This window comes from Streptomyces sp. NPDC057950, assembly GCF_042887295.1.
In the GTDB taxonomy this organism is placed as follows: domain Bacteria; phylum Actinomycetota; class Actinomycetes; order Streptomycetales; family Streptomycetaceae; genus Streptomyces; species Streptomyces kaempferi.
In genome coordinates, this window is the sequence record NZ_JBHVPP010000002.1 from 264,269 (window position 1) to 447,291 (window position 183,023).

The window sequence follows — 183,023 nt, forward strand, 5'->3', positions numbered from 1 at the left end:
GCGCCCCCCGGGGGGGCCCGGCGGGGCGGGGTTACCGGCGGGCGCGTTAAGGCGCCGGGGGTAGCCCACAATGCCCGCGGCCCCCCGGCCCCCGCGGGGGGGGGCCCCGCCCCACCCCGCCGCCCCCCCCTCCGTCGTACGGTCAGGGCGTCCCGTCATGCCGTCAGGGCGTCGCGCCGGGCCAGTGCCAGAGTGCGCCGGGCGCAGGCCACGACCGCCGCGTCCACGAAACGGCCGTCGGGCAGGGCCTGGGCCCCCGGCTCGATGCCGGCCGCCTCGACGACGGCCTCGGCGCTCTCCACCTCGGCCGGTGTCGGAAGGTAGGCGCGTTCGATCACCGGGAGCTGGCGGGGGTGGATGGCCGCGCGGCCGAGGAAGCCGAGGGTGCGCCCGTGGGCGCAGGAGGCCGCCAGCCCCTCCAGGTCCCGGATGTCGGGGTGGATGGACTGCACGGGGGGTGGGAGTCCGGCGGCTCGGGCGGCGAGCACGATCCGGGCACGGGACCAGTCCAGGCCCGCGTCCTCACGCACGCCGAGGTCGGCCCGGAGGTCCGCCTCGCCGAGCCCGATGCCGCGCACGGCCGGGTGGGCCGAGGCGATGGCGAAGGCGTGTTCGACGCCGAGGGCCGTTTCCAGCAGGGCGTACAGCGGGATCCCGTTGCCCTCGGCGGACACGGCGTGCTCCGCGACGTGGACGACGTCCGCGGGCGAGGCCACCTTGGGCAGCCGCAGGCCGGACAGGCCCGGGAGCGGGGAGAGCGTCTTCAGGTCGGCCTCGGCCAGGGTGCCGTCCAGCGTGTTCACCCGGACGTGGACCGGGACCGGGGGAGGGGCCGAGAGCAGTTCCGCGGTGGCGTCGCGGGCGTACTCCTTGCGGTCCGGCGCGACCGCGTCCTCCAGGTCGATCAGGACGATGTCCGCGCCCGAGGCGAGGGCCTTGACGACCACGTCCGGGCGGTCTCCGGGGGCGTACAGCCAGGTGAGCGGGAAGGCCGGGTTCGTCACAGGGCGCCTTCCCGTCTGAGGGCCGTGATCTCGGTGCCGGACAGTCCGAGCTCGGTGAGGACCGCGTCCGTGTCGACGCCGTGCGGGCGGCCCGCCCAGCGGATCGACCCGGGGGTGGAGGAGAGCCGGAACAGGACGTTCTGCATGCGCAGGGGACCGAGTTCCGGGTCGGCGACGGTGGTGATCGTGTCCAGCGCCTCGTACTGGGCGTCCTCCATGACATCGGTGACGTCCTGGATCGGGGCCACCGCCGCCTCCGCCTTCTCGAAGGCCTCCAGCACCTCCGCGCGGTCGCGGCGGGCGATCCAGGCGCCCACCGCCTCGTCGAGGACGTCCGCGTGGAGTGCCCGGTCCGCCCCGGTCGCGAACCACGGTTCGTCGATCAGGTCCGGGCGTCCGACCAGCCGCATCACCCGTTCGGCGATCGACTGCGCCGACGTCGAGACGGCGACCCACGAACCGTCCGCCGTGCGGTAGGTGTTGCGGGGCGCGTTGTTCGCGGAGCGGTTGCCGGTGCGGGGCTGGACGTGGCCGAGCTGGTCGTACCAGAGCGGCTGCGGGCCCAGCACGGTCAGGATCGGCTCGATGATCGCCATGTCGACCACCTGGCCGAGGCCCGAGGTCTCGCGGGCGCGCAGGGCCGTCATCACGGCGTACGCCGTCGTCAGGCCCGCGATCGAGTCGGCCAGGCCGAAGGGGGGCAGGACCGGGGGTGTGTCCGGTTCGCCGGTGATCGCCGCGAAGCCGCTCATGGCCTCCGCGAGCGTGCCGAAGCCGGGGCGGTGGGCGTAGGGGCCGAACTGGCCGAAGGCGGTGACACGGGCGAGTACGAGCCGGGGGTTGGCGGCCGACAGTTCCTCCCAGCCCAGGTCCCACTTCTCCAGGGTGCCGGGACGGAAGTTCTCGATGATCACGTCGGCCTCCGCGGCGAGCCGCAGCAGCGTGGCGCGGCCACCGGGTCTGGACAGGTCCAGGGTGATCGTGCGCTTGTTGCGGCCGAGGAGTTTCCACCACAGGCCGATGCCGTCCTTCGACGGGCCGTGGCCCCGGGACGGGTCGGGCTTGGCCGGGTGCTCGACCTTGACGACCTCGGCGCCGAAGTCGCCGAGCAGGGTGGCGGCGAGCGGTCCGGCGAAGAGGGTGGCGAGGTCGAGGACGCGCAGGCCGGTCAGCGGGCCGGGCCCGGGACGCGCGCTCATGACGTGGACTGCGCGGGGTGTGCGTGCGACGCGGCCTCGGCGTCGATCTCCGAGCGGTACGGCATCGAGGACGTGGCCCCGATCCGCTGGACGGACAGCGCGGCGGCGGCCGACGCCCAGGCGAGTGCCTCGGGCATCGGCCGGCCCTCCGCGAGCGCGACCGCGAGGGTGCCGACGAAGGTGTCGCCCGCGCCGGTCGAGTCCACGGCGCTGACGCGTGGGGCGGGGACCGTGAGGGGGGCGGCGCCCCGGGCCGCGTACAGGCTGCCCGCGGCACCCAGGGTGACGACGACCTCCGGGACCAGGTCGAGCAGCGCGGTGGCCGCCTCGCGGGGGTCGGGGGTGCCGGTCAGCGCGGCGGCCTCGTACTCGTTGGGCACCAGCAGGTCGATGGAGGCGAGGAGCTGGGACGGCAGGGGCTGCGCGGGGGACGGGGTCAGGAGGGTGCGGACGCCGTGGCGGCGGGCCGCCTCGGCGCCCGCGACGACGGCGGCGAGCGGGATCTCCAGCTGGAGCAGGAGCGCGTCGGCGGTGGTGATGAGGCCCTCGTCACCGGGGGCGAGGTGGTCGACGGTGCCGTTGGCCCCGGGGATGACGACGATCGCGTTGCCGCCCTCGTCGTCCACCACGATGTGCGCGGTGCCGGAGGGGCCCTCGGTGGTGCGCAGGTGGTCGGTGTCCACACCGGAGTGCTCCAGGGCGGAGCGGAGCTGGGAGCCGAAGGAGTCGACGCCTACCGCGCCGATCAACGTGACGTCGGCGCCCGCGTGGGCCGCGGCGACCGCCTGGTTGGCGCCCTTGCCGCCGGGGATCGTACGGAATTCCCGTCCCGTCACGGTCTCCCCGCGCTGCGGGGCCTTGGCGACGTACGTGACGAGGTCCATGTTCGTGCTGCCGAGCACGGCGATATGGGTCATGGGTGACGGGTCTCCCGGTGCGTGAGCTGGGCGAGGGTGTCGAAGCCGATGCCGTTGAAGTCGGCGAGGGAGGTGGCCAGGCGGTTCTTGAGCGGGGTGGTCCAGCGCTCCGGCAGGGCGGCGGGGGCGCCGGCGAGCAGGCCCGCGACGCTGCCCGCCGTGGCGCCGTTGGAGTCGGTGTCCCAGCCGCCGGACACCGCGCGGCAGACGGATCCGCTGAAGTCGCCGTCCGCGTGGGTGAGGGCGGCCGCGATCAGGGCGGTGTTGGGGAGGGCGTGCACCCAGTGGTAGTCGCCGTAGGTGGTGTGCAGGACGTCGACGACCTTCTCGAAGTCGACGGTCGAGTGGGCGAGCCGGACGGCGTGGTGGACCGCTTTCGCCAGCCGGGAGGCGGGGGGTACGACGGTCAGGCCGGTGCGCAGGCAGGCGTGGATGTCGCTGCGGCCGGTGGCGGCCTCGGCGATGGTGGCGGCGGTGAACATGGCGGCGTACACGCCGTTCGCGGTGTGGGTGAGGGTGGCGTCGCGGTGGGCCTGTGCCGCGGCGGCGGCCGGGTCGCCGGGGTTCGTCCAGCCGTGGACGTCCGCGCGGATGAGGGCGCCGATCCATTCGCGGAAGGGGTTGCGGTGGTGGGCGGTGCGCGGTGGCTCGACGCCGGCGAGGAGGTTGCGGTAGGCGACGCGTTCCGCGGTGAAGGTGCGGCCGGCGGGGAGTTCGTCCAGCCAGAGGCGGGCCACGTCCGCGGTGGTGAACCTCCTGCCGTGGCGCTGGAGCAACAGGAGGTTGAGGAGGGGGTAGTTGAGGTCGTCGTCCTCGGGCATGCCATCGATGTTCTCGGCGAGCGAGGTGGACGCCGAGCGTCTGTTCCAGGGGTACGCGGCGGTCAGCTCCGTGGGCAGGCCGCGGGCCGTGAACCAGGTGTGGAGGGGCCAGTTCCCGGTGGCCTTCGCCAGTGCGCGGATGCCGTGGAGGGGGAGTTTCTCGACGGGTTTGCCCAGCAGGCAGCCCGCGGCCCGGCCCAGCCAGGCGGCCTCCAGGCGGGGCAGGGCGACGGCCGGGGAGGTGCCCGGGACCTTGGGTCCGGCGGTGGGTGTGCCGCCGTCGCCGACGTCCGGCGGGTCGGGCCGCCGCGCGGGCCAGTCCGGGCAGCGGGTCATGACGGAGGCCAGTTCCGTCGGTTCGTCGTCCGCCGACTCGCTCGGCAGGTCGGCGAGTTCGTCCAGCAGATCCGTCGCGAGGGCCCGCAGGTACGGTGAGGCGGGAGTGGCGGAGGCGCCGGCCCGGAGAGGGGCCCGCGGGCCGCCGGCCGCGTGCCAGCGTGCCGCGATCGGATCGGCCTCGCGGCCGTCCTGGGCGGCTTGGTGGAGCTCGTGCCCGAGCAGGTCCTCGGGCTGGACCCAGGTCAGTCGGAGCATGGGATCCCCGCAAGTGCGGCGTACGCCGCCTCGTGCGCGCGCCGGCGGCGTACGTCCCGGTCGAAGATCTCGCGGGTCACCTCCGCGAGTGCCGTCGCCGGGGCGTGCAGGTCGAGGCGGCTCGATTCCTCGACCGTCTTGGCCCAGTCGCGCGGGACCTCGGATCCGAGCGCGCCGGCGAGGGCCCCGGCCATCGTGGCGATGGAGTCGCAGTCGCGGCCGTAGTTCACCGAACCGAGGACCGCGTGCCGGAAGTCGCCGCCGGAGACCAGCAGCATGCCGAGCGCGACGGGGAGCTCCTCGATGGAGTGCAGCCGGGAGGGGCGGCGGGCACCGAGCGACGGGGTGCGGTAGTCCGGTCCCACCGTGTCGTAGGGGGCCACCGCCTCCCGCAGCGGGCGCAGCGCCGATTCGAAGTCCGAATGGCGGGCGGCGACTTCGCAGACCGCCTCGATCGCGTCCCGGGTGCCGTCCTTCGCCAGGGCCAGGCAGGCCGTCACGACCGAGTCCGGGGTCGCCCCCGGCGCGCAGGCCGCGGCCACCCCAGCCGCCAGCACGCCCGCCGCCTCCCTGCCGTAGGAGGACTGGTGCGCGCCGGCGACGTCCAGCGCCTCGGAGTACGCTCCCGCCGGGTTGGCCGCGTTCACCAGTCCGACCGGTGCCATGTACATCGCGGCGCCGCAGTTGACGATGTTGCCCGTACCGGCCTCCCGGGGGTCCACATGGCCGTAGTGGAGCCGGGCGACCAGCCACTTCTCGGCGAGGAAGATCCGCTGGAGCGGGAGTGCCTCCGCTTCCAGTTCCGGGATCCAGCGGGGGGCCGTCATCAGGTCGGGGACCAGGTGCCCGGCGACGGCGTAGGCGTCGAGGTGGTCGCGGACCGTGGTGTACACGCGGATCAGCGCGTGGGTCATCAGGGTGTCGTCGGTGACGTGTCCGTCGCCCTTGTGGTACGGGGCGATGGGGCGGGCGGTGCGCCAGGCGTCGCCGTTCCAGGGGCCGACGACGCCGTGCACGCGACCGCCGTGCCGTTCGGTGATCTGTTCGGGGGTGTAGCCCTCGACGGGGCCGCCGAGCGCGTCGCCGACGGCGGCTCCGACGAGGGCTCCTGTGATCCGTTCGTCGAGGGTTCCCATTTCTTCTCTTTTGGGCTTCATGCCCGAATCATCCCTCTGGGAGGGCCAGTTCCGTCGCTTCGAGCAGATCGGCGAGTCCGACGAGATCCGTACCGGTGAGGCGCGGAAGCGCGCAGCCCGAGAGGATCCGGCAGGCGTCGCGCCAGGTGGCCGGGATCGCGGCGCCGCCGCCGAGCGCGCCGGTCAGCGCCCCCGCCAGGGCCGGGGCGGAGTCGGCGACGCGGGAGAGGCAGGCGGCGGCGGGCACCGCCTCCGCGATCCGGCCGCGCGCCGCGGTCGCGAGGGCCAGGGCGACCGGAACCGTTTCCGCCGCCGCGACGCCGTAGCTGTAGACGTGGTCGACGATCTGGTGCTCCAGGAGGGGGACCAGGGCGAAGGTGCCCTCGCTGTCGCGGGCGAGCCGCAGCGCGTGGCGCGCGTTGCGGCCGATCTCGGTCTCCTTGGGCAGTTCGGCGAGGGCGGCGTCCGCGCAGTCCTCGACGTCGGCCCCGGCGAGGGCGAGCGCGAGGGCGGCGGCCATGGCGCGGGCGCCGTGCACGCCGTCACCGTCCTGGGTGTAGCGGGCGTCGAACTCGGCCAGTTCCGCGGCGAGCGTGGCATCGCCCGGGTGGGCGATGGCGAGCACGCAGGCCCGGACGCACGCCGCGTCGTCGAAGTAGTGCGGATTGTCGTGGCCGGTGGCGGGCGGCCGCAGTCCGGTGGCGAGGTTGCCGAGTCCGGCCCGTACTGAGATCCGGGCGCGCAGCGGCAGCAGCGCGGACTCGACCTCGGGGGCGCGCTCGGCGGCCGCGGCGACCTCGCTGGCGACGGCGTTCCAGGACAGGTCGATGGACGCCCGCATCCGCCGTGCCCGGCTGAGATCGCCGAGCGCGGCGGCGTCACCGGCCCGCAGCACGGCCTCGGCGGCGAACGCCGCCCACTCGGCGTCGTCCGAGGGGCCGAGCCGCAGGGGCTCCGGCGGCTGGTTCAGGGCGATGGGCACCGGCAGGGTCGTCGTCGCGTTCTGTTCGGCGAACGTGTCCAGTTCCCTGGTCAGCCGCCGTGTCCACTCGGGCATCCGGGCGGCGCGGTGCCGGGCCGCGGGCCAGCCGGCGGCGTCGCCCGCGGCGAGGCCGAGCAGCAGGCCCTCGATACGGCGGGGGCGCGGGCCGGGCGTCGGGTCGGCGAGCTCCGTGACGAGGACGTCCGGTGCCGAGGCCGCTCCCGCGCCGGCTTCGTCTCCCACGAGGCCGGGTCTCATGGGCGTACCTCCTCGTCGGCGGTGGCCGGGGCGTGCTCGTGGGTTCGGGCGGGGTGGGTGGTGAGGGCCTGGTCCGCTGCGAGGACGGGGTCCATGGTGACGGGGTTCATGGTGAGGACGGGGCCGGTGGCGGGCGCGCGGGAGCCGGGGGCGGCGGCGGGTTGCGGCCGCGGTGCCGCTGTCGGGCGGTCCGGATCGCGTGCGGGCCGTCCCCTGTCGCGTACGGGGAGTGCGCCGTCCGGGCCGGCCGGCTCCCGTGCGGCACCCGACCGCCACTTCCTGTCGTCCCCGGGGGTCAGCAGTTCCGCCACGTCCAGGACGTGGTGGCCCTCCATCGAGGGGAGGCAGCTGCCGCGCGCCGGGCCGATGGCCGCCGCCCAGGCGGCCGGGATCGCGTGGGCGCCCCGGGTCGCCCCGGCCAGCGCGCCCGCCACCGCGGCCGTGGTGTCGGCGTCGCGGCCCATGTTGACGGCGGTGAGGACGGACTCGGCGAAGTCGCCGTCGGCGGCGGCGTACGCGCCGAAGGCCAGGGCGACGGCCTCGGGGGCCAGGTCCGTCCAGGGGTAGCCGCCGATGACGACCGCCGAGCGCACCGCCCGTTCGCCGCGGTGCGCGACCGCGATCGCGCGGCGCAGCGAGCGGGCCGTCCAGGAGTCGTCCGGGATCACCGCGAGCGCGGAGGCGGCCACGGCGATCGTCGAGGCGCCCGCCATCGCCGCCGCGACGCCCGCCGCGACCGCCTGGCCGCCGTAGATGCCCTCGCCGTCGTGGCTCACCGAACCGTCGATCGCCACCAGACGCGCTGCCTCCGCGGGACGTCCCGCCGCGAACACGCCGAAGGGGGCCGCGCGCATCGCCAGGCCGTCGCTCCACGCGTGCCGGTGCTGGGCGGAGATGGGGGCCGCCAGTCCCCGGCGGAGGTTCTCCAGGGTGCCGCGCTCGCTGAAGCCGGCGCCGCGGAACGGTCCCTCGTCACGGTCCGCGATCCACTCGTGCCAGGCCGACTCGACGTGCGCCACGGTGAGCGCCGAGCCGTGCCGGGCCAGCAGCAGTCCGGAGAAGATCGCGTACTCCGTGTCGTCCGTGCCGGCCGGATGCTCGGCGACGTAGCCCGTGATCCGGCCCCACTTCGCGCGGATCTCCGACGGCCGCATGTTCTCGGCGGGCGCGCCCAGCGCGTCCCCGACGGCGAGTCCGAGCAGCGCGCCGCGTGCCCGTTCGCGCAGACCGGTGGCGTCCCCGGGCGCCGGGACGGAGGGGATGCAGGCGATGGAAGCCATTCGGTGCCACTCCTCTCAGGGCCCAGAGCCCTTTGGGGATGTGTCCCACCGGAGGGGGCGCGCAGAGCCTCGCACGGCCCCGTATTCACCCGGTCGACATCTGTGCGGGATCAGACACGGATGAGCGAGAAAGGGTAAAGGTGCAGGTTAGCCGAGCCTTTCCTTGCTGGCGGGGAGGAAATTCCAGGCGTACTTTTGGGGTTGTCGAAAAGTAGAAACAGTCCAATCGCATGTTCTGGGGGACCGGTATGTCCATCATCGAGACCGAAGCCGCACTGCACGAGGCGCACCGGGACAACCACACCCACCGCGATGTGAACGGTGGCTGGCTGCGCCCCGCGGTATTCGGCGCGATGGACGGGCTCGTCTCCAACCTCGCCCTGATGACCGGTGTCGCCGGCGGGTCCGTCTCCCATCGGACGATCGTCATCACCGGACTCGTGGGCCTGGCCGCCGGGGCCTTCTCCATGGCCGCCGGCGAGTACACCTCCGTCGCCTCGCAGCGCGAACTGGTCGAGGCCGAACTCGACGTGGAGCGCCGGGAGCTGAGAAAGCACCCGAAGGACGAGGAACGTGAGCTCGCCGCGCTCTACGAGACCCGCGGGGTCGAGCCCGCGCTGGCCCGCGAGGTCGCCAGGCAGCTGTCCCGCGACCCCGAGCAGGCCCTGGAGATCCACGCGCGCGAGGAGCTGGGCATAGACCCCGGCGACCTGCCCTCGCCCACGGTCGCCGCCGTGTCGAGCTTCGGCTCCTTCGCCCTCGGCGCCCTGCTCCCCCTGCTCCCGTACCTGCTCGGCGCGACCGTCCTGTGGCCCGCGCTGCTGCTCGCGCTGATCGGGCTCTTCGCCTGCGGCGCCGTCGTGGCCCGGGTGACGGCGCGATCCTGGTGGTACAGCGGAATCCGGCAGCTCGCACTCGGGGGTGCCGCGGCGGGTGTGACGTACGTCCTGGGCAGTCTGTTCGGTACCGCCGTAGGATGATGAATGGCGGAGCTATGCAAGGGACTGCATAAGTAGCCGGTTACTCGCTGGTTTCGAATACTTAACCACTGGGCATGAGCCGTAAGCGCTGCGGGCAATGAAGCCTGCTCCGCACCGCCGCGGCGGGCGACGTTGCCTGCCGCGCTCCGGCCCCACGGACACCGATCTGTCCCCCTGGGTCCCCATTAACTCCAGTGCCGTGCGCGGTACCCCCCGCCGCGACCCCCGGTGTCCGCATGTTGGAACGCAGTATCCGGTTCCCGAGAACCGTTCCATCATGTAACCTGCACGAAATTTTGCATCCCCCAGCAGAGGGCCAACGTCGTCCCTCGGCACACGCTCCCCCAGACGCCTTTCGAAGCGCTGGGAGGTGCCCCCAGCCACGACGACGACGGGAGAGCCGATGCGTTCGCCGCGCCAGCCGTCCCAGCACTCCACGCATGGCCAGAACTGGTCCTTCATGGATGCTCGCCCTGCTGCTCAGGGTATGTACGACCCCCGCGACGAGCACGACGCCTGCGGCGTCGGCTTCGTGGCCACCCTCACCGGTGAGGCGAGCTACGCGCTGGTCGAGCAGGCGCTCACCGTGCTGCGCAACCTGGAACACCGCGGTGCCACCGGCGCCGAGCCCGACTCGGGCGACGGCGCGGGCATCCTGTCCCAGGTCCCGGACGCGTTCCTCCGCGAGGTGGCCGGATTCGAGCTGCCCGAGGCCGGCGCCTACGCGGTCGGCATCGCCTTCCTGCCCGGCGACGGCACCGAGGATGCCGTCTCACGGATCGAGACGATCGCCGCCGACGAGGACCTGACCGTCCTCGGCTGGCGCCAGGTGCCCGTCGCCCCCGAACTCCTCGGCGCCACCGCCCGCTCCACCATGCCCGTCTTCCGTCAGATCTTCGTGACCGACGGCGCCAGCAAGGGCATCGACCTCGACCGCAAGGCGTTCGTGCTGCGCAAGCGCGCCGAACGCGAGGCCGGCGTCTACTTCCCGTCGCTCTCCGCGCGCACCATCGTCTACAAGGGCATGCTGACCACCGGCCAGCTCGAACCCTTCTTCCCGGACCTGTCCGACCGCCGCTTCGCCTCCGCGATCGCGCTCGTGCACTCCCGGTTCTCCACCAACACCTTCCCGAGCTGGCCGCTCGCCCACCCGTACCGCTTCGTCGCGCACAACGGCGAGATCAACACGGTCAAGGGCAACCGCAACTGGATGAAGGCCCGCGAGTCCCAGCTGGTCTCCGACCTGTTCGGCGACAAGGGCCTGGAGCGGATCTTCCCCGTCTGCACCCCGGACGCCTCCGACTCGGCCTCCTTCGACGAGGTGCTCGAACTCCTCCACCTCGGCGGCCGCTCGCTCCCGCACTCCGTACTGATGATGATCCCCGAGGCGTGGGAGAACCACGCCTCCATGGATGCCGCCCGGCGCGCCTTCTACCAGTTCCACTCCACGATGATGGAGCCCTGGGACGGCCCGGCCTGCGTCACCTTCACCGACGGCACCCAGGTCGGCGCGGTCCTCGACCGCAACGGTCTGCGCCCCGGCCGCTACTGGGTCACCGACGACGGCCTCGTCGTCCTCGGCTCCGAGGTCGGCGTCCTCGACATCGACCCCGCGAAGGTCGTCCGCAAGGGCCGCCTCCAGCCCGGCCGCATGTTCCTCGTCGACACCGCAGAGCACCGCATCATCGAGGACGACGAGATCAAGGCCGGCCTCGCCGCCGACCTGCCCTACGCGGAGTGGCTGGAAGCCGGCGAGATCGAGCTCTCCGACCTCCCCGAGCGCGAGCACATCGTGCACACCCACGCCTCGGTCACCCGCCGCCAGCAGACCTTCGGCTACACCGAGGAGGAGCTGCGGATCATCCTCGCGCCGATGGCCTCGGCCGGCGCCGAGCCGATCGGCTCGATGGGCACGGACACGCCGATCGCCGCCCTCTCGCAGCGCCCGCGTCTCCTCTTCGACTACTTCACCCAGCTCTTCGCGCAGGTCACCAACCCGCCGCTGGACGCGATCCGTGAGGAGCTCGTCACCTCGCTGCGCTCCTCGCTCGGCCCGGCGGGCAACCTCCTGGAGCCGACCGCGGCCTCCTGTCGCAGCGTCACCCTGCCCTTCCCGGTGATCGACAACGACGAGCTGGCCAAGCTCATCCACATCAACGCCGACGGCGACATGCCCGGCATGAAGGCCGCCACGCTGTCGGGTCTCTACCGCGTCTCCGGCGGCGGCGACTCGCTGGCCGCGCGGATCGAGGAGATCTGCTCCGAGGCCGACGCCGCCATAGACAACGGCGCCCGCCTGATCGTGCTCTCGGACCGGCACTCGGACGCCGAGCACGCCCCGATCCCCTCGCTGCTGCTGACCGCGGCCGTCCACCACCACCTCATCCGCACCAAGCAGCGCACCCAGGTGGGCCTGCTGGTCGAGGCGGGCGACGTCCGCGAGGTCCACCACGTGGCCCTCCTCATCGGCTTCGGCGCCGCGGCGGTCAACCCGTACCTGGCCATGGAGTCGGTCGAGGACCTGGTCCGCGCCGGCACCTTCCTGCAGGGCATCGAGGCCGAGCAGGCCATCCGCAACCTGATCTACGCGCTCGGCAAGGGCGTCCTCAAGGTCATGTCCAAGATGGGCATCTCCACCGTCGCCTCCTACCGCGGCGCGCAGGTCTTCGAGGCCGTCGGCCTGGACGCCGAGTTCGTCGGCCGCTACTTCAGCGGCACCGCGACGAAGATCGGCGGCGCCGGTCTCGACGTCATCGCCAAGGAGGTCGCCGCCCGGCACGCCAAGGCCTACCCGGCCTCCGGCATCGCGCCGGCGCACCGCGCCCTCGACATAGGCGGCGAGTACCAGTGGCGCCGCGAGGGCGAACCGCACCTGTTCGACCCGGAGACGGTCTTCCGCCTCCAGCACTCGACGCGCTCCGGCAACTACGACATCTTCAAGAAGTACACGGACCGGGTGAACGAGCAGTCCGAGCGCCTGATGACGCTCCGCGGCCTGTTCGGCTTCACCTCCGGCCGCCCGTCGATCCCGGTCGACGAGGTCGAGCCGGTCAGTGAGATCGTCAAGCGCTTCTCCACCGGCGCCATGTCGTACGGCTCCATCTCCAAGGAGGCGCACGAGACCCTCGCCATCGCCATGAACCAGCTGGGCGGCAAGTCCAACACCGGTGAGGGCGGCGAGGACGCGGACCGGCTGTACGACCCCGCGCGCCGCTCGTCCATCAAGCAGGTCGCCTCCGGCCGCTTCGGTGTGACCTCGGAGTACCTGGTCAACGCCGACGACATCCAGATCAAGATGGCGCAGGGCGCCAAGCCCGGCGAGGGCGGCCAGCTCCCCGGCCACAAGGTGTACCCCTGGGTCGCCAAGACCCGGCACAGCACCCCCGGCGTGGGCCTCATCTCCCCGCCGCCGCACCACGACATCTACTCCATCGAGGACCTGGCCCAGCTGATCCACGACCTCAAGAACGCCAACCCGCAGGCCCGCATCCACGTGAAGCTGGTCTCCGAGGTCGGCGTCGGCACGGTCGCGGCGGGCGTCTCCAAGGCCCACGCGGACGTGGTCCTCATCTCCGGCCACGACGGCGGCACCGGCGCGTCCCCGCTCACCTCGCTCAAGCACGCGGGCGGCCCCTGGGAGCTGGGTCTCGCCGAGACCCAGCAGACCCTGCTGCTCAACGGCCTGCGCGACCGGATCGTCGTCCAGACCGACGGTCAGCTGAAGACCGGCCGCGACGTGGTCATCGCCGCGCTGCTCGGTGCCGAGGAGTTCGGTTTCGCGACCGCGCCGCTCGTCGTCTCCGGCTGCGTCATGATGCGCGTCTGCCACCTGGACACCTGCCCGGTCGGCATCGCCACCCAGAACCCGGTGCTGCGCGACCGGTTCGCGGGCAAGGCCGAGTACATCGTGAACTTCTTCAAGTTCATCGCCGAAGAGGTCCGCGAGATCCTCGCCGAGCTGGGCTTCCGCACCATCGAGGAGGCCGTCGGCCACGCCGAACACCTCGATGTCACCCGGGCGGTCGACCACTGGAAGGCGCAGGGCCTGGACCTGTCCCCGCTCTTCCACGTGCCCGAGCTGCCCGAGGGCGCGGTGCGCCACCAGGTCATCGCGCAGGACCACGGCCTGGAGAAGGCCCTCGACAACGAGCTGATCAAGCTCGCCGCCGACGCCCTGGCCGCGAACTCGCAGGCCGACGCCCAGCCGGTCCGCGCCCAGGTCGCGATCCGCAACATCAACCGCACGGTCGGCACCATGCTCGGCCACGAGGTGACGAAGAAGTTCGGCGGCGCGGGCCTGCCCGACGACACCATCGACATCACCTTCACGGGGTCGGCGGGCCAGTCCTTCGGCGCCTTCCTGCCCCGCGGTGTCACGCTCCGCCTGGAGGGCGACGCGAACGACTACGTCGGCAAGGGCCTCTCCGGCGGCCGGGTGATCGTCCGCCCCGACCGGGGCGCCGACCACCTCGCCGAGTACTCGACGATCGCGGGCAACACCATCGCGTACGGCGCGACGGGCGGCGAACTCTTCCTGCGCGGCCGCACCGGCGAGCGCTTCTGCGTCCGCAACTCCGGCGCGACGGTGGTCTCCGAGGGCGTGGGCGACCACGGCTGCGAGTACATGACCGGCGGACACGCCGTCGTCCTCGGCGAGACGGGACGCAACTTCGCGGCCGGCATGTCCGGCGGCGTCGCGTACGTCGTCGACCTCGACCGCGACAACGTCAACGTCGGCAACGTGGGCGCCGTCGAGGAGCTCGACGACACCGACAAGCAGTGGCTGCGCGCCGTGGTGCGCCGCCACCAGGAGGAGACCGGCTCGACGGTCGCCGCGAAGCTCCTGGCCGAATGGGACACCGCGGTCGACCGCTTCAGCAAGATCATCCCCAGCACCTACAAGGCAGTGCTCGCCGCCAAGGACGCCGCCGAGCGAGCCGGACTCCCCGAGTCCGAGATCACCGAGAAGATGATGGAGGCGGCGACCAATGGCTGATCCCAAGGGCTTTCTGAACCACGGCCGCGAGGTCGCCAGGACCCGCCCCGTCGAGGAACGCGTCAGGGACTGGAACGAGGTCTACGTCCCGGGCGCGCTGCTCCCGATCATCTCCAAGCAGGCCGGCCGCTGCATGGACTGCGGCATCCCGTTCTGCCACAACGGCTGTCCGCTGGGGAACCTGATCCCCGAGTGGAACGACTACGCCTACCGCGAGGACTGGGGGGCCGCGTCCGAGCGTCTGCACGCCACGAACAACTTCCCGGAGTTCACGGGCCGGCTGTGCCCCGCCCCGTGCGAGTCGGCGTGCGTGCTCGGCATCAACCAGCCCGCCGTGACCATCAAGAACGTCGAGGTCTCGATCATCGACAAGGCGTGGGACAGCGGGGACGTCGCCCCGCAGATCCCCCAGCGTCTGTCGGGCAAGACCGTCGCGGTCATCGGCTCGGGCCCCGCGGGCCTGGCCGCCGCCCAGCAGCTGACCCGGGCCGGCCACACGGTCGCCGTCTACGAGCGCGCCGACCGCGTCGGCGGCCTGCTGCGCTACGGCATCCCCGAGTTCAAGATGGAGAAGCGGCACATCAACCGCCGTATCGAGCAGATGCGCGCGGAGGGCACCCGCTTCCGCACGGGCATCGAGATCGGCCGCGACCTCAAGGCGACCGACCTGCGCAAGCGGTACGACGCGGTGGTCATCGCCGCCGGCGCCACGACCGCGCGGGACCTGCCGGTGCCCGGCCGCGAACTCAACGGCATCCACCAGGCCATGGAGTACCTGCCGCTGTCCAACAAGGTCCAGGAGGGCGACTACGTGACGCCCCCGATCACGGCCGAGGGCAAGCACGTGGTGGTCATCGGCGGCGGCGACACGGGCGCGGACTGCGTGGGCACCGCCCACCGCCAGGGCGCGGCCTCGGTCACGCAGCTGGAGATCATGCCCCGGCCGGGCGAGGAGCGGAACCCCGGCCAGCCCTGGCCGACGTTCCCCATGCTCTACAAGGTCACCTCCGCGCACGAGGAGGGCGGCGACCGCGTCTACTCGGTCTCCACCACCCACTTCGAGGGCGACGAGGACGGCAACGTCCAGTGGCTGCACCTCTCCGAGGTCGAGTTCGTCGACGGCGGGCTGAACCAGAAGCCCGGCACCGAGCGCAAGATCCCCGCCCAGCTGGTCACCCTGGCGATGGGCTTCACCGGCACCGACGTCGAGAACGGCGTGGTCGCCCAGTTCGGCCTGGAGCTCGACGCGCGCGGCAACATCGCCCGCGACGCCGACTTCGCGACGAACGTGCCCGGCGTGTACGTTGCCGGTGACGCGGGCCGCGGTCAGTCCCTGATCGTGTGGGCCATCGCGGAGGGCCGTTCGGCCGCCCGCGGGGTCGACCGCTTCCTGACGGGCGCCAGCGACCTGCCGGCCCCGATCCGCCCCACGGACCGTTCCCTGATGGTCTGACGCTCCACCCCAACAGACGTCCCGTACAAAGGCGTACGGAACTGAACGCGGCGCCTGCCTTGTCCCCGACCGGACGGTGGTGGGCGCCGTGGTGCGTCCCGGCGCGGCCGGCTACCGCGCGACCCTGTACGTCTCCCCGTACACCTTCCACTCGAGCGGTGTGTCCAGGTCGAGGTTGCCGTCGTACAGGAACTTCCGCTGGGCCGTGTCGATGCGGGTCGTGTCGTGGTGGGCGCTCTCGGACTTCATCGCGGTGCGGCGGATGTCCAGGAAGACGTCGAGGTAGGACCTCTCGGAGCCGCCCTCGGCCGGGGTGTCGGCCTGGGCCATGGCGCGTCGGCGCAGCCCGTAGAAGCCGTCGGGGCCGCTCCCGGGACCGTGCATGACCATGGCGTCGTAGTAGACGAACTGCCCCAGCGTGCCCAGGCCGTCGAGCTTGGCGCGGCGGACCGCGGGATCGAAGTAGACGCGGTCGCGCTCGGTGTCCTGGGCCTTCCGGAAGGCGGGCACCGCGGCCTCCTCGCGCCAGGCCGCCGGGAAACCCGGGTCGAGTCCCTCGTGTGAGTCGGTGCCGTCGACCTTGCGCAGCGCGGGCAGATAGCGGGCGAGGCCGTTGCCCGGGTGGTCCTGCGTGTAGTGCTCGACCAGGACGAGCAGGTCGTGGGTGCCGGTGCAGAAGCCGATGAGGCCCGCCGTGTAACCCTGGCCGTCGCCGATGTCCTGGATGTAGCCGTACGCGCTGCGCCAGTCCAGTGTGGAGTTCTCGGCGCTCGCCACGATCTTCTGGGCCAGCTCCTTCTTGTCCGGCGCGGCCAGGCCGGCGCCTCCCGGGTCCCCGGCGCCCTGCCGGCCCGGGGACCCGGCCGCTTCGCCCGAGCCCGGGAGCCCGGGGACGACGAAGTAGAGCGCCACCGCGACCAGGGGAAGGACCGCGAGCAGAAGGAGACGTGCGCGTTTCATCCCCCCAGCGTAGAGACCGCCGGGACGCACCCGGCCCGCTGTCGCCACGGGCTGCGTGCGTCCCGTCGCGCGAACGTCGCCCGCCGCGGCCGCGGACCGCTCCGTTCCTCAGCCCGCTCCGTTCCTCAGCGCGGCAGCCTTTCCGACGGCCAGGACCACCAGCAGCACCAACAGCCCCGCGCACACGGCACCTTGGACGAGGGCCCGGCGGCCGTCACGTGGTGCGTACGCGTAGGCGAGAGTCACCGCGACACCGGTCAGCAGCCCGCCGAGGTGGCCCTCCCAGGAGGTGTACGCGGCGGAGATCACCAGCCAGAGCAGCAGGCCCGCCAGGAGTCGGTTGACGGCGTTCATGTCCGCACCCAGGCGACGGGCCATGACGTAGTACGCGGCGCCCAGTCCGAAGATCGCGCCCGATGCGCCGAGCGTGCGCTGGTCCGGCGCGAGCAGCAGCACCAGGACGGAACCGCCGAGCGCCGACAGCAGGTACAGGGCGAGGTAGCGGACCCTGCCGAGCTGGGCCTCCACCACCCGGCCCAGGTTCCACAGCGAGACCATGTTCATCACGATGTGCAGGATCCCGAACGTGCCCTCGGTGGGCGGCAGATGGAGGAACGCGCCGGTCAGCATCCGGTACCACTCCCCGTCGACGACGCCTTCCGGGCCGAAGTCCGCCGGGTGCCGTGCCTGCCAGAGGTAGTGTCCGCCGTCCGGTCCCGCCAGCCCGGCGCCCAGCATCTCGAACCGGTCCACGATCGCCGGGCGCACCAGCTCGCCCAGGTAGGCCAGCACGTTCAGCGCGATCAGGACGTACGTCACCACGGGAACCGTCGAGATCCGGCCGCCGAACGCCGTGCGCGCCTGCCGGACGGAGCGGGCGCCCTCCTTCACGCACTCCACGCACTGGTGGCCGACGGCCGCCTCACGCATGCAGGCGGGGCAGATGTAGCGGTCGCAGCGGGTGCAGCGCACGTACGACTCGACCTTGGGGTGGCGGTAGCAGGTGGTGACGGCGGGCTCGACCGGTCCGGCTGACGCGGCGGGTTCGGCTGACGCGGCGGGTTCGCTGGACGCGGCGGGTTCGGTGGGTTCGGTGGACGCGGATTCCACGGCCGGCTCCTTGGCGGTACGGACATGCGGGAGGGGAACGGTGAGCCGGTGGGGTCGGCGGCGAACAAAATAGCGAACACAGGTGTACGGGTGGGACGGCAGGGTGTCGGCGTGGTGACGTAATCTCGGCACTCCCGCCCAGCTCACCGCACCGAAGCCCGACGGAAGAGAGCCCGTATGCCCGGGATCAGTCTCAGCAAGGTGGAGGAGACCGCGCCCGCGCTGGTCAGTCTGTACAAGACCGCCGGTGTCTCCCTCGCCCGGCACGGGCTCGGCGGGCAGCGGGCCGCGGTGTACCTGGTGGTCGACTACTCCGGGTCGATGAAGCCGTACTACCTCGACGGCAGTGTGCAGGCGCTCGCCGACCGGGTGCTCGGCCTGTCGGCGCATCTCGACGACGACGGCACGGTTCCGGTGGTCTTCTTCTCCACGGACATCGACGCGGTCACGGACATCGCGCTCGAGGACCACCAGGGGCGGGTGGAGCGGATCGTCGCCGGGCTCGGGCACATGGGCAGGACGAGTTACCACCTGGCCATGGACGCGGTCATCGACCACTACCTCGACAGCGGCTCCGACGACCCCGCCCTCGTGGTCTTCCAGACCGACGGCGGACCGGTCAGCAAGCCCGCCGCCGAACGGTACTTGTGCAAGGCGGCGAAGCTTCCGCTGTTCTGGCAGTTCATAGGGTTCGGTGACCCGGACAGCAAGCAGTTCGACTTCCTGCGCAGGCTCGACGAGTTGGCCGTCCCGCAGAAGCGGGCGGTCGACAACGCCGGTTTCTTCCACGCCGGTTCGGATCCCCTGGAGCTGGGTGACGAAGAACTGTACGACCGGATCGTCGGCGAGTTCCCGCAGTGGCTGGCGGCGGCGCGGGCCCGGGGGATCGTGCGGTGACCGTACGGCTGCTGGCCGCCGCCGGGCGTGTGGCGGTGCCCTGGAAGAACGGCGGCGGGGTGACGCGGGAGATCGCCGCGGGGCCCGAGGGTGCCGGCATGGACGACTTCCGGTGGCGGGTGAGCCTCGCCGACGTCGGCGCCGACGGCCCGTTCTCCTCGTTCGCCGAGGTGGACCGGACCCTCACGATGGTCGAGGGCGCGGGGATGGACCTGACCGTCGGCGGCGAACACCACCGGGTCGACACGCCCTTCGTGCCCCGGTCCTTCCCCGGCGACCTGGCCACCGACTGCCGTCTGCTCGGGGGCCCGGTCGTGAACCTCAACGTCATGTGGCGCAGGGGCGAGGGGACGACCCCCGTCGTCACGGTCGTGCGTGGTGGTGCGGGCGTCGCCGTGCCGGCGGGCCCGGCGGTGCTGATCGTCGCGCTCGACGGGTCCGCCGAGGTGGCCGACCTGACCCTCGACCGGTACGACGCCGCGCTGCTGACCGGCGAGGACGCCATGCTGCGGCCGGCCGGCCGCACCGCCGTCGTCCGGCTCGCGGGACGGGCCCCCCTTCCCGCACCGACCGACCCGTGACGCCGCGTCGCCGAGAAGCGCCGGAGGATCACGAGCGGGCGGCACGACCAGCGAGGACGGCCGCCCGGCACTCGGCCGGGCCGCCCCAGGCGGTGCGCAGGGCGCGGGCCCTGGCCAGCCACAGCGACAGGTCCGACTCGGCGGTGTAGCCGATCGCGCCGTGCAGTTGGAGTGCGGCGCGCGCGGTGGTGTACGCCGCCTCGCAGGCCGTGACCTTGGCGGCGGCGACATCGGCGGGCGCCATGGTCAGGGCCGCTCCGAAGAGCAGCGGGCGCGCGAAGTCCAGGGCCGTCCTCGCGTCGGCGAGCCGGTGCTTGACGGCCTGGAAGGAGCCGACGGGGACACCGAACTGGGTGCGGCGCCCGACGTGGGCGACCGTCCGGTCGAGGAGCGCGAGACCGACGCCGAGGGCCTGGGCGGCGGTGGCGAGCCGGGCCCAGGTGAGGGCGTGCTCGACGGGCGGCGAGGCGGACAGGAGTTCGCCGCCCGCGATCAGCGGGGTGAGGCGGCGGGCGGGGTCCAGACAGCCGCGTACCGGGCCGTGGCCGGGGGCCAGACGCAGTTCGCCGGCCGTCAGGGCGAGGCGGAGGGTCGCTGTGTCGCCGTCCAGCGCGTACGAACCGTCGAGGGCCAGGGTCGCCGACGCCCCGCCCGAGACCAGAGCCGGAAGCAGCCGCTCGGCGGGGCCGGGGTCCGCCAGCTCCGCCAGCAGGGCGGCCGCCGCGACCGTCTCCGCCAACGGCCCCGGCACCGCGTGCCGACCCAACTCGACGAATCCCACGGCCAGTTCCACCGGGAGCGGGCCCATCCCCGCGTAGGCGGCCGGTACCGCCAGCGCGAACACGCCCGCCTCGGCGAGACGGGACCACAGCGCACGGCCGCTGTCGTGCTCGCCCCGGCTCCAGTCCCGTACGACCGACGGCGTGTCCGCGGCCGTCAGCATCGCGTCGAGGGAACCGGCGAACGCCCGCTGTTCGGCATCGAGGAGGAGGCGCATCAGCGGCGGCCCTTCGGCAGGCCGAGCAGGCGCTCGGCGACGATGTCGCGCTGGATCTCGTTGGTCCCGGCGTAGATCGGGCCGGCCAGGGAGAACACGTACCCCTCGGACCAGTCCGTGTCCGCCGTCTCGCCCTCCTGCCCCAGGAGATCGAGCGCGGTCTCGTGCAGCGCGATGTCGTACTCGGACCAGAAGACCTTGTTCAGGCTGGCCTCCGGGCCGATGGCCTCCCCGTCGAGGAAGCGCGCGGCGAGGGCGTAGGCGAACAACTGGTAGGCGCGGGCGCCGATCACCGCGTCCGCCACCCGCTCCGCGGCCCACGCCGGGCTGTCCCGGCTGCGCCACAGGGCGAACAGCCGGTCCGCGGCGGCCAGGAAACGGCCCGGGGAGCGGAGCCGCAGCCCGCGTTCGTCGCCCGCCGTCGACATGGCGATCCGCCAGCCCTGGCCGGGCTCGCCGATCACGTCCTCGTCGGGGACGAAGACCTCGTCCAGGAAGATCTCGGCGAAGGCGGGCTTCCCGTCGAGTCGGCCGATCGGCCGGACCGTGACGCCGGGGTCCCGCAGGCCGAACATCAGATAGGTGAGCCCCTGGTGGGGTTTCGGCGTGCCGGGGTCGCTGCGGAACAGCCCGAACGCGCGGTCCGCGAAGGCGGCACGCGACGACCAGGTCTTCTGGCCGCTCAGCAGCCAGCCCCCGTCGGTCCGCACCGCGCGGGAGGTGAGGGACGCCAGGTCGGACCCGGCCTCCGGCTCGGACCACGCCTGCGCCCAGACGACCTCACCGGTGGCCATGGAAGGCAGCACCCGGGCGCGCTGCCCCGGTGTGCCGTGCTCGAAGAGGGAGGGCGCCAGCAGGTTGATGCCGTTCTGGGTGACACGGCCCGGCGCGCCCGCCGCGTAGTACTCCTCCTCGAACACCAGCCAGCGCACGATGTCCGCGTCCCGGCCGCCGTACGCCGCCGGCCAGGACACCACCGACCAGCGGTGCGCGGCCAGTTCGGCCTCCCACGCGCGGTGGGCGGCGAAACCCTCCTCGGTCTCCAGGGAGGGGAGCGGGACGCCCGGCACATGAGCGGTGAGCCAGGCACGGGCCTCGGCGCGGAACGCCTCGTCGGCGGGGGAGTGCGTGAGATCCATCGGCGGCACCTCTCGACGGCGAGCTTCCCTAACAAGTGTTTGGTAGGTTAGCTTGGGAGTATGAGCGACGTCGAGACTCCCGCCTACGAACCCGGGCACGGGCTGCTGAAGGGACGCACCGCCGTCGTCACGGCCGCCGCGGGCGCGGGCATCGGCGGGGCCACGGCGCGCAGGTTCCTCGAGGAGGGCGCGCGGGTGGTCATCAGCGACGCGCACGTCCGCCGCCTCGAGGAGAGCGAGGCGGCCCTGGCCGCCGAGTTCGGCGCCGGGAACGTCTCCGCGCTGCCCTGCGACGTGACGGACGAGGAACAGGTGCAGGCCCTGTTCGCGCGGACGGACGAGCTCCACGGCGGCCTGGACGTCGTCGTCAACAACGCGGGTCTCGGCGGCACCTCGGCCCTGGTCGACATGACCGACGCACAGTGGTCGAAGGTCCTCGACGTGACCCTGGGCGGCACCTTCCGGTGCACCCGCGCCGCACTGCGGCACTTCAAGGAGCGGTCCGGCGGCGGTGTGATCGTGAACAACGCCTCCGTCGTCGGCTGGCGCGCCCAGGCGGGCCAGGCGCACTACGCCGCCGCCAAGGCCGGGGTCATGGCGCTCACCCGCTGCGCGGCGATCGAGGCCGCCGCCTACGGGGTCCGGGTCAACGCGGTGTCCCCGAGCCTCGCCATGCACCCGCACCTCGCGAAGGTGACCACCCCCGGACTCCTGGAGGAACTGACGGGCCGTGAGGCCTTCGGCCGGCACGCGCAACCCTGGGAGGTGGCCAACGTGATCGTGTTCCTGGCGTCCGGCTACTCCTCGTACATGACCGGCGAAGTCGTCGCCGTCAGCAGCCAGCATGCCTAGCATCACAATGGAACGGTGCCTACCAAGAAGAAGCCCCAGGTGACCGCCACCCCGGAGCGGCGCCGCGAACTCCTCGGCCTCGCCGCCGAGGTCTTCGCCGAGCAGGGCTACAACGCCACCACCGTACGCAGGATCGCGGACCAGACCGGGATGCTCGCGGGCAGTCTCTACTACCACTTCGACTCCAAGGAATCGATGCTGGAGGAGATCCTGCGGACCTTCCTCGACGAGCTCTGGGACGGCTACGACACCGTCCTCGCCGCCGAACTCGGCCCCCGGGAAACCCTGGAGGCACTGGTCACCGAGTCCTTCCGGGAGATCGACCGGCACCGGGCCGCCGTCGCGATCTACCAGAAGGAGTCCCGGCACCTCGCCGCCCAGCAGCGCTTCGCGTTCCTCGCCGAATCACAGCGCAACTTCGAGCAGGCGTGGCTGAGCACGCTGGAGCGCGGCGTCGCCGCCGAGACCTTCCGGTCCGACCTCGACATCCGGCTCACCTACCGGTTCGTGCGCGACACCGTCTGGGTCGCCGCGTCCTGGTACCGGCCCGGCGGACAGCACAGCCCGGAGGAGATCGCCCGGCAGTACCTGTCGATGGTGCTGGACGGGATCTCCGTACGCCCCTAGCCCCGTCTGCGGAGGAGTCGTCATGGCCGAGGCATACATCGTCGAAGCGGTCCGTACGCCCGTGGGGCGCCGCGGAGGAGGCCTGAGCGCCGTCCACCCCGCCGACCTCGGTGCGCACGTCCTCAGGGCGCTCGTCGAGCGGTCCGGCGTGGACCCGGCCGCCGTCGAGGACGTCGTCCTCGGCTGCCTGGACACTGTGGGACCACAGGCCGGGGACATCGCCCGCACCTGCTGGCTGGCGGCCGGACTCCCCGAAGAGGTACCGGGCGTCACCGTCGACCGGCAGTGCGGCTCCTCCCAGCAGGCCGTGCACTTCGCGGCCCAGGCGGTCCTGTCCGGCACCCAGGACCTGGTGGTCGCGGGCGGCGTCCAGAACATGAGCCTGATCCCCATCGCCTTCGCCTCCCGCCGGGCCGCCGAGCCCCTCGGCCTCACCGACGGCCCCTTCGCCGGCAGCGAGGGCTGGCGGGCACGGTACGGCGACCGGCCCGTCAACCAGTTCCACGGCGCCGAACTCATCGCCGCCAAGTGGGGCATCAGCCGCCGCGACCAGGAGGAGTTCGCGCTCCGCTCCCACGAGCGGGCCCTGCGCGCCCTCGACGAGGGCCGCTTCACGCGCGAGACCGTCCCCTACGGTGAGGTCACGGCCGACGAGGGCCCGCGCCGGGACACCTCACTGGAGAGGATGGCCGCCCTGGCACCGGTCGTCGAGGGCGGCACCATCACCGCCGCCTGCTCCTCCCAGGTCTCCGACGGCGCCGCCGCGATGCTGCTCGCCTCCGAGCGGGCGGTACGCGAACACGGTCTGACCCCGCGGGCCCGCGTCCACCACCTCTCCGCGCGGGGCGAGGACCCGATCCGTATGCTGTCCGCGCCCATCCCGGCCACCGCCTACGCCCTGAAGAAGACCGGCATGTCCCTCGGGGACATCGACCTCGTCGAGATCAACGAGGCTTTCGCCCCGGTCGTCCTCGCCTGGCTGAAGGAGACCGGCGCCGATCCCGGGAAGGTCAACGTCAACGGCGGCGCGATCGCCCTCGGCCACCCGCTCGGCGCCACCGGCGTGAAGCTGATGACGACGCTTCTGCACGAACTGGAGCGCACGGGCGGCCGGTTCGGCCTGCAGACCATGTGCGAGGGCGGCGGCCAGGCGAACGTGACGATCATCGAACGCCTCTGACCGCGCTCCCGGCGAGGGACCGGGCGGCAGCGCCTCCGGCGTCCGCGGCGTCGTTCATGTCCCGGCCGCGCTCGCGACACGACTGGGCGGGTGGACGCCGGCGAAGGCATGGAGCCGGCCGGGCGCGGGCCTCACGGACGCTCAGCGTCTCGGTCATCCGCCGGGCGTGCACCGGAGTGTGCACGCCCGGCGGGCGCGGAAAGCCCCTGGAGGTCCGGGAGGCCGTGGAGGTCCTGCGGCCCCTGAAGCCCCTGGAGCCCCTGAAGCCCCTGAAGAACCGCCTCCGCTTGCGACATCAGGCCCCCGACCAGCTCCGCGCACGACGGCAGATCCTCGATCACCCCCGCGACCTGCCCCGACGCCATCACCCCGAGATCCGTACGCCCGTCCACCAGCGCCGCCTTGAGGAGCATCGGCGTGTTCGCGGCGAGCAGCACCTGGCTCCAGGTCAGGTCCCTGCCGTGCCTCATGGCCTGGCCGTCACGGACCATCCGGGGCCAGGAGAGACCGGACACCCGCCGGAAGGCCGCCGCCCGGCGCACCGCCCGGACGAGCGCCCGCGCACGGCCGTCCCGCTCCAGGGAGCCGACGAACTCCGTACGCAGCATGCGGTGCGGCAGTCCGTCGACGGCCCTGGTGACCGTGACGTCCCCGACCGCCGCCGCCAGATACGCCGCTTTCACCGCGTCCGGGACGGTCGAGTCGGAGGTGAGCAGGAAACGCGTCCCCATCGCGATGCCCGCCGCGCCATAGGCCAGCGCCGCGACCAGCCCCCGCCCGTCGTGGAAACCACCCGCCGCCACCACCGGGATGTCCACGGCGTCCACCACCTGCGGCAGCAGGACCGTCGTCGCCACCTCGCCGGTGTGTCCGCCGCCCTCGCCGCCCTGCACGATCACCGCGTCCGCGCCCCACGCGGCCACCTTCTCCGCGTGCCGGCGCGCCCCGACGGAGGGCACGACGACCACCCCCGCCTCCTTCAGCTCGGCGATCAGCTCACGGGAGGGCGCGAGGGCGAACGACGCGACCCGCACCCCCTCCTCGACGATGATCCGCACCCGCTCGCCCGCGTCCCCCGCGTCGGCCCGCAGATTCACCCCGAACGGCGCGTCCGTACGGGACTTGACCTCCCGCACCGCGTCCCGCAGGTGGTCGAGGGTCATCGTCGCCGAGGCCAGGACGCCCAGCGCGCCCGCGTTCGCCGTGGCGGAGACCAGCCGGGGCCCCGCGACCCACCCCATGCCGGTCTGCACGACCGGGTGACGGACGCCGACGAGACGGGTGAGCGCGGTCTCCATCAGCGCCCGGCCTCCCCGGTGCGCGGGGCCGGCCCGGCGACCTCGCGGTCCCGGGCACCGCCCGGATCGATCACCGCACGGATCAGCTCCAGCTCCAGCGGAGTCGGTTCGCGGGTGTACGGCACCTCGGCGGGCACGGACAGCTCGAAGCCCGTGGCCTCCCGCACCTCCTCCACGGTGACGCCCGGATGCAGTGAGGCCAGGCGCATCGAGTGGTCGGCCGTGGCGAAGTCGAACACGCCGAGGTCGCTCACCACACGCGGGATGCGGTGGAAGCGGGTGGCGCTCGGGCCGGCGGCGGCCGCCCGGTCGTACCCCACCCCGCACACCATGTCGACCTGCGCGACGAAGACCCGCCGGGAGTGCTTCGGTATCCAGTAACTGGTCGGGTTGTTAAGGGTGTTGACCGGCGCCCCGCGCACGCCGAGCAGCTGGCGCCGCGGCCGGGCCCAGTCCCCGACGCAGGAGATGTTCTGGTTGCCGAAGCGGTCGATCTGGCTCGCGCCCATCATCACGTGCCGGCGTCCTCCGGTCACCGCGGTGAGATGCCGGCGGTACGGCAGCCAGCCCTCGGGGGTGCCGTCGAGGCCGACCAGCAGGGCTTCGCCGTCGGTCATCAGCAGGTCGGGGGAGAAGGTGCGCCGGGCGAGGCGGGCGCCGATGGACGGGATCGTGCCCATGGGGCTGGCGAGCACCTCGCCGTCGTCCCGCCATGCCTCGGCGCAGGCGATCACGCAGTATTCGGCGCGGGTGACCGCGGGGACCGGGCTCATCGCCGCTCCTTGTGCCAGGTCCGCACGGCGGACTGGTACGCGTCTTCGTCACCGGCGAGGAATCGCTCGGCGAACCGGTCGTACGGTGTGGTGGCGTACAGCTTCTGGAATGGTTCGTCGCGCGCGTAATCGGGGGCGCAGGAGGTGAAGTGCGCGCCGTGCGGCGTCTCGACGACACCCGTCACGCTCGACCGGTTCAGCAGCAGCGTCTGCGGCGCGGCCTCCTTGCTGAGCGCGGCGGTGCCGAGGTGGTCGACGAGCTGTTCGCAGGAGACGTACGCCGTGTCGGCCGCCTCGCAGAACAGGTCGTCGAAGTACGGGTCCGGGCCCAGGTACTGGCCGTTGCCCGCGCGGTCCGCGCGGTTCATGTGGACCAGGGCCGCGTCCAGGCGGAGGGCTGGCATGGCGACGAACGTCTCCCCGTCCTCGTACGGGGAAGTGACGGTCCGCAGGCCGGGGTTGACCCGCATCACGTCCGAGCCGATCCCCGCGCGCACCGGGAGGAAGGGGAGCCGGTTCGCGGCGGCGTGCAGGCCCCACATGAACATCGCCTCGTCGACCTCGGTCAGCTCGAACGCGCCGTTCTCGCGTGCCGCGCGGTAGTGCGGTTCGAGCGGGATGGAGTCGAGGGTGGTGAAGGCGGTGACCAGCTTGCGGATCCGTCCGGCGGCGGCGAGCAGCCCGACGTCCGGGCCGCCGTACGACACGACGGTGAGATCGGAGATCCCGGTCCGAAGCAGCGCTCTGACCAGGGCCATCGGCTTGCGGCGCGAACCCCAGCCGCCGATGCCCAGCGTCATCCCGCTCTCAAGGCGGGCGACGGCCTCGTCCGCCGACATGGTCTTGTCACTCACTGTCAGGCCTCCTGCTCCCCGTGGCCGCCTCCGCGGCCTGTCGGCCGAACGTGTCGCGGACGCGGTCGGCCACTCCGCTGAGGTTCGCCTCGAAGGTGAAGCCCTGTTCGAAGCGGTAGCTGCGGCGTACGTCCACGGGGTCGATGCCGTTGAGGGCGGCTTTGGCGAGCCTGATCAACTCGCCGTCCTTCGCGGCGATCTCGCGTGCCAGCTCCAGGGCGGCGTCCCGGAGCTCCTCGCGCCGTACGACCTTCCACACCGAGCCGTGCGCGTGCAGCTCGGCCGCGGTCGCCGTGCGCGCGGTGTAGTAGAGCGCGCGCATCAGGTGCCCCGGGACCAGACGGGCCAGGTGGGTGGCCGCGCCGAGGGCGCCGCGGTCCAGCTCGGGCAGCCCGAAGGTGGCGTCCTCGCTCGCCACGATCGCGTCCGCGTTCCCCACCAGTCCGATCCCGCCGCCCAGACAGAATCCGTGGACCGCCGCGACGACCGGCACCTCGCACTCGTAGACCGCGGCGAATGCCTCGAAGCAGCCGCGGTTCGCCCCGACGAGTGCGTGGTGGCCCCCGGTCTCCCGGGCCTCCCGCTGCATCTCCTTGATGTCCACGCCCGCGTTGAAACCGCGCCCGGCGGCCGTCAGCACGACACACCGTGTTCCCGGGTCGCGGCCCGCGGCGCGCACGGCGTCGGCGAGGTCGAACCAGCCGCGCGCCGGCAGCGCGTTCACCGGCGGGAAGTCGACCGTGACGACGGAGATCCGTTTTTCCGGGGACGAGGTGGAGACACCCATGGACGCATCAGCTACCTTCCCACCAAACGTTTGTTAGGTGCAGTCTCGAAGCTAGCAGCGAATGCATCCGCGCGGGAGGCCCTGTGGACAACGTGGAAAGCACGGACGGCACGGACGGCACGGACGGCTCGGACGGCTCGGACGGCTCGGACGGTATGGACGGCTCGGACGGCATGGGTCTCGGCGGGCGGACCGTCGTCGTCACCGGCGGGACCCGCGGGGTCGGGGCCGGGATCGCGCGGGCCTTCGTCAAGGCGGGCGCGAAGGTGCTGATCTGCGCCCGCAGACCCCCCGAAGCGCCCGTCGCCGGGACGGAGTTCGTCCCGGTCGACCTGTGCGACCCGTCCGCCGTGCACACCTTCTTCGACGCGCTGCCCCGGCTCGACGTACTGGTCAACAACGCCGGCGGCGCCCCGTACCGCCCCCTGGCCGAGGCCGGCGCCGAGCGGCACGCGCGCGTCATCGAGCTCAACCTCGTCGCGCCGCTGACCGCCTCGCTCGCCGCGTACGCGCACCTCAGGCGGGCCGGGGGATCGATCGTGATGATCGGCAGTGTGAGCGGGACGCGCCCGTCACCGGGTTCGGCGGCGTACGGGGCGGCCAAGGCGGGCCTGGAGAACCTGGCCCGTTCGATGGCCGTCGAGTGGGCCCCCGACATCAGGGTCAACACCCTCGTCGTCGGCATGGTCCGCACCGAGCTGTCCCACCTCCACTACGGCGGCGAGCAGGGCGTCGCCGCCGTCTCCCGGACCGTCCCGCTCGGCCGTCTCGCCGACCCGTCCGATGTGGGCGGGGCCGCCGTCTTCCTCGCGTCGGACGCCGCCGCCTACATCAGCGGGGCCTCGCTCCTCGTCCACGGGGGAGGGGAACGGCCCGCCTTCCTCGACGCCGCGACCGCCAACAGGGCCGAACCGGCCGAACCGACCTACCAGGAGGACTGAGATGAGCGGACCGCTGCTGTGCCGGGAACGGGTCGTGATCGTCACCGGCGCGGGGCGCGGGCTCGGCCGGGCGCACGCGCTCGCGTACGCCGCCGAGGGCGCGCGGATCGTCGTGAACGACCTCGGGGTCGGGCTGGACGGCTCGCCGGGTGCGGACGGCCCGGCCGCGCGGGTCGTGGCGGAGATCCGCGCGGCGGGCGGCGAAGCGGTGGCCCACGTGGGCGACGTCGCCACCACCAAGGGTGCCGCGTCCCTGGTGCGCACCGCCCTGGAGACGTACGGACGCCTCGACACCCTCGTCAACAACGCGGGCTTCCTGCGCGACCGGATGCTCGTCAACCTGGACGAGGAGGACTGGGACGCCGTCCTGCGCGTCCACCTCAAGGGCCACTTCCTGCCCCTGAAGCACGCGGCGGCGCACTGGCGGGCGGAGGCGAAGGCGGGGCGGACGCCGCGGGCCCGGGTCGTCCACACGAGCAGTGGGGCGGGGCTGCTGGGCTCGCTCGGGCAGGGCAACTACAGCGCCGCCAAGGCCGGGATCATCGGGCTGACCCTGGTCGCCGCCGCCGAGTTGGGGCGTTACGGCGTCCAGGTCAACGCGATCGCGCCCGCGGCCCGCACCCGGATGACCGAACACGCCTTCGCCCAGGCGATGGCCGCACCGGACGCCGGTTCCTTCGACGCGATGGCGCCCGAGAACGTGTCGCCGCTGGTCGTGTGGCTGGGGGCGGACGCCAGCGCGGGCGTCACCGGACGCGTCTTCGAGACCGAGGGGGGCCGCATCACCGTCATGGAGGGCTGGCGGCCGGGGCCGGGCGCGGACAGCGGAGCCCGCCGGAGCCCCTCCGAGGCCGGTGACACGGCCCTGGAACTCCTGGCGCGCGCGGAGGAGCCCGGCGCGGTGTACGGAGCGGGCGGCGCGGCGGGGGAGTCGGCGGGAGGCCGCTGACGCCCCGGTCCCGCCGGCTCGCACGGGCCGCGTTCGCCGGCCTGCGCGCCGCCGGTCTCAACCCCTGGGTGGAGGCCGGAAACCCACCCGTGCTCAACCCGGTGGTTGAGGACGCGCGGCGCCGCGAACGGCAGTCTCGAAGGCATGACGACGACCGACTACATCATCTCCGCGGCTCTCATCCTCCTCGTGATCCCGCAGATCCGCGGCACCCGAGTGACGTTGCTCCACACGCTGTTGCCGCTGGCCGCCGTCGCCGCCGCGGCCGCGTACTACCTCAAGTCCTTCCCGACCGAGGGGCACGACATCCGCCTCGACGCCGTCACCGTCGCCGCCGGCGCGGCCCTGGGTCTCGCCTGTGGCGCGGCCACCCGGCTCGGCCGGGCGGCCGACGGGGTCGCGATCGCCAGAGCCGGGGCGCTCGCCGCGCTCCTGTGGATCGTCGGCATGGCCGCCCGCGCCGGATTCGAGTTCTGGGCCACCCACGGCGGTGCGGGCAGTGTCGCGCGGTTCAGCCGCGACAACCTGATCACCGGGGCCGACGCGTGGACCGCCGCACTGCTTCTGATGGCTCTGTCCCAGGTCGTGTGCCGGCTCGCCGTGGTGCGTGTCAGAGCGCGCCGGGTCACCGCCCCCGCAGCGATACCCGCCGGGGCCTGAGCCCGCCGGCCCCGCCCCGCCGCGCGGGGGGAGGACGGGCGGTTCGCGCGCGAGGACGGGCGATCGGGCGCGAGGACGGGCGATCGCGCGCGCGAGGACCGGCTGTCCCCGGCTTCCGGACGGTGGGCCGAGCCCCTGGCCGGGTCTCCCCGCCGGTCGGTTCCGCCCGCCGGCGCGTTCTCCCTGTCGGTCAGTTCTCCCCGCGCAGCACCGTCAGCGCGTGTGCCGCCCGTGCGCGGACCTCGGTGTCGTGGTCCTCGGCCAGGGTGCGGAGTTGTTCCATGCCCTCGGTGTGGCCGGCGGCCAGCAGTCCGGCCAGCGCGTCGGCGACCGCCGCGCGCACGGCGGCCTCCGGGTGTTCCGCGTGGCGCAGGACTTCGGGGAGCGCGGCCGGGTCCGCGCGGCGGCCCAGAGCGGCGACGGCGGCTCGCGCGACCACGGGATGCCCGGTCTCGCGGGCGAGTTCACGCAGTACCTGCCTGCTTCGAGGCGCGCGGGACCGGCCCAGCACATCGGCGCCGAAGGCCTGCCGGAGCGGATCGGCGCCGCGGCACCACAGCACCGCCGCGCGGAACGTGTCCTCGTCGCCGCGCAGGCCGAGAGCCTTAGCCGCCTCGGTCCAGTCGTCGTCGGCGGGGTCGGCGCGGCGCAGGGCGCGGGCGGCGAGTTCCGGGGCGGGGGCGGCGATGCCGAGGGATGTCTCCAGGAGGGTGGCGATGGCGGCGTGACCGGTCTGCTGGTCGTTGCCGGACACGGGGTGCCCGGCGGGGTCGAGGAGTTGCACCTCGACGGTGATACCGCCGTCCTCCGGGTAGCGGTGGACGGCCGACGGGTGGCCGGGACCGTAGGTCCGCTCCAGGCCCGCGCGGAGTGCGGCCTCCACGTCGACGGCCAGCCAGCGATGCGCCTCGGCGAGCGCGGCGGACCGCTCCCGCGCTCCGCGCTGGAGGAGGGCGCGGACACAGCCGGGAGAGCCGCGCCGGGCGGCCGCCACGATCGGGGGCTCACCCGTCGGTCCCGGCCGGTCGGGGTCCGCGCCGGCCGCGAGCAGTTCCGTCACCACCGCGGCCCGGCCCTGCTGCACCGCCCAGGTCAGCGCCGTGAATCCGAACCCCTCCACACGGTCGGGACCCGCGCCCGCCGCGAGCAGGGCCCGTACGACCTCCGTGTGGCCGCCGCAGGCCGCCCCGCACAGCGGGGCGTCCGTGCCCTGGCTGAGCCGGTCCGGGTCGGCGCCCGCGGTCAGCAACAACCGTACGACGTCCGGCCGGTCGCTGACCGCGGCCAGATACAGCGCCGTCCCGCCCTCCGCGTCCGCCGACTCCGGGCTCGCGCCGGAGCGCAGCAGCCGCACCACCGCGTCCTCGTCACCCTCGTACACAGCGGTGAGGAGACGCGCCGCGGGGTCGTTCGTGCTCATCCTTCGACCCTCGCTCCTGAAGGAGGCGCGAGGCAAAGCCTTTCGGGGTGTTCTGACTCACCCCGCGGCTACCGCACGCTCCGTGCGCCGTGGCATCGCCCCGGGGCGTGCCGGGCGTCGCGAGGCAGGCGGGACTGTCGCGACACGCCTAGGTGTCGCACTCCAGCACCGTGCCGCACAGCGTGCAGCGCGCCCGTACCCGGCCGCGTACGGGCACTCTGATCCGCTGGTGGCAGGTCGGACAGGGGAAGGAGACGCGCAGCGGGCCGTGGCCGTCCGGGGTGAACGCGTAGGGGACCGCGGGGTGCGGGCCGGGGCCTGGGTGGTCCTGGGCGTGGCGCCGGTCCTTCGCGTAGCGGCGGCGGCCCGCCCAGCCGGCCGCGGTCAGCGGGGGCTGCTGCTCGTCGCCGCGGGCCTTCGCCATGCCCTTCGTGTACGCGGTGTAGGCCTGCGGACTGGTGAACCAGACGGAGGGGTCCTCGCCGAAGACCAGGGCGCGTTTGGCGAGGACGTAGCCGAACTCCTCGGGGGTGAGATAGCCGAGCTTCTGCGAGGAGGCCGCGTCCTCGCGGTAGGCGTCGAGCAGCAGCCAGCCCGCCCCGAGATACGTCGCGGCGGTGTCCGTGAGGATCTCGTTGTCACGGGTGCCGGGGAAGGAGAGGTCCAGGCGGTGCAGATAGACATGCATCACCTCGTGGGCGAGGGCGGCGCCGATGTCCCTGCGATGGGTGCGGAAGCGGTCGTTGAGTTCGACGAAGTACTCCGGGCCCGCCGTGAGTTCGACGTTCGCCGCATGGGTCATCTCACGGAAGCCGATGATCATCCGGGCGTCCGGCAGACGGTAGTGGCGCACCATCTCGCGGGCCACCCGCTGCGCTCCCAGGTACAGGTCGTCGATGTCGCCGAAGGCCACGTCGACGGGGGCCACGCTGGTCGCGAAGGTGTGGATGGTGTCGTACGAGAGCCGTCTGTAGAGCGCGGTGATCGAGGCCCGCACCGTGTCCAGGTGCGGGAAGCCGTGCTCGACGGGTCCGCCGTTCGCCACGTCCGCACCCCCTGAAGACGCCGCCGTCCGCACTCCACTCTAGGCCGGGTTCCGCCGAGCGGCCGGACGAGTGCGTGCGCCCGCGGGGATGCGACGGCGTGCGCCGGGGAGCGGCTGGCCGAAACGCGGTTCTTGCCGGGGCGCTCCGGCGTCTCAATAATGCGCAAAGGATTGGCGGGTGCATGTCATTTCTCTGGCCTGTCGTGCTGCGCGCCGTGCCGTTCACCGCACGGCTCCCGCCGCGTCGACACGCCGCAGGACGCTCGGTTCGTGCCACCGCCACCCTCGACCCCCCACGAGAGGAAGCACGTTGAAGTCTCCGAAGAAGTCCACGGGCCTCAGAAGACTCCTCGCCCTCGGCGCCGTCGCCCTCGCCGCCGTCTCGCTCCAGCCCGTCTCCGCCCAGGCCGCGCCCGCGCCCGTCGTCGGCGGAACCCGTGCCGCGCAGGGGGAGTTCCCCTTCATGGTCCGGCTCTCCATGGGCTGCGGCGGCGCCCTCTACACCCAGCAGATCGTGCTGACCGCCGCGCACTGTGTGAACGGCTCCGGCACCAACACCTCCATCACCGCCACCGCCGGCGTCGTCGACCTGCAGAGCACCAGCGCGATCAAGGTCAAGTCGACGAAGGTACTCCAGGCACCCGGCTACAACGGCAAGGGCAAGGACTGGGCCCTCATCAAGCTCGCCACGCCCATCCAGCAGCCCACCCTGAAGATCGCCACCACCACCGCCTACAACAACGGGAACTTCACCGTCGCCGGCTGGGGCGCCACCCGCGAGGGCGGCGCCCAGCAGCGCTACCTCCTCAAGGCCACCGTGCCCTTCGTCAGCGACGCCGTCTGCCGGCAGGCGTACGGCAGCGACCTCGTGCCCGGTGACGAGATCTGCGCCGGGTTCGTCCAGCAGGGCGGGGTCGACACCTGCCAGGGCGACTCCGGCGGACCGATGTTCCGCAAGGACGACTCCGGCGCGTTCGTCCAGGTCGGGATCGTCAGCTGGGGCCAGGGCTGCGCCGAGCCCGGATACCCCGGCGTCTACAGCGAGGTCTCGACCTTCGCGGCTGCCATAGCCAGGGCGGCGTCCACCCTGTAGGGGCCCGGTCGCCGTCATGACACGGCGCGGGCGCCCGCGACCCACTCGCGGGTGCCCGCGCCGTGCTCGCGGGAGCGCACACCCCCGCACGGTCTAGCCCCGGCCCCGCGACCCGGGCGGAGCATCGTGCGCCCCGATCGGAGCCGGGCCGCGCAGAACCGGCGGCACCGGCCCGGCCGACTCCCCGCCCGACTCCTGGAACTCCAGGACCCACACCTCGTTGACCCCCTCGCGCAGCACCGGTCCGGGCACGTACAGCGACCGCTGCGGGCCCGCCGACCAGTAGCGGCCGAGATTGAACCCGTTGATCCACACGAACCCCCGCGTCCAGCCCGGAAGATCGAGGAAGGCGTCCCCGGCGCCGCGCACCTCCACCGTGCCGCGGTACAGACCCCGGGCACCCTCCGCGGGCAGCGCCGCGAACGGCACCCCGTCGACGCCGTCGTCGAACGCGTCGAGACGCAGTCCCCGAGCCCGCACCCCGTGCAGATACTGCCGCTCGTGCAGCACACCCCCGGTGATGCCCTTCGGCTCGCCCGAACGCGGCCCGTAGTTGACCCTGCCCAGCGACTCCACCCACATCTCCACCCGCGCGTCCCCCGCGACGGGCTCGCCGAGCCGGCAGTCGTCCTCGGTCAGCACCCCGGCCGCCACTCCGTCGACGAACACCACCGCCAGATCCCGCAGCCCGCGCAGCAGCAGCGGATACGGTCCCCGGGGCCCCGGCACGGTCAGCTCGTACCTGACCAGGCCCCGGTCCACGTCCACTTCCTCGAAGGTGGGAGGCACGGCGTACTCGGCCTCCGGACCGCCCAGCGCCTCCAGCACCGCATCCGGCGCAGCCCACTCCCGCAGATCCACGACCGCGGACGCGCCCAACGGCGCCGGGGCCGGCGGCAGCTCCGGCAGCGGCCCCTGCGCGTACCCGGCCAGGATCTCCCGGAAGCGCCAGAACTTCTCCGTGGGCCGACCGAGTTCGTCGAGGGGAGCGTCGTAGTCGTACGAGGTGACATCCGGCTCCAGCAGGCCCTCGTGGAGCGCTCCACCGCCCCGGTTCGCACCCGCCCAGCCCGCGAAGTTCGTCCCCCCGTGCGCCATGTAGAGATTGACCGACGCCCCGCACTCCAGGATCTCGCGCAGCGCGTCCGCCGCGTCCCCCGGATCCCGTACGACGTGCTCACCGCCCCAGTGGTCGAACCAGCCGCACCAGAACTCCATGCACATCAGGGGGCCTTCCGAGCGGTGCCGGCGCAGCACCTCGAACGCCTCACGGGCACGGGAGCCGAAATTGACCGTCGCGAGGACACCGGGAACGGAGCCGCCACTGAGCATGTGGTCCTCGGGACCGTCCGAGGTGAACAGCGGGACGCTCACCCCCTCGGCACGCAGCACGTCGGCCAGACGCCGCAGATACACCTGGTCGGATCCGTAACTGCCGTACTCGTTCTCGACCTGCACCATCAGCACGGGGCCACCCCGGTCGATCTGCCGGGGCACGATCTCGTGCATCAGATGGTGGAACCAGCGCTCCACGTCCCGCAGGTACTCCTCGTCCCTGGTGCGCGGCCGTCCCGTCAGCCAGTGCGGCAGCCCGCCGTTCTCCCACTCCGCACAGATGTAGGGGCCGGGCCGCACGATCGCCCACAGCCCCGCCTCCCGCGCCGCGTCCAGGAACCGGCCCAGCGCCTGCACGTCACGGAACACGCCCGGCCGCGGTTCGTGCAGATTCCACGGGACGTACGTCTCCACACAGTTGAGGCCCATCGCCCGCAGCATCCCGAGCCGGTGCCCCCACTGCTCCTCACGCACCCGGAAGTAGTGCAGCGCGCCCGACAGCAGCCGCACCGGCCGTCCGTCCAGCAGAAAATCCGTGTCCCCCACCGTGAACTCGCTCATGGGCCCACCCTCACCCCCTGGCGGCGACGACGTCCATGGACAAAGATCACCTCTGCTTGGACCGAAGTCTCACCGAATGCGGACGGAATACGGACGGACTAGGCACCGGAGTCGGACCGAAGCCGCACCGGAGCCGGACCGAAGCCGCACCGAAACCGGACCGAAGCGCACCGAGGAACGACACCGGCCGCACCGGCGGGAGGACAGCGGATGCACCACACCTGGATGCGGTACCTCACCCCCGCCCCCGTCCACCACCGGCTCGGCCTCACCTGCCTCGGCGTCGGCCTCCAGCACGGCGAACTGCCCCCCGTCGGGCCACGCACCCTCGACCACCACGTCGCCGTCGTCGTCAGCGCCGGCGGCGGCTGGCTCCAGGACCCCCGTGGACACCGCCACACCATCACCGCGCCCGCCCTGCTCTGGCTCACCCCCGGCGTACCCCACCACTACGGACCCGACCCCAGCTGGGACGAGTGCTTCGTCGACTTCACCGGCCCCGCGACCACCGCCTACACCGAACTCGGCTACATCGAACCGGACCGCCCCGTCGTCCCCCTCTCCGACGCGACCGGAGCCCGCGCCACCGTCGCCCGCATCGCCCGCGCCGCCCACAGCGGCAACCCCCTGCTGGAGGCCGAGACCGGCGCCGCCGTCCACGAACTCCTCGTCGCGCTGCGCCGCGCCCGCGCCGACCTCACCCCCGACGGCGACCCCGTGCTGCACGCCCTCGCCCGGGACGCCTTCCAGCCACTGACCGTCGCCGAACACGCGGCCCGGCACGGCATGACCCCCGCCGAACTGCGCGGCGCCGTCCGCCGCGCCTCCGGCCGCAGCCCCAAGGACTACCTCCTCACCATCCGCCTCGGCCGCGCCAAGGAACTCCTCGCCGCCACCGAACTCCCCGTCGCCGCCGTGGCCAGACGCGTCGGCTACGACGACCCCGCCTACTTCTCCCGCCTGTTCACCCGCCGCGTCGGCACCGCTCCCGTCCGCTTCCGCGCACAACAGGGCCGCACCCCGCCCGGCACCCGCGACGACCGCGCCCCCGACCCCCACGATCCGCCCACGACCGAGCGCCCGCACGCCACGTAGGCTGGCCGACCATGACCACCAGCAACACCGGCGACGCGACCGACCCCACCGGCAACGCGACTGACGACAGCGGCGAACCGACCAGCAACAGCGGCGACGCGACCGACAAACCCGGCGCGGACGCCGACGCGGCGGTGCGCGCCGAACTCGCCCGCCTGCGCGACAGCATCGACAACATCGACGCCGCCGTCGTCCACATGCTCGCCGAGCGCTTCAAATGCACCCAGCAGGTCGGCCACCTCAAAGCGGCCCACCAACTGCCGCCCGCCGACCCCTCCCGCGAGGCCCAGCAGATCGCCCGCCTGCGCCGGCTCGCAGAGAACGCCAAGCTGGATCCGGCCTTCGCGGAAAAGCTGCTGAACTTCATCATCGCCGAGGTCATCCGCCACCACGAGAGCATCGCGGACGGCACGGGACAGGCCCCCGGGGCCACGGGGGAGTGACACCGGGTGCCCCCGCCGGGCACCCCGCACGAAGCACCCACCCACCACCGCCACCAGGCCCCGGAACAGGAACCTCACCCCGGGACCGACGCAGCCGACCCCACACCGGAACAGGGCCGCACCCCCGACCGGACCGGACACAAGCCGCATAACAGGCCACCCCTGTGCCCTGCCGGACCCATCAGGCAGCATGTCCCCATGTCCGTACTGACGCGCGACGAAGCGCAGACCCGTGCCAAGCTCCTCGACGTCCACCACTACGGGATCGAACTCGACCTGACCCGCGGGGACGAGACCTTCGACTCCCGGACCGTCATCCGGTTCACCGCCCGCGCCGACGCGGACACCTTCGTCGAGCTGAAGCCCGCCGAACTGCGCTCCGTCACCCTCGACGGGCAGCCCCTCGACCCCGAAACCCTCGACGGGAACAGGCTGCCCCTCAAGGGCCTGACCGAGGGCGAACACGAACTGCGCCTCGACACCGGCATGCACTACTCCCGCACCGGCGAGGGCATGCACCGCTTCACCGACCCCACCGACGGCGAGACCTACCTCTACACCCAGCTGTTCATGGAAGACGTCCAGCGCGTCTTCGCCGCCTTCGACCAGCCCGACCTGAAGGCCGTCTTCGACCTCTCCGTCACCGCACCCGACGGCTGGACCGTCCTCGCCAACGGCGTCACCGAACACCTGGGAGAAGGCCGCTGGAAGGCCGCCCCCACCCCACCGATCTCCACCTACCTCGTCGCCGTCGCAGCCGGCCCCTGGCACTCCGTCCGCACCGAGCACGGCGGCCTCCCCTTCGGCATCCACTGCCGCCGCTCGCTCGCCCCCTACCTGGACACCGACGCCGACGAGATCCTCGACATCACCCGCGCCTGCTACGACCGCTACCACGAGAAGTTCGACGAGCCCTACCCCTTCGACTCCTACGACCAGGCGTTCGTCCCCGAATTCAACGCCGGCGCCATGGAGAACCCCGGCCTCGTCACCTTCCGCGACGAGTTCGTCTACCGCTCCGCCGTCACCGACACCGAACGCCAGACCCGCGCCATGGTCATCGCCCACGAAATGGCCCACATGTGGTTCGGCGACCTCGTCACCCTGCGCTGGTGGGACGACATCTGGCTCAACGAGTCCTTCGCCGAGTACATGGGCTACCAGACCCTCACCGAAGCCACCCGCTTCACCGACACCTGGACCGACTTCGGCGTCACCCGCAAACCCTGGGGCTACGACGCCGACCAGCGCCCCTCCACCCACCCCGTCGCCCCCGACCCGGACGCCGTCCCCGACACCGCGTCCGCCATGCTCAACTTCGACGGCATCTCCTACGCCAAGGGCGCCTCCGCCCTGCGCCAACTCGTCACCTGGCTCGGCGAGAAGGACTTCCTGGCCGGCATCAACACCCACTTCACCCGCCACAAGTTCGCCAACGCCACCCTCGCCGACTTCATCGACTCCCTCGCCGCCGCCACCGAACGCGACGTCCAGGCATGGGCCGCCACCTGGCTGCGCACCACCGGCGTCGACACCCTCCGCCCCGCGCTCACCGAGACCCAGGGCACCTGGCACCTCACCGTCGAACACCACGGCAGCCGCCCCCACCGCATCGCCGTCGGCACCTACGACACCGTCCCGGGCGAGGACGGGCGACTCGTCCCACGGGACCGCTTCGAGACCGACGTACCCCAGGAAGCCCCCGTCGAACTCGGCCCCGGCCGCCGCCCCGCCCTGCTCCTCCTCAACGACGGCGACCTCACCTACGCCAAGATCCGCTTCGACACCGACTCCTTCCAGACCATCAGCACCGCCCTCTCCGGCCTCCCCGAACCCCTCACCCGCGCCGTCGTCTGGAACGCCCTGCGCGACGCCGTACGCGACGGCGAAATGCCCGCCATGGCCTACGTGGACGCCGCCCGCACCCACCTCCCGCACGAGACCGACCTCGCCCTCGTCCAGGGCGTCCTGACGTTCGCCGCCACCCAGGTCGCCGACCGCCTGCTGCCCGCCGAGGACCGCCCGACCGCCCTCGCCACCCTCGCCGACCTCTGCCGCGACCTCCTGCGCCGCACCGAGGACGGCGACAACCCGGGGCTGCGCCTCACCGCCGTACGCCACTACATCGCCGTCGCCGCGCACCCCGACACCATCAGCGCCTGGTTCTCCGAGGGCACCGTCCCCGGCGGCCCGGAGCTCGACCCCGAACTGCGCTGGCGCGTCCTCGGCCGCCTCGCCGTCCTCGGCGCCATCGACGACGCCGTCATCGAGGCCGAACTCGTCCAGGACCCCAGCGCCACCGGCCAGGAAGGCGCCGCCCGCTGCCGCGCCGCGCTGCCCGACCCCGAGGCCAAACGACGCGCCTGGGAAGAGATGTTCGCCTCCGACCACCTCTCCAACTACCTGTTCACCGCGACCGCCCAGGGCTTCTGGCAGCCCGAACAGGCGGACCTCGTACGGGAGTACGTCGATCGCTACTGGCCCGACGCCGTGGCCCTCGCCGCCCGCCGCGGCCCCGCCATCGCCGACGCCGCCGGCCGTTACGCCTTCCCCGCCCACGCCGTCACACCCGAGACCCTCGCCCTCGGCGAGGCATGCCTGCGCGACGCCGACCCCATCCCCGCCCTGCGCCGCAAGCTCGTCGACCAACTCGACGACCTGGCCAGGGCACTGAAGGTACGAGAGGCGAGCCACAGCTAGATCCCCCGCGACGCGGGGTCCACCGGCCGGGGCGGCCGGCGGACCCCGCATCCCGCCGAGCCCCGGAATCCACCAGACCCGGCACGGCACCGCACCGCACGCCCCCCACCGCGCGGAGCGCCCCCTCCACACCACCCGTCACTCCCGCCCCACCCTTCACCCCCGCCCCACCCCTCACCTTTCCTCCGCACGGCAGTACCCCCATTCGGGTCAGATCGTTGTGCTCTGCGGGCGCGCCGCCCCCATCCCGTACAGGCTTGGACCCCCTGCCGCGCGCCCACCGGAGGACACCCATGAGCACGCCGCCCCTCGCCTCAGGTCCCGAAGGCCCCGGCGCACTGCGGCCACTGCTCGACACCGTGCTCGACGCATTGCGCACCGGCAGCACCGCACGCGGCGGACCCCTGCCCGCCGGAGGCCCCGAGAACGTCGCCCGACGCCTGCGGGAAGCGGCCGGCGACCCCCTGCCCCGGCACGGAACCGACGACGCCCTGCGCACCCTCGTCCACGCCCTCGCCGAAGGCTCCGCCGACCCCGCCGACCCCCTGTGCGCCGCCCACCTGCACTGCCCGCCCCTCGCCGTCGCCACCGCGGCCGACCTCGCCGCCTCCGCCCTCAACCCGTCCCTGGACTCCTGGGACCAGGCACCGGCCGCCTCGGAACTCGAATCCCTCGTGACCACCGCCCTCGCCGCCGAGATCTACGCAACGGCGAACGAGCCGCACACCGCCACCGCCCTCGTCACCACCGGCGGCACCGAATCCAACCAACTCGCCGTCCTCCTCGCCCGAGAAGCACACAACGGCGTCCAACTCGTCCACGGCGCCAACGCCCACCACTCACTGCCCCGCGCCGCCTGGCTGCTCGGCCTGCCCGACCCCGTCGTCATCCCAGCCCCCGCCGGCACCATGGACCCCGTAGCCCTCGACGAAGCCCTCACCACGCTCCGAGGCCCCCGCGGCTCCCTCCTCGTCGCCGCCACCGCCGGCACCACCGACGCCGGACTCGTCGACCCCCTGCCCGACCTCGCCGACGTCTGCGCCACCCACGGCGCCCGCCTCCACATCGACGCCGCCTACGGCGGAGGCCTCCTCTTCAGCGACCACCGCAGAGCCACACTCGAGGGACTCGACCGCGCCCACACCGTCACCCTCGACCTGCACAAACTCGGCTGGCAGCCCATCGCCGCCGGCCTCCTCGCCGTACGGGACCCCCACGACCTCACCGCACTGCGACACCAGGCCGACTACCTCAACGCCGACGACGACACCGAAGCCGGACTCCCCGACCTCCTCGACCGCTCCCTGCGCACCACCCGACGCCCCGACATCCTCAAGATCGCCGTCACCCTCAAAACCCTCGGCCGCACCGGCCTCGGCACACTCGTCGACCACGTCTGCGACCGAGCCACCGACCTCGCCGACCTCATCGCCTCCCGCCCCGGCCTGGAGCTCTACGCCCCACCCACCCTCAGCACCGTCCTGTTCCGGCCCGCCGGAGCCTCCGACGAAACCGTCGCCGCCGTACGCCGCACCCTCCTCCACGACGGCCGCGCCGTCCTCGGCCGCGCGCGGCTCGACGACCGCCTCTGGCTCAAAGTCACCCTCCTCAACCCTCACACCCGGCCTGACGACCTGGCCGCGCTCCTGAAACTGGTGGAAGGACACACCCCCCGATGAGCCCGACGCCCCACCCCCCACTCCACGAACCCGAAGCACCCCGCGACCTCGTGGGCATCGGCATCGGCCCGTTCAACCTCTCCCTCGCCGCCCTCGCCCAGCCCCTCCCCGAACTCGACACCGTCTTCTACGAACAACGCCCCGGCTTCGACTGGCACCCCGGCCTCCTCATCGACGGCGCCACCCTCCAAGTCCCCTTCCTCGCCGACCTCGTCACCCTCGCCGACCCCGCCAGCCCCTGGTCCTTCCTCAACCACCTCAAAGACCGCGACCGCCTCTTCCCCTTCTACTTCGCCGAGCGCTTCCACATCCAGCGCGCCGAATACGACGCCTACTGCCGCTGGGTCGCCGACCGCCTCCCCGGACTCCACTTCGGACACCAGGTCGACGCGGTCCGCTGGAACCCCGAACGCGCCCTCTTCGAAGTCGACTTCACCCAACTCGACCCCGACGGAGAAGCCGAAGCCCTCGGCCGCACCCACACCCGCAACATCGTCCTCGGCGTCGGCACCGCCCCCCACATCCCCGACGCCCTCCAACCCCTCGTGGAAGCCCCCGGCGTCCCCGTCATCCACGCCGCCGACTACCTCGCCCACCGCGACCGCTTCCTCACCGCCGAACACATCACCGTCATCGGCGCCGGACAGTCGGGCGCCGAAGTCTTCCTCGACCTCCTCAGAAACCGCCCCCCCGGACGCGAGAAGATCCACTGGCTCGCCCGCACCGAAGCCTTCGCCCCCATGGAGTACTCCAAACTCGGCCTCGAACACTTCACCCCCGACTACACGCGCTACTTCCACGCCCTCACCGAACCCGTACGCGACCGTCTCGTCGCCGCCCAATGGCAACTCCACAAAGGCATCGACGCCGACACCATCGCCGCCATCCACGACGAGCTCTACCGCCGCACCCTGCACGGCGACTGGCCCGACGCCGTCCTCACCCCCGCCGTCACCGTCCGCACCGCGGGACGCGTCGCCACCACCAAAGTCGAACTCCACCTCGAACACGGCCAACAGGGCACCCGTACCCGCCTCACCACCGACGCCGTCGTCCTCGCCACCGGCTACCGCGAACGCCCCCTCGACCGCATCCTCGCCGGACTCGACCCCTACCTACGCCGCGACAGCTCCGAACGCCCCCGCATCGACGACCAGTTCCGCCTCCACCTCGACCCCACCGTCACCGGCCGCGTCTACGTCCAGAACGCCGAACTCCACACCCACGGCGTCGGCGCCCCCGACCTCGGCCTCGCCGCCTGGCGCAGCGCCACCATCCTCAACTCCCTCACCGGCAAAGACCCCTACCCACTCCCACGACGAACGGCCTTCACCACCTTCGGACTCGAACCCCACCCACAGGTCCCGCCCACACGACAGACCCCGACCCTCACCCCCCTCGTCGACGGACGATAGAACCGCCCCCCCGGCCCTCACGGACCGCCCCGCACACGGGCCCGCACGCCAAACGGCGCCGGCCCCCCAAAAGGGAACACCGACGCCGTTCACGCCACCGCGCGGACCTAGAAGACCGGCGTGCCCTCCCGCGTGAGCCTCCAGTCCACCGACGCGAACTCCTTCGGGTCGAGACTGCCCTTCGCCGTCACCCACTCGGCGATCCGCGTACGAATCTCCGTCGACTCCGACCACACCTCCTTGGCCGACGCCACGAACGGGAACGCGCCACCACCGTTCGCCCGGTAGTTGTTCACCGCGAGCACGAACTGCTGCGCGTCATCCAGCGCCACACCGCCGAACGTCAGATTCCTGATCCGCGAACCCTCCGCCTGAGAGATGTCGATGTCGTACCGCAACCCCGACACATAGTCGTAGTTGTAGTCCGGACGATCGTTCGCGTTCGTCAGCTTCTCCACGTCCACCACCGCACCCACCGCGGTCCGCACGAAATAGTTCGCCGAATACTCCAGATACGCCCGCACCTGCGCACCCGTCAGCACCTTCGCCACCAACGTGTTGTCATACACGTACAGACCCGACAGATCCCGGATCGTCACCTCACCCGCCGGAATCTCCGACGTCCGCGAGAACGGCGACGCCTGCGCGATCACCGGCAGCGACGCGTACTCCGTCCCCACCAAGGCCGCCCTGACCACGTCCTCCTGCACCTTCGTGATCAGATCGATGATCGGAGCGTCCTTGTACCGCGCCTCGACCGTCGTCAACGTCTCCGTCGCCGTACCGACCACCTGATTGACGTACTCCACCACCAACGCGTGCTCATCCTTCAACAACCGCGTGATCCTCGGATCGTCAGCCACCGAGTTCGAGTTGCGGACCGACGCCGCCACCGACTCGACCTGCCACCGCCCCTTCTCGAAGACCAACTCGAAGTCGAACACCGACAAACGCTCCGCGAACGCCAACGGCTCCGAAAGAACCACCGTCCGCCCCGTCTGCGCGTTGATGACCCTCAACTCCGGAATCTCCGCATGCGCGTGCCCGACCAGAATCGCGTCGATACCCGGCACCTGCTGCGCCACCAACGCCGCCGAGTTCTCGACGTACGGCAACTGGTCACCGTACGACGACGTACCCGACGCACCCGAGTGCGCCGACACCACCACCACGTCCGCACCCATCGAACGCAGCTTCGGCACCCACTTCGCCGCCTGCTCCTCGAGGCCCGGGAACACCAACTTGCCCTGCACGTAAGCCTTGTCCCAGATCGCGATACCCGGGTTCGTCAGACCCAGCACCGCCACCTTCACCGCCGGCGCACCCGGAACCCGGAACGTCTTCATGAGATACGGAGGGAACGCCGGCTTCAGCGTCTTCGCGTCCAGCGCGTTCGCACCCAGCAGCGGGAAGTCGCACTGCGACTCGAACTTCCGCAGCGTCTCGATCCCGTAGTTGAACTCGTGGTTCCCCAGCGCCACCGCGTCGTACCCGATCGCGTTCATCGCCTGCGCCATCGGATGCACCGGACCGTGCTTGGCCGTGATCGGGTCCACCTTCGCGAAGTAGTACGCCAGCGGAGTGCCCTGGATCGTGTCACCCGCGTCCAGGAGCAGGGTGTTGCAACGCCCCTTCTCCTTGCGGACCGCGTTCACCAGCGTCGAGATCCGCGACAGCCCCTGCGCGTTGCCCGCGCTGTCCTTGTACTCCGCGTCCTTGAAGTAGTCCCAGTTGAAGACATGCCCGTGCAGGTCCGTCGTGCCCATCACGGTCAGGGAGTACCGCTTCACAGGCTTCTTCCCACCCCTCGCCACCGACTCCGTCGCGGCCTGCGCGGACGGAGCCGCGACCGCACCCGCGAGCGCCACCCCCGCACCCGTCACGGCGGACTTCTCCAGGAACTTCCGGCGGTTCAAAGACATGTCACAGACTCCTCGGGAATCGGTCAACGACGCGCGTAGATTCTGACCCACGCATGACACTCCCGAACAGGGCCCGAAGGTTTCCATCTGATGACCAGCCACCCCCCACACCCGCCCACGCGATGACAGAGTGGAACGTATGACCCCCACCACGGAGCAACCCCAACCCTCCCTCCCCTACGGCACCCCCGAAGCACCCCGCATCGCCGTCCGCGGCGAAGCCCACCTCGAGGTCGACCCCGAAATCGCCCGCATCGGCATCACCGTCGCCGCCCGCGGCACCGACCGCCGAGAAGCCCTCACCGACCTCACCCGCCGCAACACCACCGCCCTCGACCTCATCAAGTCCTACGGCGACGCCGTCGAACACATCGAGACCGGCACCTACTCCATCAGCCCCGAACTCACCAAACACGGCCGCGGCGAACGCATCCGCGCCTACCACGGCCGCGTCCACATCACCGCCGACCTCACCGACTTCACCGCGCTCGGCGAACTCACCACCCGACTGGCCGATCTCGACCTCACCCGCGTCGACGGCCCCTGGTGGGACCTCCGCCCCAACTCACCCGCCCACCGCCAAGCCCGCCAACAAGCCGTCCACGAAGCCGTCCAACGCGCCCGCGAATACGCCGAAGCCCTCGGCGCCACCCTCGCCGCCCTCGTCGAACTCGCCGACATCGGCGCCGAGAACACCCCGCCCCACCCCGCCGCCCCCGGCCGCGCCATGCGCTCCATGTCCTTCGCCGGCGCCACCCCCGAAGAAACCCCGGCCCTCGACCTCGAACCCCAACGCCAACACGTCCACGCCCAGGTCAACGCCCGATTCACGATGACCCCACCCCAGCTGTAACCACCGAAACCGTCACACTAGGTGACCGGGCGATCCCTCCGTGCCGCCCCCGGCGACCGATCCACCCAGCACCACCGGGCCACGACGCGCACACTCAGCCACCAATGCGCTCATAGGAGCGCCCCCACGCACAATTCAACAGTTGTCAATAATCCTTCACGCAAAGGTTGTTGAGTAGTCATGCACGGCCAATTCTCTACCCACGGGTAAGCCCTAGGCTCAAACCATGCGCCGAGCAAAAATCGTCTGCACCCTGGGCCCCGCCACCGACTCCTACGACCAGATCAAAGCCCTGGTCGACGCCGGAATGGACGTAGCCCGCTTCAACCTCAGCCACGGCACCTACGCCGAACACGAGGACCGCTACCAGCGGGTGCGAAAGGCCGCCGACGAAACCGGCCGCAGCATCGGACTCCTCGCCGACCTTCAAGGCCCGAAGATCCGACTCGGCCGCTTCACCGAAGGTCCCGTACTCCTTGAACGCGGAGACACCTTCACCATCACCGTCGAAGAAGGCGCCGAAGGCGACCGCCACACCTGCGGCACCACCTACACCGGACTCGCCACCGATGTCACCCCCGGTGAGCGCATCCTCGTCGACGACGGCAAGGTCTGCCTCGAAGTCACCACCGTCGACGGCCCCCGCGTCCACACCACCGTCATCGAAGGCGGCATGGTCTCCGACCACAAGGGCCTCAACCTCCCCGGCGTCGCCGTCTCCGTCCCCGCCCTCTCCGACAAGGACGAAGCAGACCTCCGCTGGGCCCTGCGCATGGGCTTCGACGTCATCGCCCTCTCCTTCGTCCGCACCGGCGACGACATCCACGACGTCCACCGCATCATGGACGAGGAGGGCCGCCGCCTCCCCGTCATCGCCAAGGTCGAGAAGCCCCAGGCCGTCGACAACATCGACGGCATCGTCGCCGCCTTCGACGGCATCATGGTCGCCCGCGGCGACCTCGGCGTCGAAATGCCCCTCGAACAAGTGCCCATCGTCCAGAAGCGCGCCATCAAGCTCGCCAAGCGCAACGCCAAACCGGTCATCGTCGCCACCCAGATGCTCGACTCGATGATCGACCACTCCCGCCCCACCCGCGCCGAAGCCTCCGACGTCGCCAACGCCGTCATCGACGGCACCGACGCCGTCATGCTCTCCGGCGAGACCAGCGTCGGCAAATACCCCGTCGCGACCGTCCGCACCATGGCCCGCATTGTCACCGCCGCCGAAGAGGACCTCCTCGCCACCGGCCTGCCACCCCTCACCGAACGCAACAAACCCCGCACCCAGGGCGGCGCCGTAGCCCGCGCCGCGGCCGAGATGGGCGACTTCCTCGGCGCCAGGTTCCTCGTCGCCTTCACCCAGTCCGGCGACACCGTCCGCCGCCTCTCCCGATACCGCTCCCCGATCCCGCTGCTCGCCTTCACCTCCGACCCGGCGACCCGCTCGCAGCTCAGCCTGACGTGGGGTGTGGAGACGTTCCTCGGCCCGCACGTCGGCTCCACGGACGCGATGGTCGACCAGGTGGACGAACTGCTGCTGAAGTACGGCCGCTGCAAGAAGGGCGACATCGTGGTCATCACGGCCGGCTCCCCGCCCGGCGTCTCCGGCACGACGAACCTGGTCCGCGTCCACCACGTCGGCGAGGACGACAGCCCCAAGTAGGCGATCCCCGTCAGTACTTGGGTCCCACGTGGGTGTCCATGAGGGCGACGGAGGCCTTCTGGGCGACGGAGATGTTGTACGGGTTTCCACCGCGGGTGCAGTGCGTCCACCGGACGCCGAGCGTGTCGAGGGTGTCGGTGTAGAGCCGCCGGATGTCGTCCGACACGTTGGTGAAGAAGTACCGGGGATATTCGTAGCGCTTGCGTTCACCGCCGACCATACGGGTGGTCCAGTTGGTGATCCGGCATCCGTCGGAGTGGATGAGGCCCCGGACGAATTCCCAGGGGTGGGCGCCGACGATCTCCTGCTGCCAGGGTTCGAGGACGATGAGGCGCTCGTGCTTCTTGCCGGGGCCGTGCTGGGGGAAGAGGCAGAGCCAGTGCCGGCTGTACGCGACGACGGACACGTACCCGCCCGCTTGCGACCGGCTCGACCTCCCGCTGGGGTTGACCGCTTCGACGGCGGCGGCGCATGTCTCGATCAGGCCCGGCCAGCTGTCAGCGCAGGCGATGCGGAGAAAGTGGCCCGCTAGCACGCCAGGACTGATGCAGCCGTCTCCGAGGTAGAGCCCGAGGAGGTAGCTGTAGGCCGCTGTGTCCGGAGGCGCCTCGGTGAGGGGGCCGCATCTGGAGCAGGGCGTGTTCCGCATCCGTGGTAGCGGGTCCAGGCGTGACTGCCAGGAACGGATCGCGGACCGGGAGGCGCCGGTCGCCCTGCTCGCGGAGTTGAGGCTGTGCCCCTGCGCGACCAGTGTCAGCGCTCGCTTGCGCGTGCCGATGTCGTACATGTGGCCACTCTGCGGAAACGGAGTGAATGGCACGCAGCGAAAAGCGGATGTTCACCAGAATGGGAACATCCGCTTTTGATTGACGACCTTGGAATCCAAAGAAAAGTGCCCCGAGTCGGATTCGAACCGACGCTGTATGGGTTTTGAATCCATCGCCTCTGCCGCTGGGCTACCGGGGCTTCCTTCGAAACGAAGGTCAGCGGTCACCCGCCGTGTGACCACCTTACCGCAGCTAGGTACGCTCTTGGGAGCAGTACCCGCCCCTGAACGAGGAGCCCCCGTGACCGCCCCCGAGTCGCCCCAGCCCGTCGCCGACGACGACAAGTCGCACGTGCCTCCGCTGACGACCCGTGTCGTCATCGCCGAGGACGAGGCGCTGATCCGTCTCGACCTGAAAGAGATGCTCGAGGAAGAGGGCTACTCCGTCGTGGGTGAGGCGGGGGACGGTGAGCAGGCCGTCGAGCTGGCCCGTGAGCACAAGCCCGACCTGGTGATCCTCGACGTGAAGATGCCGAAGCTGGACGGGATCTCGGCGGCGGAGAAGATCGCGGAGGAGGGCATCGCCCCGGTTCTGATGCTGACTGCGTTCTCGCAGCGCGACCTGGTGGAGCGGGCGAGGGACGCCGGCGCGATGGCGTACCTGGTGAAGCCGTTCAGCAAGAGCGATGTCGTGCCGGCGATCGAGATGGCCGTGTCGCGGTTCGCGGAGCTGAAGCAGCTGGAGCAGGAGGTCGCGGACCTGAGTCTGCGGCTGGAGACGCGGAAGCTGGTGGACCGGGCGAAGTCGGTGCTGCAGACGGAGTACGGCCTGACGGAGCCGGCGGCGTTCCGGTGGATCCAGAAGACGTCGATGGACCGTCGCATGTCGATGCAGCAGGTGGCGGAGGCGGTCATCGCGGACGCCGCGGAGAAGAAGTCGTCGAAGGGTTAGTCCCGTCGCGTGCGAGCGCGCGAAGAGGCCCGCGTCCCCACGAGGGGCGCGGGCCTCTTCGGCTGTGGGCGGGGGCTAGTCCTCGCCGAGGTAGGCCTTGCGTACGGACTCGTCGTGCAGGAGGTCCTGTCCGGTTCCGGAGAGCACGATGTTGCCGACTTCCATGACGTGTCCCTGGTCGGCGAGGGAGAGCGCCGCCTGGGCGTTCTGTTCGACGAGGAGGATGGTCGTGCCGTCGGACTTGAGTTCGGCGATGGTGGCCATGATCTTCTGCATCATGATCGGTGAGAGGCCCATGGAGGGTTCGTCGAGCATGAGCAGTTTGGGCTGGGACATGAGCGCGCGGCCCATGGCGAGCATCTGCTGTTCGCCGCCCGAGAGGGTTCCGGCGGCCTGCTTGCGGCGTTCCCCGAGGATGGGGAAGAGGTCGTAGGCGCGCTGGATGTCCTTCTCGATGCCTGCCTTGTCGGTGCGGAGGAAGGCTCCGAGCTGGAGGTTCTCGGTGATCGTCAGCCGGGGGAAGATGTGGCGTCCCTCGGGGGAGTGGGCGAGGCCCAGGGAGACGATCTTGTGGGCGGGGATGCCGTCCAGGGGTTGGCCGTCGAAGGTGATGCGGCCGGAGGTCGGCTTGAGGAGGCCGGAGAGGGTGCGCAGGGTGGTGGTCTTGCCCGCGCCGTTGGTGCCGATGAGGGTGACGATCTGGCCGGCTTCGACGGAGAAGGAGATGCCCTTGACGGCTTCGATCTTGCCGTAGGCGACCTTGAGGTCTTCGACCTCGAGCAGTGCGGTCACTGGGCGTTTCCTTCCTTGCTGGTGGTGCTCTCCGCGGAGGCGTCGTCCTGGGCGGCTTCCGGGGTCTCGGTGGTGGCGGGGGCTGCCGGGGCGTCGGGGGCGTCCGGGGTTTCGCCGGGCGTGGTCTCCGGTGTGTCCGTGGCGGTCGCCGGTTCGGCGGTCTCCGTGGCCGGTGCCGTTTCCGTGGTGTGCGGCGTCTCCGTGGCTGTGGCCGTTTCCGTGGCCTGTGCGGGCACGGTGGCGTCGGCCGGTGTGGCTGCCGCTGTGCCGGCGCCGCCGGCTTCGGCTGCCTCGACCTCGGCGAGTTCGTCGGCGCCGGGGGCGCCTTCGAAGGGGGTGCCGAGGTAGGCGGCGATGACGCGTTCGTCGCCCTGGACGACGTCCGAGGTGCCTTCGACGAGCTTCTCGCCCTGGACGAGGCAGGCGACGCGGTCGGAGAGGTTGAAGATGAAGCGCATGTCGTGCTCGATGACGAGGACGGCGATGCCGCGGTCGCGGATGGCGAAGACGAGGTCTTCGGTCGCGCGGGTCTCCTGGGGGTTCATGCCGGCGGTGGGCTCGTCCAGGAGGAGGAGGCCGGGTTCGCTGGCCATGGCGCGGGCGATCTCGAGCTTGCGCTGTTCGCCGTAGGGGAGGTTGCGGGAGAGGTGGTCGGCCTTGTGGGCGAGGCCGATGAACTCCAGCAGTTCCATGGCGCGTTCGCGGGAGGTGGCTTCGGCCTTGCGGAAGCCGGGGCCGCGCAGGAGGGCGGACCAGAGGCCTTCCTTGGTGCGGGTGTGGCGGCCGACGAGCACGTTTTCCAGGACGGTCATGTTGGCGAAGAGCCGGATGTTCTGGAAGGTGCGGGCGATGCCGGCGCTGGTGACGAGGTGGGGCTTGGGGGGCAGGACCGTGCCCTTGTAGGAGACCTTGCCCTCGGTGGGGACGTAGAGGCCGGTGAGGCAGTTGAAGAAGGTGGTCTTGCCGGCGCCGTTGGGGCCGATGAGGCCGACGATCTCGCCGCTGTTGACGGTGAGGTCGACGCTGCGTACGGCGGTGAGGCCGCCGAAGCGCATGGTGACGCCGCTGGCCTCGAGGACGGGGCTGGGGGCTGTGGTGGTGGTCATGTGGGTCACGCCCCTGCCTTGGTGACGCCGACGGTGGAGTCGGGCAGGCCCTGTTCGGGGATGTCGATGGTCTCGTCGGCCTCGTGGAACTCGAGTTGGCGGCGACGGTTGGCGATGATGCCTTCGGGGCGGAAGCGCATGAGGATGACGAGCGCGAGGCCGAAGGCGAAGAGCTGGTACTCCTTGAGGAAGCCGAGCTTCTCCGGGAGGAGGTAGAGCAGGGTGGCGCCGAGGATGGGGCCGTTGACGGTGCCCATGCCGCCGAGGACGACCGCGGCGAGCAGGAACGCGGAGTTCGGGGGCACGGAGCCGGCGAACTGGTACGGGGCCGGGTTGACGCTGTAGCCGACGTGGGCGCTGACGGTGCCGGCGAGGCCGGCGAGGGAGGCGCCGAGTGCGAAGGCGATGAGCTTGACGCGGAAGCCGTTGATGCCCATGGCGGTGGCGGCGGTCTCGTCCTCGCGGATGGCGATCCAGGAGCGGCCGATGCGGGAGTCCGCGGCGCGGTTGAAGACGATCACGACGATGCCGGTGATGATCAGCATCAGCAGGAAGTAGTTGGCGAAGCGGCCGAGGGTGAGCGAGCCGATCTCGTGGGCGTTGCCGAAGTTGAACCCGAAGATGTTGAGGTCCGGGATCATCGAGATGCCGTTGGGGCCGTTGGTGAGGTTGGGTCCGGAGGAGCCGTCGAGGTTGTTGACGGTGATGCGGAAGATCTCTCCGAAGCCGAGGGTGACGATGGCGAGATAGTCGCCGCGCAGTCGCAGGGTGGGGGCACCGATGAGGACGCCGAAGACGAGCGACGCTGCCATGCCGGTGAGCATGGCGGCCCAGAAGGGGAACTGGACGCCGGAGAAGCGGGAGAACTCGGAGCCGGAGACGAGGGCCGCGGCGTAGGCGCCGACGCCGAGGAAGGCGACGTATCCGAGGTCGAGGAGGCCGGTGAGGCCGACGACGATGTTGAGGCCGAGGGCGACGGTGGCGACGACGAGGATGTTCACGCCGAGGTTGGCGTTGTGTTCGTCGTTCTCGACGAAGGGGAAGATCGCCGCGGCGAGGAACGCCATGGAGGTGGCGAATCCCTTGTGCTGGGCGTTGAGTTGGGCGAAGCGGTCGAAGAGCCCGGCGGCCTGGAGGGCCCAGACGCCGAGGACGACGAGCAGCAGGTAGCCGATGAAGGTCTCGCTGGCGTCGGGGTCGACGCCGATGCCGTAGGTGAAGACGATCAGTGCGACGGCGGTGGCGCCGGTGATGACGAGGCGTTCGCCCCAGGCGGGGAGCTGTGCGGCGGTGGGGAGGTGTTCGGGTTTGGTGACGTAGTCCTTGAAGGTGTCACCGGGCTTGGGGAGTGCCAGGGCGCCGAGGAGGGCGATGAGGGAGGCGACGGCGGCGACGTAGGCGCCGGGGTCGAGGGCGACGAGGCCCTTGAGGTCGACGGCGATGGCGATGGCGGTGAACCAGCTGATGGCGAACGCGGAGGCGGTGGCGAGGACGACCGGTGCGGTCGCGGCGGTCGGGTTGAGCCAGCGCAGTCCGCGGATGCCGTAGTGGGTGAGCGCGAAGAGGAGGGCGAGGGCGCCCGCGACGAGGTCGAGGACCTGGAGGCCGGCGGGGGAGCCGTAGTAGGTGAGGTCGCCGGGGAAGTCGGCCGTGTAGGTCCACGACATGAAGGTGCTGGCGATGGTGCCGATGGCGCCGACGGCGATGAGGACGCGGGCGACCGTCTGCGGGAGGGCGATCAGGCCGGTCGTGGGTGCGGTGACCCCGGTGGTGTTCTCTGCGGTGTTCTCGGTGGTTGCCATGGTGCTCACGCCCTGTCCGCGACGCGTTCGCCGACCAGACCCTGTGGTCTGAACAGCAGTACGAGGATGAGGAGGACGAAGGCCCAGACGGAGGACCAGCCGCCGCCGCCGAGCTGCTGCATGCCGGGGATGCCGTCGATGTAGGAGGTGGCCATGGTTTCGGCGAGGCCGAGGACGAGGCCGCCGATCATGGCGCCGTAGATGTTGCCGATGCCGCCGAGGACGGCCGCGGTGAAGGCCTTGAGGCCCATCTGGAAGCCCATGTTGTACTGGATGGTGCCGTAGCGCAGGCCGTAGGCGATGGCGGCCACGGCGGCGAAGAAGCCGCCGATCGCGAAGGCGATCACGATGATCTTGTTGGTGTCGATGCCCATGAGCTGGGCGGTGTCCGGGTCCTGGGCGGTGGCCTGCATGGCGCGGCCGGTGCGGGACATGCGGACGAAGATCGCGAGGGCCGCCATGCAGAGGGGGGCGGCGATGATGACGAAGACGGAGCCGCTCTGGACGCTGATGGAGCCGAGGTGCCAGGGGCCGAAGTCGAGTTGGGGGAACTTGCGGTCGGTCTTGGCGTCCGGGTACCAGTTGAAGACGGCCTGCTGGAGGGCGAGGGAGAGGCCGATGGCGGTGATGAGTGGTGCGAGGCGTGGTGCGCCGCGCAGTGGACGGTAGGCGAACCGTTCCGCCCCGACGGCGATCAGGACGGCGACGAGGCCTCCGCCGATGAGCATCGCCGGAAGGGCTATCCACATGGATGTGCCGTCGGGCAGGACGTAGAGGTAGACCGTGAGTGCGCCGAAGCCTCCGGTCATGAAGATCTCGCCGTGGGCGAAGTTGATGAGCTGGACGATGCCGTACACCATCGTGTAGCCGATGGCGATCAGCCCGTACATCGAGCCGAGGAACAGCCCGTTGGCCAGCTGCTGCGGCAGGGTGTTCACCGCATGGCCTCCATGTGGGTGGGGAGAGTGAAAGGGAGTATGGAGCGGGCCGCGCGGTGACGTGTGGTCGAGGCCGCGCGGCCCTGGGGTTGTGCTAGCGGCGGATCGGATCCGAGCGGATCAGATCGGATCAGCCGTTGAACGTGCCGCTCTTGACGGCCTTCCACTTGCCGGCCACGACCTGGTAGACGGTGAGCTGCTTGTTGGTGGTGTCACCGAACTCGTCGAAGGAGACGGGGCCGGCGATGCCGTCGAACTTCGTCTTCTGGACCTCGTCGACGATCTTGGCGCGGGCGCCGTCGGGGACCTTGCCGTCCTTCACGACGTTGCCGATCGCCTTGATGATGGCGGTGGCGGCGTCGTAGGAGTAACCGCCGTAGGTGCCGTAGTCGCCCTTGAGGCCGGAAGCCTTGTACTTCTTGATGAAGTCCGCGGCGGAGGCCAGGGAGTCGACGGGCTGGCCGACCGAGGTGACGAGGTCGCCCTCGGAGGTCTTGCCGGCGGTCTGGATGTAGGTGTCGCTGAACATGCCGTCGCCACCGAACACCGGGATCTTGGCGCCGCCGTCCTTGAGCTGCTTGGTGAGCTTCTCGGACTCGTCGTACTGGCCGCCGTAGTAGACGAGGTCGGCCTTGGAGTTCTTGATCTTGGTGACGAGGGCGGAGAAGTCGGTGTCGCCGGTGTTGACGTGGTCCTCGCCCGCGACCTTGCCGCCGCCCTTGGTGAAGCCGGCCTTGAACAGCTTGGCCAGGCCGGCGCCGTAGGTCTGCTTGTCGTCGACGACGAAGACGTTCTTCTTCTTGAGCGTGGTGGTCGCGTACTCGGCCGCGAAGCCGCCCTGGAGGGCGTCCGTGGTGGCGGTGCGGAAGTACGTCTTGAACGGGCGGGACTTCGAGGTCTGCCAGTTCTTGCCCTGGGTGAGCTCGGGCGCCGTGTTGGAGGGCGAGATCTCGACCAGGCCGGCGGTCGCGAAGACCTGCTGCATCTGGGTGGCGACACCGGAGTTGAGCGGGCCGACGACGCCGAGCACCTTGTCGTTGCCGACGAGGGCGGTGGCGTTCTGCTGGCCGCTGGCGGGGATCGCCTTGTCGTCGAGCGCCTGGACCTTGAAGGTCACGCCGGGAACGGTGTTGTTCTTGTTGGCGTCGTCGACGGCGATCTGGACGCCGCCCTGGATGCCGAGGCCGGTGGCGGAGTTCTGACCGGTCAGCGGGGCGTCGACACCGATGATGATCTCGGTCTTCTTGCCGCTGTCCTTGTTCCCACCGTCGTCGCGCGAACCGCAGGCGGTCAGCGTGAGTGCTCCAGTGGTGAGCACGGAGGTGAGTATGACCAAAGAACGCTGTCGCACGATGATTCCTCTCCCTGGCGCAGCAGCTCGGCTGAGCCGCTGTGAGTCTCGCCGGGCCGTACTGGTGTTACAGATGCCGTGCTGCAGACGCGCCCGGCGGCGCGGTGACTGGCCGTGACTCTAAGCCTGTCTGTGGGCCCCGGCATCGTGGTGGGCTGGCTTGTGACTTTCTTGTTATGACGTGCTGGTTGGTGAGCTTCGAGGAAGGGTGCTCTCAGCCGGTTTGGCGGAAATTCTGCGAAGTCCACATGTTGAGAATCCGCACTTCCGGTTGTGCGTAGGTGAGCGTCAGGGTGGGAAGGCATCGCAGGTCGGGCGGAGGAACGCGGAAAGATCCCCGGAGTACTGGGCTTCGAAGGGCGAACTCCGGTGCTGTATTGCGTGCGTGTTACGCAGCGTTACGTCGGGAGCGGCGGGGTTCGGCGTCGAGGGGGAGTCCGGAACGCTCGGTCACGGAGGTGTGGACCGTGATCCGGTGGGTTGTCCCGGCGTGCGCGGTAAAGGGCGCGTGCGGTGGGGTCCGGGCCTGAAGTCCGGTGAAGGTGGCGGTGATCCCGTATGCGGTGGATGCGTCGCAACGGGGCTGCGGGCGGGCCGAGTAGGGATGGGCGGCCCGTGACTCGATCTCGTCCGGGCTGAGTTGGCACGGACGCGCCCCATGTGCCCTGCGGAGGCTGCGTCTTGAGGAAGTGTCAGACGTGAGGGGGTGGGTCGCGGCGGGGGTGCGGGCGGGGCGCGGATCCGGCCGGGTCCGGGGGGAGCCGGCCCGGCGGGCGGGTCGGGGTGGCGGGGTGAGGGTCAACTCCCGCCGTGTCGCGTCGACTCGGTCGCGGTCGCGGCGGCCGGCCGTATCCGTACCTGTCAGCTACGTCCGTACTCGCGTCGTGCGGGCGCCGCCGTCCGCCCGTCCAGCGGTCCGTCCGCCCGTCCAGTCGGTCCGTCCGCTTGTCCAGCGGTCCGCCCGTCCCGTCCGTCCGCCTGCCCACCCGTCCGTCGGTGCGGCGGGCGGCGGGCAGGCGGGATGCGGCGCGCGCGGTCGCGCGTCAGCCCTGGGAACGCACGTGCTGTTCGTCGCCGGGTTTCACGTCCCGGAGCAGACAGGTCAGCCGTGCGGTGCACACGCGCTTGCCGTCCTCGTCCGTGATGACGATCTCGTACGTGGCGGTGGAGCGCCCCCGGTGGACGGGTGTGGCCACGCCCGTGACGAGGCCGGAGCGGGCCCCGCGGTGGTGGGTGCAGTTCAGGTCGACGCCGACGGCGATCTTGGTGCTGCCGCCGTGCAGCATGGAGCCGACGGAGCCGAGTGTCTCCGCGAGGACGGCGGAGGCGCCCCCGTGCAGGAGTCCGTACGGCTGGGTGTTGCCCTCCACGGGCATGGTGCCGACGACCCGGTCCGCGGAGGCTTCGACGATCTGCACGCCCATGCGGGTGCCGAGGTGGCCCGCCGAGAAGAGGGCGGGCAGGTCGACGCCGAGCGCGGCGTACTCGTCGAGGACCTCTTGCGGGAACTTCACTTGGTTCTGCTCGCCCATGGGGGCCGGCTCCGATCGTCGTGGATCTCTCTGGCTGACTTCCTGAGCAAACGCTCAGTCGGTGGCCGATTGTTCCAGACGGACCACGACGGACTTGCTGGCCGGGGTGTTGCTGGTGTCCGCGGTGGAGTCGAGCGGGACGAGGACGTTGGTCTCCGGATAGTAGGAGGCCGCGCAGCCGAGGGCGGTCGGGTAGTGCACGACGCGGAAGCCGGGGGCGCGCCGCTCCACGCCGTCCCGCCACTCGCTGACCAGGTCGACGTACGAGCCGTCGGCGACGCCGAGCGAGCGCGCGTCCTCGGGGTTGACCAGGACGACCCGGCGGCCGTTCTTGATGCCCCGGTAGCGGTCGTCCAGGCCGTAGATCGTGGTGTTGTACTGGTCGTGCGAGCGCAGGGTCTGCAGCAGCAGCCGGCCCTCGGGGAGCTTCGGGTACTCGACGGGCGCGGCGGTGAAGTTGGCCTTGCCGGTGGCGGTGGGGAAGCGGCGTTCATCGCGCGGGGCGTGGGGGAGGGCGAATCCCGCGGGGTCGGCCACGCGCGCGTTGAAGTCGTCGAAGCCGGGGATGACGCGCGCTATGCGGTCGCGGACGGTCGCGTAGTCCTTCTCGAACTCCTCCCAGGGGGTGCGGGAGTCGTCGCCGAGCACGCGGCGGGCGAGGCGGCACACGATGGCCGGTTCGGACAGCAGGTGGGTGCTCGCGGGCCGCAGACGGCCGCGTGAGGCGTGGACCATGCCCATGGAGTCCTCGACGGTGACGAACTGCTCGCCGCCGCCCTGGAGGTCGCGCTCGGTGCGGCCGAGGGTGGGCAGGATCAGGGCGCGCGCGCCGGTGACCACGTGCGAGCGGTTGAGCTTCGTCGACACGTGCACGGTGAGGCGGGCGCGGCGCATGGCGGCCTCGGTGACCTCGGTGTCGGGGGACGCGGACACGAAGTTGCCGCCCATGGCGAAGAAGACCTTCGCGTCGCCGTCGCGCAGGGCGCGGATGGCCCGGACGACGTCGTAGCCGTGTTCGCGGGGCGGGGCGAAGCCGAACTCCTTCTCCAGGGCGTCGAGGAAGGCCGGGGCGGGGCGCTCGAAGATGCCCATGGTGCGGTCGCCCTGCACGTTCGAGTGGCCGCGGACCGGGCAGACGCCCGCGCCGGGGCGGCCGATGTTGCCGCGCAGCAGCAGGAAGTTGACGACTTCGCGGATCGTCGGCACGGAGTGCTTGTGCTGGGTGAGGCCCATGGCCCAGCAGACGATGGTGCGCCGGGAGGCGAGGACCATGGCCAGGGCTTCGTCGATCTTCGCGCGGGTGAGGCCGGTCGCGGTGAGCGTCTCGTCCCAGTCGGCGGCGCGGGCGGCGGCCGCGAACTCCTCGAATCCGTGGGTGTGCTCGGTGACGAACTCCTGGTCGACGGCGCCCTCCGTGTCCAGGACGAGCTTGTTCAGGAGGCGGAAGAGGGCCTGGTCGCCGCCGAGGCGGATCTGCAGGAAGAGGTCGGTGAGGGCGGCTCCCTTGAGCATGCCCTGCGGGGTCTGCGGGTTCTTGAAGCGTTCCAGGCCCGCTTCGGGGAGCGGGTTCACGCTGATGATCTTCGCGCCGTTGGCCTTGGCCTTCTCCAGGGCGGAGAGCATGCGGGGGTGGTTCGTGCCGGGGTTCTGCCCGGCGACGATGATCAGGTCCGCCCGGTGGAGGTCGTCGAGCAGGACACTGCCCTTGCCGACGCCTATGGTCTCGGAGAGCGCGGATCCCGAGGACTCGTGACACATGTTCGAGCAGTCGGGGAGGTTGTTCGTGCCGAGTTCGCGGGCGAAGAGCTGGTAGAGGAAGGCGGCCTCGTTGCTCGTGCGTCCGGAGGTGTAGAAGAGGGCCTCGTCGGGGGAGTCGAGGGCGGTGAGTTCCTCGGCGACGATGTCGAAGGCGCGCTCCCAGGTCACCGGCTCGTAGTGGTCGGCGCCCGCGGGCAGGTACATGGGGTGGGTGAGGCGGCCCTGCTGTCCGAGCCAGTAGCCGCTGCGCCCGGCGAGGTCGGTGACGGGGTGCTCGGCGAAGAACTCGGGGGTGACCCGGCGCAGGGTCGCCTCCTCGGCGACCGCCTTCGCGCCGTTCTCGCAGAACTCCGCCGTGTGACGGTGCTCCGGCTCGGGCCAGGCGCAGCCGGGGCAGTCGAAGCCGTCCTTCTGGTTGACCCTGAGCAGTGTGAGCGCGGTGCGGCGCACGCCCATCTGCTGCTGGGCGATCCGCAGGGTGTGTCCGATCGCGGGCAGCCCGGCCGCGGCGTGCTTCGGTTCGGCGATCTGCGGCGCGTCCTGAACCGGATCGCTCTTGGGCGGCTTGCCGGCCATCGCTGAACCCCTTTCGCGTGCCTGTGTGCGGTACCTGTTCGATCCTCGCACGCGGTGGCGACAACGTGTGCGGCCGGTCCCGGACGGTCCGCGCTGTCAGTGGGGCGTGGCAGGATCGGGGGCGTGGCAGAAACAGCATCGAAGAAGACCGAGAAGACTGCGGGTACGAGCCGTCCGCGACTGATGCTCATGGATGGGCACTCGCTGGCGTACCGCGCGTTCTTCGCGCTGCCCGCGGAGAACTTCACGACCGCGAGCGGCCAGCCGACGAACGCGATCTACGGTTTCGCGTCGATGCTGGCGAACACGCTGCGCGACGAGGCGCCCACGCATTTTGCGGTGGCGTTCGACGTCTCGCGCAAGACGTGGCGCTCCGAGGAGTTCACCGAGTACAAGGCGAACAGGTCGAAGACCCCGGACGAGTTCAAGGGCCAGGTCGAGCTGATCGGTGAGCTGCTGGACGCGATGCACGCGCAGCGGTTCGCGGTGGACGGCTTCGAGGCCGACGACATCATCGCCACGCTCGCCACGCAGGCCGAGGCGGAGGGCTTCGAGGTCCTGATCGTCACCGGTGACCGTGACTCCTTCCAGCTGGTCTCGGAGCACACGACGGTCCTGTACCCGACGAAGGGTGTCTCCGAGCTGACCCGGTTCACTCCGGAGAAGGTCGTCGAGAAGTACGGGTTGACGCCGGCGCAGTACCCCGACTTCGCGGCGCTGCGCGGCGACCCGTCGGACAACCTGCCGGGCATTCCCGGTGTCGGTGAGAAGACGGCCGCGAAGTGGATCAACCAGTTCGGTTCGTTCGCGGAGCTGGTCGAGCGCGTCGACGAGGTGAAGGGCAAGGCCGGCCAGAATCTCCGTGACCACCTGGAGGCGGTGCGGCTCAACCGCCGTCTCACGGAGATGGTGAAGGACGTGGAGCTGCCGAGGGCGGTCCCCGATCTGGAGCGCGCGGCGTACGACCGTACGGCCGTGACGATGGTCCTGGACACCCTGGAGATCCGTAACCCTTCGCTGCGTGAGCGCCTGTTCGCCGTCGACCCGGGGGCGCAGGAGGCCGAGCCTGCGGCGCCGGTCGCCGCCGGGGTCGAGCTGGACGGCGTGGTGCTGGGCGCGGGCGAGCTGAAGCCGTGGCTCGCCGAGCACGGCACCGCGGTCCTGGGTCTGGCCACGGTCGACGCGTGGGCGCTGGGCGCCGGCTCGGTGACGGAGATCGCGCTGGCCGCGGCGGAGGGGGCGGCCGCCTGGTTCGACCCCTCGGAGCTGGACGAGGGCGACGAGAACGCGTTCGCGAAGTGGCTCGCCGACCCCGCGAAGCCCAAGGTGCTGCACAACGCCAAGGGTGTGATGCGGGTCTTCGCCGAGCACGGCTGGAGCGTCGAGGGCGTGTCCATGGACACCGCGCTCGCCGCCTATCTGGTCAAGCCGGGGCGCCGTTCCTTCGCGCTGGACGCGCTGTCGCTGGAGTATCTGGGGCGGGAGCTGGGCCCGGCCGCCGCGGCCGACGGGCAGCTGGCCTTCGGCGCGGACGACGGCGCCGAGGCCGAGGCGCTGATGGCGCAGGCCCGCACGATCCTCGACCTCGGTGAGGCGTTCGACGAGAAGCTGCCGGAGGTCGGCGCGGCCGATCTGCTGCGGGACATGGAGCTGCCCACGTCGGCGCTGCTGGCGCGCTTGGAGCGGTACGGCATCGCGGCCGACCGGGCGCACCTGGAGGCCATGGAGCAGATGTTCGGTGCCGCGGTGCAGCAGGCGGTGAAGGAGGCGCACGCCTCCGTGGGCCACGAGTTCAACCTCGGCTCGCCCAAGCAGCTCCAGGAGGTCTTCTTCGGGGAGCTCGATCTGCCCAAGACGAAGAAGACGAAGACGGGTTACACGACGGACGCGGACGCGCTGGCCTGGCTGGCCAAGCAGACCGACCACGAGCTGCCCGTCATCATGCTCCGCCACCGCGAGCAGGCGAAGCTGCGCGTGACCGTCGAGGGTCTGATCAAGACGATCGCCGCGGACGGCCGGATCCACACCACCTTCAACCAGACGGTGGCGGCGACGGGCCGTCTGTCGTCGGTGGACCCGAACCTGCAGAACATCCCGGTGCGTACGGAGGAGGGCCGCGCGATCCGCCGCGGCTTCGTGGTCGGTGAGGGCTTCGAGTCGCTGATGACCGCGGACTACAGCCAGATCGAGCTGCGGGTGATGGCCCATCTGTCCGAGGACGAGGGCCTGCTCGAGGCGTTCACGTCGGGCGAGGACCTGCACACGACGGTGGCGTCCCAGGTGTTCTCGGTCGAGGGCCCGGCGGTCGACGCGGAGATGCGACGCAAGATCAAGGCCATGTCGTACGGCCTGGCGTACGGGCTGTCGGCGTTCGGTCTGTCGCAGCAGCTGAACATCGACGCGGGCGAGGCACGGGCCCTGATGGAAACGTACTTCGAGCGCTTCGGCGGGGTCCGTGACTATCTGCGCAGGGTCGTGGACGAGGCGCGTGCCACGGGGTACACGGAGACGCTCTTCGGGCGGCGCCGCTATCTGCCCGACCTGAACAGCGACAACCGTCAGCGCCGCGAGACGGCCGAGCGCATGGCACTGAACGCGCCGATCCAGGGCACGGCCGCGGACATCGTCAAGATCGCGATGCTGAACGTCGACCGGGCGCTGCGCGAGGCCGGTCTGAAGTCCCGCATGCTCCTCCAGGTCCACGACGAAATCGTCCTGGAGATCGCCCCGGGGGAGCGCGCGAAGACCGAGGAGCTCCTGCGCCGCGAGATGGCGTCCGCCGTCGATCTCCGGGCTCCGCTCGACGTCTCCGTCGGTTCAGGAGCCGACTGGGAGTCGGCGGCGCACTAGCTGTCCTGCGGGGCGTGGGCCGTGGCCCGGTACACCAGGTACCGGGCCCGGACGCCCACGGCGACGCCAGCCCCGTACGACGGGGAGCACCGGTGCCGGATCGGCCGGCACCGGTCTGGAGCCGGCACCGGTCTGGACCGGCTGGACCGGTCGGGAACCGGTCTGAGCGAACCGGCCTGGAACGGCCGAAACGAGGTCCCCCGCCATCCACGGCGGGACTCGTCTGCGGACGACAGCGCGCCTACCTGGACGCGGACGACAGCGCGCCTACCTGGACGTGGAGGTCCGGTCCCGCCTACCTGGACGTGGTGGCGTGGTGGCCCGCAGACCTGGTGGCCTTGTGGCCCGCAGACCCGCAGACCTGGTGGCCTTGTGGCCCGCAGACCCGGTGGCCTGGTGGCCCGCAGGCCCACAGACCCGATGGCCCGGACCCGGAAGCTGGAGGCCCGGACCCGGGGACTCCGGGGGCTCCGGAGCCCCCGGAGACAAGGATCGGCCGTCTCCCGTTCAACCCCCGGAGGGCCCGTCACTCGCGTGGCCCTCGCAAAGGCGCCCCCCGCGCAGGGGGACGGCAAGGATGCGGGCATGGGTATACGCATACTCCGTCGCCGCACGGCCGACCCCGCGGGTGTCGTCCCGGCGCTGTTCGCGCCGGTGCCCGCGGTGGCCACGAGCGCGAGCACCGCTCAGACGCCCGCGGCCCGCCGTTCCGGCCGCGCCCCCGGGCTCGCCGCGCCCGCGTCCCGTGCCGTCGGGGCCGCACCGGCCGCACGCCGGGGCCGCCTCGCCCTGCCGGTGCGCGCCGACGGCCCCGGCCCGACCTGCGATCTCGCGAGCGAGTGTCAGTACGGCACGGAGGGCTTCGCCGAGGGCACCGCCATGGAGACCATGCCGCGCCGGGTGGAGGAGCTCCGGCACACCCTGGACCGGTGGGAGCTCGCAGCCCTCCGCCCCCTGGTTACCGTCTCGGACACCATCGCGGCCCTGCGCCTGCCGGACGTGGTCGCCGGCTCCCGTTCCTTCCTGCGGACCGGTGTCCACGGCCTGAGCCTGCTCGGACACGTCCGCGGCGCGGCGCGCCGGAGCGGGCCCGCGGGGAAGCCGGGCGGTCCCGGTCCGAGGGCGTACCGGGAGAACGGCCGCCCGCCCCGGCTCGCGCGCGGCTGGCGGGTGCACAGCGTCGGCGCGTTCACGGGCACCGGCAGAACCTGCCGCATCGTCGTCCTGTCGCACGACAACCCGACGACCGCTTACGGAGCCCGCACCATCGGGCGCTTCGCCCGCGCCGTCCACCGCGGCCTGGGCCAGGGACGCGGCCGCGTCCGGGGCCCCGCCCCGCGCAGGGGGTTCAGCGGGGTGCCGGACGGTTCGGCTCCGTTCGCGTGGCTGCCGGGCCGGGACGAACCGGGGCGGGACGCCACACCCTGACGCCGACGGCGTACAGCGCGAGGCCGAGGACGAGACCCGCGCCCGCGCCGAAGCACAGGGCCGGGATCAGTTCCCAGGGTTTCGTGCCGGAGCCCTGGTAGGCCCACCAGCGAGCGGCCCGCTGCGCGGCCGCGACGACCGCGCAGCCGCCGATCACGGCGGCGGCGAGCCACCGGTCCGCGCGGGACAGCGCCGGCACCCCCACCGGCTCACCGGGCGGTGTCCGCCGCAGCGCGACGACCACGAAGAGCGTGATCACCACGGCCGCCGCCATCGAAGTGCCGTACTGCGCGTACGTGAACAGGGGTGTGCCCCCGACATACCGCGCCAACGTGGGCAGCAGTCGCACCCCCCACCGGTCGTGGTGCGTGAACGCGTCCCACACGACGTGCGTCAGCGCGCCGAGCACGGCCGACGCGTACCACCACAGCGCCAGGGACGGGCCGGGTTCCCGGCGGGCCGTCCCGCAGCGCAGCAGCCCCGCGAGGCGCCCCTGACGGGTGCGCGGCAGCAGGGCCACCAGCGGCTCGCGCAGGACCAGCCAGACGCCCACGAGGGCCCAGGCGACCAGCACGTCGAAGGTGAGGACGCCGGTGAACGAGTGCGTGAACCCGCCGAATTCCATCGCTCCGGGTACCGCACTCGCCGCGTAATAGGTCATGTCGGGAGCGAAGGAGCCGGCCACCAGGACCGCCGGCACCAGTCGGCTCCGGCCGCTTCCGTCGCCCCGGACTGCGGGCAGTACGGCCGCCGCGTGGCTGAGTGTGAAGGGCAAAAGGTCCCCCTGTGGCTGACGTCGTTCGAAGGCGTCGCGCTCGGTGATCACCGAAGGCCATTATGAGAGATGCGTGAGAAGGCACGGACGGCCCGCTCGGGGTATGTGTCCCGGCGGACAATCGAACATGGCCAACCGGTGAAAATCGGGCACGAACGGGTGCCCGGGCGACGGAAGTTGTCGTAGGGTCACCTGCGTCACAGTGCCAGCGAACGCGCGGAGCGCGGGCGGTCGTCCACGGGAGGGGTTCACTCAATGGCGGCGCATTTCGGCAGACTGCGCAAGGGAGCGGCGTCCACCGCGGTGGCCGCGGCGGCGGTCGCGGCCCTGTCCGCTTCCCAGGCACCCGGAGTGGCCACCGCGGACCTCGGCAGACAGGCGGCCGGCGCCCAGCCCTCGGCCGACGCTAGCGCCGCCGGCGAGGGCGCGGCGACCGGCAACTCGCCCTACTACACCGACCTGCCGCCGCTGAAGAGCCCGAACCCGAGCACGAGCCCGAGCCCGACGCCGACCATCGGGACGCCCGTCTCGGTGGGCGAGGCCGAGGCCGGCATACCGGCGACCGTGCTCGACGCCTACAAGAAGGCCGAGACCTCGCTGCGGGAGTCCAAGCCGGGCTGCAATCTGCCCTGGCAACTCCTCGCGGCCATCGGCAAGGTCGAGTCCGGACAGGCGCGCGGCGGCCGAGTCGACGCGAACGGCACGACGTACTCGCCGATCCTCGGCCCCAAGCTCGACGGCAACGGCTTCGCGCTGATCGCCGACACCGACAACGGCGCGTACGACGGCGACAGCGCGTACGACCGCGCCGTGGGCCCCATGCAGTTCATCCCCTCCACCTGGGCGTGGGCGGGCCGTGACGGCAACGGCGACGGCAAGAAGGACCCCAACAACGTCTACGACGCGGCACTCGCGGCCGGTCATTACCTGTGCCGGGCCGGCCGCGACCTGTCCGTGCAGGCGCACATGAACGCGGCGATCCTCAGCTACAACAACTCGACGGCCTACCTCAACACGGTGCTGTCGTGGCTGGAGTACTACCGCAAGGGCACCCACGAGGTTCCGAACGGCACGGGCACCCTGCCCTCGCACAGCAGCGGCGACTCCACGGCGAGCCCGGACCAGTCGCCCTCCACGCCGTCGACGCCCGACTCGAAGCCGAGCACCACCAAGCCGGGCGGCGGTTCGACGAGCCCCTCCAAGCCGACCAAGCCCGGTTCCCCCTCGACCACGCCGCCTCCCACACTGCCCACGCCCACCGAGACGGTGGACCACGTGGAGGACGCGGGCACCGGGAAGCTCACCGCCACGGCGGGCCAGTCCTTCGGCAGCAAGGTCGCGGTGCGCACCGAGACCAAGGCGGGCAAGGCGGTCGCGAAGGTCCGCGTCCGGTTCCTGATCGTCGGAGACACGGACGCCACCTTCACCGGCGGCGAGAGCGTCGCCACGCTCGTCACCGACAGCAAGGGCACGGCGACCGCGCCCGCGCTCGTGGCGGGCGAGAAGACCGGCGGCTTCACGGTCCGCGCCACCGTCGTGGGCCGCGCCCTGGGCGGCCTCGACTACGCGGCGACCGTCACGCCGCGCCAGGCCGACGCCCTGACCCGCACCGGCGACGCCCCGCTGACCTGCGTAGCGGGCGGGGAGTTCGCCGACCAGGTCCAGCTGAAGGCCACCTACAAGGGCGCCGCCGCCGGGAAGGTCGCGGCCACCGCCACACTCGTGAAGTCGGCGGTCGACGCGACCGAGAACGACAAGGGCCCGTACTTCAAGGACGCGGACGGCAAGACGGTCCGCACCCTCACGGACCTCACGACCGACGCCGACGGCACGCTCAAGCTCCCCAAGCTGTACGCGGACGACACGGCCGGCACGTTCCTGCTCCGCGTCACCACCACGGGCGGCGCGACGCTGACGGTCGAACTGACGGTGGCCCCGGCCGCCACGGCCACACCGTCCGCCACGCCCTCACCGTCGAGCACGGCCACGCCGTAGTCCGGCACGACCCTGGTGGTCCCGTCGGGGCCACCAGGGCCATGCGCGGCCCCCGCGCAACCAGGGCGCCCTTCCGCTTCCGGCGGAGGGGCGCCCTCGTCGTGTGCGCGACGTGTTCTCATCTCGGCCCTCCGTTGCTACGGTGCCCGACCTGACGATGCATCAGCTCCAGGTTCCCGGGAGGCCCCGCATGCGTGCCCTCATCGCCGCCGCGACCGGTCTCGCCGTGGCGCTCGCCCTGGTGTTCACCATCACCGCCATGGGCTCACCGGCCGGCGGGACGTCGCCGAAGCCGCTGCTCACCACCGTCCCCAAACATCCGTAACCAGCCGGGAGGGCCGTCCAGATGCGCCGCAAGGCCAGCCTGATCCTGCTCGCCCTCGCCGTGTTCTGCGCGGCGCTGTCCCCGCTGCTGCGCTGGTACGTCTTCCCGCGGGTGGCCAAGATCCCCGCGGGCCAGTACCAGGACATGGTCCTGGAGGCGAAGGACGCGACCCTCCTCGACTACGGCACCATGAAGGCGAAGAAGGTCCCCGAGGTCACCGTCGTACAGACCCTCAAAGGCAACGTCGAGGCATCCGACCGCATCGAGCGGACGGCGGGCCGCGACGTCGTCGTCTGGGACTCCCTGTCCTATGTGCAGGGCCCCGACGGGAAGATGGTCTCCAAGCTCCCCGAGCGCTACATCTTCGACGCCCACACCCAGGAACCCGTCCACGCGACCGGCGAGTCGGTCGACGGCGACCCCGTCCGGCGCGACGGCATCGAGTTCAAGTGGCCCTTCCGGACGGAGAAGCGGGACTACGAGTACTTCGACGCGCAGACCCGTACCTCGGCCCCCATCCACTACGAGGGCACCCGGACCTTCCGCGGCGTCGAGGTCTACTACTTCGAGCAGACGATCCCCTGGACGAAGGTCGCGTTCCCCAAGGTCATGCCCGTCCGGGGCATCACCGCGCAGTCGGTCGCCAAGACCGGTACGACACGCTGGTACACGACCGTCCGCAGGTTCTGGGTCGAACCGGTCACCGGGGCACCCGTCTACGGCGAGGAGATCCACAAGGAGGAACTGCGCGGCGGCACCCTGCTCGGCGGCCGCGCCGAGGTGACCGCCTTCTCCGGGCACGTGAAGATGCGCGAGGACTACATCGAGCACACCGTCGCCCTGGTCAAGTCCAACCGCACCCTGGTCCTGCTGATGACCTCCTACCTCCCCTGGGGCCTGCTGCTCCTGGGCGCCGCCCTGCTGACCCTCTCCCTCTACCTGGAGGCGCGCGGCCGCCGCCCGGACGATCCCGCCCCCGCCCCGGCCGAACGGTCCGAGCCGGTCAGCGCCTGAGCCGCGCGTTCGTATGACGGGTCGGCTCCGCGGCCGCCGGATCCTCGGGCCACGGATGCTTGGGGTAACGGCCGCGCAGCTCGGCCCGGACCGCCCGGTAGCCGTCCTTCCAGAAGGAGGCGAGGTCGGCGGTGACCGCGGCGGGCCGCCCCGCGGGCGACAGCAGATGGACGAGTACGGGCACCCCGGCCACGGCGGGTGATTCGTGGAGGCCGAACATCTCCTGCAACTTGACGGCGAGGACGGGCTGTTCGGGATTGCCGTAGTCGACCCGGACCCTGGAACCGCTGGGCACCTCGATCCGCTCGGGCGCGAGCTCCTCCAGCCGGGCGGCCTCACCGGTGGCCCAGGGCAGCAGCCGCGCCAGGGCCTGCCCGGCGTCGATCCGCGACAGATCGGCCCGCCGCCGTGCGCGGCTCAGCTCCGGCTCCAGCCACTCCGCCACGCGCGCGTGCAGCGCGTCGTCGCCGACATCGGGCCAGGGCGCGCCGAGATGCAGTCGCAGAAAGGCGAGCCGCTGGCGCAGCGCCCCGGCGTCCGGGGACCAGCGCAGCAGCCCGAGTCCGTCGGCCCGCAGCCCCTCGAGCAGCGCCTCCCGTACGAGCCCGGGGTCGGCGTTCCTGAGTGGACGCACCGCCAGCTCCACCGCCCCGAGCCGTTCGACGCGCCGCGCGACGACATCGCCCTCGGACCAGTGGACCTCCTCGCCCTCGGCGGCGAAGCTCGCGGCGGCGCGCCGAGCCGTCCCCTCGTCCACCACCGCCGCGAGCCGCACGCGCGCGTGCCCGGCGCCGACGGGACGGTCGGCCACGGCGACGGCCAGCCAGGGCGCGTCCCGCAGCGCGGAGCCGTCGCCGATGTCGGCGCGGGTCCCGTTCACCATCAGGTACGAGCCGCCCTGCGCCCGCGCCAGGCGCTCGGGGAACGCGAGGGCGGCGACCAGCCCGGCGACGCGGTCGTCCCCGAGGTCGGCCCGGCCGCCCGCGACCGTGCCCGGCGGCAGGCCCTCCGGCGCCTTCTCCCGCGCGTCCCTGGTGCCCGAACGCAGTCGGCGCGCCTCGGTGCGCCAGCGCGCCGCGTAGGCGTCACCGCCCCGCCGGGCCGTCCGCCAGGCGGCCGCCAGATCGTCCCCGTACTCCCGCGGCGGCTCCTCGCTCAGCAGGGCGACCACGTCGGCCGCCCGGTCCGCGCCCACCTCGGGCGCCGCGTCCAGCAGCGCCCGCGCCAGCCGTGGGTGCAGGCCCAGCCGGGACATGCGGACACCCCGCCGTGTGGCCCGCCCCGCCGGGTCCACCGCGCCCACCGCCGACAGGACGGACCGCGCCGCCGCCATCGCGCCGGCCGGCGGCGGGTCCAGCAGCGCCAGCCCGGCCGCCTCCGGGTCGCCCCAACAGGCCGCCTGCAGGGCGAACGCCGTCAGATCCGCCACCTTGATCTCCGGTGCGGGAAAGCGCGGGAGACGAGCGTCCTCCGCCTCGGACCAGCAGCGGTACACCCGGCCCGGTGCCTCACGGCCGGCCCGCCCGGCCCGTTGCCGTCCGGCGGCCTGCGCGGCTCGCACCGTCGTCAGCGCGCTCAGCCCGCGCGCGTGGTCCACCCGGGGTTCGCGCGCGAGCCCCGAGTCCACGACCACCCGCACTCCGGGAACCGTCAGCGACGACTCCGCGACGGAGGTGGCCAGGACCACCCGGCGCCCGGTACCCGGCGCCAGCACCGCGTCCTGCACCGCGGCGGGCGCCCGCCCGTGCACCTGGAGCACGTCGATCCCGCCGAGGTCCCCCAACTGACCGGCGACCCGCGCGATCTCGCCCACGCCGGGCAGGAAGCACAGCACGTCCCCGTCGCGCTCGGCCAGCGCCCGCCGCACCACCGACACCACGTGCGCGAGCAGAGCGGGGTCGACCCGCATGCCGTGCGGGGGGCGTACGGGCCGGGCCGGAGGCGCCCAGACCACCTCCACCGGGTACGAGACCCCCCGCGCCTCCACGACCGGCGCGCCGCCCAACAGCTGGGCCCAGCCCTCGGCGTCGGTCGTCGCGGACGCGGCCACGAGCCGCAGTTCGGGCCGGAGCGCGGCCCGGACGTCCAGGAGGAAGGCCGCCACGGTGTCGGCGTCCAGATGCCGTTCGTGGCACTCGTCGAGGACCACCACGTCGACGCCCGCGAGCTCCTGGTCCCGCTGCAGCCGCTGGAGGAGCACTCCCGTCGTGACGACCTCCACGCGCGCGCGTGGTCCCACGACCCGCTCCCCGCGCACCGTGTAGCCCACGTTCCCGCCGGCCTGCTCGCCGAGCAGCCACGCCATCCGCCGGGCCGCGGCCCGGGCCGCGATCCGGCGCGGTTCGGCGACCAGCACGCGGCGGGCCGGGCCCCCGCCGACGAGACCGGCGAGGACCAACGGCACGAGGGTCGTCTTGCCGGTGCCCGGCGGGGCGCACAACACCGCCGTGCCGTGCTCCTCCAGGGCGTCGCGCAGCGCGGGCACGGCGGAGCGGACGGGCAGCCGGTCGAGGGCGTCGGTACGGATCACGCCCCCAGTCTCGTACGAGGGCTCGTACGAGCGTCAAACACGCCTCACGCGCGTACGCACCGCACGCGCGCGTGCGGTGCGTACGGACACCTCGGTGAACGGTGCGTACGGACACCCCTGTGAACGGGGGAGCCGGACGCGAACGGTGACGGGCGGCCTCAGTCCCGCCGGCACACGAAGATCGCGGTCCCCGGGATCAGGTTCCCGCGCAGCGGGGACCAGCCGCCCCACTCCTGGGTGTTCCAGGCGGGCCACTCCGGCTCGACGATGTCCAGGAGCCGGAAGCCCCCGGCCACCACGTCACGCACCCGGTCGCCCACCGTCCTGTGGTGTTCGACGTACACCGCGCGGCCCTCGTCGTCCTGCTCGACGTAGGGGGTGCGGTCGAAGTACGAGGCGGAGACCGACAGTCCTTCCGGGCCCGGCTCGTCAGGGAACGCCCAGCGGACCGGGTGCGTCACGGAGAAGACGAAGCGGCCACCGGGGCGCAGGACGCGGCGCACCTCGCGCAGCACCCGCACGGGGTCGGCGACGAACGGCAGCGCCCCGTACGCGGAGCACGCGAGGTCGAAGGAGCCGTCCGCGAAGGGCAGCGCGCCCGCGTCGGCCTCCACCAGCGGCACCGGGCCGCCGATGCGCAGCGCGTGCTGGAGCTGGCGGTGGGAGAGGTCCAGGGCGACGGGGCGGGCGCCCTGGGCCGCCAGCCAGCGCGAGCACTGGGCCGCGCCGGCGCCGATCTCCAGGACGTCCTTCCCCTTGAGGTCCTCCGGCGGGCCGAGCAGCTCGGCCTCCACCTCGTCGAGGCCCTCGGGGCCCCACACGAAGCGGTCGTCGCCGAGGAACGTGCCGTGCTCTGTCTGGTAGTCGTCCGCGTTCCGGTCCCACCAGCCGCGATTGGCGCGGGAACTCTCCGTGACGTCCGCGTCGCGTCGGGTGGCTTCGGACTCGGACTGCTCGGGCTCTTGGATGATCGGCTCCCTCGTATTAATCTGCGGGCTCGGCCCTTCGACACGCCTCGGGGGTGTCACGGCAGGGGCCGACCAGGGCCCGCGTGGCCTCATGAGACAGGTCTTGTGCCGGGAATGCGGCGATCCGCCCCGGGTGTGCGCCTTCGCGCATTGACCCTGCCCGGCTGCCCCCGTATGCTACAAGTTGCGCTGCGGGCCTGCGCACCTCAGACGTAGCAGGCTGCGCTCGCATCTGTATGTATGTCCCCTCGGTTTTCGGGGCGCCACCGGTGGTGTTCGCAAGAACACGGTCCGGGATGGGCGCTTCCTTGGCTGTCCGGCCTTATGCAGAGCGAAACGGGCTCCCGGCGCAAGCAGTACCTACGACTCACTGTCCGTACCGGAGCCCTTTCCCACATGACGAGCAGCACCGAGACCACCTCTACCACGCCGCAGGTAGCGGTCAACGACATCGGTAACGAGGAAGCCTTCCTCGCCGCGATCGACGAGACGATCAAGTACTTCAACGACGGCGACATCGTCGACGGCGTCATCGTGAAGGTCGACCGGGACGAGGTCCTGCTCGACATCGGTTACAAGACCGAAGGTGTCATCCCGAGCCGCGAGCTCTCGATCAAGCACGACGTCGACCCCAATGAGGTCGTCGCCGTCGGTGACGAGATCGAAGCCCTTGTTCTCCAGAAGGAGGACAAGGAAGGCCGCCTGATCCTCTCGAAGAAGCGCGCCCAGTACGAGCGCGCCTGGGGCACCATCGAGAAGATCAAGGAAGAGGACGGCATCGTCACCGGTACCGTCATCGAGGTCGTCAAGGGTGGTCTCATCCTCGACATCGGCCTCCGTGGCTTCCTGCCGGCTTCCCTCGTCGAGATGCGCCGTGTCCGCGACCTCCAGCCCTACGTGGGCAAGGAGCTCGAGGCCAAGATCATCGAGCTGGACAAGAACCGCAACAACGTGGTCCTGTCCCGCCGTGCCTGGCTGGAGCAGACCCAGTCCGAGGTCCGCCAGACGTTCCTCACCACCCTCCAGAAGGGTCAGGTCCGCTCCGGCGTCGTCTCCTCGATCGTCAACTTCGGTGCCTTCGTGGACCTGGGTGGCGTCGACGGTCTGGTGCACGTCTCCGAGCTCTCCTGGAAGCACATCGACCACCCCTCCGAGGTTGTCGAGGTCGGCCAGGAAGTCACCGTCGAGGTCCTCGACGTCGACATGGACCGCGAGCGTGTCTCCCTGTCGCTCAAGGCGACGCAGGAAGACCCGTGGCAGCAGTTCGCCCGGACGCACCAGATCGGTCAGGTCGTCCCGGGTAAGGTCACGAAGCTCGTTCCGTTCGGTGCGTTCGTCCGCGTGGACGAGGGCATCGAGGGTCTGGTCCACATCTCCGAGCTGGCCGAGCGCCACGTGGAGATCCCGGAGCAGGTCGTCCAGGTCAACGACGAGATCTTCGTCAAGGTCATCGACATCGACCTCGAGCGCCGCCGCATCAGCCTCTCGCTGAAGCAGGCCAACGAGGCATTCGGTGCCGACCCGGCCTCGGTCGAGTTCGACCCGACCCTGTACGGCATGGCCGCGTCGTACGACGACCAGGGGAACTACATCTACCCCGAGGGCTTCGACCCCGAGACCAACGACTGGCTCGAGGGCTTCGAGTCCCAGCGTGAGGTGTGGGAGACGCAGTACGCCGAGGCGCAGACCCGCTTCGAGCAGCACCAGGCTCAGGTCATCAAGTCCCGCGAGGCGGACGCCCAGGCCGAGGCCGAGGGTGCCAGCACCTCCAGCGCGGCTCCGGCCGCCTCCGGTGGCGGTTCGTACTCCTCGGAGTCGGACGACACCTCCGGCGCCCTGGCGTCGGACGAGGCCCTGGCTGCCCTGCGTGAGAAGCTCGCCGGCGGCCAGAGCTGAAAGGCTCATCGCTAGGCAGTAGCTGAAAGAAGTGGGCCCGCACCGATTCGGTGCGGGCCCACTTCCATGGGAGTCCGGTTTTCCGGGTCGGGTCAGGGCGTCACCGTGATGTTGGTGAGTCCCTTGCCTCCCGTCACCGTGTTCGACGCGTACACGGTGGTCCTGCACGAGGAGCTGTAGTTCGTGACGTTGACCGCCAGCTGCTTGTCGCCCGACGCGCCCCGCAGGTCCGAGGTGTTGCCGCGGAACACCGTGCCGCAGCCCCAGCCGGACTGCTGGGTGTGGGTCTCGTAGCCGTCGTTCGTGGTCGCGGTGCCCCTGTTGTTCTCGACGAGGACGTCGTTGCCCTTCACGTCGACCCAGGAGTCGTCGAAGTTGGCGCCGGTCAGACCGCTGCCGTCGAAGGTGTTGCCGGTGACGCGCGCACCCGTCGTGCCCTCCTTGATGTCGACGTTCTCGCCGCCCACGTCCGGGCCGATGGTGTTGCCGCTGATCTCGACGCGGTCGCTCTTGTCCGAGGTCCCGCCGGCCGTGCCGACGTAGACGCCCTCGCCCATGCCGCGGCCGTCGTTGCCAGTGTCGTAGATCCTCGAGTTCCTGATCGCGCCGTCCGTGCTGGAGTTGCGGAAGTGGACGCCCTCCATGTCGAGCCCGTGGACGGTGACCGAGTCGACGACGACGCCCTTCGCCGAGTCGATCATGATGCCCTTCTGGCCACCGGTGACGGTGATGCCCCGGACCGTCCAGTACGAGGCGCCGTTGAGGTGCAGCCCGTAACCGCCGCCCGCCGTGAGGACGGCCTTCGAGGAGCCGGTCAGGGTGATGCGGGAGCCGGAGCCCGCGGCCTTCGTCGTCTTGAAGTTGCCGGTGTACGTGCCGTCCGCGAGGTGGATGGTGTCGCCGGGCGCGGCGGAGGTGAGCGCCGACTTCAGCTGGGCTGCCGTGGCGACCTCGATGGTCTGGGCCGCGGCCGCGGTGGGCGCTGACGCCAGCACCCCGCCCGTGGCGAGTGCCGCGCCGAGCAGGGGGAGGAGGAGCGTACGTCGGATACGCATGTGGGGGTGACCTTCCCTCGGTCCGCAGAAGACTGTTCGTTCTTGTACATGAACTTCGGGCGCCCATATGAACGTAAGGGGGGCGTGGGTCCGCGTCAAGGTCCGTACCAGGCCGGTGTGCGGCGAGGCAAGCGGGGTGGATACACGAGTAACCGCGGAGCTGTAGGTGTGGGCGCGGTGCTCGCCACCATGGGAGCCCTCGGCCTCGCGCCCACCGCGCCCACCGCGCAGGCCGCCCAGCGTGAACAGCCTTGCCGCGCACCGAAGTCGGGCGATCTGACGCTCACCGGGAGAGGTGCCGCGAACTCGGCGTCCCCGCCGAGGTGTTCACGAACCCGAACGCGAACGCGCGTGCCGTCCTCGGGCCACGGGTGCGCCGTGCCCGTGACTCCCGCCCGCGGTCCCGTCGCCGCGGGGCACCCCGCCGCTCGTGGCGGACGGGAAGAGGTGACGGGACGGCGGTGCGGAGCGCGGGGCGGGAATGCCCGTGCTCCGCACCACGTTGTGGACTAGGAACACGAGGAGGAGCGGTCACAGTGCTTGATCCGCAGGGTTTGTACGCATGGGAGCCGAAGGGCCTGGCCGTGGTGGACATGGCGCTCGCCCAGGAGTCGGCCGGACTGGTCATGCTCTACCACTTCGACGGATACATCGACGCGGGTGAAACGGGCGACCAGATCGTCGACCGGCTGCTCGACTCGCTGCCCCACCAGGTCGTGGCCCGGTTCGACCACGACCGGCTGGTGGACTACCGGGCACGCCGCCCGCTGCTGACCTTCAAGCGCGACCGGTGGACCGACTACGAGGAGCCCGCGCTCGACGTGCGGCTCGTCCAGGACGCCACGGGCGCGCCCTTCCTGCTGCTGTCCGGCCCCGAGCCGGACGTCGAGTGGGAGCGTTTCGCCGCGGCCGTCGAACAGATCGTGGAGCGGCTCGGCGTCCGGCTGGCGGTGAACTTCCACGGCATCCCCATGGGCGTTCCGCACACCCGCCCCGTGGGCCTCACGCCGCACGGCAACCGCACCGACCTGGTGCCAGGTCACCGCAGCCCCTTCGACGAGGCACAGGTGCCCGGCAGCGCCGAGGCCCTCGTGGAGTACCGCCTCATGGAGGCCGGACACGACGTGCTCGGCGTCGCCGCGCACGTTCCGCACTACATCGCCCGCTCCCCGTACCCGGACGCCGCACTGACCGTCCTGGAGGCCATCACGGGCGCCACGGGCCTGGTGCTCCCCGGCATCGCGCACTCGCTGCGCAACGAGGCGCACCGCACCCAGACGGAGATCGACCGGCAGATCCAGGAGGGCGACGAGGAACTCGTCTCCCTCGTCCAGGGTCTCGAGCACCAGTACGACGCCGCGGCGGGCTCGGAGACGCGGGGCAACATGCTCGCGGAGCCGGTGGAGATCCCGTCGGCGGACGAGATCGGGCTGGAGTTCGAGCGTTTCCTCGCGGAGCGCGAAGGCGACTCGTAGGCCGTGTCCGACCCTTCGCACCGGATCGGCGGGCCGCGCCCGCCCGGTGGGAAGGGCCAGGCACGGCCCGGCGCCGCGCCCGGCCAGGGGCGGCCTCGGCGCGTGGGGGCCGCGCCGGTGCGTGCCGGGGGCAGGCCCTAGGCTTTCCGGCATGTTGAAGGTGGGCCTGACCGGCGGCATCGGCGCCGGCAAGAGCGAGGTGTCGCGACTCCTCGTCGAGCACGGCGCGGTACTGGTCGACGCGGACCGCATCGCGCGGGAGGTGGTCGAACCCGGAACTCCCGGGCTCGCGGCCGTCGTCGAGGCGTTCGGTACGGAGGTGCTCGCACCGGACGGCAGCCTTGACCGCCCCGGACTGGGCTCGATCGTCTTCGCCGACCCCGGGAGGCTCGCGGTCCTGAACTCGATCGTGCACCCCCTGGTGGGGGCTCGCTCCCGCGCCCTGGAGAGCGCCGCCGCGCCCGACTCCGTGGTCGTCCACGACGTACCCCTCCTCGCCGAGAACTCCCTCGCGGCGCTGTACGACCTCGTGATCGTCGTGGACGCCGCCCCCGGGACCCAGCTCGACCGGCTGGTGCGGCTCCGTGGCATGACCGAGGGGGACGCCCGCGCCCGCATGGCCGCCCAGGCCACCCGCGAACAGCGCCTCGCGATCGCCGACGTGGTCATCGACAACGACGTACCCCTGGAGCAGCTCGAGCGGCGCGTGGGGGAGGTATGGGCGGATCTCGTGCGCCGAGCGCGGGCCCGCGAGGAATAGCAGCCCTCGGCCGGGGCGTTGAACCCGTGAAGTGAGGGAAGGACTGAGCCGTGCCCGAGACCAGCGGACCGACCGGACGTACTCCGGAGACGCACGTCATCGATTTCCGTGCCGCCGAGCACCTGCTCGCAGCGCGCGACCCGCGGGGCGCGGTGAAGCTGCTCGACCCGGTGATCGCCGCGCATCCGGAGAACACGGCGGCCCGCCTGCTGCGCGCCCGTGCCTTCTTCGCCGCCGCGCAACTGCGGCCCGCCGAGCTGGAGTTCACGATCGTGCTCGAGCGTGAGCCGGACAACGCGTTCGCGCACTTCGCGCTCGCCCGCACCTATGAGCGCCAGCTCCGCCCCGAGCAGGCCAAGCGGCACTTCAGACTGGCGGCGGCGCTCGATCCGAATCCGCAGTACCTGGAAGCCGCGCGCTTCGACTCCTAGGGCGTGCTGCGAAAGTCCCGTCGTCCGCCCGGATGGCAGGCGGGACTTTCGCAACACGCCCTGGACCGCCGCGGTCCGCGGGTGGCGGGCGGGCCTACCGGCGGTGTTCCGGCGGCTGGTACGGCGGGATGTCCCGGCTCGGCTGGTAGTGCGGGCCCTGATGGATGTGCCACAGGATCATGGTCATGTCCACGGTGGCCACGAGCCACAGCGCGCCGCAGACGGCGGCCCACCCGGGCCGTCCGGCCAGCGCGAACGCGGTCGTTCCGAAGATCGCCCACACCAGTCCCCAGGCGGTCAGCCAGAAGCGCATCCGCAGGGCACTGCGCGCTGTCGTCGGTTCACTGCCTGTACGCATGGGGATCACCGTTCCCGGACCACCATTCCTACTGGAAAACGTACTCTCGTCGTGCACGTTCACCAAAGGGACGAAGGCCGGACCGACGGGGGAGGCGACAGTGCTGCTGGAGGCGCTGCGGGCGGACGCGAGGCTCGCCGAGTGGCTGAGGGACCTGGAGAGCGAGGCGGAGCCCCGGACGGAGGCGGTGCTTCCGGACGCGGACGGGCTGGCGGACGTCCTGCTCGACCTGTCCGTGGCCCACGAACACGTCAACGAGCTCGTCGCACTGCGCTCCCGGCTCGCCGCGGACCCGGAGGCGATGACGCTGCTCGCGCGGTGCGTCGCCCGCTTCGTGCGGGACATGGGGGAGATCGGAAAGGGATGGGAGCCGCCCGCGTTCCCCGCCTCGACGGGGTCCCTCGGGCGCTGCTTCCACCTGTACGTCTTCGTCGCGGCGCTCCCGTACGTCCGCGCCTACCACCGCGGTCGCGGCATCCCCGACGACGTGTCCCGGCGCACCCTCGCCGACCTCGGCCGGCAGGTGGCGGTGCACCGCAGACGGCACGGCACGCCGGGTCTGCTGTTCCCCTGGTGGATCGCCCTGCACTTCCACGGTGAGCTGTTCCAGCTGGGCCGGCTGCAGTTCCAGCGCGCCCGGCTCGGCCGGCGCACCGGCCGTGCCGTCGCGGCGGCGGGCCTCGGCTCCGGACCGGGCGATCCCTGTCTGAGCGTGCACATAGCCGACTTCCGCGGACCGCTGTCGCCCGCCGCCTGCGAGCGGTCGCTCGCCCTGGCGCGGGAGTTCTTCGCCCGGCACTACCCCGAGGAGCGCTACGAGGTGGCGGAGTGCCACTCCTGGCTGCTGGACCCGCAGCTCGGGCGGTACCTGCCGGCGGGCTCGAACATCATGCGCTTCCAGGAACGTTTCCGCGTCGCGTACCAGGAGACGACCCCGGACGACGGGGTGCCGGTCGGGTTCGTCTTCGGCGATCCCGAGCTGCCGGCCCAGGACCTGCCGGGGCGGAGCGCCGTGGAGCGGGCGGTGGGGGACCACCTGCGGGGCGGCGGGCACTGGTACGTCGGGCACGGCTGGTTCGCGCTGCAAACTCCCTCGAACGGATGAGGAGGCGCAGGAACGAGGCGATGAGGGCCGCCCGTTGGACGGGTATGAGCAGGGAAATGCGTGAAGGACACAAGGGGACCGGACCCGGAGCGATCACACCGGACGGCTGCGCGGTCGAGTTGTACGCGCGTCTGTCCGTCGGGGAGGAGCCGGACATCATCGCCGCGGCGGCGCCCGCGGGAGCACACATCCTGGAGCTGGGCAGCGGGGTGGGCCGCGTGACCCGTCCGCTCCTGGAGCGAGGCTTCACCGTCACGGCGGTGGACGAGTCGGCCGAGATGCTGGAGCGGGTCCGCGGGGCGCGCACGATATGCGGCCCGATCGAGGACCTGGATCTGGGCGAGACCTTCGACGTGGTGATACTCGCGTCGTTCCTGGTGCACACCGCGGACACCGGCGTGCGGCGAGCGATGCTGGAGGTGTGCGCGCGCCATGTGGCGGAGGGCGGGAGCGTGCTGATCCAGCGCGAGGGAGAGGACTGGCACAAGAGCGTGCCCCGCGAGCGCGTCGACCCCGCCGGATACACCGTACGGATCGTGTCGGCGGAGCCGTTGGGCGGCGGGGTGAACTCGGTGCACGCGGAGTACGTGTTCCCGGACACCACATGGACGCAGACGTTCCGGTCCAGACCGCTGACGCGGGAGCGGTTCGAGGAGGCGTTGGGGGAGGCGGGGCTCCGGGTGGAGCGGTATCTGACGGAGGACGGCGTGTGGGTGCGGGCGGTGAGGGCCTGAGGCTCCGATCTCCCCGGGGCGGCGGAGCCGGTGGGCCGGTCGGTCCCGCCGCACGGCGATGAGTTCCGGACATCCGCCCGGTCTATCCCTGCGACAGCACGCCGTACCGCTTCGCACAGGAGACCTCATGTCCGAGACCACCGTCCCCGCCACCCCGGCCGCGTCCACCTCCGCCGACCCGTCGCGCTCCCGCGTCCTCCGCGGCCGGGGCGCGCGGATTCCGCTGGGCGCCCTGCAGGTCGTGCTCGGTCTCTTCTACGTGTTCGCGAGCGCCCTGCCCAAGCTCATCGCGCACCCGTCGGCGGCCGAGTCCTTCGACAAGCTCGGCTGGGGCAGCACGGGCATGTACCTCATCGGCTCGCTCGAACTCGCGGGTGGCGTCGCCCTGTTGATCCCGCTGCTGTCCTCGGTGGCGGCGGTGGCGCTCAGCGCGCTGATGGTCGGCGCCTTCATCGTGAACGTCACGGTGCTGCACGGCCCGTACGTGGCGACCCCGCTCATCCTGATCCTGCCGCTCGCGCTGATCGCGTGGGCACGCAGGAGTCACAACGCCGATCTGGTCCGGCTGGTACGTCGACGGGCGTGAGCGCCGTACGCCGTCGAGGGCTCCCCGGCCGCGACGGGGAGCCCTCGACGACGTGAGGGACGGGGACCGGTCACTCGTGCGACCGGTGACCGGCAATCGGCCACCGGCGTTCTGTCGCGGGTGGCCGGCGGTCGTTGCGGGACCGGTTCCCGCTCCTCAGGGGGCCGGGACCCGCGATGCCCGGGTGTCAGGGGGCCCGGACCCGTGATGCCCGGGTGTCAGGGGGCCCGGACCCGTGATGCCCGGGTGTCAGGGGGCCTCGGGACCGCCGAGGCCCCGGAGGCGCTCCAGCTCGCGACGGTCGCGCTTGGTCGGGCGCCCGGCGCCCCGGTCGCGGACACCCGCCGGGGCCACGGCCTCGCGCGGAGGCGGCGGCGGACTGTTGTCCACGTAGCACTCGGCCGCGACGGGCGGCCCGACCCGCTTGCGGATCACGCGCTTCACCACGACGATCCGCTCCCGGCCGCCGTGCCGCAGGCGGACCTCGTCGCCCACGTGCACCGCGTACGCGGGCTTGACGCGCTCGCCGTTCACCCGGACATGACCGCCCCGGCACGCGGTCGCGCCCATCGAGCGGGTCTTGACCAGACGCACGGACCAGATCCAGCTGTCGACGCGGACGCTCTCGCCGCCCGCCGGACGCGCGGCCACGGCGGCGGCCACCGTGTCACCGGAAGCCGTCGCGCCGTCGTCCGCGTTCTTCTCGTCGTCCCGTTCGACGTCCGCACCCTCAGAAGCCATGCCCCGACTCTAGAAGACGTCGCCCGGCCGGGCCGCATTTCCGTCGAGGGGGCCACCCCGGGCGGCGAGGAGCGGCGCCGGCCGGTCGTACGGTGGGGGCATGGACAGAGGCCACACGGAGAACGGCGATCTCACCGGTTTCACAGGTCGCGGGGGCCTCGGAGGCCCGCCAGGTCCCGTCGGCCCGGCCGATCCCGCCGCATCGGCCGACCTCGCGGACCTGGCGGACCTGGACAGGCGGATCACCGGGTGCCGGGCCTGTCCGCGGCTGGTGGAGTGGCGCGAGGAGGTGGCCCGCACCCGACGTGCCGCCTTCGCCGACCAGACGTACTGGGGCCGGCCCGTCCCGGGCTTCGGTCCGCCCGACGCGTCCCTGCTGATCATCGGTCTGGCACCCGCCGCGCACGGCGCCAACCGGACCGGCCGCATGTTCACGGGCGACCGCTCGGGCGACGTGCTCTACGCGGCGCTGCACGAGGTGGGACTGGCCTCCCAGGGGACGGCCGTGAGCGTGGACGACGGACTGTCCCTGCACGGCGTGCGGATCACCTCGCCGGTGCGCTGCGCCCCGCCCGCCAACAAGCCCACCCCCGAGGAGCGGGACACCTGCCGGCCCTGGCTGGTGCGCGAACTGGAACTGCTGCGGCCCTCCCTGCGCGCGGTCGTCGTCCTCGGCGCCTTCGGCTGGCAGGCCGCGCTGCCCGCCTTCGCCCGGGCGGGCTGGGAGGTGCCGCGCCCCCGCCCGGCGTTCGCGCACGGAACCCGGGTCACCCTCACGTCACCCGCGCGGCTCGACCTCTTCGGATGTTTCCACGTCAGCCAGCGGAACACGTTCACCGGACGGCTGACCCCCGCCATGCTGCGGGAGGTGCTGCGCACGGCGGCCTCTGCGGCCGGGCTGACGACCCGGCCGTACGACGGATAGCCTCCCGCGACGGGCCCGTGTCCGGAGATCGAAGCCTACGACCACGGAATGCTCGACGTCGGGGACGGCAACCGCGTCCACTGGGAGGTCCGCGGGAACCCGGACGGGAAGCCCGCGCTGATGTCGCACGGCGGTCCGGGATCCGGCTGCGGACCCTGGTTCCGGCGCTACCGCGCCCTGGCCAAGTACCGGATCGTGCTGCTCGACCAGCGCGGCAGCGGACGCTCCACCCCGCACACGAGCGCCCACGGCACGGACATGAGCGTCAATACGACCGCGCACGTGATCGGGGACCTGGAACCGCTGCGACGCCATCTGGGCGCCGATTGGTGGCTGGTGTGGGGGGTCCTGGGGCTGGGCGCCATGGCTGCGCCACGCGCAGACGCGCCGGGGTGTCGTCTCCGAGCTGGTGCTGACCGGGCTTCCGGCGGAGACTTCCTCGCTCACCCCCGTTCCTCCGCCCGCCGTCGTAGCTCCTCGCCAAGGAGTCCCTGGTCTCCTTGGGCAGGCTGAGGACTCCGCACGAAAGCGCGCGGCTCAGTGGTCAACGCTCACACCGCCCCGGGGATCGACCCCGGAACAGGATGGAGGGGGAGACCCGGTCCCGGTGCCTCGGTCGCGGAGCCAAGCCGCCGCCGGGACAGGGCCGACGGGACAGGGCCGCCGCGTCGGTGCCGCCGCTACTGCTGTTCCCACTGCTCCTTGGTGATCTCGTACCGTACGCCTCCATGCTCGGAGCCCTCGACCATCACCATGTCGGAGGGAGTGGGGAGGGTGTCCGCGAGGGTCATGTCGAGCTTCTCCATGACGTTGCGCGAACCGAGGTTCACGGACATCGTCTCGGCCCAGACCATGCGCACACCGAGCTCCGTGAACGCCTTGCCCAGCAGGGCCCGCGAGCCCTCGGTGGCATATCCGTTGCCCCAAGCCGCCTGCCGCAGCCGATAACCGAGTTCTACTTCGTCCAGCGGGCCCTCCGGCTCGGGACGCAGGATGAACCAGCCGATGAAGGCGCCGCCGTCCTTCTCGTGCGCGGCGAACAGCCCGAGGTCGCCGCCCCACTTCTCGTAGCCGCCGAGGATGTTCGGCAGGTAGCGTTCGCGGACGAGCTCCGGCGCGGTCGGATTGCCGCCGCTCAGGTAGCGCATCACCGCCGGGTCGCTGTCCAGCTCGATCAGCAGGTCCGCGTCATCGGCGGTGAAGCGGCGCAGGGCGAGGCGCTCGGTCTCCAAGTAGGTGTCCACGAGCCCGATCATGCCTGATGTGTGTCGGGCGGCCCAACGGCTTTTCCTGGGCGACTCGGGGACTGTCTCCGTCAGTCCTGGTCGTCGGCCCCGGGCTCGGGGACGACGGCGGTCGCCGTGATCTCCACGAGCTGCCCGGTGTACCCGAGACAGGCCACCCCGAGCAGGGTCGACGCGTGCGGGCCGACGCTGAGTCCGGACGCCTCGACGACCTCCCAGACCGCGGACAGCACCGCCGGCTCACCGGCGACGACGTACACGTCGGTGGACACGACATGCGCCATGTCGCTGCCGACCGCCCGCAGTTGCTCGTCAAGATTGGCGAGCACCTGCACGGTCTGGCGGACGGGGTCGCCCACCCCGACGATCGTCCCGTCGGCGTCGAGCGGCACGGCCCCGGCGAGGAAGGCGAGCTTCGTCCCGGCCTCGACGACGGACGCGTGCGCGTAGACGGGCGGTGCGAAGAGGCTGGGGACGATGACGCGCTTGAGCATGGGGGCTCTCGTCAATCTTTGGAGTGGGCGGCCGACCTGCCGATGATGGGGGCGGACGCGTCGGAACCGCATGCGAATTTCTCCGGCCGTCCCGCACCGTTCTCGGTCGGGGGGCGAACACGGTCAGGCGCGCGACGTCGGAGGAGTCCTCCGCGCCCGACAAACCCGCCTCCGACACCCTTCGGAGCACAGGGCCCGCCCCGCGCTGAGCCTCGCCCCCACCGTCCGGACCGAGTTCATGGGCTTCGGGGCGGGGGCCCGCGAGGCCGGCACCGAATAACCCTTCGAAAAGGCCCCGTTGCCACTGCTACCGTCACCGACGTGGCGAAACTCAATCAGATCATCGCAGTGGAGAAGGGCGTCAAGTCCAAGTCCCATCAGGACCTGACGGCAGCCCATCACGGGCTGCAGAAGCCCGCGTTGCTGGCCGGTATCTCGCGGACCTACCAGCCGAAGGACGAGGAGGGCGAGCAGCTGCCGCCCGAGTCCACTCGGGTGCAGGTGCAGGCCGAGGACGTGCTCCGGGACACCGCGGGGACACTCACGCGGCTGTTCGATGTGACCGCCACCAAGGACTGGGCCAACTGCGCGGCGCGGGCGGACGTGAAGGTGGACGGGCGGGTGCTCGTCGCCGACGTGCCCGTCTCCTACCTGCTGTTCCTCGAGAAGCAGCTCACCGACATCAACACCTTCGTCAGGAAGCTGCCGGTTCTCGACGCCTCCGAGTCCTGGGTGCAGGACCCCTCCACCGACGCGTGGAAGACCGAGCCCGTCCGCACGCTGCGGACGAAGAAGGTCCCGCGCAACCATGTGAAGGCCGAGGCCACCGAGAAGCACCCCGCGCAGGTCGAGGTGTACTACGAGGACATCCCCGTCGGGTACTGGACGACCGTGAAGTTCTCCGGCGCCCTGCCCGCCCGGCGCGTGAACGAACTTCTCGACCGGGTCGAGAAGTTGCAGCAGGCCGTCAAGTTCGCCCGTGAGGAGGCGAACGGCGTGGACGTCGTCGACCAGCGCGTCGGGGACTCCGTTTTCGGCTACCTGTTCGGGTAGCCTCTGAATCTCCCCGGCCACCACGCACCACGGCCGGGGTGCGCGAGGAGCGCAAGCTGAACCTGAAGCTTGTCGTGAATGCACGGTTCCAGTGGAGGTTCGAGCCCTCCCCGCGGCACCCAACGGCACCCCCACGGTGCCCACGCGCCGCGGTAGCCCAATTCGGCAGAGGCAGACCGTGATCAATCTCAGACTCTTGCTCCAGACTCAGCATTCGCCGCCGATCGCCGGATCGACCGGGCCCAGGCCCCGGGACGCCGAAATGCCGGTTCAAGTCCGGTCCGCGCAGCTCGATGCGTGGTGGTCCAAAGGCAGGACGCGGCGACATAACGACTGACCTGGGTTCTCAAGCGTGCCGGCGTGTGACATGGGTGGCATCACAGGGTCCGGGGGCCGGCTACGCCCTCGGACCCGCTTCTCTTTCCCGGGTACGCGCCCGTATCCGCCTCCCGTCACCGCGAGCGGAGGCGCGTTCATGGAGAACTCCGTTCTCCCGCGAAGCGTCACACCGTCGAAACGCCCGCGCCCCTTTCCGCACGGGCGGACGATCTACCCTGGTCCGTACAGAGCCCGGCCGATGTCGCCCGAAGGCACCCCGCCCTCGACGGACCGGAGTCCCGTGTCCCGCCTCAGCGCCGCCGTACCGCCCTGGCTCGCCCACGCCCTGCGCACGCAGCGGGGCCCGGTGCCGTGGAGCGCGGTCGTGCGAGGTGCCCTGGCCGCCGGACCCCTCCTGCTCCTGGCCGTCCTGTGCGGCCGTACCTCCGCCGGAGTCGTCGCGGCCCTCGGCGCCATGCTCGCCGGGATCAACGACCGCCCGGGAAGCCGCCGGGCCGCGGTCGGGCGGCTCGGAACGCCGGCGCTCGCGGGAGCCGGTGGGCTGCTCATGGGTTCGTACGCGGGTCAGCAGACCGGGCCGGTGACGCTCACCCTTCTTCTCACGGTGCTCGGACTGCTCGCCGGAGCCGTCAGCGCGGTCGGCCCCGTCGCGAGCGGCGCGGGGACGCAGTTGCTCGTCGCCTCCGCCATCGGGGCGGGCATGCCGCTGCCCGAGCCCGGATGGCAGCGGGCGCTGCTCTTCCTCGGCGGGGCCGGCTGGCTGCTCGCGCTGCGGCTCGCCCTGCCCACCCCCGGAGCCACCGGCGGCGACTACCGGTTCGACGGGGAGCGGGACGCCGTCAGCGCCGTGTACGAGGCCGTCGCCGCGCTCCTCGAAGCGGTCGGAGGGCCGGACGCGCCCCGCCGCCGGGTCGCGCTCACCGCCGCGCTCGATCACGCCCAGGACGCGCTCGACGGGCCCCGGCTGCGCCGCCGCGCCGGTTCCGCGGCCGAGCGGCGGCTGCACGTCCAGTACGCCGCCGCACTGCCGCTCGCCGAGGCCGCGACCGCCCTCGCCTGGGCGGGTGATCCGGTACCCGCGCGGGCCGTGCGGGGGCCGCGGCGTCTCGCCGTCGCCGTGCGCACCGGCACGCGCACCGGCGCGTTGCCCGCGCCGATGCGCCGCGCACCCGCCCTGCGCGCCCTCGACGACGCGCTGCTGCAGGCCGCCGACACCTTCGACAGGGGAGGTCGGGAAGGCGGGGAAGGCGGGGAAGGCGGGGAAGGCCGGGGCCGCTGGGACGGCCAGGGCCGCCGGGGCGGCCGGGGCGGCCGGGGAGACCGGAGCGGTGCCGGAATGCGCCCGTACCTCCGGCGTCGTACCGCCATGTCCCTCGTGCGCACCGCCTTCGGCTCCGGCGGACGCGAGTACGGACCGCGCGTCGGGGTCTGCTTCGGCGCCGGCGTGGCCGTCGCCCAGGCCCTGCACCACACCCGCTGGTACGGCAGCCACCCCCACTGGTACTGGCTCCCCGCCACCGCCGTCTTCCTCGTCAAGCCCGATCTCGGGCCGCTCGCCTCGCGGGTGATCTGCCGGGCCGCGGGGACCGTTCTGGGCGCCGTCGTCTTCGCCGGCCTCGCCGCGCTGCTGCCGAGGCCGGCCGGGCTGGTCGCCCTAGTGGCCCTGTGCGGCGCCCTGATCCCCGTCGCCACCCGGCACTTCGCCGCGCAGACCGCCGTCGTCACCGTCCTCGTGCTCTGCCTCGTCATGGTGGGAGGGGAACCGCAGGCCTCCTGGAACCGGATCGGTGAGACGCTGTTGGCCTGCGCGATCGTGCTGCTCGTCGGGCATCTGCCGGCGCTCGGGCAGCGCGGGGGAGGCGTACGGGCCCGGCTCACCCGCGCCGCCGAGGCCGCGCACGCCTACCTCGCCCATGTCCTGGACGACGGCACGACGGACGACCGGACGAGCCGGTGGGCGCTGCGCCGGGAGGCATACCGCTCGCTCGCCGAGGCCCGTGCCGTGATTGACGTCGCCGCCGCCGAACTGCCCGCCCTGGCCCGGCACGCCGACGGCACGAGCGAGGTCGCGACCACCCTCGAGCGGCTGGTCGACACCACCACCGCGTGTGCCGTACAGCTCGACGACACGGGGCGGCTCACCCCCCGGCACACCGGACGGGTCGCCGAACTCCTCGCCGAACTCGCCGAACGACAGGCGGACAGAAAAATCTTGGTGATTCGCCGATGAGTTCCGTCCCTGCCTCCGGTCACCACACCGAAGGCACCTTTCGGTAGGAGGGACACATGACGCTTCCGCGGATCGTCTCGCACGAGGAGTGGCGCACCGCGCGCGAAGAACTGCTGGTCAAGGAGAAGGCGGCCACGCGCGCGCGGGACGCGCTGGCCGCGGCGCGGCGCGGCCTGCCCATGGTCGAGATCGACAAGGAGTACGTTTTCGAGAGCGGCGACGGGAAGGCGACACTGCTCGACCTCTTCGCGGGGCGCGACCAACTCGTGGTCTACCACTTCATGTTCGCCCCGGAGTGGGATGCGGGCTGTCGCAGCTGCTCGGCCTTTCTCGACCAGATCGGGCATCTCGCGCATCTGCGGGCCCGCGGCACCGAGTTCGCCGCCGTCTCCCGCGCGCCGTACACGAAGATCCTGCCGTTCAAGGCCCGTATGGGCTGGACGCTGCCCTGGTACTCGTCCCGCGAGAGCGACTTCAACTACGACTTCCAGGCGTCCTTCAGGGGCGACGAGCCCTACGAGCGGCCGGGGATGAGCTGTTTCCTGCGGGAGCGCGACCGGGTGTTCCACACGTACTCCACGTACGAACGCGGTCTCGACGGGCTCGGCTCCACGACCACCCTGCTGGATCTCACCGCGCTCGGACGGCAGGAGGAGTGGGAGGAGCCCGCGGGACGGGCGTCCGCGCTCGGGGCGCCGGCGGGCAGCGAGCGGATCCGCTACCACGACGAGTACGAGGACTGAGCCGGGTACGAGGGCTGAGCCGGGTACGAGGACTGAGCCGGGTACGAGGGCTGGATCGGGTACGAGGGCCGGGACCGGGTCGGGTGCGAGGTCGGGTCGCGTAGGAGATCGCGTCGATCGCGTCGCGTACGAGAACTGACGGGAAACGCGCGTGGAAGGAGAGTTCCCTCACACCAAGCGATGAACTGGTGTCGGCTACGTCTCAGTACCGTCACCGGGCGAGCCCTTCACCCCGCCTCCGGCGTTTAACTCTATGAGTCGCTCAACTTTTGAAGTACAGCGCTGCATGGAGGTACAGGGTGAACGGGCGAATGGTGCTGGAGCGCTTTCCGGCCGGCGGACCACGCGGTTCGTGGCCCGCCGAGGAGTTCGCGCACGCGTGCCGGCTGGAGGGTCAGGCCGCGGAGGTCGTCATGGACCTCGCGTCGGACGCGTTCCTGGTGGTCGTGCGCGGCGGGGAACTCGTCGAGTAGCGTTCCGCGCCGGATCAACCCGCCTTCGGCGCGGGCAGCTTCGAGGTGAACTGCTCCGCCTGCAGCGAGTACAGCTCGGCGTAGACGCCGCCCGAGGCGAGCAGTTCGTCGGGGCTGCCGGACTCCACGAGACGGCCCTGCTCGAGGACGTGCACAAGATCGGCGTGGCGGACCGAGGCGAGCCGGTGGGTGATGAGGATGACCGTCTGCCCGGTGCCCGCCAGCGCCCGGATCTTCTCGAACACCTCCAGTTCGGCCCGTGCGTCGAGGGCCGCGGTCGGCTCGTCCACGATCAGGATGCGGCCGCGGCGGTACGCGGCCCGCGCGATGCCCAGCCGCTGCCACTGTCCGCCCGACAGCTCGTGTCCGCCGCTGAAGCCCCGGGCGAGGAGCGTGTCCAGGCCGCGGGGCAGGTCGGCGACCACGTCCTCGGCGCCGGCCTCCGCGACCGACGAGGCGACGCGTTCGTCGGTCAGGGGGGCCGAGGCCCGTCCGACCGCGACGTTGACGCGTGCCGTGAACGGCCACCGCTTGAAGTCCTGCGCCACCATCGCGATGCGCCCGGCCAGTTGCTCCCGGTCGACGGTCACCACGTCGACGTCGTCCCACAGGATCCGGCCCCGCTCGGGCGCGTAGAGACCAGCGAGCAGCTTCACCAGAGTCGTCTTGCCCGAACCGTTCTCACCGACGAGCGCCACGATCCTGCCCAGCGGCAGCCGCAGCGTGACATCCGCGAGCGCGGGCCGGGTCGACGCGCCCGGATAGGTGAACGTGACGTTCTCGAAGCGGATCTCACGCGGATCCTCGGGCAGCGGATCGCCGCCCACCGGGATCGCGCGCTCTGCCGCCTCGACGTACAGACGCTGCAGGTCACCGACGAACAGGGCCTCCTCGTGCAGGGAGTTGACCTCGAGGACGAGCGTGTCGAGGCTCGCGGAGCCGGTGCGGATCGCGAGCACGGCCGTCCCCGCCACCGAGAGCGCCATCGCACCCGTGACCAGCAGCGCGCCGAGCGTCGCGTACGTCGCCACCGTGGCGAGCCCCGTCCAGGCCGCCGCGATCAGGCCGGTACGGGCGGAGAGGCGTGCCAGCCGGGCCTGTTCCGCCTCCGCCGTCTCCGACATCGAGCGGAAGTGACGCAGCAGGAACGGGCCGACACCGTGCACGCGGATCTCGGGAGCCGCCTCGGGCTCGGTCAGCAGGCTGCTGATCAGATGACCGGCGCGCGCGTGCTGCACCCAGGTGTGGAAGGACTCGTAGCGGCGCCGGGCGATGGTCAGCGAGCTCCAGGCACTCGGAAGGGTCATCGTCACGAGCAACGGCAGCAGGGCGGGATGCAGCACGGTCAGCACGCCCGCGGCGGCGGTCAGGGAGATCATCGCGTTCACGACACGGGTGGCGATCGCGATCATGCGCCGGGCCGAGGAGGCACCGTACTGCGCGGTGTCCAGCAGCTTGTGGAAGGCGTCGTCCTCGATCGCGGACAGCTCCACGGCCGCGGCGCGTTCCAGATAGAGCTCGGTCGCCACCCGCTCCACCTTGGGTTCCAGACGTCCGGTGGCGTAGGTGGAGGCCGCCCGCAGCAGCGCGGAGAGCAGCATCACGACGGCGACCGTGACCAGCGCCGGTACGGCACCGCGCAGCCGGTCCTGGACCGGTCCGCTCGTCACCAGTCTGCCCAGCACGCTGTTGACGGCCAGCAGGCTCACCGCCTGCGCCGCGCCCCGGGCCAGCTCGGCGACGAGCACGATCCGGGCGGCGCGACGGTCCGCCGTCCACGCGAGCCGGAAACTGGAGGCGAGCAGCGCCGGCAGCCGCGTCACCATCGCCCGGAAGTTCAACTCCAGGAACGCGTCGGAGTGCTGGGACCATCCCATGTCGTAGCGCAGGGGGCCGCCGAAGAGCAGGCGTTCCGAGGCGGAGGGCGCGGTCTTGCCGTGGTCGCGCCTCTTCTTCGGCGCCGCTCGCCGCGCCGTCCCGTGCTCCGTCCCCGACGTCCGCCCCCGCTCCGTTCCCGGCGCGCGTTCCTGTGCCGAGTCGGGCGGTGTTTCTTGTGCCGAGTGGGGCGGTGCCTTCCGTGTGGATGCGGGCGGTGCTTCCCGTGCCGAGTGGGGTGGCGCCTTCCGTGCCGAGTCGGGCGGTGTTTCTTGTGCCGAGTGGGGTGGCGCCTTCCGTGCCGAGTCGGGCGGTGTTTCTTGTGCCGAGTGGGGCGGTGCCTTCCGTGTGGATGCGGGCGGTGCTTCCCGTGCCGAGTCGGGTGGCGCCTTCCGTGCCGAGTCGGGCGGTGCTTCTTGTGCCGAGTCGGGCGGCGCCCCCCGTTCCGCTGCCTTCGCTGCTTCGGGCGCCGATGTGTGCGTCGTCCTCTGCACCGGCTCTCCTGCCGAACTCCCCACCATGGGCCTCCCCCGGGTACGGACGAACGGTGCCCTCCCCAGGAACGCGCCCTTTCACGCACGGCGGCAGCGGGGCGCGGGGGGCGACCGGCGCACTTCGGCCCCTCCCGGAAGCCCCGGTCGCGGCCGTCTACACGCTGATCGGGCGCGACCAGACGGGGGTCGTCCCCGTGATCCGGCACAGGGCCAGATAGAGCGGGATCGGCGGGGTGTACGGCAGGGTGCCGTGCGGTCTGTGGATGAGTCCGGGGGCGAGCGGCGCGTCCGGTACGAGCGCGCCGGCGGCGTAGTGGGCGGGCGCGGGCCAGTCCAGGGCCACATCGGACTCGGAGGGCACGAGCCACCACCACTGCGCCCTGTCGCCGTACACGCAGCCCACGCGGGGCAGCCGCGACAGCAACAGGGGACCGAACGGGGCGGGTACGGCCACCGCGTCGCACCCCAGCGGCACGGCCATTCCCTCGGGTACGGGCAGACGTCTGACGGCTGCGGACGCGGCCCGCGCGCGCTTCAGGCGGACCAGCGTGTCCAGGCCCAGGACCTGAGCGGCGGGTCCTGCGGCCGACGTACCCCTCACAGCCATTCGGTTCCGTGGGCCCACGACGATTCCGTCCCGGTGCCCCACGACGCTTCGGTCCCCGTGCCCCGAGACGGTTCCGTCCCGGTGCCCCGCCCTTCGGACGCCGGCTTCTTCGCGGTCCAGCCGAGGTCCGACCGGGCCGATCCGGCGCCCGTCGAGGGGCAGCGCGGCAGGTCCGCCCAGACCAGCAGTCCCGGCCCGGTGTCCTGGGCGCCCCAGGCCCGGCACACGGCCGCGACGAGTGGCAGGCCCCGGCCGTGCTCCTCGTCGGGACGCCGCGGTGAGGGGTGCGGCTCGCCCGGAGCCCGGCCCTCGTCGCGTACGGCTATCCGCACCAGGTCGTCGTTGTCGTGCAGTTCGCACACCACCCGCCGACTCGCGCTGTGCAGGATGGCGTTGGTGATCAGCTCGGACACGACGAGGACAGCCGTGTCACAGGTGTCGTCGGACACGGCCCAGCCGGCGAGCCGGGCACGCGTCAGATGCCGCGCCTGAGCGACGGACGCCGGGTGTGCGGCCAGCTCGAAGCGGAACCGGCGCCCGCGGGCCGCGCGCGAGCGCAGCCCTGCGATGGCACGGAGACCGGAACGGTCTTCGGCGGTGTCTGTTCCTAAAGGCGCGGACGGAGTCACGCTTGCCACTATCGCCCCGCCGTGGACACTTGGCAAGTGTCACTCTGAAAAATGCAGAGTGCCGTGTGACTCCGAGAAGGGTCGTGGCACACTGCAGGCAACAGCACGCCGAGCGGCGCCAGTTGGGATCGTCCAAGAAGACGGACGAAACCCAGGACGGCGCCGCCCGTTCTGTCAGGACTCGGTGTCCGGCCCGGAAGCGGTGTCGCTCGGGGCTCAGTGTCGTTCAGGACTCACAGGACTTCAGTGGAGGTGGGACGTGAGCGAACCGCGGTCCGCGCCGACGGTCGGTCAGGTCGTCCTCGGCCGACGCCTGCTGGACCTGCGCGAACGCGCGGGCCTCAAGCGTGAGGAGGCCGCGCGCATCCTGCGTGTCGCGCCCGCCACGGTCCGCCGGATGGAGATGGCGGAGGTCTCCCTCAAGATCCCGTACCTCCAGCTGTTGCTGAAGTCGTACGGGATCTCCGACGAGGAGGCCGAGGCGTTCGTCCAACTGGCCGAGGAGGCCAACCGGCCCGGCTGGTGGCAGCGCTTCCACGACATCCTGCCGGGCTGGTTCTCGATGTACGTCAGCCTGGAGGGCGCGGCCACCCTCATCCGGTCGTACGAACCCCACTTCGTCCCCGGCATCCTGCAGACCGAGGAGTACGCCCGTGGTGTCATGAAGTCGGGCGCCGTGGGCCAGACCAGACCCGAGGACATCGAGCGCCATGTGGCGCTGCGTATGCAACGCCAGGATCTGCTCACCCGCGAGGGCGCACCCCGGATCTGGGCCGTGATGGACGAGACGGCCCTGCGCCGCGCCGTCGGCGGCCCCGAGGTGATGCGCGCCCAGGTCGACAAGCTGATCGAGGCCACGAAGCTGCCCAACGTCACGCTCCAGGTCGTCCCGTTCTCCACGGGGCCGCATCCCGGCACGTACGGGCCCTTCGTGCTGTTTCGTTTTGCCATGCCGGAACTCCCGGACATGGTCTACAGCGAGTACCTGACCGGCGCCGTCTATCTGGACGAGCGTTCCGAGGTGGCGACCCACCTCGAGGTCATGGACCGCATGGCGGCTCAGGCCGCGACGGCACATCGTACGAAGGAGATCCTCCTGGATCTCCGCAAGGAGTTGTGAATGGACAACATCAAGCAGCGGATGCGCAACGAGCGGATCTACAACGGGATGCCCGCCCGTGAACTCGGAAGCGAGGGCTGGCACAAGCCCTGGAGCGGAGGCAACGGCGGCAACTGCCTGGAAGCGATGAAACTCGCCGACGGGCGGATCGCGGTGCGTCAGTCGGCGGACCCGGACGGACCCGCACTGATCTACACGCCCGGTGAGATGACCGCGTTCATCCAGGGGGCCAAGGAAGGGGTGGCGGACTTCCTTCTCTCCTGACCACCTTGCCCTCCTCATGAACTCCGTTGAATGCTGTTGAACCCCCCTAAAACAGTGCTGAATCGACCACTCATCGAGATACGAGAAGAACTCGGAGGCACGCCGCGGAACCCGGAAGTGGGACGCGGAACCCGGAAACACGACGGTGCGGGGCGTGGCCGTCCCGGTGGCGGCTGAGTCAACCCGGTGGCAGCGCCTCGCACAACGCCTCCAAGGCCGCCCCGTACGCGTGTTCCGAAGGCGTCGCGTACCCCACCACCAGCCCGTCCGGCACGGGCGTCGTCGCCCGAGGGTGCCGGAACTCGGCGAGTCCGTCCAGCGCGACGCCCTGCCACGTCGCGGCCTTGACCGCCGACCGCTCGGTCCCGGGCGGCAGTCTCAGCACCGCGTGCAGTCCGGCCGCGATCCCGGTGACCTCGATGTGCGGCGCCCGCTCGGCGAGCGCCGCGACGAGCCGGTCGCGCCGCTTCCGGTACCGCTGCCGCATACGGCGCACATGACGGTCGTACGACCCGGAGACGAGGAAGTCCGCGAGTGCCAGCTGGTCCGGTGCGCTCGCCCATGCCTCCCGCTCGCCCTTGGCCGCGAGGACGGCGTCGACGTGCCGTTCCGGAAGGACCATCCAGCCCAGCCGCAGCGCCGGCGACAGGCTCTTGCTGACCGAGCCGATGTGGACGACCCGCTCCGGGTCCATCCCCTGCAGGGCGCCGACGGGTCGGCGGTCGTAGCGGAACTCCCCGTCGTAGTCGTCCTCCAGGATCAGCCCGCCGCGGGCGCGTGCCCAGTCGACCACCGCCGCCCGCCGCGCCGGATGCAGCGGTCCGCCCGTCGGGAACTGGTGCGCCGGCGTGAGCAGTACGGCCCGCTCCCGGTCCAGCCCGTCCACCTGGGCGCCGTCCTCGTCCAGGGGCAGCGGCACGGTCCGTACGGACGCGGCGGTCAGCAACTCGCGGTGGAAGCCGAGGCCGTACGACTCGACGGCCAGCGGCCCCCGCAGGACCTGCGGGAACAGCAGCCGCAGAGCGTGCGCGAACCCGGAGCAGATCACGATCCGCCCCGGCTCGGCGCGTACGCCGCGCGTCCGTGTCAGGTATTCGGCGAGGGCCTCGCGCAGCTCGTGCCGCCCCGCCGGATCACCCGGCCCGAAGGCCCCGTTGGGTGCCTGCTGGAGGGCCCGGCGGTACGAGGCGAGCCAGGCGGAACGCGGGAACGACGACGCGTCGGGCGTGCCCTGCCGCAGATCGTGCCGTGGGCCCCGGGCAGGCGCGGGTGCCTTCTTCGGTACGCGCGCGGCGGCGCCCGGCGACGCGGTGTTCCCCCACTGCCGCAAGGGCGTGGCGACCCGGGTGCCCGAACCCTGGCGGGCGGTCAGCCAGCCCTCGGCGACGAGCTCCGCGTACGCGTCGGCGACCGTGTTGCGCGCCATGCCCAGGTCGGCCGCGAGCGAGCGGTAGGGCGGCAGCCGCGTGCCCGGCGCCAGCCTTCCGCCGCGCACGGCGTCGCGCAGCGCCCGGATCAGGGCGGCCCGGCGTCCGCCCGGCCCGGACAGCTCCAAGTGCAGGTCGGCGCCGATCCGTTCCGCAGAATTGACCCAAGTTTCCGCCATGGAAATGAACCCTACAACTGGTCTTTCCGCCCCGTAGGTTCATGGTCATGACGACGAACACGAGCACGAACACGGACGCGAACACGAGCACGAACGCGGACGCGAACACGAGCACGAACGCGGGCACGAGCACGGGCGCGGGCGCCGGCACGGAGCGCGCGGCGGACGTCCCCGCGGGATCGGCGGCCGCGCCCGCCGTCGCCGGGCGTCCCCGCCTGGACCTCGCGAAGTCCGCCCCGAAGGTCTTCCGGGCCCTGATCGGCTTCGACGCGGCGGCCCGGGAGGGGCTCGACCCCGCCCTCGTCGAACTGATCCAGATCCGCTCCTCGCACCTCAACCACTGCGCGTACTGCCTCCACATGCACACCAACGACGCCCGCAAGGCCGGTGAGAGCGAGGACCGGCTGCACATGGTCCCGGTGTGGCGCGAGGCCCGCCACTTCTTCACCGAACGGGAGTGCGCCGCCCTCGCCCTCACCGAGGCGGTCACCCTGGTCGCGGACGGCGGTGTCCCGGACGACGTCTACGCGCGGGCCGCCGCCGTCTTCGACGACCAGGAACTGGCCCACGTCCTCGCCCTGATCTTCACGATCAACACCTGGAACCGGGTCGCGCTGGCGACGGCCAAGGTCGCGGGGACGGACACCCGGTGAGGGGAGGTCCGGGGCCGTCGCGGGACCCCGGATGCGGCCGGGAGGCCGCCCACGCCGTCGTCCGCCGGTCGGTGCGGACCGGCCGCCGGTCGTTCGGACCCGCCTCCGGTCGTACGGACCCGCCTACGCCGTCATGGGGCGGTCGTACGGACCGATCGGCGCCGGCAGGCTGGAGGCTCCGGTCAGTGCGCGGTCCACCGCGGCCGCCACCGCGCGGCCCTCGGCGATGGCCCACACGATGAGGGACTGGCCTCGGGCCGCGTCCCCGGCGACGTACACCCGCGCAACATTGGTCGCGAAACCGGCGTCCCGGGTGATCGTGCCGCGCGCGTCGAGGGCCAGGCCGAGCTGGTCGATCAGACCGTCGTGCCGGTCGGGGCCCGAGAAACCGAGGGCGAGCAGCACGAGGTCGGCCGGGAGGGTCCGGCCGGAACCCGGGACGGGGCGGCGCCCCGCGTCCACCTCGACCAGGTGCAGCGAGCGCACCCGTCCCCGGGCGTCCCCGGTGAAGTGGAGCGTGGACGCGGCGAAGAGCCGCGCGTCCGCGTGCGCCGTCGGCGCCGTCTCCAGGTCCCGGGCCTCCTCGTGCGCGGCCGAGAGCCGGTAGATCTTCGGATACGTGGGCCACGGCTCGATGTCGTGGTCGCGCTCGTCCTCCGGCTGCGGATAGATGTCCAGCTGGGTCACGGACGCCGCGCCCTCACGCACCGCCGTCCCCAGACAGTCCGCTCCCGTGTCGCCGCCGCCGACGATGACGACGTGCTTGCCGGCCGCGGACAGCGGAGAGACCTCCAGATCGCCCTCGCACACCCGGTCTGCGAACGGCAGATACTCCATCGCCTGATGGATGCCGCTCAACTCCCTCCCCGACACATCCAGTTCGCGCCAGGCCGTGGCTCCCGTGGCGAGCACGACGGCGTCGTAGCGGGCCCGCAACTCCGACGCCGTGAGGTCCCGTCCGATCGTCGTCGAGGTACGGAACTTGGTTCCCTCCGCGCGCATCTGTTCGAGGCGACGGTCCAGGTGGCGCTTCTCCATCTTGAACGCGGGGATGCCGTACCGCAGCAGGCCGCCGATCCGGTCGGCCCGCTCGTAGACTGCGACGGTGTGACCGGCCCGGGTCAACTGCTGGGCGGCGGCGAGCCCGGTGGGCCCCGATCCGACCACCGCGACCGTCCGTCCGGTGAGCCGCTCCGGGGGGCTCGGTGGCGTGAAGCCGTCCGCCCAGGCGCGGTCGGCGATGGCCACCTCGACGTTCTTGATGGTGACCGCGGGCTGGTTGATCGCGAGGACACAGCCCGCCTCGCACGGCGCTGGGCACAACCGCCCGGTGAACTCGGGGAAGTTGTTCGTCGCGTGCAACCGGTCGCTCGCCGCACGCCAGTCGTCGCGGGAGACGAGGTCGTTCCACTCGGGGATCAGGTTGCCGAGCGGACAGGCTTCGTGACAGAAGGGGACTCCGCAGTCCATGCAGCGGTCGGCCTGGCGCCTGATGATCGGCAGCAGCGCTCCGGGGACGTACACCTCGTTCCAGTCCCGCACCCGCTCCTCGACGGGCCGGCGCGGATACTCCTCGCGCGGAGTGGTCATGAAACCCTTGGGATCGGCCATGGCCGTCCCCCTTGCCTGCGCGTACCGTCACGGAGCCGCACGGGCGTCGGACCTTCGGCCACGCTCTTCGGGCGGCACCCCTCTCCCGCCACGATACGACGCCTACCCGGGCCCTGCCGCTCAGGTGCCGACCGGGCCCGCGCCTCGGACGGGGGCCGCCGCGCCCCCGCGCGAGGGCGCCCACGTCTGCTCGGGGTGAGGGCGCCCCGGCGCCCCCGCGTGCTCAGGTGAGGGCCAGCGTGTACGAGATCGCCGCGGCGGCCGACGCGACCGCGCGGACGTGGTTCCATCTCGTCCACCCGCGCACGTACGAGCGCCAGCGCACGGCGGCCTCCGGGCCGGCCGGGTCCGTTTTCAGCAGCGCGTCGTTGCGCGGGACGTTCGCGACGACCGTCACCCCGAACGACCCGAACAGATACAGAGCGCTGCCGAGCAGCAGCTCCACCGTCCCGTCCTCGGGCAGCAGCACGAAGGTGACCACACCGAGCACGGCACACAGCCCGGCCGCCCCGACGAACAGCAGCATGAACGCCGGGCGGACCGCGGACTTGTTGATCGCGTTCATCGCCGCCACCCCCTGTGCGGGCGGCAGCTCGGCAAGCCCCCGCATCACGAAGGCCGAGAACCCGTAGAACACCCCCGCCACCAAACCGCAGCCGAGCACCCCCAGCACCGTCAGCACGAGATACGGCCCATCGATCATGACAACCCCCGTGTCGTCGTTCCCCGAAGCCAAAGATCCTGCACGGCGCCTCCCGTCCCCACAAGTGAAATCCCTCGCGGCGACCGCGACCATGGCCGAGGTGCCCGGACACATGCGCGACCGTCCACGAGTCGCCCACGGGCCGCCCACGGGCCGGTGACCGTTGCCGCGCCCGCCGCCGTGCCCGTCGCCGCGCATGGTGGCGCGCACGCGGCGGAGGCCACCCGTCACGCACCCGCCGTGAGCTGGTCGCGCCACCCCTGGAGCCGTGCCTCCACGGCGGGCGCGATCCGCCGTCGCGCCTCGTGCCGCGGCACGCCACTCATCAGCAGCTGGTCGTACGGTGTGTCCACATGCCGTACGGACGCCCGGACCGCCGAGGCCACCGCTCCCTCGGACAGCGCGCGGCCCGCCGCACTGCGCCCCACCCGTCCGCTCCCGCGCACCGAGGCGTGCGTGGCGATCTCCCGCGCCCGCTCGGCCGGACAGCCGGGGAACAGCCGGCGTATCTCCCACCCGAACGCGTCCGTGAACCGCTGGTCCTCGGCCTCCCTCCGCCGCGCGTCCCGCGCACGGCGCCGCCGCCGTGCCTCGGTGTCCTCCAGGCACCACTCCTCGGCCCGGGCGAGCGCCGCCTCCTCGACGAGCACGCCCTGCCGCTCGTAGCGGCTCTGTCGCCGGTTGAACCGCACCACCACCGCCGACAGCGTGCTTCCCTCCCGTGATCTCCGCGTCAGCGCGGTGTCGCCGCGCGGCAGGAACACCAGATGCCCCAGGTCCGCGCAGTCCACGCAGCGCGGCGTTCCCTCCTCCAGCACCAGCAGTGCCAGCGGTCCGGTCCGGCACTCGGCGCAGTGCCGTTTCCTGAGCGGCTGGATGACGAGAAGTCCGCCGCGGGACGCAGGAGTCGCGATCGGTGCCATATGCAGTTCATTCCCCGGCTCGCCCCGGGACCCACGCCACGGCCGGTCGTCTCTGCCGCAGGCCGTCGGCCCCGGGCCGGCCCGCTCACGCCGTCCGGTCCGCCTCCCCGGGCCCGCGAGTGCGATGCCCGGGCACGGCATCATGGGCCTGTGCGACTCGAAGCGATCACCTGGGAACGGCTCGGCGACCTCCTTGCCGAGCGCCTGCTCGACCTGAAGCCCGACGACGGCGGTCCCTGGCCGCGGATCGCCTTCGACGGAGCCCCGGCCGCCCGCCCCGGCGACCTCGCACATCGTGTCTCCGAGGCGCTTCGCATACGCGGCCGGTCCTCGCTGGTCGTCGGCGCCCAGGACTTCCTGCGGCCCGCGTCGCTCCGGTTCGAGTACGGCCACGAGGACGTCGACGCGTACTACGACGGCTGGTTCGACACCGGCGCCCTGTGGCGCGAGGTCTTCGGTCCCCTCGACCCGGGCGGGAACGGCCGCGTCCTGCCCGACCTCTGGGACCCGGCCACCGACCGCGCCACCCGCAGCTCCCGCGTCCAACTCCCGCCGGGCGGGCTGCTCCTGCTCCATGGCCCCTTCCTGCTGCGGCACTGGTTCCCGTTCGACCTGAGCGTCCATGTCCTCCTCTCCCCGGGTGCCCTGAGCCGCCGTACGCCGGAGTCCGAGCACTGGACCCTCCCCGCCTTCCAGCGGTACGAGACGGAGGTGGCGCCGGGCACCGCGGCCGATGTGCTGGTCCGCGCGGACGATCCGCGCCACCCGGCCTGGAACGGCTGACGGCACGGCCGGCGGCGCCTTGGCGGTGCCGGTTCACCCGCCCGCGTGGAGCGCCTGCGACGACCCTCCCGGCGAGGACCTCCGGGTGCACATCGCCCGGGACGCGACAAGAATGAGGGCGCCGGGACTAGCGGTGTGTTCCGCGCCGCGCCGGCCGTCCGGCACCGGGAGGTACTTCATGACCACTGCCGGAGACATCATGCACCGTGGTGCCCAGTGGATTCCCGCCCACGAGACCCTTGACCGCGCCGCTCAGCTGATGCGCGAACTGAACGTGGGCGCGTTGCCCATCAGTGACGAGAACGAACGGCTCTGCGGCATCCTCACGGACCGCGACATCGTCATCGGCTGCGTGGCCATGGGCCGCGATCCGGCCCGGATCACCGCGGGCGAGATGGCCCAGGGCACCCCGCGCTGGATCGAGTCGGAGGCCGACGTGGGCGAGGTGCTCCAGGAGATGAAGGGGCACCAGATCCGCCGGCTCCCCGTGATCGAGAACAAACGCCTGGTCGGCATGATCAGCGAAGCCGATCTCGCCCAGCATCTGACGGATGATCAGCTGGCGGGCTGGGTCGAGAGCGTCTACGCGACGAGCATGACCCGCTGACCCTACGGAGTGTTCCCGTCACGCTTCTCGTCCGGTCGGCCGTGCCGGGCGGGAGGCGTGTCAGAGCCAGCCGTTGCGCCGGAACCCGCGGTAGAGGACCAGGCAGCCCACGGTGATCACGCCTATGACGAGGGGGTAGCCGAACCGCCAGTGCAGCTCCGGCATGTTGTCGAAGTTCATGCCGTACACCCCGCAGACCATCGTCGGAACGGCGATGACCGCCGCCCATGCCGTGATCTTCCGCATGTCCTCGTTCTGCGCCACGGTGACCTGTGCCAGATGCGCCTGAAGGATCGAGTTGAGCAGTTCGTCGAACGCGGCTATCTGCTCGGTGACCCTGATCAGATGGTCGGAGACGTCCCGGAAGTACGCCTGTATCTCCGGATCGACCACACGGATCGGCCGGGTGGCGAGCTCCTGGACGGGGCGGGCGAGCGGGACCACGGCACGCTTCAGCTCCAGCAGCTCACGCTTGAGCTGGTAGATGCGGCCCGCGTCGGCCCGCGCGCCGTTCTCGGCGAACACATCGGCCTCGACCGCGTCGATGTCCTCCTGGACCGAGTCCGTGACATGTACGTAGTCGTCGACCACGTGGTCCGCGATCGCGTGCAGGACCGCGGCCGGGCCCTTGGCGAGCTGGCGATGGTCGGCCTCCAGCTCCTCGCGCAGCGGGCCCAGGGAGCCGTGCCGTCCGTGTCGCACGGTGATCACGAAGTCGGCGCCGACGAAGACCATGATCTCGCCCGTGTGCACCACCTCGCTCGTCGCCGTCAGTTCTTTGTGCTCGACGTAACAGACGGTCTTGAACACCGCGAACAGCGTCTCGCCGTACCGCTCGAGCTTCGGGCGCTGGTGAGCCTCCACCGCGTCCTCGACGGCCAGCGGGTGCAGGTCGAAGAGGTCGGCGATGCCGGCGAACTCCCGGTCGGTCGGCTCGTGCAGTCCGAGCCAGACGAAGCCCTCGTCGCTCTTGCGGATGCGCTCCACGGTGTCGACCAGGTCGCGGCCGCCCGGAACCCTGACGCCGTCCCGGTAGGCCACGCAGTTCACCACCGCGGAGCCCAGTGGGGACCGGGCGGGGTGACTCAGGTCGACGCGGACGCGCCCCCTGGCCAATCGCGCCACCTTGCGCAGGCCGCCGACCCTGCCGAGGCTCGTGACCTTCCGCAGATTCCCTGCCATGGACATCAGGACCCCCTTGCGTGGATCTTCCCGCGCCGCACTCCGCGCCTTCGTCCGCCAGTCTGCCAGGCACGTCCGATCTCCGGAAAAGCCTGTGGGAACGGAATCTTCCGCTTCGCTTTCGGGAGATCGGGAAGCGTCGTCGATTCCGGACAAGGGGGTCAACTGGGATGATCCCTGCATGACGCGAACCGACGAGTATCTCCTCGACAACCAGCAGACCGAGGCGGGACAGCGCTTCGAGGCATTCGCCACCCTCTTCGACCCCACGACGTTCCGGCACATCGAACGCCTCGGCATCGGGCCCGGCTGGCGCTGCTGGGAGGTCGGGGCGGGCGGCACGTCGGTGGTGTCCTGGCTCGCCAAGAAGGTCGGCCCGACCGGAAAGATCGTCGCGACCGACATCGACACGTCCTGGGCTGCCGCGGCGGCCCGGACGCCGGTCGAGGTCCGGGTGCACGACGTGGCCGCGGAGGAACCGCCGGGGGAGGGCTTCGACCTCGTGCACGCGCGACTCGTCCTGGTCCATGTGCCGGACAAGGAGCGGGCGTTGCGATCGATGATCAAGGCGCTGCGGCCCGGCGGCCGGCTTCTCGTCGAGGACGCCGACCCGGCGCTGCAGCCCCTGCTCTGCCCCGACGAGCACGGCCCCGAGCAGCAACTCGCCAACCGGCTGCGCCAGGGCTTCCGCAAGCTGCTCGCCGAGCGCGGCGCCGACCTCGCCTACGGCCGCAGACTCCCGGGCCTGCTGCGTGAGGCGGGGCTGCGTGAGGTGGAGGCCGACGCGTACTTCCCCGTCACCTCGCCCGCCTGCGCCGCCCTCGAGACCGCGACGGTCCGGCAGATCGGGCAGCAACTCGTCACCGCGGGCCTCGCCACTCCCGAGGACATCGAGCGTCACCTGGCCAACGTGGCCACCGGTTCGATGGATCTGGCGACGGCGCCCATGATCTCGGCGTGGGGGCGTAAACAGGCTGCGCGCGTGGGAGCTACCGAGGGCTTGCCCGCGTGAGAGGCCACCGGGCCGGGAGCGCCGCTTCCGGCCTCCCTCCGACCCGCTCCACCGCCATCGCTCCCGCCTCGCACCCGCCCACCGCCGCCGCCTCGGGTTCGGCGCCCGCGAGCAGGGCGGCGAGGAACGCGCCGGTGAAGGCGTCACCTGCGCCCGTGGTGTCCCGGGCGGTCGCGGGCGCCGCCGGAACGTGTGCCCGCACGGTGCCCGAGCGGGCCACGAGCGCGCCGTCGCCGCCCAGTTTCGCGACGACCAGCGGAACGCGACGGCTCAACTCGGCGGCGGCGTCCGCCGGATCGGACAGACCGGTCAGCAGGCACGCCTCGTCGCGGCTGGGCAGCAGCAGATCGACGTCCTCGGCGAGCGCGAGGAAACGGTCCACGCCCAGTTTCGCGAGGAAGCCCGCCGACGCCGGGTCCAGACTGACCGGTACACCCCGCGCGCGTGCCGACTCCAGGGCCGCCGAGGCCAACGCCCGGCTCGGTTCGGAGAAGAACAGATAGCCCGACAGATGCAGCCGCGCGACTCCGTCGAGCAGCGTGGACGACCAGTCGCCGGGTTCGAGCCGCAACGAGGCCCCGCTGTCCGTGAGGAACGTCCGCTCGGCCGAGGCGCCCTGGTCCACCAGACAGATCACCGTCCCGGTCGGCGCCTCGGGATCGACGACGAGCAGGGGGCGTACACCGCAGGCCGACAGCTCGCGTTCGTGCCAGGCGGCGGCATCCGCCCCCACCCGGCCGAGCAGCCGTACGTCCGGACAGCCCCGATGGGCCGCCCAGCAGGCGACGTTGGCGCCGGCCCCGCCCGGCAGCGTGCGGACCGCGGCGGCCGTGTCGGTGCCCGCCGCGAGCGGCCCTCGATGCCGGACGACCACGTCCGTGATCACATCACCGACGACGAGCAGCGCCCCGGGCACATCCGGGTACGGTCCCGCGCCCTGCCCCTCCCTGCTCCGCGTACGTCTCCCCGCACCGGCCGTGCCGGACTCTCCGGACTCGCTGGACTCGCCGGACCGGTCGGCTCGGGGGAGGCGGTCGGCACGGCCGGCTCGCGCGTCGGGCCGAGCGGCGCCGTCGGGACGGTCGGCATACCGGCCCAGGCCGCCGCGATCCGTCCCGCTCACGCTCCGGCCCAGGCCGCCGCGATCCGTCCCGCTCACGCTCCGGCCCGGGTCGCCGTGATCCGTCCCGCTCACGCTCCGGCCCAGGCCGCCGCGATCCGTCCCGCGAGTCGTACGTTGCCCCGCACCGCCGCCAGATTGGCGCCGAGCGACGCACCGTCGGTGTGGCGCACCAGATGGTCGAGCAGGAACGGCGTCACCGCCTGTCCGCTCACGCCCTCGGCCTCGCACGCCTGCAGCGCGTCGGCGAGCACGCGCGCGTGGAGCGCCGGATCGAGCTGCTCCTCCTCAGGAACGGGGTTCGCGACGATCAGCGCCGATTCCGGTCCGTCCAGCGCGTCCTGCGCGCGCATGACATCCGCCACCTGACCGGGAGAACCCAGCGTCCAGTCCACGGGATGGCCCGAGTCGGACAGATAGAAGCCGGGGAAGCGATCGGTGCCGTACCCGGCCACCGCGACGCCCAGCGTCTCCAGCCGCTGCAAGGTCGCCGGCACGTCGAGGATCGACTTCACGCCCGCGCACACCACCGTGATCCGGGTACGCGCCAGCAGGCCCAGGTCCGCCGACTCGTCCTGCGTCGCGGTCCACTCCCGGTGCACACCGCCGAGGCCACCCGTCGCGAACACCCGTACGCCCGCGAGGGCGGCCAGCAGCGCCGTCGCGGACACGGTCGTCGCCCCGCTCGCGCCCGTCGCCACCGCGAGCGGCAGATCGCGGTGCCCGAGCTTGCGGATGCCGTCCTCGTTCGCGACCCGCTCCAACTGCTCCTTGTCCAGTCCGACATGGGGACGCCCGTCCAGCACGGCGATCGTCGCGGGTACGGCACCCTCCCGCCGTACGACGTCCTCCAGTTCCAGCGCGACCTGCAGATTGCGCGGACGCGGCAGCCCGTGCGCGATGATCGTCGACTCCAGGGCCACCACCGGCCGGCGCGCGTCGAGCGCCTCCCGCACCTCTTCGGACACCACGATCACGCGCCTGCCTCCTGTCTGTCGCCTTTCCTCATCTCTGGCGGGCGGCGCGCCCGGTCAAACCCTTGCGAGCCGCGGCACACGGCACCAGCCTGGGGGCATGACGGACAACTCGCCACGTCTCGACCATGTCGTTCTCTGGGTACGCGATCCGGTCGCGTCGGCCGACTTCTATGAGAGGTCGGTCGGCCTGGAGCCCCTGAGGGTCACCGAATACGCCGAGGGAAAGGAGTCGTTCCCCTCCGTGCGCCTCAACGAGGAGACCATTTTCGACCTCGCGCCGCTCCCCCTGGCGGCGTACATGAACATGGTCCCCGGGGGCGCGGACAGCGCCGGCCACCCCGTCAACCACGTGTGCCTGTCACTGGGAGCGGACGACTTCGACGCCTTGCGGACGCGCCTGGAGGAGGGGGCCGTCCCCGTCTCGGGCTTCTCCTACGACGCGTTCGGCGCCCGCGGCATGGCCAAGCGCAGCTTCTACTTCCGCGACCCGGACGGGAACGTCTTCGAGGCGCGGCACTACGAGTAGATCGGAAAACGGGAAAAGGGGGAGGGGTGCTTCCCGGACCCGGGGAAGCACCCCTCCCGCACGCCCCGGGTCAGACAGGCCGTACGCCGGCCAGTGCCCCGTGCGGATCGAGCACGTACTTGCGGCCGGCGCCCTGGTCGAACTCGGCGTAGCCGCGCGGCGCGTCCTCCAGGCCGATCACGGTCGCGTTGACCGCCTTGGCGATGTGCACCCGTTCGTGCAGGATCGCCTGCATCAGCCCCCGGTGGTACCGCATCACCGGGCACTGCCCCGTGCTGAGGCGATGACTCTTCGCCCACCCCAGACCGAGCCGCACCTTCAACGTTCCGGTCCGCGCGTCCTGGTCGATCCCGCCGGGGTCGTCCGTGACGTACAGACCGGGGATGCCCAGCGCTCCACCCGCGCGGGTGATGCCCATCAGCGAGTTGAGGACGGTCGCGGGTGCCTCCTCGGCGTCGGGGCCGTGTGCGCGTGCCTCGAAGCCGACCGCGTCGACGGCCGCGTCGACCTCGGGCTCGCCGAGGATCTGCGCGATCTGGTCCTCCACCGGGCCCGCGGAGACGTCCACCGTCTCGCACCCGAAGCTCCGGGCCTGGGCGAGGCGTTCGGCGTTGAGGTCTCCGACGATGACGACGGCGGCGCCCAGGAGCTGCGCCGACGCGGCCGCCGCCAGACCGACCGGGCCCGCCCCGGCGACGTACACCGTCGAACCGACCCCGGCGCCCGCGGTGACCGCGCCGTGGAATCCGGTCGGGAAGATGTCGGACAGCATGGTCAGGTCGAGGAGCTTCTCGCGCGCCTGGTCGCGGTCGGGGAACCTCAGCAGGTTGAAGTCCGCGTACGGGACCATGGCGTACTGGGCCTGGCCTCCGACCCAGCCGCCCATGTCGACATAACCGTAGGCGGCGCCCGGCCGGGCCGGGTTCACGTTCAGGCAGATGCCGGTCCTGCGTTCCTTGCAGTTGCGGCACCGGCCGCAGGCGATGTTGAACGGTACCGAGACGATGTCCCCGACCTCGATGAACTCGACGTCCGGACCGCGTTCCAGTACCTCTCCGGTGATTTCGTGTCCGAGGACCAGCCCCTCGGGCGCGGTCGTACGGCCGCGCACCATGTGCTGGTCACTGCCACAGATGTTGCTGGCGAGCACCTTGAGGATGACTCCGTGCCGGCACTTGCGGCCGACGTTCTCGGTGGCCACTCCCGGCCCGTCCTGCAGTTCAAGCGTCGGATGGTCGATGGTCCTGACCTCGACCGCACCCGGCTTGAGATATGCGACTGCCCTGTTTCCGCTCTCGCTCATGCGTGATCGCCGTCCCTTCGGCCCCCGTGTCTTCGGATGCCAGCGGCTGTGCGCAGGGCGGAGTCTGCTCCCGGTCACGCGTTCCGACCACCCTCCGCGCGACGCTTTTCTCGAATGCGCCTAGGGTGACCGCTCATGACCGAGAACAGCCGGGCCACCCCGTCCTTCACCGTCCACGTTCCCGACGCCGAGCTCGAGCCGGAGCCGCTCGACACGGACCAGATCGTCTCCGGCAGCCCGGTCGTGACCGGCAAGGTGCTGTGGGAGTCGGCCGACGGCAAGCAGTCGCGCGGCATCTGGCAGATGACCCCCGGCGTGGTGACCGACACCGAGGCGAACGAGCTGTTCGTCGTCGTCAGCGGCCGCGCCACGATCGAGATCGAGGGTGGCGGTCCCCTCGAGGTGGGTCCGGGTGACGCGGCGATCCTGCGCGAGGGCGACCGTACGACGTGGACCGTGCACGAGACGCTCCGCAAGGCGTATCACATCAATCTGTAGCCGCCGGCCTCTTCGGGCCCGGCGCCAGGTGCCCAACGCCAGGTGCCCGGCGTCCGGCCGACCGCACCCCGTCCCGGACTCCTGAGCCCCCGTCCCTAACTCAGGGCCGTGGGCTTCTGGCCCGCGGTGTCCTGGAGGCCCTCCGGGGACCGGTCGTGCCTTCCACGGGTGAACAGCGCCAGCCCGCCCAGCGGGAGCAGCAGACACGCGGCGACGAGGTTCAACCACGCGTAACTCGCCTCGGCGACGATGAGCCCGGCGGTCGCCCCGCCCACACCTGCCGCCGTGTTCATGGTCAGGTCGGAGACCCCCTGCGCGGCGGCCCGCGCGGCCTGGGGCACGGAGTCCGTGAGGAGCGCCGACCCGGACACCAGTCCGGACGACCAGCCCAGGCCCAGGAGGAAGAGGCCCGCGGCGGTCTGTCCGTGGCTGCCGCCCGCTGTGCCCGCGAGCAGTGCCGCGCAGGCGAGCAGGCCCCCGGCGAGCGCTGTCCCGGAGAGACGCCCGTAGCGGTCCGAGAGCCGTCCCATGAGGGGTGAGAACGCGTACATGCCCGCGATGTGCGCGCTGATCACCAGCCCGATCAGATCGATGCTCGCCCCGTGGTGCCCCAGGTCGACGGGGGTCATCGACATGATCGAGACCATCGCGGTGTGCGACACGGCCACGGTCACGAGCGCCAGCCGGGCCCGTGGCGAGGCGGCGACGGCGGCGAAACCGGCGCGGATCGACCGCGCGTCGGCGGACCGCTCCCCGGCCGGCGCGAGCGCTCGGGCGGTCAGCAGCGGATCGGGCCGCAGCAGGACGGCCACCAGCAGCGCCGAGAGCAGGAAGACCCCGGCCGCCCAGAGGAACGGCCCGGCCGCCTGCGGTATCCCGAGCCCGGACACGCTGCGGCCCGCGGGCGCGGCGATGTTGGGCCCGAGCACGGCTCCGATCGTGGTGGCCCACACCACGTTCGAGATGGCGCGGGCCCGCCGCCGCGGTTCGGCCAGATCGGCGGCCGCGAACCGCGCCTGGAGGTTCGCCGACGAGGCCGCGCCGAACCCCGCCATGCCGAGCAGCAGCAGGGGGAAGCTCCCGACGCGCGCGGCGACCACGACGAGGCAGGCCCCCGACGCACCGATGAGATACGCGAGGACGAGCCCCGGCCGACGCCCGCGCGCGGTCATCAGCGCGGCCAGCGGCACGGAGAGCAACGCCGTGCCGGTGACCGTCGCGGTGGGCGCGAGACCCGACAGCGACTCGGTCCCGCTGACCTGCTTGGCCAGTACGGTGGCGAGCGCGATGCCGGTGGCGACACCGAGCCCGCCGAGGATCTGGCCCGCGATCAGTACGGCGGTGATACGGCGCCGCAGCGCCGGTATCCCCTCGATGTCCACGGGCACGGCGGCCTGCCGTCCGACGGCGGTCACCGCGAATTCCCGGACATCGAACAAGCGGAACGAGCCGGGCAGGCGGAAGCGGAGCGGGCTGATACCGGACACGCGACAGCGGGGAATGCCGGCACGGGGCGTGCGGATGCGGTGGAACGGGCTCGGGTCACCGGCGCAGTGTCCATTCCGCGCCGTGTGCGAACAAGAGGGAGCACGCGGGGGTGGCTCGCCGGCTGCCTCCGCGGGCGCCGGCACCCCGCCGGGCGGGCGGCGGTTTCAGGAGGACCGTTCGGGACACCGTTCGAGGCCGCCGTTCCCGGTCTTCGTTCCCGGTCTCCGTTCCTGGCCCCGCTTCAGAACAGCGGTTCCGGCAGCACGCCTTCCAGCGCCAGCAGCCGCCGCTTCGTCTCCAGTCCGCCCCCGAACCCTCCGATGCCGCCGTCGCTCTCCACCACCCGGTGACACGGAACGACGACCGGCAGCGGGTTCGAGCCCATCGCCACGCCGACCGCCTGCGCCGCGCCGGGCTGCCCCACCCGCCGGGCGAGGTCGCCGTAGCCCACGACCGCGCCGTAGGCGACGCCGGACTCCAGCTCACGCAGCACCTGGCGGTTGAACCCGGAGATGAGCGACCAGTCCAGTGGCAGCTCGAAGTCACGTCGCTCACCCGCGAAGTAGGCCCCGACCTGGCGTATCACTTCCGCCAGGATAGGCGATGCCGGTGCCTCGACCGGCTCGGTGCCCAGGCGCGCGGCGAGCCGCTCGAGCGCCCTGTCGCGGACCGCGTCCGTGGCGTGGAACACCACGTTCACCAGGCCGTCGTCCGTGGCCGCCAGCAGCAGCGGACCGATGTCCGTGCCGACGACGCTCCACACGACCCGATGCTCGTCCTGCCCATGGCTGTTCATGAGATCCACCGTACGACGCGCCACTGACAACGCCCGTGGCCCGCCCGTGGTCTCCGGGCGCGGCACGGGTACCGGTCGGCGTCCGTGCCGCGCCCCACGGCCCCCGGGAGGCCGTTCAGCTCTCCTGCAGCGCGCTGCGGACCACATCGGGCTTGTTCGTGATGACGCCGTCCACGCCGTAGCCCGCCAGGCGCCGGGCAGTGTCCGCGTCGTCGACGGTCCAGACGAAGACCCGCATCGACCTACCGTGCGGCCCCTTGAAGGCATGGACGGTGTAGACGTAACCGGAGGTGAGGGAGGCGCTGTCCGGGTTGATCAGGTCGGCGAACCGCGCGTACTCGCGCAACTGTGCGTACGTCGGCTTGCCCAGGAAGGCCGTCGTGATCCCGGGACGCAGATCGTGGACCGTTCGCACGCTCCGCGCGCTGAAGCTCTGGACGACCAGCCGGTGCCGCAGGTGTTCCGGGTCGAGCCAGCCCTCGTTGCTCAGCAGCTTGAGGGTCTCCCGCTCGATGCCCGGATAGAGGTCGGGGTTCTTGATCTCCAGGACGAGCTTCTGGTGGTTGTGCGAGACCCGCCGCATGTACTGGCGCAGCGTCGGCACGCGCGTACCGACGTACCGACGGCCGTACCAGCTGCCCGCGTCGAGGCGCGCGACCTCCGCGGCGGTGAAGTCCTTCACCTTCCAGGGAGCCCGGTGCGGATAGACCTTCTCGACATCGGTCGTACGCGCCAGTGTGGCGTCGTGGAGGACGACGAGCTCGCCGTCCTTGGTGCGCTGGACGTCGTTCTCGACCCAGTCGAAACCCATCGCGGCGGCCTTGTCGATGGAGGCCAGAGTGTTCTCGGGCGCGTGGGCGGAGGCGCCGCGGTGCGCGACGATCACGACGCCGCCGTCCGGGGAGCCGGCCCGCGTGTGGGGAGCGGGCAGTATCGAGGCGGTGCCCCCGAGAAGCACGGTGCCCCCGAGAATGGCTGTGGTCGTGGCGGCGGCCACGCGCGCGTGCATACGTACTCCTCGCGTCGGTCGATCACGTACGGCTCAAGAGTGACAGCAGAGAGTGAGACGCGGGGGAGGTGTGCCGGGCGCGGATCGAATGGAGTTGACCAAGTCCGCTCACCGGCAACGCACAAGTGCGGTGAGATCGTGATTCTTTGCCGGAACATCGTTCGACCATTCCGGTGGGGGTCATACTCTCTGCCTCACCCCCGGCCGTTGACGCGGCCTGGAGTGTGGGGGCGTTTCTGGGATTTCCGGTGCAAAAGGGCGGGAAGGACAGCCGTACATGCAGGGCACGATCGACGGCTTCAGCTACGGACTCGTCACACCGGTGGTGGCGTTCGTCATGGCCTGCCTGGGTGGAGCGCTCGGCCTTCGGTGCACCACCAGATCGATGCTCGCCACCCGTTCCTGGCGGGCCGGCTGGCTCGCCCTCGGCTCGGCCGCGATCGGTTCCGGCATCTGGACCATGCACTTCATCGCCATGATGGGGTTCTCGGTCGACGAGACCCCGATCCACTACGACAGGCCCACGATGTTCGCGAGCCTGGGCGTGGCCGTCGTCATGGTCGGCGTCGGGATCTTCATCGTGGGCTACCGCGGCGCCACCGGGACGGCACTGTTCACCGGGGGCACCCTCACCGGTCTCGGAATCGCCTCGATGCACTATCTGGGCATGGCCGGCATGCGCCTGAACGGGAAGCTGGAGTACAACACCCTCACCGTCTCCGCCTCGGTCGTCATAGCCGTCGTCGCCGCGATCACCGCGCTGTGGGCTGCGGGCCAGGTCCGGGGATTCCTCTGGAGCGTGGGTGCCAGCCTCGTCATGGGGCTGGCTGTCAGCGGCATGCACTACACGGGTATGGCCGCCCTCAGCGTCCATCTCCACCACACCTCCAGCACCCCCGCGGGTGATTCGGCCACCTCCTTGCTCGCGCCCATGATGATCGGCCCGCTGGTCTTCCTCTGCCTGGCCGGCGCCGTCGTGCTGTTCGACCCCCTGATCGTGACGGGCAAGCCGGACCGGCCCCCCGTGGAACGCATACCCGGCATTCCGGCCCAACCCGGCCGTCTCTCCTCCGGTCACCGACCGCGGCGGTACCCCGGCCACGACCGTGCGCACCGGAGCGTACGCACCCCGCAGAGCCGGTGATCGGGCCCCGTTGTCAGTGCGGGGTCGTACGGTGGAACCCATGCGGCCCGTATCAAAGATCGAACGTTCGGTGGCGCCCTTCGAGGTCGTCAGTTCCTACCAGCCGAGCGGTGACCAGCCGGCGGCCATCGCCGAGCTGGAGAAGCGCGTCCGCGCGGGTGAGAAGGACGTCGTCCTGCTGGGCGCGACGGGCACCGGCAAGTCCGCCACCACCGCGTGGATGATCGAGAAGCTCCAGCGCCCCACGCTCGTCATGGCACCGAACAAGACGCTGGCCGCCCAGCTGGCCAACGAGTTCCGCGAGCTGCTCCCGAACAACGCGGTCGAGTACTTCGTCTCGTACTACGACTACTACCAGCCCGAGGCCTACGTCCCCCAGTCGGACACCTACATCGAGAAGGACTCCTCGATCAACGAGGAGGTCGAGCGGCTGCGCCACTCCGCGACCAACTCGCTGCTCACCCGACGCGACGTCGTGGTGGTCGCCTCGGTCTCCTGCATCTACGGCCTCGGCACGCCGCAGGAATACGTCGACCGGATGGTCAGCCTCAAGGTCGGCGACGAGATCGACCGCGACGACCTGCTGCGCCGCTTCGTCGACATCCAGTACACCCGTAACGACGTGGCGTTCGCCCGGGGCACCTTCCGGGTCCGCGGCGACACCATCGAGATCTTCCCGGTCTACGAGGAGCTCGCCGTCCGCATCGAGATGTTCGGCGACGAGATCGAGGCGCTCTCCACGCTGCACCCGCTCACCGGCGAGGTCATCAGCGACGACGAGCAGATCTACGTGTTCCCGGCGACCCACTACGTGGCGGGTCCCGAGCGCATGGAGCGCGCCGTCAACGACATCGAGAAGGAGCTGGGCGAGCGTCTCCCCGAGCTGGAGAAGCAGGGCAAGCTCCTGGAAGCCCAGCGGCTGCGCATGCGCACCACGTACGACCTCGAGATGCTGCGCCAGATCGGCTCCTGCTCCGGCGTGGAGAACTACTCGATGCACTTCGACGGACGTGAGCCCGGCTCCCCGCCGAACACGCTCATCGACTACTTCCCGGACGACTTCCTGCTCGTCATCGACGAGTCGCACAACACGGTGCCGCAGATCGGTGCCATGTACGAAGGCGACGCCTCCCGCAAGCGCACGCTCGTCGACCACGGCTTCCGGCTGCCCTCCGCCCTGGACAACCGCCCCCTGAAGTGGGAGGAGTTCCAGGAGCGCATCGGACAGACCGTCTATCTGTCGGCGACACCGGGCAAGTACGAGCTCTCCCGCGCGGACGGCTACGTCGAACAGATCATCCGGCCCACCGGTCTGATCGACCCCGAGGTCGTCGTCAAACCCACCGAGGGCCAGATCGACGACCTGGTGCACGAGATCCGCGAGCGCACCGAGAAGGACGAACGCGTCCTGGTCACCACGCTCACCAAGAAGATGGCCGAGGACCTCACCGACTACTTCCTGGAACTCGGCATCCAGGTGCGCTATCTGCACAGCGACGTCGACACGCTGCGCCGGGTCGAGCTGCTGCGTGAGCTGCGCGCCGGCGAGTTCGACGTCCTGGTCGGCATCAACCTGCTGCGAGAGGGCCTCGACCTGCCCGAGGTGTCCCTGGTGTCGATCCTCGACGCCGACAAGGAGGGCTTCCTGCGCTCGGGCACCTCCCTGATCCAGACCATCGGCCGCGCGGCGCGCAACGTCTCCGGCCAGGTCCACATGTACGCCGACCGGATCACCCCGGCGATGGAGAAGGCCATCGACGAGACCAACCGGCGCCGCGAGAAGCAGGTCGCGTACAACGAGGAGAGGGGCATCGACCCGCAGCCCCTCCGCAAGAAGATCAACGACATCGTGGCGCAGATCGCCCGCGAGGACGTCGACACGGAGCAGCTGCTCGGCTCGGGCTACCGCAAGGGGAAGGACGGCAAGGGAGCCAAGGCCCCGGTGCCCTCGCTCGGTGGCAAGGCGGCCAAGTCCGCCAAGAGCGCCGCGAAGACCCCGACCGACCGCCCCGCGGCCGAGCTCGCCGAGCAGATCGAGGAGCTGACGGAGCGCATGCGGGCCGCCGCGGCGGACCTCCAGTTCGAGATCGCGGCCCGACTGCGCGACGAGGTGTCGGAGATGAAGAAGGAACTGCGTCAGATGAGGGAAGCGGGCCTGGCCTGACGCCCCTTCGACCGCGCCGGACCCCGGCGGATGCTCGCTGTGTTGCAAGACCGACACAAAGCGCGCCGCGGGGTTCGGCACTGTCGGTGGCGCTGCGTAGGGTTCTGGTCATCCGTGGATTCCGCGGCAACAGGGGACAGCTCGAGAGGGGATCAGCGCGTGACGGTCAACATGACCAAGGGTCAGGCCATCAGTCTGCAGAAGAACGACGGGGGCACCCTCACCGCGGTGCGCATGGGGCTCGGCTGGCAGGCGGCACCCCGGCGCGGCCTGTTCGGCTCGCGCACCCGGGAGATCGACCTCGACGCCTCGGCGGTGCTGTTCGCCGACAAGCAGCCGGTCGACGTGGTGTTCTTCCGTCACCTCGTCAGCGACGACGGCTCCGTGCGGCACACCGGTGACAATGTGGTCGGCGGAGTGGGTCAGGGCGGGGACGACGAGGCGATCCTCGTCGACCTGCAGCGCCTCCCCGTCCACATCGACCAGATCGTCTTCACCGTGAACTCCTTCACGGGCCAGACGTTCCAGGAGGTGCAGAACGCGTTCTGCCGTCTGGTCGACGAGACCAACGGCCAGGAGCTCGCCCGCTACACGCTCGCGGGAGGCGGCCAGTACACCGCCCAGATCATGGCGAAGGTGCACCGCTCCGGCCCGGGCTGGCAGATGACGGCCCTCGGCACTCCGGCCAACGGCCGTACCTTCCAGGACCTGATGCCCGCGATCCTGCCGCACCTGTAGGCAGCCCGACCGCAGACACGAAGCGACACAGGGGGACAAGGCGATGACGGCCGAGCTGGTCCGGGGGCAGAACCACGCGCTCTCCCAGGTCCGTCTTGAGGTCCGTGTATCGGCCGGCCGGCCGCTCGTGGCCGGTGCCACGCTCAGCGACGAGCAGGGCAGGGTCCGGGGCGTCGAATGGGTGGCGCACCCGGGCGCGCCCACCCTTCCCGGGCTCGAGGTCTCCAAGCAGGCGGCGGCCGACCACCGCCTGGCGTTCGATCTCGACGCCCTGCCAGGGACCGTGCACCGGGTCAGCGTGCTGCTCGCGCTGCCGACCGGCGTCGGTCCGGTGCGGTTCGGCGCCGTGGCCGCCCCCTTCGTCGCCGTGACCGGACTCGACGGCTCCGAGGTCGCGAGCTACACCATCACGGGCCTGGACACCGAGTCGGCCGTCGTCGCCCTGGAGCTCTACCGCAGACAGGGCGCCTGGAAGGTGCGCGCGGTCGGCCAGGGGTACGCGGGCGGGCTCGCCGAACTCCTCACCGACCAGGGACTGCTCGAGGCGCGACGGCTCGCGGACAGCATCAACGAGGCGGTGGCACAGGGGCTGGCCCGCTCGGTGTCGGCGCCCCCGCCCCGTACCCCGGACGCGGACCGCTCACGGCAGGCGGCCGCCTCGGCACCGGGGCCGGATCAGCCGTACGCCGGACCGCAGGGCGCCTCAGGGGCCGTACCGCCGCTCCAGCCTCCGTCCTCGTCCCCGTACGACGCGCCCGGCGGTCAGGGAGCCGCCGTGCCGCGGCCGGGGTACCAGGGCGGCGGCCCCGCCCAGACCGATCCCTCCGCGGTCCCCCAGCCGTCCGCTGCCGCCGCCGGCCCGGTCGACTACAGCCATCCCGGCCGGCAGACCTCGGCGCCGCCCCCGCCTCCGCCGACCGCACCGTCGGGCCCGCCCGGACAGCCCGTGCGGCCCGTGCGGCCCGTCGCGGGCGACGCGACCGGCTGGTCGATGGAGGAGCGCCTCTACAACCAGGTGTGGGGGATGTTCGAGGACCTGGCGCGGACCACGGCCGCCTACCGCAGCGCGGTCGACTTCGCCGACTCGCGCATGGAGCAGGAACTCGACAAGGCCCTGTCCGACCCGCGCAGCCGGATCGGCGGCCAGGGCGACGCCGCCCGCGAGGCCGCCCAGGCCAAGCACGCCGACCTGGTCGACCAGGCCCGCGCGGCGCTCGACCGGGACCTCGCCCAGCTCGCCGCCGAGGCGGACGTCGTCGAGCCCGCGCTGCCCGCGGCGTACGCACGCTGGGACAACCCGGTCTGGCACGGCTACCGGGTGCCCATGGAGATCCCCATGGCCGTGCGCCTCGGCGACCTCCATCTGCCCGAGAGCGCGGAGCTGAGCATTCCGATGCTGGTCCGGCTCCCGCTGGAGCGCGGTCTGTGGATCGACAGCGGACGAGCCACTCTCGAGGAGGCGCTCGTCGATTCCGACGAGCCGCGCCGGCTCGCGATGGACACGGCGGTGGCGAACGCCGCGCGGCTGCTCGCCGTCTATCCCGCGGGCGAGTTCACGGTGCACGTCATCGACCCGGCCGGTTCCGCGGCGTCGTCCCTCGCACCGCTGGTGCGCTCCGGGGTGCTGGACGGTCCGCCCGCCGCCGGCGCCACAGGTGTGGCCGACGTCCTGGCCCGGCTCACCCAGCGTGTGGACCTGGTGCAGATGGCGGTGCGCGGCGGAGCCGCCGACTCGTTGCCGCCCGGCCTCGACACCGCGGAGCAGTTGCTGATCGTCAACGACTTCCCGCACGGCTTCGACGACCGCGCCGTGACCCAGCTGCGCTATCTCGCGGACGAGGGACCGGCCGTCGGTGTCCATCTCATGCTGGTGGCCGACCGGGAGGACGCCGCCGGCTACGGACCCCTGCTGGACCCTTTGTGGCGTGCGCTGCTGCGGCTCACGCCGGTGCCCGACGATCACCTCGCCGACCCGTGGGTCGGTCACGCCTGGACGTACGAGCCCGCGCTCGTCCCGTCGGGCAGCCAGGTGCTCCAGCAGGTGCTCTCCCAGGTCGCGGCGGCCCGCCGCCCGTGGAACCGCTGACCCTTCGAAGCGCTTCACCAAGTATCAGTAAAGAGCCCTGACCAGCCAACTTGGCATTTCTTTTACTTTTCCCTTTACCTTTACTTGGCAATTCGGGTACTCTCGTTCTCACGGAGGGGAGTACTCCCTACCTGCTGCGGCGTACCCGTCAATACGGATCTGGCCAGATCCCGGGGCGCCGGCCCGTGACCGGAAGGCGCACCACGCGCCCCACCGGACACGGGTGGAAGAGACCTCCGGTAGCGACGACGCTGAAATCTGCCGTTACGTACTGCCGGAGGCGCAGTGGATGTTTCCTTGACCCTTTGGGTCCTCACGATCCTGGGCCTTGCCGCCCTCATCGCGGTCGACTTCTTCATCGGCCGCAAACCGCACGACGTATCGATCAAGGAAGCCGGAATCTGGACGCTCGTCTGGATCGCTCTGGCCGGACTGTTCGGACTGGGGCTGCTCGTCTTCTCCGGCGGCCAGCCGGCCGGCGAGTTCTTCGCGGGCTTCATCACCGAGAAGTCGCTGAGCGTGGACAACCTCTTCGTCTTCGTCCTGATCATGGCGAAGTTCGCGGTGCCCTCGCAGTACCAGCAGCGCGTGCTCCTCGTCGGTGTGCTCATAGCGCTCGTCCTGCGCGCGATCTTCATCGCCGCGGGCGCCGCGATCATCGCCAACTTCGCGTGGGTCTTCTACATCTTCGGCGCGTTCCTCATCTACACGGCCTGGAAGCTGATCCAGGAGGCCCGTGCCGACGAGGACGAGGAGGAGTTCGAGGAGAACCGCCTGCTCAAGGCCGCGGAGAAGCGCTTCGGCGTGGCCGACCGCTACCACGACACCAAGCTGTGGATCCGGCAGAACGGCAAGCGCGTCATGACGCCGATGCTGGTCGTGATGCTCGCGATCGGCACCACGGACGTCCTCTTCGCGCTGGACTCCATCCCCGCGATCTTCGGCCTGACCCAGGACCCGTACATCGTCTTCACGGCCAACGCGTTCGCGCTGATGGGTCTGCGTCAGCTGTACTTCCTCATCGGCGGTCTGCTGAAGAAGCTGGTCCACCTCTCCTACGGCCTGTCGGTCATCCTCGGGTTCATCGGCGTCAAGCTCGTGCTGCACGCGCTCCACGAGTCCGGCGTCCACGTCCCCGAGATATCCATCCCGGTCTCGCTCGGCGTCATCTGCGCGGTCCTGGTCGTCACGACGATCACCAGCCTGACGGCCACCAGGAAGCAGGCGGCGCGGGAGGACTCCGAGGGCGCTCGGAAGGACAGCGTCGACGTCTGACCCTGTCGGGCGCGGGAACGAGCGCCTCGGGAGGGTTGCGCGGTGGGCTGCCGCGCCTCCCTCCCGGGGCTTCCGTCGCCGCGGGCGGCGCGCCATCGGAATGCGGGGGCAGCCCCCGCCTGCGACGATCACTGCATGATCGTTCCGATCCGGTCGCTCCTGACACGGTGGACGGCCGTCGTGCCGGTGGTCGCGGTGGTCCTGCTCGTCCTCACCTGGGGGCGGGACCTGCCCGGCGCGATGGTCGCGCTGGTGACCGTGGTCCTCGCCGGCGCGGTGCTGGCAGCCGTCCACCACGCGGAGGTCGTGGCGCACCGGGTCGGTGAACCCTTCGGCTCTCTCGTTCTCGCCGTCGCCGTCACGATCATCGAGGTGGCATTGATCGTCACTCTGATGGCGGACGGCGGCGCCAAGAGCTCGACCCTCGCCCGCGACACGGTGTTCGCCGCCGTGATGATCACCTGCAACGGCATCGTCGGAGTGTGTCTGCTCGTCGCCTCCCTGCGCCACGGGCTCGCCGTCTTCAACGCCGAGGGCACCGGCGCGGCCCTCGCGACCGTCGCGACGCTCGCCACACTCAGCCTGGTCTTCCCGACCTTCACCACCAGCAAGCCGGGCCCCGAGTTCTCCACGGCCCAGCTCACCTTCGCCGCGCTCGCCTCTCTCGTCCTGTACGGCCTGTTCGTGACGACCCAGACCGTGCGGCACCGCGACTACTTCCTCCCGGTCACCCGCCAGGGCCGCGTGATCGACGTGGACGACCACGCGGACGCCCCGTCCGCCCGCGCCGCGAGGATGAGCCTGGCGCTGCTCGCCCTCGCGCTCGTGGGCGTGGTCGGTCTCGCCAAGGGCGTCTCGCCCACCATCGAGTCCGGTGTCGAGGCGGCCGGCATGCCGCAGTCCGTGGTCGGCGTGATCATCGCACTGCTCGTGCTGCTCCCCGAGACGATCGCCGCGCTCCGGTCGGCCCGTCGCGACCGCGTGCAGACCAGTCTCAACCTGGCCCTCGGCTCCGCGATGGCCAGCATCGGCCTGACGATTCCCGCGGTCGCGCTGGCGTCCGTCTGGCTCTCCGGGCCGCTTGTCCTCGGCCTCGGCCCCACCCACATGGTGCTGCTCGTGCTGACGGTGGTCGTGAGTTCCCTGACGGTCGTCCCGGGACGCGCCACGCCTCTCCAGGGAGGCGTCCATCTGGTGCTGTTCGCCGCGTACCTGGAGCTGGCGGTCACCCCTTGACCGGTACCCGCAGACCCCGACGCCCGGTGACCGAGGCCCGGTGACCGGTGTTCAGTCGGTGACGGCCGACACGGCCAGACGGGGCACCGGCCGGGTCTCCGGCAGCAGCGCGAAGCACCCCAGGCTGAGCAGCGCGACCCCCGTCAGATACGCGGCCACGCCCCAGGGGACCCGTTCTCCCTCGGCCACCGCCGTCGCGACGATCGGCGTGAGCGCGCCCCCGAGGACCCCGCCCAGGTTGTAGCCCACGGCCGCTCCCGTGCAGCGCACCCGGGGCTCGTACAACTCCGGAAGATACGCGGCGATCACGGCGAACATCGTGATGAAGGCGAGCAGCGCGACCAGGAACCCGAGGAACATCAGCAGGGGTTCGCCGGTCGACAGCAGCGCGATCATCGGGAACATCCACAGTGCGGCGGCCGTGCACCCCGCCAGGCACAGCGGCCGCCGTCCGTAACGGTCGCCGAGCAGTGCGACCACGGGCGTAAGGGAGCCCTTCACCACCACGGCCGCCATGATGCAGGCCAGCATGACGGTACGGCTCACACCCAGCCGCTCGACACCGTAGGCGAGCGCCCAGGTCGTCACCGCGTAGAAGACCGCGTAGCCGACCGCGAGCCCGCCGGCCGTCAGCAGCACGAGCCGCCAGTGATCGCGCGCCACCTCGACGATCGGCGCGCGCGAGTGGTCGCGCACCTCCAGGAACCGCGGACTCTCCGGTAGCGAGCCGCGCAGCCACAGCCCCGCCGCCGCGAGCACGCCCGAGGCCCAGAACGGCACCCGCCACCCCCAGTCGGCGAACTGCGCGTCGGACAGTGCCGCCGACAGCACCAGCATCACGCCGTTGGCCAGCACGAACCCCAGTGAGGGACCCATCTGAGGGAAGCTGGACCACAGCCCGCGACGCTCGGCGGGCGCGTGCTCGGCGGTCAGCAGTACCGCCCCGCCCCACTCCCCGCCGAGCCCGAGCCCCTGCAGGAACCGCAGTACGAGAAGGAGCGCGGGAGCGGCCGCGCCGAGGGTGTCGTACGTGGGTACGCAGCCGACCGCGACCGTCGCCGCGCCGGTCAGCAGCAACGAGGCGACGAGCACCGGCCGCCGACCGCGCCGGTCCCCGATGTGCCCGAACAGCACCGAGCCGAGAGGGCGGGCGACGAACCCGACGCCGAAAGTCGCGAAGGCCGCGAGTGTTCCCGCCAGCGGCGAGAAGGTGGGGAAGAAGAGTGGCCCGAGGACGAGCGCGGCAGCGGTCCCGTAGACGAAGAAGTCGTAGAACTCGATGGCCGTCCCGACCAGCGAGGCGGCCGCGAGCCTGAGCATGGAGGGCGCCCTTACGGTGCGTACGTCGTGCATGCCGCGTCAACTACCCACAGTGACCAACGGTTACGGGGGGCGTGCGGAAGCGCGGGGTGTGTCAGCAGGTGACGGTGATGCGCCGGGGCGGGGCCGTCGACACGGATCGCTCCCCCCGGGTGACGACCGGTCGGGGATCGTCGTGCCGCGGGTCCGAGTGGACGCCGATCGTGGCGCCGGGAGCGTAGCCATGAGGGGATCGCATGGACGGTCGTGGAGGGGTCGCACCGTGATAGACCGGGTTCCGAGCAGCGGTCCTCGACGGGCCGGCAGACCTGGAAGGACCGGAGGAACCGTGCCCCGCACCCTCGCCACCGCCCCGATCATGATTCTCAACGGGCCCAATCTGAACCTCCTCGGGCAGCGTCAGCCGGAGATCTACGGTTCCGACACGCTCGCCGACGTCGAGGGCCTGTGCGCCAAGGCCGCGGCCGCGCACGGCGGCACGGTGGACTTCCGCCAGTCCAACCACGAGGGCGAACTGGTCGACTGGATCCACGAGGCGCGGCAGAGCCACGCCGGGATCGTGATCAACCCGGCCGCCTACTCGCACACCTCCGTCGCGATCCTGGACGCGCTCAACACCTGTGACGGTCTGCCGGTGGTGGAGGTCCACATCTCCAACATCCACCAGCGCGAGGAGTTCCGGCACCACTCGTACGTCTCGCTGCGGGCCGACGGGGTCATCGCCGGATGCGGTGTGCAGGGCTACGTCTTCGCGGTGGAGCGGGTCGCGGCGCTGGCCGGAACGGGGAAGACGGAAGCCTGACCGGCAGGGGCACCCCGGTTCAGAGCCGTCCCACCTCCACGATCCGGCTCAGGAACCGGCGGGTGCGCTCCTCGTGGGGGTCCCCGAAGACCTGCTCCGCCGTGCCGCGTTCGAGGACCACGCCGCCGTCCAGGAAGCACACCTGGTCGGCCACCTCGCGGGCGAAGCCCATCTCGTGGGTGGCCAGCACCATGGTCATGCCCTCGTCCTTCAGGTCCCGGACGACGGCCAGGACCTCGCCCACGAGCTCCGGGTCGAGGGCGGCGGTGATCTCGTCGAGCAGCAGCAGCCGGGGACGTACGGCCAGCGCGCGGACGATCGCGGCCCGTTGCTGCTGGCCGCCGCTGAGGCGGTCGGGGTACTCGCCGGACTTGGCCCCGAGGCCGAGCCGGTCGAGCAGTTCCCGGGCGTGGGCCTCCGCCTCGGCGCGGCTCGCACCGTGCACACGGCGCGGCGCGAGCGTGATGTTCTCCAGAACCGTCATGTGCGGAAAGAGGTTGTACGCCTGGAAGACCACACCGATGCGACGGCGTACGGCGTCCTGGTCGGCCCGCGGGTGGGTGATCTCCTCGTCGTCGAGCCAGATCGCGCCGTCGTCGATCTCCTCGAGGAGGTTCGCACAGCGCAGCAGGGTCGACTTGCCCGAGCCGGAGGTGCCGATCAGCGCGGTCACCGTGTGCGGGGCGACGTCCAGGTCGACGTCCCGCAGCACCACCGTCTCGCCGAAGGTCTTGCGGACGGACTCCATCCGCAGCACCGGAGTGTCGGTCATATGGCCCCTCCTTGTGCCCGCTGACGGTCCATCCGGGCCGTGACCCAGTCCGTGAAGCGGGTCATCGGGATGGTAAGTGCGACGAAGACCAGTCCCGCGACGATGTACGGCGTGTAGTTGAGACTGCGGCCCACGATGATGTCCGCGGCGCGCACCGCGTCGACCGCGCCCCCGATCGACACGAGCCCGGTGTCCTTCTGGAGGGACACCAGGTCGTTGAGGAGCGGTGGGACCTGGCGGCGCACGGCCTGGGGGAGGACGACGTACCGCAGGGCCTGCCGGTTGGTGAGACCGAGCGCGCGGGCGGCCGCGCGCTGCGAGGGGTGCACGGACTCGATGCCGGCCCTGAACACCTCGGCGACGTAGGCCGAGTACGTCAGGGTGAGCGCCGTGCCGCCGAGCAGCACCGGGTCCACGGTGACGCCCTGCAAGCGCAGCGCGGGAACGCCCAGGACCACGATCATCAGGTTGATGATCAGCGGGAGTCCGCGGAAGAAGTCCGTGTACGCGGCGGCGAGCGCGCGCACCGGGAAGAACACCGGGCCGCGCAGGGTGCGGGCGACGGCGATCAGCATGCCCAGGACGAGGACGGCGACCCCGCAGACCAGGAGCAGCCGGACGTTGAGCCAGAGCCCTTCCAGGACCTTGGGGAACGCCTCGCGCGCGTACCGGCCGTTGAAGAACGTCTCCTTGGTGCGCTGCCAGCCCGGCGCGCTGACGACGACGAGGTAGAGGACGGCGCCGGTCACCAGGGTGGAGAGCGCTGCGATCGCCGTCGCACGACGGGCACGGGCCCGCTTGTAGCGCTCCCGTTCGACGCGCCGCCGCGACGGAACGTACGCCCCGGACGGACCGCCCTCGCCGGGGTCCTTGGCCGGGCCCTCTCCCGACTCCTCCTTCGTGAAGGTCACTTGAGCACCGGAGCGTCGACGGCCTCGGACAGCCACTGCTTCTCGACCGAGGCGAGCGTGCCGTCCTCGCGCAGCGCGTCCACGGCCTTCGTCACGCACGGGGTGAGCGCGCTGCCCTTGTCGAGGACGAGTCCGAACTGCTCCGGCGTGCCACCGGTGTTCTCGAACTGCCCGACGATCTTCGCGTCCGTCACCTCGGCCGCGGTGATGTAGAAGGCGGTCGGCAGATCGACCACGATGGCGTCGACCTGACCGTTCTTCAGCGCGGACTTGGCCTGGTCGTTCTTGGCGTACGCGGCGGGCTGCCGGTCCGGCTTCACCACGTCGTCGATGTAGTCCAGGCTGGTGGTGCCGACCTGGGCGCCGAGTTTCACGTGCCGGAGATCCGCGAGGCTCTTCGCCCCGGCCGCCTTGGAGCCCTTGAGCGCGATGACGGCCTGGCGGACGTCGTAGTAGCCGGACGAGAAGTCCACGGCCTTCTTGCGCTCGGCGCTGATCGACACCTGGTTGACGTCGAAGTCGAAGGTCTTCTCGCCGGGCGCGAAGGCCTTGTTGAAGGGGACGGTCTGCCAGACGACCTCGGACCTGTCGTAGCCGAGCTGCTTCGCCACGGCGTACGCGACCGCCGACTCGAAGCCCTCGCCGTTGGCGGGCTTGCCGTCCTTGAACCACGGTTCGTACGCGGGCTCGTCGGTCGCGACCGTCAGCTTCCCGGTCGTCCGGGTGCCCAACGCGCCCTTCGCGCAGGTCTCTCCGGATGTCCCGGTCTTCCCGGAAGTCCTGCCGGAGGCCGGGTTCTCCGGGTTCTCCGGCTGCGGGGCACAGCCCACGGCGACGGCGAGCAGGGCGACGGTGGCGGTGGACGCGGCGCGGCGCAGAGCGCGTTGGGCGAGAGGCATGGCGGGAGAGTGACAGTGCACCGTGCCGTCTGTCGAGGTCACAGCGGTAATTGTCCGCATGGTGGGAACGTGTGTTGCAGTCCCGTGAACGCTCGGCGAGAAGCCCGGCCGAGCGGTCCGGCGGGGGCTTCGCCCGGGGCCGCCGGCCGAGGGCGGGAATCGAAGGCCGGCGGCCTGTCCCACCACAGGAGCCGTCATCCTGTGCGGGGCTGCTTCCAGTGGACTGCACCACCGCGCACGCCGGGAGCGCGCGCGGGGTGCCGACGCGTGCGTCCGATTCACACGGGGCGCGCGCTCGGCGGCTTCACGCCCCGGCCGGGATTCCGCCGCACGGCCGGCGACGATCACCAGCCGCGCGCGTGCCACTCCGGCAGGTGCGGGCGCTCGGCGCCCAGGGTCGTGTCGTTGCCGTGCCCCGGGTAGACCCAGGTCTCGTCCGGCAGCGGGGCGAAGATCTTCGTCTCCACGTCGTGGATGAGGCTGGCGAACGCCTCCGGGTCCTTACGTGTGTTGCCCACACCACCCGGGAACAGGCAGTCCCCCGTGAACACATGAGGGTGCCCGTGCGGGTCGTCGTAGACGAGGGCGATCGAGCCCGGCGTGTGTCCCACCAGTTGGCGCGCGGTGAGCTCCACGCGCCCCACCCGGATCGTGTCGCCGTCGCCGACGAGGACGTCGGTGGGCACCGGGATGCCCTCCGCGTCGTCCCGGCCCGCGTAGGTGCGGGCGCCGGTGGCCGCCACGACCTCGTCGAGCGCCTGCCAGTGGTCGCCGTGCCGGTGGGTGGTGACGACGGACGCGATGCCGTCGTCACCGATCAGCGTGAGCAGCGTCGAGGCGTCGTTGGCGGCGTCGATCAGCAACTGCTCGTCGGTGGCCCGGCAGCGCAGCAGATAGGCGTTGTTGTCCATCGGGCCGACCGCGACCTTGGAGATCATCAGGTTCTGCAGCTCGTGCACTTCGGCGGGTCCGCCGACCTTCACCGCTCCGCTGTACGTCATGGCGGCCAGCCTATAGCGGGGGAGCGGGCCCGAGGTGCGTCCCGGCCTCTACAGGGGCGGAAGCGTCGGCAGCCTTCCGCCCTCGACCCGCAGCGCGGATCCGTCGCGGCGGCCGCAGAGCCAGCCGAGCAGGTCGGCGGCCGGACCGCGCACGGCGACCGGTCCGCCCCCGGCACCACCGCCGGTCGTCCAGACCTGTCCGCCGTCGGTGGCCAGGCCCGTGGACGGCACGTCCTCGTGCCCGCGGAACCGCTCGACGAGGAAGTCGATCTCCCGCGTCACGAACTCCGCCGGGAGATCCTCCAGCTCGTAGCCGATGCCGAGGTCGACATGGTGCAGCGCGACCTCCCCCCACCGCCGGAACGGCACCCGGGCCGCGGTGTCGGTGACCCCGTTGCGCAGCTCCACCGTCCGTGACCAGTCCGCGGGCGCGTCCCCGGTCTTCTGGAAGCGGGCCGCGCTCTCGCGTACGTCCGCGAGCTGGACGTCCAGGGGGCGGGGGGCGTCCCGCTCGATGTCGGCGTCCCGGGCGTCCCCGGAGACGTACATGGGGCGTCCGTCGAGGACGTTCACCAGGGCGTCCGCGTTGCGGGCGAGGTGGGCGAGCACATGGCCACGGTTCCAGCCGGGCAGCCGTGACGGCTCGGTCACGGAGGCGTTGTCCAGTTCGGCGGCCGCGCTGAGCAGCCGTTCGGTCGCGTCACGTACAGACGCCAGGTCGCGCACATGATCCATCATGTGGCCGACCCTAGCCCGGCCACACGTTCGGGTGAAGGTGGTCGGCCGCCCCCGTAAATCGAATGCGCGTGCTATAAGCTCGGGCGTGGCGTCGGGCATGCTGGAGGGTCCGGGATTGTTGTGAACCAGAAGAAAGCAACCGGCGCTGTCAGTGGCTCCCCCTAGTCTGAAAACGACGGGGGCCCCGCCCCTGTCACTTCTCTCAAGAAAGGTGCGGACCGGCGTGGCCGACCGTCTCATCGTCCGTGGAGCGCGCGAGCACAATCTCAAGAATGTCTCGCTCGACCTCCCGCGCGACTCGCTCATCGTCTTCACGGGCCTGTCGGGGTCGGGCAAGTCCTCGCTGGCCTTCGACACGATCTTCGCCGAGGGCCAGCGGCGCTACGTGGAGTCTCTCTCGTCGTACGCCCGGCAGTTCCTCGGTCAGATGGACAAGCCGGACGTGGACTTCATCGAGGGCCTCTCCCCGGCGGTCTCCATCGACCAGAAGTCGACCTCGCGCAACCCGCGCTCGACGGTCGGCACCATCACCGAGGTCTACGACTACCTGCGCCTGCTCTTCGCGCGCATCGGCAAGCCGCACTGCCCCCAGTGCAGCCGCCCCATCACGCGGCAGTCGCCGCAGGCCATCGTCGACAGGGTCCTGGAGCTGCCCGAGGGGAGCCGCTTCCAGGTGCTATCGCCGCTGGTGCGAGAGCGCAAGGGGGAGTTCGTCGACCTTTTCGCCGACCTCCAGACCAAGGGTTACAGCAGGGCGAGGGTCGACGGCGAGACGATCCAGCTCACCGAGCCGCCCACGCTGAAGAAGCAGGAGAAGCACACCATCGAGGTGGTCATCGACCGCCTCACGGTCAAGGACACCGCCAAGCGCCGCCTCACCGACTCCGTGGAGACCGCCCTCGGCCTCTCCGGCGGCATGGTCGTGCTCGACTTCGTCGACCTCCCGCAGGACGACCCCGAGCGCGAGCGCATGTACTCGGAGCACCTGTACTGCCCCTACGACGACCTCTCCTTCGAGGAGCTGGAGCCGCGCTCCTTCTCCTTCAACTCGCCTTTCGGCGCCTGCCCCGAGTGCACCGGCATCGGCACGCGCATGGAGGTCGACCCCGAGCTGATCGTCCCCGACGAGGACAAGTCGCTCGACGAGGGAGCCATCCACCCCTGGTCGCACGGCCACACGAAGGACTACTTCGGGCGGCTCGTCGGAGCCCTCGCTGACGCGTTGGGATTCCGGACCGACATCCCCTTCGCCGGCCTCCCGCAGCGCGCCAGGAAGGCCCTGCTGTACGGCCACAAGACGCAGATCGAAGTGCGGTACCGCAACCGGTACGGGCGCGAGCGCGTCTACACCACACCCTTCGAAGGAGCCGTCCCCTTCATCAAGCGGCGGCACAGCGAGGCCGAGAGCGACGCCAGCCGTGAGCGCTTCGAGGGCTACATGCGCGAGGTGCCCTGTCCCACCTGTGAGGGCACGCGGCTCAAGCCCCTCATCCTCGCGGTCACCGTCATGGAGAAGTCGATCGCCGAGGTCTCGGCGATGTCGATCAGCGACTGCGCGGACTTCCTGGGCGAGCTGAAGCTCGACGCCCGCGACAAGAAGATCGCCGAACGGGTCCTGAAGGAGGTCAACGAACGGCTGCGCTTCCTGGTCGACGTGGGCCTCGACTACCTCTCGCTCAACCGCGCGGCCGGCACCCTCTCCGGCGGTGAGGCCCAGCGCATCCGCCTGGCCACCCAGATCGGCTCCGGACTCGTCGGCGTCCTGTACGTCCTCGACGAGCCCTCCATCGGTCTGCACCAGCGCGACAACCACCGCCTGATCGAGACCCTCGTCCGGCTGCGCGACATGGGCAACACGCTCATCGTCGTCGAGCACGACGAGGACACCATCAAGGTCGCCGACTGGGTCGTCGACATCGGCCCCGGCGCGGGTGAACACGGCGGCAAGGTCGTGCACAGCGGCCCCTTGAAGGAGCTGCTCGCCAACACCGAGTCGATGACCGGCCAGTACCTGTCGGGCAAGAGGCAGATCCCGCTCCCCGACATCCGCCGCCCCGCGGACCCCGGCCGCAGCCTCACGGTGCACGGCGCCCGGGAGAACAACCTGCAGGACATCGACGTGTCCTTCCCCCTGGGCGTGCTCACGGCCGTCACGGGTGTCTCGGGTTCCGGCAAGTCCACGCTGGTGAACGACATCCTGTACACGCACCTGGCGCGCGAGCTCAACGGCGCCCGGAGCGTTCCCGGGCGGCACACCCGCGTCGAGGGCGACGACCTCGTCGACAAGGTCGTGCACGTCGACCAGTCGCCGATCGGCCGCACCCCCCGCTCGAACCCGGCGACCTACACCGGAGTCTTCGACCACGTCCGCAGGCTGTTCGCCGAGACGACCGAGGCGAAGGTGCGGGGCTATCTGCCCGGCCGCTTCTCCTTCAACGTCAAGGGCGGCCGCTGCGAGAACTGCTCGGGCGACGGCACGATCAAGATCGAGATGAACTTCCTGCCGGACGTGTACGTCCCCTGCGAGGTCTGTCACGGGGCGCGGTACAACCGGGAGACCCTGGAGGTCCACTACAAGGGCAAGTCCATCTCCGAGGTCCTGGACATGCCGATCGAGGAGGCCCTCGACTTCTTCGAGGCCGTCCCCGCCATCAACCGCCACCTCAGGACGCTCAACGACGTCGGTCTCGGCTACGTCCGGCTCGGCCAGTCCGCGCCGACGCTGTCCGGCGGCGAGGCCCAGCGCGTCAAGCTCGCGAGCGAGCTGCAGAAGCGCTCCACGGGACGCACGGTGTACGTGCTGGACGAGCCCACCACCGGTCTGCACTTCGAGGACATCAGCAAGCTCATCACGGTGCTGTCCGGCCTGGTGGACAAGGGCAACACCGTCATCGTGATCGAGCACAACCTCGATGTCATCAAGACCGCCGACTGGGTCGTCGACATGGGCCCCGAAGGCGGCAACGGCGGCGGTCTCGTCGTCGCCGAGGGCACGCCCGAGGAGGTCGCCGGGGTCCCGACCAGCCACACCGGCAAGTTCCTCCGCGAGATCCTGGGCGCCGACCGGATCAGTGACGGCGCCGCCGTGAAGGCCCCCCGCAAGGCGGCGGCCAAGAAGGCGGTGGCGGCCAAGACGGCGGCCCGGAAGACGGCCACGAAGGCCGTCAACAACACGGCCCCGAAGAAGGCGGCCGCGGCCACGAAGACCACGGAGGCCAAGAAGGCGACCCCCGCGAAGAAGACCACGCGGGCGCGCAAGGCCTGACACGACGGCAGGATCCGGTGCCCCGCGGGAACTCCCCGCGGGGCCCGTGCACTTGGCTGTCGCCGGTCGCCGGTCGCCGGTCGCCGGTCGCCGGTCGCCCGTCGGTCGGCCCCTGCTCAGAGGCCGGTTCCGGAAGGGACCTGGAGATCTCAGGGGGCGTCGAGTTCCGCGGCGTACGGCGGTTGCGCGCCCGCGCGTGAGCAGGTGATCGCCGCCGCGCGGGCCGCGAACCGCAGCAGCCCGGTCCAGTCCTCGGCGTCCAGGTCCGCCAGGGCGGCGGGAGAGAGCGCGTCCCGCGCGGCCAGGCCGTGCAGCAGGGCCGCGTTCACCGTGTCTCCGGCGCCGATGGTGTCCACCACCTCGACCGGTTCACCAGGCACGGAGTGGGCCGCGCCGTCCTGGGTGAACACCGTCAGACCGTCGCCGCCCCGGGTGATCACGACGGCCGCGGGGCCGGACGCCAGCCACTCACGCGGGGTGCCGCCCAGCCACCGCGCGTCCTCCTCGGAGAGCTTGAGGAGCGAGACCGAAGGAAGCCAGCTCTTGAAACGGGCGCGGTACGCGTCCGCGTCGGCGATCAGCCCCGCCCGGACGTTCGGGTCGAGCGCGGTGAACACACCCCGCGCGGCAGCGGTCCGCAGCAGTTCCTCGTAGGCACTCGCGCCAGGTTCCAGGACCAGGGAGACAGTGCCGAAGGACACCGCCCGCACCGCGTCGGGAAGCCGGTCCGGCGCGGTGAACAGACGGTCCGCCGTGCCCTCCACGTAGAAGGAGTAGGCGGCCGAACCGTCCGGGTCGACGGTGGCGACCGCCAGCGTCGTCGGCTCCGCGCCACGCTGCACCCAGGACACGTCGACGCCCGCCTCGCGCAGCCCGCCCAGCAGTGCCTCGCCGAAGGCGTCGTTCGAGACGCGGGAGCAGAAGACGGTGGGGGAGCCGAGGCGGCCCAGTGCCACCGCGGTGTTGTAGGGGCCACCGCCTCGCGCCGGCCGCAGGTGCACTAGCGCGCCCGCGCCCTGCGGCACCAGGTCGATCAGGGCCTCACCGGCGACGACGATCACGACAGGGATCCTTTCGCGTGGCTCTCGGGAATCTCGGGGCGGAGCGGCTCGGCGCAGCCGCACGAGCCGCGGTGGACGAAGACGCACGGGAGCCGGACCGTCCGGCCGGGCAGCTCCGGCGCGGCCAGCCGTTCCAGGAGCAGCCGGACGGCCTGCTCCCCGATCTCCTTGCCGGGCTGGGAGATCACGGTCAGCCGGGGTGTGAACAGGTCCGCCCAGGCGAAGTCGTCGAAGCAGCACAGCGCCAGGTCGTCCGGTACGGACAGGCCGCGCTCGCGCAGGGTGCGCAGCGCGCCGATGGTCATCGCGTTGTTCCCGGTGACGAGAGCGGTGGGCGGCGCGCCGAGGGAGAGCAGGGCCGCGGTGGCGCGCTCGGCCGCCTCCGTCACCGAGTCGCCGTGCACCACGAGCCGTTCGTCGTACGGGAGCCCGGCCCCCGCGAGGCCGTGACGGTAGCCGGAGATCCGCTCGGTGGTGGTACTCAGGCCCGGCAGGCCGGCGACGAGTCCGATGCGCCGGTGGCCGCGCTCGGTGAGATGGGCGACCAGCCGCGCCATGGGGGCGGCGTTCTCGGTGCAGACCTGGTCGAAGGCGAAGGAGTGGCCGGCCGGGGCCTCGACCAGGCGGTCCAGGAAGACGGTCGGGACCTGGTGCCGGGCGAGGTAGCGCAGCAGCGCGTCGGGGTCCGCCGAGGGCGCGACGATCAGTCCGTCGACGCGCCGCTCGTGGAGCAGCTGGACGACCTTCCGCTCGTGCCGGGGGTCGTCGTGCGGGTCGGCGAGGAGCAGCCCGTAGCCCTTTTCCAGGGCGCCGGCCTCGATGCCTTGGAGGATGTCCGTGAAGTACGGATTGCTGATCGCCGACACCGCGAGGCCGATGGAGCGGGTGCGCGAGGTGACCAGCGAACGCGCCAGTGCGTTGGGGGTGTAGCCGAGCGCGTCGATGGCGTCGAGGACGGCCTGACGTGTGTGGGGCAGCACCGGGCGCGTGTCGTTGAGGACATGGGAGACGGTCGCCACGGACACTCCGGCGTGCGCCGCCACGTCGACCATCGTCGCCATCGCCCAGCCCTTCCCCGCCGTGGCCCTTCCCGGGCGGGAACCTATCGCACGCGGCGGCCGGCGTAAACGCTTGCGCAAACGTTTACGTCCTCAGGAGCGCCTCAGGAGCGCCTCAGGACTACCCGTCTCCCGCCCCGCTCGGGAGCGAGCGGTCCGTACCGGTATCGTCGAGGCGCATCCAGCCCCGACCAGTGGAGACGCCATGCCCGGCCGCCGTACCGTCCTGCGAGGAGCGGCGCTCGCGCCCGTCGCCGGGATCGCCCTCACCGCCTGCTCCGGCAGCGGCGGCGGGACACCGGCGACGCCGACCGCCCCCGTCGACCTGGGCGCCGAGAGTGAGATCGCCGAGGGCGGCGCCAAGCTGTACCGGGACCGGAACGTCGTGGTCAGCCGCGCCGGGAACGGCTCCCTCAGGGCCTTCAGCGCGGTCTGCACGCACGCCGGCTGTGCCATCGACAAGCTGCGGGGAACGACGCTCGTCTGCCCGTGCCACGGCAGCGAGTTCGACGCGGCGACGGGCAAGGTACTGCGGGCACCGGCCACCGAGCCGCTGAAGGAACTGCACGTGGAGGCGAAGGGCGGGAAGATCGTCGCGGGTCCCGGCGCCTGATCACCGCGGACGCGGGGACCGGGCCGCCACCGGTCCCACCGGATCACTCCCAGTCCCAGCCGATCCCCACGATGCCCGACCGCACCCGCGGCTCGACGAGGTGCACCGAGCGGTGGTGCCCGCTCAGCGGCAGCTCCTGGCGGCCACTGCGCGGTGCCGCGGCCGAGTGCTGGGTGAAGCGGTGGCACCGCACCGGCAGCGCCTCCTCGGCGAACCCCACCTGGAGGGCGTACTGCCCGCCCGCGAAACTGAACCCGCGCACGTACTCGCTGGACGAGCCCGCCGTGCCGTCCTCGAAGGCGTAGCGGAAGAGGAACGTGTCGCCCGCGCGCAGCCGTGTGTCGAAGAGCAGCTCGGCCACCAGCACCCCGGTGTCACGGTGCCATCGCACCCGGCCCGTACGGCAGTTCTCCAGGGCGCGGACCCTCGTACGGTCAGGAGCGCAGCCCGGATCGCCGTGGTGGATGGCCACATAGCGGTCCACTCCGTCTCTGTGGGCGCGGACTATGTGCTGCGACTCGCGTGCCAGCAGCTCGCGGTGTGCGCCGATCCGCACGCGCTCGTGGTGGCCGATCGTGTGCAGTCCGCCGTCGAGCGTCGACTCCAGCTCGGCCAGCAGCTCCTCCAGGACGCCGGAGGCCTCCACCAGGGAGCGGTACGAGCGGCCCCCGGGGCGCTGTGGCTCGGAGCGTTCGTCGGCCTTGGTGAGGAGCCGGATCAGGGATTCGTCGGGGAGCTGGAGGATCTCTTCCAGGGCGCGTACGGCCCGTAGCGACTCGGGGCGCTGCGGGCGCCGCGCACCCTGCTGCCAGTAGCTCAGGCTGGTCACCCCGACCTTCACCCCGTACCGCGACAGATGGTGCTGGACGCGCTGCAGGGGCAGGCCGCGTGCGGTGATCGCGGCACGCAGCGCGATATGGAAGGGGCCGCCCGCGAGGGCCGTCTCCAGTTCCGCCGTGGCGACGTCCGCGTGCTGTGTGCCGTGCCGCATGCAGGAGCCTTTCTGTGGAGTTCACAACGGCTGGTCAGACCGTCGCGCGAGGGTTCCCGGGGACGCCCGGCCGGCGCGCGGTTCCGGTTCACACGCGCCTGTCGCCGTCCACGCCCCCGAGTTCCCCCGCATTGAAGCGTGTTGACCAAGTCCCGACAACACCTGATGCCCAACACGGTCGGCCCGGTGGCGCGGATGCGTTCGTCCGTCGCGCCCGCCCGTCCCGCCGACAGGGCAGGAGAGGCCGGGGGCTCCCCGGCCGCGCGCCCGGCCGGAGCCGACTTCGGCGGGAACGCGCGGGCCGGGCCGGTCACGAGCGGCACCGGATGGCCGGGAGCGCACCACGCCGGTGGTCCGGCGTCCCGGGGACACCGGCCCGGGGCACCGTCCGGCTCCCCCGGACCGGTACCGGACCACCGGCCCGCCCCGACCTCGCTGTCACGCCCCCGGCGTCCCCGGCGTTCCAGACGTCCGGCGTCCCCGGCGTCCCCGGCGTTCCAGACGTCCGGCGTCCCCGGCGTTCCTGGGCGCCCTCCGCCTCGACGTCCCGTCCTCGGCGTCCGCGGCGTCCCGCCGGGACCCCGGACGCCGCCGGACTCGTCCACGGGCGGACCGGGAGGCCGTCACGGTGTCAGCCCGCGCCAGTAGGGTGTGTGACATGGCCGACCCCTCCAGCTACCGCCCCAAGCCGGGACAGATCCCGGACTCTCCAGGGGTGTACAAATTCCGCGACGAGCACCGCCGGGTGATCTACGTCGGGAAGGCGAAGAGCCTGCGCCAGCGCCTGGCCAGTTACTTCCAGGACCTGACGAACCTCCACCCCCGCACCCGCACCATGGTCACCACGGCGGCGTCCGTGGAGTGGACGGTGGTGTCCACGGAGGTCGAGGCGCTCCAGCTGGAGTACTCCTGGATCAAGGAGTTCGACCCCCGGTTCAACGTCAAGTACCGCGACGACAAGAGCTACCCGTACCTCGCGGTGACCATGAACGAGGAGTTCCCCCGCGTCCAGGTGATGCGCGGCCACAAGCGCAAGGGCGTGCGCTACTTCGGGCCGTACGGGCACGCGTGGGCGATCCGCGACACCGTGGACCTGCTGCTGCGCGTCTTCCCCGTCCGCACCTGCTCGGCCGGCGTGTTCAAGAACGCCGCCCGCACCGGCCGCCCCTGCCTCCTCGGGTACATCGGCAAGTGCTCCGCCCCCTGCGTCGGGCGCGTCACCGCCGAGGAGCACCGTGAACTGGCCGAGGAGTTCAGCGACTTCATGGCCGGCCGCACGGGGACGTACATCCGCCGCCTGGAGAAGCGGATGACGGACGCGGCGGAGGAGATGGAGTACGAGCGCGCGGCCCGTCTGCGCGACGACATCGAGGCCCTGAAGAAGGCCATGGAGAAGAGCGCGGTCGTCCTCGCCGACGCGACCGACGCCGACCTGATGGCCGTCGCGGAGGACGAGCTGGAAGCGGCCGTGCAGATCTTCCACGTACGCGGCGGCCGGGTGCGCGGACAGCGCGGCTGGGTCACCGACAAGGTCGAGGCCGTCACCACCGGTGACCTGGTCGAACACGCGCTCCAGCAGCTCTACGGGGAGGAGACGGGCGACTCCGTCCCCAAGGAGGTGCTCGTCCCGGCGCTGCCCGACCTCGTGGAGCCCGTCCAGGAGTGGCTGGCCGCGCGCCGCGGCTCGAACGTGTCCCTGCGCATCCCGCAGCGCGGCGACAAGAAGGCGCTCATGGAGACCGTGCAGCGCAACGCGCTCCAGGCGCTCGCCCTGCACAAGACCAAGCGCGCCTCCGACCTCACCACCCGCTCCCGGGCCCTGGAGGAGATCGCCGAGGCCCTCGCCCTGGACAGCGCCCCGCTCCGGATCGAGTGCTACGACATCTCGCACCTCCAGGGCGACGACGTGGTGGCGTCGATGGTGGTCTTCGAGGACGGACTGCAGCGCAAGGGCGAGTACCGCCGCTTCCAGATCAAGGGCTTCGCGGGCCAGGACGACGTCCGGTCCATGCACGAGGTGATCACCCGCCGCTTCAGGCGCTACCTCGCCGAGAAGGAGCGGACCGGCGAATGGACGGACGGCGAGGACGAGGTGACGAGCGCCGGGGAGAGCGCCTTCACCGAGGACGACGGCCGCCCCAAGCGCTTCGCCTACCCCCCGCAGCTGGTCGTCGTCGACGGCGGCCGGCCGCAGGTCGCGGCCGCCCAGAAGGCCCTGGACGAACTGGGCATCGACGACATCGCCGTCTGCGGCCTGGCCAAGCGGCTGGAGGAGGTCTGGCTGCCGGACGAGGACGACCCGGTGGTCCTGCCGCGCACCAGCGAGGGCCTGTACCTGCTCCAGCGCGTCCGTGACGAGGCCCACCGCTTCGCCATCACCTACCAGCGCGTCAAGCGGGCCAAGCGCTTCAAAGCGAGCCCGCTGGACGAGGTGCCGGGTCTCGGCGAGACACGCAAACAGGCGCTGATCAAGCATTTCGGTTCCGTGAAAAAGCTGCGATCCGCGACAATCGACCAGATCTGCGAAGTTCCCGGCATAGGCCGCAAGACGGCCGAGGCGATCGCCGTGGCCCTCGCCCAGGCGGCTCCGGCCGCACCCGCCGTGAACACGGCGACTGGAGAGATCATGGAAGACGAGGAGCCCGGGACGACGCCGGACTCCCCGGAGGAGCCCGTGACCGCGGGCGCCTCGTACGAACGACGGGGGCAGGAGACATGAGCGACAGCGAACGACAGGACCGACAAGAGGACGCCCCACAGGGCGCCGAAGCGACAGAGGGAACGCAGGAAGACACGACGATGGAGACGGCCGTGGCACCCGACGCCGCCATCCCCGAACTGGTGATCATCTCCGGGATGTCCGGAGCGGGCCGGTCGACGGCCGCCAAGTGCCTGGAGGACCTCGGCTGGTTCGTCGTGGACAACCTGCCGCCCGCGCTGATCCCCACCATGGTGGAGCTCGGCGCCCGCTCCCAGGGCAACGTGGCCCGGATCGCGGTCGTCGTCGACGTCCGCGGCCGCCGCTTCTTCGACAACCTCCGTGAGTCCCTCGCCGACCTGGAGTCGAAGAACGTCACCCGGCGGATCGTCTTCCTGGAGTCCTCCGACGAGGTGCTGGTGCGCCGCTTCGAGTCCGTGCGCCGCCCGCACCCCCTCCAGGGCGACGGCCGCATCGTCGACGGCATCGACGCCGAACGCGAGCTGCTGCGCGAGCTGCGCGGCGACGCGGACCTGGTCATCGACACCTCCAGCCTGAACGTGCACGAGCTGCGCGCCAAGATGGACGCCCAGTTCGCGGGCGAGGAGGAGCCCGAGCTGCGGGCCACCGTGATGTCCTTCGGTTTCAAGTACGGCCTCCCCGTGGACGCCGACCTGGTCGTGGACATGCGCTTCCTGCCGAACCCCCACTGGGTCCCGGAGCTGCGCCCCTACACCGGCCTCAACGAGGAGGTCGCGGCCTACGTCTTCAACCAGCCCGGCGCCAAGGAGTTCCTCGACCGCTACGCCGAGCTGCTCCAGCTGATCGCCGCCGGCTACCGCCGCGAGGGCAAGCGCTACGTGACCATCGCGGTCGGCTGCACCGGCGGCAAGCACCGCTCCGTCGCCACCTCCGAGAAGCTCGCCGCCCGCCTCGCCTCGCAGGGCGTGGAGACCGTGGTCGTCCACCGGGACATGGGCCGGGAATGACGGGACGTGCCGCACTGCGGCTCAGCAGGCTGCGGAGGATCACCGCGGAGGGACAGGGCGGCAGACCCGCCGAGGCACGCGGCGCGAAGCCGCGCCGCCGAGGCGCCCAGCCCAAGGTCGTCGCCCTGGGCGGCGGCATGGGCCTGTCCGCCTCGCTCGCCGCGCTGCGCCGCATCACCGGGGACCTCACCGCCGTCGTCACCGTGGCCGACGACGGCGGCTCCAGCGGCCGGCTGCGCGACGAACTGGGCGTGCTGCCCCCCGGCGACCTGCGCAAGGCCCTGGCGGCGCTGTGCGGCGACGACGACTGGGGCCAGACCTGGGCCCGCGTCATCCAGCACCGTTTCCAGTCCAAGGGCGACCTGCACGAGCACGCGGTCGGCAATCTGCTGATCGTCGCCCTGTGGGAACAGCTCGGCGACCACGTCCAGGCCCTGGACCTGGTCGGCAGGCTGCTGGGCGCGCACGGCCGGGTGCTGCCCATGTCCGCCGTGCCCCTGGAGCTGCAGGCCCTGGTCAAGGGCCACCGGCCGGAGCGGCCCGACGACGTGGAGACGGTCCGCGGGCAGGCCACCGTGGCGCTCACCCCCGGTGAGGTGCAGTCCGTGCACGTCGTGCCGCACGACCCGCCCGCCGTCCCCGAGGCGGTGGCGGCCGTCCTCGACGCGGACTGGGTGGTGCTGGGCCCCGGCTCCTGGTTCTCCTCGGTGATTCCGCATCTTCTCGTCCCCGAGCTGCTGGACGCCCTCACGCAGACGAAGGCCCGCCGGGTACTCTCCCTGAACCTCGCCCCGCAGCCCGGAGAAACCGAGGGCTTCTCTCCGCAGCGTCATTTGGAGGTTTTGGGACGACACGCCCCTAAACTCGCCCTGGACGTGGTGCTGGCCGACGAGGCCGCCGTGCCCGACCGCGACTCACTGACCGACGCTGCCAAGCGGTTCGGCGCCGCGGTCGAGCTGGCGCCGGTGGCCCGGACCGACGGATCTCCGCGGCACGACCCGGAGCTGTTGGCCGCCGCGTACGACCGTATTTTTCGGATGCATGGAAGGATCGGCCCATGGCGATGACGGCAGCGGTGAAGGATGAGATCTCCCGGCTTCCCGTCACCCGGACCTGCTGCAGAAAGGCGGAGGTATCCGCCATTCTGCGGTTCGCGGGCGGCCTTCACCTGGTGAGCGGCCGGATCGTGATCGAGGCGGAGCTCGACACCGCGATGGCGGCACGTCGGCTGAAGCGGGACATCCTGGAGATCTTCGGCCACAGTTCCGAACTGATCGTGATGGCGCCCGGCGGGCTGCGCCGCGGCTCCCGCTATGTCGTGCGCGTCGTGGCGGGCGGCGACCAGCTGGCCCGCCAGACAGGGCTCGTGGACGGCCGTGGACGCCCGATCAGGGGCCTTCCGCCGCAGGTGGTCTCGGGGGCCACCTGCGACGCCGAGGCGGCCTGGCGTGGAGCCTTCCTCGCGCACGGCTCGCTGACCGAGCCCGGCCGCTCCTCCTCGCTGGAGGTGACCTGCCCGGGCCCGGAGGCCGCGCTCGCACTGGTCGGCGCCGCCCGCCGGCTGTCGATCGCGGCGAAGGCCCGCGAGGTGCGCGGAGTGGACCGGGTGGTCGTACGGGACGGGGACGCGATCGGCGCGCTGCTGACCCGCCTCGGCGCGCATGAGTCCGTGCTCGCCTGGGAGGAGCGGCGGATGCGCCGCGAGGTCCGGGCCACGGCCAACCGGCTCGCCAACTTCGACGACGCCAACCTGCGCCGCTCCGCCCGTGCGGCCGTCGCCGCCGGGGCACGCGTGCAGCGTGCCCTGGAGATCCTCGCCGACGAGGTTCCGGAACACCTCGCCGCGGCCGGACGGCTGCGCATGGAGCACAAGCAGGCATCCCTGGAGGAGCTGGGCGCGCTCGCCGACCCGCCGCTGACCAAGGACGCCGTCGCCGGCCGCATCCGACGGCTGCTGGCCATGGCCGACAAGCGGGCCCAGGATCTGGGAATCCCGGGTACGGAGTCCAACCTCACCGAGGAAATGGCGGACAACCTCGCGGGTTGACCGGCCCGATGAACCTCCAGAAGCCCAACACGCCGGTGCCGATGCCCACTTGGGACATCGGCACCGGCGTTTACTTGTCCGTGAGGCGCTCTTGACTTGACCATGAAGTGTCATGAGCCTGGCATCTGTTCGCCACTGTGGCGGACACATGCAAGGGGGGCTCATGAGACCAAGAGCGAGAGCGATCCTCGCTGCGGGCGCACTCCTGCTGGGCGGTGCCGGCATGGCGCCCATCGCCCAGGCGCAGAGTGGGAGTTCGCCGGAACCCGACGCGAACGCCGTGAAGGTCTTCCACGCGGAGGTCACGAAGCAGCAGATACCCCTGCTGCTCGCGGCCGGGCAGGACGGCCACGAACTCGGCGACCGGGCCGCGAAGAACGGCAAGAGCGCGGTCGAGGTCTACCTGACCGACAGACAGGCCCGGAAGCTGGAGAAGCAGGGGGTCGAGCTCACCGAGCACACGCTTTCGGCCAGGACCGAGGCGCGCGTCGAGGGCGCGGCTCAAGGCGTGTTCCGGCCGTACAGCGGAAAGGGCAATCTCCAGGAGGAGATCGTCAGGACCGGAGCGGCCCATCCCGACCTCACCAAGGTCGTCTCCATCGGCAAGACCCTCAAGGGCCAGGACATCCTCGCGGTGAAGCTGACCAAGGGCGCGAAGAAGACGAAGGACGGCTCCAAGCCGTCCGTGCTGTACATGTCCAACCAGCACGCACGTGAGTGGATCACGCCCGAGATGACCCGGCGCCTGATGCACTACTACCTGGACAACTACTCCACGGACAAGCGCATCAAGAAGATCGTGGACTCGACCGAACTGTGGTTCGTGCTGTCGGCCAACCCGGACGGCTACGACTACACGTTCCAGGGCGAGGACGAGCGCCAGTGGCGCAAGAACCTGCGGGACGTGAACGGCGACGGTGTCGTCTCCACCGGCGACGGCGTCGACCTCAACCGCAACTTCGCCTACAAGTGGGGCTACGACGACGAGGGCTCGTCCCCGAACCCCACGAGCGAGACCTACCGCGGCGCGAGCCCCGGCTCCGAGCCCGAGACCCGGGCCCTCGACGCCTTCGAGAAGCGTGTCGACTTCACGTACGGCATCAACTACCACTCGGCCGCCGAACTGCTCCTCTACGGAGTGGGCTGGCAGGTGGCGACGCCGACCCCGGACGACGTGCTCTACAAGTCGCTCGCCGGAACCCCGGAGAACTCGGCGATCCCCGGCTACCACCCGCAGGTCTCCTCGGAGCTCTACACCACCAACGGTGAGGCGGACGGCCACGCGGGCAACGTCAACGGCATGGCGATGTTCACCCCCGAGATGTCGACCTGCCAGAGCGCGTCGAACCTCGACCCGAACGACGCCTGGAACGCGGCGGACTGCGCCTCGGTCTTCACCTTCCCGGACGACGAGAAGCTGATAGAGCAGGAGTTCGAGAAGAACGTCCCGTTCGCGCTCTCCGTCGCCGAGACCGCAGCCCACCCCGACCAGCCCTCCTCCTCGGTCGGCGTCGACGCGCCGGACTTCACCCCCGCCGCCTTCACCACGTCGTACTCCCGCGGAGCGGACCAGGAGGTCTCCGTCGTCGTCCGCAAGTCCGTACGCGACAAGGAGCTCAAGTACCGGGTCAACGGCGGCCGGACGCTGGACATGGCACTCAAGCCCTGGCGCGGCGGCGAGACCTACGGCGGCCAGGACAACCTCTACTTCGACGAGTACCGCGCCAAGGTCAAGGACGGCGACCGGGGCGACAAGGTCGAGGTCTGGTTCACCGGTGAGACCAGGAGCGGCAAGAAGACCTCCAGCACACACTTCACCTACACCGTGGCCGACCGCCCCGTGGCCGACACCCTCGTCGTCGCCGAGGAGGGCGCGGCCGCCACGCAGTCCCAGGCATACGTCGACGCCCTGAGGGCCAACGGGAAGAAGGCCCTCGTCTGGGACGTGGCCACCCTCGGCGCGCCCGACGCGCTCGGCGTGCTCGACCACTTCAGGACGGTCGTCCACTACACCGGAGCCGTACGACCCGCGAACGCCACCCAGCTCCAGCTGCGCGCCTTCCTCAACGAGGGCGGGAAACTGGTCGAGGCGGGCGAGCAGGCCGGCGGCAACGTCGACCTCGGCGGAGGCAGCCTCTCCAACGACTTCAGCCAGTACTACCTCGGCGCCTACTCCCGTACGTCCACCCCGGGCGCCAACGGCTTCACCGGCTCCGGCAGGCTAGCCGGATTCACCGGGGCGCTCGGGAACGCGCCCGGCAACCCGCTGAACGCCGCGGGCACCTACGGCGTCACCTCGGACTCGCTGCCCGCCGCCCAGTACCCGCAGTTCGCCTCCAGCGCGGGTGCCGGCCAGTTCGCCGGCACCGTCAACCCCTACGGGCCCTACGCCGGCTCGTTCATGGCCGCCGCGGTGCACACCGACGACGCCTACAAGCGACTCACCCGCACCATCGACCTCACCGGCGTCAGCGCCGCCGCGAAGCCGGCGCTGCGCACCCAACTCCTGTGGGACACGGAGCCCGGCTACGACCACGCGATCGTCGAGATCCACACCACCGGGGCCGACGACTGGACGACACTGCCCGAGGCGGGCGGCGCCACCAGCAGCGGGGTGCCCGCGGAGTGCGAGGCCGGGTTCCTGGTCCACGAGCACCCCTGGCTCAAGCACTACCTGACCGTCAACGCGTCCGGCTGCGCCAACACCGGCACCAGCGGGGCCTGGAACAGCTTCACCGGCGCCTCCAGCGGCTGGCAGCAGGTCGCCTTCGACCTGAGCGCCTACGCCGGGAAGTCGGTGGAGGTGTCCCTGAGCTACATCACCGACCCGAGCTCCGGCGGTCACGGTGTCCTCGCGGACGACACCTCCCTCGTCGTCGCCGGGGCGGCCACCGAGACGGAGGGCTTCGAGACCTCCCTCGGCCCCTGGCGTGTCGCCGGACCGCCCCCGGGCAGCCCGGCCGTGCTCAAGGACTGGGCGCGCTACGGAGAGTTGTTCAAGACGTACGGAGGGATCACCACCGGTGACACCGTGCTGCTGGGCTTCGGCCTGGAGCACGTCACCACGGCGGCCGACCGCGCGGCCCTCATCGGGAAGGCGCTCACCGCTCTGAAGAGCTGATCCGCGGCGGCTGCCTCGTCAACATCGAGGGTGTTCCGTACCCCTACTGGTGGGTACGGAACACCCTGCCGTGTATGGGGCATCTCAATGTCACTCCAGACGTCTCAGGGAGGTAGGGTTCTAGGCGGTCGGGGACATCCCATACAACTCGCCGGCACGTGAGCCGGCGTACCAACGAGGAGATCGGTTCGTGACGATCCGCGTAGGCATCAACGGCTTTGGCCGCATCGGTCGTAACTACTTCCGCGCGCTGCTGGAGCAGGGTGCTGACATCGAGATCGTGGCTGTCAACGACCTGGGTGACACCGCGACCACCGCTCACCTGCTCAAGTACGACACCATCCTGGGCCGCCTCAAGGCCGAGGTGTCGCACACCGCCGACACGATCACCGTCGACGGCCACACCATCAAGGTGCTCTCCGAGCGCAACCCCGCCGACATCCCGTGGGGCGAGCTCGGCGTCGACATCGTCATCGAGTCGACGGGCATCTTCACCAAGAAGGCCGACGCCGAGAAGCACATCGCCGGCGGCGCCAAGAAGGTCCTGATCTCGGCTCCGGCCAAGGACGAGGACATCACCATCGTGATGGGCGTCAACCAGGACAAGTACGACGCGTCGAAGCACAACATCATCTCCAACGCCTCCTGCACCACCAACTGTGTGGCGCCGATGGCCAAGGTGCTCGACGAGAACTTCGGCATCGTCAAGGGCCTGATGACGACGGTCCACGCGTACACGAACGACCAGCGCATCCTGGACTTCCCGCACTCGGACCTGCGCCGCGCCCGCGCCGCCGCCGAGAACATCATCCCGACCACGACCGGTGCCGCCAAGGCCACCGCCCTGGTCCTCCCGCAGCTCAAGGGCAAGCTCGACGGCATCGCGATGCGCGTCCCGGTCCCGACGGGCTCGGCCACCGACCTGGTCGTGACGCTGCAGCGCGAGGTCACCAAGGACGAGGTCAACGCCGCGTTCAAGAAGGCTTCCGAGGACGGCGACCTCAAGGGCTACCTGGCCTACACCGAGGACCCGATCGTCTCCTCGGACATCGTCGGCGACCCGGCCTCCTGCACCTTCGACTCCTCCCTGACCATGGTCCAGGAGGGCAACTCGGTGAAGATCCTCGGCTGGTACGACAACGAGTGGGGTTACTCCAACCGTCTCGTCGACCTCACGGTCTTCGTCGGCGGCCAGCTCTAAGTCCCGGAGCCAGGCACCTCGATGTGAGCACAGGGCTCGGGCAGCGCAAGGCCGCGCTGTCCGGGCCCTGTCTCGCGTACGGATCGATCAGCCCTCTCGGATCTCAAGAGCTTTCCTAGGAGTCCCTTCATGAAGACGATCGACGAACTCATCGCCGAAGGCGTGGACGGCAAGCGGGTCTTCGTCCGCGCCGACCTGAACGTGCCGCTGGCCGACGGCCTCATCACGGACGACGGCCGCATCCGCGCCGTCCTGCCCACCGTCAAGGCGCTGGCGGAAGCCGGTGCCAAGGTGATCGTCGCCTCCCACCTGGGCCGGCCCAAGGGCGCCCCGGACCCCGCCTTCTCCCTGCTGCAGCCCGCCGAGCGCCTCGCCGAACTCCTCGGCGCCCCGGTCGCGTTCGCCCAGGACACCGTGGGACCCGCCGCCCACGACGCCGTGAAGGGCCTGGAGCCCGGCCAGGTCGCGGTCATCGAGAACCTGCGCTTCAACGCGGGCGAGACGTCCAAGGACGACACCGAGCGCGGCGAGTTCGCCGACCAGCTCGCGGCCCTGGCCGATGTCTACGTGGGCGACGGTTTCGGCGCCGTGCACCGCAAGCACGCCTCCGTGTACGACCTCCCGGCCCGCCTGCCGCACTACGCCGGCTACCTCATCGCCACCGAGGTCGGTGTCCTGAAGAAGCTCACCGAGGACGTCAAGCGCCCCTACGTCGTCGCCCTCGGCGGCTCCAAGGTCTCCGACAAGCTCGCCGTCATCGACGAACTGCTCGGCAAGGCCGACCGGCTGCTCATCGGCGGCGGCATGGCCTTCACCTTCCTCAAGGCGAAGGGCTACGAGATCGGCGCCTCCCTCGTCCAGGACGACCAGCTGCCCGCCGTCAAGGAGTACGTCGAGCGCGCCGAGAAGAACGGCGTCGAACTGGTCGTCCCGGTCGACGTCGTGACCGCGTCGCAGTTCCCGGACCTGAAGACCAAGGCCCCGTCCCACCCCACCACCGTCGCCGCGGACGCCATCCCGGCCGACGGGATGGGCCTCGACATCGGTCCCGAGACCGGTGCCCTCTACGCCTCGAAGCTCGCCGACGCGGCCACCGTCTTCTGGAACGGTCCGATGGGCGTCTTCGAGCACCCCGACTACGCCGAGGGCACCAAGGCGGTCGCCCAGGCACTCCTCGACTCCCCGGCCTTCACGGTGGTCGGCGGTGGCGACTCCGCCGCGGCCGTCCGCACCCTGGGTTTCGACGAGACGGCATTCGGCCACATCTCGACCGGTGGCGGCGCCTCCCTCGAATACCTCGAGGGCAAGACGCTCCCCGGCCTCGCCGGACTGGAGGACTGACCTTTTATGAGCACGCGCACGCCGCTGATGGCGGGCAACTGGAAGATGAACCTCAACCACCTCGAGGCCATCGCGCACGTCCAGAAGCTCGCCTTCGCCCTGGCCGACAAGGACTACGACGCCTGTGAGGTCGCCGTCCTGCCGCCCTTCACCGACCTGCGCTCTGTGCAGACCCTGGTCGACGGCGACAAACTCAAGATCAAGTACGGCGCCCAGGACCTCTCGGCGCACGACTCCGGCGCCTTCACCGGCGAGATCTCGGGCCCCATGCTGGCCAAGCTGAAGTGCACCTACGTCGCGGTCGGTCACTCCGAGCGACGCCAGTACCACGCGGAGACCGACGAGATCGTCAACGCCAAGGTCAAGTCCGCGTTCAAGCACGGCCTGACCCCGATCCTCTGCGTCGGCGAGGAGCTGGCGGTCCGCGAGGCGGGGGACCACGTCTCCCACACGCTCGCGCAGGTCGACGGCGGTCTCAAGGACGTCCCGGCCGAGCAGGCCGAGTCGATCGTGATCGCGTACGAGCCGGTCTGGGCCATCGGAACCGGCAAGGTCTGCGGCGCCGGCGACGCCCAGGAGGTCTGCGCGGCGATCCGTAGCCGACTGGCCGCGCTGTACTCCCAGGAGCTGGCCGACAAGGTCCGCATCCAGTACGGCGGCTCGGTGAAGTCCGGCAACGTCGCCGAGATCATGGCGAGCCCCGACATCGACGGCGCGCTCGTCGGTGGGGCGTCCCTCGACGCCGACGAGTTCGTCAAGATCGTCCGTTTCCGCGACCAGTGAGTATGCGGTAGCGACGATCCGTCGTACCCTTGCGGGGGTCTGGTGAGTGTCACCGGACCCCCGTCGTCCATCCAGTTCCGAGGAAGTTGGTCCAGCCGTGGTTTTGGGGTTCTCGATCGCCCTGATCGTCTTCAGCCTGCTGCTGATGCTGCTGGTGCTGATGCACAAGGGGAAGGGCGGCGGCCTCTCCGACATGTTCGGTGGCGGCATGCAGTCGTCCGTCGGCGGCTCCTCGGTCGCCGAGCGCAACCTCGACCGCATCACTGTGGTGCTCGGTCTGCTGTGGTTCGCGTGCATTGTCGTGCTCGGCATCCTGATGAAGGTCAACAACTGATCAACGGCTGACATCGGTACGGCCGCACAAACGCACAGTACGCAAGCACGATCCACACGTAAGGCCCCATGTCCGGTACGCGCCCGCGGGCGCGGCCTATCATGGGGCTTGCGTCTAGGGGTGGGGTGTAACTCCAATCACTGGACGCGCGTTGGGCCTTACGTAGACTGAGGCGCTCGCAGCGAAGCGTCACGCCGACTCGCTTCGCGGCACCATCACGCAGGGAGTTACGACCGTGGCAAGTGGCAACGCGATCCGAGGAAGCCGGGTCGGGGCGGGGCCGATGGGCGAGGCCGAGCGTGGCGAGTCCGCGCCCCGGCTGCGCATCTCCTTCTGGTGCTCCAACGGGCACGAGACGGTGCCCAGCTTCGCCAGCGACGCGCAGGTTCCCGAGACCTGGGACTGTCCACGCTGCGGCTTTCCCGCCGGACAGGACCGGGACAATCCGCCGGACCCGCCGCGCACCGAGCCGTACAAGACGCACCTGGCGTACGTACGGGAGCGGCGCAGCGACGCGGACGGCGAGGCGATTCTCGCCGAGGCGCTCGCCAAACTGCGGGGCGAGATCTAGGAGTTGTGAACCGGCCGGACACCGAGGGGTGTCTGGCCGGAGCTGTTTCGCACGACGCCCGCGTACGGAATCGGCGTGCCCGCGACCGGGCGCCCTCCGGTCGTACGCGTCCGAACGCGTGCCCATGCCTCCGGTGGCGCCGGGGCGCTACGCCGACGCCGGCCACGCGAGGCGGGTCGCGAACAGGGTGTGGTCGGCGTGGTGCCGTCCGTGAGCGCACGGTGTGCGGGGGGCTCCTGATGGCCCTGAGGGGGCCGCGCGCCCGGTCCGGCGCCGGGCCGGGCGCCGACGTACTGCGGCCGACGGGTGTGGTTCACCTCGTGCGGCCGGCGGGTGTGGGTCCACCTCGCTGTCAGTGGTGACCTCTACGGTTGTCGAAGTGGCGGCGGTGGAGGCGGTGTTTTCACGCTGATGCAGCAACGCAGCCCCCAGGCCATGGTCGGCCGCAGCAGCGCCGCCTTCCGTACCGCCTCCACCCGCGGAGCCCCCGTCGCCGGCCTGCTCGGCGGCACGGTCGCCGCGGTGTACGGGCTGAACGGGCCCGCGCTGTCCGCGGCCGCGCTCTTCGCACTCGCCGTCGTTTCGCTGATACCCGCGCTCAAGCCGGACGTATTTGTTGTTGAGCCGGACGACGGCGTGACGACAGCTCACGTCAAGCCCTGATCAATTAGGTTGGGACCGGCAGCGGGGCGAGGTACGCAGCAGCACACGCAGGAAAGAAGGCGGAAGTCAGAGATGAACGCAGACACCCGTACCAGGCTTGACCGGACGCCCGAGTGGACCGCTCTGGTGGAGCACCGCGAGGAGTTCGCGGACACCCATCTGCGGGACCTGTTCGCGGCCGACCCCGGGCGCGGCTCCGGGTACACCCTCCGGGTAGGCGATCTGCACGTCGACTACTCCAAGCACCTGGTCACCGACGAGACACTGCGGCTGCTGCGTGAGCTGGCCGTGGCGACGGATGTGTTCGGGCTGCGGGACGCGATGTTCCGTGGTGAGAAGATCAATGTGACCGAGGGGCGTGCGGTTCTGCACACGGCGTTGCGTGCGCCGCGGGACGCGGTGGTCGAGGTGGACGGGCAGGACGTCGTCCCGGCGGTCCACGCGGTCCTCGACCGGATGGCCGCTTTCGCCGAGCGGGTGCGTTCGGGTGAGTGGACCGGTCATACCGGCAGGCGGATCAAGAACGTCGTGAACGTCGGGATCGGCGGCTCCGACCTCGGCCCGGCGATGGCCCACGACGCGCTGCGTTCCTTCACCGACCGCGGTCTGACGGTGCGGTTCGTGTCGAACGTGGACGGCGCCGACCTCCACGAGGCCGTCCGTGACCTCGATCCGGCCGAGACCCTGTTCATCATCGCGTCGAAGACGTTCACCACGATCGAGACGATCACCAACGCGACGTCGGCGCGGTCCTGGCTGCTGTCCGGGCTGAAGGCCGGTCCGGAGGCGGTGGCCCGGCATTTCGTGGCGCTGTCGACGAACGCGGGGAAGGTCGCCGACTTCGGCATCGACACGGACAACATGTTCGAGTTCTGGGACTGGGTCGGCGGACGCTACTCCTTCGACTCGGCGATCGGCCTGTCGCTGATGATCGCGATCGGCCCGGACCGGTTCCGGGAGATGCTGGCGGGCTTCCACCTCGTCGACGAGCACTTCCGCACCGCGCCGCCCGAGTCCAACGCGCCGTTGCTGCTGGGCCTGCTGGGCATCTGGTACGGCAACTTCCACGACGCGCAGTCCCACGCCGTGCTGCCCTACTCGCACTACCTCAGCCGCTTCACCGCCTACCTCCAGCAGCTCGACATGGAGTCCAACGGCAAGTCCGTCGACCGGCAGGGCGAGCCGGTGGACTGGCAGACCGGACCGGTGGTGTGGGGCACCCCCGGCACCAACGGACAGCACGCCTACTACCAGCTCATCCACCAGGGCACCAAGCTGATCCCGGCCGACTTCATCGGCTTCGCCAACCCCGTCGGTGAACTGGAGACGGGCCTGGCCGCCCAGCACGACCTGCTGATGGCGAACTTCTTCGCCCAGACCCAGGCACTGGCGTTCGGCAAGACACCCGACGAGGTCCGCGCCGAAGGCGTACCCGAAGACCTGGTCGCCCACAAGACGTTCCAGGGCAACCACCCCACCACCACGGTCCTCGCCCGCGAACTGACCCCCTCCGTCCTGGGCCAGCTCATCGCCCTCTACGAACACAAGGTCTTCGTCCAGGGCGCCGTCTGGAACATCGACTCCTTCGACCAATGGGGCGTCGAACTCGGCAAGGTCCTCGCCAAACGCGTCGAACCCGCCCTCACCGACGGCACCGACGTACCCGGCCTCGACCCCTCCACCAAGGCGCTGGTCGCCAAGTACCGGGAGCTGCGCGGCCGTCAGGGCCTGTGAGTACGGGGCGACGGGCGGTGGGGGCCGCCCGTCGTGGGGTGTTGCCCGGGTGCCGGCAGGCGGGGGCCCGGTCGCGCAGTTCCCCGCGCCCCCGCAAGGCACGGCCCGTACCCGGCGTGTACAGCGTGGCCGGAACCTGTCGGCGAAGGCCCGCTCATTCAGCCCGTCCGGCTGGGGGAGGGTAGGGGCGGCGAGTGCGTGAGACGCCTCGTTCGCCCCTACCCCGCCGTCACGCCGAAGCCGGCGGATAGAGCGAACGCGGCAACTGGGAAGCGGCCGCCGCGTCGAGCAGCCACAGCGTCCGCGAGCGCCCGTGGGCACCCGCCGCCGGAGCCTGTACCTCACCCGCGCCCGACAGGGCGATCGCCGCGGCCTGCGCCTTGTCCTCACCGGCCGCGAGCAGCCACACCTCGCGGGCCGAGCGGATCGCGGGCAGCGTGAGCGAGATCCGGGTCGGCGGGGGCTTCGGCGCGCCGTGCACACCCACCACCGTCCGCTCGGTCTCGCGCACCGCGGGCAGCTCGGGGAAGAGCGAGGCCACGTGCGTGTCCGGACCGACGCCCAGCATCAGGACGTCGAAGGCCGGGACCGAACCGTGGTTCTCCGGCCCCGCGTCCTTCGCGAGCTCGGCCGCGTACGCCTCGGCCGCCGCGTCCGCGTCCGCGCCGTGGGGGCCGTCGGACGCAGGCATCGGGTGCACCCGCGCCGGGTCCAGCGGCACCGAGTCCAGCAGTGCCGCACGGGCCTGGGTGTCATTGCGTTCCGGGTCGCCCGCGGGCAGGAACCGCTCGTCGCCCCACCACAGGTCGAGCCGGCCCCAGTCGATGGCGTCCCGGGCGGGCGCGGCCGCGAGCGCCGCGAGGAGCCCGTTGCCGTTGCGGCCGCCGGTGAGGACCACCGAGGCGTAGCCGCGCGAGGCCTGCGCGTCCACGACCTTGGTGATCAGCCGGGCGGCCGCGGCCTGAGCCATCAGCTCCTTGTCGCGGTGCACGACAAGCTGCGGAGTGATCACTTGGAGGCCGCCTTCTTGGCCGGGGCCGAGGCGCCGGTCCTGGCGGTGGCCTTCTTGGCGGGTGCCTTGGCCGGTGCCTTGTCGGCGGCCTCGGCCGCCGCCCCGGCCGGAGCCGGGGTGCGCTCCGGGGACTCGTCCGACGAGGTGTTCAGCCGCTCCACCCCGTACCGCAGCGCCGAGGCGTACGTGTCGTCCGGGTCGAGCCGGCGCAGCTCCTCCGCGATCAGCTCGGACGTGTCGCGGCGCTTGAGCGCCACGGCGCGGTCGGGCTGACCGTCGATGGACAGCGTGGCCAGGGAGCCATCGGCACGGTCCAGGACGATCGGGCCGCAGCTGGTCTCCATCCGGACGGCCGTGAGGCCGGGGCCGGACGACTGCGAACGCCTGACCGGGACCTTCAGCCGGTCCGCGAGCCACATGGCGAGCAGCTCGCAGCTCGGGTTGAACTCCTCGCCCTCCACCTCGACCGCGCTCACGTCGCAGACGACCTGGTCCAGGGCCGCGGCCAGCATCGAACGCCACGGTGTGATGCGGGTCCAGGAGAGGTCGGTGTCCCCGGGGGCGTAGGCGTCGGCGCGGGCGTTGAGCTCCCGTACCGGCGCCTCGGCCGCGTAGGTGTCCGTGACCCGGCGCTGGGCCAGCGCGCCCAGCGGGTCCTTCGCCGGGTCGAGCGGCGCGCTCACCGGCCACCAGACGACGACCGGCGCGTCCGGCAGCAGGAGCGGCAGGACGACCGAGTCGGCGTGGTCGACCACCTCGCCGTACAGCCGCAGCACGACGGTCTCGCCGGTGCCCGCCTCCGCGCCGAGCCGCACCTCGGCGTCGAGGCGCGACTTCGTGCGGTCACGGGGCGAGCGCGAGACACGCCTGATGACCACGAGGGTGCGCGAGGGGTGCTCGCGCGAGGCCTCGTTGGCCGCCTTCAGGGCGTCGTAGGCGTTCTCCTCGTCGGTGACGATGACGAGGGTCAGGACCATGCCCACCGCGGGGGTGCCGATGGCCCGGCGGCCCTGCACGAGCGCCTTGTTGATCTTGCTGGCAGTGGAGTCGGTGAGGTCTATCTTCATGGGCGACGCCAGCTCCGTCCGTCTCGTTCGAGCATTTCGTCCGCCTCGACGGGGCCCCAGGTGCCCGAGGGGTACTGCGCGGGCTTGCCGTGCTTGTCCCAGTACCGCTCGATCGGGTCGAGGATCTTCCAGGACAGCTCGACCTCCTCGGTGCGCGGGAAGAGGTTCGAGTCGCCGAGCAGCACGTCGAGGATCAGTCGCTCGTACGCCTCCGGGCTGGACTCGGTGAACGACTCGCCGTAGGCGAAGTCCATCGAGACGTCCCGGATCTCCATGGAGGTGCCGGGCACCTTGGAGCCGAAGCGGACCGTGACGCCCTCGTCGGGCTGGACGCGGAAGACGATCGCGTTCTGGCCCAGCTCCTCCGTCGCCGTGTGGTCGAAGGGGGAGTGCGGGGCGCGCTGGAAGACGACCGCGATCTCGGTGACCCGCCGGCCCAGGCGCTTGCCGGTCCGCAGGTAGAACGGGACGCCCGCCCAGCGGCGGTTGTCCACCTCCACCTTGATCGCGGCGAAGGTGTCGGTCTTCGACTTGGGGTCGATGCCGTCTTCCTGGAGATAGCCGACGGCCTTCTCGCCGCCCTGCCAGCCGGCCGCGTACTGCCCGCGGACGGTGTCGCGCCCCAGGTCCTTCGGGATCCGTACCGCGCCGAGCACCTTGGTCTTCTCGGCGGCGAGCGCGTCCGCGTCGAACGACGAGGGCTCCTCCATGGCCGTCAGGGCCATCAGCTGGAGCAGATGGTTCTGGATGACGTCACGGGCCGCGCCGATGCCGTCGTAGTAGCCCGCCCGGCCGCCGATGCCGATGTCCTCGGCCATGGTGATCTGCACATGGTCGACGAAGGACCGGTTCCAGATCGGCTCGAACATCGTGTTGGCGAAGCGGAGCGCCAGGATGTTCTGGACGGTCTCCTTGCCGAGGTAGTGGTCGATACGGAAGACCTGGTCCGAGGCGAAGACCTCGTGCACGATCGCGTTGAGGTCCTCGGCCGACTTCAGGTCGTGGCCGAAGGGCTTCTCGATGACCGCGCGCCGCCAGGAGCCGTTCGACTGGTCCGCCAGGTGGTGCTTCTTCAGCTGCTTGATGACCACCGGGAAGGCGGACGGCGGCACGGAGAGGTAGAAGGCGAAGTTGCCGCCCGTCCCCTGGGCCTTGTCCAGCTCCTCGATGGTGGCGCGCAACCGCTCGAACGCGTCGTCGTCGTCGAAGGTGCCCTGGACGAAGCGCATCCCCTGGATGAGCTGCTGCCAGACCTCCTCGCGGAACTCCGTACGGGCGTGTTCCTTGACCGCGTCGTGGACTTCCTGGGCGAAGTCCTCGTTCTTCCACTCGCGACGGGCGAAACCGACGAGCGAGAAGCCCGGCGGCAGCAGTCCGCGATTGGCGAGGTCGTACACGGCGGGCATCAGCTTTTTACGTGACAAATCGCCCGTGACGCCGAAGATGACCAGGCCCGACGGCCCCGCGATACGCGGGAGCCGTCGGTCTGCGGGGTCACGCAGCGGGTTGCTGCTTGACAAGGTTTCAGCCCTCCGAAGGGGCGAGGCGCTGGAGCTCCGCCTCTGTGGACTTGAGCAGGTCGTTCCAGGACGCCGCGAACTTCTCGACGCCCTCGTCCTCGAGGAGCTGGACCACGTCGTCGTACGAGATCCCGAGCTTCTCGACCGCGTCGAGTTCGGCGCGGGACTGCTCGTACGTACCGGCGATCGTGTTGCCGGTGATGCCGCCGTGGTCCTCGGTGGCCTGCAGGGTGGCCTCCGGCATGGTGTTCACCGTGTTCGGCGCCACCAGGTCGTCGACGTACAGGGTGTCCTTGTACGCCGGGTCCTTCACGCCCGTCGACGCCCACAGCGGGCGCTGCTTGTTCGCCTGCGCCTTGTCGAGGGCGGCCCAGCGCTCCGAGGAGAAGACCTCCTCGTACGCCTGGTAGGCGAGCCGGGCGTTGGCCAGGGCGGCCTTGCCGCGCGCGGCCTTCGCCTCGGAGGTACCCAGGGCGTCGAGCCGCTTGTCGATCTCGGTGTCCACCCGGGACACGAAGAAGGACGCCACCGAGTGGATCTTGGAGAGGTCCAGGCCCGCGGCCTTCGCCTTCTCCAGCCCCGCCAGGTAGGCGTCCATGACCTCGCGGTAACGCTCCAGCGAGAAGATCAGCGTGACGTTGACGCTGATGCCCTTGCCGATGACCTCGGTGATCGCGGGCAGGCCCGCCTTGGTCGCCGGGATCTTGATGAGCGTGTTCGGGCGGTCCACCAGCCAGGCCAGCTGCTTGGCCTCGGCGACGGTCGCGGTGGTGTTGTGCGCCAGGCGCGGGTCGACCTCGATGGAGACCCGGCCGTCCTGGCCCTGCGTCGCGTCGAAGACCGGGCGCAGGATGTCGGCGGCGTCACGGACGTCCGCCGTCGTGATCATGCGGATGGCCTCTTCGACCGTGACCTTGCGGGCGGCGAGCTCGGTGAGCTGCTGCTCGTAGCCGTCGCCGCTGCTGATCGCCTTCTGGAAGATCGACGGGTTGGTGGTGACGCCCACGACGTGCTGCTGGTCGATCAGTTCGGCGAGGTTGCCGGACGTGATCCGCTTGCGCGACAGGTCGTCCAGCCAGATCGCGACGCCTTCCTCGGAGAGGCGCTTGAGTGCGTCTGTCATGGAAAATGCATCTCCTACGTGTCGTTTGTCAGCGTCAGAGCTGGGCTGCGGCGATCGATTCCCGGGCGGCGTCGGCGACGTTCTCGGCAGTGAAGCCGTACTCGCGGAAGAGCACCTTGCCGTCGGCCGAAGCACCGAAGTGCTCCAGCGAAACAATGCGTCCCGCGTCCCCGACGAACCGGTGCCAGGTCAGACCGATTCCGGCCTCGACCGAGACCCGCGCGCGCACCGACGGCGGCAGCACACTCTCCCGGTAGGCCTGGTCCTGCTCGTCGAACCACTCCACGCACGGCATGGAGACGACCCGCGTCGGCACACCCGCGGCCTGGAGCTGCTCGCGCGCCTCCACGGCCACGTGCACCTCGGAACCGGTGGCGATGAGGATGACCTGGGGCTCGCCGCCCTCCGCCTCGAACAGGACGTAGCCGCCCTTGGCGGCGTCCTCGTTGCGGTCGTACGTCGGCACGCCCTGCCGGGTCAGGGTCAGTCCGTGCGGGGCGCCCTCGCCGAACACCTTGGTGTAGCGCTTGAGGATCTCGCGCCAGGCGATCGCCGTCTCGTTGGCGTCCGCGGGACGGACGACGTTGAGGCCGGGGATGGCGCGCAGCGAGGCGATGTGCTCGACCGGCTGGTGCGTCGGACCGTCCTCGCCGAGGCCGATCGAGTCGTGCGTCCAGACGTAGGTGACCGGCAGGTGCATCAGCGCGGACAGCCGCACCGAGTTGCGCATGTAGTCGGAGAACGTCAGGAAGGTGCCGCCGTAGACGCGGGTGTTGCCGTGCAGCGTGATGCCGTTCATCTCCGCGGCCATGGAGTGCTCGCGGATACCGAAGTGGATCGTTCGCCCGTACGGGTTCGCGCCCGGCAGCGGGTTGTCGGCCGGCAGGAACGAGGAGTTCTTGTCGATCGTCGTGTTGTTCGAGCCCGCGAGGTCGGCGGAGCCGCCCCACAGCTCGGGGATGACCGCGCCGAGCGCCTGGAGCACCTTGCCGGACGCGGCACGGGTCGCGAGGCTCTTGCCGGTCTCGAACGCCGGGAGCTTCTCCTCCCAGCCCTCGGGCAGCTCGCACGCGGCGATGCGGTCGAACTCGGCCGCACGCGCGGGCTGGGCGGTGCGCCACTCCTGGTAGCCCTTCTCCCACTCGGCCCGCTGCTCACGACCGCGGTCGAGCGCCTGACGGGTGTGGGCGAGGACCTCGTCGGCCACGGCGAAGGACTGCTCCGGGTCGAAGCCCAGCACCCGCTTGGTCGCCGCCACCTCGTCGTCGCCGAGCGCCGAGCCGTGCGCGGCCTCGGTGTTCTGCGCGTTCGGGGCGGGCCAGGCGATGATCGACCGCATCGCGATGAACGACGGCCTGTCGGTCACCAGCTTGGCGGCCTGGATCGCGTTGTAGATGGCGTGCGGGTCGAGGTCGCCGTCCGGCTTCGGGGCCACCCGCTGCACATGCCAGCCGTAGGCCTCGTACCGCTTGACGGTGTCCTCGGAGACCGCGGTCTCCGTGTCGCCCTCGATCGAGATGTGGTTGTCGTCCCACAGCAGGATCAGGTTGCCGAGCTCCTGGTGCCCGGCCATGGAGGACGCCTCCGCGGAGATGCCCTCCTGCAGGCAGCCGTCACCGGCGATGCAGTAGATGAAGTGGTCGAACGGGGACTCGCCCTGGGGCGTGTCCGGGTCGAACAGACCGCGCTCGTAGCGGGAGGCCATCGCGAAGCCCACCGCGTTGGCGACGCCCTGTCCCAGCGGACCCGTGGTGGTCTCCACGCCGGGCGTGTGTCCGTACTCGGGGTGGCCCGGAGTACGCGAGCCCCAGGTGCGGAAGGACTCCAGGTCGTCCAGCTCGAGGCCGAACCCGGCCAGGTAGAGCTGCGTGTAGAGGGTCAGGGACGAATGGCCCGCGGACAGCACGAAGCGGTCGCGTCCGGTCCAGTCGGGATCCGCCGGGTCGTGCCGCATCACCTTCTGGAAGAGGGTGTAGGCGGCAGGCGCCAGACTCATCGCCGTACCGGGATGGCCGTTGCCGACCTTCTGTACGGCATCGGCGGCCAGGACGCGGGCGGTGTCGACGGCCCGCTGGTCCAACTCGGTCCACTCGAGGTCTGTGGTGGTCGGCTTGGTGCTCACCCTGGGTCAGGGCTCCTCTCCACATGTCACGCATGTCGAATGCCGGTGCACTGGGCGCCCACCGGCCGTTGTCGAGCCTACCCCCGTAGGTACCTGCGTTTTTTCGAGTCATTCCAGACTGCCGGGACTCGGCGGAATCCGCCTCCCGACTGGTCCGTTCCGTCTTCGGCAACTGAATACGGAGCCGCTCGTAAGAGTGCTCAATCGAGCCCCCCGACGCCCGTTGTGCGGGCCCCGCCGAGGCGCTGGTCCGGGCGCCCCCAACACGACCCCACCCCCGCGAAGGCCGGGGTCTGGGCAACGTCTACAGTGGCGTGGTACGCGCGAGCCTTTACGGGGAGTTCATACCCGGGGGGCTTGCTGGGATGTCTCTGTCAGGGGTGTGCGTGACGGCCGTCGAATCCCGTCCAGCGGGGGTGCTCGGGACGAGCAGCAGCCCGAGCCACCGGCCGTTCGGGGCCCGTGTGAAGGCGTTCGTGGCACTCACGAAGCCACGAATCATCGAACTGCTCCTGATCACCACCGTTCCGGTGATGTTCCTGGCCCAGCAGGGTGTACCGGACCTCAAGCTGGTCCTGCTCACCTGTCTCGGCGGCTATCTGTCGGCGGGCGGCGCCAACGCGCTCAACATGTACATCGACCGTGACATCGACGCTCTGATGGAGCGGACCTCACAGCGTCCACTGGTCACCGGCATGGTCAGCCCCCGTGAGTGCCTGGCCTTCGGCATCGCGCTGGCGGTCGTCTCGACACTGCTGTTCGGTCTGGCCGTCAACTGGCTGTCCGCGTGGCTGTCACTCGGAGCGCTCCTCTTCTACGTCGTCGTCTACACGATGCTCCTCAAGCGCCGTACGTCCCAGAACATCGTCTGGGGCGGCATCGCGGGCTGCCTCCCGGTCCTCATCGGCTGGTCGTCCGTCACGAACTCCCTGTCGTGGGCGCCCGTCATCCTCTTCCTCGTCATGTTCTTCTGGACGCCGCCGCACTACTGGCCGCTGTCCATGAAGGTGAAGGACGACTACGCGCGCGTGGGCGTGCCCATGCTGCCGGTCGTCGCGTCCAACAAGGTGGTCGCCCGCCAGATCGTCATCTACAGCTGGGTGATGGTCGGGGTCTCGCTGCTCCTCACCCCGCTCGGCTACACGGGCTGGTTCTACACGGTGGTCGCGCTGGCGGCCGGCGGGTTCTGGCTGTGGGAGGCGCACGGCCTGCAGAACCGCGCCAAGGCCGAGGTGACGGGCGGGAAGCTCAAGGAGATGCGGCTGTTCCACTGGTCGATCACCTATGTGTCGATCCTCTTCGTGGCCGTCGCGGTGGACCCCTTCCTCCACTAGGGCGTGTCGCGGAAGTCCTGTCTTCCTGTCGACGGGCGGGGTGCGTGGCCAAGGCCACGCACCCCGCCCGTCGCCGTTCGATCTACCCGTCGGTAGCATCCTGGCCATGGCAGACACCGAGCAGACTGACGAGACCACCGGCACCGCCCGGGACACCGGCGCCGAGCGCAAGGCGGCCAGGCTCGCCCGGCAGATCCGCGCCTTCGCCGACGAGCACGGCGGGGCCGAGGGCCAGGTGGCGTACATCGGGGAGCGCGGCGCGCGCATCGTGCTCGTCGGCGGGGACGGCGCCTGGGGCGATCTGGTGGCGCCCGGCTACGCGATCGCCGAGGACGCCGTGAAGAAGGCCGGGATCACCGTTCACGAGGAGTTCGACGGGGAGTTCGCCGCGAAGGTGCGGACCGGGCCCTACGAGTGGAAGCGGATGGCGGGGATCCAGGTGGGCGGCCCGCGCAACGACTGACCCGTACGGGTGGCGCAGCGCGGGCGCGACATCACCCGATCGGCCGCAGCGGGGCCCGTGGGGTCCGCGTCCCGGCCGGCTCCCGGGCGCCGCAACGGACGGCCCACCGGCCACTGCCGCCGGTCCGCGCGGCCGGCGGTCGCCGAACCCCACGAACGGCCGAGCGACGCGCCTGGAACACGGGCGACCAACACCTGACGCCCGGCTCACCCGTTAGGACCTGAGAAAGAACGGTCCAGTCGCGCGGGGGAGTCCGGATGATCGAAACGCCGTCCCTGGTGGACCAGTACTGCCACGGAGTGCTGAGGACGGAGCTGGGCCTCGGCACCTTCGAGGCCCACCTCGCCAGAACCGAGGGGCCCCCGGCCCCCGGCACCACCCTCTTCGACACCCAGACCGGCTTCGCGGTACGCCGCTGGTGTCCGCCCCTGCTCGGCCTGGAACCGCACTGCCCGCCCGCCCGCTATCTCGCCCGGCGGCGCGAACTGGGCGTCCTCGAAGCGGGCCGCAGACTGCTGCGCGGCAGCGGTGTCACCACCTTTCTCGTCGACACCGGGCTGCCCGGCGACCTGACCGGGCCGGGCGAGATGGCCTCCACCGGTGCCGCCGACGCGCATGAGATCGTCCGCCTGGAGCTGCTGGCGGAACAGGTCGCCGACACCTCCGGCACCGTCGAGTCCTTCCTCGCCAATCTCGCCGAGTCGGTCCACGGGGCCGCCGCGAACGCCGTCGCCTTCACCTCCGTGGCGGGCGGACGGCACGGCCTGGCGCTCGCTCCCGAACCCCCCGGGCCGGGAGAGGTACGCGGCGCGGCGGGCAGGTGGCTCGCGGACCGCCGGGTCGGCGGGGCGCTCAGCGACCCCGTCCTGCTGCGCCATCTGCTGTGGATCGCGGTCGCCTCCGGACTGCCCCTCCAACTCCACGCGGGCCTCGGCGAACCAGGCATGCGGATCGACCGCACCGACCCCGTCCTGCTCACCGACTTCGCGCGCGCCACGGCCGGCCTCGGCACCGACCTCGTACTGCTGCACGGCTACCCGTACCACCGGCACGCGGCACACCTCGCCGGGGTCTTCCCGCACGTGTACGCCGACCTGGGCGCCGCGCTGGTGCGCACCGGAGCACGGGCCGCGGCCGTCCTCGCCGAGATCCTGGAACTCGCGCCCTTCGGCAAGCTCCTCTTCTCCAGCGGAGCACACGGCCTGCCCGAACTCCATGTGGTCGGCGCCCGTCTCTTCCGCGAGGCACTCACCCGGGTGCTCGGCACCTGGGTCGCGGAGGGTGCCTGGTCGCCCGCGGACGCGCAGCGGGTGGCGGGACTGATCGCCGCGGGGAACGCCCGCCGGGTGTACGGGGTGCAGTGAACGGCAGGGGGACTTCCGGCGCGTCGCCCGGTGGCTCCAGGCTGTCCGGGTGACCGACGACGCCACGGCACGTCTGCTCGACCGCTTCCTCGCCGGCCTGGGCGCCTTCACGCCCCTCGCGCGCCGGCCGCACCGCGGTCATTCCCCCCTCGCCACCATCGCCGGTGCCGAGCGGCCCTACGTCACCTGGGCCCACGACCGGCTGCCGAGACGCCCGGTCACCCCCGTGCCCCGCCGCCGCGAACTGCACGCCCTCGGACGGGTCCCGCACGCGGAGCGGCCAGGGAATCTGCCGGCGTACGGCGCAGGCGGTACGAGGGCTCCGTGCCCGCGCCGCCCACCCGGGAGTGGCCGGCGCGCGGGGCCGAGCTGACCAGGAGCCGTCCGGGGCCCCGCGATCGACGGCCCGGTGGCCGCGTACGAACCGCTCACCCGCGCGTGAGCGGTCGTTTCACGGCCCTCACACGCGCGTGAGCGCCGATTCCGCGGCCGGCCCCGGCAGGTCCGGCACGGCGGCGGGCCGCTCGCGCAGTGACAGCAGGACGCGCAGGACGCCGATCCACACCAGGCAGGAGCCGAACATGTGCAGGCCGACCAGAGCCTCGGGAAGGTCCGTGAAGTACTGGATGTAGCCGATGACCCCCTGGCCGAGCAGGATCAGGAACAGGTCGCGGGTCCGGTCCAGCGGGCCCTTGGGGGCGTCGACCGCCTTGAGGACGAACCACAGGGCGAAGGTCAGCGTGACCACGATCCACGCCAGCACGGCGTGCAGTTTGGCGACGTTCTCCCAGCTGACGTGCATACGGTCGACCTCGCTCGAGTCGCCCGCGTGCGGACCCGCGCCGGTGACGACCGTACCGACGGCGATCAGCACCACGGCCGCGACGACCAGACACCACACGAGCTGCTGCACCGCCTTGCCGACCAGCGGACGCGGCGCGGCGGAGCCCTCACGGGTGCGCTGCCACATCACCGCGGCGACGGTGATGAGCGCGGTCGAGAGCAGGAAGTGCGCGGCGACCGTGTAGGGGTTGAGGCCGACCAGGACGACGACGCCGCCGAGGATCGCGTTGCTCATGACGATCCAGAACTGCGCCCAGCCGAGCCGGGTGAGGTCGCGCCGCCACGGCTTCTCGGAGCGCGCGGCGATGATCGCCCAGCCGACCGCGGCGCACAGGACGTAGGTCAGCATGCGGTTGGTGAACTCGATGACCCCGTGGAAGCCCATCTCGCCGGTCGCGGTGAGCGAGTCGGCGGTGCACTTGGGCCAGGTCGGGCAGCCGAGCCCCGAACCGGTCAGCCGTACCGCGCCGCCGGTGACCACGATGACCACGGACATGACCAGCGCGGCGAGGGCCGCGCGGCGGACCGTCCGTGCGGTCGGGGTCCAGCGTTCGGCGATGAGGGCGAGCGGGTTGCGCGCGAGGGCTACGGCGTCGGCTCGGGTCACGTTTGGCACGCGCCCCATCGTAGGCGGCCGCTTGTGCACGCCTTCACGAGGGCCCCGGGCAGTCCCGCGCGGCGCGGCTCACCGGCCTTTTCGCGGGCCACGCGGAACCTCCCGCGCGGCCCGGCGCCCGGCCTGCCCGGCCGTCACTCCCAGCGGAAGAAGCGGGCCGCCGCCGCCAGCGCGACGACCGCCCAGACCGCCAGGATCCCCAGGTCGCCCCACGGCATGCCCGCTCCGTGCTGGAGCACGTCCCGCAGGCCGTCCGAGAGCGCCGAGATCGGCAGCAGGGCCAGCACGTCCTGGACGCCGGGGGGGAACTTGTCCAGTGGGACGAGGACCCCGCCGCCCACCAGCAGCAGCAGGAAGACCAGGTTCGCGGCGGCCAGCGTCGCCTCCGCCTTCAGCGTGCCGGCCATCAGCAGGCCCAGGCCCGAGAAGGCGGCCGTGCCGAGGATCAGCAGGAGCAGGACGGCCGCCGGGTTGCCGTGCGGCGACCAGCCCAGCGCGAAGGCGATCACCGTCAGCAGGACGACCTGGAGGACCTCCGTGACCAGCACGGACACCGTCTTCGCGGTCATCAGGCCCCAGCGGGGGAGCGGGGAGGCGGCGAGCCGCTTCAGCACGCCGTAGCGCCGCTCGAAGCCGGTGGCGATGGCCTGGCCGGTGAAGGCCGTCGACATCACCGCGAGCGCCAGGACGCCGGGGGTGAGGAAGTCGACCGCCGCGCCCTTGCCGGTGTCGACGATGTCCACCGAGCCGAACAGGACCAGCAGGAGCGCCGGGATGACGACCGTGAGCAGGAGCTGCTCGCCGTTGCGCAGCAGCATCCTCGTCTCGAGCGCGGCCTGCGCGCCGATCATGCGGGGCAGGGGGGCCGCCCCCGGGCTCGGGGTGTAGGTGCCGGCGGTGGTCACGAACGCAGCTCCTTGCCGGTCAGTTCCAGAAACACGTCTTCGAGGGTGTGCCGCTCGACGGAGATCCTCTCCGGCATCACCCCGTGCTGCGCGCACCAGGAGGTGACGGTGGCCAGCAGCTGCGGATCGACCTTCCCGCCCACCCGGTAGGCGCCGGGGGTCAGCTCGGCCGCCGTGCAGTCGGCCGGGAGGGCCTTCAGCAGGGAGCCGACGTCGAGGCCGGGGCGGCCGGTGAACCGCAGGGTGTTCTCGGCGCCGCCGCGGCACAGCTCCTCCGGGGAGCCCTGTGCGATGACCCGGCCGGCGTCGATGATCGCGACGTCGTCGGCGAGCTGCTCGGCCTCGTCCATGTGGTGCGTGGTGAGGATGACCGAGACCCCGTCGGTACGCAGGTCGCGGACCAGGTCCCAGGTGGCCCGGCGGGCCTGCGGGTCCAGGCCGGCGGTCGGCTCGTCGAGGAAGACCAGTTCCGGGCGGCCGACCACGGCCATCGCGAGCGCGAGGCGCTGCTGCTGGCCGCCGGACAGCCGTCGGTAGGCCGTACGGCCACAGCTGTCGAGGCCCAGGCGCGCTATGAGCGCGTCGACGTCGAGGGGGCGGGCGTGCAGTTTCGCCACGTGCCGGAGCATCTCCTCGGCCCGCGCGCCGGAGTAGACCCCTCCGGACTGGAGCATCACGCCGATACGGGTGTGCAGCTCACCGGACTGTCTCACCGGGTCGAGGCCCAGGACGCGCACCGTGCCGGAATCCGGCCTCCGGTACCCCTCGCAGGTCTCGACCGTGGTCGTCTTGCCCGCCCCGTTGGGACCGAGTACGGCGGTGATGCCCGCCCCGGCCACCAGGTCGAGGCCGTCCACCGCGGTCTTCGTGCCGTACCGCTTCACCAGGGCCTGGACCTGGACCACGGGCTCGCTTCGCATGAGGAGCAAGTCTAGGGACGTCTCCGGGGCCCGCGGGCGCCGGGGGCCGCATCGGGGCCCGGCGCACCGGGGCGGTGCAGCGCGAGCCAGCGCTCCGCGTACGCCACCGCGTCGGCGACCGGGAACAGGCGTACGTCGGCCGCGCCCACCCGGCCGCGTACGACGGGGCGGTCCCGCTCGAAGTCGGCACCCAGTTGGTCGAAGCGGTCGGAGTCGATCGCGACCTCCGTGACCACCTCCCACCGGGTGGCTCCCCGCGCCGTCCGCACCGGGCGCCCCACCTCGACGAGCGGCGCCGGTATGCGGTACTCGGCGAGATGGAAGCTGGTGCAGGTGTCGTAGCCCGTGCCGAGCAGGAGCACGCGGGCTCCGAGGGCCTCCAGCCTGGCCAGCGGGCTGCGCTCACCGAGCCGGCAGTCCGGGGCGTGGCCGTCGACGATCTCGGCCGCGCGCGGGCCGAGAGCCGCGAAGGAGGTCTGCGGGTGCGCGCTGCGCAGCGCGCCCGGCCAGGTGCGGACGGTCTCCGGGACCACGCCGAGCCCACGGGTGGGGGTGACGAGGGGGTCGTAGGCGGGCATCGTCGCCCGAATGGTCGACCACCACTCCTCGGGGACCGGCGGCCGGCTCCACAGGGCCGGGTCGGACAGCTCGCCGGACTGCGTGGGGACCACCAGAGTGCCGTCGGGGCCGAGCGCGTCGAGAAGGCCCTGGACCACCGCGACCGGGCCGCCGTTGACCCAGCCGAGGGACCGGAGCGAGGAGTGCACGAGGAGCGCTTCGCCGGGTCGGACGCCGAGTGCGCGAAGCTCCGCCGCGAGGGTGCCCCGAGTGACGAGTGGGCCGGTGGGAGGGGGTGTCGACATGCTTCGGGAGTCTCCCCGAGACCACGCCCCGGTGCCACCGAATTGATCGATCAAAGATCGTTTCCGCAGGTCAGCTTAGGCATGCCTAAGTGATGCACCGCACCGTCCGCCTCCTGGGACGCGGCTTGTCAGGCCCTGAGGAATTACGCAACAATGGCGTTGTGAAAAACGTTGGCGAGGCTCGGGAGACCCCCGCGGGGGCCCCGCAGGAGGAGCTCGCGACCGGTGAGCGGTCAACCCGCAACCGGGTCGCGCGGTCCATCCTGGACCACGGCCCGTCGACGGTGGCCGACCTCGCGGGGCGGCTGGGGCTGACCCAGGCCGCCGTGCGCCGCCACCTCGACGCGCTCGTCGCCGACGACGTCGTGGAAGCACGCGAGCAGCGGGTCTACGGCGCGCGCACGCGCGGCCGCCCCGCCAAGGTGTTCGCCCTGACCGACTGCGGCCGGGACGCCTTCGACCAGTCCTACGACAAGCTCGCCGCGGACGCCCTGCGATGGATCGCGGAGCGTGAGGGCGGGGACGAGGCGATCGTCGCCTTCGCCCGTGCCAGGATCGCCGCCCAGGCCGACGCGTACCGCGAGGTCATCGAGTCCGCGGCCCCCGAGGGCCGCACCGAAGCCCTGGCCAAGGCCCTGAGCGCGGACGGGTACGCTGCTACGGCGCGTAGCGCACCGGTCGGCGAGCAGCTCTGCCAGCACCACTGCCCGGTCGCGCATGTCGCCGAGCAGTTCCCGCAGCTGTGCGAGGCGGAGACCGAGTTCTTCTCCCAGCTGCTCGGCACACATGTCCAGCGGCTGGCCACCATCGCCCACGGCGACGGTGTGTGCACGACGTTCATCCCCAAGATTTCCAAGTCCGATCAGCGCGATCCCAACGCATCTGCAAGCACCGCCGGGAGGAACCCCGCATGACGCTCCCCATCGAGGAGACTGCCCACCCCGAGCTCGAGGGTCTGGGTACGTACGAATACGGTTGGGCCGACTCCGACGTGGCCGGTGCCTCTGCGAAGCGCGGCATCAACGAGGACGTCGTCCGCGACATCTCCGCGAAGAAGAACGAGCCGGAGTGGATGACCAAGCTCCGCCTCAAGGGCCTGCGCCTCTTCGAGAAGAAGCCCATGCCCAACTGGGGCTCGGACCTGTCGGGCATCGACTTCGACAACATCAAGTACTTCGTGCGCTCCACGGAGAAGCAGGCGGAGTCCTGGGAGGACCTGCCCGAGGACATCAAGAACACGTACGACAGGCTCGGCATCCCGGAGGCGGAGAAGCAGCGCCTCGTCGCGGGTGTCGCGGCCCAGTACGAGTCCGAGGTCGTCTACCACCAGATCCGTGAGGACCTGGAGGAGCAGGGCGTCATCTTCCTGGACACCGACACCGCTCTCAAGCAGCACCCGGAGCTCTTCAAGGAGTACTTCGGCACGGTCATCCCGGTCGGCGACAACAAGTTCGCGTCGCTGAACACCGCGGTGTGGTCCGGCGGCTCCTTCATCTACGTGCCGAAGGGTGTGCACGTCGAGATCCCGCTCCAGGCCTACTTCCGTATCAACACGGAGAACATGGGCCAGTTCGAGCGGACGCTGATCATCGTGGACGAGGACGCCTACGTCCACTACGTCGAGGGCTGTACGGCGCCGATCTACAAGTCGGACTCCCTGCACTCCGCGGTCGTCGAGATCATCGTGAAGAAGGGCGCCCGCTGCCGTTACACGACCATCCAGAACTGGTCGAACAACGTCTACAACCTGGTCACCAAGCGCGCCGTGGCGTACGAGGGCGCGACCATGGAGTGGATCGACGGCAACATCGGCTCCAAGGTCACCATGAAGTACCCGGCCGTCTACCTGATGGGCGAGCACGCCAAGGGCGAGACCCTGTCCATCGCCTTCGCGGGCGAGGGCCAGCACCAGGACGCCGGCTCCAAGATGGTCCACATGGCGCCGAACACCTCGTCGAACATCGTCTCCAAGTCGGTGGCGCGCGGCGGTGGCCGCACCTCGTACCGCGGTCTGGTCGAGATCGGTGAGGGTGCCCACGGCTCGAAGTCCAACGTGCTGTGCGACGCGCTGCTCGTCGACACGATCTCCCGCTCGGACACGTACCCCTACGTGGACGTCCGCGAGGACGACGTGTCCATGGGCCACGAGGCGACGGTCTCCAAGGTCTCCGAGGACCAGCTCTTCTACCTGATGAGCCGAGGGATGACCGAGTTCGAGGCGATGGCGATGATCGTGCGCGGCTTCGTCGAGCCGATCGCCAAGGAACTGCCGATGGAGTACGCCCTCGAACTCAACCGGCTGATCGAACTGCAGATGGAAGGCTCGGTCGGTTAACCGCCGCCTTCCGGAAACAGCTGGTGGCCCGCCCCTCCCGGCGGGCCCGAGGATCTCCACCGACGCAGGAAAGAGAGCAGACCGACAGCCATGGCCGAGGCTCAGAACTCCCCCACCCTCAACTCCGTTCGGGCGGGGGGACCCCCACCGCTGGGTTCCACCACCGCCGGGCAGATCGCGGTGGCCGCCGAGTCGACCGTCGCCACCCGCATGAGCGCGCCCCCGTCCTTCGACGTGGCGGACTTCCCGGTCCCCCACGGCCGCGAGGAGGAATGGCGCTTCACCCCGCTGGAGCGCCTGCGCGGGCTGCACGACGGCACCGCGGTCGCCACCGGTGACGGCGTGAACGTCGACGTCCAGGCGCCCGAGGGCGTCCTCGTGGAGACCGTCGGCCGCGACGACGCCCGGCTGGGCACGGCGGGCACCCCCGTCGACCGCGTCGCCGCCCAGGCGTACTCGGCGTTCGAGAAGGCCGGTGTCGTCACCGTCCCCAAGGAGACGGTGCTCACCGAGCCGATCCGCATCGCCGTGCACGGCGAGGGCGGGGTCGCCTACGGCCACCAGGTCGTCGAGCTCGGAGCCTTCGCCGAGGCCGTCGTCGTCATCGACCACACGGGCGACGCGGTGCTCGCCGCCAACGTCGACTTCGTGCTGGGCGACGGAGCCAAGCTCACCGTCGTCTCCGTCCAGGACTGGGACGACAGCGCCGTCCACGTGGGCCAGCACAACGCCCTCATCGGCCGGGACGCCACCTTCAAGTCGTTCGTGGTCACCTTCGGCGGCGACGTCGTACGCCTGCACCCGCGGGTCTCCTACGCCGGCACCGGCGGCGAGGCCGAGCTGTTCGGCCTGTACTTCACGGACGCCGGCCAGCACCAGGAGCACCGCCTCCTGGTGGACCACAACACCCCGCACTGCAAGTCCAACGTCATGTACAAGGGCGCGCTCCAGGGCGACGGTGCCCACGCGGTGTGGATCGGCGACGTCCTCATCGAGGCCAAGGCCGAGGGCACGGACACCTACGAGATGAACCGCAACCTGGTTCTGACCGACGGTGCCCGCGTCGACTCCGTGCCGAACCTGGAGATCGAGACGGGCGAGATCGTCGGCGCCGGTCACGCCTCCGCCACCGGCCGCTTCGACGACGAGCAGCTCTTCTACCTGATGGCCCGGGGGATCCCGGCCGACGAGGCCCGTCGGCTCGTGGTCCGCGGCTTCTTCGCCGGACTGGTCCAGCAGATCGGCGTCGACGACATCGAAGAGCGCCTTCTCGTGAAGATCGACGAGGAGCTGGAGGCGTCGCTCTGATGACCGCCTCGACGACGTTCGTACGCGCCTGTGGGCTGAGCGAGCTGGAGGAGGACACCCCGAAGCGGGTGGAACTCGACGGCACGCCGGTCTCGGTCGTGAAGACCGAGGGGGAGGTGTTCGCGATCAACGACGTCTGCTCGCACGCGAACGTCTCGCTCTCCGAGGGCGAGGTGGAGGACTGTCAGATCGAGTGCTGGCTGCACGGCTCCGCGTTCGACCTCCGCACCGGCAAACCGTCCGGCCTGCCCGCGACGCGCCCCGTCCCCGTTTACCCCGTAAAGATCGAAGGGGACGATGTGCTCGTCTCCCTCTCCCAGGAGTCCTGAGGAACCCATGGCTACGCTTGAAATCCACGACCTGCACGTCACCGTCGAGGCCGACAACGCCACGAAGGAGATCCTCAAGGGCGTCGACCTCACCGTCCGGCAGGGCGAGACGCACGCCATCATGGGCCCCAACGGCTCGGGCAAGTCGACCCTCGCCTACTCGCTCGCGGGCCACCCGAAGTACACGATCACCGGTGGCACCGTGACCCTCGACGGCGAGGACGTCCTGGAGATGTCCGTCGACGAGCGCGCCCGCGCGGGCCTGTTCCTGGCGATGCAGTACCCGGTCGAGATCCCCGGTGTCTCCGTCTCCAACTTCCTGCGCACCTCCGCCACCGCCGTCCGCGGCGAGGCCCCCAAGCTGCGTACGTGGGTGAAGGAGGTCAAGGAGACCATGGAGCGCCTCTCCATGGACCCCGCCTTCGCCGAGCGCAACGTGAACGAGGGCTTCTCCGGCGGTGAGAAGAAGCGCCACGAGATCCTTCAGCTGGAGCTTCTCAAGCCGAAGATCGCGATCCTCGACGAGACCGACTCCGGCCTGGACGTCGACGCCCTGCGCGTCGTCTCCGAGGGCGTGAACCGCGTCCGCGAGACCGGCGAGGTGGGCACCCTGCTCATCACGCACTACACGCGCATCCTGCGCTACATCAAGCCTGACTTCGTCCACGTCTTCTCCGCCGGTCGGATCGTCGAGTCCGGCGGTGCCGAGCTCGCCGACAAGCTGGAGAACGAGGGGTACGAGGCTTACACGAAGGGTGGCGTATCAGCGTGACGCAGCTGCCGGGCCTCCTCGACACCGAGGCGATCCGCAAGGACTTCCCCATCCTGGACCGACAGGTCCACGACGGCCGGAAGCTCGTGTACCTGGACAACGCGGCGACCTCGCAGAAGCCGCGCCAGGTGCTGGACGCCCTCAGTGGTTACTACGAGCAGTACAACGCCAACGTCCACCGCGGTGTGCATGTGCTCGCCGAGGAGGCCACGGCGCTGTACGAGGGCGCGCGCGACAAGGTCGCCGCGTTCATCAACGCGCCGAGCCGCGACGAGGTGATCTTCACCAAGAACGCCTCCGAGTCGCTCAACCTCGTGGCCAACATGCTCGGCTGGGCCGACGAGCCCTACCGGGTCGACCACGAGACCGAGATCGTCATCACGGAGATGGAGCACCACTCCAACATCGTTCCGTGGCAGCTGCTGGCGCAGCGCACGGGCGCGAAGCTGAAGTGGTTCGGCCTGACCGACGACGGCCGTCTCGACCTCTCGAACATCGACGAGATCATCACCGAGAAGACGAAGATCGTCTCCTTCGTGCTGGTGTCGAACATCCTGGGCACCGTGAACCCGGTCGAGGCGATAGTGCGCCGCGCCCAGGAGGTCGGCGCACTGGTCTGCATCGACGCCTCCCAGGCCGCTCCGCACATGCCGTTGGACGTACAGGCCCTCCAGGCCGACTTCGTGGCCTTCACCGGCCACAAGATGTGCGGTCCGACCGGCATCGGCGTCCTCTGGGGCCGCCAGGAACTGCTGGAGGACCTGCCCCCGTTCCTGGGCGGCGGCGAGATGATCGAGACGGTGTCGATGCACTCGTCGACGTACGCCCCGGCGCCCCACAAGTTCGAGGCGGGCACCCCGCCGATCGCCCAGGCGGTCGGTCTCGGCGCGGCGATCGACTACCTGAACGCGATCGGCATGGACAAGATCCTCGCCCACGAGCACGCGCTCACCGAGTACGCGGTGAAGCGGCTCACCGAGGTCCCCGACCTGCGGATCATCGGCCCGACCACGGCCGAGGACCGCGGCGCGGCGATCTCGTTCACGCTGGGTGACATCCACCCGCACGACGTGGGCCAGGTCCTGGACGAGCAGGGCATCGCGGTCCGGGTGGGACACCACTGCGCGCGGCCGGTCTGCCTGCGGTACGGAATTCCTGCGACCACGCGAGCGTCGTTCTACCTGTACTCCACGCCGGCCGAGATCGACGCTCTGGTCGACGGCCTGGAGCACGTCCGGAACTTCTTCGGCTGAGGGGCTGGCTGGGATCGTGAAGCTGGATTCGATGTACCAGGAAGTCATCCTGGACCACTACAAGCACCCGCACGGGCGGGGCTTGCGGGATGGCGATGCCGAGGTGCACCACGTCAACCCGACGTGCGGCGACGAGATCACGCTGCGCGTGAAGTACGACGGTGAGCAGATCACGGACATCTCGTACGAGGGGCAGGGCTGCTCCATCAGCCAGGCCTCGGCGTCCGTGCTCAACGATCTGCTCGTCGGCAAGGACGTGTCCGAGGCGCAGAAGATCCAGGAGACCTTCCTGGAGCTGATGCAGTCCAAGGGCCGGACCGAGCCGGACGAGGCGATGGAGGAGGTGCTGGAGGACGCGGTCGCGTTCGCCGGTGTCTCCAAGTACCCGGCCCGGGTCAAGTGCGCCCTCCTCAGCTGGATGGCGTGGAAGGACGCGACCGCCCAGGCTCTGGGCGAGAGCGCCGAGAGGAAGACGGCATGAGCGAGAACGAGACCTTGACGACGAAGCCGGCCTCGGAGGACGAACTCCGCGAGGCGCTGTACGACGTCGTCGACCCCGAGCTGGGCATCGACGTCGTCAACCTCGGCCTGATCTACGGCATCCACATCGACGACGCGAACATCGCGACGATCGACATGACCCTGACGTCCGCGGCCTGCCCGCTCACCGACGTCATCGAGGACCAGGCCAAGTCCGCCACGGACGGCATCGTCAACGAACTGCGCATCAACTGGGTCTGGATGCCGCCGTGGGGCCCGGACAAGATCACGGACGACGGGCGCGAGCAGCTTCGGGCACTCGGCTTCAACGTCTGACCGGTCGTCCGTCCGGGCCTTCGACCGGACGTCCTCCGCGGCGTCCGGTCGTACGCCCACCCCGGCGTCGTACGTGCGTGGCCCCCGGCACTTCGCCGGGGGCCACGCACGTTTCCGCTGTTCGCGCTCCGTCGCCGGTTACCCGGCCCCGATTCCGGGCTCAGGCCAGGCCGTCGACCACACGGAACGCCGAGTCCGCGCGGAAGACCCGGGAGTTGTCGTACGCCTCCAGACGGAGCCGGAAGTCGCGGTGCCGCAGATAGCGGCCTGGATAGTTCAGCGACTCCAGCATGACGGCGCCGCTGTACGCCGAGGTCCGGGGGCAGAAGGTGGCGTCCCGCTCGAAGAGGGCGGAACCGTCGTCGCGGTCGTCGCGCAGGACGAAGTCCCGATGGCGGAGGTAGCCGCCGTCGGCGGTGGCGAAGGAGTAGCAGGAGGCGTTCCCGAGCCCCGCCACCACCGTGAAGTCGGCGTCCCGCCTGATGTCGGCCGGACTGCGGGTGGTGACCTCGTCGAGACGGACGTAGCCGTGGCGCAAGTGCCAGTACCGGTCCGGGTAGTTGACGGACCGGACCGACTTCGGCGGGGGCGTGGACGAGGGCGAGGGCGTGGACGAGGGCCGGGGCGCGGGAGGCTTGCCGGAAGGGGCCGCTTGCGACGGTCCGGTGCTGTCGGGGGCGGCCTCGCTGCCGGAGCCCCGTTCCGCGGACGTGGCGGAGGCCGGGCCCGTCGGCGGGGAGCCGGAGGCCCGTGCGGAGGACGGGGTGGGCTCGCCGGCCCGGGTCGCCGCCCCGGTGGTGGTCGTGGTGAAGTCGCCGGTCAGCAGGGGCAGTTCCGTGTCGGAGACGGTCCGGTTCGCCCGGTCCCGTGACGCGACGTCAGTTCTGTTGTCCAGTACGGCGATCGCGGTGGTGACGAGAACCGCCACCGCGAGTCCTCCGGCCAGCCAGAGCCGCCGGGTTCCGGGCAGCCGTTCCCCGTCCGGGTCCGCACCGATCGGCCAGGGCGCCGGGGACCCGGTGAAGGAAGGCGGTTCCGCCGGGTGGCGGGCACCGTGAGGAGTGGGACGCCAGGCGGGTTCCTCCGGGGTGGGCGCGGGACGGTCGGGCCCACGCTCGGGGTCCGGCGATATCTCAGGCATGCGCGTTCCTCCAGCGTGGCCCGGGGCGCACGCGGATTCGTCCACTGATTTCCGTACAAGAGGGGCGCGAGCGCCCGGACCGGCGTCGGCCGTGAAGATCGGGTGTGCGGCTGGTGAAACAGTAGTGGAAACGGTGAGTTCTGAGCAGTCGTTTGCAGTGAGTGATCCCTTCCGATCTCCCGCGATCCCCAAGGCTCGGCGGCCCCCGGACACCGCCCATCGCGAGCGGCGTGAGCCGCCTGTGTACAGGTGTACGCATCGATGTGTACCCTCGTACACATGGGATACCTGCTGCTCGCCGGAGCCATCGTCTCCGAGGTGGCCGCCACGACCGCCATGAAGTACAGCGAGGGCTTCAGTAGACTGTGGCCGTCACTGGTGACCGCCCTCGGATACGTCGTCGCCTTCCTCCTGCTCGCGCAGTGCCTCAAGACCGTCCAGGTCGGCACGGCCTACGCGATCTGGGCCGGCGCCGGGACCGCCGTCATCGCCGCGATCGGCATGCTTTTCCTCGGGGAGGCGCTCACCGTCACCAAGGTGGCCGGGGTACTGCTGATCATCGGCGGGGTCGTGGTGCTGAACCTGGGCGGAGCCCACTGATGGCCCCGCGCCGCTACGATCCCGAGCGACGCCAGCGCATCATCGACGCGGCGATCAGGGTGGTGGGCGACAAGGGACTCGCTGGGCTGAGCCACCGCTCCGTCGCCGCCGAGGCCGATGTGCCGCTGGGCTCCACCACGTACCACTTCAAGACCCTCGACGAACTCATGGTCGCCGCCCTGCGCCAGACGAACGAGGGCTTCGCCGAGATGGTTGCCGCGCGTGGCGCGCTGGAGGACCCCCGCGTCGACCTCGCGGGCGAACTCGCCGGGCTCATGGGCGCATGGCTCGCCGGGGAGCGCACGGGAGTCGAGCTGGAGTACGAGCTGTACCTCGCCGCCCTGCGCCGCCCCGCGCTGCGCCCCGTCGCCGCCGCCTGGGTCCAGGGCCTCGTCGACCCCCTCGCCCGCCGCACCGACTCCGTCACGGCGCGGGCGCTCGTGGCCCTGCTGGACGGCATCTGCCTCCAGGTGCTGCTGACCGGGGGGACCTACGACGAGACGTACGCGCGGGAGGTGCTGGGACGGCTGATCGGCGGAGACGGGAGCGGAGCCGAGGGCTGAGGGGCTGAGCACGGGTGGGCGGCGGGGGCACCGGTTGGCCCGCGCGGCCCGGCCCGCGTTAGGTTTCACCCATGACCGACACGACTGCTACGCGCACCACCACCGGCGCCGTCGCCGCGGGCCTCGCCACCCTCACCGCCGACGGCACCGTCCTCGACACCTGGTTCCCCGCGCCCGAACTGTCCACAGAACCCGGGCCGGCCGGCACCGAGCGGCTGTCCGCCGAGCGTGCCGTCGAACTGCTCGGTGAAGGCGCCGCCAAAGCCATCGGGCCCGACGCCCGCCGGGGCGTCGAAGTGGTCGCGGTCCGCACGGTCATCACCTCGCTGGACGAGAAGCCGATCGACGCGCACGACGCGTACCTGCGGCTGCACCTGCTCTCGCACCGACTCGTACGGCCGCACGGCCAGAGCCTGGACGGCATCTTCGGCCACCTCGCCAATGTCGCCTGGACCTCGCTCGGCCCGGTCGCCGTCGACGACGTCGAGAAGGTACGGCTCAACGCCCGCGCCGAGGGACTGCACCTCCAGGTGACGTCCATCGACAAGTTCCCGCGCATGACGGACTACGTCGCGCCCAAGGGCGTCCGCATCGCCGACGCCGACCGCGTCCGGCTCGGCGCGCACCTCGCCGAGGGCACCACCGTGATGCACGAGGGCTTCGTGAACTTCAACGCGGGCACCCTCGGCACCTCGATGGTCGAGGGCCGCATCTCGGCCGGCGTCGTCGTCGGCGACGGCTCGGACATCGGCGGGGGCGCCTCCACCATGGGCACCCTGTCCGGCGGCGGCAACGTCCGCATCACCATCGGCGAGCGCTGCCTGGTCGGCGCCGAGGCCGGCGTCGGCATCGCCCTCGGCGACGAGTGCGTGGTCGAGGCGGGCCTGTACGTCACGGCGGGAACCCGCGTGACCATGCCCGACGGCCAGATCGTCAAGGCCCGTGAGCTCTCCGGCGCGTCCAACATCCTCTTCCGCCGCAACTCGGTCACCGGAACGGTCGAGGCCCGGCCGAACAACGCGGTGTGGGGCGGGCTGAACGAGATCCTGCACAGCCACAACTGATCATCTAAGGCCGTGACTTGCGGCCGGTCACCGAAGCACCACTCCGAATCGCCGCTGAACTCGCGGCAGTTGTGGACGCCGGTAGCCATCGAGCGCCCTTTCACGGCCCCCAGGGCGGCCGGGGAGGGCGCTCGTGCGTCGAGGGAGACATCGGCCTTGTGAGTTCGATCCAACTGGACCTTGGCCGGGCCCAACTGCGTGCAGAGGTGCCGCCTCCAGCCGCGCGATGCCGCAGCTGTCCGTGGTCGTTGACGTCAGCGTTGGATGTCACCCGAACAACTGTGGCATCGGGCGGATCTCAGGAGGTCGCCCGGCCAATCCGTCGAGTTCCACCGAACGTGCCGACTTGCACACCTCCACAGCGATCCGCAGGTCCGCCGGCTTCACACCGTCGCCCTAACCAGGTCAAAGGGCGAGTGTTGCTGTGCGAGTTCGACCGCTGCTCGGGACAGCCGTGGAACGTGTGGTCGCGCCGTCCGTGTTCTGTCATTTGAGAGTGCCGGAGCCCGCTGTTGTAGCCGAGCCGTCGGTGCGCACTCTGACCCTCCCCCAGAAGTGATCGATCCGGATCGGTCAGAAGGGAGGTTCGAGATCGCCGCGGCCATCGCTGTGCGGCCCCCGGTCCTCGGCCTCCTCCAGAAGAGGCTCCGGGCCGGGCGGATTGTGGCCCCATGCTTCGAGGGCCTTCCATGCGACGCGCCGGTCGGGGTCGTTCCTGCTGGTGTCCAGGATGCGGCGCGCGTGCACGGCGAGGTGAGCACGGTGCCCGGCGAGCGCGGGGTGTTCGGCGAGGAGGAGCGCGGCGATGACGGCGGCTTCACGCACATCCTCGTGGCTGTCATGCAGGAAAGGTGCGACGGCCCTGTAGAGCATCGGGCGCAGGTCCCGGAGGGCCGCCACGGTGGTGCAGTGGGTGAGGAAGCCGGGGAAGTACTCCTCGTTGCGGGCGACGAGCTCGTCGGAGGCGTCGTGAAGCGTGGAGGCCAGCCAGGCCAACAACGTCGCGCGGATGGGGACATCGCGATACGGCCGCCGCGTCATGGCCGCCGGGTGGGTGAGGATGCCGGCCACGTACATGACGGCGGGGGCGGTGGCTTCGTAAATGGTGTTCTGATGGCCGACCAGCTCACCCAGCTCCCACAAGGCGGTTACCTGGACCTTCGGATCAGGCTCCAAAAGCTGCGTCAGAACCTTGGGAAGGTCCTCACCGGACCCGAAAGCCGTCCGGAGCGAACCCCAGTCGGTCGTCGCCAGGACAACTTGGTAGGACGGCAAGTCAGGCTTGCAGGGCGCCCCGGCACGGGAACGACTGTGGGTCACGGGCCGACTCTAGACCAGGCCTCCGACACCATTTCCTTCCAGACCAGCCACTCGGTCTGCGGTCCTGCCACATGCCACTGCTGTAGCTCAGCCGTTTGGTCCTGCCGTGTGACGGCCCAACCAAGCAGCTGAGGCCCAGAGACCGCTCCAGCACAGCGACAGACTCCCCACCAACAGGAGACACGCGGGCAGGGGGCGTGATCAGTGTGTGTACCTTCTTCTTGCCCTGGGTCTTGTCGGGGATCTTGATGGGCTGGATCTTTGATGGTCAGGGGCGGTGGCCACGTGCGCCTGGTGGTCGTCGTCGGTCGTCCTTGGCCGCTGTCGGGCAACCTCGGACGGGCCAGATACGGCCCAGGGACGGCCGACCGGCTCATACCTCGCTCGTGCGGTACGGCTCAGGCAACGGCGACAACGGCACGTCGAGAACGTGTCCCAACAGAGCGCGTGCAACGGCATCGCGCTCGTAGTCCGGTTGGCCTGGTCTCATGGAAAGAATCACACGATCCCGGGTGACCACGGCAGCGCCCGTGAAGCTTGGGTCGGTGATCGAGGACTCATCGAGCGTGACGTCCAGCTCCGCGAGAAGATCGGACAGAGGAGTGTTGAGAAGGTGTTCAGGACTCAGCGCCAACTCCACCTTGCCGGTTGGCAGCTCTGACGTCCGTACTTGGTCGAAGTTCGTCACGGGCGCATCTCCTCAGCGGGCCTTTGATGGGTCGCCAGAGTGCCGCCACAGGGCCGGGGCTGGTGCACGCCACGCTGAACGGTCTCCCCGTCACGGTGAGGACCAAGACACCAGTGCGAGGATCGGGCCGAGCGCATCAGCTTGGGAAGCTCAGGGCAGCTAGGGCTTGCTCTGGGGCTGACCTGCTGCTGCGCGACGCGGATCGGCTCCCCGATGTTCCCCCGTGGTTCCCCGCACGATCTGGCACGTGTCTGGCACGATTCATTCGTCGTCGTACCGCTCCAAGACCAGCCCTACAGAGCCTTCTTCGAGCCCGTCGTTCTCCTCCGGATGGAGATGAGCACCGTCCGGTGTGCCGTCTTGGGCGAGCGTGAGGAGGTGGCCGGCCAGGGCCTTCAACCCGACAGCGTTGGCCTCGATGACGATCTCTCCTCCCAGGTTGCGGACCTCGATGCGTGCGCCTTCCTCCCACGTGAAGACTCTGGTGGTTCAGTCGGTCCCCACGCCGACGTGAGTGGTCATGGACGGAGCAGCGCTGGGTTCAGGGGACATACCCCAAGCATCGCGTACTCCGGGCCCACTGCAGCCGCGAGACATGGGTCATGGCTTCTTCGTCTCGAGACAACTTGACTGAGAGCGCTGCCTCGGGTTGACGTGCCTCTCACCTGCACTGACTGTCCACAGACGTTCGTGCTCGTCCGTTGGCGTTGTCATGCAGTTAGACACTCGCCCCGGATCAATGAGATGGAAAATGCAACGGTCGACCAGGGCAGTACGAGGCAGATGAGCTCTAGCTGGCAGGAGATCCACAGCGCTCGCACGGTCGATATCTCACACTCTGTGCATCGCCAAGCAGCATCCAACTTGCCTCAGTCAGGCGCCGTCCGTCACCGGCCACGAGGCCGCAGTTCTCGTTACCGTGGAAGACATCGCGGCTACCGCCAGCGCTGGCACGCACCAGTACCGCAGGCTCCCTGGAGCGGTCGACACCTTCGTCTACGTAACACTCCTGCATGTACTCCATCGCGTCACGCTGGTCAGACGCACTGGTGTACGGCAGCTCTCTTCCTCGCATGCTGATCCTCCGTCTGGGCCTAGGCTCCATCGCTTGGCCGTACATGCGTACCGCAAATGGTTCTCTCGGCAGCCTGGTTCAGCGAAACGTCGCGGCTATGCCCTTGGCTGTGCTTTACAGATCGGCGCATCCGCTTAGCAGGGCCGCCCGTCGGGTGATATCGCTGGTGGCTGCTGTTGCGGCGTTGCTGCTGACGACCTCGCCCTATGACCACCGCTTTAGGAGTTCGATTCCGGACCTCATGCGCTTCGGGTAACGCGCCCGTGGGGCTGCATCAGCTTTCGGGTCGTGGCCGCCACTGTGTGCTCCGGTCCGTCGTCGTTGATGTCAACCGGTGATGTCAGGCTTTGGGCCTCTACGCGCTGATGGGAAGTTCCCTGGCCCGCTGCCGTGCTCTGGCTCGGATCTCCTTGAGCTGAGCGTGGAAGGCATTGTGGCCGTTCTGGTCCAGGTTCAGCGGCAGGTCCAGTTGCGAGATGAGCTCCGACTCCAGCGTCCAGGGCTCGTCATGCTCTACCCAACAAACGCGAGCGTTGTCCGCCATCCACTGGCTGAGTTTCGCCTCGCCGGACTGGCCGAACGTCATCCGCTTGCCGCTGCCCACTCGTCGCAGCTCCAAGTCGAGCAGACAGCCGAGAGACTTCCGCAGCGTTGACCCTTCGGCGTTGCCCCGGAAGTGGTAGCGCACGCGGTCTCGAAGATTCTGCGTGCTGGTCCGGTTCGCCATGTACCGCGGTGCTATGCCGACATAGAGCATGCGTCCGGCAGCCAGCCCTGGGTGGGGTGCCTGCTCGAAGTACCACCCGTACACACCGGATGCCGCGGGCACGGGGTTCGACCGGCTCAGTACCTCCCGCGCCGTCCACAACCTACTGGGTGTCGTGAGAGCGGTAGCTGCCATGGAGCCTCCCCTGCGTCGGCTTGATCGCCGCAGGCTACCTGCTGGCGCTGACAGTGATCCGCTCCAACCACCAGCGGGCCTGGTCAGGTGGGAAGACGATGCTGTGATCAGGGAGCCCAGGTGCTTGGAAGGCGCTCTGTGGCTGCACCCCGTCCTCCTCTTGACCTGTGGCTCTCCTCAGTTGAGCGGCTGGTCAGTAGAACTTCGACACAGATTCGACACGCAGTGTCCTGGTGGCTCTGTACGGTGCCAACGACACACACGCTGAGTACAAGTGTTGGGGGCGGACATGACCGACTATCTGTCTGAGGTTGATCCGCGATGGGCTGAGCACTCAGGCGAAGAGGGGCACTACAGCGCCCCGGAATGGGGCCCAGCGGACTTGCAGCGCGCCGAGGCGTTCTTGGCTGAACTCGCACCGCAGGCCCGGCAGGTGCTCGAGTACCTGGCTCGCAACCCTGGCCGGAGGATCCACTGCACGGAGCTGGTGGACAAGGCCCTGGGCGGGCCGAACGAGAGCGATCCGGCGCGGCGCGTGGCAGGAGTGCTGTCCGGGATGAGTAAGGGACACAGCAACAGCGGGCGGAGGCTTCCGTTCTACTGGTGGGAGGCACCCGAGGGGAGCGCGGGGGCGACGTACGCAGTGCGCCCCTCGGTGGCAGCGGTTTTCCTGGCCGCTCAGCTCGGAGATGCGTGATCTGCACAGCCACAACTGATCATCGGCGGGCGTGACTTGCGGCCGGTCACCGAAGCACCACTCCGAATCGCCGGTGGAATCACGGCAGTTGTGGACGCCGGTAGCCATCGAGCGCCCTCCCCGGCCCCCAGGGCGGCCGGGGAGGGCGCTCGTGCGTAAGGGGATGGCGGCCCTGCGAGGCGGATGTGATCTGTGTGGGGGGGTCCCCAGGTCACCCGGGCTGTCGTGGCACCCAGGTGAAGGGCGCATCTTGACTGTGGCGGGCCGTTGTCGACCGTGGTTGACCGCACGATGTGGCACGGCTGTGGCACGTTCCGAACGACCGAGCGTCTGGAAGGAGCCTGTCGCACGCGTGCCGACCTGCTTGCCTTCCCGTGCCGGGCGTCTTTGCGACCGGCCTTCGACACGCCTTTGACCCGCATTCGGCACGCCCAAGGGAACGATGTGCGTCATGGAATGCGTCCAGACCGTAGGTGCGACCGCTGGACCTCCTCGCCCTATCCGACCAGGCGGCGGCGCCAGTCCAGGGGAGTGACGGTGATGGCCCGGTCAGGGTTCCGGTCCCACTCGGTGTCGAGGCCGGCCGCTTCGAGGGCGGCCACGACCTCGTCGCCGATGGCCGCGGTCGTCTCGGACGAGCCGTCGAGGCCACCGTAGAGAAGCATGAGTCCGTGCCCGGCCGCGGCGGAGTCCGTGCACTGGGTGTGGAAGTAGACGAAGCCGCGGGCGTCGGGTCTGCCTTCGCCGACGATCTCGGACTGACCGCAGGTACGACAGCAGGTGAAGTTCTCGCGGGCGGTGATGCCGGCCTCCTCGAGCGCAACGAACGCGCGGGTGAGCCGCTCAGGGTCCGTCTCGCCCTGCCATCCGGCCTGCTCCGCCACGCGTTGCAGCCACATCCGGTCTGCCAGCGCCTCCGCCTGCTCGCGCGAGACGGGCCGCCGCTCCTCGGTGACCAGATACTCCTCAGCCAGCTCGGCCAGTTCGGCGCGGGAAGCGTAGCCGCCGACCAGCACCTCCCATACGCGCGTCTCCAACTCCACGCGCTCGTCGTCGTCGAGGTCGAGAAGCGGCACCTCACGGGCGGGGCCCATGTCCAACAGGGACCAGGCCGGACCGGAGTCCCAGCCATCCTCCCGGCGAGCCCAGCCGGTGAGCGCCGCGATCAGGACCTCGGGACTGTCGACCGTCGCCTGGAAATGCCGGTCGGCGGCGCCGTCGCGGTGTTCCAGGGTGTAGTCGCCACCCGCCTCGTGCCAGACCTGGGCGAAGACATCCGGCAGGTCGGGTATCCGGAGGAGCACCAAGAACCGGTCGTCGTCACCGCCCATACGCCGGACCAGCCCGGCCAGTTCCCCGGCGGACACACGAACATGCCGCTCCCGGTTCTCCGTCTTCACCACGATCTCGAGCATGCGCAGACTCTGACACACCCCTCTGACAGCAGCCCCAAGGGATGCGCCACGCGACTGCACCGCCACAGCCGGACCAGCCCTGATCCCGGCAACTTGGCGGTAGGGTGGCGATCTTCGGGCGGCGGAAGCCGTACGGAGTCCTCGAAGGCCGGGCACCTCATGCATCCCGCCGACCATCCCGCACGCCGTCGCCTCAGCGCCGCTCTGGACAACCTGGCCGACACCTTCCGCGGTACGACCGTGCATCCGGACGAGTACAACTGCGACTGTCACTGGGGCAGTTCCGAGGAAGTCTCCCTCCTGAAGACGCCGGACGTGGAACTGGAGCCGGATCTCCTGCGCCGGACCTGGCAGGCCGTCGACTGGACCGATCACGCGGCCGTGTTGCGCCGCATACTGCCGCAGTTCGCCACCGTGTTGGTCGCCGGTCGCGCGAGAGCCCTGTCCGGGCTGCACGAGGCCGGGTACTGCTTCGCCCGCGGTCGCTGGCAGGAGTGGTCCGACGATCAGGCAGACGCGGTACGCGATTTCCTGCACGCCTGGTGGGTGCAGAGCCTTACCGACCCGGATGCGATCGTTCCTGCGCATGAAGTCTTCCTGGTGTGCGCCGAGGCATCGGGGACCGTCGGTCCCTGGCTCGCCGAGGCGGTGGCGGAATGGGAGTACGAACTCCTGGGGGACAGCCTGCCGTGGGGCGGGTGTTGGTACGAGCACGATGAGGAGGAGATGCGCGCCGAACTGGTCGGCTGGCTCCTCGAGCACGCCGCGGTGCGGCTCCGGGAGTCGGGCGCGTCGGCCGATCTGCGGCACCGGATACGGCTGCTCGGCCTCACCGAGGAGGACCGCTGGACGGATCCGCACTGGCCCGGCCACCGGTACTGATGTGGGTGGTCAGCGCGAACCCGGGCCGACTCGCTCACTCAAGGGGCCTTTTGGGACGCGTGCCTCGACTCGTTGCTCGTTCACCCGGAGGGCCTGGGCCTGTCGCCGTTCGCATGATCGGCCCGTCCCGTACGGTCGCCGCCGCCCCTGGACGTGCACGACGGGTGGGGAGATGGCTGAGACAGGCCGGGGAGCCCGGTCGGAAGGACGGGGAAGGCCGGCACGGGTCGGCCTCGGCCGCTCACTCACCCCGGTTCGCCGGGCGGGAACACCGGCTGATCCTCCACACCGCGTACGCGCGCTCGATCTCGCCCAGGTACTGCTCCAGGCGGAAGCGAACCCTGTCGACGAGCCCGCCATCGGGGCCCGGGTACATCAGGTCGGACCGGACGACCGTCTCTCCGCGGAGCCGGACCCGGACGGTCAGCCTGTCCGGGCCCGGTTCAGGCCGTTCCTGCGCTGCCACAGCCACCCTGCTCGGCGTCTCCGTCGGACAGAGCGGTCCGCCCGGCGGAGCAGTCGCCTCGGATCGAGGCCGGCCATTCTGCTGACGCTGCGCGCGACCACGTCGAGGCCGTCGACGAAGAGGTACGTGTGCACGGCAGCACACGACGGCGGCCCAGGACACGTACTGACGAAGAGCGTGCTCACCGCACCGTCGCCGGGTCCATAGGACAGGGTGGCCCCCAGCTCGCGGGGTGATCTGCGCGGCATCCGTGACTCCGCTACGCGGTCAGCGTCGCAGCGAACTCCTCCAATGCCGTGAAGTCCGGTGCGAGCAGGCCCCGTCGGGGGTCGACATGGTGCAGGAGCGCGGGGGCGGGATGGTGGGCGGTCACATACGTGTCGTCGGCCGGGGACTGTTCGTCGTCCACCCAGGCGAAGGGCCGGCCCGCCGCGTACGTCACGATGCGCTCCGTCTTCCAGTGCACGCCGTCCGGCCGTGTGGCGAACAGGGCGCCCGTGAAGTCTACGTACGGGAGCGCGGGCAGACCGATGACCGGGCCGATGTGGTGGTTGGCGGCGTCCATCCAGGTCGTCGCCCAGCACAGGTCGTAACCGAGGCCCAGGAGGGCGCGGCCGTGCTCGGGGTGGAGCCAGACGCGCAGGGGCCTGCCGGGGGTCAGCGTCACCCGGATCGTCGTGTACCCCTCGGGCCGGCGCTCCGGCTGGGCCGCGTACGGGTTCAGCGGGCCGTCGACGTCGAGGAACAGCAGTGGTCGGCTCACGGGGCCACGGTAAGGGACACCGGGTGGAGGAGGCCGCGTGTTTTCCCTCCGGCCGGCGGCATGGTGGCGGCCGGTCCCGCACGTCGTACGGGACAGGGGAGCGCGGCAAGGGCCGTCGGAGAAGACCCGCGGGAAGGACGAAGGCGACGATGGATGCCGAAGCACGGGAGATCTTCCGGGAGTTGGTGGCGAACCGGTCGTCCGTGCTGCTGAGGACGGCCGTCCTGCTCGGCGGCGGGGACCGCCACGCCGCCGAGGACCTGCTGCAGAACGCCCTGATCAAGGCCGCCGGGCGCTGGCACCGCATCGACGAACCCGAGGCGTACGTACGACAGGTCCTGTACCGGCAGCAGGTGAGCCGCTGGCGGCTGAAGGCCCCGGCGGGAGGTGAGCGTCGCCGAGCCGCCGGAGGGCGCGCGCCACGGCACGGACTCCTCGGCCGCGGCCGAGCTGCGCGTCGTGATGCGCGGTGCGCCGGCCCGGCTCACCGCACGCCGGCGCACCGTGCTCGTCCTGCGCTACTACGAGGACCTTGTCGCGACGACCTACGACGAGAACCCGGACCTGCGTGACAAGGCGCAGGGCCAGTCCGGGATCGACCGGGTGCCGCGCTTCGGCCGGTCGAGCCGGTCCGGGTTCCTCGTCGTCGACGTGGCGTCCGGCAAGGGGACTTGGAGCCGTGTCGCACCCGGCCGCTACACCGCCTCCCGCGAGGACTTCTCCTTCAGCCGCGACGGCGGACTGGTGTACTCACGGGTCGTCGTCGCGGGCGGCCGGGACGGCATGCGGCAGTTCTAAGACCTGGCGGGTGAGAAGGTGCCCGCACCGGCCAACGAGCGGTACCTCCGGGCGGGCGTCGGCGCGCAGCTGTCCCCGGACGGCGGCCTCGCCGCGCGCGCCCTGACGCGCGAGAAGCCCGACAAGTTCTATTCCGCGCTCCTCGATCCGCGCACCGGCGAACGGGTCACCCTGGTGCGTGGTGCGTGGTGCGTGGTGCGTGGTGCGTGGAGCGCGGTTGCTCGCCTGGGTCGAGGACAAGAGGGCTCATCGCCTGGGAGAGGCTCCCGGGCGGGACCCTGTACCGGCCCCGGCTCGTGCTGGTCACGATCGGCAGCGACAAGGTCGTACCACTGAGCGGTGGCCCCGGACCGGACAGCGGCCCGGCGCAGCAGCCGTGGGAGCCCGTCTTCGCCGAGCGCTGATCAGCCGGCCACCAGCTCTTCGTACACCGCCAGCAGTCCGTCGGCCACCTCAGGGCCGGCGGACCGCAGCGGCGCGCGGACCGGACCCGCGGGCAGGCCGAGCCGGCCGAGCAGGGCCTTCGCCGTGACCGCGCCGGGCAGACCGGCTGACATCATCGACTCGACCAGCGGGATCACCTGCCGCTGGCGGCGGGCCGCCTCGGCGGTGTCCCCGGAGTCGAAGGCGTCGAGGATCGCGCGGAAGACGCCCGGGGCGGCGTTCGCCACCGTGCTGATGTACCCGGCTCCGCCGATCGCCCGCAGCGCGAGCACGTACTCGTCGCACCCGGTGTAGTACGCCAACTCCGCCTGGGCCATCACCTTCTGGGTAGCGAGCAGGTCGTACGCGCAGTCCTTCACGGCCACGATCCGGGGGTGCCCGGCGAGCCGGATCAGGGTGTCGGGTTCGATGCGGGTGCCGGTGCGGCCGGGGATGTCGTAGAGTGCGAGCGGCAGTCCGGTGGCGTCGGCGACCTCGCGGAAGTGGGCCTCGACGGCGTCCTGCGGCGGCCTGCTGTAGTACGGGGTGACGACCAACAGGCCGTCCGCGCCCGCCTTTTCGGCCTCCCGGGCCAGCTCCACGGTGTGCCGTGTGTCGGCGGTGCCGACGCCGGCGAGGATCGACACGCGGTCGCCGACCGCCTCCCGCACGGCCCTCACGAGCGCGGACTTCTCGGCGTCAGTCGTGGTCGGGGACTCGCCCGTGGTGCCGGACAGGACCAGACCGTCGCAGCCTCCGCGGACCAGCCGGTCGGCGAGCAGCGCCGCCCCGTCGAGGTCGAGCGCGCCCGCTCCGGTGAAGGGCGTGACCATCGCGCAGAGCGCACGGCCGAAGGGAGGCGCGGGTGTTGCCGGGGCCGTGGTGCGAGGGGTGTGCGTCATGTGAGCAGTCTCGGCACCCGCATGGTGAAGCTCCACTTAATTCTTCTACGACATGGCCGGAAGGGCTGCTACGAGGTGCCTCTTTCGGGGGCTTGTCGGAGGCACTGGTGCCAACTCGGGCCCCCATGGGTCACCATGACGAGGACGGAAGTCGACGGCAGATCGCGGGAGGCGTCATGAGGCTGGGCAGGGCACTCGCCACCGGAGTCGCGGAGGAGCAGGTCCGCGCGGACGAAGAGGATCTCCGGCAGGCCGAGGGGATCGCGGAGGTCGCGGTGCCGGAGGCGGCCGCGCCCGAAGAGGTCCCGGTCGCCCGATGAGGCTGCGGCTCCCCGAGGAACGCCCGACGGAGCCGCCGACCGGATACAAGATCGCCCACCCGGTGCTGTCCCAGGACGGCACCCGGGCCGGGTTCACCGGCGTCTCGCTGGGCGGCGCGCTGCCGTACGGAGTGCTGGACGAGGCGCGCTGCGTCTACGGACTGCGGCACCGTGCGCCGCACCGCCGCTGCGACTGCGGCTTCCACTGCGTGCATGACCGCGCCACCGCCGAGGCGCTGCTGTGCACCACCGAGCACCGGGCGGCCGCCCTTCTGGAGGTCACCGTCCTCGGCGCGTACATCCGCTTCGAACGGGGTTTCCGCTACGCCCGCCAGCGGGTGCGCACCGCGACGGTCGGCCCCTGCGCGTGCGGCGCGGTGGCCGCCGCGTTCGCGGACGCCGGCTGGGGGCGGCCGGGCTGGCGCGGTCTGACGGCAGCCTGCGCGGGTTGCGTACGCGGCCGCAGATCCGTGTCGCTCGCCGGGTTCGCCCGGCTGGCGGGGGAGGGGCTGCGGGTCCGTGCCGGGAGCGGGATCGCGGTGGTGGATCCGGCCGCCGGGCTCGGGGTGTCCGAACTCGCAGCCGAGGCGGCCCTGTTGCAGGCCCGGCTCGACTGGTTCCAGACCCAGCTGGCGCGTCTCGGCGAGAGCGGGGAGCGGGGGTAGCGAAGCGGGACACCGGCGGCCACGCGCACCGTGCGCCCGCCGGTGCGCCGCCGTGGACTTCGCGTTCGCCCGCGCAGCCCTTCCCCTCCCGGCCGGGCGAACCCGCACCCGTCGTGCGCAGCACTTTCGTGTCCCGGGCCTCGCGCCCGCCGCGCGCAGCATGTCTTTGCCCTGGGCCTCGCGTAGGCCCGCGCAGCCCCCCCCGCGTTCCCGGCCTCCCGTACGCCCGCGCAGCCCCCCGCGTCCCCGGCCCCTCGCGTACGCCCGCGCGAGCCGCCCGCGTCCTCGGCCCTCGCCCGCGCCCGCGCAATCCGCCCGCGCCGCCGACCTCGCGGACATCCGCGCCGCCCCACATCGTCGTCCCCCTGCGCAGCCTTGCTCGGCCGTCCGCCTTGCTCGGCCGTCCGCCTTGCTCGGCCGTCCGCCTTGCTCGGCCGTCCGCCTTGCTCGGCCGTCCGCCTTGCTCGGCCGTCCGCCTTGCTCG

159 protein-coding genes, 1 tRNA gene and 2 pseudogenes are annotated in these 183,023 nt (G+C 71.2%); 87 read left to right on the forward strand and 75 right to left on the reverse strand.

The genetic code is table 11. The annotated features are described in order from the left end of the window. Positions 1 to 155: 155 nt before the first annotated feature. Genes ACFVTC_RS05400 through ACFVTC_RS05430 form a run of 7 tightly spaced genes read right to left on the reverse strand, consistent with a single transcriptional unit; the run spans position 156 to position 8,191 of the window. Positions 156 to 1,004: an HpcH/HpaI aldolase/citrate lyase family protein gene (locus ACFVTC_RS05400; protein WP_390124159.1), complete on the reverse strand. Its 849-nt coding sequence runs from the start codon at positions 1,002 to 1,004 to the stop codon at positions 156 to 158. Then, positions 1,001 to 2,203: a CaiB/BaiF CoA transferase family protein gene (locus tag ACFVTC_RS05405; RefSeq protein ID WP_390124162.1), complete on the reverse strand. Its 1,203-nt coding sequence runs from the start codon at positions 2,201 to 2,203 to the stop codon at positions 1,001 to 1,003. The genes ACFVTC_RS05400 and ACFVTC_RS05405 overlap by 4 nt, the downstream gene beginning before the upstream one ends. Continuing rightward, positions 2,200 to 3,120 (reverse strand): ribokinase, encoded by a 921-nt coding sequence (gene rbsK / locus ACFVTC_RS05410; protein WP_390124164.1) that lies wholly within the window; start codon positions 3,118 to 3,120, stop codon positions 2,200 to 2,202. The genes ACFVTC_RS05405 and rbsK overlap by 4 nt, the downstream gene beginning before the upstream one ends. Further along, positions 3,117 to 4,535: an ADP-ribosylglycohydrolase family protein gene (locus ACFVTC_RS05415; RefSeq protein ID WP_390124166.1), complete on the reverse strand. Its 1,419-nt coding sequence runs from the start codon at positions 4,533 to 4,535 to the stop codon at positions 3,117 to 3,119. The genes rbsK and ACFVTC_RS05415 overlap by 4 nt, the downstream gene beginning before the upstream one ends. Beyond that, positions 4,523 to 5,692 (reverse strand): ADP-ribosylglycohydrolase family protein, encoded by a 1,170-nt coding sequence (locus tag ACFVTC_RS05420; RefSeq protein ID WP_390124169.1) that lies wholly within the window; start codon positions 5,690 to 5,692, stop codon positions 4,523 to 4,525. The genes ACFVTC_RS05415 and ACFVTC_RS05420 overlap by 13 nt, the downstream gene beginning before the upstream one ends. Before the next feature lie 7 nt (positions 5,693 to 5,699). After that, complete coding sequence (locus tag ACFVTC_RS05425) at positions 5,700 to 6,911, reverse strand: ADP-ribosylglycohydrolase family protein (protein WP_390124171.1); 1,212 nt, start codon at positions 6,909 to 6,911, stop codon at positions 5,700 to 5,702. After that, the gene (locus ACFVTC_RS05430) at positions 6,908 to 8,191 is read right to left on the reverse strand and encodes an ADP-ribosylglycohydrolase family protein (protein ID WP_390124173.1); all 1,284 of its coding nucleotides are present in this window, start codon (positions 8,189 to 8,191) and stop codon (positions 6,908 to 6,910) included. The genes ACFVTC_RS05425 and ACFVTC_RS05430 overlap by 4 nt, the downstream gene beginning before the upstream one ends. 248 nt (positions 8,192 to 8,439) lie before the next feature. Here ACFVTC_RS05430 and ACFVTC_RS05435 point away from each other — a divergent pair, with 248 nt between their 5' ends. The 3 genes from ACFVTC_RS05435 to ACFVTC_RS05445 all read left to right on the forward strand — a co-directional run bounded on the left by ACFVTC_RS05435 (position 8,440) and on the right by ACFVTC_RS05445 (position 15,620). Then, a complete protein-coding gene (locus tag ACFVTC_RS05435; RefSeq protein ID WP_390124175.1) occupies positions 8,440 to 9,171 on the forward strand; it encodes a VIT1/CCC1 transporter family protein in 732 nt (243 codons plus the stop codon). 403 nt (positions 9,172 to 9,574) lie between these two features. Further along, positions 9,575 to 14,167, forward strand: a complete 4,593-nt coding sequence (gene gltB, locus ACFVTC_RS05440; protein ID WP_390124177.1) for a glutamate synthase large subunit — start codon at positions 9,575 to 9,577, stop codon at positions 14,165 to 14,167. Continuing rightward, on the forward strand, positions 14,160 to 15,620 hold the full coding sequence (locus ACFVTC_RS05445; protein ID WP_390124179.1) for a glutamate synthase subunit beta: 1,461 nt from the start codon (positions 14,160 to 14,162) through the stop codon (positions 15,618 to 15,620). The genes gltB and ACFVTC_RS05445 overlap by 8 nt, the downstream gene beginning before the upstream one ends. A gap of 111 nt (positions 15,621 to 15,731) precedes the next feature. Here ACFVTC_RS05445 and ACFVTC_RS05450 read toward each other — a convergent pair whose 3' ends face one another. Both ACFVTC_RS05450 and ACFVTC_RS05455 read right to left on the reverse strand, forming a co-directional pair. Next, on the reverse strand, positions 15,732 to 16,580 hold the full coding sequence (locus tag ACFVTC_RS05450; protein ID WP_390124181.1) for a chitosanase: 849 nt from the start codon (positions 16,578 to 16,580) through the stop codon (positions 15,732 to 15,734). 108 nt (positions 16,581 to 16,688) lie between these two features. Next, positions 16,689 to 17,552, reverse strand: a complete 864-nt coding sequence (locus ACFVTC_RS05455) for a rhomboid family intramembrane serine protease (RefSeq protein ID WP_390124708.1) — start codon at positions 17,550 to 17,552, stop codon at positions 16,689 to 16,691. Between the two features lie 315 nt (positions 17,553 to 17,867). On the opposite strand from ACFVTC_RS05455, the gene ACFVTC_RS05460 reads away from it, so the two are divergent. Both ACFVTC_RS05460 and ACFVTC_RS05465 read left to right on the forward strand, forming a co-directional pair. Beyond that, complete coding sequence (locus tag ACFVTC_RS05460) at positions 17,868 to 18,587, forward strand: vWA domain-containing protein (RefSeq protein ID WP_390124183.1); 720 nt, start codon at positions 17,868 to 17,870, stop codon at positions 18,585 to 18,587. Continuing rightward, the gene (locus ACFVTC_RS05465) at positions 18,584 to 19,168 is read left to right on the forward strand and encodes a HutD family protein (RefSeq protein ID WP_390124185.1); all 585 of its coding nucleotides are present in this window, start codon (positions 18,584 to 18,586) and stop codon (positions 19,166 to 19,168) included. The genes ACFVTC_RS05460 and ACFVTC_RS05465 overlap by 4 nt, the downstream gene beginning before the upstream one ends. Positions 19,169 to 19,196: 28 nt before the next feature. On the opposite strand, the gene ACFVTC_RS05470 is transcribed toward ACFVTC_RS05465, so the two are convergent. Both ACFVTC_RS05470 and ACFVTC_RS05475 read right to left on the reverse strand, forming a co-directional pair. Next, positions 19,197 to 20,165 (reverse strand): acyl-CoA dehydrogenase family protein, encoded by a 969-nt coding sequence (locus tag ACFVTC_RS05470; RefSeq protein WP_390124187.1) that lies wholly within the window; start codon positions 20,163 to 20,165, stop codon positions 19,197 to 19,199. Further along, positions 20,165 to 21,304, reverse strand: a complete 1,140-nt coding sequence (locus tag ACFVTC_RS05475) for an acyl-CoA dehydrogenase family protein (RefSeq protein WP_390124189.1) — start codon at positions 21,302 to 21,304, stop codon at positions 20,165 to 20,167. The genes ACFVTC_RS05470 and ACFVTC_RS05475 overlap by 1 nt, the downstream gene beginning before the upstream one ends. A gap of 60 nt (positions 21,305 to 21,364) precedes the next feature. Between ACFVTC_RS05475 and ACFVTC_RS05480 the strand changes: the two genes are divergently transcribed. The 3 genes from ACFVTC_RS05480 to ACFVTC_RS05490 are packed head-to-tail and all read left to right on the forward strand — an operon-like array spanning position 21,365 to position 23,963. Then, positions 21,365 to 22,156 (forward strand): SDR family oxidoreductase, encoded by a 792-nt coding sequence (locus tag ACFVTC_RS05480; RefSeq protein WP_390124191.1) that lies wholly within the window; start codon positions 21,365 to 21,367, stop codon positions 22,154 to 22,156. 15 nt (positions 22,157 to 22,171) lie between these two features. Next, complete coding sequence (locus ACFVTC_RS05485; RefSeq protein ID WP_390124193.1) at positions 22,172 to 22,783, forward strand: TetR/AcrR family transcriptional regulator; 612 nt, start codon at positions 22,172 to 22,174, stop codon at positions 22,781 to 22,783. Positions 22,784 to 22,805: 22 nt separating this feature from the next. Next, positions 22,806 to 23,963, forward strand: coding sequence for an acetyl-CoA C-acetyltransferase (locus ACFVTC_RS05490; protein ID WP_390124195.1), 1,158 nt, complete (start codon positions 22,806 to 22,808; stop codon positions 23,961 to 23,963). Positions 23,964 to 24,094: 131 nt separating this feature from the next. Here the strand turns inward: ACFVTC_RS05490 and ACFVTC_RS05495 are convergent, their stop codons facing one another. From ACFVTC_RS05495 to ACFVTC_RS05510, 4 genes are read right to left on the reverse strand one after another with little or no spacing between them, the layout of a single operon-like run. Further along, positions 24,095 to 25,261, reverse strand: coding sequence for an NAD(P)H-dependent flavin oxidoreductase (locus ACFVTC_RS05495; protein WP_390124197.1), 1,167 nt, complete (start codon positions 25,259 to 25,261; stop codon positions 24,095 to 24,097). Further along, positions 25,261 to 26,034, reverse strand: coding sequence for a CoA-transferase subunit beta (locus ACFVTC_RS05500; protein ID WP_390124199.1), 774 nt, complete (start codon positions 26,032 to 26,034; stop codon positions 25,261 to 25,263). Before ACFVTC_RS05500 ends, ACFVTC_RS05495 begins: the two co-directional genes overlap by 1 nt. Further along, the gene (locus ACFVTC_RS05505; protein ID WP_390124201.1) at positions 26,031 to 26,888 is read right to left on the reverse strand and encodes a CoA transferase subunit A; all 858 of its coding nucleotides are present in this window, start codon (positions 26,886 to 26,888) and stop codon (positions 26,031 to 26,033) included. Before ACFVTC_RS05505 ends, ACFVTC_RS05500 begins: the two co-directional genes overlap by 4 nt. Beyond that, a complete protein-coding gene (locus ACFVTC_RS05510; RefSeq protein WP_390124203.1) occupies positions 26,881 to 27,675 on the reverse strand; it encodes an enoyl-CoA hydratase family protein in 795 nt (264 codons plus the stop codon). The genes ACFVTC_RS05505 and ACFVTC_RS05510 overlap by 8 nt, the downstream gene beginning before the upstream one ends. Positions 27,676 to 27,848: 173 nt before the next feature. Between ACFVTC_RS05510 and ACFVTC_RS05515 the strand changes: the two genes are divergently transcribed. The 3 genes from ACFVTC_RS05515 to ACFVTC_RS05525 all read left to right on the forward strand — a co-directional run bounded on the left by ACFVTC_RS05515 (position 27,849) and on the right by ACFVTC_RS05525 (position 30,225). Continuing rightward, entirely contained in the window at positions 27,849 to 28,616 is a 768-nt protein-coding gene (locus ACFVTC_RS05515) for an SDR family oxidoreductase (protein WP_390124710.1), read from the forward strand. Between the two features lies 1 nt (position 28,617). After that, complete coding sequence (locus tag ACFVTC_RS05520; RefSeq protein ID WP_390124205.1) at positions 28,618 to 29,565, forward strand: SDR family oxidoreductase; 948 nt, start codon at positions 28,618 to 28,620, stop codon at positions 29,563 to 29,565. A gap of 144 nt (positions 29,566 to 29,709) precedes the next feature. Next, positions 29,710 to 30,225, forward strand: coding sequence for a hypothetical protein (locus ACFVTC_RS05525; RefSeq protein ID WP_390124207.1), 516 nt, complete (start codon positions 29,710 to 29,712; stop codon positions 30,223 to 30,225). Between the two features lie 190 nt (positions 30,226 to 30,415). Here the strand turns inward: ACFVTC_RS05525 and ACFVTC_RS05530 are convergent, their stop codons facing one another. Then, positions 30,416 to 31,645, reverse strand: a complete 1,230-nt coding sequence (locus tag ACFVTC_RS05530) for an ankyrin repeat domain-containing protein (protein ID WP_390124208.1) — start codon at positions 31,643 to 31,645, stop codon at positions 30,416 to 30,418. A gap of 148 nt (positions 31,646 to 31,793) precedes the next feature. Next, positions 31,794 to 32,690 (reverse strand): hypothetical protein, encoded by an 897-nt coding sequence (locus ACFVTC_RS05535; protein WP_390124210.1) that lies wholly within the window; start codon positions 32,688 to 32,690, stop codon positions 31,794 to 31,796. A 310-nt stretch (positions 32,691 to 33,000) separates the two neighbouring features. On the opposite strand from ACFVTC_RS05535, the gene ACFVTC_RS05540 reads away from it, so the two are divergent. Continuing rightward, positions 33,001 to 33,783, forward strand: a complete 783-nt coding sequence (locus ACFVTC_RS05540; RefSeq protein WP_390124213.1) for a serine protease — start codon at positions 33,001 to 33,003, stop codon at positions 33,781 to 33,783. 93 nt (positions 33,784 to 33,876) lie between these two features. Here the strand turns inward: ACFVTC_RS05540 and ACFVTC_RS05545 are convergent, their stop codons facing one another. After that, the gene (locus ACFVTC_RS05545) at positions 33,877 to 35,679 is read right to left on the reverse strand and encodes a beta-galactosidase family protein (protein ID WP_390124215.1); all 1,803 of its coding nucleotides are present in this window, start codon (positions 35,677 to 35,679) and stop codon (positions 33,877 to 33,879) included. A 210-nt stretch (positions 35,680 to 35,889) separates the two neighbouring features. Here ACFVTC_RS05545 and ACFVTC_RS05550 point away from each other — a divergent pair, with 210 nt between their 5' ends. The 5 genes from ACFVTC_RS05550 (at position 35,890) to ACFVTC_RS05570 (ending at position 43,011) form a co-directional block, all read left to right on the forward strand. Continuing rightward, complete coding sequence (locus ACFVTC_RS05550; protein WP_390124217.1) at positions 35,890 to 36,774, forward strand: AraC family transcriptional regulator; 885 nt, start codon at positions 35,890 to 35,892, stop codon at positions 36,772 to 36,774. An 11-nt stretch (positions 36,775 to 36,785) separates the two neighbouring features. Continuing rightward, positions 36,786 to 37,217 carry a chorismate mutase gene (locus ACFVTC_RS05555; RefSeq protein ID WP_390124220.1) on the forward strand — a complete coding sequence of 144 codons (432 nt, stop codon included), beginning with the start codon at positions 36,786 to 36,788 and terminating at the stop codon, positions 37,215 to 37,217. Between the two features lie 198 nt (positions 37,218 to 37,415). Next, the gene (gene pepN, locus ACFVTC_RS05560) at positions 37,416 to 39,917 is read left to right on the forward strand and encodes an aminopeptidase N (protein ID WP_390124222.1); all 2,502 of its coding nucleotides are present in this window, start codon (positions 37,416 to 37,418) and stop codon (positions 39,915 to 39,917) included. A gap of 293 nt (positions 39,918 to 40,210) precedes the next feature. Beyond that, a complete protein-coding gene (locus ACFVTC_RS05565; protein ID WP_390124224.1) occupies positions 40,211 to 41,596 on the forward strand; it encodes a pyridoxal phosphate-dependent decarboxylase family protein in 1,386 nt (461 codons plus the stop codon). Then, positions 41,593 to 43,011 carry a lysine N(6)-hydroxylase/L-ornithine N(5)-oxygenase family protein gene (locus ACFVTC_RS05570; RefSeq protein ID WP_390124226.1) on the forward strand — a complete coding sequence of 473 codons (1,419 nt, stop codon included), beginning with the start codon at positions 41,593 to 41,595 and terminating at the stop codon, positions 43,009 to 43,011. The genes ACFVTC_RS05565 and ACFVTC_RS05570 overlap by 4 nt, the downstream gene beginning before the upstream one ends. 107 nt (positions 43,012 to 43,118) lie before the next feature. Here ACFVTC_RS05570 and ACFVTC_RS05575 read toward each other — a convergent pair whose 3' ends face one another. Continuing rightward, on the reverse strand, positions 43,119 to 44,933 hold the full coding sequence (locus ACFVTC_RS05575; RefSeq protein ID WP_390124228.1) for a bifunctional metallophosphatase/5'-nucleotidase: 1,815 nt from the start codon (positions 44,931 to 44,933) through the stop codon (positions 43,119 to 43,121). Positions 44,934 to 45,072: 139 nt separating this feature from the next. Here ACFVTC_RS05575 and ACFVTC_RS05580 point away from each other — a divergent pair, with 139 nt between their 5' ends. Both ACFVTC_RS05580 and pyk read left to right on the forward strand, forming a co-directional pair. Beyond that, positions 45,073 to 45,786: an SIMPL domain-containing protein gene (locus tag ACFVTC_RS05580; RefSeq protein WP_390124230.1), complete on the forward strand. Its 714-nt coding sequence runs from the start codon at positions 45,073 to 45,075 to the stop codon at positions 45,784 to 45,786. A gap of 226 nt (positions 45,787 to 46,012) precedes the next feature. Beyond that, positions 46,013 to 47,449: a pyruvate kinase gene (gene pyk, locus ACFVTC_RS05585; RefSeq protein WP_390124232.1), complete on the forward strand. Its 1,437-nt coding sequence runs from the start codon at positions 46,013 to 46,015 to the stop codon at positions 47,447 to 47,449. 10 nt (positions 47,450 to 47,459) lie between these two features. On the opposite strand, the gene ACFVTC_RS05590 is transcribed toward pyk, so the two are convergent. Both ACFVTC_RS05590 and ACFVTC_RS05595 read right to left on the reverse strand, forming a co-directional pair. Then, entirely contained in the window at positions 47,460 to 48,236 is a 777-nt protein-coding gene (locus tag ACFVTC_RS05590; RefSeq protein WP_390124235.1) for a transcriptional regulator, read from the reverse strand. Positions 48,237 to 48,342: 106 nt separating this feature from the next. Continuing rightward, positions 48,343 to 48,415 (reverse strand) — tRNA-Leu (locus ACFVTC_RS05595). A 101-nt stretch (positions 48,416 to 48,516) separates the two neighbouring features. Between ACFVTC_RS05595 and ACFVTC_RS05600 the strand changes: the two genes are divergently transcribed. Next, positions 48,517 to 49,167 carry an ANTAR domain-containing response regulator gene (locus ACFVTC_RS05600; protein ID WP_390124237.1) on the forward strand — a complete coding sequence of 217 codons (651 nt, stop codon included), beginning with the start codon at positions 48,517 to 48,519 and terminating at the stop codon, positions 49,165 to 49,167. Positions 49,168 to 49,242: 75 nt separating this feature from the next. Here the strand turns inward: ACFVTC_RS05600 and ACFVTC_RS05605 are convergent, their stop codons facing one another. From ACFVTC_RS05605 to ACFVTC_RS05635, 7 genes are all read right to left on the reverse strand, one after another. Then, a complete protein-coding gene (locus tag ACFVTC_RS05605; RefSeq protein WP_153291150.1) occupies positions 49,243 to 49,959 on the reverse strand; it encodes an ABC transporter ATP-binding protein in 717 nt (238 codons plus the stop codon). Further along, positions 49,956 to 51,065, reverse strand: a complete 1,110-nt coding sequence (locus ACFVTC_RS05610; RefSeq protein ID WP_390124240.1) for an ABC transporter ATP-binding protein — start codon at positions 51,063 to 51,065, stop codon at positions 49,956 to 49,958. The genes ACFVTC_RS05605 and ACFVTC_RS05610 overlap by 4 nt, the downstream gene beginning before the upstream one ends. Positions 51,066 to 51,070: 5 nt before the next feature. After that, positions 51,071 to 52,867 carry a branched-chain amino acid ABC transporter permease gene (locus tag ACFVTC_RS05615; RefSeq protein ID WP_390124712.1) on the reverse strand — a complete coding sequence of 599 codons (1,797 nt, stop codon included), beginning with the start codon at positions 52,865 to 52,867 and terminating at the stop codon, positions 51,071 to 51,073. Positions 52,868 to 52,872: 5 nt separating this feature from the next. Next, the gene (locus tag ACFVTC_RS05620; protein ID WP_153291151.1) at positions 52,873 to 53,805 is read right to left on the reverse strand and encodes a branched-chain amino acid ABC transporter permease; all 933 of its coding nucleotides are present in this window, start codon (positions 53,803 to 53,805) and stop codon (positions 52,873 to 52,875) included. A gap of 130 nt (positions 53,806 to 53,935) precedes the next feature. Then, positions 53,936 to 55,156, reverse strand: coding sequence for a branched-chain amino acid ABC transporter substrate-binding protein (locus tag ACFVTC_RS05625; protein ID WP_153291152.1), 1,221 nt, complete (start codon positions 55,154 to 55,156; stop codon positions 53,936 to 53,938). Positions 55,157 to 56,199: 1,043 nt separating this feature from the next. Then, positions 56,200 to 56,688, reverse strand: coding sequence for a PaaI family thioesterase (locus ACFVTC_RS05630; RefSeq protein WP_390124243.1), 489 nt, complete (start codon positions 56,686 to 56,688; stop codon positions 56,200 to 56,202). A gap of 54 nt (positions 56,689 to 56,742) precedes the next feature. Then, positions 56,743 to 59,022: an FdhF/YdeP family oxidoreductase gene (locus tag ACFVTC_RS05635; protein WP_390124245.1), complete on the reverse strand. Its 2,280-nt coding sequence runs from the start codon at positions 59,020 to 59,022 to the stop codon at positions 56,743 to 56,745. A gap of 123 nt (positions 59,023 to 59,145) precedes the next feature. Here ACFVTC_RS05635 and polA point away from each other — a divergent pair, with 123 nt between their 5' ends. Together polA and ACFVTC_RS05645 are read left to right on the forward strand one after the other, a co-directional pair. Continuing rightward, complete coding sequence (gene polA / locus ACFVTC_RS05640) at positions 59,146 to 61,872, forward strand: DNA polymerase I (RefSeq protein WP_390124247.1); 2,727 nt, start codon at positions 59,146 to 59,148, stop codon at positions 61,870 to 61,872. Between the two features lie 585 nt (positions 61,873 to 62,457). Next, entirely contained in the window at positions 62,458 to 63,300 is an 843-nt protein-coding gene (locus tag ACFVTC_RS05645) for a hypothetical protein (protein WP_390124249.1), read from the forward strand. On the opposite strand, the gene ACFVTC_RS05650 is transcribed toward ACFVTC_RS05645, so the two are convergent. Beyond that, positions 63,221 to 64,075 (reverse strand): DUF4184 family protein, encoded by an 855-nt coding sequence (locus ACFVTC_RS05650; protein WP_390124714.1) that lies wholly within the window; start codon positions 64,073 to 64,075, stop codon positions 63,221 to 63,223. The genes ACFVTC_RS05645 and ACFVTC_RS05650 overlap by 80 nt on opposite strands. Before the next feature lie 255 nt (positions 64,076 to 64,330). On the opposite strand from ACFVTC_RS05650, the gene ACFVTC_RS05655 reads away from it, so the two are divergent. The 3 genes from ACFVTC_RS05655 (at position 64,331) to ACFVTC_RS05665 (ending at position 67,409) form a co-directional block, all read left to right on the forward strand. Further along, the gene (locus ACFVTC_RS05655; RefSeq protein ID WP_390124251.1) at positions 64,331 to 66,070 is read left to right on the forward strand and encodes a lytic transglycosylase domain-containing protein; all 1,740 of its coding nucleotides are present in this window, start codon (positions 64,331 to 64,333) and stop codon (positions 66,068 to 66,070) included. Between the two features lie 190 nt (positions 66,071 to 66,260). After that, positions 66,261 to 66,395, forward strand: a complete 135-nt coding sequence (locus ACFVTC_RS05660; protein ID WP_168527619.1) for an SPW_0924 family protein — start codon at positions 66,261 to 66,263, stop codon at positions 66,393 to 66,395. A gap of 21 nt (positions 66,396 to 66,416) precedes the next feature. Continuing rightward, positions 66,417 to 67,409, forward strand: coding sequence for a DUF3068 domain-containing protein (locus tag ACFVTC_RS05665; protein ID WP_390124253.1), 993 nt, complete (start codon positions 66,417 to 66,419; stop codon positions 67,407 to 67,409). Here ACFVTC_RS05665 and hrpB read toward each other — a convergent pair. Both hrpB and ACFVTC_RS05675 read right to left on the reverse strand, forming a co-directional pair. After that, a complete protein-coding gene (gene hrpB, locus ACFVTC_RS05670) occupies positions 67,399 to 69,939 on the reverse strand; it encodes an ATP-dependent helicase HrpB (RefSeq protein WP_390124255.1) in 2,541 nt (846 codons plus the stop codon). The genes ACFVTC_RS05665 and hrpB overlap by 11 nt on opposite strands. Positions 69,940 to 70,097: 158 nt before the next feature. After that, complete coding sequence (locus ACFVTC_RS05675) at positions 70,098 to 71,000, reverse strand: class I SAM-dependent methyltransferase (RefSeq protein WP_390124257.1); 903 nt, start codon at positions 70,998 to 71,000, stop codon at positions 70,098 to 70,100. A 303-nt stretch (positions 71,001 to 71,303) separates the two neighbouring features. On the opposite strand from ACFVTC_RS05675, the gene rpsA reads away from it, so the two are divergent. Continuing rightward, entirely contained in the window at positions 71,304 to 72,803 is a 1,500-nt protein-coding gene (gene rpsA, locus ACFVTC_RS05680; protein ID WP_168527616.1) for a 30S ribosomal protein S1, read from the forward strand. A 92-nt stretch (positions 72,804 to 72,895) separates the two neighbouring features. Here the strand turns inward: rpsA and ACFVTC_RS05685 are convergent, their stop codons facing one another. Further along, complete coding sequence (locus ACFVTC_RS05685; RefSeq protein WP_390124259.1) at positions 72,896 to 73,858, reverse strand: right-handed parallel beta-helix repeat-containing protein; 963 nt, start codon at positions 73,856 to 73,858, stop codon at positions 72,896 to 72,898. A 536-nt stretch (positions 73,859 to 74,394) separates the two neighbouring features. Here ACFVTC_RS05685 and ACFVTC_RS05690 point away from each other — a divergent pair. The 3 genes from ACFVTC_RS05690 (at position 74,395) to ACFVTC_RS05700 (ending at position 76,524) form a co-directional block, all read left to right on the forward strand. Continuing rightward, positions 74,395 to 75,333 (forward strand): PAC2 family protein, encoded by a 939-nt coding sequence (locus tag ACFVTC_RS05690; protein WP_168527613.1) that lies wholly within the window; start codon positions 74,395 to 74,397, stop codon positions 75,331 to 75,333. A 151-nt stretch (positions 75,334 to 75,484) separates the two neighbouring features. Next, entirely contained in the window at positions 75,485 to 76,093 is a 609-nt protein-coding gene (coaE, locus tag ACFVTC_RS05695) for a dephospho-CoA kinase (RefSeq protein WP_390124261.1), read from the forward strand. 50 nt (positions 76,094 to 76,143) lie between these two features. After that, positions 76,144 to 76,524, forward strand: a complete 381-nt coding sequence (locus ACFVTC_RS05700) for a tetratricopeptide repeat protein (RefSeq protein ID WP_168527611.1) — start codon at positions 76,144 to 76,146, stop codon at positions 76,522 to 76,524. A gap of 94 nt (positions 76,525 to 76,618) precedes the next feature. Here the strand turns inward: ACFVTC_RS05700 and ACFVTC_RS05705 are convergent, their stop codons facing one another. Continuing rightward, complete coding sequence (locus ACFVTC_RS05705; RefSeq protein WP_390124263.1) at positions 76,619 to 76,882, reverse strand: DUF6343 family protein; 264 nt, start codon at positions 76,880 to 76,882, stop codon at positions 76,619 to 76,621. 100 nt (positions 76,883 to 76,982) lie between these two features. Here ACFVTC_RS05705 and ACFVTC_RS05710 point away from each other — a divergent pair, with 100 nt between their 5' ends. The 3 genes from ACFVTC_RS05710 to ACFVTC_RS05720 all read left to right on the forward strand — a co-directional run bounded on the left by ACFVTC_RS05710 (position 76,983) and on the right by ACFVTC_RS05720 (position 79,307). Further along, a complete protein-coding gene (locus ACFVTC_RS05710; protein ID WP_390124265.1) occupies positions 76,983 to 77,987 on the forward strand; it encodes an acyltransferase domain-containing protein in 1,005 nt (334 codons plus the stop codon). 56 nt (positions 77,988 to 78,043) lie between these two features. Further along, positions 78,044 to 78,721 (forward strand): class I SAM-dependent methyltransferase, encoded by a 678-nt coding sequence (locus ACFVTC_RS05715; RefSeq protein WP_390124267.1) that lies wholly within the window; start codon positions 78,044 to 78,046, stop codon positions 78,719 to 78,721. Between the two features lie 127 nt (positions 78,722 to 78,848). Further along, the gene (locus ACFVTC_RS05720; protein ID WP_390124268.1) at positions 78,849 to 79,307 is read left to right on the forward strand and encodes a DoxX family protein; all 459 of its coding nucleotides are present in this window, start codon (positions 78,849 to 78,851) and stop codon (positions 79,305 to 79,307) included. A gap of 249 nt (positions 79,308 to 79,556) precedes the next feature. On the opposite strand, the gene ACFVTC_RS05725 is transcribed toward ACFVTC_RS05720, so the two are convergent. Continuing rightward, complete coding sequence (locus tag ACFVTC_RS05725; RefSeq protein WP_390124270.1) at positions 79,557 to 80,048, reverse strand: RNA-binding S4 domain-containing protein; 492 nt, start codon at positions 80,046 to 80,048, stop codon at positions 79,557 to 79,559. A 100-nt stretch (positions 80,049 to 80,148) separates the two neighbouring features. Here ACFVTC_RS05725 and ACFVTC_RS05730 point away from each other — a divergent pair, with 100 nt between their 5' ends. Together ACFVTC_RS05730 and ACFVTC_RS05735 are read left to right on the forward strand one after the other, a co-directional pair. Beyond that, the gene (locus ACFVTC_RS05730; RefSeq protein ID WP_390124272.1) at positions 80,149 to 80,973 is read left to right on the forward strand and encodes a uracil-DNA glycosylase; all 825 of its coding nucleotides are present in this window, start codon (positions 80,149 to 80,151) and stop codon (positions 80,971 to 80,973) included. 48 nt (positions 80,974 to 81,021) lie between these two features. Next, a pseudogene (locus ACFVTC_RS05735) lies at positions 81,022 to 81,397 on the forward strand (alpha/beta fold hydrolase); the annotation flags it as partial. A 256-nt stretch (positions 81,398 to 81,653) separates the two neighbouring features. Here ACFVTC_RS05735 and ACFVTC_RS05740 read toward each other — a convergent pair. Then, positions 81,654 to 82,217 (reverse strand): GNAT family N-acetyltransferase, encoded by a 564-nt coding sequence (locus ACFVTC_RS05740; protein WP_390124716.1) that lies wholly within the window; start codon positions 82,215 to 82,217, stop codon positions 81,654 to 81,656. A 71-nt stretch (positions 82,218 to 82,288) separates the two neighbouring features. Beyond that, positions 82,289 to 82,711, reverse strand: coding sequence for a RidA family protein (locus ACFVTC_RS05745; protein ID WP_390124274.1), 423 nt, complete (start codon positions 82,709 to 82,711; stop codon positions 82,289 to 82,291). Positions 82,712 to 83,032: 321 nt separating this feature from the next. On the opposite strand from ACFVTC_RS05745, the gene ACFVTC_RS05750 reads away from it, so the two are divergent. The 4 genes from ACFVTC_RS05750 (at position 83,033) to ACFVTC_RS05765 (ending at position 87,549) form a co-directional block, all read left to right on the forward strand. Then, positions 83,033 to 83,764, forward strand: a complete 732-nt coding sequence (locus tag ACFVTC_RS05750; RefSeq protein ID WP_153291175.1) for a hypothetical protein — start codon at positions 83,033 to 83,035, stop codon at positions 83,762 to 83,764. Positions 83,765 to 84,341: 577 nt separating this feature from the next. Then, positions 84,342 to 86,333 carry an FUSC family protein gene (locus ACFVTC_RS05755; protein WP_390124276.1) on the forward strand — a complete coding sequence of 664 codons (1,992 nt, stop codon included), beginning with the start codon at positions 84,342 to 84,344 and terminating at the stop codon, positions 86,331 to 86,333. Positions 86,334 to 86,389: 56 nt separating this feature from the next. Then, positions 86,390 to 87,076, forward strand: coding sequence for a DUF899 domain-containing protein (locus tag ACFVTC_RS05760; RefSeq protein WP_390124278.1), 687 nt, complete (start codon positions 86,390 to 86,392; stop codon positions 87,074 to 87,076). Between the two features lie 299 nt (positions 87,077 to 87,375). Next, complete coding sequence (locus ACFVTC_RS05765; RefSeq protein WP_168524945.1) at positions 87,376 to 87,549, forward strand: hypothetical protein; 174 nt, start codon at positions 87,376 to 87,378, stop codon at positions 87,547 to 87,549. Positions 87,550 to 87,563: 14 nt separating this feature from the next. Here the strand turns inward: ACFVTC_RS05765 and ACFVTC_RS05770 are convergent, their stop codons facing one another. The 3 genes from ACFVTC_RS05770 to ACFVTC_RS05780 all read right to left on the reverse strand — a co-directional run bounded on the left by ACFVTC_RS05770 (position 87,564) and on the right by ACFVTC_RS05780 (position 91,163). After that, entirely contained in the window at positions 87,564 to 89,426 is a 1,863-nt protein-coding gene (locus ACFVTC_RS05770) for an ABC transporter ATP-binding protein (protein WP_390124279.1), read from the reverse strand. Positions 89,427 to 90,072: 646 nt separating this feature from the next. After that, positions 90,073 to 90,525, reverse strand: a complete 453-nt coding sequence (locus ACFVTC_RS05775; protein WP_390124281.1) for a hypothetical protein — start codon at positions 90,523 to 90,525, stop codon at positions 90,073 to 90,075. Then, the gene (locus tag ACFVTC_RS05780; RefSeq protein WP_390124282.1) at positions 90,516 to 91,163 is read right to left on the reverse strand and encodes an ATP-binding protein; all 648 of its coding nucleotides are present in this window, start codon (positions 91,161 to 91,163) and stop codon (positions 90,516 to 90,518) included. The genes ACFVTC_RS05775 and ACFVTC_RS05780 overlap by 10 nt, the downstream gene beginning before the upstream one ends. Positions 91,164 to 91,413: 250 nt before the next feature. Between ACFVTC_RS05780 and ACFVTC_RS05785 the strand changes: the two genes are divergently transcribed. Together ACFVTC_RS05785 and ACFVTC_RS05790 are read left to right on the forward strand one after the other, a co-directional pair. Continuing rightward, positions 91,414 to 92,274: a helix-turn-helix transcriptional regulator gene (locus ACFVTC_RS05785; RefSeq protein ID WP_390124284.1), complete on the forward strand. Its 861-nt coding sequence runs from the start codon at positions 91,414 to 91,416 to the stop codon at positions 92,272 to 92,274. Then, complete coding sequence (locus tag ACFVTC_RS05790) at positions 92,275 to 92,538, forward strand: DUF397 domain-containing protein (protein WP_148013473.1); 264 nt, start codon at positions 92,275 to 92,277, stop codon at positions 92,536 to 92,538. It begins immediately after the preceding gene. A gap of 178 nt (positions 92,539 to 92,716) precedes the next feature. Here ACFVTC_RS05790 and ACFVTC_RS05795 read toward each other — a convergent pair whose 3' ends face one another. Continuing rightward, the gene (locus tag ACFVTC_RS05795) at positions 92,717 to 94,144 is read right to left on the reverse strand and encodes a PLP-dependent aminotransferase family protein (protein ID WP_390124286.1); all 1,428 of its coding nucleotides are present in this window, start codon (positions 94,142 to 94,144) and stop codon (positions 92,717 to 92,719) included. 47 nt (positions 94,145 to 94,191) lie between these two features. Between ACFVTC_RS05795 and ACFVTC_RS05800 the strand changes: the two genes are divergently transcribed. Further along, positions 94,192 to 94,797, forward strand: coding sequence for a carboxymuconolactone decarboxylase family protein (locus tag ACFVTC_RS05800; protein ID WP_390124288.1), 606 nt, complete (start codon positions 94,192 to 94,194; stop codon positions 94,795 to 94,797). Between the two features lie 123 nt (positions 94,798 to 94,920). On the opposite strand, the gene ACFVTC_RS05805 is transcribed toward ACFVTC_RS05800, so the two are convergent. The 3 genes from ACFVTC_RS05805 to ACFVTC_RS05815 form a co-directional block, all read right to left on the reverse strand. Next, on the reverse strand, positions 94,921 to 96,408 hold the full coding sequence (locus tag ACFVTC_RS05805; RefSeq protein ID WP_390124290.1) for a glutamate synthase subunit beta: 1,488 nt from the start codon (positions 96,406 to 96,408) through the stop codon (positions 94,921 to 94,923). A 223-nt stretch (positions 96,409 to 96,631) separates the two neighbouring features. Next, positions 96,632 to 97,111 (reverse strand): DUF1772 domain-containing protein, encoded by a 480-nt coding sequence (locus tag ACFVTC_RS05810; RefSeq protein ID WP_390124292.1) that lies wholly within the window; start codon positions 97,109 to 97,111, stop codon positions 96,632 to 96,634. Positions 97,112 to 97,338: 227 nt separating this feature from the next. Then, complete coding sequence (locus ACFVTC_RS05815; protein WP_390124295.1) at positions 97,339 to 98,034, reverse strand: DUF2293 domain-containing protein; 696 nt, start codon at positions 98,032 to 98,034, stop codon at positions 97,339 to 97,341. A 150-nt stretch (positions 98,035 to 98,184) separates the two neighbouring features. Here ACFVTC_RS05815 and ACFVTC_RS05820 point away from each other — a divergent pair, with 150 nt between their 5' ends. Then, the gene (locus tag ACFVTC_RS05820) at positions 98,185 to 98,817 is read left to right on the forward strand and encodes a uridine kinase (protein ID WP_390124297.1); all 633 of its coding nucleotides are present in this window, start codon (positions 98,185 to 98,187) and stop codon (positions 98,815 to 98,817) included. A gap of 178 nt (positions 98,818 to 98,995) precedes the next feature. Further along, entirely contained in the window at positions 98,996 to 99,424 is a 429-nt protein-coding gene (locus ACFVTC_RS05825) for a CBS domain-containing protein (RefSeq protein WP_168527592.1), read from the forward strand. A gap of 60 nt (positions 99,425 to 99,484) precedes the next feature. Here ACFVTC_RS05825 and corA read toward each other — a convergent pair whose 3' ends face one another. Next, positions 99,485 to 100,612, reverse strand: a complete 1,128-nt coding sequence (gene corA / locus ACFVTC_RS05830; protein ID WP_390124299.1) for a magnesium/cobalt transporter CorA — start codon at positions 100,610 to 100,612, stop codon at positions 99,485 to 99,487. Between the two features lie 175 nt (positions 100,613 to 100,787). Between corA and ACFVTC_RS05835 the strand changes: the two genes are divergently transcribed. Then, the gene (locus ACFVTC_RS05835; protein WP_390124301.1) at positions 100,788 to 101,618 is read left to right on the forward strand and encodes a methyltransferase; all 831 of its coding nucleotides are present in this window, start codon (positions 100,788 to 100,790) and stop codon (positions 101,616 to 101,618) included. Here the strand turns inward: ACFVTC_RS05835 and ACFVTC_RS05840 are convergent. Both ACFVTC_RS05840 and ACFVTC_RS05845 read right to left on the reverse strand, forming a co-directional pair. Beyond that, on the reverse strand, positions 101,596 to 102,534 hold the full coding sequence (locus tag ACFVTC_RS05840) for a carbohydrate kinase family protein (RefSeq protein ID WP_390124303.1): 939 nt from the start codon (positions 102,532 to 102,534) through the stop codon (positions 101,596 to 101,598). The genes ACFVTC_RS05835 and ACFVTC_RS05840 overlap by 23 nt on opposite strands. Positions 102,535 to 102,809: 275 nt before the next feature. After that, entirely contained in the window at positions 102,810 to 103,715 is a 906-nt protein-coding gene (locus ACFVTC_RS05845; protein WP_390124305.1) for a pseudouridine-5'-phosphate glycosidase, read from the reverse strand. 97 nt (positions 103,716 to 103,812) lie between these two features. Between ACFVTC_RS05845 and ACFVTC_RS05850 the strand changes: the two genes are divergently transcribed. Then, the gene (locus ACFVTC_RS05850; protein ID WP_390124307.1) at positions 103,813 to 104,241 is read left to right on the forward strand and encodes a VOC family protein; all 429 of its coding nucleotides are present in this window, start codon (positions 103,813 to 103,815) and stop codon (positions 104,239 to 104,241) included. 70 nt (positions 104,242 to 104,311) lie between these two features. Here ACFVTC_RS05850 and fdhA read toward each other — a convergent pair whose 3' ends face one another. Beyond that, entirely contained in the window at positions 104,312 to 105,544 is a 1,233-nt protein-coding gene (fdhA, locus tag ACFVTC_RS05855) for a formaldehyde dehydrogenase, glutathione-independent (protein ID WP_390124309.1), read from the reverse strand. Positions 105,545 to 105,679: 135 nt separating this feature from the next. Here fdhA and ACFVTC_RS05860 point away from each other — a divergent pair, with 135 nt between their 5' ends. Next, the gene (locus ACFVTC_RS05860; protein ID WP_390124311.1) at positions 105,680 to 106,042 is read left to right on the forward strand and encodes a cupin domain-containing protein; all 363 of its coding nucleotides are present in this window, start codon (positions 105,680 to 105,682) and stop codon (positions 106,040 to 106,042) included. A gap of 95 nt (positions 106,043 to 106,137) precedes the next feature. On the opposite strand, the gene ACFVTC_RS05865 is transcribed toward ACFVTC_RS05860, so the two are convergent. The 3 genes from ACFVTC_RS05865 to ACFVTC_RS05875 all read right to left on the reverse strand — a co-directional run bounded on the left by ACFVTC_RS05865 (position 106,138) and on the right by ACFVTC_RS05875 (position 109,335). After that, a complete protein-coding gene (locus tag ACFVTC_RS05865; protein WP_390124313.1) occupies positions 106,138 to 107,457 on the reverse strand; it encodes an MFS transporter in 1,320 nt (439 codons plus the stop codon). A gap of 314 nt (positions 107,458 to 107,771) precedes the next feature. Continuing rightward, positions 107,772 to 108,326 carry a methylated-DNA--[protein]-cysteine S-methyltransferase gene (locus tag ACFVTC_RS05870; protein WP_390124314.1) on the reverse strand — a complete coding sequence of 185 codons (555 nt, stop codon included), beginning with the start codon at positions 108,324 to 108,326 and terminating at the stop codon, positions 107,772 to 107,774. A 115-nt stretch (positions 108,327 to 108,441) separates the two neighbouring features. Next, positions 108,442 to 109,335 carry a glycerophosphodiester phosphodiesterase gene (locus ACFVTC_RS05875; protein WP_390124316.1) on the reverse strand — a complete coding sequence of 298 codons (894 nt, stop codon included), beginning with the start codon at positions 109,333 to 109,335 and terminating at the stop codon, positions 108,442 to 108,444. A 277-nt stretch (positions 109,336 to 109,612) separates the two neighbouring features. Between ACFVTC_RS05875 and ACFVTC_RS05880 the strand changes: the two genes are divergently transcribed. From ACFVTC_RS05880 to ACFVTC_RS05905, 6 genes are all read left to right on the forward strand, one after another. Further along, the gene (locus ACFVTC_RS05880; protein ID WP_390124318.1) at positions 109,613 to 110,479 is read left to right on the forward strand and encodes an MHYT domain-containing protein; all 867 of its coding nucleotides are present in this window, start codon (positions 109,613 to 109,615) and stop codon (positions 110,477 to 110,479) included. Positions 110,480 to 110,519: 40 nt separating this feature from the next. After that, complete coding sequence (gene uvrB / locus ACFVTC_RS05885; RefSeq protein WP_390124320.1) at positions 110,520 to 112,643, forward strand: excinuclease ABC subunit UvrB; 2,124 nt, start codon at positions 110,520 to 110,522, stop codon at positions 112,641 to 112,643. 159 nt (positions 112,644 to 112,802) lie between these two features. Next, entirely contained in the window at positions 112,803 to 113,381 is a 579-nt protein-coding gene (locus ACFVTC_RS05890; protein WP_351718665.1) for a TerD family protein, read from the forward strand. A gap of 43 nt (positions 113,382 to 113,424) precedes the next feature. Beyond that, entirely contained in the window at positions 113,425 to 115,467 is a 2,043-nt protein-coding gene (locus ACFVTC_RS05895; RefSeq protein ID WP_390124322.1) for a TerD family protein, read from the forward strand. A gap of 285 nt (positions 115,468 to 115,752) precedes the next feature. Next, positions 115,753 to 116,742 (forward strand): TerC/Alx family metal homeostasis membrane protein, encoded by a 990-nt coding sequence (locus ACFVTC_RS05900; protein WP_390124324.1) that lies wholly within the window; start codon positions 115,753 to 115,755, stop codon positions 116,740 to 116,742. A 135-nt stretch (positions 116,743 to 116,877) separates the two neighbouring features. Next, the gene (locus ACFVTC_RS05905) at positions 116,878 to 117,978 is read left to right on the forward strand and encodes a calcium:proton antiporter (protein ID WP_390124326.1); all 1,101 of its coding nucleotides are present in this window, start codon (positions 116,878 to 116,880) and stop codon (positions 117,976 to 117,978) included. A 51-nt stretch (positions 117,979 to 118,029) separates the two neighbouring features. Here the strand turns inward: ACFVTC_RS05905 and ACFVTC_RS05910 are convergent, their stop codons facing one another. Then, on the reverse strand, positions 118,030 to 119,331 hold the full coding sequence (locus ACFVTC_RS05910; protein WP_390124328.1) for an MFS transporter: 1,302 nt from the start codon (positions 119,329 to 119,331) through the stop codon (positions 118,030 to 118,032). A gap of 295 nt (positions 119,332 to 119,626) precedes the next feature. Between ACFVTC_RS05910 and aroQ the strand changes: the two genes are divergently transcribed. Then, complete coding sequence (gene aroQ / locus ACFVTC_RS05915; RefSeq protein ID WP_390124330.1) at positions 119,627 to 120,100, forward strand: type II 3-dehydroquinate dehydratase; 474 nt, start codon at positions 119,627 to 119,629, stop codon at positions 120,098 to 120,100. A 19-nt stretch (positions 120,101 to 120,119) separates the two neighbouring features. Here the strand turns inward: aroQ and ACFVTC_RS05920 are convergent, their stop codons facing one another. The 5 genes from ACFVTC_RS05920 to ACFVTC_RS05940 form a co-directional block, all read right to left on the reverse strand. Continuing rightward, positions 120,120 to 120,872: an amino acid ABC transporter ATP-binding protein gene (locus tag ACFVTC_RS05920; protein ID WP_390124331.1), complete on the reverse strand. Its 753-nt coding sequence runs from the start codon at positions 120,870 to 120,872 to the stop codon at positions 120,120 to 120,122. Then, the gene (locus ACFVTC_RS05925; protein ID WP_390124333.1) at positions 120,869 to 121,783 is read right to left on the reverse strand and encodes an amino acid ABC transporter permease; all 915 of its coding nucleotides are present in this window, start codon (positions 121,781 to 121,783) and stop codon (positions 120,869 to 120,871) included. Before ACFVTC_RS05925 ends, ACFVTC_RS05920 begins: the two co-directional genes overlap by 4 nt. Next, on the reverse strand, positions 121,780 to 122,682 hold the full coding sequence (locus tag ACFVTC_RS05930) for an ABC transporter substrate-binding protein (RefSeq protein ID WP_390124335.1): 903 nt from the start codon (positions 122,680 to 122,682) through the stop codon (positions 121,780 to 121,782). The genes ACFVTC_RS05925 and ACFVTC_RS05930 overlap by 4 nt, the downstream gene beginning before the upstream one ends. A 344-nt stretch (positions 122,683 to 123,026) precedes the next feature. Beyond that, a complete protein-coding gene (locus tag ACFVTC_RS05935) occupies positions 123,027 to 123,683 on the reverse strand; it encodes an MBL fold metallo-hydrolase (RefSeq protein ID WP_390124337.1) in 657 nt (218 codons plus the stop codon). A 48-nt stretch (positions 123,684 to 123,731) separates the two neighbouring features. Further along, positions 123,732 to 124,421, reverse strand: coding sequence for a maleylpyruvate isomerase family mycothiol-dependent enzyme (locus ACFVTC_RS05940; RefSeq protein WP_390124339.1), 690 nt, complete (start codon positions 124,419 to 124,421; stop codon positions 123,732 to 123,734). 223 nt (positions 124,422 to 124,644) lie between these two features. Here ACFVTC_RS05940 and uvrA point away from each other — a divergent pair, with 223 nt between their 5' ends. Beyond that, positions 124,645 to 127,686: an excinuclease ABC subunit UvrA gene (gene uvrA, locus ACFVTC_RS05945; RefSeq protein ID WP_390124341.1), complete on the forward strand. Its 3,042-nt coding sequence runs from the start codon at positions 124,645 to 124,647 to the stop codon at positions 127,684 to 127,686. 149 nt (positions 127,687 to 127,835) lie between these two features. On the opposite strand, the gene ACFVTC_RS05950 is transcribed toward uvrA, so the two are convergent. Beyond that, the gene (locus ACFVTC_RS05950; protein ID WP_390124343.1) at positions 127,836 to 128,747 is read right to left on the reverse strand and encodes a carbohydrate kinase; all 912 of its coding nucleotides are present in this window, start codon (positions 128,745 to 128,747) and stop codon (positions 127,836 to 127,838) included. Then, a complete protein-coding gene (locus ACFVTC_RS05955) occupies positions 128,744 to 129,808 on the reverse strand; it encodes a LacI family DNA-binding transcriptional regulator (RefSeq protein WP_390124345.1) in 1,065 nt (354 codons plus the stop codon). Before ACFVTC_RS05955 ends, ACFVTC_RS05950 begins: the two co-directional genes overlap by 4 nt. Positions 129,809 to 130,010: 202 nt before the next feature. On the opposite strand from ACFVTC_RS05955, the gene ACFVTC_RS05960 reads away from it, so the two are divergent. Further along, complete coding sequence (locus tag ACFVTC_RS05960; RefSeq protein WP_390124347.1) at positions 130,011 to 130,418, forward strand: Rieske (2Fe-2S) protein; 408 nt, start codon at positions 130,011 to 130,013, stop codon at positions 130,416 to 130,418. Between the two features lie 43 nt (positions 130,419 to 130,461). Here ACFVTC_RS05960 and ACFVTC_RS05965 read toward each other — a convergent pair whose 3' ends face one another. Further along, positions 130,462 to 131,409 carry a hypothetical protein gene (locus ACFVTC_RS05965; RefSeq protein WP_390124349.1) on the reverse strand — a complete coding sequence of 316 codons (948 nt, stop codon included), beginning with the start codon at positions 131,407 to 131,409 and terminating at the stop codon, positions 130,462 to 130,464. A gap of 658 nt (positions 131,410 to 132,067) precedes the next feature. On the opposite strand from ACFVTC_RS05965, the gene uvrC reads away from it, so the two are divergent. The 12 genes from uvrC to pgi all read left to right on the forward strand — a co-directional run bounded on the left by uvrC (position 132,068) and on the right by pgi (position 146,891). Then, complete coding sequence (gene uvrC / locus ACFVTC_RS05970) at positions 132,068 to 134,128, forward strand: excinuclease ABC subunit UvrC (protein ID WP_390124351.1); 2,061 nt, start codon at positions 132,068 to 132,070, stop codon at positions 134,126 to 134,128. After that, positions 134,125 to 135,096, forward strand: coding sequence for an RNase adapter RapZ (rapZ, locus tag ACFVTC_RS05975; protein ID WP_168527565.1), 972 nt, complete (start codon positions 134,125 to 134,127; stop codon positions 135,094 to 135,096). Before uvrC ends, rapZ begins: the two co-directional genes overlap by 4 nt. Then, positions 135,093 to 136,163: a uridine diphosphate-N-acetylglucosamine-binding protein YvcK gene (gene yvcK / locus ACFVTC_RS05980; protein ID WP_390124353.1), complete on the forward strand. Its 1,071-nt coding sequence runs from the start codon at positions 135,093 to 135,095 to the stop codon at positions 136,161 to 136,163. The genes rapZ and yvcK overlap by 4 nt, the downstream gene beginning before the upstream one ends. Continuing rightward, complete coding sequence (whiA, locus tag ACFVTC_RS05985) at positions 136,154 to 137,143, forward strand: DNA-binding protein WhiA (RefSeq protein WP_010987695.1); 990 nt, start codon at positions 136,154 to 136,156, stop codon at positions 137,141 to 137,143. The genes yvcK and whiA overlap by 10 nt, the downstream gene beginning before the upstream one ends. Before the next feature lie 163 nt (positions 137,144 to 137,306). Next, the gene (locus tag ACFVTC_RS05990; RefSeq protein WP_390124356.1) at positions 137,307 to 140,264 is read left to right on the forward strand and encodes a M14 family zinc carboxypeptidase; all 2,958 of its coding nucleotides are present in this window, start codon (positions 137,307 to 137,309) and stop codon (positions 140,262 to 140,264) included. Positions 140,265 to 140,454: 190 nt separating this feature from the next. Beyond that, entirely contained in the window at positions 140,455 to 141,465 is a 1,011-nt protein-coding gene (gene gap, locus ACFVTC_RS05995) for a type I glyceraldehyde-3-phosphate dehydrogenase (RefSeq protein WP_168527561.1), read from the forward strand. 129 nt (positions 141,466 to 141,594) lie between these two features. Continuing rightward, a complete protein-coding gene (locus ACFVTC_RS06000; RefSeq protein ID WP_390124360.1) occupies positions 141,595 to 142,806 on the forward strand; it encodes a phosphoglycerate kinase in 1,212 nt (403 codons plus the stop codon). A 6-nt stretch (positions 142,807 to 142,812) separates the two neighbouring features. Then, entirely contained in the window at positions 142,813 to 143,589 is a 777-nt protein-coding gene (gene tpiA, locus ACFVTC_RS06005; RefSeq protein ID WP_390124362.1) for a triose-phosphate isomerase, read from the forward strand. A 103-nt stretch (positions 143,590 to 143,692) separates the two neighbouring features. Next, the gene (secG, locus tag ACFVTC_RS06010; protein ID WP_055529234.1) at positions 143,693 to 143,923 is read left to right on the forward strand and encodes a preprotein translocase subunit SecG; all 231 of its coding nucleotides are present in this window, start codon (positions 143,693 to 143,695) and stop codon (positions 143,921 to 143,923) included. A 235-nt stretch (positions 143,924 to 144,158) separates the two neighbouring features. Further along, entirely contained in the window at positions 144,159 to 144,494 is a 336-nt protein-coding gene (locus tag ACFVTC_RS06015; RefSeq protein ID WP_078615979.1) for an RNA polymerase-binding protein RbpA, read from the forward strand. Positions 144,495 to 144,905: 411 nt separating this feature from the next. Further along, on the forward strand, positions 144,906 to 145,157 hold the full coding sequence (locus ACFVTC_RS06020; RefSeq protein ID WP_390124364.1) for a hypothetical protein: 252 nt from the start codon (positions 144,906 to 144,908) through the stop codon (positions 145,155 to 145,157). 72 nt (positions 145,158 to 145,229) lie between these two features. Next, positions 145,230 to 146,891, forward strand: a complete 1,662-nt coding sequence (gene pgi, locus ACFVTC_RS06025; RefSeq protein WP_390124366.1) for a glucose-6-phosphate isomerase — start codon at positions 145,230 to 145,232, stop codon at positions 146,889 to 146,891. A gap of 229 nt (positions 146,892 to 147,120) precedes the next feature. Here the strand turns inward: pgi and pgl are convergent, their stop codons facing one another. The 5 genes from pgl to tkt are packed head-to-tail and all read right to left on the reverse strand — an operon-like array spanning position 147,121 to position 153,735. Further along, positions 147,121 to 147,903: a 6-phosphogluconolactonase gene (gene pgl, locus ACFVTC_RS06030; RefSeq protein WP_329287046.1), complete on the reverse strand. Its 783-nt coding sequence runs from the start codon at positions 147,901 to 147,903 to the stop codon at positions 147,121 to 147,123. Next, the gene (opcA, locus tag ACFVTC_RS06035) at positions 147,900 to 148,970 is read right to left on the reverse strand and encodes a glucose-6-phosphate dehydrogenase assembly protein OpcA (RefSeq protein WP_390124368.1); all 1,071 of its coding nucleotides are present in this window, start codon (positions 148,968 to 148,970) and stop codon (positions 147,900 to 147,902) included. The genes pgl and opcA overlap by 4 nt, the downstream gene beginning before the upstream one ends. After that, positions 148,967 to 150,490 carry a glucose-6-phosphate dehydrogenase gene (zwf, locus tag ACFVTC_RS06040; protein WP_390124370.1) on the reverse strand — a complete coding sequence of 508 codons (1,524 nt, stop codon included), beginning with the start codon at positions 150,488 to 150,490 and terminating at the stop codon, positions 148,967 to 148,969. The genes opcA and zwf overlap by 4 nt, the downstream gene beginning before the upstream one ends. Positions 150,491 to 150,494: 4 nt before the next feature. After that, entirely contained in the window at positions 150,495 to 151,613 is a 1,119-nt protein-coding gene (gene tal, locus ACFVTC_RS06045) for a transaldolase (protein ID WP_390124372.1), read from the reverse strand. Between the two features lie 34 nt (positions 151,614 to 151,647). Next, complete coding sequence (gene tkt / locus ACFVTC_RS06050) at positions 151,648 to 153,735, reverse strand: transketolase (protein WP_390124374.1); 2,088 nt, start codon at positions 153,733 to 153,735, stop codon at positions 151,648 to 151,650. A 380-nt stretch (positions 153,736 to 154,115) separates the two neighbouring features. Here tkt and ACFVTC_RS06055 point away from each other — a divergent pair, with 380 nt between their 5' ends. The 4 genes from ACFVTC_RS06055 (at position 154,116) to ACFVTC_RS06070 (ending at position 157,269) form a co-directional block, all read left to right on the forward strand. Then, a complete protein-coding gene (locus ACFVTC_RS06055; protein ID WP_266705847.1) occupies positions 154,116 to 155,069 on the forward strand; it encodes a heme o synthase in 954 nt (317 codons plus the stop codon). Between the two features lie 106 nt (positions 155,070 to 155,175). Beyond that, positions 155,176 to 155,532, forward strand: coding sequence for a hypothetical protein (locus tag ACFVTC_RS06060; protein ID WP_390124376.1), 357 nt, complete (start codon positions 155,176 to 155,178; stop codon positions 155,530 to 155,532). 257 nt (positions 155,533 to 155,789) lie between these two features. Continuing rightward, positions 155,790 to 156,896, forward strand: coding sequence for an amidohydrolase family protein (locus ACFVTC_RS06065; RefSeq protein WP_390124377.1), 1,107 nt, complete (start codon positions 155,790 to 155,792; stop codon positions 156,894 to 156,896). Between the two features lie 49 nt (positions 156,897 to 156,945). Continuing rightward, the gene (locus ACFVTC_RS06070; protein WP_390124380.1) at positions 156,946 to 157,269 is read left to right on the forward strand and encodes a hypothetical protein; all 324 of its coding nucleotides are present in this window, start codon (positions 156,946 to 156,948) and stop codon (positions 157,267 to 157,269) included. Between the two features lie 87 nt (positions 157,270 to 157,356). Here the strand turns inward: ACFVTC_RS06070 and ACFVTC_RS06075 are convergent, their stop codons facing one another. From ACFVTC_RS06075 to ACFVTC_RS06090, 4 genes are all read right to left on the reverse strand, one after another. After that, positions 157,357 to 158,364: a heme A synthase gene (locus tag ACFVTC_RS06075; protein WP_390124383.1), complete on the reverse strand. Its 1,008-nt coding sequence runs from the start codon at positions 158,362 to 158,364 to the stop codon at positions 157,357 to 157,359. Positions 158,365 to 158,489: 125 nt separating this feature from the next. After that, positions 158,490 to 159,206, reverse strand: coding sequence for an ABC transporter permease (locus ACFVTC_RS06080; protein ID WP_390124719.1), 717 nt, complete (start codon positions 159,204 to 159,206; stop codon positions 158,490 to 158,492). Positions 159,207 to 159,256: 50 nt separating this feature from the next. Continuing rightward, positions 159,257 to 160,180: an ABC transporter ATP-binding protein gene (locus ACFVTC_RS06085; protein ID WP_390124384.1), complete on the reverse strand. Its 924-nt coding sequence runs from the start codon at positions 160,178 to 160,180 to the stop codon at positions 159,257 to 159,259. A gap of 11 nt (positions 160,181 to 160,191) precedes the next feature. Beyond that, positions 160,192 to 161,043, reverse strand: a complete 852-nt coding sequence (locus ACFVTC_RS06090) for an aminoglycoside N(3)-acetyltransferase (RefSeq protein ID WP_390124385.1) — start codon at positions 161,041 to 161,043, stop codon at positions 160,192 to 160,194. A gap of 161 nt (positions 161,044 to 161,204) precedes the next feature. On the opposite strand from ACFVTC_RS06090, the gene ACFVTC_RS06095 reads away from it, so the two are divergent. The 8 genes from ACFVTC_RS06095 to ACFVTC_RS06130 all read left to right on the forward strand — a co-directional run bounded on the left by ACFVTC_RS06095 (position 161,205) and on the right by ACFVTC_RS06130 (position 167,856). Next, a complete protein-coding gene (locus ACFVTC_RS06095) occupies positions 161,205 to 161,957 on the forward strand; it encodes a helix-turn-helix transcriptional regulator (RefSeq protein ID WP_390124387.1) in 753 nt (250 codons plus the stop codon). Further along, positions 161,954 to 163,378, forward strand: a complete 1,425-nt coding sequence (sufB, locus tag ACFVTC_RS06100) for a Fe-S cluster assembly protein SufB (protein ID WP_390124389.1) — start codon at positions 161,954 to 161,956, stop codon at positions 163,376 to 163,378. The genes ACFVTC_RS06095 and sufB overlap by 4 nt, the downstream gene beginning before the upstream one ends. A gap of 90 nt (positions 163,379 to 163,468) precedes the next feature. Further along, complete coding sequence (gene sufD, locus ACFVTC_RS06105; RefSeq protein WP_390124391.1) at positions 163,469 to 164,686, forward strand: Fe-S cluster assembly protein SufD; 1,218 nt, start codon at positions 163,469 to 163,471, stop codon at positions 164,684 to 164,686. After that, complete coding sequence (locus ACFVTC_RS06110) at positions 164,686 to 165,015, forward strand: bifunctional 3-phenylpropionate/cinnamic acid dioxygenase ferredoxin subunit (protein ID WP_390124393.1); 330 nt, start codon at positions 164,686 to 164,688, stop codon at positions 165,013 to 165,015. The genes sufD and ACFVTC_RS06110 overlap by 1 nt, the downstream gene beginning before the upstream one ends. A 7-nt stretch (positions 165,016 to 165,022) precedes the next feature. Further along, positions 165,023 to 165,787: a Fe-S cluster assembly ATPase SufC gene (sufC, locus tag ACFVTC_RS06115; RefSeq protein ID WP_356800823.1), complete on the forward strand. Its 765-nt coding sequence runs from the start codon at positions 165,023 to 165,025 to the stop codon at positions 165,785 to 165,787. Next, complete coding sequence (locus ACFVTC_RS06120; protein WP_390124395.1) at positions 165,784 to 167,040, forward strand: cysteine desulfurase; 1,257 nt, start codon at positions 165,784 to 165,786, stop codon at positions 167,038 to 167,040. The genes sufC and ACFVTC_RS06120 overlap by 4 nt, the downstream gene beginning before the upstream one ends. Positions 167,041 to 167,056: 16 nt before the next feature. Beyond that, positions 167,057 to 167,521, forward strand: a complete 465-nt coding sequence (gene sufU, locus ACFVTC_RS06125; protein ID WP_390124397.1) for a Fe-S cluster assembly sulfur transfer protein SufU — start codon at positions 167,057 to 167,059, stop codon at positions 167,519 to 167,521. Beyond that, positions 167,518 to 167,856 carry a metal-sulfur cluster assembly factor gene (locus ACFVTC_RS06130; RefSeq protein ID WP_168527540.1) on the forward strand — a complete coding sequence of 113 codons (339 nt, stop codon included), beginning with the start codon at positions 167,518 to 167,520 and terminating at the stop codon, positions 167,854 to 167,856. Before sufU ends, ACFVTC_RS06130 begins: the two co-directional genes overlap by 4 nt. Before the next feature lie 160 nt (positions 167,857 to 168,016). On the opposite strand, the gene ACFVTC_RS06135 is transcribed toward ACFVTC_RS06130, so the two are convergent. After that, complete coding sequence (locus tag ACFVTC_RS06135) at positions 168,017 to 168,997, reverse strand: AbfB domain-containing protein (RefSeq protein WP_390124400.1); 981 nt, start codon at positions 168,995 to 168,997, stop codon at positions 168,017 to 168,019. 279 nt (positions 168,998 to 169,276) lie between these two features. On the opposite strand from ACFVTC_RS06135, the gene ACFVTC_RS06140 reads away from it, so the two are divergent. The 3 genes from ACFVTC_RS06140 to dapD all read left to right on the forward strand — a co-directional run bounded on the left by ACFVTC_RS06140 (position 169,277) and on the right by dapD (position 171,224). Beyond that, on the forward strand, positions 169,277 to 169,597 hold the full coding sequence (locus ACFVTC_RS06140) for a multidrug efflux SMR transporter (RefSeq protein WP_168527538.1): 321 nt from the start codon (positions 169,277 to 169,279) through the stop codon (positions 169,595 to 169,597). Beyond that, positions 169,597 to 170,160 (forward strand): TetR/AcrR family transcriptional regulator, encoded by a 564-nt coding sequence (locus tag ACFVTC_RS06145; RefSeq protein ID WP_390124403.1) that lies wholly within the window; start codon positions 169,597 to 169,599, stop codon positions 170,158 to 170,160. The genes ACFVTC_RS06140 and ACFVTC_RS06145 overlap by 1 nt, the downstream gene beginning before the upstream one ends. A 71-nt stretch (positions 170,161 to 170,231) precedes the next feature. Continuing rightward, a complete protein-coding gene (gene dapD / locus ACFVTC_RS06150; RefSeq protein WP_390124406.1) occupies positions 170,232 to 171,224 on the forward strand; it encodes a 2,3,4,5-tetrahydropyridine-2,6-dicarboxylate N-succinyltransferase in 993 nt (330 codons plus the stop codon). Between the two features lie 573 nt (positions 171,225 to 171,797). On the opposite strand, the gene ACFVTC_RS06155 is transcribed toward dapD, so the two are convergent. The 3 genes from ACFVTC_RS06155 to ACFVTC_RS06165 form a co-directional block, all read right to left on the reverse strand. Then, positions 171,798 to 172,544: a hypothetical protein gene (locus tag ACFVTC_RS06155; protein WP_390124408.1), complete on the reverse strand. Its 747-nt coding sequence runs from the start codon at positions 172,542 to 172,544 to the stop codon at positions 171,798 to 171,800. 373 nt (positions 172,545 to 172,917) lie between these two features. Beyond that, a complete protein-coding gene (locus tag ACFVTC_RS06160; RefSeq protein ID WP_390124410.1) occupies positions 172,918 to 173,232 on the reverse strand; it encodes a hypothetical protein in 315 nt (104 codons plus the stop codon). A 1,430-nt stretch (positions 173,233 to 174,662) separates the two neighbouring features. Then, complete coding sequence (locus ACFVTC_RS06165; RefSeq protein WP_390124413.1) at positions 174,663 to 175,208, reverse strand: GIY-YIG nuclease family protein; 546 nt, start codon at positions 175,206 to 175,208, stop codon at positions 174,663 to 174,665. Positions 175,209 to 175,497: 289 nt separating this feature from the next. On the opposite strand from ACFVTC_RS06165, the gene ACFVTC_RS06170 reads away from it, so the two are divergent. Beyond that, a complete protein-coding gene (locus ACFVTC_RS06170) occupies positions 175,498 to 175,905 on the forward strand; it encodes a DUF6416 domain-containing protein (protein WP_390124415.1) in 408 nt (135 codons plus the stop codon). Positions 175,906 to 176,402: 497 nt separating this feature from the next. On the opposite strand, the gene ACFVTC_RS06175 is transcribed toward ACFVTC_RS06170, so the two are convergent. Beyond that, positions 176,403 to 177,320, reverse strand: a complete 918-nt coding sequence (locus ACFVTC_RS06175) for a DUF6891 domain-containing protein (RefSeq protein ID WP_390124417.1) — start codon at positions 177,318 to 177,320, stop codon at positions 176,403 to 176,405. A gap of 159 nt (positions 177,321 to 177,479) precedes the next feature. On the opposite strand from ACFVTC_RS06175, the gene ACFVTC_RS06180 reads away from it, so the two are divergent. Continuing rightward, on the forward strand, positions 177,480 to 178,202 hold the full coding sequence (locus ACFVTC_RS06180) for a hypothetical protein (protein ID WP_390124419.1): 723 nt from the start codon (positions 177,480 to 177,482) through the stop codon (positions 178,200 to 178,202). A gap of 725 nt (positions 178,203 to 178,927) precedes the next feature. Here the strand turns inward: ACFVTC_RS06180 and ACFVTC_RS06185 are convergent. Continuing rightward, positions 178,928 to 179,431: a hypothetical protein gene (locus ACFVTC_RS06185; protein ID WP_390124421.1), complete on the reverse strand. Its 504-nt coding sequence runs from the start codon at positions 179,429 to 179,431 to the stop codon at positions 178,928 to 178,930. A gap of 149 nt (positions 179,432 to 179,580) precedes the next feature. On the opposite strand from ACFVTC_RS06185, the pseudogene ACFVTC_RS06190 reads away from it, so the two are divergent. Next, positions 179,581 to 179,965 (forward strand): annotated as a pseudogene (locus ACFVTC_RS06190) (SigE family RNA polymerase sigma factor); the annotation flags it as partial. A 668-nt stretch (positions 179,966 to 180,633) separates the two neighbouring features. On the opposite strand, the gene dapA reads toward ACFVTC_RS06190, so the two are convergent. Further along, positions 180,634 to 181,554, reverse strand: coding sequence for a 4-hydroxy-tetrahydrodipicolinate synthase (gene dapA / locus ACFVTC_RS06195; protein WP_390124424.1), 921 nt, complete (start codon positions 181,552 to 181,554; stop codon positions 180,634 to 180,636). A gap of 176 nt (positions 181,555 to 181,730) precedes the next feature. Here dapA and ACFVTC_RS06200 point away from each other — a divergent pair, with 176 nt between their 5' ends. Further along, complete coding sequence (locus ACFVTC_RS06200) at positions 181,731 to 181,874, forward strand: hypothetical protein (protein ID WP_390124427.1); 144 nt, start codon at positions 181,731 to 181,733, stop codon at positions 181,872 to 181,874. Further along, positions 181,871 to 182,539 carry a hypothetical protein gene (locus ACFVTC_RS06205; RefSeq protein WP_390124430.1) on the forward strand — a complete coding sequence of 223 codons (669 nt, stop codon included), beginning with the start codon at positions 181,871 to 181,873 and terminating at the stop codon, positions 182,537 to 182,539. The genes ACFVTC_RS06200 and ACFVTC_RS06205 overlap by 4 nt, the downstream gene beginning before the upstream one ends. The last annotated feature ends 484 nt before the right edge of the window (positions 182,540 to 183,023 follow it).

Coding starts and splice junctions, on each gene's coding strand:
- ACFVTC_RS05990 (WP_390124356.1), top strand. CDS start 137,307: ATGAGACCAAGAGCGAGAGCGATCCTCGCTGCGGGCGCACTCCTGCTG.
- coaE (WP_390124261.1), top strand. CDS start 75,485: ATGTTGAAGGTGGGCCTGACCGGCGGCATCGGCGCCGGCAAGAGCGAG.
- ACFVTC_RS05575 (WP_390124228.1), bottom strand. CDS start 44,933: ATGTCTTTGAACCGCCGGAAGTTCCTGGAGAAGTCCGCCGTGACGGGT.
- ACFVTC_RS06060 (WP_390124376.1), top strand. CDS start 155,176: ATGGCAGACACCGAGCAGACTGACGAGACCACCGGCACCGCCCGGGAC.
- ACFVTC_RS06205 (WP_390124430.1), top strand. CDS start 181,871: ATGAGGCTGCGGCTCCCCGAGGAACGCCCGACGGAGCCGCCGACCGGA.
- ACFVTC_RS05475 (WP_390124189.1), bottom strand. CDS start 21,304: ATGGATCTCACGCACTCCCCCGCCGACGAGGCGTTCCGCGCCGAGGCC.
- ACFVTC_RS05515 (WP_390124710.1), top strand. CDS start 27,849: ATGGGTCTCGGCGGGCGGACCGTCGTCGTCACCGGCGGGACCCGCGGG.
- ACFVTC_RS06180 (WP_390124419.1), top strand. CDS start 177,480: ATGCATCCCGCCGACCATCCCGCACGCCGTCGCCTCAGCGCCGCTCTG.
- ACFVTC_RS05755 (WP_390124276.1), top strand. CDS start 84,342: ATGTCGCCCGAAGGCACCCCGCCCTCGACGGACCGGAGTCCCGTGTCC.
- ACFVTC_RS05875 (WP_390124316.1), bottom strand. CDS start 109,335: ATGCACGCGCGCGTGGCCGCCGCCACGACCACAGCCATTCTCGGGGGC.
- ACFVTC_RS05435 (WP_390124175.1), top strand. CDS start 8,440: ATGTCCATCATCGAGACCGAAGCCGCACTGCACGAGGCGCACCGGGAC.
- ACFVTC_RS05795 (WP_390124286.1), bottom strand. CDS start 94,144: ATGGCGGAAACTTGGGTCAATTCTGCGGAACGGATCGGCGCCGACCTG.
- ACFVTC_RS06130 (WP_168527540.1), top strand. CDS start 167,518: ATGAGCGAGAACGAGACCTTGACGACGAAGCCGGCCTCGGAGGACGAA.
- ACFVTC_RS06110 (WP_390124393.1), top strand. CDS start 164,686: ATGACCGCCTCGACGACGTTCGTACGCGCCTGTGGGCTGAGCGAGCTG.
- ACFVTC_RS05685 (WP_390124259.1), bottom strand. CDS start 73,858: ATGCGTATCCGACGTACGCTCCTCCTCCCCCTGCTCGGCGCGGCACTC.
- ACFVTC_RS06140 (WP_168527538.1), top strand. CDS start 169,277: ATGGGATACCTGCTGCTCGCCGGAGCCATCGTCTCCGAGGTGGCCGCC.
- ACFVTC_RS06020 (WP_390124364.1), top strand. CDS start 144,906: ATGCAGCAACGCAGCCCCCAGGCCATGGTCGGCCGCAGCAGCGCCGCC.
- ACFVTC_RS06000 (WP_390124360.1), top strand. CDS start 141,595: ATGAAGACGATCGACGAACTCATCGCCGAAGGCGTGGACGGCAAGCGG.
- ACFVTC_RS05430 (WP_390124173.1), bottom strand. CDS start 8,191: ATGGCTTCCATCGCCTGCATCCCCTCCGTCCCGGCGCCCGGGGACGCC.
- ACFVTC_RS05525 (WP_390124207.1), top strand. CDS start 29,710: ATGACGACGACCGACTACATCATCTCCGCGGCTCTCATCCTCCTCGTG.
- rapZ (WP_168527565.1), top strand. CDS start 134,125: ATGAGCGACAGCGAACGACAGGACCGACAAGAGGACGCCCCACAGGGC.
- pyk (WP_390124232.1), top strand. CDS start 46,013: ATGCGCCGAGCAAAAATCGTCTGCACCCTGGGCCCCGCCACCGACTCC.
- ACFVTC_RS05490 (WP_390124195.1), top strand. CDS start 22,806: ATGGCCGAGGCATACATCGTCGAAGCGGTCCGTACGCCCGTGGGGCGC.
- ACFVTC_RS05835 (WP_390124301.1), top strand. CDS start 100,788: ATGACGCGAACCGACGAGTATCTCCTCGACAACCAGCAGACCGAGGCG.
- ACFVTC_RS05720 (WP_390124268.1), top strand. CDS start 78,849: ATGTCCGAGACCACCGTCCCCGCCACCCCGGCCGCGTCCACCTCCGCC.
- ACFVTC_RS05615 (WP_390124712.1), bottom strand. CDS start 52,867: ATGGCAACCACCGAGAACACCGCAGAGAACACCACCGGGGTCACCGCA.
- gltB (WP_390124177.1), top strand. CDS start 9,575: ATGCGTTCGCCGCGCCAGCCGTCCCAGCACTCCACGCATGGCCAGAAC.
- pgi (WP_390124366.1), top strand. CDS start 145,230: ATGAACGCAGACACCCGTACCAGGCTTGACCGGACGCCCGAGTGGACC.
- ACFVTC_RS05880 (WP_390124318.1), top strand. CDS start 109,613: ATGCAGGGCACGATCGACGGCTTCAGCTACGGACTCGTCACACCGGTG.
- ACFVTC_RS05745 (WP_390124274.1), bottom strand. CDS start 82,711: ATGCTCAAGCGCGTCATCGTCCCCAGCCTCTTCGCACCGCCCGTCTAC.
- ACFVTC_RS05580 (WP_390124230.1), top strand. CDS start 45,073: ATGACCCCCACCACGGAGCAACCCCAACCCTCCCTCCCCTACGGCACC.
- sufD (WP_390124391.1), top strand. CDS start 163,469: ATGGCCGAGGCTCAGAACTCCCCCACCCTCAACTCCGTTCGGGCGGGG.
- ACFVTC_RS06200 (WP_390124427.1), top strand. CDS start 181,731: ATGAGGCTGGGCAGGGCACTCGCCACCGGAGTCGCGGAGGAGCAGGTC.
- ACFVTC_RS05655 (WP_390124251.1), top strand. CDS start 64,331: ATGGCGGCGCATTTCGGCAGACTGCGCAAGGGAGCGGCGTCCACCGCG.
- ACFVTC_RS05500 (WP_390124199.1), bottom strand. CDS start 26,034: ATGAGCCCGGTCCCCGCGGTCACCCGCGCCGAATACTGCGTGATCGCC.
- ACFVTC_RS06135 (WP_390124400.1), bottom strand. CDS start 168,997: ATGCCTGAGATATCGCCGGACCCCGAGCGTGGGCCCGACCGTCCCGCG.
- corA (WP_390124299.1), bottom strand. CDS start 100,612: ATGTCCATGGCAGGGAATCTGCGGAAGGTCACGAGCCTCGGCAGGGTC.
- ACFVTC_RS05810 (WP_390124292.1), bottom strand. CDS start 97,111: ATGATCGATGGGCCGTATCTCGTGCTGACGGTGCTGGGGGTGCTCGGC.
- ACFVTC_RS06090 (WP_390124385.1), bottom strand. CDS start 161,043: ATGTCGACACCCCCTCCCACCGGCCCACTCGTCACTCGGGGCACCCTC.
- ACFVTC_RS05550 (WP_390124217.1), top strand. CDS start 35,890: ATGCACCACACCTGGATGCGGTACCTCACCCCCGCCCCCGTCCACCAC.
- uvrC (WP_390124351.1), top strand. CDS start 132,068: ATGGCCGACCCCTCCAGCTACCGCCCCAAGCCGGGACAGATCCCGGAC.
- rbsK (WP_390124164.1), bottom strand. CDS start 3,120: ATGACCCATATCGCCGTGCTCGGCAGCACGAACATGGACCTCGTCACG.
- ACFVTC_RS05635 (WP_390124245.1), bottom strand. CDS start 59,022: ATGGCCGGCAAGCCGCCCAAGAGCGATCCGGTTCAGGACGCGCCGCAG.
- ACFVTC_RS05850 (WP_390124307.1), top strand. CDS start 103,813: ATGACGGACAACTCGCCACGTCTCGACCATGTCGTTCTCTGGGTACGC.
- ACFVTC_RS05520 (WP_390124205.1), top strand. CDS start 28,618: ATGAGCGGACCGCTGCTGTGCCGGGAACGGGTCGTGATCGTCACCGGC.
- ACFVTC_RS05770 (WP_390124279.1), bottom strand. CDS start 89,426: ATGGGATGGTCCCAGCACTCCGACGCGTTCCTGGAGTTGAACTTCCGG.
- ACFVTC_RS05815 (WP_390124295.1), bottom strand. CDS start 98,034: ATGGCACCGATCGCGACTCCTGCGTCCCGCGGCGGACTTCTCGTCATC.
- ACFVTC_RS05860 (WP_390124311.1), top strand. CDS start 105,680: ATGACCGAGAACAGCCGGGCCACCCCGTCCTTCACCGTCCACGTTCCC.
- ACFVTC_RS05590 (WP_390124235.1), bottom strand. CDS start 48,236: ATGTACGACATCGGCACGCGCAAGCGAGCGCTGACACTGGTCGCGCAG.
- ACFVTC_RS06145 (WP_390124403.1), top strand. CDS start 169,597: ATGGCCCCGCGCCGCTACGATCCCGAGCGACGCCAGCGCATCATCGAC.
- yvcK (WP_390124353.1), top strand. CDS start 135,093: ATGACGGGACGTGCCGCACTGCGGCTCAGCAGGCTGCGGAGGATCACC.
- ACFVTC_RS05760 (WP_390124278.1), top strand. CDS start 86,390: ATGACGCTTCCGCGGATCGTCTCGCACGAGGAGTGGCGCACCGCGCGC.
- ACFVTC_RS05930 (WP_390124335.1), bottom strand. CDS start 122,682: ATGCCTCTCGCCCAACGCGCTCTGCGCCGCGCCGCGTCCACCGCCACC.
- ACFVTC_RS05715 (WP_390124267.1), top strand. CDS start 78,044: ATGCGTGAAGGACACAAGGGGACCGGACCCGGAGCGATCACACCGGAC.
- tpiA (WP_390124362.1), top strand. CDS start 142,813: ATGAGCACGCGCACGCCGCTGATGGCGGGCAACTGGAAGATGAACCTC.
- ACFVTC_RS06175 (WP_390124417.1), bottom strand. CDS start 177,320: ATGCTCGAGATCGTGGTGAAGACGGAGAACCGGGAGCGGCATGTTCGT.
- ACFVTC_RS06075 (WP_390124383.1), bottom strand. CDS start 158,364: ATGGGGCGCGTGCCAAACGTGACCCGAGCCGACGCCGTAGCCCTCGCG.
- ACFVTC_RS05555 (WP_390124220.1), top strand. CDS start 36,786: ATGACCACCAGCAACACCGGCGACGCGACCGACCCCACCGGCAACGCG.
- ACFVTC_RS05445 (WP_390124179.1), top strand. CDS start 14,160: ATGGCTGATCCCAAGGGCTTTCTGAACCACGGCCGCGAGGTCGCCAGG.
- tal (WP_390124372.1), bottom strand. CDS start 151,613: ATGACAGACGCACTCAAGCGCCTCTCCGAGGAAGGCGTCGCGATCTGG.
- sufB (WP_390124389.1), top strand. CDS start 161,954: ATGACGCTCCCCATCGAGGAGACTGCCCACCCCGAGCTCGAGGGTCTG.
- ACFVTC_RS05675 (WP_390124257.1), bottom strand. CDS start 71,000: ATGAGGCCACGCGGGCCCTGGTCGGCCCCTGCCGTGACACCCCCGAGG.
- rpsA (WP_168527616.1), top strand. CDS start 71,304: ATGACGAGCAGCACCGAGACCACCTCTACCACGCCGCAGGTAGCGGTC.
- ACFVTC_RS05660 (WP_168527619.1), top strand. CDS start 66,261: ATGCGTGCCCTCATCGCCGCCGCGACCGGTCTCGCCGTGGCGCTCGCC.
- ACFVTC_RS05895 (WP_390124322.1), top strand. CDS start 113,425: ATGACGGCCGAGCTGGTCCGGGGGCAGAACCACGCGCTCTCCCAGGTC.
- ACFVTC_RS05790 (WP_148013473.1), top strand. CDS start 92,275: ATGGACAACATCAAGCAGCGGATGCGCAACGAGCGGATCTACAACGGG.
- ACFVTC_RS06085 (WP_390124384.1), bottom strand. CDS start 160,180: ATGCGAAGCGAGCCCGTGGTCCAGGTCCAGGCCCTGGTGAAGCGGTAC.
- ACFVTC_RS05610 (WP_390124240.1), bottom strand. CDS start 51,065: ATGACCACCACCACAGCCCCCAGCCCCGTCCTCGAGGCCAGCGGCGTC.
- whiA (WP_010987695.1), top strand. CDS start 136,154: ATGGCGATGACGGCAGCGGTGAAGGATGAGATCTCCCGGCTTCCCGTC.
- ACFVTC_RS05530 (WP_390124208.1), bottom strand. CDS start 31,645: ATGAGCACGAACGACCCCGCGGCGCGTCTCCTCACCGCTGTGTACGAG.
- ACFVTC_RS05565 (WP_390124224.1), top strand. CDS start 40,211: ATGAGCACGCCGCCCCTCGCCTCAGGTCCCGAAGGCCCCGGCGCACTG.
- ACFVTC_RS05420 (WP_390124169.1), bottom strand. CDS start 5,692: ATGAAGCCCAAAAGAGAAGAAATGGGAACCCTCGACGAACGGATCACA.
- ACFVTC_RS05800 (WP_390124288.1), top strand. CDS start 94,192: ATGACGACGAACACGAGCACGAACACGGACGCGAACACGAGCACGAAC.
- ACFVTC_RS05415 (WP_390124166.1), bottom strand. CDS start 4,535: ATGCTCCGACTGACCTGGGTCCAGCCCGAGGACCTGCTCGGGCACGAG.
- ACFVTC_RS05495 (WP_390124197.1), bottom strand. CDS start 25,261: ATGGAGACCGCGCTCACCCGTCTCGTCGGCGTCCGTCACCCGGTCGTG.
- ACFVTC_RS05425 (WP_390124171.1), bottom strand. CDS start 6,911: ATGAGACCCGGCCTCGTGGGAGACGAAGCCGGCGCGGGAGCGGCCTCG.
- ACFVTC_RS05905 (WP_390124326.1), top strand. CDS start 116,878: ATGATCGTTCCGATCCGGTCGCTCCTGACACGGTGGACGGCCGTCGTG.
- sufC (WP_356800823.1), top strand. CDS start 165,023: ATGGCTACGCTTGAAATCCACGACCTGCACGTCACCGTCGAGGCCGAC.
- ACFVTC_RS05965 (WP_390124349.1), bottom strand. CDS start 131,409: ATGCGGCACGGCACACAGCACGCGGACGTCGCCACGGCGGAACTGGAG.
- ACFVTC_RS05405 (WP_390124162.1), bottom strand. CDS start 2,203: ATGAGCGCGCGTCCCGGGCCCGGCCCGCTGACCGGCCTGCGCGTCCTC.
- ACFVTC_RS05870 (WP_390124314.1), bottom strand. CDS start 108,326: ATGAACAGCCATGGGCAGGACGAGCATCGGGTCGTGTGGAGCGTCGTC.
- ACFVTC_RS05570 (WP_390124226.1), top strand. CDS start 41,593: ATGAGCCCGACGCCCCACCCCCCACTCCACGAACCCGAAGCACCCCGC.
- ACFVTC_RS05510 (WP_390124203.1), bottom strand. CDS start 27,675: ATGGGTGTCTCCACCTCGTCCCCGGAAAAACGGATCTCCGTCGTCACG.
- opcA (WP_390124368.1), bottom strand. CDS start 148,970: ATGAAGATAGACCTCACCGACTCCACTGCCAGCAAGATCAACAAGGCG.
- ACFVTC_RS05545 (WP_390124215.1), bottom strand. CDS start 35,679: ATGAGCGAGTTCACGGTGGGGGACACGGATTTTCTGCTGGACGGACGG.
- ACFVTC_RS06080 (WP_390124719.1), bottom strand. CDS start 159,206: ATGATCGGCGCGCAGGCCGCGCTCGAGACGAGGATGCTGCTGCGCAAC.
- ACFVTC_RS05960 (WP_390124347.1), top strand. CDS start 130,011: ATGCCCGGCCGCCGTACCGTCCTGCGAGGAGCGGCGCTCGCGCCCGTC.
- ACFVTC_RS05910 (WP_390124328.1), bottom strand. CDS start 119,331: ATGCACGACGTACGCACCGTAAGGGCGCCCTCCATGCTCAGGCTCGCG.
- ACFVTC_RS05460 (WP_390124183.1), top strand. CDS start 17,868: ATGCCCGGGATCAGTCTCAGCAAGGTGGAGGAGACCGCGCCCGCGCTG.
- ACFVTC_RS05775 (WP_390124281.1), bottom strand. CDS start 90,525: ATGGCTGTGAGGGGTACGTCGGCCGCAGGACCCGCCGCTCAGGTCCTG.
- ACFVTC_RS05665 (WP_390124253.1), top strand. CDS start 66,417: ATGCGCCGCAAGGCCAGCCTGATCCTGCTCGCCCTCGCCGTGTTCTGC.
- ACFVTC_RS05935 (WP_390124337.1), bottom strand. CDS start 123,683: ATGACGTACAGCGGAGCGGTGAAGGTCGGCGGACCCGCCGAAGTGCAC.
- ACFVTC_RS05940 (WP_390124339.1), bottom strand. CDS start 124,421: ATGATGGATCATGTGCGCGACCTGGCGTCTGTACGTGACGCGACCGAA.
- ACFVTC_RS05725 (WP_390124270.1), bottom strand. CDS start 80,048: ATGGCTTCTGAGGGTGCGGACGTCGAACGGGACGACGAGAAGAACGCG.
- ACFVTC_RS05470 (WP_390124187.1), bottom strand. CDS start 20,165: ATGCGCCTCCTCCTCGATGCCGAACAGCGGGCGTTCGCCGGTTCCCTC.
- dapA (WP_390124424.1), bottom strand. CDS start 181,554: ATGACGCACACCCCTCGCACCACGGCCCCGGCAACACCCGCGCCTCCC.
- ACFVTC_RS05730 (WP_390124272.1), top strand. CDS start 80,149: ATGGACAGAGGCCACACGGAGAACGGCGATCTCACCGGTTTCACAGGT.
- ACFVTC_RS06170 (WP_390124415.1), top strand. CDS start 175,498: ATGACCGACTATCTGTCTGAGGTTGATCCGCGATGGGCTGAGCACTCA.
- dapD (WP_390124406.1), top strand. CDS start 170,232: ATGACCGACACGACTGCTACGCGCACCACCACCGGCGCCGTCGCCGCG.
- ACFVTC_RS05450 (WP_390124181.1), bottom strand. CDS start 16,580: ATGAAACGCGCACGTCTCCTTCTGCTCGCGGTCCTTCCCCTGGTCGCG.
- uvrB (WP_390124320.1), top strand. CDS start 110,520: ATGCGGCCCGTATCAAAGATCGAACGTTCGGTGGCGCCCTTCGAGGTC.
- ACFVTC_RS05955 (WP_390124345.1), bottom strand. CDS start 129,808: ATGGCGACGATGGTCGACGTGGCGGCGCACGCCGGAGTGTCCGTGGCG.
- ACFVTC_RS05705 (WP_390124263.1), bottom strand. CDS start 76,882: ATGCGTACAGGCAGTGAACCGACGACAGCGCGCAGTGCCCTGCGGATG.
- ACFVTC_RS06065 (WP_390124377.1), top strand. CDS start 155,790: ATGATCGAAACGCCGTCCCTGGTGGACCAGTACTGCCACGGAGTGCTG.
- ACFVTC_RS05920 (WP_390124331.1), bottom strand. CDS start 120,872: ATGACCGACACTCCGGTGCTGCGGATGGAGTCCGTCCGCAAGACCTTC.
- ACFVTC_RS05645 (WP_390124249.1), top strand. CDS start 62,458: ATGGGTATACGCATACTCCGTCGCCGCACGGCCGACCCCGCGGGTGTC.
- pepN (WP_390124222.1), top strand. CDS start 37,416: ATGTCCGTACTGACGCGCGACGAAGCGCAGACCCGTGCCAAGCTCCTC.
- ACFVTC_RS05630 (WP_390124243.1), bottom strand. CDS start 56,688: ATGGGCGAGCAGAACCAAGTGAAGTTCCCGCAAGAGGTCCTCGACGAG.
- ACFVTC_RS05480 (WP_390124191.1), top strand. CDS start 21,365: ATGAGCGACGTCGAGACTCCCGCCTACGAACCCGGGCACGGGCTGCTG.
- ACFVTC_RS06165 (WP_390124413.1), bottom strand. CDS start 175,208: ATGGCAGCTACCGCTCTCACGACACCCAGTAGGTTGTGGACGGCGCGG.
- ACFVTC_RS05825 (WP_168527592.1), top strand. CDS start 98,996: ATGACCACTGCCGGAGACATCATGCACCGTGGTGCCCAGTGGATTCCC.
- ACFVTC_RS05805 (WP_390124290.1), bottom strand. CDS start 96,408: ATGGCCGATCCCAAGGGTTTCATGACCACTCCGCGCGAGGAGTATCCG.
- fdhA (WP_390124309.1), bottom strand. CDS start 105,544: ATGAGCGAGAGCGGAAACAGGGCAGTCGCATATCTCAAGCCGGGTGCG.